Origin of the sequence: Nocardia violaceofusca NBRC 14427, from assembly GCF_963869435.1 — a bacterium.
GTDB lineage: Bacteria > Actinomycetota > Actinomycetes > Mycobacteriales > Mycobacteriaceae > Nocardia > Nocardia aobensis.
Genome location: NZ_CAWMPM010000012.1, coordinates 223,119 through 420,151, shown reverse-complemented (window position 1 = coordinate 420,151; position 197,033 = coordinate 223,119). Strand labels below are relative to the sequence as shown.

General features: G+C 68.0%; 191 protein-coding genes, 2 tRNA genes, 1 other RNA gene and 2 pseudogenes (1 of these 196 only partly in view). 107 read left to right on the top strand and 89 right to left on the bottom strand.

Annotation, left to right across the window (positions count from 1 at the left end):
- Positions 1 to 257 precede the first annotated feature (257 nt).
- Positions 258 to 1,070, bottom strand: coding sequence for a class I SAM-dependent methyltransferase (locus tag AC5592_RS11895; protein WP_063064170.1), 813 nt, complete (start codon positions 1,068 to 1,070; stop codon positions 258 to 260).
- Between the two features lie 111 nt (positions 1,071 to 1,181).
- Positions 1,182 to 2,249: a ParA family protein gene (locus AC5592_RS11890; RefSeq protein ID WP_083870688.1), complete on the bottom strand. Its 1,068-nt coding sequence runs from the start codon at positions 2,247 to 2,249 to the stop codon at positions 1,182 to 1,184.
- Positions 2,250 to 2,393: 144 nt separating this feature from the next.
- Here AC5592_RS11890 and AC5592_RS11885 point away from each other — a divergent pair, with 144 nt between their 5' ends.
- Complete coding sequence (locus AC5592_RS11885) at positions 2,394 to 3,056, top strand: phosphate signaling complex PhoU family protein (RefSeq protein ID WP_063064169.1); 663 nt, start codon at positions 2,394 to 2,396, stop codon at positions 3,054 to 3,056.
- A gap of 61 nt (positions 3,057 to 3,117) precedes the next feature.
- Here the strand turns inward: AC5592_RS11885 and AC5592_RS11880 are convergent, their stop codons facing one another.
- Positions 3,118 to 3,675 carry an RNA 2'-phosphotransferase gene (locus AC5592_RS11880; protein WP_036500051.1) on the bottom strand — a complete coding sequence of 186 codons (558 nt, stop codon included), beginning with the start codon at positions 3,673 to 3,675 and terminating at the stop codon, positions 3,118 to 3,120.
- 324 nt (positions 3,676 to 3,999) lie between these two features.
- Between AC5592_RS11880 and AC5592_RS11875 the strand changes: the two genes are divergently transcribed.
- Positions 4,000 to 5,508, top strand: coding sequence for a leucyl aminopeptidase (locus AC5592_RS11875; RefSeq protein WP_063064168.1), 1,509 nt, complete (start codon positions 4,000 to 4,002; stop codon positions 5,506 to 5,508).
- Positions 5,509 to 5,565: 57 nt separating this feature from the next.
- On the opposite strand, the gene AC5592_RS11870 is transcribed toward AC5592_RS11875, so the two are convergent.
- Positions 5,566 to 5,916, bottom strand: coding sequence for a hypothetical protein (locus AC5592_RS11870; protein ID WP_063064167.1), 351 nt, complete (start codon positions 5,914 to 5,916; stop codon positions 5,566 to 5,568).
- Positions 5,917 to 6,327: 411 nt separating this feature from the next.
- Between AC5592_RS11870 and sucB the strand changes: the two genes are divergently transcribed.
- From sucB to AC5592_RS11835, 7 genes are all read left to right on the top strand, one after another.
- The gene (gene sucB, locus AC5592_RS11865) at positions 6,328 to 8,127 is read left to right on the top strand and encodes a 2-oxoglutarate dehydrogenase, E2 component, dihydrolipoamide succinyltransferase (protein ID WP_063064166.1); all 1,800 of its coding nucleotides are present in this window, start codon (positions 6,328 to 6,330) and stop codon (positions 8,125 to 8,127) included.
- Positions 8,128 to 8,159: 32 nt separating this feature from the next.
- Entirely contained in the window at positions 8,160 to 9,050 is an 891-nt protein-coding gene (locus tag AC5592_RS11860) for a TIGR01777 family oxidoreductase (protein WP_036500022.1), read from the top strand.
- A 104-nt stretch (positions 9,051 to 9,154) separates the two neighbouring features.
- Positions 9,155 to 9,706 carry a GNAT family N-acetyltransferase gene (locus AC5592_RS11855; RefSeq protein WP_269750177.1) on the top strand — a complete coding sequence of 184 codons (552 nt, stop codon included), beginning with the start codon at positions 9,155 to 9,157 and terminating at the stop codon, positions 9,704 to 9,706.
- A gap of 74 nt (positions 9,707 to 9,780) precedes the next feature.
- Entirely contained in the window at positions 9,781 to 10,791 is a 1,011-nt protein-coding gene (gene lipA, locus AC5592_RS11850) for a lipoyl synthase (RefSeq protein WP_036500035.1), read from the top strand.
- Positions 10,792 to 10,968: 177 nt separating this feature from the next.
- Positions 10,969 to 13,170 (top strand): elongation factor G-like protein EF-G2, encoded by a 2,202-nt coding sequence (locus AC5592_RS11845; protein WP_063064165.1) that lies wholly within the window; start codon positions 10,969 to 10,971, stop codon positions 13,168 to 13,170.
- Between the two features lie 66 nt (positions 13,171 to 13,236).
- Positions 13,237 to 13,980, top strand: coding sequence for a DUF4191 domain-containing protein (locus AC5592_RS11840; protein ID WP_036500017.1), 744 nt, complete (start codon positions 13,237 to 13,239; stop codon positions 13,978 to 13,980).
- Positions 13,981 to 14,175: 195 nt separating this feature from the next.
- On the top strand, positions 14,176 to 14,811 hold the full coding sequence (locus AC5592_RS11835; protein ID WP_063064164.1) for an IclR family transcriptional regulator: 636 nt from the start codon (positions 14,176 to 14,178) through the stop codon (positions 14,809 to 14,811).
- A gap of 76 nt (positions 14,812 to 14,887) precedes the next feature.
- Here AC5592_RS11835 and AC5592_RS11830 read toward each other — a convergent pair whose 3' ends face one another.
- Entirely contained in the window at positions 14,888 to 15,748 is an 861-nt protein-coding gene (locus AC5592_RS11830; protein ID WP_084506553.1) for an aldo/keto reductase, read from the bottom strand.
- Between the two features lie 84 nt (positions 15,749 to 15,832).
- On the opposite strand from AC5592_RS11830, the gene AC5592_RS11825 reads away from it, so the two are divergent.
- On the top strand, positions 15,833 to 16,429 hold the full coding sequence (locus AC5592_RS11825) for a TetR/AcrR family transcriptional regulator (RefSeq protein WP_036500012.1): 597 nt from the start codon (positions 15,833 to 15,835) through the stop codon (positions 16,427 to 16,429).
- Here the strand turns inward: AC5592_RS11825 and AC5592_RS11820 are convergent.
- Entirely contained in the window at positions 16,413 to 16,874 is a 462-nt protein-coding gene (locus tag AC5592_RS11820; RefSeq protein ID WP_063064163.1) for an RDD family protein, read from the bottom strand. The two genes, AC5592_RS11825 and AC5592_RS11820, sit on opposite strands and share 17 nt — an antisense overlap.
- 462 nt (positions 16,875 to 17,336) lie before the next feature.
- On the opposite strand from AC5592_RS11820, the gene glnA (AC5592_RS11815) reads away from it, so the two are divergent.
- Positions 17,337 to 18,773: a type I glutamate--ammonia ligase gene (glnA, locus tag AC5592_RS11815; protein WP_036500008.1), complete on the top strand. Its 1,437-nt coding sequence runs from the start codon at positions 17,337 to 17,339 to the stop codon at positions 18,771 to 18,773.
- 73 nt (positions 18,774 to 18,846) lie between these two features.
- Here glnA (AC5592_RS11815) and AC5592_RS11810 read toward each other — a convergent pair whose 3' ends face one another.
- Positions 18,847 to 19,014, bottom strand: a complete 168-nt coding sequence (locus tag AC5592_RS11810) for a hypothetical protein (protein WP_157121759.1) — start codon at positions 19,012 to 19,014, stop codon at positions 18,847 to 18,849.
- Between the two features lie 198 nt (positions 19,015 to 19,212).
- Between AC5592_RS11810 and AC5592_RS11805 the strand changes: the two genes are divergently transcribed.
- The 6 genes from AC5592_RS11805 to AC5592_RS11780 all read left to right on the top strand — a co-directional run bounded on the left by AC5592_RS11805 (position 19,213) and on the right by AC5592_RS11780 (position 25,093).
- On the top strand, positions 19,213 to 20,124 hold the full coding sequence (locus tag AC5592_RS11805) for an oxygenase MpaB family protein (RefSeq protein ID WP_051024479.1): 912 nt from the start codon (positions 19,213 to 19,215) through the stop codon (positions 20,122 to 20,124).
- 116 nt (positions 20,125 to 20,240) lie between these two features.
- Positions 20,241 to 21,887, top strand: a complete 1,647-nt coding sequence (locus AC5592_RS11800) for a CocE/NonD family hydrolase (protein WP_232329311.1) — start codon at positions 20,241 to 20,243, stop codon at positions 21,885 to 21,887.
- Positions 21,884 to 23,242 (top strand): M20/M25/M40 family metallo-hydrolase, encoded by a 1,359-nt coding sequence (locus AC5592_RS11795; protein WP_063064160.1) that lies wholly within the window; start codon positions 21,884 to 21,886, stop codon positions 23,240 to 23,242. Before AC5592_RS11800 ends, AC5592_RS11795 begins: the two co-directional genes overlap by 4 nt.
- 37 nt (positions 23,243 to 23,279) lie before the next feature.
- Complete coding sequence (locus AC5592_RS11790) at positions 23,280 to 23,687, top strand: DUF3224 domain-containing protein (RefSeq protein ID WP_036500003.1); 408 nt, start codon at positions 23,280 to 23,282, stop codon at positions 23,685 to 23,687.
- Between the two features lie 92 nt (positions 23,688 to 23,779).
- Positions 23,780 to 24,616 carry an alpha/beta hydrolase gene (locus AC5592_RS11785; RefSeq protein WP_036500029.1) on the top strand — a complete coding sequence of 279 codons (837 nt, stop codon included), beginning with the start codon at positions 23,780 to 23,782 and terminating at the stop codon, positions 24,614 to 24,616.
- Between the two features lie 9 nt (positions 24,617 to 24,625).
- Positions 24,626 to 25,093, top strand: a complete 468-nt coding sequence (locus AC5592_RS11780; RefSeq protein ID WP_036500001.1) for a 6,7-dimethyl-8-ribityllumazine synthase — start codon at positions 24,626 to 24,628, stop codon at positions 25,091 to 25,093.
- Positions 25,094 to 25,140: 47 nt separating this feature from the next.
- Here AC5592_RS11780 and AC5592_RS11775 read toward each other — a convergent pair whose 3' ends face one another.
- The gene (locus AC5592_RS11775) at positions 25,141 to 26,595 is read right to left on the bottom strand and encodes a neutral zinc metallopeptidase (protein ID WP_063064159.1); all 1,455 of its coding nucleotides are present in this window, start codon (positions 26,593 to 26,595) and stop codon (positions 25,141 to 25,143) included.
- A 250-nt stretch (positions 26,596 to 26,845) separates the two neighbouring features.
- On the opposite strand from AC5592_RS11775, the gene AC5592_RS11770 reads away from it, so the two are divergent.
- Complete coding sequence (locus tag AC5592_RS11770) at positions 26,846 to 27,373, top strand: hypothetical protein (protein WP_063064158.1); 528 nt, start codon at positions 26,846 to 26,848, stop codon at positions 27,371 to 27,373.
- A gap of 7 nt (positions 27,374 to 27,380) precedes the next feature.
- Here the strand turns inward: AC5592_RS11770 and AC5592_RS11765 are convergent, their stop codons facing one another.
- From AC5592_RS11765 to panB, 3 genes are all read right to left on the bottom strand, one after another.
- Positions 27,381 to 28,754 carry a bifunctional lysylphosphatidylglycerol flippase/synthetase MprF gene (locus AC5592_RS11765; protein ID WP_036499990.1) on the bottom strand — a complete coding sequence of 458 codons (1,374 nt, stop codon included), beginning with the start codon at positions 28,752 to 28,754 and terminating at the stop codon, positions 27,381 to 27,383.
- A 378-nt stretch (positions 28,755 to 29,132) separates the two neighbouring features.
- Positions 29,133 to 32,141, bottom strand: a complete 3,009-nt coding sequence (locus AC5592_RS11760; protein ID WP_063064157.1) for a bifunctional [glutamine synthetase] adenylyltransferase/[glutamine synthetase]-adenylyl-L-tyrosine phosphorylase — start codon at positions 32,139 to 32,141, stop codon at positions 29,133 to 29,135.
- 182 nt (positions 32,142 to 32,323) lie between these two features.
- Positions 32,324 to 33,187, bottom strand: coding sequence for a 3-methyl-2-oxobutanoate hydroxymethyltransferase (panB, locus tag AC5592_RS11755; RefSeq protein WP_086006860.1), 864 nt, complete (start codon positions 33,185 to 33,187; stop codon positions 32,324 to 32,326).
- A gap of 205 nt (positions 33,188 to 33,392) precedes the next feature.
- Here panB and AC5592_RS11750 point away from each other — a divergent pair, with 205 nt between their 5' ends.
- The 8 genes from AC5592_RS11750 to AC5592_RS11715 all read left to right on the top strand — a co-directional run bounded on the left by AC5592_RS11750 (position 33,393) and on the right by AC5592_RS11715 (position 41,196).
- On the top strand, positions 33,393 to 34,943 hold the full coding sequence (locus tag AC5592_RS11750; RefSeq protein WP_157121757.1) for an alpha/beta hydrolase: 1,551 nt from the start codon (positions 33,393 to 33,395) through the stop codon (positions 34,941 to 34,943).
- Between the two features lie 73 nt (positions 34,944 to 35,016).
- Positions 35,017 to 36,354, top strand: a complete 1,338-nt coding sequence (gene glnA, locus AC5592_RS11745) for a type I glutamate--ammonia ligase (protein ID WP_030515350.1) — start codon at positions 35,017 to 35,019, stop codon at positions 36,352 to 36,354.
- Positions 36,355 to 36,419: 65 nt separating this feature from the next.
- A complete protein-coding gene (locus tag AC5592_RS11740; protein WP_063064156.1) occupies positions 36,420 to 37,313 on the top strand; it encodes an aminoglycoside phosphotransferase/kinase family protein in 894 nt (297 codons plus the stop codon).
- 106 nt (positions 37,314 to 37,419) lie between these two features.
- On the top strand, positions 37,420 to 37,866 hold the full coding sequence (locus AC5592_RS11735) for a hypothetical protein (RefSeq protein ID WP_232329310.1): 447 nt from the start codon (positions 37,420 to 37,422) through the stop codon (positions 37,864 to 37,866).
- Positions 37,866 to 38,828, top strand: coding sequence for a prolyl aminopeptidase (gene pip / locus AC5592_RS11730; protein ID WP_036499958.1), 963 nt, complete (start codon positions 37,866 to 37,868; stop codon positions 38,826 to 38,828). Before AC5592_RS11735 ends, pip begins: the two co-directional genes overlap by 1 nt.
- Positions 38,825 to 39,694, top strand: a complete 870-nt coding sequence (locus AC5592_RS11725) for a CHAD domain-containing protein (protein WP_063064155.1) — start codon at positions 38,825 to 38,827, stop codon at positions 39,692 to 39,694. The genes pip and AC5592_RS11725 overlap by 4 nt, the downstream gene beginning before the upstream one ends.
- Positions 39,695 to 39,738: 44 nt before the next feature.
- Positions 39,739 to 40,755: an NADP-dependent oxidoreductase gene (locus tag AC5592_RS11720; RefSeq protein ID WP_063064154.1), complete on the top strand. Its 1,017-nt coding sequence runs from the start codon at positions 39,739 to 39,741 to the stop codon at positions 40,753 to 40,755.
- A gap of 33 nt (positions 40,756 to 40,788) precedes the next feature.
- The gene (locus tag AC5592_RS11715; protein WP_051024477.1) at positions 40,789 to 41,196 is read left to right on the top strand and encodes a MerR family transcriptional regulator; all 408 of its coding nucleotides are present in this window, start codon (positions 40,789 to 40,791) and stop codon (positions 41,194 to 41,196) included.
- Here AC5592_RS11715 and AC5592_RS11710 read toward each other — a convergent pair.
- Positions 41,177 to 42,619: an RNB domain-containing ribonuclease gene (locus AC5592_RS11710; protein WP_084506551.1), complete on the bottom strand. Its 1,443-nt coding sequence runs from the start codon at positions 42,617 to 42,619 to the stop codon at positions 41,177 to 41,179. The two genes, AC5592_RS11715 and AC5592_RS11710, sit on opposite strands and share 20 nt — an antisense overlap.
- Positions 42,620 to 42,634: 15 nt before the next feature.
- Positions 42,635 to 42,967 carry a hypothetical protein gene (locus tag AC5592_RS11705; RefSeq protein WP_036499952.1) on the bottom strand — a complete coding sequence of 111 codons (333 nt, stop codon included), beginning with the start codon at positions 42,965 to 42,967 and terminating at the stop codon, positions 42,635 to 42,637.
- 809 nt (positions 42,968 to 43,776) lie between these two features.
- Here AC5592_RS11705 and AC5592_RS11700 point away from each other — a divergent pair.
- The 3 genes from AC5592_RS11700 (at position 43,777) to AC5592_RS11690 (ending at position 45,410) form a co-directional block, all read left to right on the top strand.
- Positions 43,777 to 44,610 carry an oxidoreductase gene (locus tag AC5592_RS11700; RefSeq protein WP_063064153.1) on the top strand — a complete coding sequence of 278 codons (834 nt, stop codon included), beginning with the start codon at positions 43,777 to 43,779 and terminating at the stop codon, positions 44,608 to 44,610.
- Between the two features lie 30 nt (positions 44,611 to 44,640).
- Complete coding sequence (locus AC5592_RS11695; protein WP_036499948.1) at positions 44,641 to 45,039, top strand: nuclear transport factor 2 family protein; 399 nt, start codon at positions 44,641 to 44,643, stop codon at positions 45,037 to 45,039.
- A 98-nt stretch (positions 45,040 to 45,137) separates the two neighbouring features.
- A complete protein-coding gene (locus tag AC5592_RS11690; RefSeq protein WP_063064152.1) occupies positions 45,138 to 45,410 on the top strand; it encodes a Clp protease N-terminal domain-containing protein in 273 nt (90 codons plus the stop codon).
- A 178-nt stretch (positions 45,411 to 45,588) separates the two neighbouring features.
- On the opposite strand, the gene rnpB is transcribed toward AC5592_RS11690, so the two are convergent.
- An RNA gene (gene rnpB, locus AC5592_RS11685) (RNase P RNA component class A) lies at positions 45,589 to 46,006 on the bottom strand.
- Positions 46,007 to 46,271: 265 nt separating this feature from the next.
- Here rnpB and AC5592_RS11680 point away from each other — a divergent pair.
- Positions 46,272 to 47,435 carry a lactate 2-monooxygenase gene (locus tag AC5592_RS11680; protein ID WP_036499944.1) on the top strand — a complete coding sequence of 388 codons (1,164 nt, stop codon included), beginning with the start codon at positions 46,272 to 46,274 and terminating at the stop codon, positions 47,433 to 47,435.
- 62 nt (positions 47,436 to 47,497) lie between these two features.
- Positions 47,498 to 48,385: an alpha/beta hydrolase gene (locus tag AC5592_RS11675; protein WP_036499942.1), complete on the top strand. Its 888-nt coding sequence runs from the start codon at positions 47,498 to 47,500 to the stop codon at positions 48,383 to 48,385.
- A 22-nt stretch (positions 48,386 to 48,407) separates the two neighbouring features.
- On the opposite strand, the gene AC5592_RS11670 is transcribed toward AC5592_RS11675, so the two are convergent.
- Both AC5592_RS11670 and AC5592_RS11665 read right to left on the bottom strand, forming a co-directional pair.
- Positions 48,408 to 49,640 carry a bifunctional RNase H/acid phosphatase gene (locus AC5592_RS11670; protein WP_063064151.1) on the bottom strand — a complete coding sequence of 411 codons (1,233 nt, stop codon included), beginning with the start codon at positions 49,638 to 49,640 and terminating at the stop codon, positions 48,408 to 48,410.
- A gap of 10 nt (positions 49,641 to 49,650) precedes the next feature.
- The gene (locus AC5592_RS11665) at positions 49,651 to 50,388 is read right to left on the bottom strand and encodes a zinc ribbon domain-containing protein (protein WP_036499940.1); all 738 of its coding nucleotides are present in this window, start codon (positions 50,386 to 50,388) and stop codon (positions 49,651 to 49,653) included.
- A gap of 225 nt (positions 50,389 to 50,613) precedes the next feature.
- Here AC5592_RS11665 and AC5592_RS11660 point away from each other — a divergent pair, with 225 nt between their 5' ends.
- Positions 50,614 to 51,057 (top strand): OsmC family protein, encoded by a 444-nt coding sequence (locus AC5592_RS11660; RefSeq protein WP_036499936.1) that lies wholly within the window; start codon positions 50,614 to 50,616, stop codon positions 51,055 to 51,057.
- A gap of 131 nt (positions 51,058 to 51,188) precedes the next feature.
- On the opposite strand, the gene AC5592_RS11655 is transcribed toward AC5592_RS11660, so the two are convergent.
- Together AC5592_RS11655 and cobC are read right to left on the bottom strand one after the other, a co-directional pair.
- Complete coding sequence (locus AC5592_RS11655; protein ID WP_063064214.1) at positions 51,189 to 52,331, bottom strand: Nif3-like dinuclear metal center hexameric protein; 1,143 nt, start codon at positions 52,329 to 52,331, stop codon at positions 51,189 to 51,191.
- A gap of 103 nt (positions 52,332 to 52,434) precedes the next feature.
- A complete protein-coding gene (gene cobC / locus AC5592_RS11650) occupies positions 52,435 to 53,499 on the bottom strand; it encodes an Rv2231c family histidinol phosphate aminotransferase CobC (protein WP_084506573.1) in 1,065 nt (354 codons plus the stop codon).
- 187 nt (positions 53,500 to 53,686) lie between these two features.
- On the opposite strand from cobC, the gene AC5592_RS11645 reads away from it, so the two are divergent.
- From AC5592_RS11645 to AC5592_RS11635, 3 genes are all read left to right on the top strand, one after another.
- Positions 53,687 to 54,181: a low molecular weight protein-tyrosine-phosphatase gene (locus tag AC5592_RS11645; protein ID WP_063064149.1), complete on the top strand. Its 495-nt coding sequence runs from the start codon at positions 53,687 to 53,689 to the stop codon at positions 54,179 to 54,181.
- Between the two features lie 5 nt (positions 54,182 to 54,186).
- Entirely contained in the window at positions 54,187 to 55,209 is a 1,023-nt protein-coding gene (locus tag AC5592_RS11640; protein ID WP_063920289.1) for an SURF1 family cytochrome oxidase biogenesis protein, read from the top strand.
- A gap of 99 nt (positions 55,210 to 55,308) precedes the next feature.
- Positions 55,309 to 55,725, top strand: coding sequence for an ester cyclase (locus AC5592_RS11635; protein ID WP_063064147.1), 417 nt, complete (start codon positions 55,309 to 55,311; stop codon positions 55,723 to 55,725).
- Here AC5592_RS11635 and AC5592_RS11630 read toward each other — a convergent pair.
- On the bottom strand, positions 55,699 to 56,676 hold the full coding sequence (locus AC5592_RS11630; protein ID WP_063064146.1) for a cobalamin biosynthesis protein: 978 nt from the start codon (positions 56,674 to 56,676) through the stop codon (positions 55,699 to 55,701). The two genes, AC5592_RS11635 and AC5592_RS11630, sit on opposite strands and share 27 nt — an antisense overlap.
- 116 nt (positions 56,677 to 56,792) lie before the next feature.
- On the opposite strand from AC5592_RS11630, the gene sigJ reads away from it, so the two are divergent.
- Positions 56,793 to 57,713 carry an RNA polymerase sigma factor SigJ gene (gene sigJ, locus AC5592_RS11625; protein WP_232329309.1) on the top strand — a complete coding sequence of 307 codons (921 nt, stop codon included), beginning with the start codon at positions 56,793 to 56,795 and terminating at the stop codon, positions 57,711 to 57,713.
- Between the two features lie 28 nt (positions 57,714 to 57,741).
- On the opposite strand, the gene ald is transcribed toward sigJ, so the two are convergent.
- Together ald and AC5592_RS11615 are read right to left on the bottom strand one after the other, a co-directional pair.
- Positions 57,742 to 58,860 carry an alanine dehydrogenase gene (gene ald / locus AC5592_RS11620; protein ID WP_036499971.1) on the bottom strand — a complete coding sequence of 373 codons (1,119 nt, stop codon included), beginning with the start codon at positions 58,858 to 58,860 and terminating at the stop codon, positions 57,742 to 57,744.
- Between the two features lie 109 nt (positions 58,861 to 58,969).
- Positions 58,970 to 59,737 (bottom strand): MBL fold metallo-hydrolase, encoded by a 768-nt coding sequence (locus AC5592_RS11615; RefSeq protein WP_036499969.1) that lies wholly within the window; start codon positions 59,735 to 59,737, stop codon positions 58,970 to 58,972.
- 71 nt (positions 59,738 to 59,808) lie between these two features.
- Here AC5592_RS11615 and AC5592_RS11610 point away from each other — a divergent pair, with 71 nt between their 5' ends.
- From AC5592_RS11610 to AC5592_RS11595, 4 genes are all read left to right on the top strand, one after another.
- On the top strand, positions 59,809 to 60,789 hold the full coding sequence (locus AC5592_RS11610; protein ID WP_036499929.1) for a GlxA family transcriptional regulator: 981 nt from the start codon (positions 59,809 to 59,811) through the stop codon (positions 60,787 to 60,789).
- On the top strand, positions 60,770 to 61,288 hold the full coding sequence (locus tag AC5592_RS11605) for a gamma carbonic anhydrase family protein (protein WP_174372278.1): 519 nt from the start codon (positions 60,770 to 60,772) through the stop codon (positions 61,286 to 61,288). The genes AC5592_RS11610 and AC5592_RS11605 overlap by 20 nt, the downstream gene beginning before the upstream one ends.
- 129 nt (positions 61,289 to 61,417) lie before the next feature.
- On the top strand, positions 61,418 to 61,597 hold the full coding sequence (locus tag AC5592_RS11600; RefSeq protein ID WP_036499925.1) for a hypothetical protein: 180 nt from the start codon (positions 61,418 to 61,420) through the stop codon (positions 61,595 to 61,597).
- A gap of 102 nt (positions 61,598 to 61,699) precedes the next feature.
- Entirely contained in the window at positions 61,700 to 62,320 is a 621-nt protein-coding gene (locus AC5592_RS11595) for a TetR/AcrR family transcriptional regulator (protein WP_036499923.1), read from the top strand.
- Positions 62,321 to 62,336: 16 nt separating this feature from the next.
- Here AC5592_RS11595 and AC5592_RS11590 read toward each other — a convergent pair whose 3' ends face one another.
- The 3 genes from AC5592_RS11590 to AC5592_RS11580 form a co-directional block, all read right to left on the bottom strand.
- Positions 62,337 to 64,499, bottom strand: a complete 2,163-nt coding sequence (locus tag AC5592_RS11590; protein ID WP_063064145.1) for an Eco57I restriction-modification methylase domain-containing protein — start codon at positions 64,497 to 64,499, stop codon at positions 62,337 to 62,339.
- Positions 64,500 to 64,984: 485 nt separating this feature from the next.
- Positions 64,985 to 66,664, bottom strand: a complete 1,680-nt coding sequence (locus AC5592_RS11585) for a bifunctional metallophosphatase/5'-nucleotidase (RefSeq protein WP_232329308.1) — start codon at positions 66,662 to 66,664, stop codon at positions 64,985 to 64,987.
- 244 nt (positions 66,665 to 66,908) lie between these two features.
- Positions 66,909 to 68,150: a cytochrome P450 gene (locus AC5592_RS11580; RefSeq protein ID WP_084506547.1), complete on the bottom strand. Its 1,242-nt coding sequence runs from the start codon at positions 68,148 to 68,150 to the stop codon at positions 66,909 to 66,911.
- 427 nt (positions 68,151 to 68,577) lie between these two features.
- On the opposite strand from AC5592_RS11580, the gene AC5592_RS11575 reads away from it, so the two are divergent.
- The 3 genes from AC5592_RS11575 to AC5592_RS11565 all read left to right on the top strand — a co-directional run bounded on the left by AC5592_RS11575 (position 68,578) and on the right by AC5592_RS11565 (position 70,686).
- Positions 68,578 to 69,906 carry an NERD domain-containing protein gene (locus tag AC5592_RS11575; protein ID WP_063064142.1) on the top strand — a complete coding sequence of 443 codons (1,329 nt, stop codon included), beginning with the start codon at positions 68,578 to 68,580 and terminating at the stop codon, positions 69,904 to 69,906.
- A gap of 83 nt (positions 69,907 to 69,989) precedes the next feature.
- Entirely contained in the window at positions 69,990 to 70,244 is a 255-nt protein-coding gene (locus AC5592_RS11570; RefSeq protein ID WP_232329307.1) for a type II toxin-antitoxin system RelE/ParE family toxin, read from the top strand.
- Between the two features lie 109 nt (positions 70,245 to 70,353).
- Entirely contained in the window at positions 70,354 to 70,686 is a 333-nt protein-coding gene (locus tag AC5592_RS11565) for a helix-turn-helix domain-containing protein (protein WP_063064141.1), read from the top strand.
- 44 nt (positions 70,687 to 70,730) lie between these two features.
- On the opposite strand, the gene AC5592_RS11560 is transcribed toward AC5592_RS11565, so the two are convergent.
- Complete coding sequence (locus AC5592_RS11560) at positions 70,731 to 72,188, bottom strand: amidase (protein WP_063064210.1); 1,458 nt, start codon at positions 72,186 to 72,188, stop codon at positions 70,731 to 70,733.
- Positions 72,189 to 72,362: 174 nt separating this feature from the next.
- On the opposite strand from AC5592_RS11560, the gene AC5592_RS11555 reads away from it, so the two are divergent.
- Complete coding sequence (locus AC5592_RS11555) at positions 72,363 to 72,719, top strand: YybH family protein (RefSeq protein ID WP_063064140.1); 357 nt, start codon at positions 72,363 to 72,365, stop codon at positions 72,717 to 72,719.
- Positions 72,720 to 72,818: 99 nt separating this feature from the next.
- Positions 72,819 to 73,472: a Uma2 family endonuclease gene (locus tag AC5592_RS11550; protein WP_063064139.1), complete on the top strand. Its 654-nt coding sequence runs from the start codon at positions 72,819 to 72,821 to the stop codon at positions 73,470 to 73,472.
- Between the two features lie 40 nt (positions 73,473 to 73,512).
- Here the strand turns inward: AC5592_RS11550 and AC5592_RS11545 are convergent, their stop codons facing one another.
- Genes AC5592_RS11545 through AC5592_RS11530 form a run of 4 tightly spaced genes read right to left on the bottom strand, consistent with a single transcriptional unit; the run spans position 73,513 to position 76,618 of the window.
- Positions 73,513 to 74,319 (bottom strand): ESX secretion-associated protein EspG, encoded by an 807-nt coding sequence (locus AC5592_RS11545; protein ID WP_063064138.1) that lies wholly within the window; start codon positions 74,317 to 74,319, stop codon positions 73,513 to 73,515.
- A gap of 3 nt (positions 74,320 to 74,322) precedes the next feature.
- Positions 74,323 to 75,627, bottom strand: a complete 1,305-nt coding sequence (locus AC5592_RS11540) for a hypothetical protein (RefSeq protein ID WP_157121755.1) — start codon at positions 75,625 to 75,627, stop codon at positions 74,323 to 74,325.
- Positions 75,628 to 75,654: 27 nt separating this feature from the next.
- Positions 75,655 to 76,032, bottom strand: coding sequence for a hypothetical protein (locus AC5592_RS11535; protein ID WP_157121753.1), 378 nt, complete (start codon positions 76,030 to 76,032; stop codon positions 75,655 to 75,657).
- Positions 76,033 to 76,048: 16 nt separating this feature from the next.
- A complete protein-coding gene (locus AC5592_RS11530) occupies positions 76,049 to 76,618 on the bottom strand; it encodes a DUF3558 domain-containing protein (protein ID WP_157121751.1) in 570 nt (189 codons plus the stop codon).
- A 141-nt stretch (positions 76,619 to 76,759) separates the two neighbouring features.
- On the opposite strand from AC5592_RS11530, the gene AC5592_RS11525 reads away from it, so the two are divergent.
- The 4 genes from AC5592_RS11525 to AC5592_RS11510 are packed head-to-tail and all read left to right on the top strand — an operon-like array spanning position 76,760 to position 80,263.
- Positions 76,760 to 77,998, top strand: coding sequence for a flavin-dependent oxidoreductase (locus tag AC5592_RS11525; protein ID WP_063064135.1), 1,239 nt, complete (start codon positions 76,760 to 76,762; stop codon positions 77,996 to 77,998).
- Positions 77,995 to 78,456 (top strand): MarR family winged helix-turn-helix transcriptional regulator, encoded by a 462-nt coding sequence (locus tag AC5592_RS11520; protein ID WP_063064134.1) that lies wholly within the window; start codon positions 77,995 to 77,997, stop codon positions 78,454 to 78,456. Before AC5592_RS11525 ends, AC5592_RS11520 begins: the two co-directional genes overlap by 4 nt.
- Positions 78,453 to 80,138, top strand: a complete 1,686-nt coding sequence (locus AC5592_RS11515) for a CocE/NonD family hydrolase (protein WP_063064133.1) — start codon at positions 78,453 to 78,455, stop codon at positions 80,136 to 80,138. Before AC5592_RS11520 ends, AC5592_RS11515 begins: the two co-directional genes overlap by 4 nt.
- Positions 80,135 to 80,263 carry a hypothetical protein gene (locus AC5592_RS11510; RefSeq protein WP_269750175.1) on the top strand — a complete coding sequence of 43 codons (129 nt, stop codon included), beginning with the start codon at positions 80,135 to 80,137 and terminating at the stop codon, positions 80,261 to 80,263. Before AC5592_RS11515 ends, AC5592_RS11510 begins: the two co-directional genes overlap by 4 nt.
- Here the strand turns inward: AC5592_RS11510 and AC5592_RS11505 are convergent.
- Entirely contained in the window at positions 80,260 to 81,522 is a 1,263-nt protein-coding gene (locus tag AC5592_RS11505; protein ID WP_036509390.1) for a cytochrome P450 family protein, read from the bottom strand. The two genes, AC5592_RS11510 and AC5592_RS11505, sit on opposite strands and share 4 nt — an antisense overlap.
- 481 nt (positions 81,523 to 82,003) lie before the next feature.
- Positions 82,004 to 82,561, bottom strand: coding sequence for a hypothetical protein (locus AC5592_RS11500; protein WP_036509387.1), 558 nt, complete (start codon positions 82,559 to 82,561; stop codon positions 82,004 to 82,006).
- A 721-nt stretch (positions 82,562 to 83,282) separates the two neighbouring features.
- On the opposite strand from AC5592_RS11500, the gene AC5592_RS11495 reads away from it, so the two are divergent.
- Both AC5592_RS11495 and AC5592_RS11490 read left to right on the top strand, forming a co-directional pair.
- Positions 83,283 to 84,161, top strand: a complete 879-nt coding sequence (locus AC5592_RS11495; protein WP_063064131.1) for a helix-turn-helix domain-containing protein — start codon at positions 83,283 to 83,285, stop codon at positions 84,159 to 84,161.
- Positions 84,158 to 84,370, top strand: coding sequence for a DUF397 domain-containing protein (locus tag AC5592_RS11490; protein WP_063064130.1), 213 nt, complete (start codon positions 84,158 to 84,160; stop codon positions 84,368 to 84,370). Before AC5592_RS11495 ends, AC5592_RS11490 begins: the two co-directional genes overlap by 4 nt.
- Positions 84,371 to 84,748: 378 nt before the next feature.
- Here AC5592_RS11490 and AC5592_RS11485 read toward each other — a convergent pair whose 3' ends face one another.
- Complete coding sequence (locus AC5592_RS11485) at positions 84,749 to 85,084, bottom strand: cupin domain-containing protein (protein WP_063064129.1); 336 nt, start codon at positions 85,082 to 85,084, stop codon at positions 84,749 to 84,751.
- Between the two features lie 71 nt (positions 85,085 to 85,155).
- Between AC5592_RS11485 and AC5592_RS11480 the strand changes: the two genes are divergently transcribed.
- On the top strand, positions 85,156 to 86,106 hold the full coding sequence (locus tag AC5592_RS11480; RefSeq protein WP_063064128.1) for a GlxA family transcriptional regulator: 951 nt from the start codon (positions 85,156 to 85,158) through the stop codon (positions 86,104 to 86,106).
- Positions 86,107 to 86,202: 96 nt separating this feature from the next.
- Positions 86,203 to 87,111 carry a sugar phosphate isomerase/epimerase family protein gene (locus tag AC5592_RS11475; RefSeq protein WP_063064127.1) on the top strand — a complete coding sequence of 303 codons (909 nt, stop codon included), beginning with the start codon at positions 86,203 to 86,205 and terminating at the stop codon, positions 87,109 to 87,111.
- Between the two features lie 28 nt (positions 87,112 to 87,139).
- Here AC5592_RS11475 and AC5592_RS11470 read toward each other — a convergent pair whose 3' ends face one another.
- The 5 genes from AC5592_RS11470 to AC5592_RS11450 form a co-directional block, all read right to left on the bottom strand.
- Complete coding sequence (locus tag AC5592_RS11470; RefSeq protein WP_063064126.1) at positions 87,140 to 88,393, bottom strand: cytochrome P450 family protein; 1,254 nt, start codon at positions 88,391 to 88,393, stop codon at positions 87,140 to 87,142.
- Positions 88,394 to 88,406: 13 nt separating this feature from the next.
- Positions 88,407 to 89,660, bottom strand: coding sequence for a cytochrome P450 family protein (locus AC5592_RS11465; protein WP_063064125.1), 1,254 nt, complete (start codon positions 89,658 to 89,660; stop codon positions 88,407 to 88,409).
- Between the two features lie 172 nt (positions 89,661 to 89,832).
- Positions 89,833 to 90,567, bottom strand: coding sequence for a MerR family transcriptional regulator (locus AC5592_RS11460; protein ID WP_036509372.1), 735 nt, complete (start codon positions 90,565 to 90,567; stop codon positions 89,833 to 89,835).
- 28 nt (positions 90,568 to 90,595) lie between these two features.
- Positions 90,596 to 92,017: a serine hydrolase domain-containing protein gene (locus tag AC5592_RS11455; protein ID WP_198163806.1), complete on the bottom strand. Its 1,422-nt coding sequence runs from the start codon at positions 92,015 to 92,017 to the stop codon at positions 90,596 to 90,598.
- Positions 92,018 to 92,195: 178 nt separating this feature from the next.
- On the bottom strand, positions 92,196 to 92,387 hold the full coding sequence (locus AC5592_RS11450; protein WP_063064124.1) for a hypothetical protein: 192 nt from the start codon (positions 92,385 to 92,387) through the stop codon (positions 92,196 to 92,198).
- A gap of 179 nt (positions 92,388 to 92,566) precedes the next feature.
- Between AC5592_RS11450 and AC5592_RS11445 the strand changes: the two genes are divergently transcribed.
- Positions 92,567 to 93,427 carry a haloalkane dehalogenase gene (locus AC5592_RS11445; RefSeq protein WP_063064123.1) on the top strand — a complete coding sequence of 287 codons (861 nt, stop codon included), beginning with the start codon at positions 92,567 to 92,569 and terminating at the stop codon, positions 93,425 to 93,427.
- A 391-nt stretch (positions 93,428 to 93,818) separates the two neighbouring features.
- Positions 93,819 to 94,268, top strand: a complete 450-nt coding sequence (locus AC5592_RS11440; protein WP_157121749.1) for a hypothetical protein — start codon at positions 93,819 to 93,821, stop codon at positions 94,266 to 94,268.
- 199 nt (positions 94,269 to 94,467) lie between these two features.
- Here AC5592_RS11440 and AC5592_RS11435 read toward each other — a convergent pair whose 3' ends face one another.
- Positions 94,468 to 95,268, bottom strand: coding sequence for a nuclear transport factor 2 family protein (locus AC5592_RS11435; protein WP_063064122.1), 801 nt, complete (start codon positions 95,266 to 95,268; stop codon positions 94,468 to 94,470).
- A 100-nt stretch (positions 95,269 to 95,368) separates the two neighbouring features.
- Here AC5592_RS11435 and AC5592_RS11430 point away from each other — a divergent pair, with 100 nt between their 5' ends.
- Both AC5592_RS11430 and AC5592_RS11425 read left to right on the top strand, forming a co-directional pair.
- On the top strand, positions 95,369 to 96,235 hold the full coding sequence (locus AC5592_RS11430) for a class I SAM-dependent methyltransferase (protein ID WP_198163805.1): 867 nt from the start codon (positions 95,369 to 95,371) through the stop codon (positions 96,233 to 96,235).
- Positions 96,236 to 96,362: 127 nt separating this feature from the next.
- The gene (locus tag AC5592_RS11425; RefSeq protein ID WP_036509363.1) at positions 96,363 to 97,310 is read left to right on the top strand and encodes an NADP-dependent oxidoreductase; all 948 of its coding nucleotides are present in this window, start codon (positions 96,363 to 96,365) and stop codon (positions 97,308 to 97,310) included.
- 11 nt (positions 97,311 to 97,321) lie between these two features.
- Here the strand turns inward: AC5592_RS11425 and AC5592_RS11420 are convergent, their stop codons facing one another.
- From AC5592_RS11420 to AC5592_RS11410, 3 genes are all read right to left on the bottom strand, one after another.
- Positions 97,322 to 98,623 (bottom strand): NtaA/DmoA family FMN-dependent monooxygenase, encoded by a 1,302-nt coding sequence (locus AC5592_RS11420; protein ID WP_063064207.1) that lies wholly within the window; start codon positions 98,621 to 98,623, stop codon positions 97,322 to 97,324.
- A gap of 125 nt (positions 98,624 to 98,748) precedes the next feature.
- Positions 98,749 to 99,087: a 4Fe-4S dicluster domain-containing protein gene (locus tag AC5592_RS11415; RefSeq protein ID WP_063064206.1), complete on the bottom strand. Its 339-nt coding sequence runs from the start codon at positions 99,085 to 99,087 to the stop codon at positions 98,749 to 98,751.
- Positions 99,087 to 100,682, bottom strand: a complete 1,596-nt coding sequence (locus tag AC5592_RS11410) for an FAD-dependent oxidoreductase (RefSeq protein WP_063064121.1) — start codon at positions 100,680 to 100,682, stop codon at positions 99,087 to 99,089. Before AC5592_RS11410 ends, AC5592_RS11415 begins: the two co-directional genes overlap by 1 nt.
- 245 nt (positions 100,683 to 100,927) lie before the next feature.
- Between AC5592_RS11410 and AC5592_RS11405 the strand changes: the two genes are divergently transcribed.
- Positions 100,928 to 102,256 (top strand): LLM class flavin-dependent oxidoreductase, encoded by a 1,329-nt coding sequence (locus AC5592_RS11405; protein WP_063064120.1) that lies wholly within the window; start codon positions 100,928 to 100,930, stop codon positions 102,254 to 102,256.
- Positions 102,257 to 102,284: 28 nt separating this feature from the next.
- Here the strand turns inward: AC5592_RS11405 and AC5592_RS11400 are convergent, their stop codons facing one another.
- On the bottom strand, positions 102,285 to 103,661 hold the full coding sequence (locus tag AC5592_RS11400; RefSeq protein ID WP_232329306.1) for a lipase family protein: 1,377 nt from the start codon (positions 103,659 to 103,661) through the stop codon (positions 102,285 to 102,287).
- A 452-nt stretch (positions 103,662 to 104,113) separates the two neighbouring features.
- Here AC5592_RS11400 and AC5592_RS11395 point away from each other — a divergent pair.
- From AC5592_RS11395 to AC5592_RS11365, 7 genes and pseudogenes are all read left to right on the top strand, one after another.
- A pseudogene (locus tag AC5592_RS11395) lies at positions 104,114 to 105,520 on the top strand (MFS transporter); the annotation flags it as partial.
- Between the two features lie 18 nt (positions 105,521 to 105,538).
- Complete coding sequence (locus tag AC5592_RS11390; RefSeq protein WP_269750179.1) at positions 105,539 to 106,471, top strand: MSCRAMM family protein; 933 nt, start codon at positions 105,539 to 105,541, stop codon at positions 106,469 to 106,471.
- 203 nt (positions 106,472 to 106,674) lie between these two features.
- Positions 106,675 to 107,448, top strand: a complete 774-nt coding sequence (locus AC5592_RS11385) for an STAS domain-containing protein (protein WP_157121747.1) — start codon at positions 106,675 to 106,677, stop codon at positions 107,446 to 107,448.
- Between the two features lie 168 nt (positions 107,449 to 107,616).
- Positions 107,617 to 108,825, top strand: a complete 1,209-nt coding sequence (locus AC5592_RS11380) for an alcohol dehydrogenase catalytic domain-containing protein (protein ID WP_036509428.1) — start codon at positions 107,617 to 107,619, stop codon at positions 108,823 to 108,825.
- Positions 108,826 to 108,963: 138 nt separating this feature from the next.
- On the top strand, positions 108,964 to 109,476 hold the full coding sequence (locus AC5592_RS11375; protein WP_051025313.1) for a hypothetical protein: 513 nt from the start codon (positions 108,964 to 108,966) through the stop codon (positions 109,474 to 109,476).
- A 35-nt stretch (positions 109,477 to 109,511) separates the two neighbouring features.
- Positions 109,512 to 110,231, top strand: coding sequence for a hypothetical protein (locus AC5592_RS11370; protein WP_063064118.1), 720 nt, complete (start codon positions 109,512 to 109,514; stop codon positions 110,229 to 110,231).
- Positions 110,232 to 110,380: 149 nt separating this feature from the next.
- On the top strand, positions 110,381 to 111,529 hold the full coding sequence (locus AC5592_RS11365) for a cation:proton antiporter (protein WP_063064117.1): 1,149 nt from the start codon (positions 110,381 to 110,383) through the stop codon (positions 111,527 to 111,529).
- A 7-nt stretch (positions 111,530 to 111,536) separates the two neighbouring features.
- On the opposite strand, the gene AC5592_RS11360 is transcribed toward AC5592_RS11365, so the two are convergent.
- A complete protein-coding gene (locus AC5592_RS11360) occupies positions 111,537 to 112,343 on the bottom strand; it encodes a methyltransferase domain-containing protein (RefSeq protein ID WP_063064116.1) in 807 nt (268 codons plus the stop codon).
- 21 nt (positions 112,344 to 112,364) lie between these two features.
- Complete coding sequence (locus AC5592_RS11355; protein WP_063064115.1) at positions 112,365 to 112,913, bottom strand: TetR/AcrR family transcriptional regulator; 549 nt, start codon at positions 112,911 to 112,913, stop codon at positions 112,365 to 112,367.
- A 109-nt stretch (positions 112,914 to 113,022) separates the two neighbouring features.
- Here AC5592_RS11355 and AC5592_RS11350 point away from each other — a divergent pair, with 109 nt between their 5' ends.
- Positions 113,023 to 113,550, top strand: a complete 528-nt coding sequence (locus AC5592_RS11350; RefSeq protein ID WP_063064114.1) for a hypothetical protein — start codon at positions 113,023 to 113,025, stop codon at positions 113,548 to 113,550.
- Here the strand turns inward: AC5592_RS11350 and AC5592_RS11345 are convergent.
- Positions 113,522 to 114,916: a type I glutamate--ammonia ligase gene (locus AC5592_RS11345; RefSeq protein ID WP_232329305.1), complete on the bottom strand. Its 1,395-nt coding sequence runs from the start codon at positions 114,914 to 114,916 to the stop codon at positions 113,522 to 113,524. The two genes, AC5592_RS11350 and AC5592_RS11345, sit on opposite strands and share 29 nt — an antisense overlap.
- 183 nt (positions 114,917 to 115,099) lie before the next feature.
- The gene (locus AC5592_RS11340) at positions 115,100 to 115,597 is read right to left on the bottom strand and encodes a DUF6764 family protein (RefSeq protein WP_036499781.1); all 498 of its coding nucleotides are present in this window, start codon (positions 115,595 to 115,597) and stop codon (positions 115,100 to 115,102) included.
- 340 nt (positions 115,598 to 115,937) lie between these two features.
- Here AC5592_RS11340 and AC5592_RS11335 point away from each other — a divergent pair, with 340 nt between their 5' ends.
- The 3 genes from AC5592_RS11335 to AC5592_RS11325 are packed head-to-tail and all read left to right on the top strand — an operon-like array spanning position 115,938 to position 119,598.
- Complete coding sequence (locus AC5592_RS11335) at positions 115,938 to 117,065, top strand: polyprenyl synthetase family protein (protein ID WP_371507197.1); 1,128 nt, start codon at positions 115,938 to 115,940, stop codon at positions 117,063 to 117,065.
- 12 nt (positions 117,066 to 117,077) lie between these two features.
- A complete protein-coding gene (gene crtI / locus AC5592_RS11330; protein ID WP_063064113.1) occupies positions 117,078 to 118,616 on the top strand; it encodes a phytoene desaturase family protein in 1,539 nt (512 codons plus the stop codon).
- Between the two features lie 10 nt (positions 118,617 to 118,626).
- Positions 118,627 to 119,598: a phytoene/squalene synthase family protein gene (locus AC5592_RS11325; protein WP_036499783.1), complete on the top strand. Its 972-nt coding sequence runs from the start codon at positions 118,627 to 118,629 to the stop codon at positions 119,596 to 119,598.
- On the opposite strand, the gene AC5592_RS11320 is transcribed toward AC5592_RS11325, so the two are convergent.
- The 3 genes from AC5592_RS11320 to AC5592_RS11310 are packed head-to-tail and all read right to left on the bottom strand — an operon-like array spanning position 119,555 to position 123,026.
- Positions 119,555 to 121,027 (bottom strand): SDR family oxidoreductase, encoded by a 1,473-nt coding sequence (locus tag AC5592_RS11320; protein ID WP_063064112.1) that lies wholly within the window; start codon positions 121,025 to 121,027, stop codon positions 119,555 to 119,557. The genes AC5592_RS11325 and AC5592_RS11320 overlap by 44 nt on opposite strands.
- Before the next feature lie 24 nt (positions 121,028 to 121,051).
- On the bottom strand, positions 121,052 to 122,374 hold the full coding sequence (locus tag AC5592_RS11315; protein ID WP_063064111.1) for a cryptochrome/photolyase family protein: 1,323 nt from the start codon (positions 122,372 to 122,374) through the stop codon (positions 121,052 to 121,054).
- 55 nt (positions 122,375 to 122,429) lie between these two features.
- Positions 122,430 to 123,026 carry a lipocalin family protein gene (locus AC5592_RS11310; RefSeq protein WP_036499859.1) on the bottom strand — a complete coding sequence of 199 codons (597 nt, stop codon included), beginning with the start codon at positions 123,024 to 123,026 and terminating at the stop codon, positions 122,430 to 122,432.
- Between the two features lie 280 nt (positions 123,027 to 123,306).
- Between AC5592_RS11310 and AC5592_RS11305 the strand changes: the two genes are divergently transcribed.
- The 3 genes from AC5592_RS11305 (at position 123,307) to AC5592_RS11295 (ending at position 126,152) form a co-directional block, all read left to right on the top strand.
- Positions 123,307 to 124,188, top strand: coding sequence for a MerR family transcriptional regulator (locus AC5592_RS11305; protein WP_063064203.1), 882 nt, complete (start codon positions 123,307 to 123,309; stop codon positions 124,186 to 124,188).
- Positions 124,189 to 124,345: 157 nt separating this feature from the next.
- Entirely contained in the window at positions 124,346 to 125,377 is a 1,032-nt protein-coding gene (locus AC5592_RS11300) for an NAD(P)H-dependent amine dehydrogenase family protein (protein ID WP_063064110.1), read from the top strand.
- A gap of 4 nt (positions 125,378 to 125,381) precedes the next feature.
- The gene (locus AC5592_RS11295; protein WP_063064109.1) at positions 125,382 to 126,152 is read left to right on the top strand and encodes an SDR family NAD(P)-dependent oxidoreductase; all 771 of its coding nucleotides are present in this window, start codon (positions 125,382 to 125,384) and stop codon (positions 126,150 to 126,152) included.
- 26 nt (positions 126,153 to 126,178) lie between these two features.
- Here AC5592_RS11295 and AC5592_RS11290 read toward each other — a convergent pair whose 3' ends face one another.
- Positions 126,179 to 128,296 (bottom strand): MMPL family transporter, encoded by a 2,118-nt coding sequence (locus AC5592_RS11290; protein WP_063064108.1) that lies wholly within the window; start codon positions 128,294 to 128,296, stop codon positions 126,179 to 126,181.
- Positions 128,297 to 128,395: 99 nt separating this feature from the next.
- Between AC5592_RS11290 and AC5592_RS11285 the strand changes: the two genes are divergently transcribed.
- A complete protein-coding gene (locus tag AC5592_RS11285) occupies positions 128,396 to 128,917 on the top strand; it encodes a MarR family winged helix-turn-helix transcriptional regulator (RefSeq protein WP_063064107.1) in 522 nt (173 codons plus the stop codon).
- A 57-nt stretch (positions 128,918 to 128,974) separates the two neighbouring features.
- Here AC5592_RS11285 and AC5592_RS11280 read toward each other — a convergent pair whose 3' ends face one another.
- Both AC5592_RS11280 and AC5592_RS11275 read right to left on the bottom strand, forming a co-directional pair.
- Complete coding sequence (locus AC5592_RS11280) at positions 128,975 to 129,193, bottom strand: hypothetical protein (RefSeq protein ID WP_063064106.1); 219 nt, start codon at positions 129,191 to 129,193, stop codon at positions 128,975 to 128,977.
- A 468-nt stretch (positions 129,194 to 129,661) separates the two neighbouring features.
- The gene (locus tag AC5592_RS11275) at positions 129,662 to 130,165 is read right to left on the bottom strand and encodes a hypothetical protein (RefSeq protein ID WP_051024465.1); all 504 of its coding nucleotides are present in this window, start codon (positions 130,163 to 130,165) and stop codon (positions 129,662 to 129,664) included.
- A 137-nt stretch (positions 130,166 to 130,302) separates the two neighbouring features.
- Here AC5592_RS11275 and AC5592_RS11270 point away from each other — a divergent pair, with 137 nt between their 5' ends.
- The 8 genes from AC5592_RS11270 to AC5592_RS11235 all read left to right on the top strand — a co-directional run bounded on the left by AC5592_RS11270 (position 130,303) and on the right by AC5592_RS11235 (position 138,883).
- Complete coding sequence (locus AC5592_RS11270; RefSeq protein WP_063064202.1) at positions 130,303 to 131,499, top strand: PucR family transcriptional regulator; 1,197 nt, start codon at positions 130,303 to 130,305, stop codon at positions 131,497 to 131,499.
- A 174-nt stretch (positions 131,500 to 131,673) separates the two neighbouring features.
- Positions 131,674 to 133,128, top strand: a complete 1,455-nt coding sequence (gene lpdA, locus AC5592_RS11265; RefSeq protein WP_036499795.1) for a dihydrolipoyl dehydrogenase — start codon at positions 131,674 to 131,676, stop codon at positions 133,126 to 133,128.
- Between the two features lie 11 nt (positions 133,129 to 133,139).
- Positions 133,140 to 134,309 carry a pyruvate dehydrogenase (acetyl-transferring) E1 component subunit alpha gene (gene pdhA / locus AC5592_RS11260; RefSeq protein ID WP_157121743.1) on the top strand — a complete coding sequence of 390 codons (1,170 nt, stop codon included), beginning with the start codon at positions 133,140 to 133,142 and terminating at the stop codon, positions 134,307 to 134,309.
- 19 nt (positions 134,310 to 134,328) lie between these two features.
- Complete coding sequence (locus tag AC5592_RS11255) at positions 134,329 to 135,312, top strand: alpha-ketoacid dehydrogenase subunit beta (protein ID WP_198163813.1); 984 nt, start codon at positions 134,329 to 134,331, stop codon at positions 135,310 to 135,312.
- 12 nt (positions 135,313 to 135,324) lie between these two features.
- Positions 135,325 to 136,677, top strand: coding sequence for a dihydrolipoamide acetyltransferase family protein (locus AC5592_RS11250; protein WP_198163804.1), 1,353 nt, complete (start codon positions 135,325 to 135,327; stop codon positions 136,675 to 136,677).
- Between the two features lie 185 nt (positions 136,678 to 136,862).
- A complete protein-coding gene (locus tag AC5592_RS11245; RefSeq protein WP_157121741.1) occupies positions 136,863 to 137,087 on the top strand; it encodes a hypothetical protein in 225 nt (74 codons plus the stop codon).
- A 53-nt stretch (positions 137,088 to 137,140) separates the two neighbouring features.
- The gene (locus AC5592_RS11240; RefSeq protein WP_232329304.1) at positions 137,141 to 138,055 is read left to right on the top strand and encodes a helix-turn-helix transcriptional regulator; all 915 of its coding nucleotides are present in this window, start codon (positions 137,141 to 137,143) and stop codon (positions 138,053 to 138,055) included.
- A gap of 21 nt (positions 138,056 to 138,076) precedes the next feature.
- Positions 138,077 to 138,883: an SDR family oxidoreductase gene (locus tag AC5592_RS11235; protein ID WP_232329303.1), complete on the top strand. Its 807-nt coding sequence runs from the start codon at positions 138,077 to 138,079 to the stop codon at positions 138,881 to 138,883.
- Between the two features lie 40 nt (positions 138,884 to 138,923).
- Here the strand turns inward: AC5592_RS11235 and AC5592_RS11230 are convergent, their stop codons facing one another.
- The 7 genes from AC5592_RS11230 to AC5592_RS11200 form a co-directional block, all read right to left on the bottom strand.
- The gene (locus AC5592_RS11230; protein WP_063064102.1) at positions 138,924 to 139,712 is read right to left on the bottom strand and encodes an SDR family NAD(P)-dependent oxidoreductase; all 789 of its coding nucleotides are present in this window, start codon (positions 139,710 to 139,712) and stop codon (positions 138,924 to 138,926) included.
- A gap of 144 nt (positions 139,713 to 139,856) precedes the next feature.
- Positions 139,857 to 140,222 (bottom strand): hypothetical protein, encoded by a 366-nt coding sequence (locus AC5592_RS11225; RefSeq protein ID WP_063064101.1) that lies wholly within the window; start codon positions 140,220 to 140,222, stop codon positions 139,857 to 139,859.
- Entirely contained in the window at positions 140,209 to 140,589 is a 381-nt protein-coding gene (locus AC5592_RS11220; protein ID WP_232329302.1) for a Zn-ribbon domain-containing OB-fold protein, read from the bottom strand. The genes AC5592_RS11225 and AC5592_RS11220 overlap by 14 nt, the downstream gene beginning before the upstream one ends.
- A 324-nt stretch (positions 140,590 to 140,913) precedes the next feature.
- Positions 140,914 to 140,985 (bottom strand) — tRNA-Val (locus AC5592_RS11215).
- A gap of 73 nt (positions 140,986 to 141,058) precedes the next feature.
- Positions 141,059 to 141,523 (bottom strand): peroxiredoxin, encoded by a 465-nt coding sequence (locus tag AC5592_RS11210; RefSeq protein WP_036499803.1) that lies wholly within the window; start codon positions 141,521 to 141,523, stop codon positions 141,059 to 141,061.
- Between the two features lie 79 nt (positions 141,524 to 141,602).
- Positions 141,603 to 142,025 (bottom strand): DUF3052 domain-containing protein, encoded by a 423-nt coding sequence (locus tag AC5592_RS11205; RefSeq protein WP_030518770.1) that lies wholly within the window; start codon positions 142,023 to 142,025, stop codon positions 141,603 to 141,605.
- Positions 142,026 to 142,202: 177 nt separating this feature from the next.
- On the bottom strand, positions 142,203 to 142,760 hold the full coding sequence (locus tag AC5592_RS11200; RefSeq protein WP_036499805.1) for an Rv2240c family protein: 558 nt from the start codon (positions 142,758 to 142,760) through the stop codon (positions 142,203 to 142,205).
- A 237-nt stretch (positions 142,761 to 142,997) separates the two neighbouring features.
- On the opposite strand from AC5592_RS11200, the gene aceE reads away from it, so the two are divergent.
- The 6 genes from aceE (at position 142,998) to AC5592_RS11170 (ending at position 151,659) form a co-directional block, all read left to right on the top strand.
- Positions 142,998 to 145,922, top strand: a complete 2,925-nt coding sequence (gene aceE, locus AC5592_RS11195; RefSeq protein WP_036499895.1) for a pyruvate dehydrogenase (acetyl-transferring), homodimeric type — start codon at positions 142,998 to 143,000, stop codon at positions 145,920 to 145,922.
- A gap of 142 nt (positions 145,923 to 146,064) precedes the next feature.
- The gene (locus tag AC5592_RS11190) at positions 146,065 to 147,330 is read left to right on the top strand and encodes a PucR family transcriptional regulator (protein ID WP_036499897.1); all 1,266 of its coding nucleotides are present in this window, start codon (positions 146,065 to 146,067) and stop codon (positions 147,328 to 147,330) included.
- Positions 147,331 to 147,458: 128 nt separating this feature from the next.
- Positions 147,459 to 148,373, top strand: a complete 915-nt coding sequence (locus AC5592_RS11185) for an ACP S-malonyltransferase (RefSeq protein ID WP_036499807.1) — start codon at positions 147,459 to 147,461, stop codon at positions 148,371 to 148,373.
- Positions 148,374 to 148,503: 130 nt separating this feature from the next.
- The gene (acpM, locus tag AC5592_RS11180) at positions 148,504 to 148,803 is read left to right on the top strand and encodes a meromycolate extension acyl carrier protein AcpM (protein WP_030518485.1); all 300 of its coding nucleotides are present in this window, start codon (positions 148,504 to 148,506) and stop codon (positions 148,801 to 148,803) included.
- A gap of 10 nt (positions 148,804 to 148,813) precedes the next feature.
- A complete protein-coding gene (locus tag AC5592_RS11175; RefSeq protein ID WP_036499810.1) occupies positions 148,814 to 150,064 on the top strand; it encodes a KasA/KasB family beta-ketoacyl-ACP synthase in 1,251 nt (416 codons plus the stop codon).
- Positions 150,065 to 150,213: 149 nt separating this feature from the next.
- On the top strand, positions 150,214 to 151,659 hold the full coding sequence (locus AC5592_RS11170; RefSeq protein WP_036499812.1) for an acyl-CoA carboxylase subunit beta: 1,446 nt from the start codon (positions 150,214 to 150,216) through the stop codon (positions 151,657 to 151,659).
- A 78-nt stretch (positions 151,660 to 151,737) separates the two neighbouring features.
- On the opposite strand, the gene AC5592_RS11165 is transcribed toward AC5592_RS11170, so the two are convergent.
- The 3 genes from AC5592_RS11165 to AC5592_RS11155 form a co-directional block, all read right to left on the bottom strand.
- Positions 151,738 to 152,265: a DUF3145 domain-containing protein gene (locus tag AC5592_RS11165; protein ID WP_036499814.1), complete on the bottom strand. Its 528-nt coding sequence runs from the start codon at positions 152,263 to 152,265 to the stop codon at positions 151,738 to 151,740.
- Positions 152,266 to 152,361: 96 nt separating this feature from the next.
- Complete coding sequence (locus AC5592_RS11160; protein WP_036499816.1) at positions 152,362 to 153,195, bottom strand: serine hydrolase domain-containing protein; 834 nt, start codon at positions 153,193 to 153,195, stop codon at positions 152,362 to 152,364.
- A 50-nt stretch (positions 153,196 to 153,245) separates the two neighbouring features.
- Positions 153,246 to 153,617 carry a MerR family transcriptional regulator gene (locus AC5592_RS11155; RefSeq protein ID WP_051024470.1) on the bottom strand — a complete coding sequence of 124 codons (372 nt, stop codon included), beginning with the start codon at positions 153,615 to 153,617 and terminating at the stop codon, positions 153,246 to 153,248.
- A gap of 54 nt (positions 153,618 to 153,671) precedes the next feature.
- Here AC5592_RS11155 and AC5592_RS11150 point away from each other — a divergent pair, with 54 nt between their 5' ends.
- From AC5592_RS11150 to trpB, 3 genes are all read left to right on the top strand, one after another.
- The gene (locus AC5592_RS11150; RefSeq protein ID WP_063064099.1) at positions 153,672 to 154,445 is read left to right on the top strand and encodes an alpha/beta fold hydrolase; all 774 of its coding nucleotides are present in this window, start codon (positions 153,672 to 153,674) and stop codon (positions 154,443 to 154,445) included.
- 65 nt (positions 154,446 to 154,510) lie between these two features.
- The gene (locus AC5592_RS11145) at positions 154,511 to 155,701 is read left to right on the top strand and encodes a serine hydrolase domain-containing protein (RefSeq protein WP_036499820.1); all 1,191 of its coding nucleotides are present in this window, start codon (positions 154,511 to 154,513) and stop codon (positions 155,699 to 155,701) included.
- A 143-nt stretch (positions 155,702 to 155,844) separates the two neighbouring features.
- A complete protein-coding gene (gene trpB / locus AC5592_RS11140; RefSeq protein ID WP_051024474.1) occupies positions 155,845 to 157,080 on the top strand; it encodes a tryptophan synthase subunit beta in 1,236 nt (411 codons plus the stop codon).
- Between the two features lie 17 nt (positions 157,081 to 157,097).
- On the opposite strand, the gene AC5592_RS11135 is transcribed toward trpB, so the two are convergent.
- Positions 157,098 to 158,162, bottom strand: a complete 1,065-nt coding sequence (locus AC5592_RS11135) for a phosphotransferase family protein (RefSeq protein WP_084506540.1) — start codon at positions 158,160 to 158,162, stop codon at positions 157,098 to 157,100.
- Positions 158,163 to 158,239: 77 nt separating this feature from the next.
- Between AC5592_RS11135 and pabB the strand changes: the two genes are divergently transcribed.
- Positions 158,240 to 160,672 (top strand): aminodeoxychorismate synthase component I, encoded by a 2,433-nt coding sequence (gene pabB, locus AC5592_RS11130; protein WP_084506563.1) that lies wholly within the window; start codon positions 158,240 to 158,242, stop codon positions 160,670 to 160,672.
- Here pabB and AC5592_RS11125 read toward each other — a convergent pair.
- Positions 160,652 to 161,128 carry a hypothetical protein gene (locus AC5592_RS11125; protein WP_036499905.1) on the bottom strand — a complete coding sequence of 159 codons (477 nt, stop codon included), beginning with the start codon at positions 161,126 to 161,128 and terminating at the stop codon, positions 160,652 to 160,654. The genes pabB and AC5592_RS11125 overlap by 21 nt on opposite strands.
- 89 nt (positions 161,129 to 161,217) lie before the next feature.
- Between AC5592_RS11125 and AC5592_RS11120 the strand changes: the two genes are divergently transcribed.
- Complete coding sequence (locus AC5592_RS11120; RefSeq protein ID WP_063920281.1) at positions 161,218 to 162,855, top strand: HNH endonuclease; 1,638 nt, start codon at positions 161,218 to 161,220, stop codon at positions 162,853 to 162,855.
- 7 nt (positions 162,856 to 162,862) lie between these two features.
- On the opposite strand, the gene AC5592_RS11115 is transcribed toward AC5592_RS11120, so the two are convergent.
- From AC5592_RS11115 to AC5592_RS11090, 6 genes are all read right to left on the bottom strand, one after another.
- Positions 162,863 to 163,234 carry an ACT domain-containing protein gene (locus AC5592_RS11115; protein ID WP_063009530.1) on the bottom strand — a complete coding sequence of 124 codons (372 nt, stop codon included), beginning with the start codon at positions 163,232 to 163,234 and terminating at the stop codon, positions 162,863 to 162,865.
- A gap of 20 nt (positions 163,235 to 163,254) precedes the next feature.
- On the bottom strand, positions 163,255 to 164,127 hold the full coding sequence (locus AC5592_RS11110) for a class I SAM-dependent methyltransferase (RefSeq protein WP_063064098.1): 873 nt from the start codon (positions 164,125 to 164,127) through the stop codon (positions 163,255 to 163,257).
- Complete coding sequence (locus AC5592_RS11105; RefSeq protein WP_036499826.1) at positions 164,124 to 164,465, bottom strand: VOC family protein; 342 nt, start codon at positions 164,463 to 164,465, stop codon at positions 164,124 to 164,126. Before AC5592_RS11105 ends, AC5592_RS11110 begins: the two co-directional genes overlap by 4 nt.
- A 1-nt stretch (position 164,466) precedes the next feature.
- On the bottom strand, positions 164,467 to 164,634 hold the full coding sequence (locus AC5592_RS11100; protein WP_036499828.1) for a ribbon-helix-helix domain-containing protein: 168 nt from the start codon (positions 164,632 to 164,634) through the stop codon (positions 164,467 to 164,469).
- 80 nt (positions 164,635 to 164,714) lie between these two features.
- On the bottom strand, positions 164,715 to 164,876 hold the full coding sequence (locus AC5592_RS11095; RefSeq protein WP_167331959.1) for a hypothetical protein: 162 nt from the start codon (positions 164,874 to 164,876) through the stop codon (positions 164,715 to 164,717).
- A 49-nt stretch (positions 164,877 to 164,925) separates the two neighbouring features.
- Positions 164,926 to 165,669, bottom strand: a complete 744-nt coding sequence (locus tag AC5592_RS11090; protein WP_036499909.1) for an SDR family NAD(P)-dependent oxidoreductase — start codon at positions 165,667 to 165,669, stop codon at positions 164,926 to 164,928.
- A gap of 257 nt (positions 165,670 to 165,926) precedes the next feature.
- Between AC5592_RS11090 and AC5592_RS11085 the strand changes: the two genes are divergently transcribed.
- The 3 genes from AC5592_RS11085 (at position 165,927) to AC5592_RS11075 (ending at position 169,586) form a co-directional block, all read left to right on the top strand.
- Entirely contained in the window at positions 165,927 to 166,742 is an 816-nt protein-coding gene (locus tag AC5592_RS11085) for an IclR family transcriptional regulator (RefSeq protein ID WP_051024471.1), read from the top strand.
- Positions 166,743 to 166,839: 97 nt separating this feature from the next.
- Positions 166,840 to 168,495, top strand: a complete 1,656-nt coding sequence (gene casG, locus AC5592_RS11080; protein ID WP_063064097.1) for a steroid-24-oyl-CoA synthetase — start codon at positions 166,840 to 166,842, stop codon at positions 168,493 to 168,495.
- Positions 168,496 to 168,644: 149 nt separating this feature from the next.
- Positions 168,645 to 169,586 carry a hypothetical protein gene (locus AC5592_RS11075; protein ID WP_036499832.1) on the top strand — a complete coding sequence of 314 codons (942 nt, stop codon included), beginning with the start codon at positions 168,645 to 168,647 and terminating at the stop codon, positions 169,584 to 169,586.
- Here AC5592_RS11075 and AC5592_RS11070 read toward each other — a convergent pair.
- From AC5592_RS11070 to AC5592_RS11060, 3 genes and pseudogenes are all read right to left on the bottom strand, one after another.
- Positions 169,514 to 169,726, bottom strand: a complete 213-nt coding sequence (locus AC5592_RS11070; protein WP_269750178.1) for a DUF3349 domain-containing protein — start codon at positions 169,724 to 169,726, stop codon at positions 169,514 to 169,516. The two genes, AC5592_RS11075 and AC5592_RS11070, sit on opposite strands and share 73 nt — an antisense overlap.
- Before the next feature lie 104 nt (positions 169,727 to 169,830).
- Positions 169,831 to 170,289: pseudogene (locus tag AC5592_RS11065) on the bottom strand (inorganic phosphate transporter); the annotation flags it as partial.
- A 191-nt stretch (positions 170,290 to 170,480) separates the two neighbouring features.
- Positions 170,481 to 170,933, bottom strand: coding sequence for a hypothetical protein (locus tag AC5592_RS11060; protein ID WP_063064096.1), 453 nt, complete (start codon positions 170,931 to 170,933; stop codon positions 170,481 to 170,483).
- Positions 170,934 to 171,149: 216 nt separating this feature from the next.
- Between AC5592_RS11060 and AC5592_RS11055 the strand changes: the two genes are divergently transcribed.
- From AC5592_RS11055 to AC5592_RS11045, 3 genes are all read left to right on the top strand, one after another.
- A tRNA-Ile gene (locus tag AC5592_RS11055) sits at positions 171,150 to 171,223 on the top strand.
- Between the two features lie 201 nt (positions 171,224 to 171,424).
- Positions 171,425 to 172,414: a hypothetical protein gene (locus AC5592_RS11050; RefSeq protein WP_157121739.1), complete on the top strand. Its 990-nt coding sequence runs from the start codon at positions 171,425 to 171,427 to the stop codon at positions 172,412 to 172,414.
- 355 nt (positions 172,415 to 172,769) lie between these two features.
- Positions 172,770 to 173,261: a hypothetical protein gene (locus tag AC5592_RS11045; protein ID WP_036499837.1), complete on the top strand. Its 492-nt coding sequence runs from the start codon at positions 172,770 to 172,772 to the stop codon at positions 173,259 to 173,261.
- A 53-nt stretch (positions 173,262 to 173,314) separates the two neighbouring features.
- On the opposite strand, the gene AC5592_RS11040 is transcribed toward AC5592_RS11045, so the two are convergent.
- Positions 173,315 to 174,118, bottom strand: coding sequence for an LLM class flavin-dependent oxidoreductase (locus tag AC5592_RS11040; protein ID WP_036499839.1), 804 nt, complete (start codon positions 174,116 to 174,118; stop codon positions 173,315 to 173,317).
- Positions 174,119 to 174,393: 275 nt separating this feature from the next.
- Positions 174,394 to 175,056: a maleylpyruvate isomerase family mycothiol-dependent enzyme gene (locus tag AC5592_RS11035; protein ID WP_063064094.1), complete on the bottom strand. Its 663-nt coding sequence runs from the start codon at positions 175,054 to 175,056 to the stop codon at positions 174,394 to 174,396.
- Positions 175,057 to 175,127: 71 nt separating this feature from the next.
- On the opposite strand from AC5592_RS11035, the gene AC5592_RS11030 reads away from it, so the two are divergent.
- Positions 175,128 to 176,039 carry a MerR family transcriptional regulator gene (locus tag AC5592_RS11030; RefSeq protein ID WP_157121737.1) on the top strand — a complete coding sequence of 304 codons (912 nt, stop codon included), beginning with the start codon at positions 175,128 to 175,130 and terminating at the stop codon, positions 176,037 to 176,039.
- Between the two features lie 21 nt (positions 176,040 to 176,060).
- Here the strand turns inward: AC5592_RS11030 and AC5592_RS11025 are convergent, their stop codons facing one another.
- Positions 176,061 to 176,678, bottom strand: coding sequence for a TetR/AcrR family transcriptional regulator (locus tag AC5592_RS11025; RefSeq protein ID WP_083870676.1), 618 nt, complete (start codon positions 176,676 to 176,678; stop codon positions 176,061 to 176,063).
- A 153-nt stretch (positions 176,679 to 176,831) separates the two neighbouring features.
- On the opposite strand from AC5592_RS11025, the gene AC5592_RS11020 reads away from it, so the two are divergent.
- The 6 genes from AC5592_RS11020 to AC5592_RS10995 all read left to right on the top strand — a co-directional run bounded on the left by AC5592_RS11020 (position 176,832) and on the right by AC5592_RS10995 (position 183,052).
- Positions 176,832 to 177,920 carry a Rieske 2Fe-2S domain-containing protein gene (locus AC5592_RS11020; RefSeq protein WP_063064092.1) on the top strand — a complete coding sequence of 363 codons (1,089 nt, stop codon included), beginning with the start codon at positions 176,832 to 176,834 and terminating at the stop codon, positions 177,918 to 177,920.
- Positions 177,917 to 179,002 (top strand): NAD(P)H-dependent amine dehydrogenase family protein, encoded by a 1,086-nt coding sequence (locus tag AC5592_RS11015; RefSeq protein WP_036499847.1) that lies wholly within the window; start codon positions 177,917 to 177,919, stop codon positions 179,000 to 179,002. Before AC5592_RS11020 ends, AC5592_RS11015 begins: the two co-directional genes overlap by 4 nt.
- A gap of 120 nt (positions 179,003 to 179,122) precedes the next feature.
- Entirely contained in the window at positions 179,123 to 179,554 is a 432-nt protein-coding gene (locus AC5592_RS11010) for a nitroreductase family deazaflavin-dependent oxidoreductase (protein WP_036499849.1), read from the top strand.
- A 199-nt stretch (positions 179,555 to 179,753) separates the two neighbouring features.
- Entirely contained in the window at positions 179,754 to 180,773 is a 1,020-nt protein-coding gene (locus AC5592_RS11005; RefSeq protein WP_036499850.1) for a TerC family protein, read from the top strand.
- 63 nt (positions 180,774 to 180,836) lie between these two features.
- Positions 180,837 to 181,355: a UCP032817 domain-containing protein gene (locus tag AC5592_RS11000; RefSeq protein ID WP_063064091.1), complete on the top strand. Its 519-nt coding sequence runs from the start codon at positions 180,837 to 180,839 to the stop codon at positions 181,353 to 181,355.
- Between the two features lie 788 nt (positions 181,356 to 182,143).
- Positions 182,144 to 183,052, top strand: a complete 909-nt coding sequence (locus AC5592_RS10995) for a slipin family protein (protein WP_063064090.1) — start codon at positions 182,144 to 182,146, stop codon at positions 183,050 to 183,052.
- A gap of 140 nt (positions 183,053 to 183,192) precedes the next feature.
- Here AC5592_RS10995 and AC5592_RS10990 read toward each other — a convergent pair whose 3' ends face one another.
- The 5 genes from AC5592_RS10990 to AC5592_RS10970 all read right to left on the bottom strand — a co-directional run bounded on the left by AC5592_RS10990 (position 183,193) and on the right by AC5592_RS10970 (position 188,111).
- Positions 183,193 to 184,956, bottom strand: a complete 1,764-nt coding sequence (locus tag AC5592_RS10990) for an SDR family oxidoreductase (RefSeq protein ID WP_371507189.1) — start codon at positions 184,954 to 184,956, stop codon at positions 183,193 to 183,195.
- Positions 184,957 to 184,988: 32 nt separating this feature from the next.
- On the bottom strand, positions 184,989 to 186,098 hold the full coding sequence (locus AC5592_RS10985) for a PDR/VanB family oxidoreductase (protein WP_036503979.1): 1,110 nt from the start codon (positions 186,096 to 186,098) through the stop codon (positions 184,989 to 184,991).
- Positions 186,095 to 186,997 carry a metal-dependent hydrolase gene (locus AC5592_RS10980; protein ID WP_063064088.1) on the bottom strand — a complete coding sequence of 301 codons (903 nt, stop codon included), beginning with the start codon at positions 186,995 to 186,997 and terminating at the stop codon, positions 186,095 to 186,097. The genes AC5592_RS10985 and AC5592_RS10980 overlap by 4 nt, the downstream gene beginning before the upstream one ends.
- Before the next feature lie 128 nt (positions 186,998 to 187,125).
- Positions 187,126 to 187,587, bottom strand: coding sequence for a hypothetical protein (locus AC5592_RS10975; protein WP_063064087.1), 462 nt, complete (start codon positions 187,585 to 187,587; stop codon positions 187,126 to 187,128).
- Positions 187,588 to 187,793: 206 nt separating this feature from the next.
- A complete protein-coding gene (locus AC5592_RS10970; protein WP_051024824.1) occupies positions 187,794 to 188,111 on the bottom strand; it encodes a winged helix-turn-helix transcriptional regulator in 318 nt (105 codons plus the stop codon).
- Between the two features lie 51 nt (positions 188,112 to 188,162).
- On the opposite strand from AC5592_RS10970, the gene AC5592_RS10965 reads away from it, so the two are divergent.
- Entirely contained in the window at positions 188,163 to 188,915 is a 753-nt protein-coding gene (locus AC5592_RS10965; RefSeq protein ID WP_232329300.1) for an SDR family oxidoreductase, read from the top strand.
- Positions 188,916 to 188,994: 79 nt separating this feature from the next.
- Here AC5592_RS10965 and AC5592_RS10960 read toward each other — a convergent pair whose 3' ends face one another.
- The 4 genes from AC5592_RS10960 to AC5592_RS10945 all read right to left on the bottom strand — a co-directional run bounded on the left by AC5592_RS10960 (position 188,995) and on the right by AC5592_RS10945 (position 194,399).
- Positions 188,995 to 189,189, bottom strand: coding sequence for a hypothetical protein (locus AC5592_RS10960; RefSeq protein WP_036503984.1), 195 nt, complete (start codon positions 189,187 to 189,189; stop codon positions 188,995 to 188,997).
- Positions 189,190 to 189,323: 134 nt separating this feature from the next.
- Complete coding sequence (gene car / locus AC5592_RS10955) at positions 189,324 to 192,800, bottom strand: carboxylic acid reductase (RefSeq protein WP_063064086.1); 3,477 nt, start codon at positions 192,798 to 192,800, stop codon at positions 189,324 to 189,326.
- Between the two features lie 148 nt (positions 192,801 to 192,948).
- A complete protein-coding gene (locus AC5592_RS10950; protein ID WP_157121735.1) occupies positions 192,949 to 193,296 on the bottom strand; it encodes a hypothetical protein in 348 nt (115 codons plus the stop codon).
- 215 nt (positions 193,297 to 193,511) lie between these two features.
- Positions 193,512 to 194,399 (bottom strand): aldo/keto reductase, encoded by an 888-nt coding sequence (locus AC5592_RS10945; protein WP_036503990.1) that lies wholly within the window; start codon positions 194,397 to 194,399, stop codon positions 193,512 to 193,514.
- A gap of 210 nt (positions 194,400 to 194,609) precedes the next feature.
- Here AC5592_RS10945 and AC5592_RS10940 point away from each other — a divergent pair, with 210 nt between their 5' ends.
- A complete protein-coding gene (locus AC5592_RS10940) occupies positions 194,610 to 195,806 on the top strand; it encodes an alpha/beta fold hydrolase (RefSeq protein ID WP_063064084.1) in 1,197 nt (398 codons plus the stop codon).
- Positions 195,807 to 196,058: 252 nt separating this feature from the next.
- Here AC5592_RS10940 and AC5592_RS10935 read toward each other — a convergent pair whose 3' ends face one another.
- The 4 genes from AC5592_RS10935 to AC5592_RS10920 all read right to left on the bottom strand — a co-directional run.
- Positions 196,059 to 196,262 carry a DUF397 domain-containing protein gene (locus AC5592_RS10935; RefSeq protein WP_036503993.1) on the bottom strand — a complete coding sequence of 68 codons (204 nt, stop codon included), beginning with the start codon at positions 196,260 to 196,262 and terminating at the stop codon, positions 196,059 to 196,061.
- Positions 196,263 to 196,441: 179 nt separating this feature from the next.
- Positions 196,442 to 196,645: a DUF397 domain-containing protein gene (locus AC5592_RS10930; RefSeq protein ID WP_036503995.1), complete on the bottom strand. Its 204-nt coding sequence runs from the start codon at positions 196,643 to 196,645 to the stop codon at positions 196,442 to 196,444.
- Between the two features lie 9 nt (positions 196,646 to 196,654).
- Positions 196,655 to 196,858 carry a DUF397 domain-containing protein gene (locus tag AC5592_RS10925; protein WP_036503996.1) on the bottom strand — a complete coding sequence of 68 codons (204 nt, stop codon included), beginning with the start codon at positions 196,856 to 196,858 and terminating at the stop codon, positions 196,655 to 196,657.
- Positions 196,855 to 197,033 carry the final stretch of a helix-turn-helix domain-containing protein gene (locus AC5592_RS10920; protein WP_036503997.1) on the bottom strand. It continues 700 nt past the right edge of the window, so 179 of the gene's 879 nt are visible here — the last part of the coding sequence; its start codon lies off the right edge, out of view; it ends in the stop codon at positions 196,855 to 196,857. Before AC5592_RS10920 ends, AC5592_RS10925 begins: the two co-directional genes overlap by 4 nt.

Genomic DNA, 197,033 nt, shown 5'->3' with positions numbered 1-197,033 from the left:
GACCGTCCGGGCCGGTCGGCGGCGGTGGGCAGCCGTTCTGAGCGGCCGACGGGTCGAGAGCCTGACGCTGTGCCGGAGCGAGCGGAGCCGCCGCCGCCTGGCCGGCCGTCAGGCCGAAGCCCGCGATCGCGGCGCAGGCGAGAAGTGCGGCCGTAGTGCGTGTCATGCCGAATCCTTGTCTCGAAAGATGTTGTCCGTCATGGGTTTGGACGCTCCCGAGTCGACGCGGTTCCACCGAACCGGAGATGTGAGTCAGCTCACAGCCGAGCGGTGGTGAGGACCATGGTGGCGTACGGCATCGTGAAGCTGCCACCCATCGCGTCGATCGCCTCGCCGACGCCCGCGAGCACCTGATCCACCACCTCGGCCGGAGCCCGCGTCAGCGTGCCCTGAGTGGGCATCTGATCCAGCCACTCGTCACGGGTGTAGCAGTGTTCCCAGTCGAAGCGCCACCGCTGCACGTCGCCGAATCCGCCGGCCTCGCGAATTCCGTTGGCGGAGTTGACGAGTATCGGCTCGTAGGGGTCCACCGCCCGGCCGGGACGGGCCGGCGGACGGAAGGGCGAATCCGGGAGCAGCCTGCGATAGACCTCGGCGAAGGCCTCGGCCACGGCGGGCGGCAGTTCGAAGACGTGCCAGAACAACACCAGCAGCCCGGACGGGCGCAACGCTTGTGCCGCCTTGCGCGCACCCTCGACCGGATCGATCCAATGCCACGCGGTACCGGACACCACCGCGTCGAAGACGCGCCCGGCCGGATCCCACTCCTCCAGCCGGGCCACCTCCACCTGCAGTCCGTCGCGACGCGCGAATTCGGCCATCCGCGCGTCGGGTTCGACACCCAGCACGGTGCAGCCCGCGGCACGGAACTGCCGCGCTTCGATGCCGGTGCCGCAGCCGGCGTTCAGGTAATTCGGGCCCGGGCTCGACGCGACGATGCGGTCGATCATCGTTTGCGGATAAGGCGGGCGGGTGCGGTCGTACCGGGCCGGATCGATGCCGAAGGATTCGCCGGTCGACCTGCGCTGGGCGGGCGTGATCGCCGGTGCGGAGGGTTCGGTGGAGGACATGCGGCAACGGTAGGTCGGGTTATGTCATTCGTCAACCTAAAGTTGACGATCCAGTAATCGTCAATACATGATTGACGGAGGCAGTCGTGTCGTTGCTCGTATCCGCAGTCCTCACCGTCCCCACGCGAGGGTTATCCGCGTCGTCGCGAGGAAATCCGCCGTCAGTTCACGCAATGCGAGGAACTGCCCGCCCGTCCCGTATTTCCTTCGCAGACTTCCGAAATCGGTGAACGCGGCCGCGGCGGCGATCTGATTGGAGTCGGGGATGCGGGTCGGGAACAACCGCGGCAGAGTGCGATTGGCCTGCAAGATCTCCAGGGTGGTGCGGTGGACCGCGGACGAACGGCGATACTTGGTGACCACGACGCCCAACTCCTCCAGCGGATCGCCCCAGCGTGCGGCGAGGTGGCGCAGATGCGCCTGCACCGGCGGAATTCCATAGGTGGACATGATGTCCGGTATGGTGGGGATCAGGTAACCGTCGGACAGCCGCAGGCCGTTCTGGGTGATCGGGCCGAGATTCGGCGGGCAGTCGACGAGGACGTAGTCGTAGTCCTCGAGTACGCCCGACAGCGCCCGGGCCAGCACCGTGGTGGGTTCGCCCTGCCGCAGCGCGGGCATCTCGTCCTGCAGCGCAATCAGTTTCGGCGAGGCGGGCAGCAGATCGACGGTGGTGACCGCATGCATGGGCGACACCTCGTGCTGGATCAGAGCGCGCACATCGGGAGCGGGGCGCCCGGCCAGAGCGGCGGCGAAGACCGCGGCCAGCGTGCCGTCACCGGAATCCAGTTCCATCGCCCGGTTTTCGCCGACCATCATCGCGGTGAGATTGGCCTGGGGATCCAGATCGATCAGCAGGACCCGTTTGTCGAATTCGGCGGACAGGATTTCGGCCAGCGCGGCCGTGGTGGTGGTCTTACCCACCCCGCCCTTCAAATTGAACGTCGCCACCACGTACGGGCGCGAGCGCCCCGGCGTGCGCTCGGCCTCCCAGATCCGTTGCGGCCGTTCCAACCGCAGCACACGGCCGGCCCGGGTGCGCCCCAGCCAGTCGAATCCGTCCTCGTCGGCCGCCGCGTTTGCCGGCTGCGCCGCACCGAGCGAACCCACCTCGACCGATCCCGTGCGCTGCCCGGATGTTGTCTCGCTTCGTAACTCCACCAGCCCGAGACCCTCCATTCACACAACCGTCGGCACGGTGCGCTACACCTTAATGATCGACACCCGCTGCGGCACTGCACGACACCGGCCCGCGAGGCGGATATTCGATGACTTTTCCTGCGATATTGCACGTTCGGCCCGGCGGGCGGCGAAGATACCAGAGTGCGAACGAAATTCTCCTCCGAACTCGCGGCGCTCTCCGACGAGCTCGTTCATATGGCTCGGTTGGCACACGAGGCGGCCGAACGCGCCGCGGTGGCGATCGAGAACGCCGATCTGACCGCTGCCTACGAGGTGTTCGCGCTGGAGGAGAGAATCCAGGCCGAGCACGCCAAATGCGAGGACCGTTCGGTGATCCTGCTCGCTCTCGAGGCGCCCGTCGCGCGGGATCTGCGCAATGTGGTGACCGCCATCCAGATCGCGGAGGATCTGTCCGGCATCGCGGGCGGGCTCAGCCGGGTGGCCGACGGCGTGGTGCGGAAATTCCCGGAACCCGTGGCGCCCGAAGACATCACGCATCAACTCTCGGCGATGGCCGCGGCACTGGTCGACCTCACCGCCGTGGCCATCGCGGTGATCTCGGCCCAGCAGGTGGAACCGGACACCACCCTGATTCCGCCGGATCCGGCGATCGAACAGCTCCAGCAGCAACTGCTGCGCGCGGTCGCCGACGACGGCTGGCAGCACGGCAATGCGATGGCGGTCGAAACAGCGCTGCTGGCACACCATTTCGAACGCTGCGCCGCGCACTGCGTGCGGATCGGGCGGCTGATCCGGTTCTTCCACACCGGCGTACCGCTGTCGGCGCAGACCGACGAGGAGTGAGCGGAACCTACACGCGGGCAGTCGCGCACCGGACTCGAAGCAGTCTGCAGCGGTGCCCAGCTCAGCCTGCGGAATCTCTGATCGCGAGATATATCGGCAGGACCGCATCGACCAACCAGACGCCGTTGCCGGTGCGGTAGAACGACTGTCCGTCGCGAAACATCCGCTCGGCCGCGACGTCGATGATCACCGGGAGACCGTGCCGAGCGCCCACCGCGCGTGCGGTTTCCACATCCGCCGACAGATGGACCGCATGCCGTCGCATCGGGCGCAGCCCCTCGGCCATGATCGCCTCGACCAGGTGCTCGGCCGTGCCGTGGAACAGGATCGACGGCGGTTCCATCGCGGTGTAACCGAGCTCGACGGGGATGGAATGCCCCTGCCGGGCGCGGATCGAGGTCCCGGTCTCGTCGAATTCGTAGCGCTGCTTGTTGTTCCGCGCGACCACCGCGTCCAGCGCGTCGCGGGTGAGCGTCGTTCCGGCCGCATTCGCCTGCCGCAGCAGCGCATCCACCGGCACCCAACCGGCCGCATCCGGTTCCAGGCCGATCCCCTGCGGATCGTGGCGCAACCACTTCGACAGGCGCTTCGACAAGCGCACAAGTTCTCGATCGTTCATAGTCATTCACCACCACGATGGCATGCCACGGGGTGAGGGCACCAGCGAATTCCCGCCGCAGAGCTCCCAGCCGTGTCCGATTGCGGTCTGCGCGAGCGAGCCTCCGGGTCGGACACTGCCTCCTCCGGCCAGGCCGTTCCCCTGCGTCGCTGACCGGTGTGCGCAGCGGCTTCCGTGGTCACATACGCTGCCACCTCCCGCCGCGTGGCCCCCAGCTATGCCCGATGACGGTGTACGCGGCGGCCTCCGTGGTCACGCAGGCTGCCGCCTCCGGCCGCGTCGCTCCCACCGGTGGCCCCGAATCCCACCCAGTAACCTGGGCGCATGACAGCTGTTGCAGATCGTTCACTCGGCCCGGAACTGGCACGTACCGAGAGCATCGGCCCCGATACCGATGTTCTCGTGGTGGGACTTCTGTCCACCGACGACGGGCCCGTGATCGCCGCGGCCGACGTATTCGACGCGGTGCTCGATGCCGGCACCCAGGAGCAGTTGCTGGCATCGCTGCTGGCCGTCGGCGCGAAGGGTAAGGCCGAGGAACTCACGCGGATCCCGGCGCCGGACGGGCTCGGCGCGACCAGCGTGCTGGCGGTCGGACTCGGCGGGCGTGACGCGCTGGACGCCGAGCAGATCCGCAAGTCCGCCGGTGTGGCCGCTCGCTCGCTCGCCGGCACCGCCACGGCCGTCACGACGCTGTCCGGACTGGATCTGGGCGCCGCCGCCGAGGGCTTCTACCTGGGCGCCTACACCTTCACCACGTTCAAGTCCGACAAGTCGGCGCCCAAGCCGGGCGAACAGCCGCTGCAGCGCGTCGAATTCCTCGTTCCCACAGCCGATTCCGGCGAGGACGAACTGTTCCGCGCCCAGGCCGTCGCCGAAGCGGTGGCGACCGCGCGCGATTTCGTCAACACTCCCCCGAACGCCCTGTTCCCGGCCGAATTCGCCGACCGCGCAGCCGAATTGGCGCGGGCGGCCGGACTCGACGTGGAAATCCTCGACGAGAAGCAGCTGGAGGCGGGCGGTTACGGCGGCATCGTCGGCGTCGGCAAGGGCTCCTCGCGCCCGCCGCGACTGATCCGCATCACCTATTCCGGCGGCGATACGAAGGTCGCGCTGATCGGCAAGGGCATCACCTTCGACACCGGCGGCATCTCCATCAAGCCGGCGGCCAATATGGAGAATATGACCTCCGATATGGGCGGCGCCGCGGCGGTCATCGCGACCACCCTGGTGGCGGCGCGACTCGGACTGCCGATCACGGTCACCGCGACGGTGCCGATGGCCGAGAACATGCCCTCGGCAACCGCCCAGCGTCCCGGTGATGTGCTCACCCAGTACGGCGGCACCACGATCGAGGTCATCAACACCGACGCCGAGGGCCGGCTGATCCTGGCCGACGCGATCGTGCGCGCGGGCGAGGACAACCCGGACTACCTGATCGACGTCGCGACACTGACCGGCGCGCAGATGGTCGCCCTCGGCACCCGCACCCCGGGCGTGATGGGCACCGAGGAATTCCGCGACCGGGTGGCGCGGCTGTCGCAGGAGGTCGGCGAGAACGGCTGGCCGATGCCGCTGCCCGCCGAATTGCGCGCCGACCTGAACTCGAAGGTCGCCGATATGGCCAACGTATCCCCGCACCGCTGGGGCGGCATGCTGGTCGCCGGGACCTATCTCAAGGAATTCGTGCCCGAGGGTGTGCAGTGGGCGCATCTGGATGTGGCGGGCCCGGCCTACAACACCGGCGGACCGTTCGGCTACATCGGCAAGGGCGGCACCGGTGTTCCCGTGCGCACGCTGGTCGCGGTGCTGACCGATATCGCGGGAGAGTAGGCGGCACAACAGCATTCGGGATCCCGGTCGGCGGCGCTCATAGTGGCCGACCGGGACCTACTCCGCGGGCAGATCCCGGAGATCGGCCTCCAGTGCGCGCTTGCGCTCGATGCGTTTGCGGGCGTCGTAGTCGCGCATGCGCTGTGGGTAGCCGGTGCGGCCGACGTCGTAGACGGGAACCCCGAGGCGGCTCGACAATTGGCGCGCGCCGCGCTCGCCCACGACCCGGCGCGTCCATTCCCCATCGGCGGCGATAAGAATCGCTGTGACATCGGTCACTGTCGTCTTGGGTTCGATATACGCCTCGACACCCACATGGGTGCGCACCCAGTCGGCCAGATAACGAATATCGGAGGCGTCGGCGCCTCTGCCCGCGCGGCCGCCGCGGAAACGATCGAGCAACCCCACGGCCGCCTACCTCCTGGTCGAATGTCGGGTGCGTGCGCTCCCGATCTATCGATAGTGCCAGCTGTCGGGCATTTCGGGCGCACGCCCAGCTCCCTGGAGGACACCGTGTCCGAACCCCGCGGCTACCCGCGGGGTGTCGAACCAGACACGCCGAGCCGGACGATCGACATCGGACCAGCTCTCCGCAGCGGCGCGGATGCTGTGATGTCGCCACGGGCCCGCCGACCGCCCGCCCTGTGGTACGTATCGCAACGGCGAGTGCAAGGATGGAGAACCGGAACAAGAACCGCACGGATCTCCGGTGCCACAGGAATGTTCGGTGGCAGTCGGGTACTCGCCGCGACCCGCGGCGCGCCCCGCCGAGAGACGAACTGTTGTGAACCCGTCGAGCAGTTAGAGGAGTCAACGGACATGGCCTTCTCCGTCCAGATGCCAGCTCTTGGTGAGAGCGTCACCGAGGGCACTGTGACCAGGTGGCTGAAGCAGGAAGGAGACACGGTCGAGGTCGACGAGCCCCTGCTCGAAGTGTCCACCGACAAGGTCGACACCGAAATCCCGTCCCCCGCAGCGGGTGTGCTCACCAAGATCGTGGCCCAGGAAGACGACGTCATCGAGGTCGGCGGCGAACTGGGCGTGATCGGCGACGCCGGCGAGGCGTCCGCGTCCGCCCCGGCACAGGAGGCACCGGCCCAGCAGGCACCGGCCGAATCCGCGCCCGCGCAGGAAGCGCCCGCCCAGCAGGCCCCCGCGCAGGAGGCTCCCGCGCAGCAGCCCGCGCCCGCCGCGCAGTCCGGCGGTGCCGCCGACGGCACTCCGGTGAAGATGCCGGAACTGGGTGAATCCGTCACCGAGGGCACCGTCACCCGCTGGCTCAAGCAGGTCGGTGACCAGGTCGAGGTCGACGAGCCGCTGCTCGAGGTCTCCACCGACAAGGTCGACACCGAAATCCCGTCGCCGGTGGCCGGCACGCTGCTGGAGATCAGCGCGAACGAGGACGACGTGGTGTCGGTCGGCGGTCAGCTCGGCGTGATCGGCAGCGGCTCGCCCGCCGCCTCGCAGTCCGCGCCCGCTCCGGCTCCGGCGCCCGCGCAGCAGCAGGCCCCCGCCCAGGAAGCGCCCGCGCAGCAAGCCCCCGCCCAGCAGGCTCCGCAGCAGCAGGCTCCTCAGCAGGCGCCGGCCAAGCAGGAAGCGCCCGCGCAGCAGGTCCCGGCCCAGCAAGCCCCGGCGCAGCCCGCACCCGCCGCCACATCCGGCAACGGCGATTCCCCCTACGTCACCCCGCTGGTCCGCAAGCTGGCCCAGGAGAACAACGTCGATCTGTCGACGCTGAAGGGTTCCGGCGTCGGCGGCCGCATCCGCAAGCAGGACGTACTGGCGGCGGCGGAGGCCAACAAGGCCCCGGCCGCTCCGCAGCCCGCCGCCGCTCCGGCCGCTGCCGCTGCCCCCGCCGCGCCGTCGGCTCCCGCCGGCGCCCGTCCACAGCTGCAGGCACTGCGCGGCACGGTCCAGAAGGCCAACCGCATCCGGCAGATCACCGCCACCAAGACCCGCGAATCGCTGCAGACCACCGCGCAGCTGACCCAGACCCACGAGGTCGACGTCACCAAGATCGCGGCGCTGCGAGCCAAGGCCAAGAGCGCATTCGCCGACCGCGAGGGCGTCAACCTGACGTTCCTGCCGTTCTTCGCGAAGGCCGCCGTGGAGGCGCTGGGCGTGCACCCCAACGTCAACGCCTCCTACAACGAGGACACCAAGGAGATCACCTACCACTCCTCGGTGCACCTGGGCATCGCGGTCGACACCGAGCAGGGTCTGCTGTCGCCGATCATCCACAACGCCAGCGACCTGTCGCTGGCCGGACTGGCCCGCGCCATCGCCGATATCGCCAACCGCGCCCGCACCGGCGGCCTCAAGCCGGACGAGCTGGCCGGTGGCACGTTCACGATCACCAACATCGGCAGCCAGGGCGCCCTGTTCGACACCCCGATCCTGGTTCCGCCGCAGGCGGCGATGCTGGGCACGGGTGCGATCGTCAAGCGCCCGATCGTGATCTCCGACAACGGCAGCGAGTTCATCGGCATCCGCTCGATGTGCTACCTGCCGCTGACATACGATCACCGCCTCATCGACGGCGCCGACGCCGGCCGCTTCCTGACCACCATCAGGCACCGGCTGGAGGAGGCTGCGTTCGAGGCCGATCTCGGTCTGTAAAACGCTGCGCGACACGACGATTCGGTGACGACATGAAAGTTGTGATCGCCGGTTCGTCCGGACTCGTCGGGACGGCGCTGGTCGCCGCGCTGCGCCGGGACGGGCACGAGGTGGCCCGCCTGGTGCGCCGTCCCGCCGCGGCCGAGGACGAGTTCAGCTGGGATCCGGTGCGGGCGCAGGTGCCCGCACCGGCCCTGCGCGCGGCTGATGCCGTGGTCAACCTGTGCGGCGCCGGACTCGGCGCGCGGCGCTGGAACGGCAGTTACAAACAGCAATTGCGCGACAGCCGCATCGGCCCGACCGATGTGCTGGCCACCGCGGTCGCCGCCGCCGGCGTGCCGACGCTGGTGAACGCCAGCGGCGTCCATTTCTACGGCGGCGACACCGGCGACCGGGTCATCACCGAATCCGATTCCGCCGGAACGGGTTTCCTGGCGACGCTGTGCCGGGACTGGGAGGCCGCCACCCAGCCCGCGGTCGACGCCGGGGTGCGGGTGGTGCAGGTGCGCAGTGCGGTGGTGCTGTCGCGCCACGGCGGCATGCTGGCCCTGTTGCGGCCGCTGTATTCGATCGGCCTGGGCGGGCGCCTGGGCAGTGGTCGCCAGTATCAGCCGTGGATCTCACTCGATGACGAGGTCGCCGGCATCTCGTTCGTCCTGACGAATTCGTCGGTGCGCGGACCGGTCAACCTGGTCGGCCCGGCGCCGGTGACCAATGCCGAATTCAACCGCGCGCTGGCGCGGGCGCTGCGTCGTCCGGCGCCGTTCATCGTGCCCGCCGTGGCCTTGCACGCCGCGGTCGGCGAACTGGCCCAGGAGGCGATCCTGCGCGGCCCGCGCGCGATTCCCACCGTGCTCGAGGACGCGGGCTACACCTTCCGCCACGAAACCATCGGGCAGGCGCTGGCGTCGGTGATCGACTGAGAACGGCCGAGCGGTGGGTGAAACCGCTCACACCTGCACGGACACCGCTCGCGTTCGAGCCCGATCGGCTCGCCGCCGCCGCTGGTTGCGGATAGTTTGAGGCGGTGACCGACATCCCATCGGGTGGACCGCGCATTCGCGATGCCGAGGAACGCGACATCCCCACCATCCTCGCCATCCACAACGACGCCGTGGCCGAGACGACCGCCATCTGGGACACCCAGCCGGTCGACCTCGACGATCGCCTGCAGTGGTGGCGTGACCGGGTGGCCGCCGGATATCCGGTGCTCGTCGCCATCATCGACGGTCAGGTGGCGGGATATGCCAGCTACTCGCAGTGGCGGCCCAAATCCGGCTATCGGTACTGCGTGGAGAATTCGGTGTACGTCTCGGAGCGGTTCCAGCGCCGTGGCGCGGCGACCGCGCTGCTGACGGCCCTGCTGGGGCGGGCCGAGGAGTCCGGGCGGGTGCACACCGTGATCGCGGCCATCGAAACCTCCAACAAGACCTCGATTCTGCTGCACGAGAAGTTCGGCTTCCGGATCGTCGGCCAGCTGCCCGAGGTGGGTCACAAGTTCGGCGGCTGGATGGATCTGACCTTGATGCAGCGCACGCTGCCGGGCCCGATTTCGGCGGGCGTAGAGTCGTTCGAGTGACCTCCGTCGATACCCCGACATCGAACAGCGGCCCGGCACACACCGCCGCGCCGGCCACGTCGTCCTCCGATTCCCTGGTACGGGAATCAGGCGGTCGCAAATTGCTTCGCATCGAGGCCCGCAACGCGCAGACCCCGATCGAACGCAAGCCGAAGTGGATCCGCACCCGCGCCACCATGGGCCCCGAGTACTCCGAGCTCAAGGGCCTGGTCAAACGCGAAGGGCTGCACACGGTCTGCGAGGAAGCGGGCTGTCCCAACATCTTCGAATGCTGGGAGGATCGCGAGGCCACCTTCCTCATCGGCGGTGAACAGTGCACCCGCCGCTGCGATTTCTGCCAGATCGACACCGGTAAGCCCGCCGCGCTCGACCGCGACGAACCGCGCCGGGTGGCCGAGAGCGTGCAGGCGATGGGCCTGCGTTACTCGACGATCACCGGTGTCGCGCGCGACGACCTCGAAGACGGCGGCGCCTGGCTGTACGCCGAAACGGTGCGCGCCATCAAGCAACTCAACCCGCACACCGGCGTGGAGTTGCTGATCCCCGATTTCAACGCCGAACCCGATCAGCTGGCCGAGGTGTTCTCGTCGCGGCCGGAGGTGCTGGCGCACAACGTCGAGACCGTGCCGCGCATCTTCAAGCGGATCCGCCCGGCGTTCCGCTACGAGCGATCGCTGGCGGTGCTGACCGCGGCCCGCGAGGCCGGCCTGGTCACCAAGTCGAATCTGATCCTCGGCATGGGCGAGACCCCCGAAGAGGTCACCCAGGCGATGCGTGACCTGCACGAGGCCGGTTGCGACATCCTCACCATCACCCAGTACCTGCGGCCCTCGCCGCGCCACCATCCGGTGGACCGCTGGGTGAAGCCGGAGGAATTCGTCGAACATTCCCGCGTCGCAACCGAACTCGGCTTCGCCGGCGTGATGGCGGGGCCGCTGGTGCGCTCCTCCTACCGCGCCGGCCGGTTGTACGCGCAGGCGATGGCGCATCACGGGCGGGAGATCGCACCGGAGATGGCGCATCTGGCCCAGGAGGGCTCGGCGAGCCAGGAGGCGAGCTCCGTCCTCGCCCGATTCGGCAGCTGAACCGACTCCAGCCACCTCGTAGCGACCGGCCGAATTCTGCTTCGGCCGGTCGTTCGTCGCGTACGGGGTGCGGATTCACCACGGATGGGGTGCGGATCCCCGGAACAGGTGACACAGCCGCGCGCCGGTGGGAAGCTCGAAGCAACCGCACGTGTCGACTCCGGGAAGTGAAGAGACATGGCCGAGAAAGCGAGCACCGCCGCCCGTAACAGTTCCGCCGGCAGAGTCATCGAGGCGTCCCGGCCGGACGGTATCCGCAATGTGGTCCTGGTCGGGCACACCGGCTCCGGCAAGACCACGGTGGTGGAGGCACTGGCCATGGAGGCCGGGGCGCTCACCCGAGCCGGCCGCGTGGAGGACGGCACCTGTGTGTCGGATTACGACGATATCGAGCAGCGGCAACACCGCTCGGTCCAGTTGTCGGTGGTGCCGGTCGCCTGGAACGGCATCAAGGTCAATCTGATCGATACGCCAGGATATGCCGATTTCGTCGGCGAACTACGGGCCGGTCTGCGAGCTGCGGATGCGGCCCTTTTCGTGGTCTCCGCGGCCGCGGGCGCCGACAGTGTGGACGGGCAGACGCTGGCGCTGTGGGAGGAGTGCGCGAGCGTCGGGATGCCGCGGGCACTGGTGATCACCCATCTGGACGCGGCCCGCGCCGATTTCGATCTGATGGCCCAGACCTGCGCGGATCTGCTCGGCGACGGCGATTCCGACGCGATCGTGCCGCTGCAACTGCCGGTGTACGGCCCGAAGGGCCCCGACGGGCACCGTCCGGTCACCGGTGTGATCGACCTGCTCACCGAGCAGGTCTTCGATTGTTCCAGCGGGGCGCACACCCGCACCGACGCCACCGCCGAACAGACCGCGCAGATCGAGATCGCGCGCAACCGGCTCATCGAGGGCATCATCGCCGAGAGCGAAGACGAAACCCTGATGGACCGCTACCTCGAGGGCGAACGGATCGACCTCGCCACCTTGATCGCGGATCTGGAACGCGCGGTGGCGCACGACCGCTTCCACCCCATTCTCATCGCGGCGCCGCCGCCCGAGGGCACCCGCGAGGGTCTGGGCATGGTCGAGATCCTGGAGCTGATCACCCGCGGCTTTCCCACGCCCGCCGAACACTTGGTCGCGGCGCGCTGCCCGAGCAACGGGGCGGCGCCGCAGGCACTGTCCTGCGATCCTGGTGCGCCGCTGGCCGCCGAGGTGATCCGTACCGCCTCCGATCCGTATGTGGGCCGGGTGTCGCTGGTGCGAGTGTTCTCGGGCACCCTGCACGCCGACGACACCGTGCACATCTGCGGGCACAACGACGGCAACGGGCACGATGTCGACGAACGGGTCGGCGCGGTGACGGCGCCGTTCGGTAAACAACAGTTCCCGATCGGCCAGGCCATCGCCGGCGATATCGCCTACGTCACCAAACTGGGGCACGCCGAGACCGGAGATACCGTGTCGGCCAAGGATTCCCCGCTGCTGATCGAGCCCTGGCCGCTGCCCGAACCGTTGCTGCCGGTGGCGGTGCGCGCCCACGGCAAGGCCGACGAGGACAAACTGTCGCAGGGCCTGTCCCGGCTGGTCGCCGAGGATCCGACGGTGCGCCTGGAGCAGAATCCGCGCACCCATCAGCTGGTGCTGTGGTGCCTGGGCGAGGCCCATCGCGATGTCGCGCTGGAACGGCTGCGGTCCCGGTTCGGCGTGCAGGTCGATGTCGACGAGTATCGGGTGGCATTGCGAGAAACGTTCGGCGGCAAGGCTTCCGGGCACGGGCGGCACGTGAAGCAGTCCGGCGGCCACGGCCAGTACGCGATCTGCGATATCGAGGTGGAACCGCTGCCGGAGAGCTCCGGGATCGAATTCGTCGACAAGGTGGTCGGCGGCGCGGTGCCACGCCAGTTCATCGGCTCGGTGGAGAAGGGCGTGCGCGCACAGGCCGAGCGCGGGGTCGCCGCCGGATATCCGCTGGTCGATGTGCGGGTGACCCTGCTCGACGGTAAGGCGCATTCGGTCGACTCCTCCGATGCGGCGTTCCAGACCGCGGGGGCGCTGGCGCTGCGGGAGGCAGCCGCGGCCGCCCGGATCGATCTGCTCGAACCGATCGCCGAGGTGCGGGTGACCGTCGCCGACGATTTCGTCGGCAGCATCCTCGGCGATCTGGCGGGCCGGCGCGGCCGCGTGCTGGGCACCGAACCGGCCACCGCCGGACGCACCGTCATCCGCGCCGAGGTGCCGGAACTGGAATTGAGCCGCTACGCCATCGACCTGCGCTCACTCTCGCGCGGCGCCGCCCAGTTCGACCGCAGCTATGTGCGGCACGAACCGATGCCGAGCCAGATCGCCGCAGACCTGCGCAGTCGCAGCGAAGCCACCGTCTGAGGTGAGCGTCGCACCTGTTCCCGGCCCGTGCGGGGTATGTCCCGCCCGACCACTATCCTGAGAGGTATGGCAGCAGGTAAGGGCGGCACACCGTCGAAGGAAGCGAAGGCCGCGGCGAAGGCGGCGCGCAGGCAGGCGTCGAAGGAGCGGCGTCAGCAGCTCTGGCAGACGTTCCAGATGGTGCGCAAAGAGGACAAACTGCTGCTGCCGCTGATGATCGGCGCGCTGGTCGGCATCACCGTGGTGCTGTTCCTCATCGGCTTCCTTTTCGATATGCAGTGGTTCCTGCTGCCGGTCGGCATTCTGCTGGGCGCGCTGGTCGCCTTCATCATCTTCGGACGCCGGGTGCAGAAAAACGTCTACGCCAAGGCCGAGGGGCAAGCGGGTGCGGCCTGGTGGGTGCTGGACAACCTGCAGGGTAAGTGGCGCGCCACCCAGGCCGTCGCCGCCACCACCCAGCTCGACGCCGTCCACCGCGTGATCGGCCTGCCCGGTGTGATCCTGGTGGCCGAGGGTTCGCCGCAGCGGGTGAAGTCGCTGCTGGCGCAGGAGAAGAAGAAGACCGCCCGCCTGGTCGGTGACACCCCGATCTACGACATCGTGATCGGCAACGAGGAGGGGCAGGTTCCGCTGAAGGGCCTGCAGCGTCACCTCACCAAACTCCCCCGCAATATCGACGCCAAGCGGATGGACCTCATCGAGGGCCGCCTCACCGCCCTGGCCACCCGCGGCGGACCGGCCCTGCCGAAGGGCCCGCTGCCGGCCGGCGCCAAGATGCGCGGTGTGCAGCGCACCATCCGCCGCCGCTGACCTACGCCCGGCAGCACCGCCGCACGCGGAGGCTGCCGCACAGCTGAAGTACCGAATCGCCGCCACACCCACCGCACGGGTGTGGCGGCGATACTGTGTCGGCTGCCCCGCATCGGCGCGCCCGTCTCGGCTACGTCGAGCGGTAGGCCGCCGAGCGTCAGCTGATCGAGGTACCGCCCACGTAGGATTTCCGCCATGCCGGCTCCCGACACCTCGCAGACTCTGAGCCGCGGACTCGACGTGCTGAAGTTGCTCGCCAGCAGCCCCCATGCCCGTACCCCCGCGCAACTGGCGCAGGAGCTCGGACTGTCCCGCACGATCATCTACCGCCTGGTCGGCACGCTGGTCGAACATGGGCTGGTGCGCCGCGCCGAGGACGGCACGGTCAGCGTCTCCGCGGGCGCGCTCGTGCTGACCCAGCACGTACTCGGATCGGTGCGCGAGGCCACCCGCGAGATCCTCGAGGATCTGGCCCGCGAGGTGGAGGCCACGGCGCATTTCTGCGTCGCCGACGGGGACGACGTGCTCGCCGTCGCGGTCGTCGAACCGCCGTTCACCACTTTCCATATCGCCTATCGGGTCGGCGCCCGCACCACGCGCGGACAGGGCGCCCTCGGTGAGGCGATCGAGGCGTCCCGGCGCGACGAGCGCGGGATCTTCGAGAGCGAGGGAAAACTGGTGCCCGGCGCGCACGGCGTGGTCGCCTCACTGCCCGGACTGCCCGGTCCTCCCGCCGCCGTCGGCGTGGTCACCCTGATCGGGCAGGAGACTCCGGCGATGGCCGACGCGGTGCGCCGGGCCGCCCAGCGGTTGTACGCCGCACTGGGCTGAACGCTCCGCGTAACCTCCGAGCCGACGATCGGACATCACCACATCGTCGGACGGGCGGATGTTCCGAGCTTGGCCCTCAGACCCGGCTGTCGAGCGCGGCGAGCATCGCGGCATCCAGCTCGACTTCTCGCGCCGCCATATTCTGCTCGAGATGGTCGAGGCTGCGGGTCCCCGGGATCAGCAGGATGTGCGGATCGCGGGCCAGCAGCCATGCCAGACCCACCTGACTCGGCGTCGCCCCGAGGCGGCCGGCGATATCGCGCACCACGTCGTCGCCGACGACCTTGGGCCGGTCCGGAAATCCCGATCCGAGCGGGAAGTACGGCACGAAAGCGATTCCCCGCGAACAACATTCGGCCAACAGCGGCTCTTCGTCACGCTCCAGCAGGTTGTAGAGATTCTGCACGCACGCGATACCCGCGGGAGCGGCGTGCCGGAGCTGGTCGACGGTGACATTGCTCAGCCCGATCGCCCCGATCTTGCCCTCGTCCCGCAACGAGACCAGTTCGGCCAGCTGGTCGTCGAGGTCCACGATCTGATCACCGGTCGCCACGATTCCGGGCGGAGCGTCGACCCGGCGCAGGTTGACCACCGCCAGCTGCTCCGCGTCCAGCGCCCGCAGGTCCGCTTCCACCGCGGCCCGGAGTTGCCCGGGCTGCTGCGCGGGCACGAGCCCGCCGCTCGTGTGCACGGCGCCGACCTTGTCGACCAGCAGCAGATCGTCCGGGTACGGATGCAGCGCCTCGCGCAGCAGGGCGTTCACCGCACCGTTGCCGTAGAAGCCGGCCGTATCGATATGGCCGACGCCGAGCTCCACCGCCCGCCGCAGCACCGCGACCCCGTCCGCGCCGGATTCCAGCTGCATCGCGCCGTAGCCGATCCGGCCGACCGCACGTCCCGCCAGTGCGCCGTCGCGCGGTTGCGTCATGACCGTCATTCGGGTCTCCCTTGTTACCCTGGACATAAACGGAGGATCCTCCGCTTACTTCCAGGGTAGTACAGAAACGGAGGACCCTCCACTTTGTCCGGACAGCCGCGTGGACGCCGCGACGCCCAGCGCAATCGCCAATTACTCCTCGACGCCGCGCTCACCGCGTTCACCGGCGAAGAGGGCACCGTCAGCCTGGAATCGATCGCGAAATCCGCCGGGGTGGGCATCGGCACGCTGTATCGGCACTTCCCGTCACGGGAAGCGCTCATCGAAGCCGTCTACCGCAGCGAACTGGAACAGCTGTGTGATCAGGCCGCGAACCTGCTCGGCCATCACACCCCGGAGGTCGCACTGCGGATCTGGCTCGGCCGCTACGCCGACTTCGTGGCGACCAAGCGCGGCATGGCCGAGGCATTGCGCGAGGTGATCGCGTCCGGGGCGGTGACCTCGGCACAGACGCGCGAAAGACTCAGTGCCGCAATCGGTTCCGTCCTCGATGCGGGAGTCGCGGCCGGCACGCTGCGCGACGACGTCCGGCCCGAGGATGTGACGGCGGCGATGGCGGGCGCGACGCTGGCGGGTATCGACCGCGAGCAGATCGATCGCCTCCTCGACCTTCTGCTCGACGGCCTGCGCCCGGACACCGCTCGGCCGGGCGCGAGGGCGACCGTTATCGAGCGCGGATGAGCGCCGTCCCGGTCGCCCGGTCGTGCATACCGCGTCGATCCCCGTCGGTGAACAACGCGGGCACCACGAAGGTCAGCAACACCTGCCGCGCCACCGAGCGCACGAAGCCGACCGGCGCCGACGCGTCGATCCGCACGGTGCGCATGCCCAGGAAGTACTGCCCGGGCGTGAACCCGAACAGCATGACCGTCACCACGCCGATCACGAACCAGATCAGATAGGTGACGGTGTTGAGCGAGCCGGCGCCGCGCACGATCAGCGCGGCGATACCCATGGCGATGAAGTAGTCGACGAACAGCGCGAGGATGCGGCGCGACATGGGCGCCAGCGACCCCACCCCCTCCTGCGGCAGGCCGAGCAGCTTGCCGGGATAGTCGTCGGGCTGCGGCTCGCCGGGGTGGGCCGCATTCGGGCCGGACAGCCAGGAACCGGTAATTCGCGCCATGCTCCCAGCGTAGGCGTAACGGCGGTGAGGATTACGTCACACCCGGACCGCGCACGCACCCGCGCGTGACACCGCCGATCGGGCGCCGCCGCCCGCGCGCGGCATCGCTCCCTCGGCTTCGCGGGCCCGCGGTGGCGGCAGCACGATGCCCCGCCGGGGTGATCCACCCAAAGCGGTTGCGGGCGGGAAACTCTCAGGATCGCGCACATCGATCGGCGACGATGCGCGGTCCTCGAATCGAGCGCCGGATGCCGTGGTGGCAGGATAACGGTGCTGGTCCGGCACCGCATCGTGAACGAACCGTCGCGTGGTGTTGCCCGGGGAGGCCGCCGACCCGTCCAGCAGCACGTGTAACACTGGCGAAACACAGCCTTGATTGCGGGGAAACACCGCATCCATACCGTTCAGCGCTGAAACCCAGCAATCGGCACAGGCTGGGAACCGATCCGTAAGGAGTACTAAGTGGCGTTCAGCACGGCCGACGAGGTCATCAAGTACATCAAGGAGGAGGACGTCGAGTACGTCGACGTACGCTTCTCGGACCTTCCTGGCGTTCAGCAGCACTTCTCCATCCCGGCGAAGTCGTTCACTTCCGACCTGGCCGAAGAGGGCCTGGCGTTCGACGGCTCCTCGGTGCGCGGTTTCCAGTCGATCGACGAGTCGGACATGCTGCTGCTGCCCGACTTCTCCACCGCCCGGATCGACCCGTTCCGTGCCGCGAAGACGCTGAACCTGAACTTCTTCGTGCACGACCCGTTCACCCGTGAGGCCTACTCCCGCGACCCGCGCAACATCGCGCGCAAGGCGGAGGAGTACCTGCGTTCGACCGGTATCGCCGACACCGCGTTCTTCGGTGCCGAGGCCGAGTTCTACATCTTCGACGGTGTGCGCTACGGATCGGGCATGAACGGCTCGTTCTACGAGATCGAGTCCGTCTCGGGTTCGTGGAACACCGGCAAGGAGTTCAACCCCGACGGTTCCCGCAACCTGGGCTACAAGGTTCGCAACAAGGGTGGCTACTTCCCCGTCGCGCCCTACGACCACTACGTGGACCTGCGCGACAAGATCTCGACCAACCTGCAGAACGCGGGCTTCGAGCTCGAGCGCGGCCACCACGAGGTCGGCACCGCCGGTCAGGCCGAGATCAACTACAAGTTCGGCACCCTGCTCTCGGCAGCCGACGACCTGCAGCTGTTCAAGTACATCGTGAAGAACACCGCGTGGCAGGAAGGCAAGTCGGTCACCTTCATGCCGAAGCCGCTGTTCGGTGACAACGGCTCGGGTATGCACGTGCACCAGTCGCTGTGGAAGGACGGCAAGCCGCTGTTCCACGACGAGGCCGGCTACGGTGGCCTGTCCGACCTGGCCCGTCACTACATCGGCGGCATCCTGCACCACGCGCCGTCGCTGCTGGCGTTCACCAACCCGACCGTGAACTCCTACCACCGGCTGGTGCCGGGCTACGAGGCCCCGATCAACCTGGTGTACTCGCAGCGCAACCGCTCCGCCGCGGTCCGCATCCCGGTCACCGGCAACAACCCGAAGGCCAAGCGCATCGAGTTCCGCGCGCCGGACTCCTCGGGTAACCCGTACCTGGCCTTCGCCGCCATGATGATGGCCGGCCTGGACGGCATCAAGAAGAAGATCGAGCCCAAGGCCCCGGTCGACAAGGACCTCTACGAGCTCCCGCCGGAGGAGGCCAAGAACATCCCGCAGGCCCCCACCTCGCTGGCCTCGGTCATCGACCGCCTCGAGCAGGACCACGAGTACCTCACCGAGGGCAACGTCTTCACCGACGACCTCATCGAGACCTGGATCCAGCTCAAGCGTGACAACGAGATCGCGCCGGTGAACCTGCGTCCGCACCCCTACGAGTTCGAGCTTTACTACGACGTGTAAGTCGTTACAGCACAGTCGAATTCACGAAGCCCCAGCCGAATCCGGCTGGGGCTTCGGTGCGTTCCGGGGCTGGCTACAGATGCGGGTGGCTACCCAGAGATGCGCTGTAGACGGCCGGATGAGCTTGGGCGGCAGCGAGATTGCGGCGTTCCTCGGCGGTCAGGGTATGGCGGGCCAGCGCCCGGCGGGCGTAGGTACGCAAGGTCCCCAAAAACGAGGGGTAGGCGTGAGTGTGGATCATGGCTGGATCCCTCCTCCCTGAACTTTCGGTGTGGCGAGGACCCTCATTCTTCCATCAGTTCACCGAGATTTCAGGTTGTGTTCACTTCTGGTTGCCTCGGCGAGTCGGCGGAGGGCATGCGGTTGCCAAGATCGAAAGAGGGTGAGATGATTCATATGTAATCCTCTCATCATGTCGAGTGGTCAAAGGAGATCACGGATGACCGCCTCCGTCGCCCGCGCCGAGCGCACCGAACACGAACTCGGCCCCCGGAAGCCGATCGAGCCCGGAACCCGCATGTGGGACCAGGTCGGACTGATCACCTTCTCCCTCACCGCCGGGTCGGCGTTCCTGCTGCAGACCATGGAACCGACGATTTCCGCGGTCGTCGACGAGCACTCCACCTTCCGCACCGATCCGATGGGCCGCGCGATGCGCAGTCTCGCGGCGGTGATGACCTGGACCTACGGTGGTGACGAGGCCGTCGCCGAGGCCGATCGCCTACGGCATATGCACGCCTCGCTCAACACCGTCGACGCCCAGGGCAAACGCCATTCCGCGCTCGCCTCCGGCCCGTGGGCCTGGGTGCTGCACACCGGCACCTACGCCTTCAACGAGGGTTCGAAGTACTTCAGCCGCACCCCGCTCACGTACGCCGAGAAGGAGCAGTACTACCAGGAGGTGCTGCAACTGCTGCGCATGTTCTCGGTGGCGCCCAAGGAGATTCCGCCGACCTACGCCGAGTTCGAGGTCTTCTTCGCCGACACCGTGGAGAACCACTTGGTCGCCACCGACACCGCGCGCGACTACCTGAAGACGATCCGCCACGTGGCCCCGCCCAAGTCGCTGCCCACACCGCTGGTGCCGCTGTGGAAGCTGGCCGCCTCCCCGATCGGCCGCATGCAGTACTTCTGCACGGTCGGCACCACGCCCGAACCGGCGCGCCGCAAACTCGGACTGACCTGGACCGCGCAGGACGAGCGCAACCTGCGCATCCTGGGCTGGGTGCTGGCGCGGCTGGTTCCGCTGCTCCCGGAACGGATCCGCTACTTCCCCATCGCCTACGAGGCGCGCAAACTCGAGCGCGACCGCGCCCGGCTACGCAAGGTGCTCGATCTGCGGCCGATGTGATCGAGGGGCCGGGTGACCGGCCGGTTTCCCGACCCCGGTTCTGAGGTCTGGACGGGTGGCGGTGCAGACTCGATAGTCCTATGGTGCTCGAGAATTCATCGCCACGCGCCCGGCGCGTGCTCACGCGTGTGCTGTGCGGGCTGGTCCTCCTGTTCGCCGCGGCCGCGCCGGTCACCGCGACCGCCGCACCGGCCCCGGCGTATCAGTGGCGCCAGGAGTTCCTGACCACCCCCGACGGCGTGCGGTTGCACGCGGATATCCTGCGGCCCGCGGGCATGGCCGACGACGTACGCACCCCGGTCGTCATGACGGTGAGCCCCTACCGCAATCACCTTGCGTTTCTCACCGAGGTCTACCCTGAGGGCGGGCCGTCGCTGCGCGATCTGTATCCGGAACTGTTTCTCGACGCCGGCTACACCTATGTGATCGTGGATCTGCGCGGATTCGGCGGGTCCAGCGGCTGCCCCGACTTCGGCGGTCCCGGCGAGCAGAGCGATGTTCGTACCGCCGTGGAATGGGCTGCGGCACAACCGTGGTCGACCGGCCGAGTGGGTCTGACCGGCACCTCCTACGAGGCGTGGACCGGCATCATGGGCCTGGCCACCAACCCGAAGGGGCTGGCCGCGGTGGCCGCGTTCGAACCCGATGTCGATCCCTACAGCTATCTGTACATGCAGGGCATCGCGTGGAAGTTCTCCGGAAAACCGGTGACCGAGGACGGAATTCGCCCCGGCGATATGGCGGGATTCGAACATCTGCTGATCTCCTCCACCCCCGCGCATCCCTCCGATTCCCCGGAGTACAAGGCCAACGCCGCGCGGTTGCCGGTCGAATGCGCACAGCCGTATCTGGCGGGTATCACCAACCACGACGGCGGCACGCAGTTCTGGCGCGACCGCGATCTCACCGATCGCGTGCGCGGCAGCAGGATTCCGCTGTTCCTGGGCCAGGGCTTCCTCGACTACAACACTCGCGCCTATCGGGTCTTCGACGTCTGGAAGAACCACGATCTGCCCGAGGACAAGGGCTGGTTCGGTCAGTGGGGTCACCAGAACTGCCACGAGGGCTGCGGCACACCGCAATTCGACAGTGAGCTGCTGGCCTTCTTCGACAAGTACGTGGCCCGGCGCGACGTCACCGTCCCGGGCCCGCGGGTGACGGTCGGCAGCTTCGACGGCCGCTGGCGCAGCGAAAAGGCATGGCCGCCCGCCGATTCCGCACGGGTGGCGATGCCGGTCCGCCCCGGCGAGTACACCGATCGCGGCCTGCTCCCCGGGCCGGATCGCGAGTACTGGTCGCTGTCGCAGCCATTGCCCGCCGATCAGCATCTGTCCGGAATCCCCACCGCCAGTCTGGCATTGAGCGGCCCGCCGAACGCCACGGTCGCCGCGGAACTATACGATGTGGCGCCCGACGGCTTCGGTACCGTGATCACCCGCGGCATCGCCCAGGTCGCCGACACCGCGACCATCCGGCTGCTGGCCCAGGACTGGACCGTGCCGGCCGGACACCGGATCGGCGTGCGGATCACCGATGTGGTCGACGCCGTGTGGGCGCACCCCCCGGCGAATGCGCGGGTGAGCGTGCGTTCCGGCACTGTCGAGCTGCCGTTGCTCACCGGCATTCGGAATTTCGATCTGACCGGCGGCAGCAGTGAGGCGCTGGGTAAATGGCGCGCCCGCCGGGTGACCACGATCGCGCCGGAGATCCTGCGCGATTCCGGTGTGACCGTGGACTTCCCGCAACGACGAGGAGATCGATGACAGCGACCGGTACGACCGCGACCACCGTCGACGACGCGACCGCGCAGCGGCTCGCGGCCGCCCTGCGCTGCGTCACCGTCTCGCGCGACGACGCCGATGCCGACGAGGTCGAATTCGACCGGCTCGCACACCTTCTCGACACCGAATTCCCCCTGGTGCACACACATCTGGAACTCGAGCGATTCGGCCACAGCCGGTTGTATCGCTGGCCGGGCACCGAACCCGGGACGGCGGCCGTGCTGCTCGCCCACCAGGATGTGGTGCCGGTCGACGACGAGCAACGCTGGACCCATCCGCCGTTCGCCGGTGTAGTCGACGACGAATTCATCTGGGGCCGTGGCGCGATCGACGACAAGAGCCGGGTGCTGGCCATCCTGGAGGCGGCCGAATCGCTGCTCGCCGAGGGCCGCCGTCCCCGCCGCACCGTCTATTTCGCCTTCGGCCACGACGAGGAGATCTTCGGCCGCGCCGGCGCCACCCGGATGGCGGCCCGGCTGCGCGAGCTCGAGGTGCGCGCCGACCTGCTGCTCGACGAGGGCGGGGTGATCACCCAGGGCGTCGCCGACGGCGCCACCGCACCCGTCGCCTCCATCATGGTCGGCGAAAAAGGCTGGGCCACCGTACAACTGCGCACCACCGACACCGGCGGCCATTCCTCGATGCCCGGCCGCGAAACCGCCGTGGGCCGGATCGCGCGGGCGGTCGCGCGCATTCAGGACCATCCGATGCCGCTGCGCATGACGCCGGTGATCGCCGACATGCTGGCCCGGATGCGGCCCGCCATGGCCGAACCACGCCGGTCCGCCCTGCGGCTCGCACCGATCGCGGGCCGGCTGATCACCCGCATGATGGCGGCGCGGCCGCAGACCGAGGCCCTGGTCCGCACCACCACCGCACCGACCGTGATCCGCGGCGGGGTGAAGGCGAACGTACTGCCGCAGCGCGCCGAGGCGCTGGTCAATTTCCGTATCCTGCCCGGTGATTCGGTGTCCGATGTGCTCGACCACTGCCGCCGCGTGGTCGCCGACCCGCGCGTCGTGATCGAGGTGCTCGGCACGGCCTCCGAACCCTCGCGGATCACCGGCCCCGGACCGGCCTTCGACGTGATCGCCGACATCACCCGTGCCGTGGTGCCCGACGCGGTGGTCACCACGGGCATCGTGCCCGGCGCCACCGACTCCCGCCACTACGACGGGCTGGCGACCACCCGATGCAACTTCGCGCCGATCGTGGTCGACGCGGCGGATCTGGAGCGCATCCACGGCACCGACGAACGGCTCTCCCGGGCCAACTACGCGCGGCTGATCGAATTCAACCGCCGCGTCCTCGCGCACTACACCAGCGCCGGCGGCTGATGCCGGGAATGTCGGTGTTCGCCGCTACGCTCAGCGGGTGCGAGCTACAGCAACGTTCACCGTCAAATCCTTCGTCGCCACGGACGTCCTTCCCGATCCGGACATCCCCACCGCGACGCCGGTCGGAATCGCCCGGCTGGAAAAGCATTTCGAGGGTGAGGCGGTCGGACGCTCGGCCACGTTGTTCACCGCCGCGTTCGACCAGCTGTCGGGCCGGGGCACCTATGTGGCGATGGAGTCGTTCGAAGGTTCGCTCAACGGTTTGGCCGGCACGTTCAACTTCGCCCATTCGGCGACTACCGCGGGCGCGGACCGCAGTGCTGAATTCTTCACCATCGTGCCCAGCAGCGGCACCGGGGAGCTGAGCGAGATCACCGGGACCGGCGGACTGGCGGTCGACGCCGACGGCACCCACCGGATCTGGTTCGACTACGACCTGGGCTGACCGCCGATCACGGCACGACGGGCCGATGCGCGACGCCGCGGCCCGCCGTGCGCGACAATGGCGGCGCAGCGACGGCGCAGACGGAGGCAGCGATGACAACAGGCGATACCGGCGAATTCGACGCCCGCGGCGGACAGGTCTTCTGGCGGGCCTGGCTGCCCGACCGGGCGCGCGCCGTCGTGGTGCTGGTGCACGGCGTCGCCGAACATTCCGGGCGCTACGACCATGTGGGAAAACGATTGGCCGACAGCGGTTTCGCGGTCTACGCCTTCGACCACATCGGGCACGGCCGCTCCGGCGGCGGGCGGTCGAATATCGAATCGCTCGACGCGGCCGCCGACAATGTGAACACCATGCTCGATATCGCGAGCGCGAAGCATCCGGGCCTGCCCCGGTTCGTCCTCGCCCACAGCATGGGCAGCCTGATCACGCTGTATCTGGCGACACGGGCGCCGCTGGACGTCGCGGGGATCGCCGTATCGGCGCCGCCGGTGGTGATCGCGGCCGGTAACCCGGTGCAGCGGCTGCTCGCCCCGGCCCTGAGCCGCTGGGCACCGAATCTGGGTGTGCTGCAACTGGATTCGGCGCAGATCAGCCGCGATCCGGAAGTGGTGCGCGCCTACGATCAGGATCCGCTGGTCTACCGCGGCAAACTGCCGGCTCGCACGGCGACCGAAATTCTGCGCGGCGCGGACTTCGTGCTGGGCCACCTCGACGCGCTGCGGGTGCCGACGCTGGTGCTGCACGGCGGCGACGATGCCCTGGCCGCCCCGGTGGGCGCCGATCGGATCGAGGCCGGAGCTACCGCGACCGATCTCACGGTGCTGCGTTATCCGGGCCTCTACCACGAGATATTCAACGAACCCGAGCGTGAGAAGGTGCTCGGCGACCTGGTGCGCTGGTTGGAGGAGCACACCGGCGCGCAGTAACATCCGAGGATGAGCAATACCGACCAGGGACGCATCGCATTCATCCGGGCCAACTGGCACCAGTCCATCGTCACCCAGGCCCACGAGGGTTTCCTGGCCGAGTACGGCGATCTGGGGTACTCGGCGGATGCCGTCGAGGTGTTCGACGTGCCCGGCGCGTTCGAGATCCCGCTGCACGCGCAGCGACTGGCCCGCACCGGGCGGTACGCGGCGGTGGTGGCCGCGGCGCTGGTCGTCGACGGCGGCATCTACCGGCACGATTTCGTCGCCTCGGCCGTGGTCGACGGGCTCATGCGGGTACAGCTCGAGACCGACGTCCCGGTGTTCTCCGTGGTGCTGACCCCGCATCACTTCCACGAGCACAGCGAGCACGTGGATTACTTCACCAAGCACTTCCACACCAAGGGCGCCGAGGCCGCCCGCGCGGTCGCGACCACGCTCAGCTCCCTGCGCACCCTCCCCACCGGCGCGGTCTGAGCGAACGTGCGAGGATGGGCGACCGGACGTCCGGCCGCCCATCGGCGTCACTTGTAGTTGTTCAGACAGGCGGCTTCGCCGTCGAGCACGCCGGTGCGGTAGGCGTCGAGTCGCTGATAGCCGCTGGGCACGACCTTGCCGTCGGTATCGCTGGCGGCCAGTCCGTCGGCGAGCAGACCGGATACCGCCGCGTCCAGATCACCGGCGGTCAAGCGGGGATCGCTGGCTGGGTCGCTGAGCTTGGTGGTGATCACGCCGGACAGACATGCCGTCCGCAGACCGGCGGTCTCCGGGCCCGACAGTGACAGATGCCGCTCGTTCTCCACCGCGAGCGCATAGCGGGAAATGAACACCACGTAGGCGTTGTAGTTGCCGTCCACGACCGCCGACAGCGGTTCATCGTCGCCGGGTTGGGCGCCGGCGCGTTTGGCCAGCTCCGGCACATCGGTTCCGATCCGGTTCATCCACGGGCAGTACGAAACCGGTTCCACCGCTTGGTTTTTCAGGCACAGTTTCACGATGCCGGAGTAGTCGAAGGCCGGCAGGTGCTGAAGCGGGTAGATCCGCCCGAGCGCGGCGGCGACGGCAGTGAGACCGTCGACGTCGACACCCATCTGGTTCTCCTCGTCGCCCGGTTCGAAGGTCGTGGGAAGACCGCCACGGCGCTCCTGAATCTCCTTCTTGGTGATGCCCTTACATCCGGCCGCACCGTCGGACCAGCCGATCTGCACCGCCGTCACGCGCTCGAACGCCGACCCGTGCACATTCTTCGGATTGTCGGGATCGCGGTCGCGCACGGCGACCGCCGCACCCAGAACTCCGTTGAGCCCGTCGGTCGTGTTCAGCGTGAAATGCGCCGCACCGCCCTCGGCCACATGCCGCAGGAACACTCCCGCGAAGCAGTCGGCCTGCTGTTCGAGCACGATTCCGGGCGTGAGGAATCCGTTGAGCCGGGCCTGATCCTGCAGTGAGTGGCCGTACTCGTGCGCGAGCACCATCACCACGGCCATCTTCCCGTACTTGTCCGAGATCAGCGGCAGCAGTTTGCCGCGGTCCCAGCCGACGGTCTTGTCGATCTTGCAGTAGGCCGCGTTCACCACGTGATAGGTGCTGGAGCGGCAGAAGGTGACGGATTGTTCCTTGGGCGCGTTGGCGTCCCAGGAGATGAAGTGGTCGACCGGCTTGAAGGTGCCCGGGAAGTTCTTGCCGTATTCGGCACCCCAGTAGTCCTGCAGATCCGACAGCGTGTTGAGGGCCAGCCGGTCCATCTCGCCGCCGTCGCCGTTGTCGGCGTGCAACGGCGCGTCGGGCACGCCCGGTCGCGGACCGCTCGGCCCCGAGGCATTGGGCGCGGCGCCGCTCAGTGCCCACGGATTCTCGTTCGTCGCGGCAACATCATGTGCCACAGTCGTTTTCGCATCGGTGCCACATCCGGCCGATACCACACCGAGCGCCAGCAGCGCGGCCGTCGCGGCCAGCCGCAGCCGCCTGTCGTATTTCATCTCGTGTCCTCCCCGAATACCACTGTCGACGCCCGGACCGACGACGATCCGGATTCCGCACAGCGGTCCCCCCGTCTCCCCGAGCGCTCACATCGTAATCGGGCGCCCGCGCGAATGCGCAACGTATATCTCGATATCGGCACGGATGGCGCACGGTGACGACCACGACATGGCGCGCACACCGTTCGTTCATCTACTATTTACCTACGTAGATAGTAGAGGCTCAACGGCGAGCAGAGAGGCCGATACCATGCCCCGACACCCCCGCGCATCGTTCACCCTTCCCGCCCTGGCGGCGCTCACGGCCGCGGGTCTCGGCTTCACCGCGGCGCCCGCCGAAGCCGAATCCAGGCGATCGGCCGCCCAACCCGCCACCGGCTGCCTGTGGGCCGGAACCACCCACCCCGCCGGCGCCACGGTCGTCGCGGGTGGACGCGGCTACACCTGCGGCGCCGACGGCCGCGGTACTCCGATGTGGTCGGCCGGCGCGACGTCGGACCGGCCCGATACCGTCGCCAACCCCGGTTCGGCCGGCGACCCCGCCGCCCACTTCAGTTTGGGCGCACGCCAACCCGGCACCGCCTACAACGACTACTGCGTCGGCAACCAACTGGTCGAGGGCACCGACGACGTCTATCAGGTGGTGCGCGGCCACGACGGCCGGTTGTTCTGGAAGGCCGCCGAACCGGTCAGCGCGTGGCGCTTCGACCGCGGAACCGTTGCGCCGCAACCGACCTGGCGCGGAACCGGCCTGTGCTACGAGGGCAATCTGGCGTGATCGCAGCTCAGCCGTGTTTGCGGTGCGGAACGAATTCCAGGGTCAGCAGCGCGAGTGCGGTGAAGACGATCTCACGCCAGCGGATGAGGACGAAGCGCTGATTACCGAAGGAGTTGAACTTGCGCAGGAACCGATACAGCGATTCCAGCCGGATCAACGGGTCCAGCGTGCGGGCCAGCACATAGATGGCCTGTGCGGAGCGCGACCGTTCCTTGTCGGCGAACAGTTCGGGGAAGGCCGCGAACGCCAGCGAGATGCGGTGCACGTCGTTGTCGCGGCCGTAGTCGACGAGGTCGACGATCATCCGCTCGTCCAAGCCGTTCGGGGCGTCCTTGCGCCGCCACGGCACATCGAGGCTCAGTTCGCTGCCGTGATTGGAGGACCCGTAGCGCTGGAATCCGGCGACCCGGCCCTCACCGTCGCGGGCGATCACCACGAGCATGCCCGGATTCCGGCCGTCGAGCAGATGGTCCAGGATCATCGAGAAACCGCGGGTCTGATGTCCGCTCCCCCACTCGTCGACGATGCCGAGCAGCGTCTCGCGCATCTCGCGGTCGAGTTCGCGTTCGGGGATCACCTCGGTCTTGACGCCGAAGTTGCGGGTGCGGCTCACCGCCTGGCGCAGGTTGCGGAATTTGCGGCCGACCATATCGAAGGAGTCGACCTCGACCACCACGTCGCGACCGATCGGAATGGCGTGCAGGCCATGGTGATCGGCCGCGCGAGTGCGCCACAGTTCGGTGACCGCGGGGCTGGCGCCCAGCACCGCGATCCGCCAGCCGTGGGCGGAGGCGAATTCGGAGAACTCGGCGATGAGCCGGCCGAATTCGGCGCAGTTGCCGACCGGGTCGCCCGCGACCACCGCGATGCCGAAGCGGGCGCGATATCCGATCGCGGCGTTCGAATCCGCGCTGAAGAAATAGGATTTCGCCGAGTGCAGGGCGAACGGGGCCAGCGGATCCTCGACCGTGCGATCGACCAGTGCGGCGATGCGATGCTGCTGATCCGGTTGCGGGCGCGAACCCTGCGGCAACATCAGGATCAGGCCTGTCGAGGCGAGACAGACGAAGCCGACCGTGCCGTGGTCGCTGCGGTAGGCGATGTTGGAGACCCCGAGCACGATCACCGCGACGGTGAAGTGCGGCAGGGTGATCGGCCGCCGCAGATGCAGACCGCGCGCCACGAACAGGCCCGACAGCGACACCGCCACGAACCAGCCGCGATTGACACCTTCGCGCGAGGCACGGTCGGCCGCGTAGAGCAGCACCACTCCGACCAGCAACAGCACCGCGATCAACGGAACCCGCACGGCGCGGGTCGGATTCAGGGCGGCGTGCCGATAGGTGCGGTAACCGGTGACGGCCGAATTGAGTTCAGCCATCACGGTCTCCGCTCACACAGCGCATCGCGTGTGCCGTCGAGCAGGTGGGCGTAGCGCACGTCCACGAACATCCTCACCATGGTGGTCCTCCCGAATGGTCGCGTACGGATACAGTATGCGGAACGCTCGTTCCGGCTCCGCGGCGCCCCTCGCACGGTGACGACGGCACACCACACTCCGTACCAACCGTTATCGCGCCCGGTCTGTTCCCCGCAACACGTTATCGGCTCGCAGATCCGCTGGTATCGCGGGAATTCATCGCCGGTCCACGAAAACGTCGCCTATCACCCCCGGTGAGCCCCGCGATCACGGCAACCGCCGCGATCACGCATCGGTGTCGTTCATCGCGTACCCGGCCGCGACGGATCTACGCCCCGCTCACCCGCCGAAGACGCGCTCGACGACCGTCTTCGCCCTCCGCGTGACGCGCATGTAGTGGTCGAGGAATTCGCTGCCGTCGTCGGTCGGCCAGCCCGCGACCCGGGCCACGGCCGAGAGCAACGGCCCGGGACCGGGCAGCTGGTCGGCGGGTTTGCCGCGCACCAGCACCAGCGCGTTGCGGGCCTTGGTCGCGGTGAGCCAGGCGTCGCGCAGCAGTTCCACATCGAGGGCGTCGAGCAATTTCTCGCGCTCGATCACCGCGAGGCATTCGAGCGTGGAGGTGTTGTGCAGATCGGGACACTCGTGCGCGTGCTGCAGTTGCAGCAGTTGCACGGTCCACTCGATATCGGCGAGACCACCGCGACCGAGCTTGGTGTGCGTGGCCGGATTCGCACCGCGTGGCAGGCGCTCGGAGTCGACTCGCGCCTTGATCCGCCGGATCTCGCGCACAGCCTCCTCGGAGACACCGCCCTTGGGATAGCGGACCGGATCGATGGAATGCAGGAACCGCAGACCCAGCTCCTCGTTGCCGGCGACCTGATGCGCGCGCAGCAGCGCCTGCACTTCCCACGGCTGCGCCCACTGCTGGTAGTAGGCGCGATACGCGGCCAGGGTGCGGACCAGCGCGCCGTTGCGGCCCTCCGGCCGCAGCCCGGCGTCGACTTGCAGCGGCGGATCGGTACTGGGCGCGCCGAGGAGCCGCTGCACCTGTTCGGCCACGCCGATCGCCCACTTCACCGCGACCGTCTCGTCCGCGCCGGGGCGCGGATCGCAGACGAACAGCACGTCCGCGTCGGATCCATAGCCCAGTTCCATCCCGCCGAGCCGGCCCATGCCGATCACCGCGAAATCCGCGGGCGCGGGCGCGGCGTGCTCAGCCTCCCAGGCCCGGATCACCGCCTGCAGCGACGCCTCGAGCACCGCGACCCACACCCACGACAGCGCCCGGCACACCCGCGGCACCTCCAGCATGCCGAGCACATCGGCGGAGGCGATGCGGGCCAGCTCGTGGCGGCGCAGCGAGCGGGCGGTGGCGACGGCACGCCGGGGCTCGTCGTAGCGGGCGGCCCCGGCCAGGATGCTGGAACGCACGTCCTCGGCCTTCGGGCTCAGCAGCAGCGGCCCGTCGGGTCCGTCGGCGAACATCCGGATGGTCTCGGGCGCGTTGATCAGCAGATCCGGCAGATAGGCCGAGGAGCCGAGCACGATCATCAGCCGCTGCGCGATCGCGCCCTCGTCGCGCAGTTCGCGCAGGAACCAGATCTGATCGTCGAGGCCCTCCGACACCCGCCGATAGGCCAGCAACCCGGCATCGGGATTCGGTGTGTCACCGAGCCATTCGAGCAGGGTCGGCAACAGCAGCGCCTGGATGCGACCCTTGCGCCCCACCTCGCCGGTGAGTGCCTTGAGGTGGCCGAGGGCGTTCTCCGGCGCGGCGTAGCCGAGGGCGGCGAGCTGACGGACCGCGGCCTGCGGACTCAGCCGCAACGCGGCGGCGTCGAGGCGAGCCACCGATTCCAGCAGCGGGCGGTAGAACAGCTTCGCGTGCAGCCGGCGCACCCGCAGCGTGTTGCGTTTGATCTCGCTGCGCAGCACCCCGACCGCGTCCTGGCGGCCGTCGGGACGCATATGCGCCGCGCGGGCGAGCCAGCGCATCCCCTCCTCGTCGTCGGGTGCGGGCAGGGTGTGCGTGCGCTTGAGCCGCTGCAGTTGCAGGCGGTGCTCGAGCAGGCGCAGGAATTCGTAGGAGGCGGTGAGGTTGGCGGCATCGTCACGGCCCACGTAGCCGCGCGCGGCCAGCGCGGTCAGCGCCTCGACCGTGCCCGGCACGTGCAGCGATTCATCGGCCTTACCGTGCACCAACTGCAGCAGTTGCACCGCGAATTCGACGTCGCGCAGGCTGCCGTGGCCGAGTTTCAGTTCGCGCTCGCGCATGTCCTCGGGCACCAGACTCTCGACCCGGCGCCGCATTCCCTGCACGTCGGAGACGAAATCCGGTCGTTCCGAGGCGCTCCACACCATCGGCATCAGCGCCTCGCCGTACTGCCTGCCGAGTTCCAGATCGCCGGTGGCGGGGCGGTTCTTCAGCAGCGCCTGGAATTCCCAGGTGCGCGCCCAGCGCTTGTAGTAGGTGATGTGCGAATCCAGGGTGCGCACCAGCGCGCCGGCCTTGCCTTCCGGGCGCAACGCGGCATCGACGTCGAAGAACGCGCTGCCCGCGATGCCCATCATCTCCGCGGCCAGCCGCGTCGCGGTGGTGTCGGCGGGTTCGGCGACGAACACCACATCGACATCGGAGACGTAATTGAGTTCGCGCGCACCGCATTTGCCCATCGCGACCACCGCCAGCCGGACCGGAACCGGCTCGTCGGGGCAGATCCGCGCCACCGCCACCGAGAGCGCGGCGGTGAGTGCGGCATCGGCGAGATCGGTGAGATGGTTGCCGACCTGCTGATACGGCAGCACCGGCTCGTTCTCGACGGTGGCGGCCAGATCGTGGGCGGCCAGCACCATCAGCTGATCCCGATATCGCTTGCGCAGCAGGGCGATCGCGTCGGGACCGGCGTGGGCGGCCCGATAGAGCATCGGGGCGGCGTTCGGCCCCGTCTCGGGCGTGGCGCCGACCACGTCGAGCAGATCGTCGAGGATCTCCCGCGTGCTCGGCAGTTCCCGCCGCAGCAGCTGCCAGCTCGCCGGATCCGCGACCAGATGATCGGCGAACGCGCTCGACGAGCCGATCAGCGCGAACAGCCTGCCACGCAACGGCAGATCGGTGCGCACCGCGGAATCCAGTGCGGCCCAATCGGACCCGAGCGCCTCGCGCAGGCGGACCAGGGTCAGCAGCGCCAGATCGGCGTCCGGCGACCGCGACAACGCCCACAGCAACGAAACACTGTCGACATTGTCCCAGGCGAGCTCTCGTAACGACGCGGCTGCCGTCGGCTCCAGCAATCCCAGCCGACCGGCACCGGGCACTGCGGGACGTGCAGTCGGTGGCCGGACCATTCTCTCAAATTACCGTTACGGCCGAGCATGCGGAAGTTGCCTGCTCGCGGCGGTGGCGGGAGCGCTCGGCCGACGTTCGCCGAGGCCCGATTCCTCGCCGCCGATCCGTCCACCGCAGTGCGGCCGCGGTGAAGTAGGTCGGCCGCGGGCCACGCGCACGCAGCCCGCGGTCGCCCCGATCCTCAGAAGCTGTGTTCCGGGCCCGGATAGGTCCCCTGCGCCACCTCGCGCGCGTATTCCGCCGCGGCGCTGCGCAATTCGTCACCCACGCGGCCGAAGCGCTTGACGAACTTGGCCGTCTTGCCGCTGGTGTAGCCGGCCATGTCCTGCCAGACCAGGACCTGGGCGTCGCAGTCGCTGCCGGCGCCGATGCCGACGGTCGGGATCGTCAGCTTGTTGGTCACCTGACCGGCCAGCTCGGCGGGCACCATCTCCATCACCACGGCCACGGCGCCGGCCTCCTGCACCGCGATGGCGTCGGCGATCAGCTGTTCGGCCCCGTCGCCACGGCCCTGCACGCGGTAGCCGCCGAGGGTGTTCACGCTCTGCGGAGTGAAGCCGATATGCGCCACCACGGGGATGCCGGAGGCGGTGAGCCGGGCGATGTGCTCGGAAACCCGTTCTCCGCCTTCGAGTTTCACCGCGTGCGCACCACCCTCCTTCATGAAGCGGGTGGCGCTGGCCAGCGCCTGTTCCGGAGAGCCCTCGTAGCTGCCGAACGGCAGGTCGGCCACCACCAGGGCGTGCGGCGCCCCGCGGACCACGCCGCGCACCAGCGGCAGCAGTTCCTCGATCGTTATCGGCACGGTGGTGTCGTAGCCGTAGACCACGTTTGCCGCCGAATCGCCAACCAGCAGCACGGGGATGCCGGCCTCTTCGAACAGCTTCGCGGTGGAGTAGTCGTAGGCGGTCAGCATCGCCCACTTCTCGCCCGCGGATTTCCATTGCTGCAGGTGCTGTACTCGCGTCTTCCGCCGGGAAGTTGTCGGTGCGGCGCCGTAAGCGGTGGTTTCGGAAGCAGGATTGTCCTGAGCAGCGGACATCATCGTCCCTTTCGTCTGTCCTCGAGGCCCGATCGGGTCCCCGGGTTGCTATGACCCGTCCAGTCTGCCACCGCGACAGGGCCGCATTTAAGGCGTGCCCGGGATGGGATTCGTCACAGCGGTAGGAGCGACGTGGCCGGAGGAGACAGCCTGCGTAACCACGGGGCCGCCGCGGACACAGCCGAGGAACACAGGCGGAGATGGAAGGATGGCGCGCATGTCCTTGTCGCGATCCGGTCGCGTCGCAGCCGCGGTGGCCCTGATGTGTGTGGCCGCCGCCTGCTCGTCGACGTCGAAGAATCACCCCGTCGCCCCGCCGTCCGCGCCGAGTCCGGCCGCGCTGCAGAAGTACTACGCCCAAGTTCCTTCATGGGGTAGCTGTGACGGATTCGGCGATTCCTCGACCCGATTCCCGCAGGGCACCGAATGCACGCACATCTCGGTGCCGATCGATTACGACAAGCCCGAGGGCGCGACCGCGCAGATCGCGGTGTCCCGGATCAAGGCGACCGGGCAACGCATCGGATCGCTGCTGTTCAACCCGGGCGGTCCCGGCCAGGCCGGACTGTGGATGGCCGCGCAGGGCCAGGACACCCCGCTCGCGCAGCGGTTCGACCGGATCGGTTTCGATCCGCGCGGCGTCGGCGCGTCCACACCGCTGATCGAATGCCTGACCGGGCAGCAGTGGGATGCGCAACGCGCCGAACCGCCCAAGGACTACACCCGCGCCGGCATCGCGGCCGCCGAGCAGGAGAACAAGGATTTCGCGGCGCACTGCACCGAGAAGACCGGCAACGAGTTCCTCGCCCACGTCGGCACCCGCGAGGTCGTGCAGGACATGGACATCATCCGGGGAGTGCTCGGCGACGACAAGCTGAATTACGTCGGCTACTCCTACGGCACCCGGCTCGGCTACACCTACGCCGAGAAGTTCCCGGACAAGGTGCGGGCCATGGTGCTCGACGGCGCTCTCGATCCGGACGCCGATCCGGAGAAGGAATCGGTGCAGCAGGCCGCCGGATTCCAGAAGGCGTTCGACGCCTACGCCGCCGACTGTACGAGCAAACCGGACTGCCCGCTCGGCCAGGACGCGAGCCAGGCGGTGGCCCGCTTCCACGATCTGGTCAACCCGCTCTGGGACCACCCGGCCGAGACCCGCGACGGCCGCGGCCTCACCTACAGCGACGCCGTCACCGGTGTGCAGAACACCCTCTACGCCGAGGACAGCTGGAATGTGCTGAGCGCGGGCCTGGCTCAGCTCGCCAAGGGGAAGGGCGACATCCTGCTGCAGCTCGCCGATCTCTACGACGGCCGCAGCAAGGACGGCAGCTACGACAATTCGCAGGACGCGTTCCTGGCCATCCACTGCGTCGACGATCCCGCCATCAAGGACCGCACCGAAACCGATAAGCAGGACGCGGAATACCGCAAGGTTGCCCCGTTCCTCGACGACGGCCACGCCACCGGGCAGGCGCCGCTCGAGATGTGCGCGTTCTGGCCCGTGCCCAACAGCGGCTCCCCGCACAACATTTCCGCACCCGGCCTGCCCAAGACCGTGGTCATCTCCACGACCGCGGATCCGGCCACGCCGTATCAGGCCGGTGTCGATCTGGCCCATCAGCTGGGCGCGGCACTGATCACCAACAAGGGAACCCGGCACACCGCGTTCCTCTCCGGCGGCGTGCCGTGCGTCGACGATGCCGTGTTCGCCTACCTCACGGACCTGAAGACACCGCCGGAAGGGCTCACCTGCGGCTGACGCCACACATGCGGACCGGCGGTTGTTGCACGATGTAACACGGATTTAACCGCGGGTGCCTACGCTCGCGCGTATGGATCGCCAGAAGGAATTCGTGCTGCGGACGCTCGAGGAGCGGGACATCCGCTTCGTGCGACTCTGGTTCACCGACGTCCTGGGATATCTGAAGTCGGTGGCGATCGCCCCCGCGGAGCTGGAAGGCGCCTTCGAGGAGGGCATCGGATTCGACGGCTCGGCGATCGAGGGCTTCGCCCGGGTGTCGGAGGCCGATATGGTCGCCAAGCCCGATCCGTCGACGTTCCAGGTGCTGCCCTGGTCCACCAGCAAGGGCCATCAGCATTCGGCGCGCATGTTCTGCGATATCGCGATGCCCGACGGATCGCCGTCGTGGGCCGATCCGCGCCACGTGCTGCGCCGGCAGCTGAACAAGGCCGGTGACCTGGGCTTCAGCTGCTACGTGCATCCGGAGATCGAATTCTTCCTGATCCGTTCGGCTCTCAAGGACGGCCGCCCGGTGCCCGCCGACAACGGCGGGTTCTTCGATCAGGCCGTGCACGACGAGGCGCCGAACTTCCGCCGCCACGCCATCGACGCGCTCGAATCGATGGGCATCTCGGTGGAGTTCAGCCACCACGAGGGCGCACCCGGCCAGCAGGAGATCGACCTGCGCTACGCCGACGCGCTGTCGATGGCCGACAACGTGATGACCTTCCGCTACCTCATCAAAGAGGTGGCCATCGACGAGGGCGTGCGGGCCTCGTTCATGCCCAAACCCTTCTCCGACCACCCGGGTTCGGCCATGCACACCCACATGAGCCTGTTCGAGGGTGAGCACAACGCCTTCGCCGATCCCGACGACCCGAACAACCTGTCCGAGACCGCCCGCGCGTTCATCGCCGGCATTCTCGAACACGCCAACGAGATCAGCGCCGTCACCAACCAATGGGTGAACTCCTACAAGCGCCTGATCCACGGCGGTGAGGCGCCGACCGCCGCGTCCTGGGGCCGGTCGAATCGTTCTGCGCTGGTCCGCGTTCCGATGTACACGCCGAACAAGCAGTCCTCCCGGCGAGTCGAGATCCGCAGCCCGGATTCCGCCTGCAATCCGTACCTGGCCTTCGCGGTGCTGCTGGCCGCGGGCCTGCGCGGTATCGAGAAGGGGTACACGCTGCCGCCCGAGGCCGAGGACGACGTGTGGTCGCTGACCACCGCCGAACGCCGCGCGATGGGCTTCCGCGAGCTGCCCTCGACCCTGGACGAGGCGCTGCGGGCGATGGAACGGTCGGAGCTGGTCGCCGAAACGCTGGGCGAGCACGTATTCGACTTCTTCCTGCGCAACAAGCGCCACGAGTGGGCCACCTACCGCGCCCAGGTCACACCGTGGGAGCTGGGCGAGTACCTGACGCTGTGATCGGCTGCGCGAGACCGGCTTCGGCCGGCCGCACCGACGATCGGCGAGCAGGTTAGGTTGTCCCGGTGAACGCGCCTGTATCGGTGGCCGATCAAGCACTGCAACCGCTGGTCGACTGGGCCACCGCGGAACTCGGGAACCTGGGACCGACCGTGACCGGCGCGCAGGAGATGCGGCGTCGGGACTGGACGCTGCTCGCGCGCATCGACACCGACGCCGGAGCCGTCTGGGCGAAGGCGAGCGCGCGCGCGTTCGCCCACGAGGGCCCGCTGCTGGAGGCGCTGGATCGGCTCGTGCCGGGTTCGGCGCCCAAACCCCTTGCGGTACACCGTGAGAACGGATGGTTCCTGGGACCCGACGGTGGCGAGACCATGCGAACCGGACCGCTCGACCGGCAGTTCGCCCTCGACGGCACCGACGCGCCGCCGCCACGGCCGCCGGGCTGGGACTCGGTGCTGCGCTCCTATGCCGCCATGCAGCACACCCTGTGCGCGCACGCGGAGTCGTTGCGCGACACCGGAACTCCGCACCTGCCACCGGCCCGCCTGATCGAGGTCTACCGCCGTTTCGCCGATCGCGCGCCGGGACTGGAGTACGCGATCGAGTCGGCCGCCGCCGAACTCGCGCAGTACGACCGGCTGAGCGTGGAACACAACGACCTGTATCCGGGCCACGTCTTCCGCACCACCGCCGCGGTGTTCGACTGGGGCGACGCACTGCTCACCCATCCCTTCCTGTCCGTGCGCACCTTCCGGGACCCGCGGCGAGCGGCCTATTTCGACGCCTGGCGTGAACTGGCCACCGTCACCGACCGCGAGATCGAGCTGGCCGAACGCCTCGCGCCCCTGACCACCCTGCATTCGTGGCTGACCATCGACACCGCACCGGGCCGACCGGCCGAACGGTTCGCGCCCTTCGTCACCGAGATGCTGGACCAGCTGCGCGCGAACTTCGCCTGAGCCACCCGGCCACCCGCGGCGAGGTGGCAGACTCGTAGGTCCACAGCAAGGAACGTCGGATGAACTCCGAATCGAACAAAGGGAACAGATGTCGCAGAGCCGTTGGATGACTCGCGGAGCGCTCGCCGTCGGTGCGGCGCTGGCCGTCGCGCTGGTCGCCGGATGTGGTGGCGCAAGCACGGGTTCGGCCGGGCCCGAGAAATCCGGCGCCTCGGCGACCTCGACGGCCGCGCGTCCCAGCGGTTCGGCCGGCGTCACCGCCAAACCGGGACAGACCAGTCCCGTGCAGGTTCCCGACCCGGTCGCGCAGAAGCTGTGCGACGCCATCTCCCCGCAGCTGTCGGATTGGCGGGTGCAGGGCCCGACGCTGGGGAAGGTGGCGCTCAACATCACGGTGCATCAGTGGGCCGCGGAGAACGGCGGCATCAACCTCGCGGTACTCGGCGACAAGGCGGTGGTGGACCGGATCACCACCAAGACCTGCTCGGATACTCGTACTCAGGCGCTGCAGGCGCTGGAGCTGCCCGATCTCGCCTCCGGAATCGCCTTCTGATGCGCACCCTGTACCCGCCGCTGGAGCCCTACCGTGAGGGCATGCTCGACGTCGGCGACGGGCAGCACCTCTACTGGGAGGAGTCGGGCAACCCCGAGGGCAAGCCGGTGGTGTTCCTGCACGGCGGCCCGGGTGGCGGCACCAATTCGACGCACCGGCAGTTCTTCGATCCCGCCGCCTACCGGATCGTGCTGTTCGATCAGCGCGGGTGCGGGCGTTCGGCGCCGCACGTGGCCGATGGGGCGAGCCTGGAGGTCAACACCACCTGGCATCTGGTCGCCGATATCGAGCGGCTGCGCGCCCATCTCGGTATCGAGCGCTGGCAGGTCTTCGGCGGGTCCTGGGGTTCGACACTGGCGCTGGCCTACGCCCAGACCCATCCCGAGCGTGTGACGGAGATGGTGCTGCGGGGCGTTTTCCTGTTGCGGCGCAAGGAGATCGACTGGTACTACAACGGCGCCGCCGGATTCGTCTACCCCGACGAGTGGGAGAAGTACCTGGCGCCGATTCCGGAGGCCGAGCGCGACGGGGATCTGGTGGCGGCCTATCACCGGCTGCTGCACTCCCCCGACGACGAGGTGGCGACGGCTGCCGCGGTGGCGTGGTCCAGTTGGGAGGGCGCGACGAGTTCGCTGCTGCCGCAACCGGAACGGGTCGCCGAATCCGCCGAACCGCGCTTCGCACTGGCCTTCGCCCGCATCGAGAACCACTACTTCGTGCACGGCGGATTCCTGGAAGAGGGCCAGTTGCTGCGCGATATCGACCGGATCGCGCATATTCCGGTGGTGATCGTGCAGGGCCGCCACGATGTCGTCTGCCCGGCGGTCAGCGCCTGGGATCTGCACCGTGCCTGGCCCGGTTCACGATTGCATCTGGTGGCCGATGCCGGACATGCCGCCGCCGAACCCGGCACCACCCATCATCTGATCGAGGCCACCGACGAATTCCGGGATCGGCGATGAGCGGGGCAGCCGGTCCCGCCGTCATCGCCGCCCTCGGCGAGGACGTGGACCGGCTGCTGGCCGCGGAACCGAAGGTCCGCGCCGACGAATCGGATTCGGTCCATCAGATGCGGGTCGCCACCCGCCGGTTGCGGTCGGTGCTGCGGTCCTATCGGAAAGTGTTCCACCGCGACGAGATAGACGCGATCCGCGCCGAAATGCGCTGGCTGGCGGGCCTGCTCGGCATCGCCCGCGACGCCGAGGTGCGCGCCGACCGGTTCGCCGCGCTGCTGGACGAATACCCTGATGTGCAACGCCATCTCGGGCGCCGGCTGGTGAGCGCGGAACGCGCGGCCTACACCGACGCCCACCACACCGTGCTGCGCGAACTCGACGGTGAGCGCTATGCGCTGCTGCGGGCGCGGGTGGTCGGCCTGCGCACCGATCCGCCGTTGCGCCGCAAGCGCGCCCGCCGCGACGCCGATCGTGTGTTCACCGCGGCCGTGCGCGCGGACCTGCGCCGGCTGAAAGCCCGCGTCGACGCGGAACGAGACGTCGAGGAGCCCGACCGCGTGGAGGCGCTGCACGATATCCGCAAGGCCGCCAAGCGTTTACGCTACAGCGCCGAAGCCGCCACCGATGTCCTCGACGGCCCCGCCGAGGACCTGGCCCGCCGCGCGAAGAAGGTGCAGGGCGTCCTGGGCGACCACCGTGACGCCATCGAGGCGCTGGCCACCATCACCGCCCGCGCCGAGATCGTGCGCGGCCACGGCGCTGATACCGCCCCCTACGAATTGCTGTGCGCCGCCGAAGTGGAAGCCGCCCGCACCGCCCTCGCCCAGTACCCGACCCTCATCGAATTCCTGAACTACGACTACCTGTCCTGATCGGGCTTGACCTTCACGTATACGTCAATCCCTACGGTCGCGACATGACCTCCACTACCGCGACCACCCGTTCGATCCACCTGGCCGCTCGCCCCGATGGGTTTCCCGAACTCACCGATTTCCGAACAGTCGATCATCCGATGCCGGCCGCTGCGGCCGGCCAGGTGCTGATCCGCAACCTCTTCATGTCGATCGACCCCGGCAGCCTCATGCAGATCGGCGCTTATCCCGGAATTCCGATGCCGCCGTTCGCGATCGGTGAAGCGTTGTCCGGCGACGCGATCGGCGAGGTGATCGAATCCGGCGATCCGGCCGTGCCCGAGGGCGCGCTGGTCCTGCATCGGCTCGGTTGGCGCGACCACGCCCTCGCCGATGCGCGGACGGTGCGCGTGGTGGATCCGGATGCCTATCCCTCGCCGTCGGGATATCTGGGCTTCGGTCTGGTCGCCTATGTCGGGCTGACCGTGGTCGCCGGCCTGCGCGCCGGCGACACCGTCTTCGTCTCCAGCGCCGCCGGTGCGACCGGGAGCCTGGCCGGGCAGATCGCTCGACTGCTCGGCGCCGGTCGCGTCGTCGGCAGCGTCGGCTCAGCGCGCAAGGCCGCCCACATCGTCGACGATCTCGGCTACGACGCCGCTGTCGACTACCACGACGAACCTCTCGTCGATCGGCTGCGGACCGCGGCGCCCGACGGCGTGGACGTGTATTTCGACACGGTCGGCGGCGCCCAGTTGCGTGCGGCGATCGACGTGATGAATGTCGGCGGACGCATCGCGCTCTGCGGGGCGCTGGCCAGGCAGCGCGCGGGCGGCGAGCCGGATGCCGGTCCAGGTGATCTGCTGGCCGTGATCGGCAAGCGATTGACGTTGCGCGGATTCACCACTCTCGACCACCTGGACCTGGCCCCCGAATTCGGCCGGAAGCTGCGGGAGTGGACGGCAGCGGGAGACATCGTGCGCACCGAAACCGTCGTCGACGGACTCGAGAACGCGCCGCGCGCACTGCTGGATACGGTCCGGGGGCGCTACACCGGGAAGGTTGTGGTGCGGCTGGCGCGTTGAGGACGAGGTGAGACGGCGGAAAGGATACGCGCGATGTTGATCGGCGAGCTGGCGGCCCGCACCGGAGTCACGACCCGGGCGCTGCGCTTCTACGAGGAGCAGGGACTGCTCACGTCCGGGCGCACCGCCGCCGGATACCGCGAGTACGAGGAGGACGCGGTGGCCCGGGTGCGCAACATCCGGGAACTGCTTCACCTCGGATTCACCGTCGAGGACGTGCGGGCCTTCGCTCCCTATCTGGACCGGGAGCTGCCCGACGTCTTTCCCTACGAACCACGGTGTGCCTCGGGATACGCGGCGGTCGGACCGCCACGGGTAGCGGAGCTGAACGAGCGCATCGCCCGGTTGACGCGCCTGCGGGATCAGTTGGTGAGCCGGATGCCGTGGCTGGATCCGGAGGAACCCCCTGGCGACGAACGAGTCACTCCGCCGGAAAGGTGAAGCCCACTGCGCGTTTGTCGGGGTCCGCGATGTCCAGGCGCACTCGAACCCGTTGCCCCTCCGGCGGCGACCCGGCGCATTTGGCGAGGACCGGCGGGTCGGCGACGAAGATTTCGGCGGATCGGTTGCCGTTGCCCTCGCGGATGACCACCGCCTCGAAGATGTCGCCCAGACGTGGTGCGAGAACGGTGGATTCGGTGAGGTCGATGCACGCGCGTTCGAGTTTGCCGCCGACCGCGTCACTGCGCCGCATCGTGTCCGCGGCGGCGCCGAGTCCGTCGCGAACCCAGTGCGGTACCGGGGTGCCGGCGCAGCGAGCCAGACAGATTTCGGTGGCGTACCGGTCGGCGAGGCGGCGCAGCGGCGCCGTCACATGGGCGTAGGCCGCGCCGATGCCGCTGTGCTGCACCACATCCGGCGTTTCGCCGTCGAGCACGGTGTAGGACGCGCCGCGCAGCAGGCTGGTCGCCTCGGAGTTGAGCACCAGCGCGGCGGGGGTGTTGGGATCCAACCCGGCCAGCATCCGGCCCACCGGCATTCCCGCCGGCCAGCGCACGCCGAGCGCGGCGGCGGTGCGGCGCATGGACGCGATCGCGGAGGCCGGTGGCGCGGGCATGGTGCGCAATAGTCCGATGCGGGGATCGGAGCCGTTGTCCGCCAACATGATTCGAGCGGCGCAGATGCCGGTGAGCAGGGAGACCTGTTCGTTCCAGTCGTCGGCGGCGGTGCGCGGTTCGACCGCCAATTGCCAGTGTTCGGTGTCGTGGTCGCGCCCGTCGGGGATCACCGATTGCGCGGGCAGCCGCAGTTCGATCGCGCCGCGAACCAGGCCGGCCTCGATGCGCAGGCGGCCGAATTCCGGCAGTGCGGCGATCGAGGGATGCAGGCGGCCGGCGTCGGCGTCGGCCTGGACGCCGGGATAGTCGAGACGGGCGCGGGAACGAACCAGGGCGCGCTGCACCGAGAAGCGTTGCGGTTCGGCCTTGTCGTCACAGTCGATGGTCCACAGGGCGACGGGACGAACCGCGCCGGGCAGCAGACTGGCCGACCCTTCCGAGAGCACCGGCGGATGCAGGGGCACGGTGCCGTCGGGGAGATAGAAACTTTGGCCCCTCGCGAGGGATTCCCGCGCGAGCGCGCCGTCGGGCGCGACCACCGCGCCCACATCGGCGATGGCGTAGTGCAGCAGGAATCCGGTCGGGGTGCGTTCGAGATGCAGCGCCTGGTCGAGATCCATGGCGCCGGGTGGGTCGATCGTCACGAACGGGATGTCGGTGCGATCGGCCCGGACGCCCGCGAACGCATCGGCTGCGTCGCGGGCCTCCGAGACCGCCTCGGACGGATATTCCGAGGCGAGTCCGAATTCGGATCGCACGACACCGAAGTCCACCGGTGCCGAGACGATCCTGGGATGCAGTTCCACGCGGGGCGCTGAACCTTACTTGAGCGCCAGCATGGTGCCGTTCAGCTGATCGAACGGACCGTACACGGTGAAGACGACGCGGCCGTCGGGGTACTGCGACGACAGGGTCGCCGCGGCATCGAGAGCCTGGCCGAACGAGGCCGCCGACGGGTGCGGCAGCACCGCGATCGTCTGGCCGACGTGGGACTGGTGGACCCACTGGGTGTCACCCGGGCTGAGGTCCACCTGGACGCCGCCCGGCAGCGGAGTGACCGCGACCGCGGACGCCGATCCCGCGCCCAGCACCGCAACACCCGACGCAGCTGCGGCGATCAATGCACCGGCCGCCAACTTGCGAACTACTCGCATATATACAGAACCTGCTTTCCGACACTCGTAGCACCCATTAGCCACTGCCACCCCCGGCAGCGACACTTCCAACGGCCAACACTTTATGACGTCGATCACGGTTCCGGCCACTCCGGGGCGGTTCGTCGCACGGGACACGCCGAGACCAGCCGATTCGCCCGCATTTGCCCAGAGTGCGCCCGCCCGTCCGGCCGGGCCGCAACCGCTGCCTGGACCGCGCGAACCGTCGGTGCCTGCGATTTCGCGCTCCCCACCGCGACGGCGGCACTGCCGTCTTCACGAGCGCAACGGGGGTCGACGAATCGGCTCGAGCACGCCCCACACCGGTCGTCGAATCGGATCATTCCGGAAGGAAGTAGTACGCCATTCAGAGCGAACAGTCATAACTCGAACTACTCGGACCTACGTCCAGATCACGCTACCGTATACCGAATCCCCCGGTCGAGTCCGTTTTCCGCTGGGCCTGCGACCGTCGGAGCGCGCTGTTACTGTTGCCGATGGTGACAGGCCACGGCGTACCCACGGATTCGGGGGTCCGTGCAGTAACGAGAGTGCGCCGCGCGGCGAGAGTCGTCGAGTAATAGTTCCTCGAGTACAAGGAGTTCCACACCGCATGTCGTCCATCGTCTTCGACTACCTGCTGCCTCTCGTCGGTCCCGAGCAGGCGGCCTACTGGGCCCAGATCCTGGTGATCAACCCCGCCGGCTGATCATCACGCGACCGCACCCGGTGCCGGCGGCCCGCCGCGGGCACCGCATGCGGTCGCAAGGCCAGGCTTCGACGACGTTCCGACACAGGAGGCCTCCACCATGACCACCGATCACGTCTGGTTCATCACCGGCACCAGCAGCGGCTTCGGCCGTGCGATCGCGGAGGCGGTGCTGGCCGAGGGCGGCAGTGTGGTCGCCACCGCGCGCACACCCGAATCCCTTGCCGACCTTCGAGATCGCGATCCGGAGCGGGTCCTCGTCGCACAGCTGGACGTCACCGATCCGGCGTCTATCACCGCGGCGGTCGAGGAGGCGCGAGTTCGGTTCGGCCGCATCGACGTTCTGGTCAACAACGCCGGGTACGGACTGCGCGGCGCGCTCGAGGAATGCGACGACGAGCAACTGCGCACACTGATGGAAACCAATGTCTGGGGCCTGATTTCGGTCACCAAGGCGGTACTGCCACTCATGCGGGCCCAGCGCAGCGGGCATATCGTGCAGCTGTCCTCGGTCGGCGGTGTGCGTGCCCGCCTCGGCGGAACGCCTTACGCACTCAGCAAATTCGCGGTCGAAGGACTGTCGGAAGGTTTGTCGTACGAGGTCGCGCCGTTCGGTATCAAGGTCACCATCGTGGAGCCGGGACCGTTCCGCACCGACTTCGCCGGCCGGTCCATCCAGTGGGCCGAACCCATGCCCGAATACGCACCGATCTTCGCCGAGGAACGCGAGCGCTTCCAGGCTCAGAACGGCGCCCAGCCCGGCGATCCGGCCCGCGCCGCCGAGGCCGTCCTGCGCGCGGTGGCCATGGACGAACCGCCGTTGCGGCTGCCGCTCGGCCCCGAGGCATTCGCCGGTATCCGCGCCACCCTGACTCAGCGCCTCGCCGATCTGGACGAGCTCGAGCCCTGGGCCGCCGACACCGGATTCCGCTGATCACTCCCCGTCTCCACCGGAGGACCCGACATGCTGTCCGCGGACGACCGCTTCGCGATCACCGACCTGATCAACCTGCACGGCCACCTGACCGACAACGGCGATTTCGACGGCTGGCCCGCGCTGTTCGCCGAGGACATCGTCTACGACGTCACCGCCATGGGCGGCGGCGTCCTGGTCGGCATCTCCGCCTGCCGAGACGCCGCGCTCGCACTGGGCGAGAACAACCCCGTCGCCCACCACGTCACCAACATCGTCGTCAACGAGGTCGCCGACGGCACCGTTCGCGCCTTGTCCAAGGGGTTCGGCGTCCTGACCGACGGCACGGTCGGCAGTGTCACCTACGAGGACACCATCCAGCGCATCGGCGCCGGCTGGAAGATCACCCACCGCATCGTGCGCCCACGGCGCACACCGCTGCACCCGTAGACGCGGGTCCGCCGCCGACCGGTCGGCGGCCGAACCGCCGGTTGCCGAATAGTCGCGAAATATGCGCTGAAGTGCCCGGCACGGGTGATCATGGGGGCATGACTGCGGAACCGCTACCGCATGCCCCCGGCCTGCGACGCGCACTGGACGAAGCCGCCGGGATCGCGCGCGAGGCCGGCCACACCGCCCTCGACACCGAACATCTCGTCCTCGCATCGCTGCGTCACCCGAGTTCGGCTGTGGCCCGGGCCTTCCAGCGCAACGGCGCCAATCTGGCGGCGATCTCGGACGTCTTACACGAAACCCTGCGCAACGGGCCGTATCCGAATCCGAACGAACATCCGGACAACGGCGAGGGCTGCGCGCGCTAGCCGGGTCGGCCGGTCAGCGCAGCGGAGTTTCGTCGCCGACCGTGAACTCGGTGACCCGAATGTCGATGCGACCGACGTCGACCAGATCGGCCGGATCCACCCGCAGACAACCGGTGACGATGATCTGTCGAGGCGTCGCATCCGTGCGGCCAAGGTTCCCACGTCCGGAACCCCGGAGGGGACGAGTCGGTCTGTAAGCCGGATCCTGTTCCCGGTTCGCACCGGGAGGCGACCATCCATCTGGGTGCACCGTCACCGGGCACCTCGAGCAGTCAACCCGCAGGCTCGGGCGAGCAGCCCTCGGGCACCTGCGCAGCCGCACTCGCGAGAGTGCGACCTTCGACCTTGCTCCGGGCGGGGTTTACCGAGCCGCCCCGGTCACCCGGGGCGCTGGTGCGCTCTTACCGCACCGTTTCACCCTTACCGGCGGACCTCCGGAGAGACCGCCGGCGGTCTGTTTTCTGTGGCACTGTCCCGCGGGTCACCCCGGGTTGCCGTTAACAACCGCCCTGCTCTGTGGAGTCCGGACTTTCCTCGGCGACGGGCGGCGGCACAGCCGTGCCCGTTCCCGTCGACGCGGTCGCCCGACCGACTCGTCGCGCACCATTGTGCCGTGCGAGCGGCGCCGAGCGCACGCCGCCCCGGCTATCGCAGCCGCGCGGCCGCGCCACCGGTCGTACGTCGCGTGCCCACATCGACGACCACGGCTCGCGCCGGTCTCGCACGGGCGAACCTCGGCGCCGCCCCGGGCGACGGCGAGATCGTGGCGCGTTACCGCCGGTTACGCATACAGTGAAGCCCGCATTCGCCGTCGAGCGCGCACACTCGCCGGCGAACCGACGGCACAGAAGGGCAGCGCAGATGGGGTTCGGCGACTTCCAGAACGAGATCTACTTCCAGGGGCTGCGCGGCGTCGTACCGGAGTACCCGGTCGCGTTCGCCGAACTCGAACAGCGCGCGCAGGCGGCCATGCCGCCCTCGATCTGGTCGTATGTGGCCGGCGGCGCGGGCGACGAACGCACCCAGCGCGCCAATGTCGCCGCCTTCGACCACTGGGGGCTCATCCCCCGCATGTTCGTCGGCGCGAAGGAGCGGGACCTGTCGGTCGACCTGTTCGGAATGACGCTGCCCACACCGCTTTTCATGGCTCCGGTCGGCGTGATCGGCCTCTGCGCCCAGGACGGCCACGGCGATCTGGCGACCGCCCGCGCCGCCGCCCGCACCGGCGTGCCGATGGTCGCCTCGACCCTGACCGTCGATCCGCTCGAGGACGTCGCCGCCGAATTCGGTGACACCCCAGGCTTTTTCCAGCTCTACACCCCCACCGACCGCGATCTCGCGGCGAGCCTGGTGCAGCGCGCGGAACAGGCCGGTTACAAGGGCATCGTCGTCACCCTCGACACCTGGATCACGGGCTGGCGGCCGCGCGATCTGTCCACCGGTAACTTCCCGCAGCTGCGCGGGCACTGCCTCGCCAACTACTTCACCGATCCGGTCTTCCTCTCCGGTCTGCAGCGCTCGCCCGAGGAGGATCCGATGAGCGCGGTCCTGCGGTGGGTGCAACTGTTCGGCAACCCGCTGCGCTGGGAGGATCTGGCCTGGCTGCGCTCGCTCACCGAACTGCCCCTGATCGTCAAGGGAATCTGCCATCCCGACGATGTGCGCCGAGCCCGCGACGGTGGCGTGGACGGCATCTACTGCTCGAATCACGGTGGGCGCCAAGCCAATGGCGGACTGCCCGCGCTGGACATGTTGCCCGAGGTCGTCGCCGCGGCCGAGGGTCTGCCGGTGCTGTTCGATTCCGGAATCCGCAGCGGCGCGGATGTCGTCAAGGCGCTCGCACTGGGCGCCACCGCGGTCGGGGTGGGCCGGCCCTACGCCTACGGTCTGGCGCTCGGCGGCGTGGACGGCATCGTGCACGTCCTGCGCACTCTGCTGGCGGAAGCGGACCTGATCATGGCGGTCGACGGCTACCCGGCGCTGAAGGATCTGACTCGCGAGTGTTTGCGTTCCGTTCACCCATAATCGTGCCCTGAGCGGGGATCCACGTCTGCGTCCGGGCGCGCGCCCCGGTACGGTATTCGCCCATGGAGCGTGTCGAGGTGGGGTTCGGTTCGGGAAGCGAACAGTGTGCAGCGTGGCTCTATCTTCCGGACGGCCCGCCCAAACCGCGTCCACTGGTCATCATGGGCCACGGGCTGGGCGCGAACCGGGAAATGGGTCTGGATCGCTACGCACGCCGGTTCGCCGCGGCCGGAATGGGCGTGCTGGTCTTCGATTACCGGCATTTCGGCGCCAGCGGTGGTGAACCGCGCCAGCTGATCAACATCGCGCGCCAGCGCGACGACTGGCGCGCCGCGATCGCCTTCGCCCGCACCCTCAAGGGTTTCGACGCGACCCGAATCGCGTTGTGGGGCAGTTCCTTCGGCGGCGGACACGTCCTGTCCATCGCGCACGAGGACGACTATCTGGCCGCGGTCGTGGCGCAGTGCCCGTTCACCAGCGGCTGGTCCTCGGCGATGGCGAAGGGGCCGATCAGCCTCGCCAAGACCGGCACCCTCGCGTTCGTCGACCTTCTCGTGGGCCCGATCCGCCGCAAACCGGTGGGCGTGCGACTGGCCGGGCGCAAGCGTTCGGCGGCGTTGATGAGCGCCTCCGACGTGCCCGAGGGCTTCGGCCGCCTCGCCGAGGAGAGCGCGCAGTACCAGCCGAAAGTGGCTGCTCGCGTGGGTATGTCGGTGATGTTCGATTCACCGTGGCGGCGCACCAAGGCCATCAAGGTGCCGGTGTTCTACGCGGTGTGCGACAACGATTCGGTCGCGCCGGTGGGTCCGACGCTCAAGGCCGCCGAGCGCACCAAACACGGCATCGTGAAGCGATACCCCATCGGGCACTTCGACATCTACTTCGACGACTGGTTCGAGAAGGCCGTCTACGACCAGACCGAATTCCTGGTGTCGGTGCTACGCCCCTGAACCCGGTGTCCCCGAACAGTGTTCAGAGGTACGAGGTGTCGTTGACCAGCCGTACCGACGATCCGCCGTCGGGATAGAACTCGGCGATCGACAGCGACGCCAGATCCAGATGCAGCCGGTACAGCAGTGACGGGCCGACTTCCAACGCCAACTGCAGCAGCGTCTTGATCGGCGTCACGTGGCTGACCACGACGACGTTCTGCCCCGGATACAGCGCCAGCAGATCGCGGCGCGCGCCCTCGACGCGTTCGCGCACCTGGGTGAAGCTCTCTCCGCCGGGAGCGGGCAGCGACGGATCACCGAGCCAGCGCCGATGCAGTTCCGGATCTCGTTGCGCCGCCTCGGTGAACGTGAGACCTTCCCATTCGCCGAAGTCGGTTTCGGTCAGCGCGTCCAGGACCCGCACCGGCACGTCGAGCGCTTGGGCCGCGGCCTGCGCGGTCTCCCGTGCCCGGCCCAGCGGCGAGCTCACGACCGCGGCGATATCGCCTTTGGCGGCAAGGTATTTCGCGGCACGGGCGGCCTGTTCACGACCGAGCGCGGTGAGTTCCGGATTGCCGCGACCGGAATACCTTCGCTCCACGGACAATTCGGTCTGGCCGTGACGCAGCAGCAACAGCCGGGTCGGCCGCCCGCGGGCGCCGGTCCAGCCCGGGCCGGATGCCGGGGCCGTCTCCTGCACGACCGGATCCTCGTGCGCGGCGCGGGCATCGGCCGCTTCGTCGATCCAACTGGGCAGCTCGGCTTCGACGCCGCGTGCCGCATCCTGGGCGGCCGATTCCGGTTCGGCCACGCTGTCGATCACGGGCCGTTCGGTATCCGCCTCGCGCACCTCCGCGACCACCACCGCATCGTCCATGGCCTCGTTGGCGAGCCGATCGGCGTGCGAATTCTGCTCGCGCGGAATCCATTGGAAATTCACCCGATCGAAGCCGGCGACCAGCTGCCGGGCTCGCTCGGCGAGCGGAATCATGGCCGCGTGCTTGACCTTCCAGCGTCCCGACATCTGCTCGACGACGAGTTTGGAATCCATCCGAACCTCGACGCTGCGGGCGCCCAGTTCGGCGGCGGCGGCCAAACCCGCGATGAGACCGCGGTATTCGGCGACATTGTTCGTGGTGACGCCCAGATATTCGCGACGTTCGGCGAGGATCGTGGCGCGATCGGAATCCCAGATCACCGCGCCGTAGCCGGCCGGGCCGGGATTACCTCGCGAGCCGCCGTCGGCCTCGACGATCACCGTACGTACCGTCATCGCCGGCCCGTCACAATCCGGACTGCTTGGTGCGCACCATGATCGCACCGCATTCGGGACAGCGGACCACGACCTGCGGATCGGTTTTGGCGATCCGGGCGATCTCGCCGCGGTCGAGTTCGATCCGGCAGGCGCCGCACCGGCGGGCCTGCAGCAGCGCCGCGCCGACGCCGTGCTGGGCGCGCTGCTTGTCGTAGATCGCGAGCAGTTCGTCCGGGAATCCGGCGACGAGCTGTGCGCGGTCGGCGTCGCAGCGCTGCGCGGCCACATCCAGGTCGGCGACCGCGTCGTCGCGACGGCTCTGCGCGAGGGTCAGATCCTCCTCGGCGCGCGAGAGGTTGGCGCCGGCGTGCTGGTGATCGGCCTCGGCGGCCTCGCGACGCTCCATCACCTCGAGCAGTTCGTCCTCGAGGACCCCGCGCCGGCGTTCCAGGCTGCCGAGTTCGTGCTGCAATTCCGAGAGCTGCTTCGCGCCGACGTTGCCGCCCTCGAGCATGCCGCGGTCGCGCGCCTCGCGTTTGCGCACGGCGTCGATCTCGCCCTCGAGTTTACGAATGTCGCGGTCGAGATCGTCGAGCTGGATCTCGACCTTGACCGCCGCATCCTTGCGGTCGGTGCGTTCGGCTTCCAGCCGCTGCACTTCCTGCTGTTCGGGCAGCACCTTGCGGCGATGCGCGATCCGCGTCAACTCGGCGTCGACGGCCGCGAGGTCGAGCAGTTTGGCCTGGATCGGTGGTTCGACATTCAACGCGGGACGTACTCCTCGACACTATGGACGGTTGCGGAGCGACGGGCAGCGGGTGCGCGACGCCGGTGCTCAACCGTACTCTGCCCGCGGCCGGTTTCGCCCCAACCCCGCATCGGCCGCCCGCGACCACCGGATACGCGGCCGAACGCGGGCCGCCGGGGCGCCGGTTCGTGGGCCACCGACAACTCGGATGCGGTGCCGCCGCCACTGTGACACTCTGACCGGATGCCCGAACATCGTTATCGCGTGGACGTGGTGTGGACCGGTGCCACCACCGATTACCGCTCGTATTCCCGCAATCACGAGGTGCTCGCCGAGGGGCGGCCGCCGCTGCAGGGGTCGGCGGACCCGGTCGTCGGCCGGGGCGACGCGACCCGCTGGAACCCCGAGCAACTCCTGGTCGCCTCGCTCTCTGAATGCCACATGCTGTGGTACCTGCATCTGTGCGTCGAGGCCGGAATCGTGGTGATCGACTATCTCGACGAGGCCGAAGGCGTGATGAACGACCAGCGCTTCGAACACGTCACCCTGCGACCGCGCGTCACCATCACCGACGCCGCCCGGGCCGAGCAGGCTCACGCACTCCACGCGGAGGCCCACAAGCGCTGCTTCATCGCCAACTCGGTCAATTTCCCGGTCGACCACGAGCCCGACATTCGCACCGAGTGAGATCGCGCCGGTCCACGGTCGCGGGGGAACGCCTGGGCCGGCCCGCCGCCGCTCGCCCCGTACCGCATGGGAGTGACACAGTCGGCCGGCTCGGCACCGAACTCACCGCCCCTGGATGACCACCGCTGACGTCAGTCGTCGGCGGCGCCGAGAGTCCACGGATCGGTACGGAGGGTGCTGACCCGGGTTTCCACTCCCGGAAAAGCTTCCCGCACAACGCCTTCCGCTTGGGCGCACCAGGGGAATTCGCTGGCCCAATGAGCGACGTCGACGAGTGCGGGACCGCCCGCGCGCAGGTGTTCGTCGGCGGGATGGTGGCGCAGGTCGGCGGTGACGTAGGCGTCGACGCCCAGCTTCGCGACCGTGCCCAGGAAGGAATCGCCCGCGCCGCCGCATACCGCGACCGTGCGGATCGCACGGTCGGGATCGCCGGCCGCCCGCACACCCCAGACGGTGCCGGGCAGGGCGGCGCGCACGCGAGCGGTGAAGGCGCGCAACGGCTCCGGTTCCGGCAGGGTGCCGATGCGTCCGAGGCCCTGCGCCGAAGGCAGCGCCGCGCGCTCGGTGACGTCGAAGGCCGGTTCCTCGTATGGGTGGGCGGCACGGAGCGCGGCCAGCACCGCCGCGCGGGCCGCCGGCGGCGCCACCACCTCGACACGGTCCTCCTCGACGAATTCCAGGTCGCCGACCTGCCCGATCGCCGGATTCGCTCCCGCCATCGGCCGGAACTGCCCGGTTCCCGGCACCCGCCAACCGCATTCGCGATAGAACCCGGCGCCGCCCGCGCCCGCCTCGAACATCGCCGCCAGCACAGCGTCGGTGTGCGCGCGCGGAATGAACACCACCCAGGTGTCCACCGGCGCCACCGATTTCTGTTCCAGCGGCCCGGTCACCGTCAGCCCGAGCGTGTGGGCGAGGGCATCGGACACTCCGGGATCGGCCGAATCGGCGTTGGTGTGCGCGGTGAACAACGCACAGTCGTTGCGGATCAGCCGATGCAGCAGCGCGCCCTTCGGAGTGCTCGCGGCCACGGTGTCGACCCCGCGCAACAGGAGCGGGTGGTGCACGACCAAAGCCTGTGCGCCCCAATCGATCGCCTCGTCGACCACGGCGGCGGTGGCGTCGACCGCGAACAGCACCCGCGAGACGGAGGCCGCGGGATCACCACAGACCAGCCCCACCGAATCCCAGGACTCCGCCAGCCGAGGCGGGTACGCGCCGTCGAGAACACCGATCAAGTCCTTCAGCGTCACAACAGAATTCGTCGCTGTCACCACCGCACCTCCACCGTTTCGCCGTTCCGGTCATTATCCACGCCGATGCCGCCTGCCGGGCCGGACCGCGCCGCGAGCCACCCGGCCGCCTGGGCGCCGATCCTCACAGCCCGACGGCCTCGATCGCGGCGATCAAACGATCGACGGCGGCGTGGTCGCGGACCGCCAGGCGCAGAAATTGCGTGCCGAGCCCCGGGAAAGTGTCACCCCGTCGAACACCGATGTTCTTGTCCGCCAGATGTTTCCGTAGCAACTCGCCGTCGGGCACGCGGATCAGCAGGAAGGGACCGGCGGCCGGTTCGTGCACGTCGATACCGAGGGCGCGCAGGCGGGGAATCATCGCCTCCCGCTCGGCCACGATCCGGGCCGCACTCGCCTCGGCCTCCGCGATCGCATGCGCTTCGCAGGTCGCCGCGATCGCCTCGAGCTGCAACGTACCGAGCGGCCAATGCGCGCGACCGTGGTTCAACCGGGCCAGCAACTCGGGCGGACCCAGCAGATATCCGCACCGCAACCCGGCCAGCGCCCAGGTCTTGGTCAGGCTGCGCAAGACCAGGACATCCGGATAGGACTGTCCCGCAAGCGTTTCCGGTTCGCCGGGCACCGCATCGGCGAACGCCTCGTCGACCACCACGATGCGGCCGGGCCGCCGCAGCGATTCGATCACCGCCCGAGGATGCAGCACCGAGGTCGGATTGGTGGGATTACCGAGCACCACCAGATCGGCGTCCTCGGGGACCCGCGCCCCGGCCAGCTCGTAGGGCGGCGCCAGCACCACCCGCGCCACCGGAACATCCGCCTCCCGCAGCGCGAGTTCCGGTTCGGTGAAGGACGGATGGATGACGGCCGCCAGCCGCGACGCCAGCCGCGGCAACAGCGCGAACCCCTCCGCGGCCCCGGCGAGCAGCAACACCTCATCCGGCGCGCGCCCGTGCCGTGCCGCCACGATCGCGCGCACCGCCTCGGCCTCCGCCTCGGACGGATACCGCCCCAGTTCCGGCAATCGCGCGCCCAGCCGCCGCAGCAGCCACTCCGGTGGTGCGTCACCACGCACATTCACCGCGAAGTCGAGCATCCCCGCCCGCACATCGCGGTCCCCATGGTGGCGCAGTGCCGAACGATCGACCTCCGATCCAACCTCGTGCGACGCACTCCCGGGCCCCCGCACGCCGTCGGCGCCCACGGCGAAACCCGCACGCGTCGCATCCGCCTCGGCCGCCGGTCCGCCCGGACGCGTATCGATCGGGCGGCTCGGGCCTCGGCGCGACCGCGTGCCGGCGGTCGTGGGGGTGTCCTCGGGCACAGCCACCTACCCTACGTGGCCGCCGCCCGCACCGACCGGCCACAATGGGTGCGTGGGCGAGCTGCACGTGACCTTCATCTGCACCGGCAATATCTGCCGGTCGCCGATGGCCGAGAAGATCTTCGCCGCGCATCTGGAACGAGCCGGACTGGCCGACCGGGTGCGCGTGAGCAGCGCCGGCACCACCGCCTGGCACGTCGGCTCGGACGCCGACCCGCGCACGACCGCCCTGCTCACCCGGCACGGGTATCCGATCGGGCACGTCGCGGCCATGATCGGGCCCGATCATCTCGACGCCGATCTGCTGATCGCCCTGGATTCCAACCACGATCGGGAACTGACCCGGCTGCGGATTCCGGAGGCCCGGCGGCGACTGCTGCGCAGCTTCGACCCCGGCGCCGACGATCACGACGTCCCCGATCCCTACTACGGCGACGACACCGATTTCGAGCTCGTGCGCGAACAGATCGAGGCGGCCGTTCCGGCGCTGCTGGCCTGGGTGCGCGAACAACTCGGCGAACCCGCGACGACCGGACCTCGGCGATGAGCATCCTGCGCCGACTCACATTCCTGCTGCGGCCCAGCTGGGCGATTCTGGCGGTCGTCGTGGTCGCGTTCGCCTATCTGTGTTTCACCGTGCTCGCGCCCTGGCAGCTGGGCAAGAACACCTCGACGTCGCATCGCAACAACCTGATCGCGGCCTCGGTGAACGCCGACCCGGTTCCGGCGAAGAACCTGCTGACCACCGGCGAGGGCACACCGCCGGCCGGCACGAATCCGGCCGACACCGAATGGCGGCGGGTGATCGCCACCGGTAGCTATGTGCCGAATTCGATGGTGGTCGAGCGTTTGCAGCACCTCGACGATCAGCCCGCCTACGGGGTGCTGGCCGCGTTCCGGCTCGACGACGGCCGGGTCGTGCTGGTCGATCGCGGCCTGATCGCGGCGGTGAACGGCTCGGATCTGCCGACGATCGCGGAACCGCCGTCGGGTCCGCAGCACATCGAGGGACGGGTCCGCAGATCCGAGGGCGTCGTCCCCGGCAAGGATCCGATGGTCCGCGACGGCCTGCGCCAGGTGTACTCGGTCGATACCGCTCAGCTCTCCACCCTTATCGGCACGCCGCTGACCGGCTTCGCCACCGCCGAGCACGGCGGCTATCTGCAGTTGGACGCCGGCCAGCCCGGCGCCTTCACCCCGGAAGCACTCCCCCAGCTCGACGCGGGCCCGTATCTGTCCTACGGCCTGCAATGGATCGCATTCGGTGTCATGGCCCCGCTCGGCCTCGGCTACTTCGTCTACGCCGAACTCCGCGAACGCCGGCGCGACCGTGCCGCCGCGCAGGCGGCCACGGGCACATCGAGCGAACAGGTTCCGGCGATGAGCACAGCCGGACCGCGCGCCGAATCAGCAAGTGCCGCAACCGAAGACACGAGCACCGGTCCGGCCACCGGCCCCTCGGACCCGGCGCCGAAGGCGCGATCCGAGACCACGCCCGTATCCGGCGAACCACCGGCGAAACCACGCACCACCGCGGACCGCCTCGCCGACCGCTACGGCAACGGCCGCCGCTGACCGGCCCCAGAAGTCGACCGCCCCGCCTTTGCGCTGGCCCTATCGACCTATTTGGCTATAGATTGATATAGCTAGATATCGATGCGAGCGGAGAACCGGATGAACGCCATCCACCAGGCGTACGACGCCGTCCAGCGATCGTGGACCGGACAGCAGTGGGATGCCTGGGCGGCAACCTGCGCCCCCGACTACGAGTTCGACACCGGCACCGGCCTGCGACTGGATCTCGCGGGCACCGTGGACTGGAGCCGCGCCTGGTTCACCGCGTTCCCGGACTACGCCGAGGACATCCGGGCACTGCACCCGGCGCCGAACTCGGCGGTCGCCGAACTGATCGGCCGCGCCACCGCGGTGAACGACTTCGTCGTCGCCGGTGTGACGGTGCTCCCCGCGACCGGCCGTCGGTTCGAGATCGCCTACGCCAAAGTGCTGGTCTTCGACGCCGACGTGAAGGTCGTGCGGGACCGGCAATACCTGGACACCGCGGCACTACTCCGGCAATTCGGCCCGAGCTGACCGGCGGCGGCCGAACGCGTACGCAGCCGCCGCCACCGCGGCCGCCAGCTGCACGCCGTTCGACAATCGCACCGCTCGCCGCAGATCGGGCACCTGCGGAGCCCGCCCGCTGCCCAGCACCGGCCGCATCTCGATCCCGTGCCGGTACTCGGTCCGCCCGCCCAGCGCGACGCCCAGCGCACCGGCCATCGTGGCTTCGGCGACGCCCGCATTGGGGCTCGGGTGTGATCCGGCGTCGCGGCGCCACGCCCGCCAGGCATCGCCGGGCCGGCCGCCCACCAGCGGCGCGAGCGCGACGGTCAGCGCACCGCTCACCCGCGCGGGCAGCAGGTTCGCGAGATCGTCTACGCGCGCGGCGGCCCAGCCGAAGTTGCGGTACCGCTCGTTGCGATAGCCGACCATCGCGTCGAGGGTGTTGACCGCGCGGTAGCCCAAGATGCCGGGCATACCCGCGATCGCACCCCACACGAGCGGTGCGACGGTGGCGTCGGAGGTGTTCTCGGCGATGGATTCGACTGCGGCACGGGCCAATCCGTCGGCATCGAGCACCTCGGGATCGCGGCCGCACAGCGAGGGCAGCACCTCGCGCGCACCGCGCAACTCGCCCGCCTCCAGCCGATCCGCCATATCGCGTCCGGTCCGGGCGAGCGTGGTGCCACCGAGCGCGACCCAGGTGCCGACCGCGGTGATCACGACGGTGCCGAGACCACGGATGGTTCCCGACCGCCGGCCGGCGATTTCCACACCGGCACCCAGCGCGACGACCCCGCCCACCAAAACGATCTCGTGCACGACCCCGGCGGCACGCGTATCGCGGTACCAGGGCGATTCCAGCGCGGCCGCCGCCGACCCGAACAGCGCCACCGGATGTCCCCGCCGCGGATCACCCAATATCCGATCCGCCGCGAATCCGATCAGCAGTCCCGCGGCCCGCGCCGTTCCATATCGCACCGGGCGAGACTATCGGCCGCCTCCGGCGCCCCGATGTCACACTCGGCACAGCCGCATCGTCACCATGGGGAAGCACCCGGGCGGCGGGCCCGCGCGGCGAGACGAGGATGGCACCTGTGACGACCGGACACGACGATATCGACCAGACCGAACTGGCACGCCAATTCGAGGAGCACCGCCAGTATCTGCGCCGGGTGGCCTACAGCACGCTGGGCAGCCTCAGCGATGCCGACGACGTCGTGCAGGAGGCGTGGCTGCGGCTGCAACGCTGGTCCGAAACCCGTTCTCCCGGTGATCGAATCGACAATCTGCGGGCCTGGCTGACCACCGTCACCGGCCGCCTCGCCCTGGATCAGCTGGGTTCGGCCCGGGCCCGGCGCGAACAGTACGTCGGCGAATGGCTGCCCGAACCGGAGGTCACCAGCTGGGACGACCCCGCCGACCGCATCTCGCAGGACGAGCGCGTCACCACCGCCCTGCTGGTGGTCCTCGAATCGCTCTCGCCCGCCGAACGCACCGCCTTCGTACTGCAGGACATCTTCGGCATGACCGGTCCCGAGGTCGCCGACGTGGTCGGACGCACCCCCGCCGCCGTCCGCCAGCTCGCCTCCCGCGCCCGCAAGCATGTCGAGGACGGCACCCCGCGCTTCCCGGCGTCTCGCGACGAACACGAGCGGGTGGTCTCGGCCTTCTCGACGGCGTGGCGATCCGGCGATCTGAGCGGTCTGCTCGGTGTGCTCGACGAGAACGTCACCCTGACCGCCGACGGTGGCGGCCGCGTGCCGGCGATCCGGCAGCCGGTGCAGGGCGCCGAGCTGGTGGCCAAGCTGTACTTCGGCTGGTACCGCGCCGGAACCGGTGCGTGGGCGCGCATGGTTCAGGTCAACGGCCTGCCCGGGCTCATGGTGTTCGACGGTAACCACCTGGGAATCATGGCCTTCACCGTCGAAGAGGACCGCATCACCTCGATCGCGATCGTCCGCAATCCGGAAAAGCTGCACGATCTGCCCGAGGGCGAACCGGATTGGACGATGTGAGGCCGTGCTCGATCGTGAGCGGCTCCGGTCAGGCCCGCCACCTCGCGCCGTGACCGGCCCCGACCAGGCCGTGCGCTCGCGCCACCGCCGCGGAATAGAGCTGTCCCGCATCGGCATTGAGCCCCGCCTCGAGCCCCGGGTCGGCCCGGCAGGCCTCTCGCCAGCCGAGATCGGCGATGGTCCGCACATACGGCAGGGTGGCGTTGGTCAACGCGACGGTGGCGGTGTGCGGGACCGCGCCGGGCATGTTCGCGACACAGTAGAACAGCGAATCGGCCACGGCGAAGGTCGGTTCGGCGTGCGTGGTGGGATGCGAGCTCTGGAAACAACCACCCTGGTCGATGGCGATATCGACGAGCACGGTCCCCGGCCGCATCCGCTGCACCAGGGTGTCCGGAACCAGTTGCGGCGCACGGGCTCCCGGCACCAGCACCGAACCGATCACCAGATCCGCGGCGACGACGGCCCGCTCGATATCGGCGGCATTCGAGGCGAGCGGGGTGACGCGACCGGCGAACCGGACGTCGAGCTCCCGCAATCGCACCGGATTGTTGTCGAGCACGATCACGCGCGCGCCCATTCCGACCGCGACCGTCGCCGCACTCGTTCCGGCCACCCCGCCGCCGATCACCACCACTTCCGCCGGCCGCACCCCCGGCACACCGCCCAGCAACACGCCGGCGCCCCCCTCGGGCGCCATCAAGTGGTAGGCGCCGACCTGCGGTGCGAGTTTGCCCGCGATCTCGCTCATCGGCGTCAGCAGCGGCAGCGACCCGTCGGGGCCGCGCACGGTTTCGTAGGCGATGGCGGTGATGCCGGAGGCCAGCACGGCGTCGGTGCATTTCCGGGAGGCCGCCAGGTGCAGGAAGGTGAACAGCACCTGCCCGGTGCGCATGCGTGAATATTCGGGTGCGACCGGCTCTTTCACCTTCAACACCAGTTCCGCCTCGTCCCATACCGCGTCGGCGGTCGCGGCGATCGTCGCCCCGGCGGCCGCGTAATCGGCGTCGGTGAATCCGGACTCGAGTCCGGCGCCGGATTCGATCAGCACCCGATGACCGTGCCGGGTGAGCTCGACTGCGCCGGCCGGGGCGAGGGCGACCCGGCTCTCCTGCGGTTTGATCTCGCGCGGAACACCGATTCTCATACCGCCATCGTGGCCCCGATCCGGGCGCGGCGCCATGATCATGTCGCGGCGATTCGCCGAACCGCAACCAATCGGCAATCGATCCGCGCCCGGCCGGCCGCCATCCTCGTCACACCGTGATCGACTCGCCGAGCGGAGGGATCCGCAGCTGCTCCGCACGCCCGCCGTAGCCGAAGGTGCGCCGCAGATGATCGAGGGTCTCGGTGAAGTGTGCCCAGCCCTCGGCGTGTACCGGCACCACGACCGCCTCGCCGAGCACCGCCGACGCTGCCAGCGCGGTGCGCGCGTTGAGCGTGACGTCGCGATCCTCGAACCGGCCCACGTTCGCGGCGCCGACATTGAGCAGGGCGATGTCGATCCGGCCGAATCTCGCCACGATGCGCTCGACGTAGTCGACGGAGGCGTTGTCACCGGAGATGTACACCGTCGGCAGATCCTCGGCCTGCAATACGAACCCGGTGACCGTGCCGCTCAACGCCTCGGCTCCCTCCGGCCCGTGCAGTGCGGGTACCGCGGTGACGGTGACGGCGCCGATGCTGACCGACTCCCAGACCGTCAGTCCCCGAACACCTTCCAGTCGTCCGGCCGCTTCCGGCGTGGACAGTACGGTCTCGACGCCGGCCATGACGTCGCGCCCGGCCGGATCGAGGTTGTCGGGATGCTGATCGTGCGAGAGCAGCACCACGTCCACCGGACCCACCCGATCCGCGGCGATTGCCGGTCCGGTCAGTTTGTGCAGGGTGAGCGCGCCGGCGGAGTAGTCGCCGGGTTCGTCGAAGGTCGGATCGGTCAGCCAGACCAGCCCGCCGTAGTTCAGCCGGACGGTGGGGCCGCCGATGTGCAGGAGTTCGACCGTGGTGGAGAGCGTGTTCGTCATGAGCAACAGCCTGTACCGATCCGGCACGTTCGAACAGTGGCCCGCAGGCCACGCTTCGATAAGATCGGGCCATGCATGTGGTCGCGGTGGTCGCCTTCGACGGGATCAGCCCGTTTCATCTGTCCGTGCCCGGAATGGTGTTCGGGCGCATCGGCACCAGCGTGCAGCACAGCGCGCCGTACCAAGTGCTCACCTGCGCGGAAGTTCCCGGAACTCTCAGCACGCCCGGCGATTTCGACCTCGTCGTGCGCCACGGCCCCGAGGCGATCGACCGGGCGGAGACCGTGGTGATTCCGAGCTGGAATCCGGAACTGCCCGTGCCCGAGGTCATTTCGTCGGCCCTGTGGCGCGCGCACGACCGCGGTGCCCGCATCGTCGGACTGTGCCGCGGTTCCTGGGTCGTCGCGGCGACCGGTCTGGCCGACGATCGCGAAGTCACCACCCACTGGGGTCTGGCCACGGCCCTGGCTCGCGCGTTTCCCGCGGTGACCGTGCGCGCGGATCGGCTGTGGACCGATCTCGGCGATGTGGTCACCTCCGCGGGAGTCGCCGCGGCACTGGACTGTTGCCTGCACCTGGTGCGCGCCGACCACGGCGCCCGCGCCGCGACCGAACTCGCGCGCACGCTGGTCCTGGCGCCTTATCGCGCCGGGTCGCAGGCGCAGTACATACCGCTCGCGGTGCCCGATGCCGACGACGACGATCCGATCGAACACGCGATGGTCTGGGCGCGAACACATGTGGATCATCCGATCGATCTGGACGGCTGGGCCCGCACCGCCCTGATGTCGCGGCGCACCTTCACCCGCCGCTTCCGCGAACGCACCGGCTCCAGCCCGCAGCGCTGGCTGCTCGACCAGCGCATCGACCGCGCCCGGCTGCTGCTGGAATCCACCGACGACACGATGGACCGCATCGCCGCCGAGACCGGCCTGGGGACGGCGACGAATCTGCGCCACCATTTCCACCGCACCCTCGGGCTGCCACCGGCCGCACATCGCGCCCAGTTCCGGGCCAGCTATGTTGACCTGCATGAGGATCAAGCTGGGTGAGCACGAGCCGCAGATCGACGACACCGCGTGGGTGGCGCCGACGGCCACGGTGATCGGCCGGGTGCGGCTGGGTGAACAGGTCAGCGTCTGGTACGGCGCGGTGATCCGCGGCGATCTGGAGGACATCGAGATCGGCACCGGCACCAACATCCAGGACGGGTGCGTCCTGCACGCCGATCCGGGTTTCGCGCTGCAGGTCGGCAGCGGAGTGTCGGTGGGCCACAACGCGATCCTGCACGGTTGCACGATCGGCGACGACGTCCTCGTCGGCATGGGCGCGACCGTGCTCAACGGCGCGGTGATCGGCGAGGGCAGTCTCATCGCCGCCAATGCGCTGATTCCGGAGGGGGCGAAGATCCCACCCGGCTCCCTGGTCGCGGGTGTACCGGGCAAGGTCCGGCGCGAACTCGGCGATGCCGAACGTGATCGCATCAAGCTCAACGCCGCGGTCTATCTGCACAATATGAGCACTCACCGCGACACCGGCAGCCAGCTGTGAGACGGGCCACACTGGTCAAGCGTCCAGGTTGATCTCTTGGTAGCATCGTCGCAGCATGTTCGCGGTCCGCGGCAGTGACTCATCGCCTCGGGCGGCGTACTGCGACGTGGGTATGCAGGAGGTTAGACGGTGTCGTACGAGCAGTCCGGTATGCACCGACCCAAGGGGCGGATCAGCGTGGCCGATATCGCGGCCCAACCCGGTGGCATCGAGGCGCTACAGCGCCGGGTCCACGAATTACGTTCCAGCGGAAGCGATTTCGCCGCGAATGCGATCGAGCAGGAGATGGCCGCCTTGAATCTGCGATGAGCGCGGGCGGTCGGGGACGTCGGTGGCGGTCCGGCGCGATGAGATAATGATCGTCAGCCTTCCGCATCGACACGGTCCTTCGCCGACTCGACTGGAGACCCCATGCCCCCTGTTCCGTCCATCCTGGCCCGCATCCTCGAGAAGCCCCGCTCCGACGGTGAGCAGCTGCTCGAGAGCGCCCTGTCGGCCTTCCTGGACTTCGGGATCAAGCGCACCAGCATGGGTGAGATCGCGCGTCGCGCCGGCATCAGTCCCGCGACGCTGTATCGCCGCTTCGAATCGAAGAACGATCTGGTCGAGGCGGTGAGCGTGCGCGAGGCGCAGCGGTTCGTCGCCGATATCGAACAGCGGGTCGGCAGTATCACCGACAACGAGGATCAGCTGGTGGAGATCTTCGTCGTCTTCATCACCGCGCTGGCGCACAACGAGTTGCTGCAGCGATTACTGCGCACCGAACCGGAGCTGATCCTGCCCCGATTGACCACCGATGCCGGTCCGATCCTCGCGGTGGGACGCGCCTATCTGGGCGACAAGCTGCGCGGACTGCAGAAGGCCAACGCCGAGTTGGATTTCGATGCCGACCTCGTCGCCGAGATCATGGCACGGCTGGCGCAATCGCTGGCATTGACGCCCGACGGGCTGATCCCGCTCTCGGATGCGGAGGCCGCCCGCGCCTTCGCCCGGCGGACCTTGCTGCCGATGGTCGGCGGCCGCACCGCCTGACTGCCTCCGGGCGGGCCTACCCGGTCTCGCCCAGCCCGAACGCCGCTGCCACTCGCCGGTCGAGCAGCGCGGCATCGGGTTCGGCTCCGCCGTTCGCCAATTCACGAGCCAGATCGGTGAGCTGCTGTCCCGCAGCGGTATTCGGATCGGGCAACGGAAGCCGGGTGACGTACTGCGTGATCCAGCGCCGCCGCCCGGCGTAGAGCCGGTTTCCGCACACGGCATCGTAGAACCGCAGCCCGAGCGTCGAATTGGCCACGCCCATCAGCAAATAGGCGATCCGCTCGTCGCCGATATCGGCCAGCGACATCCAGTAGCAGTCGCCGTTCACCACCGCACCGCTGCGATCGAACGCGAACCGCGGCGCCACACTGATATCCGGGAACACCACCTTCGGCCGGCACCACAGATGCGGTCGCTGCGGCACCCAGATCTCGAACCACTCCCGGCCAGTGCCGATGAGGTAGTCCCGAGCGGCCAAGGTGTCCTTGTGCTGAGCGAGATAGGCTGCGGCACGGGGATATTCGTTCAGATCGATCGGTGTGCGGCACGTACAGGAAGCATCGTAGGGATACAGCACGCGGGTATCGTGGGCGCGTGCGATTCGCCACGGAACGAGATCGTGATGAGTCAGCAGCCCCTGGAGCAGTTCGGGCTCCGGACAGCAGGGCCGATTTTCCCACTGATCCGAGATGAATACTCGATCCGCATTCGTCTTGATTCCCACCCTGATTCGCGCGACCTCGCCGAACGTGCGCCACGTGCCGGCGGCGATTCGCGCCAACCAGGCGTCGGTATCCGGTCGCGACATGCGCCACGGAGTAGCGGGATCGAAAGTGCCCATGAGCGATCCGTCGTCGCACTTCACGTCGGCCTCGACACCCTCGGCGGGTGCCCACCAAGGCGCGTCCGCGGGCGGTTGCCCAGGCTCGACCACATCCCCGCGCCGCCGGTCGATCGACGCCACGTGCCCTGCCATCCCGGATTCAACGTCATGCTCGCGGCCGATCCAGATGCTGCGGTGCGCCGGAACACCACCGGCAGCTCGGCTCGCCCCCGCTCGGCTTGCGACCACTGGCGACTCTCCACTCGCCGTGGACTTTTCGCTCGACGGTGACCTCCCGCCGGCCGCTGCCACGGAGGGGGCCATACCGAGCTCCGGATTCCGCACTTGCCCCGCGCTGTCGTGCGCACCGGTCCACAGTGTTCCGGTCTCCACCGCGATGCGACGCCCGCCGTGTTCGACTACGGAATCGGCCGGGCCGACCAAAGCGCCGAACAGGTCGGCATCGGACGTCGGTTCACGCTCCGACTCGTAGGCCGTGACGAACCGGCAGGTCCGCTGCTCGCGCCCGCGCACAGCGATCGTCACCGCCGGCAACACCGCCGCCTCGAACAGCCGAGTATCCCCGAGGTCGTAGAGCTCCACCGGCGTCAACTCCCCATACAACAGCGCCCGCAGATTCGCTCCCGCCTTCGTGCTGAGGAATCGGTTGGCACACAGCAGGCCCAGCACTCCGCCGGGCCGCAACAGCCGTGGAATCGTCGCGACGAACGGATGGGTCAAATCGATACGTCCCGACAACCCGAACTGCTTGCTCAGCATCTGCGCGGTCACGCCGCCGAGCTGCTGAGTCCGCACATACGGTGGGTTCGTGATCACCGCGTCGAAGTGCGCATCGGTCAACTCGGTTGCGGCACAGAGGAAATCGCCCACCCGCCAATCGATGACGATACGATTCGACGGCGGCGCGACATCCGTCCCAGGCCCCGCATCGAAGCATGCACCGACCGCGTCCAGCGCCCGCGATTCGGCGGTGCCCTCCTCCGGCCATACCTGCGGCGGGCTCCTGAATCGGCTGTTCCACGACACTCCCCGGGCCCGAGCTTCGTGAACCGCCGCGGCATTCAGGTCGTACCCCACCAGATGCAAGGTTGTGTCCGGAAAGCGTTGCGCCGCAACATGTGCCAGTGCCGACAGCAACTCACCGTTCCCGCAGGCCGGGTCGAGCACCGACAATTCACTGCCCGGTCGCATATGCGCGAGCATCCGCTCCGCGAGAAACTCCGCCAACCGCGGCGGCGTGTAATGCCGCCCGTGCCGTTTCCGCGCCCCACCCCCGCCCGGCTCCCGTCCCGCCCGGCGGTCTGCTGCTGGCTGCTCCCGCCCGCCGCGCATGTCCGCATTGTGCCTGCTGCGAGCACAAATGTGGGCGAACTCGACGTATCGCGCCGCCGAAGGTCAGCCTCTACCGGCGCGAGCGATCACGGCGGCACAGACCCTGCCGTACGCCCGACCGGCCTCCATGTCGAACGGAATCGGGTCGCATTCGTTCTCGGGCCCCTGCGGGAAGTCGGTCGTCCAACGCGGCGGATCGTGATGGTCGTGTCGATGATTTCCCGGTCCGGTCGGGCGGATCAGCACTCGTACGGATCGTCCGATTCCTGATCCGCCGTGCGATCCCGGTCCGCGCGGAAGCTGCTCACATCGAGAGCCGGAGTTGCGCGGGACATCGGGGCGAAGTCGAGACGCGCAACAAACCTGCGGCGTCGCCGTAGCGATACGAGTCGTCCGAGGTCGTGCTGGGTATTCTCGGATTTAGGGCTCATGGAAACAAGATACGGCTGGACGGCACGCGGTGTTACCGAGTGTCACGGGCTCGTTCACCGGCGTTGGACGCGCTCCTCCGGTGGGCCGACCGCGCCTCGATCACGCAGGTAGGTCTCCAGGGCGTCCAGATCGGTCGGGCCGACCGTTGTGTCCGTACCCCGCGTGAACACCGCGAATCCGTCGCCGCCGGAGGCGAGGAAGTTGTTGGTGGTGACCCGGTAGGTCGCGACCGGATTCACGGGCCGGTCGCCGATGCGGACGGAGTCGGCGACCACCTTGTGCCCCAGCGCGGCCTTGTCGTCGTAGGCGTAGGAGATGCCCGCTACCGCGAGCAGGGCGGGTTTGCTCTTGTTGTCCCACTGCTGTTCCAGCAGGTCCAGGATCTGGCGGCCGGTCAGGGTGACGGTGACGACCTGATTGCCGAACGGCTGCGTCTCGTAGATGCTGCCGTAGGTGATCGGCCCGGGACCGATATCGGCGCGCACCCCGCCCGGATTCATGAACGCCGCGACCGCTCGAGCCGAATCGTGGGTGACGTCGAGCATCGCATCGGCGATCACCGCACCCAGCGGCGATTCACCGCCGCCGCGATCGCTGCGCATCAGTGGCGCCGTGGCGGTGCCCACGACCCGTTGCGCACGCGGCGCCGCCTGACCGGAGAAGAACCCGATCAGCTTGTCCACCGCCGGATCGGGAGCGACATCGCGCGTGACCACCCGGTTCACCGCGTGCGCGGACACCTTCCCGTGGTCGAACCGCAGTGTGACGTCGGTGATCAGGCGGCCGTAGGACGCGGCCTGGGTCACCACCTTGCCGTCGAATTCGCAGTTGTACGCCTGGTGGCTGTGACCGGTGAGCAGCACCCGAACGGCAGGATCCGTATGCGCCGCCAATGCCGGCACATCGGGACTGATGTCGGCGCAACCGTTGTAGTCGGTGGTCTTCGCCGGTGTTCCCTGCGCACCGCCGTCGTGCACAAGAGCGACAACGGTTTCCGCACCTGCCTGTTTCATGGCAGGCACGTACTTGTTGATCGCCTCGGCCTCCTCGCCGAAGGTGTAGCCGCGAATGCCTTCCGGGAAAACGAGATTCACCGTATCCGGCGTCACCACACCGACCACGCCGATCTTGTGGCCGCCGACCGTCAGCATCGTCCACGGCCGCACCCCGGCCGGGGCCTCACCGCGGGAGTCGGTGAGATTGGCGGCGAGGAAATCGAACCGCGCACCCGAGAACGGCTCCCCCGGCGAGCACCCGTCGAGCGCACAACCGCCCGCCCGCAACCGTCCCAGCTCGACGACCCCGTGGTCGAGCTCATGATTACCCACCGCCGACGCCGCGACCCCCACCTGATTCAGGAAGTCGATCGTCGGCTCGTCGTGGAACAGCGACGACACCAGCGGACTCGCCCCGATATTGTCCCCCGCCGACACCACCGCGCTGTCCGGGTACGCCGCCCGCAGCCGCTGCAGATGCGTGGCCAGATACGCCGCCCCACCCGCGGTGTACTCCCCCACCTGCCCATTGCTCGCCTCCGGCGGTTCCAGATGGCCGTGCAGATCGTTGAACCCGAACAGATGCACCTCACCGGGCTGGGCCGACGGGAGGTCGCCGGTGGACACCAGAGGTATCGCGCCCTGATGCGCGGTGTCGCTGCCGCCGCCGCATCCGGACAGTGCGACCAGACTCATCGCGACGACACCACCGGCCGCCAAGCGCCGCAGAACACCCATACCGTCAGACTCTGACATACCGGAACGTCCCCGAAACGACAGTTCGGTGAACTCTGCTGTCGCCCTGCACCTCCGCGGAATCGAAACGGCCGATCAGACGGCGGCGACGCCGAGGCCACCACGGGCGTATGCCGACGCTTCGGCGCGAGCTGTTGTGATGCCAATGCTGTGAGGCGGCGCTCGAAGCCGCTGCGCCGCATTCGGTCCCGGGTGCGGCGAACACGACGCCGGCAGGGCGGACCCGTCAGCCCACGGTGATCGGCAACGTCTCCCAGCCCCGCACCGTCGAGGTCGACGACAAGGTGATGTTGTCCCAGTCGACGTCCCATGTCGGGAAGCGGCGCAGCAATTCCTCCAGCGCCACGCGGCCCTCGAGCCGGGCCAGCGCCGCGCCCAGGCAGAAGTGGGTGCCGAGGCCGAAGGTACGCAGATTGCTGATCTTGCGGTGGATGTCGAACCGCTCGGGGGCTTCCCAGCGCTCCTCGTCACGGTTCGCCGACGCGATCAGCAGCATCATCGCGCTTCCGGCGGGCACGGTGGTCCCGTAGAGCTCCACATCTTTCGTGACGTAGCGGGCGATGGCGTGCCCGGTGGGCTCGAATCGCAGGGTCTCCTCGATCGCGTTCGGGATCAGGCTCGCATCGGCGACGAGTTCGGCGCGCTGTTCGGGATGACGAGCGAGCAGCGCCCCCAGCCAGCCGATCAACCTGGCGGTGGTCTCGTTGCCGGCTCCGGCGACGACGGAGACGTAGGTCAGGATCTCGTCGCGCGTCAACGTCCGCGTCACGCCCTCGGTGTCGACGAATTCGGCGCGCATCAACTCGGTCATCAGATCGTCGGACGGATTGTCGGCGCGCCAGTCGATGTATTGCGCGAACTGCTCCGCATCCGGAATCGCCTTGTCGGAGATCTGCATCCCCTGTCCGGGTTCGGTGCGTAGCGCGCTGTCGGCCTTGTCGCGCACGGTCTGCTGATCGGCCTCCGGAATGCCGAGCAGCATGCCGATCACCCGCATCGGCACCTCGTTCGCGAACGCGGTCATCAGATCGAACCGGTCTTTCCCGGCGAGCCGGTCCAGCGACCGCCGGCACAGGTCGCGGATCTGCGGCTCCAGCGACATCACCCGCCTGGGCGTGAACACTCGCTTGAGCAACGCGCGATGGATGTCGTGCGCCGGCGGATCCTCCATCAGCAACGTGCCCGGCGGAATCTCGATCCCCGCCTTGATGATCTCCAGGATCGGCCCCCGCGACGACGAGTACGTCTCCCAGTCGAGCAGCGCCGGATCGATATCCGACGCGCGGGTGAGGGCATAGAAGTCGTGCTTGTCGTTGTAGTAGAGCGGCGCTTCCGCCCGCATCCGCCGATAGATCGGGTAGGGATCCTTGGCGATCTCGCGGTCGAACGGGTCCCAGTAGACCGCGTCGGCGCCATCGGGCTTGGGAGCGTCGTCGAGTGCTGTGGCAGGGCTAGGCGTGTCAGGCATGGAAGCATTCTCTCTCAATGAGAATGAGAATTCCATAGCGGAGAATATCAATACCCCGTGATCGCCGACCGCAAGGACTCCGGCTCTGGCGGCCGGTTGGCGGCCCTTCCGAGGCAAGGCGATGCTCCGACCAGCCCGGCCACCCAGGGGCATCGTCCGGCGGAGACGCGGTGTCGTCCACCGACCAGCTGGAACGCCGAGCCGGGCGGGGATCACACGCACGCGTCGAGCGATCGACTCGAGCCGACATTCCGTCCGGTCGGAATCTGTTGTCTCATCTCACTTTTCGATCGAAAGTTCCCGCCGTAGCAGCCCACCAGCGATGACGTAGCGAAACCCCTTGCAGCGCAGTGTTATCACGCGACTTTTCGTGGAAGCCCTCGGTTAACGTTGATGTGTTACAACGCTTCTGGAGGTCGAACCGGCCATGCTGATAATCAACGGCGACATCACCAAACCGAAGACCGAACAGCAGGTCGTCGAATGGCTCGCGAACTACGTCACCCATCCCGGAATCGCTGTTTCCGGCGTCTACGTCCCGAGGCTGGACGGCGGGAGCACCGAAGCCGGTCTTCTGGTTTTCACTCCGCACGCGGTGGCTGTCATCGAGGTCGACGTGCTTCGCAAGAAGGCCCGTGGACCGCTGTCCTGTTCGATGAACGAGCGGTGGTCGGCTCCCGGCATCCACGGCGACCCGGTCCAACTCCGCGGCGACGACCTCAACCCGCTCCACCAAGTGCGCAGACCGGTCTCCGCGTTGAGAACCTTCGTCGCCGAACTGACCCGCGGCCCGGAACCGTTCGTCGACGGCCTGATCCTGCTCATGCCCAAGTCCGGCAGCACACTGACCCTCGACAAGGGCCCGATGCCCGGCGGTTTCACCGTCCTCCTCGGCGACAGCGCCTCCCAGCTGTACTCGTGGTTCGGCCGAACCGCCCAGCACCGCGACCGAACCCCGTGGACCGCCGAATTGGTCGTCACCGTACTGACGGCCCTGCGAGTCGACCGCACCCGCGACGCCGAAAGCCGCCGGCGGTTGTACGCCGACCTGGTGGGGGAAGGCTTTCCGACCGAGGTGCCAGCGGTTCGGGGGGATGGGGACACAGACCCAACTGCTTCGTCGGCCGCCCCCTCAGGCGCACCGACCGCCCAGCCGGATCCAGCAGGCCAAACCGAACCGTTTGCACAAGCGGATCCGGCAAGTTCGCACATCCCGCCTTCGCAGGACGAGTCAACCCCCGCAGCCCCGTCGTACATCTCTACCCCGTCGGGCACACCGTACGCCCAACCCGAGATGGCATACGAGGTCGAAGCGAATCCGCAAGCGGTCCCGACAGGTTCACCCATCCCGCCTGCACGGACAGATTCGATCCGCCCCTTCCCATCCGGCACCACCGCCCACACCGCGCCGATCACAACCCCGCAAGGTGACGCACCGGAGCCCAACTGGCACGAGCCTGCCCCAGAGGTCGACCCACGAACCCAGCCCCCAGCCAACCACCGCCTCCGCACCGCACTCCTGGGAATCGCCGCCTCCCTGATCCTCGTCTGCGGCATCGGCTACATGGCAGGCAATGACCACCCCCGCGCCCAAACCGGCTCTCAACCGGCACCATCCCAGGTCCGCGCACCCGAGAGGACAACGACACCGATCCCGACATCGCCCGTCACGCCCACTGAGCGGCAAGGCACCTCACCGCGTTCGACAACGCCTACCGAAGGGGCAACCTGCTATCCGTTCCAAGCAGGCTGCTGACGCATTTCAGCCGCGAGTTCAGCACCAGCGTCGCTCGTTCACCGAGAAGGCCCTGCTATAACAAATAGGTTATACCCGATGCGGTGACCTGGGAGATCAGTCTTCATCCGGAGGTGGAGTCGTGGTTCTTGGCAGTCTGCGCGGACGATCCGGAGTCTGGAGACCTCATCGAAATGGCGCTGGATTATCTGTCCGCAGAGGGGCCCGCCGCCGGAAGACCACTGGTGGACCGAGTGAAGGGCAGCCGCTTCCACAACATGAAGGAGCTCAGGCCCGCATCGACCGGTCGCTCGGAGGTGAGGATGGTGTTCGCATTGATCCGGCGAGAGAGGCGATAATCCTGGTAGCCGGCGACAAAGCCGACGATTGGCAGGGGTGGTATTACGAAGCGATCCCTCTGGCCGACAAGCGCTTCACTGAGCATCTGGAAGCGTTGAAGGAGCAGCGATGAGTTCGAAGTTCAGCACTTGGAGCGAAGTAAAGGCCAAGGCGCGCCGTGCCGATTCCCGAACCGAGCCAGAACGCGCTGCAGCACGAGATCGTGCCCGAGAACGGCACGAGGCTTATTTGCGTGGCCACCAGCTCGCCGAGATCCGAAAGTCGATCGGCCTCACGCAGACGGAAGTCGCTGAAACTTTGGGGATTTCGCAGGCGAGAGTCTCGAAGATCGAGCGAGGCGAGGTGTCCGGCATCGACACGATCCGAGCGTATGTCTCGGCTCTGGGTGGATCGGTCAACCTTGTCGTCACGCTTGGCGACCGTACCTGGAAGGTCGCCTGAGACGAGACCTCTCGCCCTGCTCAACTACTTCGCGTGGACAGCGTCTATTCGAAGCCGGGCGGCGGGGTGAATCCGCCGAACTCCTGCTCGAGCAATTCGGCGAATCGCAAGGTTGTCCGGTCTTCGAGATAGGGCCCGATGATCTGCGTGCCGAAGGGCAGCCCTTCCGGTGAGCGTCCGATCGGCGCCGCGGTGGCCGGGAGGCCGAGCAGGGTGGCGATACTCGCCCAGACCAGGTTGTAGTTGTACGGGTAGGCGGTGCCGTCGATTTCGAGCGTGCGGGTGTCCATGGCCGAATGGTCGTGGGGGAAGGCGGGTGTCGGGGTGATCGGGCACAACACCACGTCGAATTCGCCGAACAGCTGTCGCCACCTGTCGGCCAGGCCGATGCGGACGCGATCGGCCTTCATCCAGTCGCCGTGGCTGGCAACGAACGCCCGTTGGATGACCGCCTCGAGGGTGTCGGTCTCCGGCGGGATCTCGGCAACGACGGCTTGGATCGCTCGGATGGCGTCGGGCGACGCGTCGGCGCCGAATTGCGACATCAGTAGTGTGAAATAGGTTTTCGCTGTCAGCGTCAGGTCGGGCAGTAGCGCACTCTGCCGAGCGACCGAGGCACCGGCCTTCTCGAGTCCCCGCGCGAGCCGTTCGAAACCGTCGCGAATCACGGTGGAGGTCGGCACCAGCGGATGACTGTCGATGATCAGCACGCGGAACTGTGCGAGTTCCTCGCCCCGCGGCGGTGGCAACTCGAGCTTGTAAGCGACCGCTTCCACGTCGTCGGGCCCGGCCAAGAGCCGTGTCGCCAACGTCAGGTCGGCAGCGCTGCGAGTCATCGGCCCGACTACGGGAAGGTCCATCGGCGCCGCCAGCGCCGGGGTGCGCGGCGGTATATGTCCGCGACCCGGCAGCAGGGTGCGGGACGGTTTGTGTGAGTAGACGCCGCAGAAATGCGCCGGAACCCGCAAGGAGCCGCCGATATCGGAGCCGAGCGCGAGCGAGACGTACCCCGCCGCGAGCGCTGCGGCCGACCCTCCGGACGAGCCCCCGGGCGATCGGGTCAGATCCCAAGGATTGTTGGTCGTGCCGTAGATGTCGTTGTAGGACTGCCAATCACGCAGGAAGAACGGCACATTCGTTTTGCCGACGACAACCCCGCCCGCTGCCTTGACACGTGACACCAGCACCGCGTCCTCGGCCGGCTCCCAGCCCTTCGCGTCGGGAAGCCCCCACGTGGTCGGCAGACCGGCGATATTGAAGGATTCCTTCACCGCGACCGGAACGCCGAGGAGCGGCGCATCCTCGCCCCGCGCCAATGCCGCATCGGCCTGTTTCGCCGCAACGCGAGCACGCTCGAAGTCCCGCACCACAACGGCATTGACCTTCTCGTCGAACTTCTCGATCCGCGCAATGCTCAGTTCGAGCAGTTCGGCCGCCGAGATGGTCTTGGCCTGCAACGCGGCTACCTGCTCCCGCAGCGTCGCAAACTCCGGTCCGGGCATCAGTTCTCCTTGCATCTCCGGGTGCGTGGCGCCCCTATTGTTCGTCGCCGACGCGTCCGTCCGGCGGCGCGGTGACAGACGCGACTCCCCCAACCTCCGACGGACGAAATTTATTCCCACAGAAAGCAATTGCCCGCAGCACACCGACAGCGACGGTGTCCGCATAATGCGGATATGGAAGCTAGAGCACACGCCGACGCCTGGCTGGCGGCATGGAGCGCGCGCGACCTCGACGCGATCATGGCCTGCTACGCCGACAACGTCGACTTCGTCGCCTCTACCGTGACGCGCCGGTGGGGCACACCCGATGGCCGGCTACACGGCAAGTCCGAACTACGCAAGCACTTCGAACTCGGCTTGCAGCTCGCTCCCGCCCTCACATTCACCGAAGAAGCACTGCTGACCAGCCCCGGTGGTTACGCCCTGCTCTACCGCCGCGAAAACGGCAATCGAGTCCTCGATGTCGTCCAACTCGACCAGGATGGCCACGCCGCCCACGTGCGCGCGTTCTACGAAGATCAGCAGCAGTAGCCCATTCGATGCGCGGAACAATGAGGAGCGCTCGATGGACATACCCCGGCCGCTCCCGCAGCACCGCATCGGACCACCCGGCAGGCCTACGATGACGACATGTCCCAGCCACGGATCGAGCGCCCCGACCTCCCGGAGTTCATGACCTGGGAAGAACTCGAACAGTTGCCCGAGGAGATCTCCGCGCAGATCGAGCTGTGGAATGGTCGTGTGGTGTGGGTTCGCCGCGGTCCGGCCGAGCACCAGATCTTCACCAACCGTCTGTGGGCCGCGCTCGAGCGGCACACTCGGGAAGTCACTCGAACGGTTCCCGACCAGTATTGGCGAGTGACGACCGAGACGAATGTTTTCCTCGGCAATAACGGTAAGTCCGACTTCCTGACCCCGGCTGTTCTCGTGCATCGTTGCCTCGGGTCCCCGTACCAGGACATTCGCTCGGCCGACGCGTTGCTTGTCGGCGAGGTACTGTCGCCGACCAACACCCAATCCGATATGGAAGCCAAGAAGGCGCGCTATGCGGGTGCCGGAATCCCCTGGTACTGGGAGGTGACCCTGGCTCGAACGGAAAGCGCGATCGCCACGACTCGCGCCTACGCCCTCGAAACGGGGCACGGCGACCTACCTCCGGGCGTCCGACCGCTGCATCCCGCCAACTACTTGCTCGCCGGCGAATGGTCCCCCACCGACTCGGAAGAAGTACGGATAGATTTTCCATTCCCCATCGTCACCGCGTGGCGCGAACTCGAATACTGATGCTGGAGGCCCGGATCAGATTCGAGTATTTGGAAACATTTCACGCGTAACTCGGATCGTTGTCCTCGCGGAAGCCCTGGACCGTCGCGTCGATGAGGCGTTGCAGGTGGTTCTGGACGATGGATGTGTCGGCGGGGTCGGCGCGGAGGTCGTGTTTGGTGTGGCGGACGAGGTAGCGGCCGTCGGAGTAGTCCATGATGTGGAAATCGCGGGCCGGGGTGGGGCGGCGGTCCCAGGCGGGGCCTGCGCAGACGGCGACGTGGAGGACGGTGCTGCGGGGGCGTTCGAAGAAGCGGGCGGCTTCGTCGCGGGGTGAGCGGGGGGAGTCGTCGTGGAATGCGGTGTAGGGGCGGTCGTCGTCGGTGAGGTCGGCGCGGTTGACCTGCAGGGCGGGGCGGGTGCCTCGGGTGTGGCCGGGGATGGCGGCGAGCAGGTGGCGGGTGAGGTTTTCGGCGCGCAGGAGCGACATCCGCACGGTCCCACCGGATTCCGGGTCGGATGAGGGTTGCTGAGTGACCAGGACCGCCTGCCGGTAGTGCACGGCCGCGTGGATACGGACGCGATGGCGTGGATCACCCATCTGCTCGAGATCGCCCGAACCGTTCGACGCGGCGGCGAATCCGGCGATCTCGATGCGTGATTCGGGGCCGTGGAGGATGCGCACCGCGGCTTCCGCGTTGTCGTCGATGCGGCCGGCGAGGTCGGCGGCTTCGGCTTTCCACTGGGCTTCCAGTTCGTCCGAGGTCTCGGCGGTGGAGCGGAACTGTAAGGGATACGGCAGGATGTCGTGTCCCGCGGCACGCCACAGGACGGTGAAGCCGAGCGCGCTGAAAGTCCAACCTGCCATGGGCTATTCACCCAAGACCGGCGGGACGGTCTTCTGCCGTTGTTCCTCGGAAAGGCCGGTCAGTTCGTCGCCGTTGTCCCGTGACACCAACTCCTCGCTGATCTTGGACTTGTGGGTCTTCTCTTCCTCTTTCTTCGACTTGGCGCCGGGCGGCATCATGCCGGGCATACCGTTCATCCCGGCTGCCCCCTTGCCCACACCGGTCGCCAACCCACGAGCCGTCCCTTGCCCCGGCGCGCCGGCCCCTGGCACCGATGTACCGCGACCGGGCGAATTGCCGGAGCCGCCAACGGTTCCCGCCACGCCGGGTCCGCCCGAACCGTACGGGAGCCCGGTCCGTGGGTCGATACCCGAAGGCGTCACTGCCGACGGGGTGGTCTGTGTGCCGGCCGCTGACGGATCCCATCCAGCCGGGTTGGCGCTGGCCGCGGTGGTTTTCGCGGGATTCTGCGCCGAGCCGGTCAATGTCGACGGGTCGACCGCGCTCGGTGCGGTGCCGTCCCCCGGACCTTGATCGGGATTCGGCGGTTTGGGCTGATCGGTATCACCGGGGCCGTGGCCATCGTCGGGGCCCTTCGAGGGCGGGCCTACCGGCGGAACTCCCGACGGCTTCCATTCCGTGTCGTCGGGCGTATTCACGGGATTGTACGGCCGAGGCGCCAACGGCACCTGCGTGTCACTCTCGCGCACGGCCGGGTAGAACACGTTGTTGATCAAGTGCTCGTTCGCCGCGCCGGCCTGAGTTTTGCGGTGGTCGTTCAGTTTCCACGTCGGCCCCGGCACCCAACCGGCAAGATCGCTGGTCCAACTCGTGTGCGGAGTCGGCTGCGCGGCAGGTTTGACGATCTCCACCGCCGAGCGAACAAGCTTCACCTTCTCGCTGACCAACTGAGCGGAGCTCACCAGATCTTTTTCTTTGTCGGTGAAACTCTTGATGCCCTCGGCAGTCTTCTGAGCCGCCGCACCCTGCCACTTCTCCTGAATGGCCTTCTGAATCTGCGGCCCGAAAGTGTTGTGCCCGTTCTCGATTTTGTTCCGCAGCCCCTCCCAGAAGTTGTGCAACGTCACCACCGTGCTGGGCTGCATCTTCTGAATACGGTCGTACAAATTGTCGATATTCTGCGGATTCTTGTACGCGTCCTGGCCGACCTGCGGGTTCTGGTATTGCCCTCCGAATCCGCCGTTCACGATCTGGTTGATCCGGTTGCGCGCCGCGGTCGCGTCCGGGCTCTGATCGCCCTGCGCATTCGCGAAAGAGTCGGGCGGGCCGCCCTTGTGCTGCTCCCAGAGGGCAGCAACCAGCGGCACGAGTGGAAGTACCATGTGCTCCCCCGGTCAGTGGTTCTCGGAGCCGGCGATGGTGCCGGCGTTCTGCTGGTCGTGGTCGACGAGGCGGTCGACGGAGTGCTTGATGGTGTCGCGGATGAGTTGGAGCACCTCGATGTGGTCGCGGAAGGCTGTGTCAAAATCTCCCTCGCCGCCGATGGCTTTGGCGCCCAACATCTTCGCGAGTTGATCGGCCGCGGGGAAGTCCCCGAGCCCGGTCACATTCGACATATTTCCCAGCATCTGTCGGCAGTCGCGATAGACCGCAAGCTGGTCCTCACACGCTTTCAGACAATCGCGTGAGACCGAAGGGTCCAGTTCGAGGCGACCGGCCTTCGACTCCTCGGCCAGGAACATCCAGAGTGTGACATCTTCGCTTTGCGCCATGTTCACAACCATCCCGTTATTTCGGAAACAGGGGCACGATGTCTTGCGCGGCGGCCATCACGCTGTCACAGGGCGCCTTGGAGTCCCCCGGATCGTTGTTGTAGAACGACAACTGGTAAGCGCCTGGGGCAGCAGGGAAGACAAGGTCACACTTCTCGTTGTTCCGATCACTCGCTCGATGGAATTTCCAACCTTGCCGTCCAGCAACGGTAACCGCCGTGAAGTCGACGTTGTCTTGCTTGTTTTTGATGTCGTCCAGCGAGAAGGTGGTCGACCAGACCACCAACGATCGAGCATGCATCGGCGCAGCAGACCACGAACAGACTTTCCATCCATCGACTGGCACACCGCCTACGCCGGATTCGCGGGTTGACGGGTCTGCGCCCACCTGTCGCAGCACGCCATCGGTGACCTGTGTGCACGGGTCCCATAACGCCGCCGTCGCCACCTTCGGATCACTCGTCTCCGGCGAAGCCGTCCCCGAAGTCGACGAGGAACACCCGGCCCCCACCAACATCACCGCAACCGCCAGCACAGCCGTAGCCGCCTTACGTATCACCGATGCCTCCCGTTGATCCCCGCGCACACGTCCTCCTGGAGTCTAGGACGCACTCGACGGCCACTCGGTTCCACTTATTGATCATCACAAGAGAAGAGGAAGCCGGGCGCACCGCAGACGACCCCACCCATTGACCCAGGAATAGTTTTGTTGCAAAACTGTTGGCCCATGAGGATCGTGATCGTCGGCGCCGGCATCGGTGGCCTCGCCGCGGCTCTGAGCCTGCATGCGGCCGGATTCCGGGATGTGACCGTGTACGAGCGCGCCGATGTGTTGCGGCCGCTCGGTGTGGGGATCAATCTGCTTCCGCATGCCGTGCGTGAGCTGACCGAACTCGGCCTCGGCGAGCGGTTGGCCGCGCTGGGCGTGGCGCCGCGAAAACTGGTTTACTACAACCGGTTCGGCCAGGAGATTTGGTGTGAGCCGCGTGGTCTCGAAGCCGGATACCGCTGGCCGCAACTGTCGGTGCATCGCGGCACGCTGCAGAGGGAATTGCTCGATGCCGTGAACGAAAGACTCGGCGCGCAGACCGTCCGCACCGGACATCGCCTCCGCACCGCTAACACCGACGGTCGTGCCCACTTCGCCACGGCGACAGGCGAATTGACGGTCGACGCCGATCTGGTCATCGGCGCCGACGGCATCCATTCGGCCCTACGCCGCCGGCATCAGCCGGACGAGGGTCCACCCGTGTGGAACGGACTGATGCTGTGGCGCGGGACAGCGAAGCTCCCCGGCTTCCTCGACGGTCGCACGATGATCATGGCCGGTGATGCCGAGCAGAAGTTCGTGGCGTATCCGATCCGCGGCGCGATCAATTTCATCGCCGAGCGCCGGACAGTCGGATTCGGCGGACAGAATGCCGACTGGAATCGCGCGGTCGCATCGGTCCAGATAGTGGATCTGTTCCGAGAGTGGCGCTTCCCGTGGCTGGCAGTGACCGAATTGCTCTGTGCCGCAGACGAAATCCTCGAATATCCGATGGTCGACCGAGACCCGCTCGACCGCTGGACATACGGGCGGACCACCCTGCTCGGCGACGCGGCGCATCCGATGTACCCGAACGGTTCGAACGGTGCATCACAAGCCATTCTCGATGCTCGTACCCTCGCGTTCCACTTGGCCACCGCGCGCACCCCCGAGGAGGCTGTCACCGCCTATGAGCAGGATCGACGCCCCGCCACGACAGCCCTGGTGCACAGCAACCGCAACCAGGGCCCCGAACAGGTCATGGTTCTCGCCCACGAACGCGCGCCGAACGGGTTCGCGCACGTCCACGACGTCATCTCGCCGAAAGAGTTGGCCGCCATCGCCACCGGCTACAAGAAGGCCGCCGGGTTCGATCGCGACACCCTCAACACCCGGCTGTCGCTGACCCCGCCATTCAACGAGGGGCATGTCTCGTGACCGATCTCGATCCTGCCCGGCTGGCATCGGTCATCTCACCGCTGCGCCGAAGCTTGCTCTCCGCCGCCCGCGCCGCCGAACATCTCCCGGACATCCCGGATGCGCAGATCGAAATCGTGCGCGCCCTGCCGCCCGGCACCGTCAGCACCTCGAGCGAATTGGCCGGACGACTCGGGCTGAGCCGCCCCACGGTCAGCAATCTGCTGACCGCGATGGAGGCGAGCGGCTTGGTCGAGCGCCGCCCCCGGCCCGGCGACCGCCGCCACGTCGAAATCGCGACGACCACGCGGGCCCACAATCTGTTCGCTCGCTTCGACGAGGCAAGCGGCGCTCTCATCAACGCCGCGGCGGCGACTCTCGATCCCGAGGACCGCGCCGCGCTGGCCACCGCCCTCCCCGCGCTCGAACGCCTGCGCGAGGCTCTCCAACGACTCCAGACCACGGAGGAAAACGAATGAGCACGCCCCGCCAGCGCCTTTCACGGTGGATACAAGCGCGGATCATCAAGGGACTGGCTCCCGGTCCGCACGACATCGCCGTCCGCAAGAACCTGCGCGTCCCGATGGACGACGGTGTCGAGTTGCTCGCCGACCTGATCACACCGATCGGCAACGCCGATCCGAGGCTGCCCACCATCGTGATCCGTGGCCCGTACGGGCGCAGCGGACCCGTCGCCGGCCATGCCCGCGCCCTGGCCCGCGAGGGTTTTCCGGTGCTGTTCCAGAGCTGCCGCGGAACCTGGGGTTCCCGTGGTGTGTTCACCCCGCAGATCGACGAGCAGCGCGACGGTATCGCGACTCACCGCTGGGTTCGCGAACAAGACTGGTGCACAGGGCCGGTGGTCACCTTCGGACCCAGCTATATGGGCTTCACCCAGTGGGCGGTGGCGGGAAAGCTGCAGAAGGAGGACCCGGACATCGCGCCCGATGCCCTCTGCCTGGTCGTGACGATGCCCGATTTCGGTGCCATCACCTGGGACAACGCGGCCTTCGCACTGCGCAACGCGCTCGGCTGGACGCAGATGATGGACCGGATGATCCACCGCGAACTGCTCGCCCTGGTGCTGGGTCAGTTGCGTCCGGATCGCAAGCTGCGCAAGGCATTCGACGTGCTACCGCTATCGCGCGGCGATGTGACCGCCAACGGGCGCACGGTGCACTGGTACCAGGACTGGGTCGGTCACGAACGGCTCACCGACGAGTATTGGACCCAGCAGTCGCATACCGCGTCGGTTCCCGATGTCACCGCGCCGGTGTACATGATCACCGGTTGGTACGACATCTTCCTGCCGTGGCAGCTGCGCAACTACGCACAGCTCGCCGAAGCGGGACGACCACCGCGCCTCACTGTCGGCCCGTGGGGCCATCTCACCCGAGATATGGGCGCACCGACGGTCGCCGAGACAGTGGAGTTCTTGAAGGAGCATTTCGCCGATGCTCCGAGCAAGCGGGTAGCACCGGTGCGCGCCTATCTCACCGGCGCCGAACAATGGCACGACCTGCAAACCTGGCCACCGTCCGGCACAGCGAGCGAAACGCTGTACCTGCACGCCTCACGCAAGCTCGGCCCCGATGCCCCGGAAGGCGGCATCACCAGCTACGTCTACGACCCCGCCGATCCCACACCCGCCGTCGGCGGCCCCAGCCTGGGCCCGACCTCGAGCCCGGTCGACAACGCCGCACACGAGCGTCGCGCCGACGTCACCGTATTCCGAGGTGAGCCGCTCACCACCCCGGTCACGGTCGCCGGAGAACCGGTGGCGCGCATCAGCTTTCGATCGTCACAACCCAGCGCCGACATCTTCGTCCGGATCTGCGATCTCCATCCGGACGGGCGATCGATGACCGTGTGCGACGGTATCCGCCGCATCGGCAGCATCGCCACGACCGAGACGGATCCGGTGCCGGACGCGGACGGTTTCCGGGATGTCGAGGTGCGGCTGCGGCCCACCTTTCACCGGTTCGCGGCCGGCCACCGCATCAGCGTGCAGATCAGTTCCGGCGCCCATCCGCGATACGCCCGCAATCCCGGATCCGGCGAGCCGGCCGCCACCGCAGCCACCATTCACTCTGCGACGCAAGAGATCTCACACGCCCCCGTGTCTCCGTCGCGGATCGAACTGCCGGTGTGGTCATCGTGAGTGCCCCGGCAGTGCCCGGCTTGGAGGTGGCGTTCCGGGTGGAGGCACGCCTGGGCCCGCCGGAGGACCACGGGGTGACCCGCGCCGCGAAACGCGGTCGCTACACCGCCTATCGCCTCACCTAGACCAGATGCAGCCGAGGTGACGGCGGGAACGTGACCGGCAGTGCCGTCATCGAGCGATGGAACGGCCCAGGCCGCCAACTGATCTCACTCGGATCGACAGCGAGGCGGATTTCCGGCAGCGCGTCGAGCAGCTGATCGATCGCATCCTGTACCACCAGATACGCCACCGACCGGGCCGGACACGCATGCGGGCCCGCACCCCAGGCCAGATGCGAGCGATTACCGGTGCGATCGCCGCCCGCGATCTCGGGATCGTTATTGCACGCGGCCAGACTGATGATCACCGGTTGATTGGCAGGCAGCCAGGTGGTGTCGATCAGAATCGGCTGGCGAGGGTAGGTCATGCAGAAGTTGGCCAGCGGTGGATCGGTGAACAGCACCTCGTCGAGCGCATCGCGCGTCGACAGGCTGCCCGCGAGGATGTCGCCGCCGAAACGCTCGTCGGTGATCATCAGCAGCAGCGTGTTGGAAATCAGATTCTGCTGCGGTTCGATGCCTCCGCCGTAGAAGACGATCAGGTTGCGAACCATCTCCTCGTCGTTGAGCTTGGCCGGATGGTGGGCGAGATGCGAGGTGACATCGTCGGCGGGCGCGGCACGGCGCAGCTGCACCTGCTCCATCAGCGCCTGACTCATATGGTCCATCCCCCATGCGGCGTTCACCGTATCGAAGATCGCCGCCATCCCGGTGGCCACGCGACGGCCCAGATCCGCCGAACAGCCGACCATACGGTTCAGCACCTCGAACGCCAGCGGAAATGCGTATTGCGACACCAGATCCGCCGAACCCGACTCGCAGAACTCGTTGATCAGCGGGATGGCGATCTTCTCGACGGTGGTGTGCAATTCGTGCAGGTCGACCCGGTCGAAGGCCGCCGTGAACGCCTGCCGATACCGCGCATGCGCACTGCCCGCGCTGCGGATCACGTTCGGATACCACTCCATGATCGGCCGCACCGGGCAATCCGCGGGAACGGTTCGCTCCCACGCCCGCGGGTCGGCCGGGAAGTGGTCGGGATCGTTGAGGATCTGCAACGCGGTGTGATAGCCGATGACCAGCGTCGCCGGCACGCCGGGCGCCAGCTCGATCGGCACGATGGAGCCGAAGCGGCGGCGCATCGCCTCGTAGGCGCGATGGGGGTCGGCGACGAATGCCGGTGTGTCCAGCACGATTCGGGGGCCGTCGGTGTCGAAGGGTGTACCGGCCTGATGGACAGGGCAGCCGGGGGCCGCAGCCAGGTCGGAAGGTGGGGTTGACAAAGGGGGTGACTCCAGAGAATGAACCAACAAGCGCGGCAGGGGATTCGCCGTCAGCCGACAGCGTCACCTCGTGCTTGGTGAGGATAGGGGCTGTGGCAGCCCTCCAGCTAGCGTTTTCGAAAACGGACAGGCGTCCTGTGAGCAGAAGGCGCGCACCCTGCGGCAGCGTTATCCCACTGGTCGATTGACCACTTCGCGGGACACGGCACCCACCTGGCTACACCCAGCGGGTCGGACCCCGCCGTGCATATCGTCCAGACGTCCCGGACGAGAGAGAGGTGCGCCCGAAGGCGAACGCTGTGGTCTGAATTTTTCGTGCAAACCTCGGCCGATTAGTGAGTTTTCCGCGTAATCAGCGCGAGTTTGCACGAATAATTCACCCACAACGACGGCTCAGTCGAGCCATCGCGAACCTGACCGGGTCCTGGCCGACGCTGCTGCCGTATCGAGAGCCTCGCGCGCCCCTCTGCGCTGCGTCGAATCAGTCCACCTCGTCCAGTGCCGACAGCGCTGCACTCGCCGCGAGCCCGGCCAGGCAGCCAGGGAAACAATCACGGTGGATTTCCCACAATCGGCGAGCGCAGTCTCGTTCGAGGTGAGTGGGCTCCCAGGTGCAGTCGTTCAACGGTGGTGGTTCTACGGCATACGGTTTCGTTGTTCCGGCGAGCCACAACCGAGGTGGTGCGACGGTGGCCAGATCGAAGTCGGCGCTCACACGTTCAGGCCGATCGTCGACGTGGGCCAGGTCGTAGACGAGGACGGCCGACGCGTCCATCCCCGACGCGATCGCGAGGATGTCGCCGAGCGGGTCGCGAACACCCTCGGGCGGACGCAGCGTGCACAGCCAGCGAAACCCGAGATGATGAGCAAGACATTGGATTTCGATGTCGTGCCGCGCTGTGTCGGTCCCCGAGATCTCCGTACGCACCAACCCGACAGCCTTGCTGCGCGCCACCGACATCACCGCCAGCGCACCGGCGACATCCCGCAGAGCCGCAATCGATTCCGTCTCCTCCCTGGCGGGGTCCAACCCCTTCATGCCCCTCTCCTTCTCGAAAGATGTTCGAACAGCGGCACGCCTGGCCCGGCCAGGAAGCCGGTGGCGAGGCCCCTCCCCCGGGCCGGATTCCGCGCCGCGATCAGGCAAGGAGGCGGCGACAGGTTCTTCGGACGCAGGCGCAGGCATGGGACTCGTATTTCTCATCGGCGGTTCTCCCTTTTGGTCACCGGTGAGCAGCCGGCCGAAGCAGCTATGTCCGCCCAGAAATCGCGCTTGACGCTGTCCCACAATCGATTCCACTTCGGATGGAGCTCACGCGCCTGCGCCAGGTCCGTGCCGGGCGCGAACCGCCGGATCTGTTCCGGAGTTGCGCCGGCGTCGAATACGGCCGATATCTCGATGCGGCCACGTGGGTCCCGCGTCGATCGCCATACGGCACGCAATCCCTCCGCCTCGGTGATACGCTCACCAACTGCCGCGTGATCCTCTCCGCGCATGCGCGCCAACGGGTTTGCCTGCCCCGGGCGTTCCACTCGATCTGCTGTCATCACTGGCGATGCCTTGGTTCGATGGGAGGGGCCGACGGCTGTTCAGCACGCCCCGCCCCAGATGCAGTCCCAGCATAGCGAATTCGTCGTGAACCGACAAGCAAGTGTGGATAATCCGCTGGGATTCATCAGAAGTCCAAGCTCGTCGTCCCAGAACCCCGCGGTGTCCATCCACAACCCCGGACCGCCGCATCCAAAGGAGGCAGCTCGTCATGGTGGATATCAGTTCGACGCTCCCCCGCCGTCAGCTCGGCCGGTATCTACGGGAGCTCCGTCAGGGATCCGGCCTGACGATCGCGGAGCTCGCGCGCCGCATCGAACGCGGCGCCACCACGGTCCAGCGGCTGGAGACCGGCACCGCCGACCGGATCCGGCTGTGGGACGTCGACGCGATCTGCCAAGTCTGCGGCGCGGACGACACGACCACCGAAGCCCTCAAAGGGCTTGCGCAGCAGGGAAACAGTAAGAGTTGGTGGCATCAGTACGGGGATCTGATCCCGGTCAGCTTCGATGTCTACATGGGCTTGGAAGCGGCTGCCGCAAAGCTGATTTCATTCCAAGAACTCATTCCCGGTCTGCTTCAGACACCCGACTACGCGCGAACCGTCACCCGGCAGGCGCATCCGACGGAATCGGACGGCGAAATTGCCCGCAGGGTCGAGATGAGGGTGCGACGCCAGGTACTGCTGACCAAGAAGTCGGATCCCGTCCCGGCCGACATCATCCTCGACGAGTCGGCGCTGCAACGGGTCATCGGGAACCGGCGAATCATGGACGCACAACTGCGCTACCTCGCCGATGCGGGAACTCGGCCGAACATCCGAATCCGAGTCCTGCCGTTCGCCGCCGGCCTCCCGCTGGGCGACTTGACCGGTCCTTTCACCATCCTGAGTTTCGGAGAGCCCGGGGACGGCCGGCCGGCCGAACCTCCCGTCGTCTACGCCGAGGGCTACACGGGAGCCATGTACTTCGACGATGCGGACCTCGTGCGGCGGTATCACCGCGCGCACGCTGCGCTGGGGCAGGTAGCGTTGAATGAGCAGGACAGCAGGAAATTGCTGCGGGACAAGGCAAGGGAGTTCGCGAAGTGAGCGCTGATCTATCCATGGCTCGCTGGTTCAAGAGCAGCCACAGCGGCGGCAGCCAGGACTGTGTCGAGGTGGCATTCCTCGCCGACGGCTCGGTCGGTGTGCGCGACTCGAAGAACCCGACAGGACCCGCACTCGCCTTCGCTCCGGCGGACTGGGATGCCTTCACCGCGACCGTAAAGCACGGCGGGCTCATCGCGCCGACCGCATAGCGGCCCGGCCGCGCACATACGCAATCACGTCGCCCGGCTAGGAATTGCCGTGCGTTTCGTAGGCCACGAGCCTACGAAACGCGTTCCGGCACATATTGATAGAACCGAGCAGAGCCGGCGGATGAGCACCGAAACCCGACGTGTTCTTCCGACCCCGCCATAACCGTGCTGCACCGCGCCAACTACATCCTGACCGGCGCCCTGCCCGCCACCGCCGGGATGTGGTGACCATCGATCCCGTTTTCGATCAGTATCCCCTGGTCCGATCTCGAGCTCTGAGTCGAGTGTGACGGCCTGGGCGTAAGTACCCTCCAGACTGGACGACCTCAACCGCAGCGGCGACAGACCGCGCCCGGATTCGGCTCCTGAGTTGCCTGACTACCCCTCGGGATAGAACAGGAACAGCGTGCACCCCGTCTCGCTCGCCGGAACGTGCCAGCTTCCCGCCGGGGCATGGATGAAGGTGCCCGCCGAGTAATCCCGGGCGCCGTCGTTGAAGATGCCGGTCAGGATGAAGACCTCCTCGGGCCCGGGTTCGTGCACGTCGCGGCGGGGCCAGGAGGTGCCGGGGTCCATTTCCAGCACATGGGCGTGGGCGCCGTTGTCGCCCTTCCACAGTTGGCGCAGGCGGATGCCGGGGAAGAGTTCGCGACTCGGAGCGTCGGCGACGTCGGTCCAGGTGTAGCCGGGCTGGGAGAGGATTTCGGGGTTCATATCTGTCACGGTGCCGGATGCGGCGAGACCCGGACAGTGTCTGAGTCGACGTCGAGGGGTACATTCTTGCCATGCATCGTGTGGTGGCATTGGTGCGACCGGTGCAGTCGACGTTCGAACTCGGTTGCGCTGTCGAGGTTTTCGGTACCCAGCGAGATGGGGTGCCGCAGCACTACGAGTTCGAGGTATGTACGGAAGCGCCGGGGGCGGTGCCGACGACGGCAGGTTATGCGATATCGGTGACGCGGGGATTGGCGGCGCTGGACTCGGCGGACACCGTGATCATTCCGGGATGGCTGCCGGTGGAGACGCCGCTGTCGGGACCGGTGCGGCGGGCGTTGCTCCGGGCGCACGGCCGTGGGGCGCGGCTGGTCACGATCTGTTCGGGAGTGTTCGCGTTGGCGCGGACCGGGCTGTTGGACGGGCGTTCGGCGACGACGCATTGGGCGCGGGCCGGGCAATTGGCGCGGGAATTTCCGCAGGTTCGGGTGGAGCCGGATCGGCTGTATGTCGACCACGGCGATGTGGCCACCAGCGCGGGGGCGGGTGCGGGAATCGACCTGTGCCTGCACCTGGTTCGCGCGGATCACGGGGCCGCGCATGCCGCACTCATCGCGCGGCACATGGTGATGCCGCCGCACCGCGATGGCGGTCAGGTTCAGTACGCGCCGCCCTCGCCGGTCGAGGACGGATTCGACGGTTTGCTGGAGTGGGCCGAGGCGCGGCTCGAGACATCGTTGTCGGTGGCCGATATGGCCGCGCATATCAACGTCTCGCCACGTACGCTGGCGCGCCGGTTCGCCGATCAGGCCGGCACCAGTCCGGGTGGGTGGTTGCTGGAGCGTCGGGTGGCGCGGGCGCGAGTTCTGTTGGAGGACACGGACTTACCGGTCGATGCCATCGCGGTCCGGGTGGGTCTGGGCTCGGCGGTCAATCTGCGTCGGCGTTTTCACGACCAGGTCGGCACCACACCGGGCGCGTATCGGCGCGCGTTCCGAACTCCGGCCGCAGGTAAAACGTAGATACTGCCGCCGAGAGGAGCAGACTCCGGCAGTTCGTCGTGATCGAGAAGTTCCGCAACGAGGGTTTCGTCGGGTGTGGCCGGGTAGACCGCCAGTGTGAACATCGGCGGACCCGGCGACCGCGAGACAGTTCGTACGACCGGCACGCATGGCGGCTACTCGCTGACACTCAGCGATCTCACGCTGCGCAACGCCGATCTGCGTACTCGGTGTGCGGCGGCCGCGGCCGCCGGCTTCACCGGCATCGGGCTTTCGGTCGAGCACTATCGTGCGGCGTTGAAGGACCATTCGAACCCCGCCGATATCTCCGCCGTGATCGCTGAGCACGGTCTCGAAGTGAACGAAGTCGAGCTGGCCGCCCACTGGGCGGATCCGGCCGCATTCTCCGCGGACGAACTCGAATCCGACCGCATCGTGGTGCGGATGGCGGCCGTACTCGGCGCCAGCCGAATCCACACGACCATATCGCAGCATTTCCCGTTGGAGACCCTGGCACGTGGGTTGCGCGAATTGTGCCACCGCGCCGCCGATGCGGGGGCCTGCGTCGCCCTCGAGTACATGCCGTACGCCGCGATCGATTCCGCGACCTGCGCCTGGCAGGTGATAGAGGCATCCGGCGCGGACAACGCCGGACTCCTCATCGATGCCTGGCATTGGGAGCGCGCCCACACCGCCGACGAACCGGATTCCGCACTGCGGGCCATTCCGGCGGAGCGGATGGCGGCGATCCAATTGTGCGACACCCTGCCCGAACCGTTGTCCGACCTTCGCCGCGAGGCGCTGCATTGTCGCCGGCTGCCCGGTCACGGTGCGGCCGCGCTCATTCCGATGTTGCGCAGGCTCGCACGCCACGGTGTCCGGGCACCGATCGCGGTCGAAGTCGTGTCCGATGACCTGGACGCGCAGGATCCGTACGTCACTGCCCGGCAGGCTTACACCACTTCGCGACGCGTTCTGCGGGACTCCGGCTGGCCCGTTTCGTCCGTCCGCAGATCGGTGCGGTGAGCGCGCCGGACCACAAGATCGGCTGCCATCAGGATTCGTGCGCCGTCCGGTGAACCGGAATTTCGCGATGCCCATTGGTCACAATGCTCGGAATCGGCCGCAGCTCAGCAGGATCCACCGCGAGTTCCATATCGGTAAACCGCTCGAACAGACCCGGAAGCGCTATCGCCGCCTCCAACCGCGCCAGCGGCGCCCCCAGACAATGATGCACCCCGTACCCGAACGCGAGGTGTTCCTTCGACCGCCGCCCGGCATCGAACACATCGGCATTGTCGCCGTGCACTTTTCGATCCCGCCCCGCACCCGCCAACGACGCGATGATCACGTCACCCCGGTTGATCCGCACTTCCGGGAAGTCGGAATTACCGGCGATGTCGATGTCCTCCACCGCGAAACGCATCGGCATATGCGCCAGCGGTGCGTTCCATCGCAGTCCTTCTTCGATCACCTCGGACCACGACGTTTGTTCCGCGATGGCGGCCTTCCGTTGGTCCGGATGGGTGAGGAGACCGACGATGCTGTGGTCCAACAGATTCGCGGTGGTTTCGTGACCGGCCGTAATGATCAGCAGCAGTGTGTCACGCAACTCCTGCTCATCGAGCCGCGATCCGTCCGCGTCGTCGTGGGCGTTCATCAACACGGTCGTGAGGTCGTCGCCGGGATTCTCCCGCTTGTGCCGCAGCAGTTCTTCCATGAGGACGAACAGCGCGCCGAAATGCGCACCGACTTCGGCGGGGGCGAGGCTGGTATCGAGAATTCCGTCCGCGTGGATGCGCAGTTGTTCATCCATCCCGGCCGGAACACCCATCAGTTCGCCGATGACGCGAATCGGCAGCTCGGTGGCGAAACCCGCACGCAGATCGACGATTTCGCCGTCGGGGACAGCAGACAACTCGTCGAGCAGTTCGGCGACGAACGCGTCGATCCGCGGCCGGAGCGCCTGAGTGCGTTTGTTCGTGAACGCCGGCGCCACGAGTTTGCGCAGCCGCTGATGCTGCTCGCCGTAGGTGGTGAGCATATTTCTGGCCGCCACCCACGGAAACATCACCCACTCGGGCCCGATCTCGCCGTCGATGAACCGCGGCCAGTGCTGGTGTGCGTCCTTGGAGACGCGCGGATCGGTGAGCAGCCGCCTGAGGATGGCGGCGTCGGTGACCGACCAGGCCGGTACGCCGCCGGGAAGCACCACCTCGGCCACCGGGCCGCGAGCGCGGACGCGGGCCAGCTCGCCCTGGATGTCGGCGGCGCTGGGATCCAGCACCAGCGGCTGCGTATCTGTCATCGGAGATCCTCCATCAGGTGAGACGCATCGGCGGGCATGCGGGAAACACCACCGGCAGGGCTGCCAAGGCGCGGTGAAACTGCCCAGTTCTCCAACTTAGTTGCTGCGCAGGAACTTCCGGGCGAATATCCGGAAGCGCATCGAGCAGCAAATCGATGGCCTGCCGCGCGATCGTCTGCGCGAGCGGCTGCGCCGGGCACGAGTGCGGGCCGACTCCCCACGCCAGATGAGACCGGTTCCCTCGCCGGTCGCCGCCGACGATATGCGGATCGGTGTTGCATGCCGCCAAGCTGACGACCACCGGCTGATCGGCCGGCAACCACACGTCGCCGATGAGTTGCGGCTGTCTCGGATACGTCATGCAGAAATTGGCCAGCGGCGGATCCGCGAACAGAACCTCGTCGATGGCATCGCGGGTATCCATGGCACCGCTGAGCACGTCGCCGCCGTACTCTTCGTCGGCCATCAACAGCAGCAGGGTGTTCAGGATCAGATTGCAGGTCGGCTCCGTGCCCGCCGAGAACAGCAACGCGGCCTGGTTCACCATCTCCATGGGATCCAGGCCCTCCGGGTGGGTCAGCAGTCGCGAGGTGAGATCGTCACCGGGACGCTCGCGCTTCTGCTCGACCACCGCGAGCAGCGCCTCGATGAACCGCTGCTGACCTTCTTCGGCGCCGACCCCGTCCAGCATCGCGGCCATCCCCTGATAGGCCGCCGATGCGGCGTCTTCGGGAAAGCCCATCAGCTCACTGAGAACCCGAAAGGTCAGCGGGAAGGCGTAATCCATCCGGAGATCGGCGGTGCCGCGCTCGCAGAAGGAGTTGACGAGAGCGTCGGCGGCGCGTGCGACCGCGCCGTGCACCTTGTGCAGGTTGACGGTGTCCAGCGCGTCGGTGATCGTGCGCCGGTAACGGGCATGTTCGGCACCCGCGGTGCGCAGGGCGTTCTGCCGATAGCCGAGCATCGGCGTCACCGGGCAGTCCGGCGGAGCGTTCTTCTCCCATCGGCGCGGATCGGCGGGAAAGCGAGCCTCGTCGTTCAAAATCTGCAGTGCCGCTTGATATCCGATCACCAGAGTGGCCGGCACCCCGGGCGCCAGCTCGATCGGTACCAGCGGCCCACGGCGGCGCATGGATTCGTAGGCGCGGTGCGGGTCCGCCGCGAAGTCGGTGGAATCGAGCCGGATCTGCGGTTCCGCGGAGCGCGCCGGAGAGCCGTGGCCGGACGTCCGGCCGCTGTGGTGCACCGCGTTTGCGTCGTTCAGCATGCGTCCCCCGCGTGTGATGTTGCGTGTCCTGTCCGATGTCCTGCGAGATTGCCTGCCATTCGTTGTATGGGCACGGCGGACACCCTAGCGGAAACCGTTGTACTTCAATGTTTTTGACGAAACAGTCAGCGAGGTAGCTTGTTGCGTGCAGGTAGCTGCTCGGCGGCGAGCGTTACTGCTCCTCGCTCGGCTCCCGCATCAGCTCGGCGAGCCGGTCCCACGCCGGCGATGACGCACCGGGTTGCGACCGGACCGCCAGGCGGGCGATGGTCGCATCGTGATCCGGCACGTCGCTCGCTCCATTGTGTCTGCGCCCGAACCATTCTCGCGTCCGCGCCGCCAACTCGGGGAGCCGCGGATCCGCCGGGGAGCAATCGTAGACGGCGTCGTAGTCGAGATAGATGGCGCGGAATTCGGGATCGGTGAGTAATTCGCGCTTCTCGGCGATCCACGCGGCGGCCGCTGCGGGTGAGGCGGTCTGCATGAGGATCCAACCGTCTCGTTCCAGCTGGATCTGCCGCTCGCTGACGCCGAGTTCGCGCAGCTCGTCGAGATGATCGGCGACGTCCGCGGACACGTAGAGGCGGTCGCCGCCGCGCAGCTGCGTGAGTTGTTCCCGGGTGCGCCGCAACTGCTCGATACGGTGTTCGAGGTCGTGGTCGATCTCGGTGAGGGCCGCCGAAAGGGCGCCCGGGTCGGCATCGAGCAGATCCTTGACGCGGGCCAGCGGCACCCCGGCGTGCGCCAGTGTCCTGATCTTGACCAGGTCGATCGCGTGCTGCGCGGTGTAGCGGCGATAACCCGAGGCGTCGCGGTCGGGTTCGGCGAGCAGGCCGCGCTGGTGATAGTGGCGCACGGCCTTGACGGTCACGCCCGCATAGTCCGCGAGCTGTCCGATCGTGAGCATACCGACATCCTTCCGCGCGCCCGGGCGGTCAGGAACGCCGGGTCAGGCGGCCGCCGGCATTGCGGAAACGGGCACGGCCGTCGCGAATGTCGTGGTAGGAGACCAGCAGCAGTCGCAGGTACCCGTCGAAGATTTCCGGCGGATAGCCCACCGGCGCGAACAGACCGGGCCGGACCGGAACATACCGTTGCGGCGGTGCCGAGGTCGCACCCCCGGCGAATGCGGTGAAGATGCGTTCCTGCGTCGCGTCGTCGGGTTCGTAGGTCACGCGCTCCTCGAGCTGCCCGTCGACGATGTCGACATCGACGCGGAGCTGGCCCGACCGGTAGGTGCCGGCGTACGGGGTGAGGTCGAACTCCGCGTCGAATTCATCGATGAGCGTGGGGATTTCGATGTCCAGATGTTCGGTCAGCAGCCACCGCAGCAGCCGGTCGTGCAGCACGATCGCTCCGGATGTGTTGCCGAAGGCGGTGAATACCAGGTCGTATTCGGGGACCACACACAGAATGGACACCCCTCCCGGTGACGCGCCCGACATCGCCAGCACCGTGGTGTCGCCGAGCGGATATCGCACCCAGCCGAGTCCCATCGGCGGGACGTTCGGAGTGTGCATATCGTGGGCGACTCGCCGCATCGTCGCCGTCGATTCCGCGGACAGGACCCGCGCACCGGTGGGCGCGACGCCACCGGCGAGGTGGGTGCGTCCGAACGCCAGCAGGTCGGCGACCGTGCCGATCGGGGTGCCGCCGGCCGGTCCCCAGGTGTCGGGGAGCATGAACATACCGGTCGGCGCGACACTCCCGGTGTCGGGATCGATGAAGTGGCCGACCGCCGTGCTGCGCAGAATCGCTTGTCGCGCAGAGGTACTCGACGTCGTCATGCCGACCGGGTCGAACAACTCCCGTTGCAGCAGGTCCGGGTAGGGCGTCCCGGTGACCACCTCGAGCAGACGGCCCGCCACGATCATGCCGCCGTTGGAGTAGCTGAGCTGCTCGCCGGGTGCGAACAGGGTGCCACACTGCGCGAGGCCCTCGACGTAGTGTCGCAGCGCGTCGCGGCCCTCGGCATCGGGGAAGAACAGGTCCGCGTCGATACCGTTGGTGTGGGAGATCAGGTGCCGGACCAGGATTTTGTCCGCGGCATCCGGTTCCGCGAGCAAGAATTCGGGCAGGTAGTCCACCACCGGCGCATCGAGTTTCAGCAGTCCGCGTTCGACCTGTTGCAGTACCAGCGTGGTGGTGAGCACCTTGGTGACGGAACCGAAGAGGAACCCGGTGTCCTCGCGCATCGGGGCGCCGGTGGCGAGGTTCGCGGTGCCGTGCGAGACGAGAATCTGTTCGCCCGCGTGGTAGATACCGGCGACGTAGCCGGGGACCTGGTCCGATTCGCAGAAGGTTTCCACCTGCGAGCGGATCCGGTCGGCGATGGTGTGCAGTGCGTTGTCGTTCATGCGGACCATCGTCGAACCCTGCCCCTGGGTCAAGGTCAAGCCGGAGGCGGAAATTGTTCGACGCTATGACGCGGGGGTCTCCGGGCTCAGCTCATAGGCCTTCCGGACCATCGGCGACCGCTCCCCGACCCGGTCGGTGGTACGACGCCTCCACACCGAGTCGAACTGCTCGCGCAATTCACGGGATGTGGTAGACACATCCGCCCATTCCGAGGTAATCCCGGAACTCACAGATCAGATTGCTCAGCGCATTCGCCGAGCCCGAGGCCGAACCCGTGCCGGTCGTGTCGGCGGATGCCGACGGCGCGGCCGCGAGCGGCAGCGCCAGGGCGGCAGCGGTCACGACGGTGACGGCGAATCGCTTGCTCATGAGACTTCTCCGTATCGATGAGTGTCAGGGCTGACTCCGGCCCCCACTTCGAAGAGTAAGAAGCCCTCGGAGTGCGAAACAGCCCCGAGTTTCCAGGTCTGGTGACCTTGGTGATTCGGGTCGCAGAGCGCACTGGCCGGGCGGGTGGCGGGATAGCCTGGGCCTCGAGGGAGGGCACCATGATGATCGATTTCGTTCCGGACAAGAGTCTGTATCCGTTCGAGTCGCGTTGGTTCGACTCGTCGGCCGGGCGCATGCACTACATCGACGAGGGGTCCGGGCCGACGATCCTGTTCTGCCACGGGTCCCCGACGTGGAGTTTCCTCTATCGCCATATCGTCACCGAGCTGCGCGATCGATATCGGTGTGTCGCGGTGGATTATCCGGGGTTCGGATTGTCCGAACGGCCTTCCGATTTCGGATATACGGTCGCCGAACTCACCGTGGTGCTCGGCGAGCTGATCGATCATCTCGGGCTCGACGAGTTCATCGTCATGGGACAGGATTGGGGCGGGCCCATCGGGTTGGGCGCGGCGGTCGCGCGGGCGGATCGGGTGCGGGGAATCGTGTTGGGTAACACGGTGTTCTGGCCGATCGAAGCAAAAGCCAACAAGGCGTTCAGCGTGATAATGAGCAGCCGTCCGATGCAGCGCCGAATACTCGAGCAGAACTTTCTCATCGAGCGCGTACTGCTCTCGGAATTGGGGCGCACGCTCACCGCGGCGGAAGCCGAGCATTATCGCGCGGTGCAACCCACCGCGGCGGCGCGTTGCGGACTTGCGGTGATGCCCAGGGAAATTCGTGCTGCGACTCCACTGCTGGAGCAGCTTTCCCGAGACGTTCCCACGCGCCTCGGGGACAAGCCGGCGCTGTTGGTGTGGGGGATGCGCGACCCCGTGTTCCGGCCGAAAACGTGCATTCCGCGCATACGCGCCGCCTTCACCGATGTCGAAACGGTCGAACTCGCCCGTGCTCGTCACTTCATCCAGGAGCACGCGCCGAATGAGATCGCGACGGCCATCGCGAATCGTTTTCCGTAAGTGTTCCGCGGCAGAGGCGTAGCCCTCCAGGCTTTACCGGCGCGCCGTCCGACACTCCGCGCGGCGAACCGAACTATACGAAGACCTGCGCGGCTGTCGGTCGAACAGCTTATTGTGGACGCCGACCAGCCCCGCGATAATCGGTAGCCGATCTGCGGCAAGTCGGCCGACCACTCGAACCTGATGAGACCGAGAAGGTTTCGGAAAGCGTGCGATGAACAGGCGTGCAGTTGTTTCACCGTTCGTCACGATGTCGATCTGCCTGCTGACGATGGGCGTTGTCGGGTGCGGTGGTTCGGCCGGCGAGGCGGTCGGCGACAACGAGGCGGTCGGTGACGTGCGGAGTGTCGGGACAGCCTCGCCCGCAGGCACATCGGCTGCGTTGTCGAATATGGCGATGCCCGGCGTGGCAGTGGCCGATGCCCGGTCGTACGCGGCCAACTCCGGCGGGATCGACGGTTACTACTTCACCACTCCGGCCGGGCGATGGCATTGCGCGATCGTCGTCGGCGGTGACCCACATATGGCCGGATGCCAGCCCGCGACGAACACCGGCGCGGGGATCGGCGTGAAAGGCGCTCCGACGGTGGAGAGCCACTACTCCCACAAACAGGTCCCGCCCGACACGATCATGATCGAGCGGGGCAGCCAACCGCGTTTCGCGGTACTGGGGCAAGCGGTGTTCCGGCAGGCGCCGAACGAGGCAAAAGTGTTGCCTTACAACACATCCCTGTCGGCCGACGGCTTCACCTGCACCGCCCGAGACTCCGGCGTGTCGTGCCGAGACGATGCCTCCGGAAAGGGGTTCACCTTCTCCACCGAAGGCTTTGCGATGAACTGAGCCAGCACGTACAACCACCAGGCGGTAGGCGAGAACAGCCGGCTACGACGGCGATCGAACGGCGAAATCTGGTGCTCGCAACTCCGGACCTATCGGACTCCCCTGGGCCCGAGGGTAATTCCATACCTCACCGTACCCGGCGATCGAGCCACCCTCCGGCCCACGAACCAGCTCACCAGCCGTTCGTCGGCGAACCGGTTCAGACCTCGGAGACGAAGCCGCGCAGTGCGACCACCCGCCGGCCGTCGACCTCCAGTTCCGCGATCCCTCGTTCGGTCGGGGTGCGCACACTGACGGTCACGAATCGGCCCGCCGCGATGGTCTTGCCGACCTCGAGTCCGCGCACCCGCTTGACGAATTCGGCATGGCCCACATCGGAACCGGCCGGCCATTCCACCACCGCGCCAGGGCTCAGCACCGCGCGTACACCGGCGACGTCACCGCGACCGGCTGATTCCAGCAATCCGGTGGCGGCGCGTTTGCCCGCCGCGCCGACCCGGAGGAAACCGCGGCTGAAACCCACAGCGCCACCGATGCCTTGGTTTCCGAGCAGCTGCGGCGCGAGTTTCGTGGCCGCGGCGAGCCCGCGCCCACCGGCGGCGAGCAGTTGACCGACCATCACCGGCAGCTCCCAGTGCGCGTAGAGGCGGGCGATCTTCCATTCGCCGCCGACGCGTGTCAGGTCGTAGCGCAGGTGCATCGGCACGTGCAGGGTCACACCGGTGGACATGGTGGTGTCGAGGACGAGGTCGCGGAAGACCGTGGCACCGCGTACGACGTCGTGATCGACATGAAAGGCGATGTCGTTGGGGCCGATGAAGGTGTCGTAGAAGCGTTCGATCGCCGCTCGGCCGATGTGCGGGCGCGAGCCGACCGGATCCTCGACCCGGCCGTCGGGTGCGAACAGATCCACCCAGGCCGCACGATCGTGCACCGCGACCGCCTGCGGGGATCGTTCCACCGTGGCGAGCAGTTCCGCCGCCGACGCGTTCGCGGACATCGTTCCTCCAGACTCTCGACTGCCCACAATCTATAACGCGTTCCAGTTTCATACCGGGTAACCAGCGAACCTCCGGCAAGTGCGCGTGACGGATCTCGCGATGATCGAGCCGCGCCCCGGGCGTACGGTGACCGGTATGCAGGTCGGGCAACCCAGCAGAACCGCGATGGCCACCGCACAGTCGCGGGCCTATCACCAACTCGCCGATGAACCGCGGATCTTCACCGATCCGCTGGCGGTGCGGATCGTCGGCGAGGAAGCGGCTCGCGACAATCCCTTCGACAAAGGGATCGATCCGGAACTGGCCCGGCGCCGCCGGTTGTTCCTCGCCACCCGCAGTCGCTTCGCCGACGACACCGTCGCGGAGGCGGTAGCCGGCGGAACCCGCCAGGTGGTCGTGCTCGGCGCGGGTATGGACACCGCCGCCTACCGCAATCCCCACCCGGATGTGCGGTTCTTCGAAGTCGACCACCCCGACACGCAGGCGTGGAAGCGAAACCGGTTGTCCGAAGCGGGAATCGAGGTTCCCCACTCGATGACCTTCGCTCCGGTGGACTTCCACCGCGACGATCTCGCCGACGCGCTGGCAGAGGCGGGACTGGATCGTGCCCGCAGCGCGGTCTACGTCTGGCTCGGCGTGGTGGTCTACCTCGAACACGACGCCATCGCCGAGACGCTGCGCTACATCGCCGGCCAGGGTGGCGGTGCGGACCTGGTGTTCGATTACTCCTACCCACCCGACGCGGGCCAGCAGGCTCGCGGGAAACGCGTTGCGGCCGTGGGGGAACCGTGGGTGAGCTTCTTCACCGAAGAGCAGATGCGGAGCGAACTGGAGTCGGCCGGATTCACCGACATCGAGGACCACTCGGGGATCGCGCTGGTGCGGTCCTATGCCGACCTCCCCGCCGACGGACCGGCGCTCCCGGGCCCGCATCTCGTTCGCGCGAGAACCGCTGTGAACGACTGAGTCGACCGGAGGCTCCCGAAACCGGCTGCGGCACTGCGCGCACCGCCCTCTTCGCGCCCCTCGGAACAAATCTCCGGCAGACGGCGGTTGCCCCGAGAGATAGCAGAATGCGAACTCGGGAGGTGCGATGCTGGCGATCGGATTCGAGGAGCCGGGTGGTCCGGAAGTACTGAAACCGGTCGAGGTGCCCGAACCGCACGCCGGTCCCGGCGAGGTGCGGATCCGGGTGGCGGCCGCGGCCGTGAACCCCTCCGACACCGTGACCCGCTCCGGCATGGCACACGATCGCTACCGGGAGGTGACGCCGCCGTACGTCCCCGGCTGGGACGCCGCGGGAATCGTCGACGAGGCCGCCCCCGAGACGGGCTGGCACAGCGGCGACCGGGTCGTCGCGATCACGCTACCGGTACTCGCCGGTGGCGGTGCCTATGCGGAGAAGATCGTGGTACCCGCGGGCCAGGTGGCGCGCCTGCCCGAGGGGAGCGACTTCGTCTCCGCCGCAACGCTTCCGATGAACGGCCTCACCGCCTGGTTCGCCCTGGACGCGCTCGACCCGCGCGCCGGGCGCACCATCGCGGTGACAGGGGCGGCCGGTGCGGTCGGCGGGTACGTGATCCAGCTGGCCAAGACGCGCGGCTACACCGTGATCGCGGACGCGAAACCGGCCGATGAGCAGCTGGTCCGCGATTTCGGCGCGGATGTCGTCCTACCGCGCGGCGAGGACCTCGCCTCTCGCATCCGCGCCCACGCTCCCCACGGTGTGGACGCGCTGATCGACACCGCGCTCCAAGGCGATGCGGTGCTCGCGGCGGTGCGCGACGGCGGTGCGTTCGTCATCCTGCGGCCCGCGGCCTTGGGTGGCGGAGCCACGCCGGAGCGCGGCATTTCGGTCCACCTCGTGATGGTCGCCGACCATCTGGACGAACCACATGCGCTGAGCGAATTGAGCCGCCTCGCCTCCGAAGGCGCACTCACCCTGCGCGTGGCCCGGACCTTCCCCGCCGACCACGCCGCCCGAGCGCATGAGCTGCTCGAAGCCGGCGGTGTCCGGGGCCGGATCGTCCTCGAATTCTGAAGAGCGCGGTACTAGTTCCGCGGCGGCAACGGAGGTAGTTCGAGGTTGTCGCGGAACGTCTCGCCCACGTAGCCGGAGCCGACGATGCCGCGGCGGCGAAGTTCGGGGAGCAGGCCCGCGAGCAGGAAGTCGCGGTTGCGCGGGTCGTCGAGGCCGCCGAGGCCGATCACGTCCAGGACGCCGGCGTCGTAGCGTTCCTGAATCGCGTCGGCGAGTTGTTCGGGAGTGCCGGCGGCGGCCCAGTGGCCGGTGTCCTTGGCGGCGATGATCAACTCGCGCAACGTTTTTCCGGAACGAGCCAGCGCGGTGAAGATCTCCACGCGGCCGCGGCGCCGGTTCACCGCCTGCACATCGGGCAGCAGCGAGTCCGGGATCGGCCGGTCCAGCGGCAATTCGGACAGGTCGATCTCGCCGCCCAGCATGTCGGCCAGCGCGTGGCGGCCCGCCTCGAAATCGGTGGCCTCGGCACGTTCACGAACCAGTCGCCGCGCCTCCTCCTCGGTGGCGCCGTAGGTGGTGTGCAGCGAGCTGAAGATGTAGGGCAGCCCCTCGGCGCGGCCCAGATCCGCCGCGCGCGTGCGAATTTTCTTCGTGTAGGTGAGCGCGTCGTCGAGCGTCGCCAGTGAGGTGAACACCACCTCGGCGAACCGGGCGCCCAATTCCACGCCGCCCTCGGATTGTCCCGCCTGGAACTGCACCGGGCGTCGCTGCGGCAGCGGCGGAATGTTCAGGGGGCCGCGCACGGTGAAATAGCGTCCGGCATAGTCGATCGGGCGGACCAGCTCGGCATCCAGAGCCGCGCCGCCGTGGCCGTCCGGCGTGAGCGCGCCCGGCTGCCAGCTGTCGAACAGCGCGTTCGCGACTTCGAGGACTTCGGTCGCGCGGGCGTAGCGTTCCTCCGGGCTCGGCAGGTCCCCGGCGCCGTAGTTCTCCTCGCCCAGAGAGGAGGTCACCGCATTCCACGCGGCGCGCCCGTTGCTGATGTGGTCGAGCGTCCCGAACAGTCGCGCCAGGTTGTAGGGGTGATGGAAAGTCGTTGTGACCGTGGCGATCAGGCCCACATGCCGGGTCACCGCGCTGAGGGCGGACAGGAAGATCAGCGGTTCCTGCGCCCCGATGGCGCCCTGCGCGCCGAAACTCAGCAGATCCGCCGCGAACAGGGCGTCGAAGCGGTGTTCCTCGGCGAGTTTCGCGACCCCCAGGGCGTCGTCGAGCGTCGAGCGCCGCGGATCGATCGCGGCATCGTAGATTTTCGGCGAACCACTGACCCCGGTCACGATCTTCAGCGGCCGGCGTCGCGCACTGCTACCCATCCCCCGACGGTATCGATAGCCGTCCTCGTCGCCACCGGTTGCATTCAGCCGGATCATTTCGGTCGAATCGGGAATTACGTTGCGAGCCTGATTGTTTCACCTCGGCCGCTGCCGAGGCGACCTGCTCACGCTCCCGAGGGGCGCGGCGCCGGGCCGGGTGGAAGTTCCGGCCCCACCGCCGTGAGGCTTCCCGGCCGGCGTCCCTTACCCCAGCCGATTTCGCGCCGATACGCGCCGATGTGCTCACGCGGGACCTCCTGTTGCGGCGGCAGCGGTGTGGATTGCGGGTCCACGTACAGCGCGTCGGTCGGGCAGTACGCCTCACACATGAAACAGGTCTGGCAATCGGATTGCCGTGCGATGACCGGGATTCCGTCATCTCCACGCTCGAAGACGTTCGTCGGGCAGACGTCGACACATTTGTCGCACGCGATACAGGCCGGAGCGTGAACCAGTTCGATCATCAGGCCACCGCCGCGACCGCGGGGGCATCGGCCGACCGCAGCGCGGCCGCCACCGTCCACACCTCGTCGAGCCCGCCGCTGAGGATGTGGTGGTGCTGTGCGGGATCCAGCTCCGGATGGTCGGCCCGTTTGCTCATACCGCGAGATTCGGTGCGCGCCAATGCCGATCGGTACATCAGCCGTCCGACCGCGGTGATCGCGGCGGCCTCGCGCGCCCGCACGCGGTCTGCGCCGGTGGCCCGCAATCCCGCGGCCGCCTCCGTCCACACCGCGTCCAGGGCGGCCAACGCCGGACGGACCCGGTCGCCGTGGCGCAGATAGTTCTTCTCCACCGGCAGCAGTTCGGCGCGGGCCGCGGCGAGTACCTCGTCCGCACCGACGCGCCCGGATCCGTTGGGCCGCAACCCGGTTCGCCCGGCCCGTGTCAAACCGTCCGGACGGCCACCGCGCCGCGCGAATCGCGCCGCACCTTGCCCCGCCCAGCTGCCCGACGACATCGCCCATGCCGCATTGTGGCTGCCGCCGCCGGTGAATCCGCCGCAGATGCGTTCGCGGGTGGCCGCGTCGCCCGCGGCGTACAATCCGCTCACCGAGGTCGCGCACTCGTCGCTGACCACCTCGATCCCACCGGTGCCGCGCACCGTGCCCTCGGCCAGCAGATCCACCTCGAAGCGCTGGGTGAACGGGTCGATGCCGCGGCGATCGAATTGCAGGAAGAAGTTCGGTTGTCCACGCCGCATCTGCTCCTGCGTGGTTCGGTCCGCCCGGTCCAGTTGCGCGAATACCCTCTCCTGCAACAGGGTTCGCGCGATGACCGAACGTCCCTGCACCGATCCGGCGCCCTCGAGAATGCTGCCGTCCTCGTGGAAGAAGGTGGCATAGCGGTAATAGGCGGTCTTGGTGACGGTCGAGCCCTTCGCCGCGATGCCGTAGGCGTTGGAGAATTCCATCCCGGAGAAGCGCGCGCCCACCTCGGCGGCCATGAGGGTGCCGTCGCCGGTGTCGACGTTGGTGCCGAGCGCGCGCGAGAGGAAGGCGCAGCCGCCGGTGGCCAGCACCACCGCGCCGGCGTGCACTCGGTAGTCGCGATGCTCGCGCAGCAGATAGCCGGCCGCGCCGCGGACCGTGCCGTCCCGATCGACCAGCAGTTCCAGGGCCGGGGCGTGGTCGACGATCCGCACACCCAGCCGCTGCACCCACGCCCGCATGCGGCGCATGTATTCCGGGCCTTGCACGCCGGTGCGAATCGGGTTGCTGGTGCGCGGGTCGACCGGGAACGGGTAGCGGCCCTCCTCGGCCAGCCGGTGCATATTCGCGTAGGTCTGGTCGAGCACTCGGTCCATCCAGTGGTGGTCGGCGAGGAAGCCGCCCAACTCCTCGCGACTGGCCTTGGCCGCCGCACGGGCCGACGGATCCGGCGCCACGTACCAGACGCCCGTCCCCGCGGGTGCGGTCGCGCCACTGGTGCCGCAGTACCCCTTGTCGACCAGCACCACCTCGGCCCCGGCCTCGCGGGCGTGGATCGCGGCCCAACAGGCGGCCGGTCCACCGCCGATCACCAGCACATCGGCATCGATCTGCCATGCCTCGCTCATCGCCGTACTCCTTCGAAAACGGGGCCGAAACCGTCGCCGGACATATGCCCGACAGAAATACTCGCCCGCGCCCCGGCGGCGGAGAATCCTTACGATCAGCAGGATTCTGTGATGAAGAAGCGGGCGCCGGCCGAATTCGAATCACGCCCCGCACAAACCGTTCACGCGACCGCACCCGTTTGGTTGACTGCCGTCGCCCGGTCCGCAGACCGGCTTCATCGCGACTATCGGACGGGTGTGCTCGTATGAGTGAACGGCAATTGCATCTGAACGCCTTCATCTATCCCGCGGGCCATCACGAGGCCGCGTGGCGGCACCCCGACAGCAGGCCCGACCGCATCTACGACGTGACCTACTACCAGGAGATCGGACGCACCGCCGAGGCCGCCACCCTCGATGCGGTGTTCTTCGCCGACGGCCCCGCGCTGCGCACCGATGTGCGCTACAACGCCGCGCCCGGCCTGGAACCGATCACACTGCTGACCGCGATCGCCTCGGCCACCACGCATCTGGGCCTGATCGCGACCGCGTCCACGACCTATTACGAGCCCTACAATCTGGCCCGGCTGTTCTCCTCGCTCGATCACATCTCGGGCGGGCGCGCCGGATGGAATATCGTCACCACCGGAACAGACCTCGCCGCAGCCAATTTCGGCCTGGACCGCCACCCCGATCACACCGAACGCTATGCGCGCGCCCGCGAATTCGTGGACGCGGTCGTCGGATTGTGGAACAGCTGGGACGACGATGCGGTGCTCCTCGACCGTGCGGCCGGCATCTACGCCGATCCCGACAAGATCCACCGCATCGATTTCCGCGGCGAATATCTGCGCGTGCGCGGACCGTTCAACGCCGCGCGGACTCCGCAGGGCCATCCCGTGCTGGTGCAGGCCGGCGCCTCCAACGACGGACGGGCTTTCGCGGCCCGCTACGCCGAGGCCATCTTCACCGCCCACCAGCGGCTCGAGGACGCCCAGACGTTCTACGCCGACATCAAGCGCCGGGCCAAAGAATTCGGCCGCGATCCCGAGCATGTGAAGATCCTGCCGGGTATCAGCCCGTTCATCGCCGATACCGAGGCGCAGGCGAAACAACTGCAACGCGAATTCAACGAGCTGACCGTGCCCGAATACGGTCTCGGCCAGCTGGAAAGCCTCGCCGGGGAGTCGCTGCGGAATCTCGCGCTCGACGAACCGGTGCCCGCCGCATTGTTCGCCGACGCCGGCGATGTCACCGACAACGCGGCCAGTCGCCGGCAGGTGATCGCGGGCATCGTCACCCGCGAGCAGCCCACGCTGCGCGGACTGCTGCACCGGCTCGCGGGTGCGCGGGGGCACCGGGTCTTCGCGGGCACGCCCGAACAGGTCGCCGACACCATCGAGGATTGGTTCCGCCACGGCGCCGCCGACGGATTCAACGTCATGCCGCCCTACTATCCGGGCGGACTCGAGGTGTTCACCAGCACGGTGGTGCCGATTCTGCGCAGCCGCGGGCTGTTTCGCACCGAATACACCGGCACCACGCTGCGCGACCACTTCGGATTGCCGCGCCCCGGGTCGGCCGCGGCGAACTGATGCCGAAACTGTTCCGCCGCATCGCTTTTCAGCGAGCCGGGCATTCGTTCGGCGCGGGGACACCGCGCAGTCGCTGATCGAGCCAGTCGATCGCACCGGGGAAACCGGCCATCAGGGTGATCGAATGCTCTCCCAGGACGCTGCGGAAGACGGCCGGTACGCCGCGAGCGCACTGCGTGCGGAACAGATCGGTCGACTCGACCTCGGGAATCCAGATGTCGAGCAGGCCGTGGTAGATGTACAGCGGCGCGGCGGAGGTGCGGTCGCGCAGATCGGTGGCGGCGAACAGTGCGCGGGCCGCCTCGGTGTCGAGCGGATGGGCGGTGTCGGTCGCCAGCTCGATCGGCACGCCGGTCACGCCCAGCGGCCCGTTGCTGTCGCCGCAGGTGTCCTTCACCGGGGAGGTGGCCAGCCACTCCCCCAGATGGTTCAGCTGATCCAGCAGTTCCGGATGTTCCCGGGCGAAGGCCAGGGCGACGACCATCAGGATTCCCGACGCGATATTGCCGTTGAAATGACGGGCCACCTCGCTGTAGTCGGTGGCCAGACCACCCACCGACACCCCGACGATCGAGCTCGCCAGTTCCGGCGCGTACTCGCCGAGCAGCATATCCGCCGCATAGGCCGCGATCGCACCGCCGGAATAGCCGCCGATCGCGAGCTTGCTGTCTCCCAACGTCTTCGGTTCGACCGTCCGCACCGCGCGCATGGCGTCGAGGATCACGTGCCCGGCGACATGCGGTTCGGCGTAGGCCATCCACGGGCCCTCGTGGTCGGGCACGAGAACTCCGTACCCGCGCGAGAGGCCCCACCACGTGGTGGGCGGGAAGAGGTCACCCGCGCTGAATTTGGGATGCAATCCGTGCGCCAGGGCATAACCGGGGGTGCAGCGCAGGCCGAGCGAATTGATCGGGATGGCGTTCACCAGCACGGGCCGCTGTCCGGGGCCGGTCCAGTTCGCGGCGGGAATGAGCAGGGTCGCCGTACCGAACGAGGGCGCGCCGGTCGCACCCGTGGAACGGAATTTCAGCTGCAGCGCGCGGGCGATGGGCACCACCGCCAGCGGCGCGGCCGTGGCCGTCACATCGCGCACCTCGATCGGGTCGCCGGGACGCATGGCATCGAGTCCGGCCGGCCACTGATCGAACAGCGGATCGCCGGCCGGCGGCGACAACACCGACCGCCACAGGGCGGCGAGCTCGGGCCGCAGTTGGGCGTTGGGCGGCGAGGGCGCCGGTGGCAGGTTCGGCGCCGGGATCGTCCGATCGATCCACTGCTGCCATTCGGTCGAATCCGTGGGAGCGGGGCCGTTGTCCGCACGACCGAGCGGTGGGCGAACCGTCATCGACGCCAGCAGGGCACATGCCGCGAGCACGACGATCAGCAGCGTCCGGGCTCGTTTCACAGCAACCTCCACAACAGATCGACCAACCCCGTGCCGGGGCGGTAGTGACTGGAGCCGAGATCGGGTTCGAAGGACCCGCCGGGCACAACGATATCCCCAGCTGACGGCGCCTGCGCGCAACTCACCGCCGTTCCGCCGACCGCGTCGGCCACGAGAATGCCGGCCGCCAGAACGGCCGCCGGGAGGAACCGCCGGCAAGGTTTGGATGCCACACCGAAAATCACTGTGCCCCTTTGTGAATGACTGCCCCGACGCAGGCACACCATACGGTCGGCGGGTGCGGCGCAGAGCCGATCGAGCCACGGTCGTGCACAACTCACGAAGCCGGAGCGCCGACATGGGTGCCCGGCACAACGGCTCGACAGGTGAAACGGGCCATTTTCATCAAATGTGCATGATGCACCTCATATGTATGATGCAAACTTCGGCTCGTGATATTCGAGGAGTAGGGCGTGGAGAAAGCACATACCGCCGGGCGTTCCGGCGCGATACTGGCGGTGCTGGCATTCGCCGGCATCGTCGTCTCGCTGACGCAGACGGTGGTCGTGCCGTTACTCGGCCAGCTGCCGCAGATCCTGCACACCAGCCCCGCCAACGCCACCTGGGTGGTCACCGTGAGCCTGCTGGCCTCCGCGGTCACCACACCGGTGTCGGGACGATTGGGCGACCTCTACGGCAAACGCCTCGTGCTGCTCGGCTCGACGGTGCCACTGCTGGTCGGGTCGGTGATCTGCGCGGTGTCCTCCTCGCTGTGGCCGATGATCGTCGGGCGCGGCCTGCAGGGTATGAGCGCCGGCATCGTGCCCGTCGGCATCGCCGCACTGCGCGACCTGCTGCCGCGCGAACGCCTCGGATCGGGTATCGCGCTGATCAGCTCCTCGCTCGGAATCGGCGGCGCGCTGGGCCTGCCCATGGCGGCCGCGGTCATCCAGTACTCCGACTGGCGGGTGCTGTTCTGGACGATGGCCGCGCTCGCGGCGGTGATCGGCGTCCTGATCTTCACCCTGATTCCCGCCACCCCGCCGACTTCCGCCGCCACCGGGCGGTTCGACGTGCTCGGCGCCCTCGGTCTCGGCGTGGGCCTGGTGTGCTTGCTGCTCGCGGTGTCCAAGGGGTCGAGCTGGGGCTGGGGCAGCGGCCTGACCATCGGCTTGTTCGTCGCCGCCGTCGTCGTCCTGCTGCTGTGGGGCTGGTGGGAACTGGCCGCCCGCAACCCCCTCGTCGATCTCCGCGTCACCGCACGACCGCAGGTACTGCTGACCAACGCGTCCTCGATGGTCGTCGGCATGGCGATGTACGCCCAGTCGCTGGTGGTGCCGCAGCTGTTGCAACTGCCGAAGGCCACCGGTTACGGACTCGGGCAATCGATGATGGCCATGGGCCTGTGGATGGCACCGGCCGGACTCATGATGATGCTGGTCTCCCCCATCGGCGCCAAACTCTCCGCCCGCAGCGGACCCAAGATCACCCTGATCGTCGGCTGCGTCATCATCGCCGCCGGATACGGATCCTCGATGGCGCTGATGGGCAGCACCTGGGGCCTGCTGATCGTGACGCTGATCATCAACACCGGCGTCGGATTCGCCTACGGCGCCATGCCGGCCCTGGTGATGGCCGCGGTGCCGCAGTCGGAAACCGCCGCGGCCAACAGCTTCAACACGCTGGTCCGCGCGATCGGCACCTCGGTCGCGGCCGCCGTGGTCGGCGCGGCGCTGGCGCAGATGACGATCTCGCTCGGCGGACATGCCCTGGCCAGCGAGAGCGGATTCCGCGTGTCGCTGCTGATCGGATGTGGTGTGGCCGTGGCCGGCGCACTGGTGGCGACGTTCATTCCGGGGCACCGGACGGCCGCGATCGCCGCGACCGCCGCCGTGGATATGGATGCCGAGCACAGCTCGCACTCCGCGTCGCACGCCACTGAATCCGCGGTTGCGAAGGACGCAAACACTGTGCAGCGCAACGGTATCGCGCAGACGCCGCGCCGGCCCGCCGGGTCCGGACCGGTCGCCTTCGGTCGCGTCCACGACTCCCGCGGTGCGGCGCTGCCGAATGCCGTGCTGACCCTGATCTCGATGTCGGGCCGCCAGATCGGCCGGGCGCTGACGGACGCCGAGGGTTACTTCGAACTCGCCGCCCCCGAACCCGGCTCGTACGTGCTGATCGCCTCGATCGACGGGCGCCGCCCGGACGCGTCCACCGTGCAGCTCGCGCACCATCCGGTGCCCTGCGATGTCGTGCTCACCGCGATGGCCGGACTGGCCGGCACCGTGTCGCGCGGCGACGACGGCACCGCCATCGCGGGCGCGCGGGTGTCGGCTCTCGACGCCCGCGGTGAGGTGCTCTCCACCGCGGCCACCACCGACGACGGCACGTTCGCCCTGGCGGAACTGTCCGAAGGCGATTTCACGATCGCGGTGAGCGCCAACGGCTTTCACCCGACCGCCCTTCCGGTGCGAGCAGGTGGCAGCGACACCCCGCGCCTCGACGTGACGCTGCGCCCCTGCGCCCGCCTGCACGGCGTGGTGCGCGGACGCGACGGCCGTCCCCTGCCCGACGCCCTGGTCACCCTCACCGACTGGGACGGCACCGTGGTCGACACCATGGTCACCGGCCCCGACGGCGCCTACACCTTCGCCGACCTGCACGACGGCACCTACACGGTGGTGGCGAGCGGTTACGCACCGGTGCACACCCCGGTAGTGGTCGGCGCCGAGGCCGAGGAGCTGAACGTGGAACTGGGACACGGTAATTCGAGCGAACACAGATCCGCCGACCAGCTGGCACGCCGGTATTCCGCCGACCGGCCGTAGCGGCTGGACGCCGCTGACGCCTTCCTCACCGACCGCCTGCTCCGCCGGACGCCGGTGAGTTGGTCGACCGTCCGGCATCGCGTCGAAGAAAGAAGTTTCGCCGATGCCGGCACGGGTACGGATCGAATATGTGCGGTATGCACCTCCCCACCACTGCAGCTCGCAGTGCGGTGCCGGGTGTCGGCATTCGGATGTGATCCGTTGTGACCGCCGCTCCGCTCATCTGCTGGCAAGCCAGGAAAATCGATCGCTGTGTGGTGCTCGAACCCGATCTCACACTCGATGCGAAGACATACCGCCAATTCAGCGATGGCCTGGTCAAATTCGTCATCGGGCAACCTCGAGCGGTCATCGTATGCCTCGACCACATGACGGTCGCCTCCGACGCCGTTCTCACCGCATTCACCAGCGCCCGGCTGCGCACGTCGAAGTGGCCGAGTGTGCCGATCCTGCTCGTCGCCAGGAGTGTGGAGGTGCGGCGCCGGCTCGAGCGCAGCGCGATCCGCCGATTGCTGACAGTGCATTCGACCGTCGCCGCAGCGATCGCGGCGTCGGGCGAACCGCCGATTCGGCGGTGGACCACGAGGACCATGGCGCTGTCACCTTTCACCGGGCACATGGCGCGTCGGCTCATCGATGAAGTCTGCGCCGAATGGGGCATCGGCGAGGTCAGCGAGGCCGCACAGATCATCGCCACCGAATTCATCGACAATGCCGACCTGCACGGCCACTTCACCAGCGTCCCCGATATCGACGTGCGGCTGGAATATCGCGAAAACCTTCTCACTGTCGCGGTCGCAGATCCGGATCCTCGCGAAGCGGTCCTGCGAGAACCGGATCCGGGCTCCGCTGGGCGCCGATTACACGGCCTGCACATCGTGGCCGAGATGGCCTCGGCGTGGGGATGCGTACCGCGGTGGCCGACCGGCAAAGTGGTGTGGGCGACGTTGTCCACCCGGCGCCCGCAGGACCCCTGAGCGCGGTCCGGACCGCGATCATTCGGATTTCGGGCAGGCACGCTGCCCACGACGGAATATCTCCGCGTCCCCGGGGTAGGGCGTCCAGTGACCGGCCCCGGCGCCCGCCACGAGGACCCCAGCGCCCGCCCCGAACACCACATCCGATCCGGCTATCGAGGAGTGAACGTGAAAGCAGTTGTCTGGCACGGTGTCGGCGATATCCGTCTCGACGTCGTCGACGATCCGAAGATCCAGGAACCCACCGACGCCATCGTGCAGATCACCTCGTCCGCGATCTGCGGTACCGATCTGCATCTGGTGCGCGGCACGATGCCCGGCATGGTGCCCGGGACGGTCCTGGGCCACGAGGCCGTCGGCACGGTCGTCGACACCGGTTCGGCGGTGCGGGGATTCGCGCCGGGCGATCGCGTGGTGGTGTGCTCCACGGTGTCGTGCGGGCACTGCGCCTACTGCCGCAGCGGCTATACCGCCCAATGCGATACGGCCAATCCGAACGGCCCGCTGGCCGGCACCAGTTTCTTCGGCGGGCCGGAGACCACCGGGCCGGTCGACGGTCTGCAGGCCGAGTACGCACGTATCCCGTATGCGAACAACACCCTGGTCAAGGTGCCCGAGGGCGTCTCCGACGACCAGGCGATCATGGTTTCCGACGTGCTGCCGACCGGCTGGTTCGGCGCCCGGCTCGCGCAGGTCAGCGAGGGCGACACCGTGCTGGTCCTCGGCGCGGGCGTCGTCGGGCAGTGCGCGGTCGCGTCGGCGTTCCGGCAGGGCGCCGGCCGGGTCCTGGTCGTCGACGGGATCGCCGACCGGCTCGAGACCGCACGCGCCCAGAACGCCGAACCGATCGACTTCCACCGGGAAGATCCGGTCGAGGTGACCCGCGAGCTGACCGGCGGGATCGGCGCCGATCGCGTCATCGACGCGGTCGGAGTCGACGCCCAACGGCCCGAGCGGGGACCGGCGGCCGACAACCTTCCGGTCGAGACCGACGTCTTCGAGGAAGAACGCCGACTCGCCGCACCCGAGGGCAATACCGACTCCGGTCAATGGCTGGTCGGCGACGCACCGAGTCTGGCCGGGCGCTGGGCGGTGCAGGCGGTCGCCAAGGCAGGTTCGGTCGGGGTGATCGGCGTGTATCCGCCCACCTTCGACCGATTCCCGCTCGGGGTCGTCCTCAACCGCAATCTCACCGTGCAGGGCGGCAACTGCAATCACCATCGCTATGTGCCGGGTCTGCTCGACAAGGTGGGGCGCGGCGATCTCGATCCCACCCGGTTCATCACCCAGCACGCCGAGCCGCAGTCGATGATCGACGCCTACGAGGCCTTCGATCTGCGCCGGACCGGCTGGCTCAAAACCGTGGTGCCGATGTAGATCTCTCCGCCTGATCACCTCCGACCGCCCCCGCGCCGGCGCGAAGCGCGGGTGGTTAATGTACGGACGGCTCGTGAGAACCCTCGGTTCACCAACCGAGAGGGCACGGGCGATATCAGGCATCGAGAAAGAAGAATCATGCGTCACGTCATTCGCGCAGCCGCGATCGCGGTTCTCGCCACCTCCGCCACGGTCGGCATCGCCGGTCCGGCCTTCGCCGAGTCTGGGTCGCCCGCGACCGCCACGGTCGCGGGCGAGCAGGGCACACCGGCCGATCCGGCCGCCCCCGCCGGTACACCGGTCGATCCGACCACGGAGTATCTGAACGCATTCGACACCATCGCCGGTGCGTGGGCCGACGACTCGACGGTCGGTCAGGTCGTGGGCACGGCGGCCGGCCTCGCGGTCGGCTGCCCGCTCGGCGCGATCACCGGCGGCACGCTGACCATTCCGGTGCCGGTGCTGACCCCGATCGGCATCGTGGGCGGATGCATTCTCGGCGCGGGCACACTCGGTTTCCTCGGTGGCATGGCCGGCGGCATCGTCACCGGCGGACCGAGCTTGGCGAACGCGGTGGGCGACCAGTACAACTCGCTACATTCCAAAGGCCTGATCGCGCAGTCGATGCCGGCCGACGGCAACGCACGGTAATCGACACTCGCCCACCGATCAGAGCGGAAGAATTCATGAAGACCACCACCCGGACCATCGCCGTGTCCACCCTGCTCGCCACCGCGGTCGTCGCGGCGGCCGGGGCGGCCCAGGGCGAGACCGTCGCCCCCGCACCTGCTGCCCCCGTTGCCCCGCAATCGAATTGGACCAGTACCGATCTGGGCCCCGGCATCCGCTACCAGGACGACACGACCACCGGCACCGCGGCGCTACAGACTCCGCTGGGCGCGGTGGCGGTGCGCCCCGGACAGTTCGACATCCGCGACGGCGCCGGTAGGACACTGCTCGGAACCCCGATCGAGGTTCCCGCGACCGCTGAGTCCGTGCCGCCGGCGACGCCGTCCCAGACCGTGGCGGGTACCGTGGAACCCACTGCGGCACAGTCGAATCAGGTCGCCGACACGCAGATGTCGGATCTCAACCAGGCCGTCGCGGCGGCCGGACCGCACATGGGTCTGGCGATGGCGGTCGGCGGTATGGCCGGTTCGGTGATCGGCGCGGCCATCGGCTGCCCCCTCGGTATCGCCACCGGCGGCACCCTGATCTCCGTCGCCACCGCCGGCACCATGACCGTGCCCGCGATGGCCGCGGCCTGCCTGGTCGGCGTGGTCGCGGTGGGCGGCCTCGGTGCGAGTGTCGGCGGAATCGCGGTCGCCATTCCGGTCGGAATCGCCGCGGGCACACAGAAGTACAACCAGCTGCAGGCCGAACACGCCCAGAGCGTGACGCACTGAGCCATCGCCGTGCCCGGCTCTCCGCGCATGCGGCCGGGCACGGCGCCGGACAGCAGGCGACGGCGTGTCGGCGTGACCGGGAGTGTTGCGCGGCGGACAGTGTGCACGACGTCGAGCGGCAGAAGGTCGAGCGGAAGAAGTAGGCACCGATGAGTTTGTCCACCCTGGCCCTGGTGCTGGCGCTCGGGCTGGCGGGACCGCTGCTGGCGTGGCGCGCAGCCTGGCACATACCGGTGATCGTCGGCGAACTGCTGGCCGGAATCATCTGCGGCGTCACCGGATTCGGGCTGCTCGACGCCTCGGATCCGGTGTTCGCCTTCCTGGCCGATATGGGTTTCGCGCTGGTGATGTTCGTGGCCGGCACCCATGTCCCGATCCGTGATCCGCGGATCCGCTCGGCACTCGGAATCGGCGCCGTACGCGCCGTGCTGGTCGGTGCGGCCGCGGCCGTCATCGGCTACCTGCTGGCCGGATTCTTCGATACCGGACACGGCGCGATCTATGCGGTCCTGCTCGCCTCCTCCTCCGCGGCGCTGGTGCTGCCGATCATCGATTCCCAAGGGCTGCAGGGCAGATCGGTGCTGGAGCTCACGGCGCAGGTGGCCATCGCCGACACCGCGTCGATCGTCGCGCTACCGCTGGTGATCGACGCGGGCAATGCCGCCCGCGCGGCACTGGGTGCGCTGGCGGTGATCGGCACCGCGCTGCTGTTGTTCTTCCTGCTGCGATGGCTGGAACGATCCGGTCTGCGCCGGCGTGCGCACCGGGTCTCCGAGCGCCGCAAATTCGCCCTCGAACTGCGGGTCAGTCTGGCCATCGTGTTCGGGATGGCCGCCCTCGCCACCCGCACGCACGTCTCGATCATGCTGGCCGGGTTCGCGGCCGGACTTGCCGTCGCGGCCGTCGGCGAACCGCGCCGCGTGGCGCGGCAATTGTTCGCCGCGACCGACGGATTCCTGGCTCCCCTGTTCTTCGTCTGGCTGGGCGCTCGGCTGAATCTGCGGGAATTCGCCGACCGCCCGCGGCTGATCCTGCTCGGACTCGCGCTGGGAGCCGGTGCGCTGCTGGTGCATCTGCTCATGCGGATGCTGGGGCAGCCGGTTGCCTTCGGTGCGCTGGCCGCCGCGCAGATCGGTGTGCCGGTCGCGGCCGTCACCGTCGGCACCCAGCTGCACGTGCTGGTTCCGGCCGAGGCGGCGGCGATGATGCTGGGCGCGCTGGTGACGATCGTCGCGGCGGCGCTGGCCGCCGCGCTCGCGGCACGACGGCCGCCGGTGGCGGATCCGGTCGCGCCGTGAGCGAGGGTCAGGGTTTGTGCGCCACCACCGCGAACATGGTCACCGAGAAGTGATAGTCCCCGGTCTCGGCACCACGCCGGATTTCGGCGAGAACGTACTCGCGCTGGGCAGCGGTGATCAATCCGTCGGCCACACCTCGCTCGGTGACCGCCGTGAACATCGGAAGGATCGACTCCGGCTCCCAGATCACGGCCTCGGAACCGATATCGTCGATCACCAGCCCCGCGTCGACCAGCCGGCCTCGTAAACGCCTGCCGGAGTTGCGATTCGGGCTGTTGGTTTCCATCCGCTGCTGCAAGGCCGCGACGACCTCCGGATCGCCGGGATGGAAGATGGCCGTCGACCAGTCGCTGTCGATCAGCACCACCCGGCCGCCCGGCCGCAGCACCCGCGCGATCTCGGCGGTGGCCTTCGCCGGATCGTCGAGGTGCTGATAGACCCGCTCGCAGCGAACCGCGTCGACGGAGGCGTCCGGCAGCGGCAGATCGTAGGCCGATCCCTCGATGAATTCGGCCTTCACGTCGGCGGCGCGCTCGCGAGCCACTGTGAGCATCGACGGATTCGGATCGATACCGATGACACGACCGGACTCCCCCACCAGAGCGGCCAGCTCCACCACTTCGGTGCCGGTGCCCGAGCCGAGGTCGAGGGCGGTTTCGCCGGGTCGCAGGGCCAGCGCGGCGCGCGCCCATTCGCGCATCCGCACCACGCCGGGTAGCGCGGCCTGATTGTCGAGTATTCGGACGATCAAGTCTTGTTCCGGGTGGTCGACCTGGTCGATGTGGAAGGACGGAACGCCTTGTTCATCGCTCACCCCGCCAGTATGCCCGCGCGGTCAGTCGAACAGCAGCTGCGCGGCGCGGGCGAGCACGTCCGATCTGCTCTGTCCGGGGTGTTCGGCCTTGATCAGGCGATTGGCGATGACAATCGAAAAAGACAGCAGCGCAACCGCTTCCACGTCTTCCGAGGCGACACCGGAGTTCCGCAGGAGGGTGCGCAGGTAGTCCATTCTGGCGTTGTCCACTTTCCGCAACCGCGCCTCCACGTCCGGGTCGCGCCGGGCCCAGGCCCGGATGGCGAGGTCCAGCGGCGTCAAATCCTCGGCGAAGGTGAGCGTGCCGGCCCGCCGGATCTTGCGCTTCGGATCGCCGCCCTCGCGTTCGACCTGTTCGCGCACATCGTCGACGGCTCGCCGCTCCCAGTCGTCGAGCATCGCCTCGAGTAGTTCGTCGCGGGAACGGAACTGCCGGTAGAAACCACCGCGGGTCACGCCGAGCTGTGCCGCCAGCGCTTCCACCCGGACCGCGTCGGGGCCGTGGTGCTCGAGCACGGAGAGGCCGGCATCGACCCACGCCTGCCGCGGAGTGCGCACCGGTGGCGCCATCACGTCCTCCTTTCGACAGGCTCGCTACGCCCTTGATTAGATCACCCTCCAATAGATACAGTACTGTTCTGTATCTATTGTGCAGTACCGAAACCAGAAGGTTCTCGTCATGTCCGTGCACACCTCCCCCCGCGTCCGGCAGTGCGGAATCACCGCCGAGCTGCTCACCCTCACCACCCTGGACGACGTCGTCCACATCGACAGCCACGTGCTGGAAACCCCCGCCGCCACCGGCCGCACCGCCGAGCAGTGGGCCCGCACGATCATGGAGGACGTCCCCGAGGAGGTCCGGGCGCGATTGCGTGCGGCGTGGGCCGGCATCGAACTCGACCTCACCCCCGGTGCGCCGGAGACCGTCGCCGGCTGGCGCATCACCTTCTCCGCACCGGATTGCCTTCTGCTGCGGGCCGATTCGGGACTCGGCTTCCACGGCGAACTGGCACTCGAGGTCCGCGACGGCGTCGTCGCGCTGTCGACCTTCGTGGCCATGCGGCACGCGCGCGCCGGATGTGTGGTTCGGCGTGGTGCCCGGCCATCTGGCGTTCGTGCGTTCACTGCTCGAACGAGCCGGCAGTACGGAGCCGGCGGCAAGCTGACGAACGCGCGGGTCAGTACCTCCACCGGCACGCGTCGGTGATCTGCTCGGGCGTGGCGTCGGCGAACAGCGCGATCTCACCGCGCCGGACGCTGCCGATGGTGTCGGCGAGGTCGTCGCCGAATGCCTCCCACAGCACCTCGTCCGCGTCGAAAGCCGCCACCGCGTCCGCGAGCGTGGTGGGCAACGGAGTGATCCCGCGCGCCGACCGGGTGGCGGAGTCGAGGCGAGCCGGATCGCCGGCGACCGGTTCGGGCAGGTTCGCGCCCGCACCCAAACCCGCCCGGCCCGCCGCCAGCAGGCCCGCGAGCGCCAGGTAGGGGTTGGCGGCGGCGTCGAACGTCTTGATCTCGATATTGGCCGCGCGGTCGCGTTCCCCCTCACTTCCGGTGACGTAGCGCAGGGCGGCCTCGCGGTTCTCCAACCCCCAGCAGCGGAAGACCCCGGCCCAGTGACTGGGCTGCAATCGCAGAAAGCTCGCCACCGCCGGGCAGCCGACGGCCAGCAGCGCGGGCAGATGGTCCAGGATCCCCGCGGCGAAACGCTCCCCTTCCGCACCGATGCCGAACGGACCCGGACCGCCGCACATCCGATTCACACCCTCGCGCCACAGGCTCAGATGGACGTGGCCGCCGTTGCCGACGACCCCGGGCACGACCATCGGGCTGAACGTCGCCCGCAATCCGTGGGCGTGGCTGACGGCCCGGACGACCTCGCGCACCAGCACGGCGTTGTCGGCGGTGCGGACCGGATCGGCGGAGGCAATCGACAGTTCGAACTGGCCCACCTCGTATTCGGGATGGATCTGCTCGACGCCGATGCCGCTGTCGCGCACGTTCGTCACCACATCGCGCAGATACGGGGCCAGTTCGCCGAGTCTGGCCATGCCGTAGGCGGGCGCCGAGGTAGCAGGGATGAAAGTGTCCGGGTCGAGTGGATCGGGGCGCGATATCGTCCATTCGAATTCGATCGCGGTGCGCAATTCGTAGCCGTCGCCGGCCAGTTCGGCGACGAGCCGGCGCAGCAGCAACCGCGAATCGCGTGCATGCGGCGTGCCACTTTGCGTGTAGCGATCCGCGGGTGCCCATCCCCAGCCCGGTAGTGCGGCCACGGCGGTGGCCCGGTCGACGTCGGGGTACAGCCGCAGGTCACCGGTCGGGCCACCGGCGACGTGTTCGGTCAGGATGGAGTCGTCGACCAGGAAGGCGTCGAAAACCGGCGACGCCCCGATGCCCCAGGCGGCCGCGTGCGAGAACCGTTCCACCGGAACGGCTTTCATCCGGACGATGCCGCCGGTGTCGACCCAGGTGACGGCCACGGCGTCGACATCCCGGGCACTCAGGGCGGCAGCGACGGCGCTCGCCCGATCCGCGCGGTCGCGGCGCAGCCGCTCGGTCAGTGGTTCCACGTCGACTCCCGGGAGTTCGAGGGAAGCCGGCACAACCAGACACAGACGCCGGCGGGTTGCCGCGTTCGAGACTACGCGCCGACATCCCGATCGCTCGCACTTCCGCCCCTGCCGCTCCGGATCCCCCGACCACCCCACACCCGTGCGGAACCGGCACGAGGACCGTGGCGTGGCGGTGTGTGGTCACCGCATCGACAGGCAGCCCTGGAAGGTCTGGAAATCGCCCGCGAAGCCCGGGCCGCCGGTACATACCGGGGTCCCCACGCCGGAGACGGTGACCGTGGCGCCCGGCCCCGCGATGCCGATGGCAAGACCCGGCCGGACCCCGGACAGGTCGGCGGTCGCGCCGGAACCCACCGCGATCGCCGCGGGCCCCGACCACGGACCCGAGGCGGACCGGGCGGTGCCACCACCTTGCGCGATGGCCAGCGACAAGCTCGTCGGCCCCGCGTTCGCGGTGGCCGTACCGTTGATGCCGTAGGCGGCAGCCGCGCTCCCGCCGGTGCTGGTGGCCGAACACGCGGCATCGGCTCCCGTATCGGCGACCGATGTGGCACCCGGCGCCGGGCAGCTGGTGGAGTCGGCTTGGGCCGGCGCGGCCGACAACGCGGCCGAGGTCAATGCGATACCGCCGCCGGAGATGAGAGCGAACAGCGCGCGACGCGCGGAAGAACGAGACATGAGGGCCTCCTCTGATTGGTTCGTCTCAGCCAGAATACCCGCAATTCGATGCATAAACGATGCAATTTCCCTTTTGCCGCCTCCGGCTGCAACGGCAACCTGCCGAACCAGGCCCACCTCGTACGAGTCGACCAGCAGCCCTCCTGCGCCTACACGACACACAGTCGACCACGGCAGATGAATACGGTTTTCACTGCATCATTTATGCATCGTTTGCTGTAGCCTTGGGGTCGGAAGTCGAGGGAGGATCTTTCACCCGGACCGGAAGACGCGGTCCCGATCCCGCCTCGCAGACCCGGCCGGCACCCGCATCGCCGCACCACCGAACCGAGGAGTGGACGTGAGCGTCACCATCGACAATTCACGCCGATTGTGTTCCCCCGCAACAATTCTGGCCGACCACCCGGTGAACGTGGCGGACGGTGTGGCATGGTGGCGCGCCGCGGTGCGGGATCGAGTGCTGACCGAACTGGACGCCTTCCTGCGCGCGAACCGGATCGGCGCCGTCCACGGGATCGCGGTCGACGACATCGCACGCCGATACGTGGCAGGCGGCAAATGCCTTCGATCGACGTTCATGTACATCGGCTGGTTGTGCGGCGAGGCCCCGGATGCGGCCGCGCTGCGAGCCGCCGCCGCGCTGGAACTGGTCCACGCCTTCGCGTTGATCCAGGACGATGTGATGGACGAGTCGGCGCTGCGTCGCGGCGCGCCCACCGGACACGTCGCCTTCGCCGACGCGCACCGGGATCGGCGAATGCCCGGCGACGCCGCACGATTCGGCGAGTCGGCGGCCGTGCTCCTCGGCGATATCTGCCTGGTCTGGGCGGACAAGATGCTGCGCGACAGCGGAATTCGACCCGATTGCCTCTACCGTGTGTGGCCCCGCTTCGACGCGATGCGAATCGAGCTGGCAGTGGGACAGTTCGGCGATCTGCTCAACGACGTGCGCACCGAACCGGATTTCGGGCAGGTGCTGGCGCTGGCGCGCGCGAAATCCGGCAACTACACCGTGCGCCGGCCACTCGAACTCGGCGCGGCGATGGCCGGATGCGACGAGCCGACCCTGTCGGCGCTGAGCCGGTACGGACGCGCCGTGGGCGAGGCGTTCCAGATGCGCGACGACCTGCTGGGGGTCTTCGGAAGCGCCGATGCCACAGGCAAACCCGGCGACGGAGACCTGACTCAGCACAAGGCGACCACCGTGGTGATCGCCGCCCGGCAGCTCGCCGAACCCGCCGCCCGCCGCGAACTCGACACCCTGCTGTCGGCGCCGGTCGTCGACGCCGGCGCCACCGACAGACTGCGCGCCCTGATCACCGCCTCCGGAGCGCCCGCCCGGATCGAGGCGATGATCAGCGACCGCATCGGCGAGGCGCGGCACGCCGCCGAGAGCGCGACCCTGCCCGAACCGATGCGCCGCGTACTCGACGGCATGGGACTCATCTGCGTCACCCGCCACCCCTGAGGAGGAAGACCAATGCGCACGACCACAGGTCGCAGCGACCATATCGTCGTAGTCGGAGCGGGGCTGGCCGGACTGTCGGCGGCACTGCACCTGGCCGGCCGCGGCCGTACCGTCACTCTGCTGGAACGTGATTCGGTTCCCGGCGGCCGCACCGGTCGCGTCGATGTGGACGGCTACCGCCTGGACACAGGTCCGACCGTGCTGACCATGCCGCATCTGGTCGAGGAGACGTTCGCCGCGGTCGGTGAGCGGATGGACGACCGCCTGGCGCTGGTGCCGGTGGATCCGGCCTATCGTGCCCATTTCGCCGACGGGCGTCACCTCGAGGTCCACAGCGACGCCGATCGCATGGCGGCCGCGATCACCGAGTTCGCCGGACCCGGGCAGGCGGCGGGATACCGCCGACTGCGCGCCTGGCTGACCCGGCTCTACCGGGCCGAATTCGACTCGTTCATCGCGGCGAATTTCGATTCCCCGCTGTCGGCGCTGCGTCCCTCGCTGGCGCGGCTGGCGGCGATGGGCGGATTTCGCCGCTGGGACCGTGCGGTCGCCCAGCACATCCACGATCCGGAATTGCGGCGCCTGTTCACCTTTCAGTCCCTGTACGCCGGAGTCGCGCCCAGCCGGGCGATAGCGGCGTACGCGGTGATCGCGTATATGGACACGATCGCCGGTGTCTGGTTCCCGCGCGGCGGTATGCGAGCGCTGCCCGACGCGCTCGCCGCGGCCGCGCACGACGCCGGTGTGGAGATTCGCTACGACACCGCCGTGACGAGCCTGGACCGCACCGGATCCCGGATCCGCGCGGTCGTCACCTCGTCCGGCGAGCGCATCCCGTGCGATGCGGTCGTGCTCACCACCGAGTTGTCCGAGACCTACCGGTTGACGGGCCACTCCCCGCGCCGCCCGCTGCGTCCCACGGCGGCACCGTCCGCCGTCGTGTTGCACGTGGGCTGCGAGGCGATGCCCCGGGCTGCCCACCACCATCTACTCTTCGGCCGCGCCTGGGACGAAGCCTTCGACGACATCATCGCCCGCGGCAGCGTGATGACGGATCCTTCGCTGTTGCTCACCCGGCCCACCGCAGGAGATCCGAGCCTCGCCCCACCCGGTCGCGACCTGCTCTACATCCTCGCTCCGGTACCGAATCTGGTTCGGGGGCCGATCAATTGGGATCGCTTCGGTCCCGCCTACGCCGAGGAGATCCTGACCACGGTCCGGGATCGCCTGCCGTTCCCCCTGTCGGATCCCCGGTTGCTCCACATCACCACGCCCGCCGACTGGGCTCGGCGCGGCATGCTGGCCGGCAGCCCGTTCGCGTTGGCGCACACCGTCACTCAGACCGGTCCCTTCCGCCCGTCCAATGTGATCCGCGGACTCGAGAACGTGGTGCTGGCCGGTGGCAGCACCGTCCCCGGCGTGGGCATACCGCCCGTGCTGATCTCCGGGCGGCTCGCCGCGGACCGCGTCACCGGGCCGATTTCTTCGCCACGGCCCGCACGCCGACCCGCGTCTGCCCTTACCGCACCGGCCGCCGCCATCGTCCGCTGATCGGAAACTCATGTCCCCCATCGCTTTCCTCGACAACGGCCGCACCGATACGCAGTTGCAGCGGTCCTATCGCGCCTGCCGGACGCTCAACGCGCGCCACGGCAAGACCTTCTTCCTCGCCACCCGGTTACTCGCCCCCGATCAGCGTCCGGCGATCCACGCGCTCTACGGCTTCGCCCGCCGCGCCGACGACATCCTCGACGACATCGATCCGAGCCGCCCGGTCACCGAACGCGCGGCGCGACTGACTGCGCTGGCCACGCAGTTCACCACCGAGGACGCCGATGCCGACGCGGTCCTCCCGGCCGTGCTGCACACGGCACACTCCTACCGCATCGCTGCGTCGCTGTTCGACTCGTTCCTGGAATCGATGCGGATGGATCTCACCGTCACCGACTATCCGGATCGGCGCGCGCTGGACCACTACGTCTACGGTTCCGCCGAAGTCATCGGGTTACAGGTGCTGCCGGTGCTGGGCACGGTGTGCCCGGTGGACGAGGCCGCCCCCTACGCCGCCGCGCTCGGAAAAGCCTTCCAGCTCACCAACTTTCTGCGCGATGTGGACGAGGACCTGGTCCGGGACCGGGTGTATCTGCCGGCGGACGAACTGGCCGCCCACGGCGTCGACCGGGATCTGCTGCTGTGGTGCCAGGCGCACCGCCGCACCGACGCCCGAGTCCGGCGTGCCCTGATCGCCCAGCACGCCCACACTCGCGGCATCTACGACTACGCCCGTGCCGGTATCGCCCTGCTCGATCCGCGGTCGCGCCCGTGCGTCACCACCGCGCTCACCCTCTATTCGGAAATCCTGGATCGCATCGAGAGCCTGGACTTCGACATCTTCGCTCATCGTGCCCGCGTCGGTATTCCGCGACGTGTCACGGTGGGCACCCGCGGTCTCGCCGCTGCCGTCCGGTCTCGGAGTCGCGTTGGCGGCGCTATGAAACCGACTGGGACACAGCCTCTTCGGCCGCTCCGGTGATATTGCGGGTCATTCCGCCGAAGATGAGCGCGTGGAAGGGAGCGATCGCCTTCCAGTAGAGGTGACCGGCCAGGCCGTGCGGGTCGAATACGGCCCGCTGCCGGTAGACCGTGCCCCGCGCATCCGTGTCCACCCTCAGCTCCAGCCACGCCCGCCCCGGCACCCGCATTTCCGCGCGCAACACGAGGGTGCGCGGGCGTTCGATGCGTTCCACTCGCCACCAGTCCAGCGCCTCGCCGGCGTGCAGCCGATGCGGATCCCGTCTCCCCCGGCGTAATCCGGCACCGCCCGCGAGCCGGTCGATCCAGCCGCGCAACGACCAGGCCAGCGGAAACGAATACCAGCCGTATTCGCCGCCGATGGACTCGATCACCGCCCACAGCGTCGCCGGATCGGCGCGGGTGTGGCGTTCTCGCACATCGACGTAGAGGGAACCGCCCGACCACGCGGGATCGGTAGGCAGCGGGGACGACGGTTCACGACCGAGCTGGTCGGCATCCGACCAGCGGGTGGGGACGTCGAGGTCGCGGATACGAGTCAACGCCAGTTCCACCGCGGTGCGGTAGTCGATCAATCCGCGCGCCGGGTCGGGGATGTGCTCGGCGATCGTGTGGTCTTCGCAGACCACGTCGTTGACCAGCGATTCCATCAGCGGCACCGCGATCGCCTTGGGGACCGGGGTGACGAGATTGACCCACTGCGCCGACAGCCACGGGGTGAGCACCGGGACCGGGACGATCACGCGCCGCGGCAGCCGCGCCACTTCGGCGTAGTCACGCATCATCTGCTCGTAGGTGAGCACGTCCGGGCCGCCGATATCGAAGGCGCCGCGCACGTCCGGTGGTAGTTCGGCCGCCCGCGTCAGGTAGTACAGCACATCGCGCACCGCGATCGGCTGGATGCGGTTGCGCACCCAGCGCGGCGTGACCATCACCGGCAGCCGTTCGGTGAGATACCGCAGCATTTCGAAACTGGCCGAACCGGATCCGATGATCACCGCGGCCTGCATCGCTATCGCCGGAACCGACCCCGCGAGCAGGATTCGCCCGACTTCGGCACGGGAGGACAGGTGCCGCGACAGTCGCTGACCGGGCGGAACGATGCCGCCCAGATACACGATCCGGCGTACCCCTGCCCGGGCCGCCTGCTCGGCGACCAGTGTCGCCGCGCGGCGGTCGACATCGTCGAAATCCGTACGCGTCAGCGAATGCACCAGGTAATAGAGCACATCCGTCCCGGCGCAGGCCGCGGCCACATCGTCGGCGCGGAGCACATCACCGCGCAGGACTTCCACGCTGTCGCGCCAGGCGGCGTCGTCGAGTTTGGCCGGGGTGCGGGCCAGCACCCGCACCTCGTGGCCCGCGGCCAGTAGCTCGGGCACCAGCCGGCCACCGATGTAGCCGGTCGCACCGAACACCACACATCGCATACCGTCTCCTGATCACCGCATCGATTACATGCCGGGTACTTCCACGATCGGCGCCGGATAGGTCGCATTGTCGACGTCCTCGCGCCACGGGCGGTGCACCGCCGCGCCGGACAGGTGGGCGAGTTCGGGCAGCCAGCGGCGGACGTACTCACCCTCCGGATCGAAACGGTGCGCTTGCCGCAGTGGATTGAGCGTGCGATTGGGGCGGGTGTCGGTTCCGGTGCCCGCGACCCACTGCCAGTTCATCTGGTTGTTCGCCACATCACCGTCGACCAGCCAATACCGGAAATGGGCTGCGCCGATTCGCCAATCCAGCCGCAGGGTTTTGGCCAGGAACGATGCGGTGATCAGCCGCGCGCGTCCCGGCATCCACCCTTCGTCACGCAGTTGGCGCATCGGCGCGTCGACGATCGGAAAACCGGTGCGACCGTGCGTCCACGCCTCGAAGGCCTGCTCATCCTTGCGGATCTCGACCGGACCCGAGCGGTAATCGGACCACGCCGCCGCGGGGCGGGCCGCCAGCACCTGATGATGGAAGTCGCGCCATGCCAATTGCCGGGCGAAACTGTGCGCGCCCGGGTCCGACATGTCCAGCCTCGACACCACCTCCGCGGCGGACAGGCATCCGAAATGCAGGTACGGCGACAGGTGTGACGTGGCGTCGGCGGCGAGGTCGTCATTGGTCTCCTCGTACGCGGTGACCCCATCGGACAGCCAGCGGCGCAACATCTTTCGCCCGGTGGTCTCGCCGCCGACGCGCAGATTCGGTGAGGTCCGCGCGGTGCGGAGTTCGTCGAGACCCGGTTGTTCGCCATCCAGCCGCGGCACCTCGAGATTTTTCGGCGGCGGCAGCGGACGCCGATGGCGAGCGCTTTCCCAACGCCGGAAGTACGGCGTGAACACCGCGAAATGATCGCGTCCGGTGCTCGGCTCGATCGCGTCGAGGTCGACACTGGTCACCGTGGCGGCGTGCGTATGCACCTGGCAATCGTGGGATTCGAGCCTGTCACGCAGAGCCGACTGTCGTCGTTTGCCGTAGTAGCTGACTTCGGCCGCGAGGTGGACCGACTCCGCCTGCGTCTGGGCGACGATCCGCTCGACCTCGTCGACCACCTTGCCGCGCCGTAGAACGAGATGCCCACCGCGTGACTGTAATTCATCGTCGAGTTCGTCCAGGGCCGCGGCGAGGAATCGCACCCGGTTGGGTGCGGCCCCTGAGCCGGCGATCAGCGATTCGTCGAGGACGAACAGTGGAACCACCGCATCGCCGGCACGCTGCGCCGCGGTCAGCATCGGATTGTCGTGAACCCGCAGATCACGAGTGAACAAAGCTACCGCCACACCCATCGCTACTCACCTCCACTCGCCGGAGCGGCCATGGCTTGTACGCACCGAGCCGGGTTCACAGCCGGCACAGTGGAGTGATGTCGCCGCGTCCACCCGTCACCGGCGAGGTCAGGTACAGGCAGGGTTGCTCACCAGCCGCCACGATCGCCGCGACGACCTGGTTCCACTGATCCGCATCCAGTGCGGGCGTGCGGGAGAGCACGAATCCGGAGATCCGGTAGGGGTCTGTGACGAGGGCCCAGGAGTAGTCCGGACCGAGTGCGGTCACGACATAGTTGGGCGGACCGTCCAGGCTTTCCTGGGTCGGCACTCCCGGGAACGCCACGCGTAATTGCGCTCCCGTCACCGGATCGACTACGCGCGCCGCACCCTGGATCTCGTTTCCCGTACCCGACCAGGTGGTGCACGAATTGTGCACCGACACATCACCGTTCGGCAGTGCCGCGTACTCGGCGCGCGTATCGCGGGCGCAGACGAGATTGAAGTACTGAGGAACTGCGGCGACCTGATACCACGTGCCGACGTAACGGCTCAGATCCAGCGCGGGAACGGGAGCCGGACCGGCCGCCGGACTCGCACCCGCGGGCGCCGCGACGGCGCCGAATACCACCATCGCCGAGACAGCGACACCGGCCAGCCGAGCCGGGCGCATCGCTGCCGCAGCGAACGCGGTCACACGGCGAAGGGCGCCGGTCAGCATTCGTCCCACCTTCCCTTCGAAGCCACCGGGCCGATCTACCTGCGAACGATGTTCGAGCACCTGCGACTCCTCTGTTCGATGAGCATGGGTTCGACGACACAGACGATCCTACAGCAATCGATGCGTAATCGATGCATACTGGAGGTGCCACCCACGCATCACTCCCACCGCGCGGGTGCCGCAGCACTGTGACGTTGCGGTGCCCATGCCCGCGAAAGGCAGAATGATCGTCATGTCCGATGCCTCGCCTCCCGACAACGACGCGACCGGATTCTCGGTACGCACCGTCGCGGAGCGCATCGGCATCCCCACCGCGACACTGCGCAGTTGGAATCAGCGCTACGGCATCGGCCCCTCCCAGCATCGGCGCGGTCGCCACCGCCTGTACTCCGAGGCCGATATCGCCCGGCTCGAGCGCATGGTCGTACTCGTCCGAGGCGGATCGAGCCCGGCGCGGGCGGCCGAGTCCGTGCGCGGACCATTGCCGGTCGCCGGAGACCACGCGTCACTCCTGGGAGCCGCCTTCGCCTCCGACCCCACCACACTGCAGTCGTTGCTGCTCGCCCACATTCGCGCCTTCGGCGTGGTCGACACCTGGGATCGACTGTGCCGCCCGGCCTTCGCCGAGATCGTCCAGCGGCAAGGGGCGGGCATCGGATGCATCGACGTCGAACACCTGCTGTCCTGGTGCATTACGGCCGCCCTGCACCGCGCGGTCCCGCCACCGGCCGACGCGCCCGCCACCCCGGTACTGCTCGCCTGCACCAGCGGTGAAGCACACTCCCTGCCACTCGAGGTCCTGCGCGCGGCCCTCGCCGAGTGCGACGTCCCGGCCACCATGCTCGGCCCCAACGTTCCCACCCCCGCCCTCGGCGACGCCCTGGATCGCAGCGTGCCGGAGTCGGTAGCGGTGCTGTGGTCCCAGCAGGAATCGACCGCCCTCCTCTCGGCCGTGCGCACCTGCGCCGACCGCGGCGCCCGCGTCCTGCTGGCAGGCCCCGGCTGGTACGACATACCCGCCCCCGACACCGCCGAAATCGTCGACGACCTCCAGTCCGCACTGGCGGAACTGACCCACGCCCACCCGGCAGAGGTGTCGGCTCAACCACGCTGATCGGGAATCACCGGTCGGCCGGCCCGCAGCGCAGTACCCCTTGCTCCGCCGCCGAGAACTTGCCGGACCTTGTCCCGCGGCATGCGTGATGCTAATTTTCGTATACGAGAATTACATTCTCATCTGGCCGACACCGGCAGCTCGAAAGGTCGATCACGTGCGCGTCATTCAGTGGACCACCGGGAAGGTCGGAAAGCTCAGTCTGCGAGGGATTCTCGACGATCCGCGACTCGAGCTGGCCGGTGTCTACGCCTATTCCGACGACAAGGCCGGGGTGGATGCGGGCACGCTGTGCGGGCGGCCCGATACGGGAGTACTCGCCACCACCGATATCGATGCGCTGCTCGCCCTCGATGCGGATACCGTCATCTACACGCCGTTCATGGCCGACCTCGACCATGCGACACGATTGCTCGAGAGCGGCCTCGATGTCATCAGCACCAACCTGTTCCTCAACGTCGGCGGAATTCAGGGCGAGACGGAACAGAAACTCGCCGCCGCCTGCGAACGCGGCAACAGCTCGCTGCACATCACCGGCATCAACCCGGGCTGGATCAATGCCATGACCACCGCGTTGACCGCGGTGTGCCGTGACGTCCGATCGATTTCGATCTTCGAATCGGCCGATGTCTCGGTCTACGAATCCGCGGAAACGTGGCAGGCCCTGGGTATTTCACGACCCGAGGCCACCCCGGAGCTGATCGAGATCGCGAAACTGTGGATGAGCACCTTCCGTGATTCGGTACGGCGCATGGGCGTGGCTCTGGGCTACGAATTCGACGATATGGATTTCTCCATCGAGTACGCGACCGCCGCCGAAACGGTGGATCTGGGCTGGATCCGCATCGAGAAGGACACCATTGCCGCCGTGCGCGGCGGATGGGCCGGCAAAGTCGGCGAGAAATCCGTCGTCCGCTCGAACGTCGCCTGGTATCTGACCGAAAAGCTCAACGAGAGCTGGGAATTCGACGACGACCACTATCACATCGTCATCGAGGGAGAACCCGAAGTGCGGACCCGGATCAGGTTCGTCCCGCCGGACAGCTGGGGAAATCACGAGTGGGACACCATGACCGCGATGCCCGCGGTGAATTCCGTCTTCGACGTCGCCCGAGCGCCCGCCGGCATCTCGACGCTGAAAGAAGTGGGATTGCCGTGCGCGCCCGCCGATCTGTGGTTGTCGAGGTGACGCGGTGGGATATGCCGACGAGCTGTTCGATCTGACCGGCAAGGTGGTTCTGGTCACCGGCGGCAGCCGCGGCCTGGGGCGCGAGATGGCCTTCGCCGCCGCACGCTGCGGCGCCGATGTCATCATCGCCAGTCGCAACTACGACACTTGCGTGGCCACCGCCGGCGGGATCGCACGCGAAACCGGTCGCGCCGCCATGCCCTACGGCGTGCACATCGGCCGCTGGGACCAGCTCGACGGGCTGGTCGACGCCTGCTACGACCGGTTCGGCAAGGTCGATGTCCTCATCAACAATGCCGGGATGCAACCGGTCTACGACGATCTGCCGTCGGTGAGCGAGAAACTGTTCGACGCCATCATCGCCCTGAATCTCAAAGGGCCCTTTCGTTTGTCGGCACTCCTCGGCGAGCGCATGGTGGCCGCGGGCCGCGGATCCATCGTCAACGTCAGTTCCACCGGTTCCATCCGGCCGCGCCCGTCGATCGTGCCCTACGCCGCGGCCAAGGCGGGACTCAATGCCATGACCGAGGGCTTGGCCCTGGCATTCGGCCCGGCCGTCCGAGTCAACACCCTGATGGCCGGCCCCTACCGCACCGACGCCACCGCCGGATGGGATCTCGACAACCTGGGCCCAGACGACAACCCGTTCGCCGCCCATGCGCTCCAACGCATCGGCCACCCCAGCGAAATCGTCGGAGCCGCTCTATTTCTCGCCTCCGACGCTTCCAGTTACACCACCGGATCGATCCTCCGCTCCGACGGCGGCATGCCGTAACGACCTGCGCGGCTGCAGGCCTCAGCTCAACGGCTCTGTTCCGACGTCGACGCGCCCGCGGCGACCGGTGACGCCGACAGTTCCGAATCGACCGGCGCCACATCCCGAATCCAGCGCCCCGGCCACCAGATCCTCGGACCGATCAGCGCGAACAGGGCGGGGATCACCAGGGTTCGGATGACGAAGGTATCGAGCAGGATTCCGACGCCGACCACGATGCCCAGCTGGGTCAGCGTGATCAGGGGAAGGACGCCGAGGACGGCGAACACTGCCGCCAGCACGATTCCGGCGCTGGTGATCACCCCGCCCGTGGAGCCGACCGCGCGGACGATGCCGCCGGTCACGCCGTGGCCGGGCGTCTCCTCGCGCGCTCGCGTCACCAGGAAGATCGTGTAATCGACACCGAGCGCCACCAGGAACAGGAAGGCGAACAGCGGCACGTTGGTGTCCAATGCCGGGAACCCGAAAACGTAAGTGCTGAGCAGGCTTCCGATCCCCAGCGCGGCCAGGGCGCTGAGCACCGTGACCGCCACCAGCAGTATCGCGGCCGGCAGTGCCCGCAACAGCACCAGCAGCACCAGCAGGACGACCACCAGAATGAGCGGAAGGATCACGTGCTGATCGCGCCGGGCCGCGTCCCGGGTGTCCATGGCGACGGCGTCGGAGCCGCCGCCCAGCGCCTCGGCGCCGGGCACCGAGGACAGTGCGGTGCGCAGGCGACTCACATCGGCGAATGCGGCGTCGGAGGCCGGTGGCGCGTCCAGGATCACCGACCAGCGCGTCGACCCGTTGTCCGACACGCCGGCGGGGGTCGCGCGCACGACGCCCGGGGTGCCGTCGAGGACCGCCTGCACCCGCTGCGCGGTTTCGGTGCGCGCCAGCACTATCGCGGGATCGCTTGCGCCGGAGGAGAAATGCTCGCTGACAGCCCGCAGGCCGTCGACCGATTCCGCGTGTACGCGGAACTGCTCGGACTGCGCGAGGCCGACATGAGCGAACGGCAGCGCGGCGGCACAGGCGGCCGCGACCACCAGGAAGACGCCGGCCACCGTCGCCGGTCGCCGGACGACCTTTTCCGCGACGGTATGCCAGGCGCCGGAGGTCGCGGTGTCATGACCGTCGACTCGGGGAATGAACGGCCAGAACACCTTTCGTCCACACAGGGCCAGCGCGGGAGGCAGCGCGACCAGGACGAAGACCGCAGCGATCACCAGCCCCAGTGCACCGAACGCGCCCAGGCCGCGGGTATTGGGGAGCAGCGCGAGCAGCAATATCAACAGGGCCAGCACAACCGTCAGGTTGCTGGCGAGCACCGCGGGCCCGGCTCGCCGCGCGGCGATCCGCAGCGCGGCCCGATGGTCCTCGGTCCGATACAACTCGTCGCGATAGCGAGACACCAGCAGCAAGGCATAGTTCGTGCCGGCCCCGAATACCAGCACGCTGGTGATTCCCGCGGTCGAACCGTCGAACGTCAGACCACTCACCTGGGCGAGCGCGTTTCCCGCCGCGGAGGCGACCCGGTCGGCGACCGCCACCACCGACAGCGGAATCAACCACAGCACCGGGGAACGGTAGGTCGCTATCAGCAGCACCATCACCACGGCGGCGGTGACCGCGAGCAACAGGGTGTTGGCGCCGGAGAAGGAGTCGGCGATATCGGCGCCGAAGGCCGAGCCGCCGGTGATGCGCACCTGCAGATCGGCGGGTGCGCCGGCCCGCGCGGCCGCACGCAATTCATCGATACGGTCGGTCAGGGCGAAGCCGTTCAGCTCGGACGGAATCGGAGTCTGCCCGAGTGCGGCGCGCTGGTCGGGCGACAGCACGAGACCCGGCCCACTCGCGCCGGAACGAATCCGGGCCAGCGCCGCCTCGGCCTGCGCTCGGTCGCCGGGGGTGAGGACTTCGCCGTCGGCGCGGGTGACGATCAGGACCGCCGCCGCTGAATCCCCGCCGGGAAACTGCCGCAGCAACCGCTGCACCTGCGCGGATTCGGCGTCGTCCGGTAACGAGTTCGGTGCCGAGCCACCCGACTCGCCCCCACCGGACAGGCCGAGGACCGCGACGGCGGCGACCACCATCGCCACGAGGATGATCCACCCCCTCCGTCCGGAGACGATCCGCGCATATCGGTCCCATCCGCCCATCCCGGAACTATTTCAGAAACTGAAATAGTTTGCAAAGGGTTCGCCCCTCGGTCCGATTACCCTGTGTGCACGCCCACCGGCGGGAGAAGGGAGACAGAGGTGACCGAGCGCTCGACCGACGCGGCGCCCACCGAGCGCGACCGCGACGAACTCGAGACGGCGATCGCCCGCGACATCCGCGCGCTCAGCGCCGTCTCGGATCAGATCTCGCACCTCTTCGCCCATTCGAACGATCTGCGCCCCAACGACTTCCGCGCCCTCATGCATATCGCCACCGCCGACGCGGAAGGAACGCCCCTGACCGCCGGACGACTCGGGGCGCTGCTGGGCGTCTCCCCCGGCGCGATCACCTACTTGATCGAGCGCATGATCGAGTCGGGCCATATCGAACGCGAAGCCGACGACACCGACAAACGCCGCGTGCTACTGCACTACAGCGACCACGGCATGACCGTGGCGGCGGGCTTCTTCACCCCCATCGGCATACGAACCCGAGCCGCACTCGCCGACCTCCCCGACTCCGACCTGCAGGCCACCCACCGCGTCCTGACCGCCATAGTCGGCGCTCTACGCGACCACAGCGCGGCGATCACTTCCGATAACGAGCGACCGAACCGATAGGCCGGAGCGCGCAAGCCGCACTCGAAAACGGCGACACCGGAGAGTCGGCGTATTCGATCAGGAGTGCTGCGGCGGCGGGCACTGTCCGGTCTGCTCACCGATCGAATTGATCTCCGCATTCGGCCGCGGATCACCGGCATAGTTGATCCGATCCGTGCACTTCACATACGCCGGAGCCTGCGGCGCCGGGCACTGTCCGGTCTGCTCACCGATCGAATTGATCTCCGCGTTCGGCCGCGGATCACCCGCATAGTCGATCTGATCGGTGCACTTCACGGCGGCGGGTGCTGCTTCCGGTGGCGGCCCGGCGGGTGTCGCGGCGGGCGGGCCGGAGGGGTCGCGCGGCCCTTGGGGCGACGCCTGCGGCGGGGCGGAATCTGTCCCATCCGTACCTTCGTGCGCCGAGGGCGACGGGACTTGGGCGGCCGCGGTGGTCGAGGCCGGACCTGTCGAAGCCGGAGCCGTAACGGACGTCCGAGCACTCGAACCGGCCGACGTCTCAGGTGCGGAAGTGCTTCCCCCGGAGGAGCATCCGGCGATCGCGAGCGCGCATGCGGCGAATACCGCGAGGCCGATCCGGGAGATCGTTCGCGTCGGCCGTGCGGCCGGTGCGGAATCGTCGAATGTCATGCGCGGCATCGCTTTCTGTCGAGGGCCGAGACGAGGTGGCTACGTTCGAGAGATACGCCCACTTCGGCCGGCCGTTAACAGTCGCAGAGAATTCGCCGTGCGTTCCGGTCGCGACTACGGTGCGCGACGAGCGGCCGGACGGTGCTCAGCATCGTCCTCGTCGTGGTCCTCGTCGTCGTCGTGAATACGGTTGCGGGTCAGCGCAAGTCCGGTACCCACGACACCGATGAGGCTCAGCGCGATGGCAATGCTCGACCAGCCGTCCCGGTGCCAGTACACATCTTCGAGCGTGATCAGCAGCGCGGCCTCGTCCACGATCAGCGCCAGCGCGATACCCAGTGCCAGACCCATCCATGTCCGCGCCCGGGGACTGCGATCGACCATGCCGAAGATGGCGACACCGGCCAGCAGCACCAGCCCCCACAGGTAATGGTGCAGATGAGTTCCGCCGGTGGACACATCGCCGACGTTGCTGGTGTCGATGTGGATCAGCCAGGTCACCAACCGGGCGCCACCGAAGGTGACGGTGAACGCCAGCCAGGCCAGCACGATCCCGCGGCGAGATTCCTCGATCTGGTTCCATCGGCGCGGAAACCGAAAACGAGCAGGTCCAGTCATGGCGCCGATATACCCCCGCCGGGCACCGCCAAGCGGTCACGAAGGGCTGGTGCTACCTCACATCGACTGCCGAAACCGTCACCGTGCCGACCGACCGGCTTCCTCCGCGCATCCCCTCTCGACGTACTGTGGCCGTCGTGGCGCCCGCAGGAATCCCCGATCAAGTGCCCGACTCCGCGGAGTTGGCGAGGGCGTGCGGGAGCGATATCGCCGAGCTCACCGCACGGCTCATGGCGGCGGTGTTCACCGACAATCCGGAGTGGACCGACTATTCGGCGGTGAGCAGAACGGATCTGCGGGAGGGGTGCCGGCGGTTCCTCACGCGGGTGCTGGAGTTGCTCGCGGCGAAGGGGGCCGGCGCCGAGCGCGACGATGTGGCCGCCGCGATCGGCCGGCAGCGCGCCGCGCAGGGTGTTCCGCTCGAGGCCATGCAGCGCACCTTCCGCCTGGGCGGGCGCATCGTGTGGGAAGCGCTGATGGATCGTGCCGGCGATATGTCACCTGCCGATTTCCGTGAAATCGGGACCGCCATGTGGGCGGTTGTCGACGGGATGTCCTCGGCGCTGGTGACCTCCTATCGCGGCGCCGAACTCGACCGGGTCCGACGCGACGAGCGCCGCCGTCACGCCCTGATCGAAGATGTCCTCTCCGGGCGTGGCCGCGACGCCGCCTTCGCGGCGTATGCGGCGCGGGAACTCGACCTCCCCGCCGGCGGCGACTACCTGGTGGTCGTCGCTCGCGGGGAACAGCCGCTGCGGCTGGGCACCGAAAGCGCGTTGGCGGCCATGGGGATTCGTTCGGTCCGCCACGATCGGGGCGACCAAACGGTCGGCATCGTCGCGTTGGAACAGCGTTCGCCGCAGCAGGTGGCGGAGCTGCTGGGTCCGCTCGTGCTCGGACGCGCGGGGCTGTCCCCGGCGGTCGACGGTCTGGCCGAGATCGACGTCGCCCACGCACTCGCCACGCTGGCACTCGATACCGCCCCGCGAGACCGCGAACCCACTCTCACGCTGCTCGAAGATCGCTACCCGGAGGCCCTGCTGGTGCGCGCGCCCGATCTGGCGCAGCGATTGGTCCAGCGATGCTTGGGCCCGATTCTGGCGCTGCCCGCCAGAGAGCGCGACATCCTGCTGCGCACGCTGACGGTCTGGCTAGCCGAGAACTGCTCGGCCGCGCACGCCGCACCGCTGTTGCACTGCCATCGCAACACCGTCATCAACCGGCTCCAGCGCGCCGCGACGCTGCTCGGGCGGCCGCTGGAAGGTCAGCGTCACCAATTCGAACTCGGCCTCGCGCTCACCGCGCACGACCTGCTCGAACGCCCCACCGACTGAACGTTTCGCCCGGCGCAGCCGCAAGCGATATTGGGCGCAGCGCCCAATTCCGGGTCGCAAAACCTGGGCTTGCCGGGAATTGTCCGGCGTCCGTGCGCGGATAAGACTCCACACCTGATGGCCCACACCGCAACCGGATTCGGGTCACGCAATTCAGGACGAGGAGCACCACAAGTGCCGGAATTCGATCTCTTGATCATCGGCGGCGGGCCGGGTGGGTACGTCGCGGCGATCCGCGCGGCCCAGCGCGGCCTGCACGTCGCCGTGGTGGAGAAGGAACGCCCGGGCGGGGTGTGCCTGAACTGGGGCTGCATCCCCACCAAGGCCATGCTGCGCTCGGCAGAGGTATTCGAAACACTGAGCGCCGCAGCCGATTTCGGTGTGCTGGCCGACAACGTGCGGTTCGACTTCGCGGCCGTCCGCCGGCGCAAGGACGGGATCGTCGGCAAACTGACCGGCGGCGTGGCCGGGCTCCTGCGGGCCAACGGCGTCACCGTGATCGAGGGGCATGCCCGTTTCACCGGACCGACCACGGTCGAGGTATTCGAGCCGGGTCCCTCGCCGGTCTTCACCGACGGTCCGCGTTACGCGGCCGCCCCCACCGGCACTCCGACGCGAACCGTGACAGCCACCGACATCATCGTCGCGACCGGGTCCGTGCCCGCGGCCCTGCCCGTGCCGGGCGCCGACCTGCCCGGCGTGATCACCTCCGACGGCGCGTTCGGGTTGACCGAGGTGCCGCGGCGGCTGGTCGTCATCGGCGGCAGCGCGGTCGGCGTCGAATGGGCCGGCCTGTTCGCCGCCTTCGGCGCCGAAGTGACCGTGGTGGAGATGCAGGACCGGCTGGTTCCCGCGGAGGACACCGAGATCGGCGCCGCGCTGGGCCGCTCGTTCACCGAGCGCGGCATCACCGTCCTGACCGGCTGCACCGTCACCGGCATCGACCGGACCGGCGATGCGCTGGAGGTCGACGTGAACGGCGCGACGACTCGGAAAATTGCGGCCGACGTCGTGCTCGTCGGTGTGGGACGACGGCCGAACACCGCCGATCTCGACCTGAAATACGCCGGAATCGACACCGACGCACGAGGTTTCATTCCGGTCGACGACCGGCTACGGACCACGGTCGAGCACGTCTACGCCATCGGCGATGTCACCGGCAAGGCGCTGCTGGCCCACGTGGCATCCCATCAGGGGCTCACCGCCGCCGACGTCATCGCCGGTCACGACGCCCACATCGACTACACCGTGATCCCCGCGGCGACGTTCACCCATCCGGAGATCGCGAGCGTCGGCCTGACCGAGGACGCGGCTCGCGCCGGCGGCCACGAGGTGGTCACCGCGAAATTCCCGTTCGCCGCACTCGGGCGAGCCGAAGCGCTCGGCGAGACCCAGGGCTTCTGCAAGATCGTCGCCGGGGCACGCCATCGGGAAGTGCTCGGCGTGCACATCATCGGCCCTTCCGCGAGCGGTCTGATCGCCGAAGGGGCACTGGCGATATCACTCGAAGCGACGCTCGACGAACTCGCCGACACCATCCACGCCCACCCCACCCTCGGCGAGATCGGTATGGAGGCAGCCCTGACCGGGCTCGGCCTGCCGATCCACATCGCGCCGCGTTCACGTTGAGGAGCACCACCGTGACTACCACAACCCCACAGAAGGCCACGCGCACGTCGACCCGGCGCGCACCGAAACGACCGGCCGCGACCACCGAGCCGTCCACGACCGTATCGAGCGAAGCTCTGCTCGCCGACCGAACCGCTTCCCAGACAGCATCATTCGACGCACGGGTGGCGGCCGAGGACTCGGGCACGCTGCGGCAGCTGTATCGCGACATGCTGTTCGTGCGCCGATTCGAGGAGCGCACCGCGCAGAGCTATCAGCAGGCCAAGATCGGCGGCTACTGCCACCTCAACCTCGGCGAAGAGGCCACCGTGGTAGGCCTCGGCGCGGCGATGCGGCCCACCGACTACCTGTTCACCAACTACCGCGAACACGGCTACGCCCTCGCCAAGGGCATCGAACCCGGCCGGGTCATGGCCGAACTGTACGGCCGATCCACCGGCACCTCCAAAGGGTGGGGCGGATCGATGCACATGTACGACACCCAGACCCGGCTGCTCGGCGGCTACGCCATCGTCGGCGGGCAGGTGCCGCTCGCCGTCGGCGCGGCCCTGGCGATCGACTACCGCGGCGGCGACGACGTCGTCGTCTGCCAAATGGGTGAGGGCACAACCAATATCGGCGCCTTTCACGAATCGCTGAACCTGGCCGCGCTGTGGAATCTGCCGATCGTGTTCCTGGTGGTCAACAACCAGACCGGCATGGGCACCACCGTCGAGAAGTCCTCCGCCGAACCCGATCTGTGGAAACGCGCCGCCGCCTACCGCATGCGTGGCGAACGAGTCGACGGCACCGACGTCCTCGCCGTCCGCGATATCGCCGAGCAACTCATCGACACCGCACGCCGGGAGGGAAAGCCGGCCCTGCTGGAAGCGGTCAGCCACCGCCTGAAAGGCCACTCGGTGGTCGACCCCGCGAAATACCGCACCGAGGAAACGGTGACGGCGGCGCGATCCCACGACCCGATCGAGATCTGGAAGAGCGCGCTGCTGAAAGCCGGTGTGCTCAGCGAGGATTCGGCCGCCGCCCTGGACGCGGAGATCATCGCCGAGGTCGCCGCCGCCGTCGAGTTCGCCGACACCAGTCCGCATCCGCAGCCGTCGAGCTTGTTCGACTACACCTACGCCACCCCCGTGCCCGGCGATTCCCGCCGCCTGCCCGCCGACCCGCTCTTCACCGCCTGAGGACCATCCCGTGCCTGTCATGACCTACCGCGAAGCACTGCGCGAGACCCTGCGCGAGGAAATGCGCCGCGACGACGACATCTTCCTGATCGGTGAGGAGATCGGCGTCTTCGAAGGCTCCTACAAGATCACCGCCGGACTGCTGAACGAATTCGGCGACAAGCGAGTTCGCGACACCCCGATCGCGGAGGAAGGGTTCGTCGGCGCGGCCATCGGCGCCGCCATGCTGGGGTTGCGCCCGGTCGTGGAGATCATGACGATCAACTTCTCGCTGCTCGCGCTGGATCAGATCGTCAATCACGCCGCCAAGATCTACGGTATGTTCGGCGGGCAGACCAGCGTGCCGATGGTCATCCGCACCCCGGGCGGCGGCGGACAACAACTCGGCGCCACCCACTCCCAGAACATCGAGCTGTACTACGCGTTCGTGCCCGGTCTCAAAGTCGTCACGCCCAGCACTCCCGCCGACGCCCGCGCTCTGCTCAAAGCCGCCATCGACGACGACGATCCGGTGCTGTTCCTGGAGAACCTGTCGCTCTACAACACCAAAGGCGACGTACCGGACGATCTCCCGCCCGCACAGATCGGCAAGGCCGCCGTCACCCGCGAGGGCACCGACATCACGCTGATCGGCTACTCCCGCATGGCCACGGTCTGCACCCAGGTCGCGGAAAGACTTGCCGCCGAAGGCATTTCCGCCGAGGTGATCGACCTGCGCAGCCTGCGCCCGCTCGACCGCGACACCCTCGTCCGCTCGGTCCGCGGCACCGGATGCGCGGTCATCGGCGAGGACGACTGGCTCACCTACGGCATCGGCGCCGAAATCGCGGCCTCGATCTCCGACGGCGCCTTCGACTATCTGGATGCCCCCGTGCGCCGCGTCGCCATGGCCGAGGTGCCGCTCCCCTACGCCAAGCCGCTGGAGAAGCTGGCCCTGCCGTCCGTCGAATCGCTCTACACCGCCGCCGTCGAAACCCTTGCGGCCGTGGGCAAGCGACGCTGAGAGGAAAGACCGTTGTCCGACATCACCATGCCCCGCCTCTCCGACACCATGGAGGACGGCGTCGTCGCCACCTGGCTCAAACAGGTCGGTGACACCGTCACCCGCGGCGAAGTACTCGCCGAAATCGAAACCGACAAGGCCCTGATGGAACTCGAGGCCTACGACGACGGCATCCTCGAACGCATCATCGCCGCACCCGGAACCCGCGTGCCGATCGGCGAACCCATCGCCATCCTCGGCGACGGCAGTGGGACCGCTGCGTCACCCGCACCGCCTTCGACTGTTCAGCGGACCGAGACGGCATCGGCACGGCAGCACACCGAACAGCCGCACGAGCCGGCCGATATCGCATCGGCACAACCTCAGACCGCGGTGGCGGCGGGAATCGTGCCCGCCGGTCAGGCCGGCGACGGCGGTAGATCCCTCCGCACGACCGAGCAACCCGCGACGCCGGCCCCGCAGTCCGCCGCAGACGCTGTGCGCCGCAAATCCTCGCCGCTGGCGCGCAAGATCGCACGGGAGCTCGGTCTAGACATCACGACCGTCACCGGAACCGGCCCCGGCGGGCGCATCACCCGTCTCGACGTCGAAAACGCTCACGCGGCAAGCACTTCCGACACGGCGCAAACGACCGCCGCGCCGGAACACACGGCACCGGGCACCCCGGCGACCGGCGACTACGACGAAATCCCGCTGACCAGCATCCAGCGCGTGTCAGCCACTCGCCTCACCGAGAGCAAACAGCAGGCGCCACACATCTACCTGACCAGCGCCATCGACGTCACCGAACTCCTCGCCTTCCGCACCCGGATCAACGAGACACTCGCCGACACCGGGGCCGGCAAGGTCAGCGTCAACGATCTGCTCGTCAAAGCCGTCGCCACGGCACTGCGCGCCAACCCCGCGGTCAACGTCTCCTTCGCCGGTGACACCCTGCGCCGCCACCACGGCATTCACCTCGGCGTCGCCGTCGCCACCCCCGCCGGCCTGCTCGTCCCGGTCATTCGCGACGCCGACCGCAAAACGGTGTCGGCCATCGCCGCCGAAAGCCGCGACAAGGCCGAACGCGCGCGCGACCGCAAACTCCGCGCCGAGGAGATGACCGGCGGCACCTTCACCCTCTCCAACCTCGGCATGTACGGCATCGAGCATTTCACCGCGGTCATCAATCCGCCCGAAGCCGCCATCCTCGCGATCGGCGCCGCCACCGACGAACTGCGACTCGACGGTGACGAGGTCGTGAGCCGAAAGGTCCTGCGCGTCACCATGTCCGCCGACCACCGCGCCATCGACGGAGCCGTCGCCGCGCAATTCCTCGCCCAACTGAAGGAGCTGATCGAGCACCCGCTGCGGATCGTGACCTAGGGTCACGACGATGTGCGCAGGGTCCCGAGAGCTCCGGAAAATGATCTGAAATGCGTTCGAACCGTTGAGTCGGACGCGGGAACGGCGTTCAATCGAAGGCACGGTCCACGAGTCGGGGCACGAGAATCCTGTGGATCGCGTGCGCACAGCGCGCAATACGGAGAGTGATCGACATGATGGGGACAGTGCATCGAACCGCGGCGCGAGTGCTCATGGTGACCGCCATCGCGGTCGCGCCGATACTGCCTGCCGCGCCGGCTCTGGCGGAACAGCCGGCCGGAGCACCGGCGGTTCAGGTGGCCCACGACACCGGCTGGTACGGGAATCCCTGCAATTGGGGCTTCAACTGGCTGTACCCGCAGTGCTGGTTCGGCTGGGGTAACTACGACGGTTTCCACGGCTGGTGGTAGTAGGCCGATAGCCGCGGGGAGGGACAGGTCGGTCGCCGCTCGCGTGGTGACCGATGCTGTTTGCGGCCCGAGGCGAGTATCCGGTGGCCCGCGGACGGGTGCTGAAGCCCGGCAAGGCGTTACTGTTTCTCATGACCAACGACGCGCACCGGCGTAGGGAACAGCTGCGCGAATTCCTCCGCAGTCGCCGAGAGCGGCTCGCGCCCGCCGAGGTCGGGCTCGCGCCGGCCGGACGGCGCCGCACACCGGGACTGCGGCGCGAGGAGGTCGCACAGCTCGCCGGGGTCGGCGTGTCCTGGTACACCTGGCTCGAGCAGGGTCGCGATATCAAGGTGTCGACCGAAGTGCTCGACGCGGTCGCGAGAGCACTGCGATTGACCGAGTGGGAGCAGGCCCACCTGTATGTACTGGCAGGGATGAATCCGCCTCGGGCCGTGGGTAATCGGAATGCACGGGTCACCGACGAACTGCGACATCTGCTGACGGTATGGTCGCCGCGGCCCGCGGTGCTGCGTGACCGGTACTGGAACATCCTGGCCGTCAACGACGGGGCGCGCACGGCCTTCGGATACGACTGCGACGACTACAACTGCCTCGTCTCGTTTTTCACCAACACGAGCTACCGGGAGATGCATCTGCACTGGACCGCCGCCGCACCGGCGGTCGTGGCCGCCTATCGTGCCGATGCGGCGCAGGGCGATCCCGAATTCGAACGGGTGATCACCGAACTCTCCACGCTCAGTACCGAATTCGCCGAGTTGTGGGCACGGCACGACGTGGGCGCCCCGACGCAGGCGGTCCACGCGGTGCGCCATCCGGACGCGGGCGACCTGTACTTCGACACCACCACGCTGATCGTCGCGGACCATCTCGATCTGCATCTGGTGCTGTACAACCCGCGACCGGGCACCGAGACCGAGCAGCGACTGAGCCTGCCGGCGCCGGAACGGTCGGCCGCACCCGCATAGCCTGGTGGTAGTGATCCCACGTTGACCTCACACTGGTTGTCCAAGGCGATCCTCGGCAGGCTTCTCGCCATGGCGCACAACAGATTCGACGGCAAGACCGCACTGATCACCGGCGGTACGAGCGGTATGGGACTGGCCACCGCGCGGCGGTTGCGCGACGAGGGCGCGCGAGTGATCGTCACCGGACGCGACCTGGCACGGCTGGCCGCGGCCGCCGATGATCTCGGACCGGAGGCGTTCGCGATCGCCGCCGATACGACCGATCTCGCCGCTCTCGATGCCCTGTTCCACACCGTCCAGACCAGATACGGCCGGTTGGACGTGCTCTTCGTGAACGCGGGCATCGGATTCTTCCCGCCGACCGACGCGGTGACCGAGGCCGATTTCGACCGCGTCGTCGGCGTCAACCTCAAAGGAGCGTTCTTCACGATTCAGAAGGCGATTCCGCTGCTGTCGTCCGGCGCGGCTGTCGTGATCAACGCCTCGTGGGCACTGCACCGCGGCATGCCGTTCGGCTCGCTGTACTCCGCGACCAAGGCCGCCGCACACAATCTCGCGCGCACGCTCGCGGCGGAATTGGGCGGCAAGGGGATTCGGGTCAACTCGGTGAGCCCGGGATATATCGACACCCCTGCCCTGCGGTCCGAACTGCCCGCGGCCGCGCAGAGCGCTGTGGCCGGCGAAATCGTCGCGGGGAGGATCGGCTCAGCCGAGGACGTCGCGGCCGCGGTGGCATTCCTCGCCTCGCACGAGGCGTCGTACATCACCGGCCAGGACCTGCTCGTCGACGGAGGCCTGGTGGGCCTGGTTCCGAACGCGGCAACCTGATATCCGGTCCGCAGTCGTCACCGCTGAGCGAGACCTTGCGCTACGGGAGGATTGAATCGACGTAGCCGCCGTCGACGCGCAGGGCGCCGCCGGTGGTCGCCGAGGCGAAGGGCGAACTGAGGTAGACGACCATGTTGGCGATCTCCTCCGGCTCGATCAGCCGTTGGATCAATGATTGCGGACGATGCTTGCGCATGAACTCCCGCTGCGCCTCGTCCCACGGCAGGTCGCGGTCCACGAGCTGATAGACGAAGTCCTCCACCCCACCGGTGTGCGTCGGACCGGCGATGACGGAGTTGACCGTGACACCGGTACCGGCCGCATCCTTGGCGAACCCGCGCGACAACGCCAGGATCGCCGTCTTGGACACGCCGTAATGGATCATCTCCTCGGGAATGACCACAGCCGAATCACTGGCGATCTGAATCGCACGCCCCCAACCCGCCGCGATCATCCCGGGCAGATAGGCACGGATCAATCGAGCGGCTGACAGCACATTGACCTCGAAGATGGTGCGCCACTGGTCATCCGAGATCTCCCGGGCCGGCACCGCACCGAAAATCCCCAGATTGTTCACCAGGACATCGACCTCGGGAAGTTCCGTCAGCAACTGTTCCACCCCCGCGATCGTCGTGACATCGGCGGCGACACCGATCACGTCACCACCCGCCTCGCGCAGCGCGGACACCGCGCCCTCGACCCGGTCAGCGCTTCGGCCGTTCACCGCGACCCGAGCACCACTGCGCGCCAGCCCACCGGCGATCGCCAACCCGATCCCCTGCGTCGACCCGGTCACCAGCGCGGTCTTACCCGTCAAGTCGATGTGCACAGCTGACACTCCTTCACTGTCGGGGTGGCCGGGGCAGTCGCCTCCGCCGCCGGCACATGGGCGCGTACCCCCGAACCCTACGTGGGAGGCGCGGGGTGTTCGTGGACGCGCGGAGGCGCGACATCAACCGTTGGACTGCCGGCTTCAAGAAGCTCGATCGCCATTCGCAAAGTCCACCATGAGGGCCGGGTCACGACTGGGATTCCATGCGTAGTCCAGTGCTGCCAGCAGATGCTGCTTCAGCCCTCTCGTCTCCCTGTTGTCCGTCCGGCCCGGAGCCAGCGCCGCCTGCAACATCTGCAGGAACCGTCGTCTGGCGACACCGAAGCGCACCAGCAACTCGCTGGAGTCGGCACCGCCGAACGGCGCCCAATGAATGGCGAATACGACTATCGACCGCGCATGCGGATCGAGAAAGCCGTCTCTCTCGAGAAGTCGACTTTGCTGCAGCGAGGTCCGGACCCATGCCTGGCTGTAGCACCGTGCGACACCAGGTTCAGCGCGGCGCATGGTCTCGTCCGTCGGAGCCGAAGGAAGTCACCGATTCGCTGTGCCGGCGATCAGCACAGACGACGAAGACCGGGAACCTGTCGTCTCGCGGACGCGGTTGGAAATGCACACGCACCGGCCGATCCGCGAGCAACGGCACCTCGCCCTCCAGCGAGGTGTAGACCCACGGACCCTCGTCGAGCTCGACGATCGCGACCGTCGACTGAGCCAGCACACCACCCGCACCGGCACGTTCCACCACCCGCCACGACACGATCGAACCCGCACCCGACGACGGCACCCGTTCCAGCACATCCGACGCACACGAGGAACACCCCGCCGTCAGCGGCGCGAACAACTTGTCACATTTCGCGCATCGCCGAATCATCAAGACCTCTTCCGAGGCCGTCGTACCGATAGGAGACCTGTGCTGAAGCGTGGGCGCAGACATCGAATCCTCCGCAACGTGACCGATAGAACGCACTCCAGCCTCGTCACCGACGAGCACCACCGCGACGGTAGAACTACCCGTGCGTATACCTATTTCTCGGCAGTCGGCTTGCCGAGCGACACCGCGCGCGTCGAACAGCCTCGCCGGCAGTCAAGTGATTCCATCGTGCGATGGCCCGTTATCGGCCACTTCACGACTCAGGCCACCCGGCATGGGGCGCGGGATCACGGAAGAAAAGGTCTTCTAGCTGGGAAAATGAAGTGGGCGCAGAGGGGTTCGAACCCCCGACCGCTGGTGTGTAAAACCAGTGCTCTACCACTGAGCTATACGCCCGGACTTCACCGGCCGGGCGGCGGTGAAGATGGTGTGCTGCGCGGGCCGGGTGTCCGGGTCCGTGCGCGGCGGTTCATGAATCTAGTGCAGTGAGCGCTTTCTCCCAAGCCGCCTGGTCACGGGGCTCTCCGGGGCCGTTCATTTCGGCGAAACGGATGATTCCGTCCTTGTCCACGACGAAGGTGCCGCGGTTGGGGAAGCCGGTTTTGTCGTTGAAGACACCGTAGGCCTGGGTGACAGCGCCGTGCGGCCAGAAGTCCGACAGCAGCGGGAAGGTGTAGCCCTGCTCGGCCGCCCAGATCTTGTGGGTGGGCGGGGGTCCGACGGAGATGGCGAGGATCTCGGCGTTGTCGTTCTGGAACTTGGGCAGTTCGTCGCGCACCTTGCACAGCTCACCCTGGCAGATGCCGGTGAACGCCAACGGGTAGAACACGATCAGGACGTTCTTGTCGCCCCGGTAATCGGCGAGACTCACATCCTGGTTGTTCTGATCCTTCAGCGTGAAATCCGGTGCGGCCGTACCCACTTCGAGCGGCATGCGCAGTCCTCCTGTCTTCGACGGCGGGCTGTTCCGGTACTCGGCGGCCGCCCGTGCGAAACAATAGTCACGCGGTGGATCAGCGCTGCTTCGAGGGCGTCTTGGGCTGCATCAGCTTGGTACCGGTCCAGGTGCCGAGGCTTACCGGTGTGGTCGACGTCAACCCCGCGGTGGGGGCGGATTCGGCGATCTCGCTGGGATCGACATGCCCGGGCTGGCCGGTCTTGGGGGTGAGTACCCACACGACACCGTCCTCGGCGAGCGGACCGATGGCATCCATCAGTTCGTCGACCAGGTCGCCGTCTCCGTCGCGCCACCACAGCAGTACGACGTCGATCACCTCGTCGGTGTCCTCGTCGAGTAGTTCGGAGCCGATCGCGTCCTCGACAGACGCCCTCAACTCGTCTGCGGTGTCCTCGTCCCAGCCCAACTCCTGAACCGCCATGCCGTGGGCAATGCCAAGCTTCTGAGCGTAGTTCTGCGCGTCCGCCGCGGCGACCACGGTGGTGTCCTCCTCAACTCCCGACAACAGATAGTTGCAAGCGAACATGGTTATCGGCCGCAACGCAAGCCGATCCGCTCAAATAACCTCCGAAATGTCGCGGATGCATGCCCCGGGACGAAGCGTGCAGAGGCGGTTCGCAACGCCCTGAGCGGCCCCGGGACATCCGTTTCCCGGCTATCGCGCCGGGCATGCGGTACGCACCGCGTTCAGCGCGTCGTTGACTCGCTTGCTGGCGTCGTTGAGCGTGCCGACGGGCGCGGTGTAGGTCATCTTGCGGGATTCGCCGGCCAGTCCGCGGGCGGCGTTCACATAATCGGTGAACTTCTGCGCGAGATCCGCGGGTAACGCGTCGCCGGCGGCGGTGACCCGTCCCTCCACGGTCCGCGCGGCGTCCTCGAGGGTCTGGGCGGCGGCATCGCGCTTGGCGTCCTGGTCGGGGGCGTTCGCATCGTGCGCGTCGACGAAGTCGTTGTACTTCGTCACCGCGGCGCCGGTGGTCTCACGGAACGGTGTGCAGTTGTCGGCGACGGCTTTCGTCTGTGCGGCAGCCTTTTTCGACGAGGTGGCCGCGGCCGAGGACGAGGCCATCTCGGTGCGGAACGCGGCCGCGTCCGCCTGGTTCACCGTCGCGGTACCGTGGACAGCGGTAGAGCATCCTGCCACCACCAGTCCGGTGCCGACCGCCAAGGTCGCGCACATCAGTCCGAACCCACGTGGGTTCAGCAGTTTCATCGTCCTCCCCGCTTCTCGAGCAGTCGAAAGAATGTTCTGTGGCGAGCTTCGCTGCAACGAGCGTCACAGCCTAGCGAACGGTACTGGATTTACGGCTGACATGATGACCTGGGACGCATCATCGACAAGGATGTGAGGTGCGCCCCAAACCGTGAGCGACGGACGGCCCGCACACCAGCGGTGCTGCCCGGGGTTAGAGCCATCAGCTTGTCCACCCCTGTACGAGGAGCATTGATTTTGACCGACCTGATGCACCCGATTTCGTCAAGTTCTGCATCCGACCCCGAGCCGACGAGCAGCAACGGTTCCGCCGATCACCAGTCGGCGCCCGCCCGCCCGGCCGGTGCGCGGGTGCGTGTGATCCGCGAGGGGGTGGCGTCATATCTACCGGACATCGACCCGGAGGAGACGAGCGAGTGGCTCGATTCCTTCGACGAGATGCTCGAGCGCGAAGGCCCCGGCCGCGCTCGCTATCTGATGCTGCGCCTGCTCGAGCGCGCCGGTGAACGTCACGTCACCATTCCTTCGTTGACCTCGACCGATTACGTCAACACCATCCCCACCGAGAACGAGCCCTGGTTCCCCGGCGACGAGGAGGTCGAGCGCCGCTACCGCGCCTGGATCCGCTGGAACGCCGCGGTCATGGTGCATCGCGCGCAGCGGCCGGGAATCGGTGTGGGCGGCCATATTTCGACCTACGCGTCGTCCGCGGCGCTGTACGAGGTCGGCTTCAACCACTTCTTCCGCGGTAAGGACCACCCCGGCGGCGGCGACCAGATCTTCATCCAGGGCCACGCCTCCCCCGGCATCTACGCCCGCGCCTTCCTCGAGGGCCGCCTGACCGAGGATCAGCTCGACGGGTTCCGCCAGGAATACAGCCACGGCGGTCCGGGCCACGGATTGTCGTCCTATCCGCACCCGCGACTGATGCCCGATTTCTGGGAATTCCCCACGGTCTCCATGGGCTTGGGTCCGATGAACGCCATCTACCAGGCGCGCTTCAACCACTACCTGCACGATCGCGGGATCAAGGACACCTCCGATCAGCACGTGTGGGCCTTCCTCGGCGACGGTGAGATGGACGAGGCGGAATCGCGCGGTCTGGCCCATGTGGCGGCGCTGGAGGGTCTGGACAACCTGACCTTCGTCATCAACTGCAACCTGCAGCGGCTCGACGGCCCCGTCCGCGGTAACGGCAAGATCATCCAGGAGCTGGAGTCGTTCTTCCGCGGCGCCGGCTGGAACGTCATCAAGGTGATCTGGGGCCGGGAGTGGGATGCGCTGCTGGGCGCCGACCGCGACGGGGCGCTGGTCAACCTGATGAACTCGACCCCGGACGGCGACTACCAGACCTACAAGGCCAACGACGGCGCCTACGTGCGTGAGCACTTCTTCGGCCGCGATCCGCGCACCAAGGATCTGGTGAAGGACCTGACCGATCAGCAGGTCTGGAACCTCAAGCGCGGTGGCCACGACTACCGCAAGATCTACGCGGCCTACGCGGCGGCGCTCGCGCATCAAGGCAAGCCGACGGTGATCCTGGCCAAGACCATCAAGGGTTACGGCCTCGGCAAGCACTTCGAGGCGCGCAACGCGACGCACCAGATGAAGAAGATGACGCTCGACGATCTGAAGGCGTTCCGCGACGTGCAGCGCATTCCGATCACCGACGCCCAGCTCGAGGCCGATCCGTATCTGCCCCCGTACTACCACCCGGGCATGGATTCGCACGAGATCGGCTACATGCTGGACCGGCGCCGTGCCCTGGGCGGCTACCTGCCCGAACGGCGTTCGGTCGCAAAGCCTTTGCAGCTGCCCGGCGACGCGCCCTACGCCTCGGTGCGCAAGGGGTCGGGCAAGCAGAACGTGGCGACCACCATGGCGTTCGTGCGGCTGATGAAGGAACTGTTGCGCGACAAGGAGATCGGCAAGCGCATCGTGCCGATCATTCCGGACGAGGCCCGCACCTTCGGTATGGACTCGTGGTTCCCGTCGCTGAAGATCTACAACCGCAACGGGCAGTTGTACACCTCCGTCGACGCGGAATTGATGCTGGCCTACAAGGAAAGCCAAGTCGGCCAGATTCTGCACGAGGGCATCAACGAGGCCGGCTCGACCGCATCGTTCACCGCGGCCGGTACGTCCTACGCCACCCACGGCGAGCCGATGATCCCGCTCTACATCTTCTATTCGATGTTCGGGTTCCAGCGCACCGGCGACGGCCTGTGGGCGGCCGCCGACCAGCTGGCCCGCGGCTTCGTCCTCGGCGCGACCGCCGGGCGCACCACGCTGACCGGTGAGGGTTTGCAGCACAACGACGGCCATTCGCTGCTGCTGGCCTCGACCAATCCGGCGGTGGTCTCCTACGATCCGGCGTTCGCCTTCGAGATCGCTCACATCGTGCGCGACGGCCTGCGCCGGATGTACGGGGGCGGGCGACCGCAGCTCGGGCCGGGCGGAACGCCGGCCTCGGAGGTACCCGGTACCCATCCGGTCATGAAGGACGACGTCTTCGGCGGCGAGAACGTCTTCTACTACATCACCCTCTACAACGAGCCGTATCAGCAGCCGGCCGAGCCGGACGACCTCGACGTCGAGGGCCTGCTGAAGGGTATCTACCTGTACCGCCGGGGCGGCGAGGGTGACGTACGCGCCCAGATCCTGGTCGCGGGTGTGACGCTGCCCGACGGCCTGCGCGCTCAGGAGCTGCTGGCGCAGGACTGGGGTGTGCAGGCGGACGTGTGGTCGGTGACCTCGTGGAGCGAGCTGCGCCGGGAGGCGCTGGCCAAGGAGATCCACACGCTGCGCCATCCGGACGCCGGAACCGATGCGCCGTACGTGACGCGGGTGCTGTCGCAGGCGCAGGGGCCGTTCGTGGCGGCCTCCGACTGGATGCGCGCGGTGCCGGACCAGATCCGCAAGTGGGTCCCCGGCGACTACACCACGCTGGGCACCGACGGATTCGGATTCTCCGACACCCGGCAGGCGGCGCGACGGGTATTCAACGTCGACGCCGAATCCATCGCCCTGGCGGCGCTGGAGGCCCTGGGACGCACCGGCGGTATCGATCCGGCGGTGGTCGCGCAGGCCGCGGCCCGCTACCGCATCGACGACGTCGACGCCGCACCGAAATCGATGAGCAGCGAAGAACAGCTCGCGTGACCGGTCCGGTAGGGGCGCGAATCGCGCCCCTACCGGGGGGTTGCGGAGACCGACCAGCGCGATGACGGAATATTGAACAGTGGAACGTAAACCGCCGCGGCCTCGCCGGGTTTCCGAGGGGTCGTCCGAGCACGAGGTCTATCTGCCGACCGGGGCACTGTCACCCAATCGGCAAACCCGCGATCCGCTGCCGGACACCCTGCTGAAACGGGTGAAGCAGTTCTCCGGGCGGCTGTCCACCGAGGCCATCGCCTCGATGGAGGACCGGCTACCGTTCTTCGGCGACCTGGACGCCGCCCAGCGGGCGGGCGTGCAGATGCTGGTGCAGACCGCGGTGGTCAATTTCCTGGAGTGGTTGCAGGATCCGGAAAGCGATATCCGCTTCAGCCTCGACGCGTTCCAGGTCATCCCGCAGGATTTGGCCCGGCGCCTGACCCTTCGCCAGACCGTCGACATGGTCCGCGTCGCGATGGAGTTCTTCGAGCAGTGGCTGCCGGCGCTGGCCCGCAACGACCGCCAGCTGGTGGCGCTCACCGAGGCGGTGCTGCGCTACGGCCGCGAACTCGGTTTCGCCGCGGCCTCGGTCTACGCCTCGGCGGCCGAATCCCGCGGCGCCTGGGACACCCGCCTGGAGGCGCTGGTCGTCGACGCCGTGGTGCGCGGCGACACCGGCGCCGAAATGCTCTCGCGCGCGGCCACATTGAACTGGGACGCCACCGCCGCGGCGACGGTGCTGGTCGGTACGCCGCCGAAAGATCAAGTGGCCGTGGTGAGTTCGGTACACGTCATCGCCGCCCGGCACGGCCGGGCGGCACTGGCGGTGGTGCAGGGTTCGCGGTTGGTGATGGTGGTCAGCGGCAATCTCGGTGACACCGGCTACCCCTCGCCGTTCCTGATGGACCTGCTCGCCGAAGCGTTTTCCGACGGTCCCGTGGTGATCGGCCCGACCATGCGCACGCTGTCCGCGGCCCACGTCAGCGCGGTGGAGGCGATGGCCGGAATGGAGGCCGTGGTGGGCTGGCGGGCGGCGCCGCGACCGGTGCACGCCTCCGAACTTCTGCCCGAGCGAGCACTGCTCGGCGATCGGGCTGCGGTCGACGCTCTGAACGAGTATCTTGTGCTACCGTTGGCCGCCGCCGGGTCGGCCTTGTCGGACACCCTCGACGCCTACCTCGATTGCGGTGGAGCCGTCGAGACATGTGCCCGTCAGCTGTTCGTTCATCCAAATACGGTCCGCTACCGGCTCAAGCGCATCGCCGAGGTCACGGGCCGGGATCCGATGAATCCTCGTGACGCCTATGTGCTCCGAATCGCGGCAACAGTAGGTCGTTTGACACGAACCCGTAACGAATCGTCAACACCTGCCCCAGAAGACTCGCCGGCAACTTTCTACGAAGATCGCCTGTAACGGACATCGGGGCGCGGTCGATCGCCACAACCCACGTGCCGTTTTGTGGGGTCCACACAAAAGCGTCGCTCAAACATCATCGGCGCCGACATCTCCACGGAGCCCCCTCACAGTGTTTTGTTAGAGGCGTGATCGCGTTGTTCGCCCCTGGACAGGGCTCCCAGACACCCGGCATGCTCGCGCCATGGCTCGATCTTCCCGGCGCGCGTGACCGCCTCGAACTGTGGTCCAAGGCCTCCGGCCTGGATCTGCTCCGCCTCGGCACCACGGCCACCGCGGAGGAGATCACCGATACCGCGGTGACCCAGCCGCTGGTCGTCGCCGCCGCGCTGCTGGCTTTCGCCGAGATTCCGCACGAAGCGGTTCCGGCGGATACCATCGTCGCCGGACATTCGGTCGGCGAGCTCGCCGCCGCAGCCGTCGCCGGAGTCGTCTCCCCCGATGACGCGGTGAAACTGGCCGCGATCCGCGGTGCGGAGATGGCGAAGGCGTGTGCGCTGGTTCCGACCGGCATGTCCGCCGTGCTCGGTGGCGACGAAGCCGCCGTGCTCGACCGGCTCGCCGAGCTCGACCTGGTCCCGGCCAACCGCAACGCGGTCGGCCAGATCGTGGCGGCAGGCCGGCTGGATGCGCTGGCGGAACTGGCCGCGAACCCGCCGGAGAAGGCGCGGATTCGCGCGCTGCCCGTCGCCGGGGCCTTCCACACCGCGTTCATGGCACCCGCCCAGGACGCCGTGGCCGAAGCCATCTCCCAGATGGTCCCCGGTGAGCCGACCCGTACCCTGCTGTCGAACTACGACGGCAAGCCGGTCGACTCGGGCTCCGACGCCATCGAGAAGCTGGCGGCACAGGTGACCCGGCCCGTCCGGTGGGATCTGTGCACAGAAACCGTTCGCGCGGCAGGGGTTTCCGCGGTGGCCGAATTGCCACCGGCCGGAACCCTGGTCGGCATCGCCAAGCGGGAGCTCAAGGGCACCCCGAATCTGGCGCTGAAGACCCCCGAGAACATCCCCGCGTTTGTCGAGCTCTCGGCAACCGGCTAGCTTTCCTCGCGGCTCGCAGTGACGCGACCGTGAGCGAGCAGGACGAAACATTCGTCCACCTCGTACCGAAGAAATAATCGGACCTCCGATTCACGTCGGACCAACGAAAGAACAAGAAGGGAGCCACCAAGTGGCCGCTCTGACCCAGGAACAGATCGTCGAAGAGCTCGGCAAGATCATCGAAGAGGTGACCGGCATCGAGCCCTCCGAGGTGACGATCGAGAAGTCTTTCGTCGATGACCTGGACATCGACTCGCTGTCGATGGTCGAGATCGCCGTGCAGACCGAGGACAAGTACGGCGTGAAGATCCCCGACGAGGATCTCGCCAGCCTCAAGACCGTGGGTGACGCCGTCTCCTACATCCAGAAGCTCGAGGCCGAGAACTCCGACGCGGCCGCCGAGCTCAAGGCCAAGTTCGACGCCCAGTAAGGCCGACACCGTGACCACTCCTTCCACTTTGAACGGGAACTTCCCGAACGTCGTCGTCACCAGCATGGCGGCGACCACGTCGATCGCGGGTGACGTCGATGCGACGTGGAAGGGACTCCTCAACGGCGAGAGCGGCATCGACGTTCTCGAGGATTCCTTCATCGAGGAATACGACCTGCCGGTTCGCATCGGCGGCCACCTGAAGGTTTCGCCGGACACCTTGCTCAGCCGAGTCGAGATCCGCCGCATGGCCTATGTCGAGCGGCTGGCGATGGTGCTGGGGCGTGAGGTGTGGAAGAACGCCGGCAGCCCCGAGGTCGACCCCGAGCGCCTGGCCGTGGCGATCGGCACCGGTCTCGGCGGCGGCGACGCGCTCATCGACTCGGTGGACAAGCTGAAGAACGGCGGCTACCGCAAGATCTCGCCGCTGGCCGTTCAGATGGTCATGCCGAACGGGCCGTCCGCTGTCGTGGGCCTCGAACTGGGCGCCAAGGCGGGAGTGGTCACCCCGGTCTCGGCATGTTCGTCGGGATCCGAGGGCATCGCCAACGCGTGGCGGATGATCGTCATGGGCGACGCCGACATGGTCGTCACCGGCGGTGTCGAGGGATACATCTCCGACGTGCCGATCGCCGCGTTCTCCATGATGCGCGCGATGAGCACCCGCAACGACGACCCCAAGGGCGCGTCGCGGCCGTTCGACAAGGATCGTGACGGCTTCGTCTTCGGCGAGGCCGGTGCACTGATGGTCGTGGAGACCGAAGAGCACGCCAAGGCGCGCGGGGCCACCATCCACGCTCGCCTGCTGGGTGCCGGCATCACCTCCGACGGCTTCCATCTGGTCGCCCCGGATCCCACGGGTGCCGGTGCGGCGCGCGCCATGGAGCGCGCCATGCAGACCGCCGGACTGACGAAGTCCGACATCACGCACATCAATGCGCACGCGACCGCCACCCCGATCGGGGACACCGCGGAAGCGAACGCGATCCACAAGGCCGTGGGCACGCACGCCTCGGTCTACGCGCCCAAGTCCGCCCTGGGCCACTCGATCGGCGCTGTGGGCGCCCTCGAGTCGGTACTCACAGTGCTCAGCATTCGCGACGGCATCGTTCCGCCCACGCTGAACCTGGAGAACCAGGACCCGGAGATCGACCTGGATGTCGTGCACGGTGAGGCCCGTCGCCAGGACATCGAGTACGCGATCAACAACTCGTTCGGTTTCGGCGGCCACAACGTGGCGCTCGCCTTCGGACGGTACTGATCCGACTCGTCGACAACGTCTGTCGACAACTTCAGCGAACCCGGTGGGGCTTTTCGGCCAAGGCAGATCCCCTCGTCGAAAAGCCCCACCGGGATTTTCATCTTCGCAGCCGCGTCAGCGACTCCACATTCCCTCGAGGAGAGACCGCGATGACCATCATGGCCCCCGCGCAGGCGGACGCCACGACCGATCCCCGGGATCCGCTGGGTCGGTTGCAGCGCTTCTTCGATCCCGGAACGGTCCTCCCGCTCCACCCCCGCGACAAGTCCGGCGTGCTGGCCGCCATCGGCGAGGTCGACGGCGTGCGCACCGTCGCGTACTGCTCCGACGCCACCGTGATGGGCGGGGCCATGGGTGTCGACGGGTGCAAGCACATCGTGGACGCGATCGATACCGCCATCGACTCCCGGATTCCCGTCGTCGGCATCTGGCATTCGGGTGGTGCGCGCCTGGCCGAGGGCGTCGAGGCACTGCACGCGGTGGGCACCGTCTTCGAGGCGATGGTTCGCGCGTCGGGCCTGGTCCCCCAGATTTCGATCGTGGTCGGCTTCGCCGCCGGCGGCGCCGCGTACGGTCCCGCGCTGACCGACGTCGTGATCATGGCGCCCGAGGGCCGCGTCTTCGTCACCGGTCCGGATGTCGTCAAGTCGGTCACCGGTGAGAACGTCGACATGGCCACCCTCGGTGGTCCCGAGACCCACGGCAAGAAGTCCGGTGTGTGCCATATCGTCGCCGACGACGAGAACGACGCGATGCACCGCGGCCGCCGCCTGGTCTCGATGTTCGCCGAACAGGGCGAATTCGACCTGTCCGCCGCCGCCCACGGCGATGTGGACCTCAAGGCGATGCTGCCGGAGTCGGCCAAGCGCGCCTACGACGTCAAGCCGGTCGTGCGCGAGCTGCTCGACAAGATCCCCTCGCCGGACGGTAACGACGAATCCTCCTTCGAGGAGCTGCAGGGCGGTTACGCCCGCAGCATCGTCACCGGCCTGGGCCGCCTCGGTGGGCGCACGGTCGGTGTGCTCGCCAACAACCCGCTGCGCATGGGCGGCTGCCTCACCAGCGAATCCGCCGAGAAGGCAGCGCGTTTCGTGCGCCTGTGCAATTCCTTCGGCATTCCGCTGGTCGTGATCACCGACGTGCCCGGCTACCTGCCCGGTGTCGGCATGGAATGGGAGGGCGTGGTGCGCCGCGGCGCGAAGCTGCTGCACGCCTTCGCCGAGGCCCGCGTTCCGCGCGTCACGCTGGTGACCCGGAAGATCTACGGCGGCGCCTACATCGCGATGAACGCCCGCTCTCTGGGCGCGACCGCGGTGTACGCCTGGCCGGAGTCCGAGGTCGCCGTGATGGGCGCCAAGGCCGCGGTCGGCATTCTGCACAAGAAGGCCATCGCGAAGGCCCCCGAGGAGGAGCGCGAGGCTCTGATCGAGCGCCTCACCGCCGAACACGAGACCATCGCCGGCGGTGTCGGGCGCGCCCTGTCCATCGGCGTCGTGGACGAGGTCATCGACCCCGCCAAGACCCGGTCCACCATTGCCGCCGCGCTGGCCTCGGCGCCGGCCAAGGCCAGCCACAACAAGAACATTCCGCTGTAAAGCTCTCGGCGGCAACACATTACGGGTGGTCTCCCGCGCGGAGGCCACCCGTCGTGTTTCCCGGGACCGATGCGGAACTCAGCCGACGTCGCGGCGGAGCCAGGTGACCTCGGCGCCTTCGCCGCCGGTGCGGAAGGGTTCGAGTTCGTCGTCCCAGGCGGTGCCCAGGGCGCGATCGATATCGGCGGAGATGTCGCCGTTGCGGCCACGAGCCCGGGCCGCGCGCACGATTTCCCGCAGGCGCATCTCGCCGACCATGACGTCGCCGTTGGCGCTCATCGCACCGGTCCACAATCCGAGGCCGGGAACGAAACTGTAGCGTTCGCCGTCGACCCCTTCGGAGGGATCCTCGGTGACCTCGAAGCGCAGCACCGGCCAATCCCGCAACGCCTTGGCAATTCGCCCCGCGGTGCCGACCGGGCCCACCCAGTCGGTGGTTGCGCGCAGTTGTCCCGCGGCGGCCGGCTGGGCGGTCCAGCGCAGCGACGCAGGCGATTTCAGAGTGGAGGAAAGCGTCCATTCGATGTGCGGGCACAGCGCGGCCGGTGACGCGTGGATGTACACCACACCACACGTCACATCCGCGAACTGATCAGATGCGCGCACCTGTACACCTCCAGCCTCGACGTCGGACGTCTTCCCCAACATCCCGTCGAGCGCAGGCGTTGCCCGAGTTTACTGGAGTGCCCGATGTTACGGCTGTTACTTTTCGGCCGTGTCGCGAATCCGCTGGATATCGGCGATGACGGCATCGCTGAGCGTCGGCCACACCGCTCGGGCCCAATCGCCGAAATTCTCGTCGCTCAACGCCACACACGCCACCTCGATCTCCGGATCCACCCACAGGAAGGTGCCGGACTGCCCGAAATGCCCGTAGCTTCGCGGCGAGTTGGCTCCCCCCGTCCAATGCGGAGTCTTGTGGTCGCGGATCTCGAATCCCAGACCCCAATCATTGGGGCGCTGCGATCCGTATCCGGGAAGGACTCCGCCGACGCCCGGGAATTGCACGGAAGTCGCCGCGGTGAGCATGTCACCGGATATCAAGATCGGGTTCAGCAATTCTCCAGCGAAACGCAGCAGATCGTTCACCGTGGAGCGGGCGGCGTGCCCGGCGGATCCGGCCAGTACCGAGGATTTCATTCCGAGTGGCTCGAACACCGCTTGCCGCAGATATTCCGGGAATTCGATTCCGGTCTCGCGCGTGAGGAACTCGGCGAGTACCTCGAATCCGGCGCTGGAATAGATGCGGCGCTGCCCGGGCTCGGCCATGATCACGGTGGTGTCGAACGCCAGTCCGGCCGTATGCGCCAGCAGGTGCCGCACCGTGGAGCCGGGCGGGCCGGCGGGCTGGTCGAGTTCGATCGCACCTTCTTCGACCGCCACCAGAACGGCGTAGGCGGCAAGGGGTTTCGTGACCGACGCGAGGGAGAACACCCGATCGAGGTCTCCCTCGGTGCCGACCACGCCATGGGTATCGACGACGCCCGCGGCGGCGTGCCGGACGGGCCAGTCGCGAATCTGTTCCAGTGCTCGCACGGCACCGAGCCTACGAGAAGGGCCCGACCCCACCGCCGCGGGGAGGCCGGTTACGCCGGGCCGTCGCTGCGATAGGGCGCGGCCACCAGTTGCTCGTCCTGACGAGCCAGCAGCGTGCGGCGCCGGGACAGCTCGGCGATCTGCGCGTCGAGGTGAGAAAGGCCCTCCCGCATGATCTTTCGGGTGTGATCGCAGTGCTGCAAGCCCGTGGCGGTCGCACACGGCAGCAGTTCGCGGATGGCGCTGGTCGGCAGTCCGGCAGCGAGTAGTTCGCGAATGCGATGCACCCGCTGCGGTGCGTCGTCGGTGTAGACGCGGTAGCCGTTGCCGTCGCGGCGGGCGCTCAGCAGACCCTGTTCCTCGTAGTAGCGCAGCAAGCGGGTGCTGACGCCGGTGGTGTTCGCCAGCTCGCCGATCAGCACCGCACCCTCCCGGGCTTGACCTTCACACTCATGTCAATCCCTAACGTCGCGGCCATGACGAACATTTCACTGTCCACCTCGGTCACCGGCAGCGGTCCCGCGGTCGTGCTCGCGCACGGCGCGGGCGGCGGGATCGAGGCCAACTTCGGTTCTCTGATCCCGTTGCTCGCCGAGCGGCACACCGTGATCGGCTCCGACTATCCGGCCGACGACACCGTCCTGACTCTCGACGGGTTGGCCGACGCACTGGTCGGGGAGGCCGTGGCGGCGGGCGCCGAGCGGTTCCCGATCATCGGGTTCTCGCTCGGCACGGCGGTGGCGGTGCGCGCCGCCGTGCGTCATCCCGATCGGGTCAGCGGGTTGGTGCTCGCGGCCGGGCTGGCGCGAGCCGACCATCGGGCCCGGCTCGTGCTGGATCTGTGGCGCGGCGCGCTCGCCGCCCGCGATCACGACGCGTTCGCGCGCGTGGTGCTGCTGTCCGGATACAGTGCCGCGTTCACCAATTCGCTACCGGACGAGGTGTTTTCGCAGTATCTGGCGCAGATCGCGTCCCAGGTACCGGGTGGGGCGGCGGCGCAGGCGGATCTGGTGGCCCGGGTGGACACCCGTGCCGATCTGCCGCGGGTCGCGGTGCCGACCCGGGTCATCGCCGCCACGGCGGACCTGTTGGTCGATCCCGCGAATTCGCGCGAGCTGGCGACGGCGATTCCGGGCGCCGATCATGTCGAGGTGGCGGCGGGACACGTGCTGATGCACGAGGCGCCGCAGGCGTGGCATCGCGCCGTCCTCGACTACTTCGCGGACAGCTCCCGGATCCACGCCGCCTGATCGGTTTCCGATCCGGGTGGACACCGTACGACGCCGCAGCGATGACCGTTACCATCGGTTGCACTATGGGCGAGGTTGCTGAGGTACACGGTGAGGTGGCGAGCGGTTTCGAGCCGGTCGCGGACGCGTTTCGGCGCAACTTCGCCCGGTTCGGCGAAATCGGCGCGGCCGTGGCCGTGTACGACGGGGACCGGCCGGTGGTGGATCTGTGGGCGGGGTTCCGCGATCGCCGCGGACAGCTGCCGTGGGAGCGCGACACCATGGTTCCGGTGTTCTCCTCGACGAAGGGGATGACGGCATTCGCCGTGGCGAGTGCCGTCTCGCGTGGGGTGCTCGACTACCAGGCGCCGGTCGCGCAGTACTGGCCGGAATTCGCCGCGCACGGCAAGGAATCGATCACCGTGCGGCAGCTGCTCGACCATCGCGCGGGTCTGCCGGTGCTGGATCGGGTGGTGCGGCTGTCGGATATGGCCGACCGGGATCGGCTCGCGGGAATTCTGGCCGACCAGAAACCACTGTGGAGCCCGGGCACCCGGCAGGGTTATCACCCGATCACCGCCGGGCTGTATCAGGGCGAACTGCTCCGCCGCGTCGATCCGCGGCACCGCACCCTGGGCCGCATCTTCGCCGAGGACTTCGCCGGCCCGCTCGAGCTGGACTTCTTCATCGGACTGCCGCAGGAGCAATCCCTCGATCGCATCGCCACGCTCGCGTCCACCTCCGGGCTGGACGTGCTGAGGTACGAGCGAGACGTGCCGCTGCGCATCGCGATTCAGATGTTCCTGCGGCGCGGCCTGACCTACCGCGCCTTGAGCAGCCCCCGCACGGGCGCGCCCGCACGTGCCACCCGCCGTGAATTCCTCGGCGTCGAGAGCCCGGCCGCGGGCGGCGTGGGCACGGCACGGTCCCTGGCGCGGGTCTACGGCGCGGCGGCCGGACGCACCGGTGAATTGCCCATCGCACCGGGCATTCTCGACCGGCTGGCCACCGCCGACACCGTCGACGATGTACCCGCCGACGATCTGGTGCTGCTCACCCGCAGCCGCTACCACCTGGGGTTCCGCAAATCCTGTGGCAGCTTCCGTTTCGGCAGCGACAAGCGCGCCTACGGCACCACCGGTTACGGGGGCTCGTTCGGATTCGCCGATCCGGCAACGGGTTTGGGTTTCGGCTATGTGATGAACCGCCTCGGCACCGCAGTCCTCGACGATGCGCGGGCCCGTGCCGTCCGGGAGGCATTACTCCGCTGCGGCTGATCTCGCCACCCGCGCCGACTTACCACCACTGACGATGACCTCTTCCGTGCTGTTAACTCACTCGTTGCCGGCAGGTGACCGGGTGTGCGAGCGGATCGCACACACTGTCCGAGCCGGACGGCGAGAAGAAAGCGCGGATGCGAATGGTGATCGGACACAGGCCAACCCACGCCACCACTCGGGACGGCATCCGAGACCCCGGTAGATTCGGTGCCTTCGGCGGGCGATACGTTCCCGAAGGACTGATGGCGGCGCTCACCGACGTGGAGAACGCCCATCGAGCGGCCTGGGCGGATCCGGAATATCACGGTGAACTCGACCGGTTGCTGCGCGAGCGCGTCGGCCGGCCGACGTTGCTGCATGCGGCGCCGCGGCTCGCGCGGGCGCTGGGAGTGCCCGGGGTGCGGGTATTCCTCAAGCGCGAGGATATGACGCACACCGGCGCCCACAAGATCAACAATGCGCTCGGGCAGGCACTGCTGGCTGTGCGGATGGGCAAGACCCGCATCATCGCCGAAACCGGGGCGGGGCAGCACGGCGTCGCGGTGGCTACCGTCTGCGCGATGCTCGGACTGTCGTGTGTGATCTACATGGGCGCCGACGATATGGCCCGGCAGCAGAGCAACGTCGTGCGGATGCGCCTGCTCGGGGCGGACGTGCGCGCCGTTCGTGCCGGTGATCGCCGCCTGAAGGCCGCGGTGACCGAGGCCGTGCGAGATTGGGTGGCGCACACCGAAACCACGCATTTCCTGTTCGGCACCGCCACCGGGCCCGCACCCTATCCGCGCATGGTGCGCGACCATCAGAGCCGGATCGGCATCGAATCCCGGGCACAGCTGCTGGCGGCGACAGGGCGGCTGCCCGACCACGTCATCGCCTGCGTAGGCGGCGGCAGTAACGCGATCGGCATGTTCCACGCGTTCACCGGCGATGCGCAGGTGCGGCTGACCGGCGTGGAAGCCGGGGGCCACGGCTTACACACGGGCGAGCACGCGGCCACCCTCAGCGCGGGCACACCGGGTGAGATGGACGGCTCGTTCAGCTACGTCCTGCAGGATCACGAGGGTCAGATCGCGCGAACCCACAGCATCGCGGCCGGACTGGATTATCCGGGGGTGGGCCCGGAACTGAGCCATCTCAAGGACATCGGCCGCCTCGACCACGCCGTCGCGACCGATACGGTGGCGCTGCGCGGACTGGATACGCTGTGCCGGACGGAAGGCATCATCACCGCGCTCGAGTCCGCGCACGCCGTGGGATATCTGCTGGAGTCGGCCGAGCAGGGCGGGATCGCCGAGGACGCGCTGATCCTGCTGTGCCTGTCCGGCCGTGGCGACAAGGATCTGGCCATCGTCGCCGATCTGCTCGACGCCGGCTGAGGCCGTGCCACATCGGCTCATTCGCAGAGCCGGGCGGCCTTCTCGAACAGTTCCAGCGTGATGGCGTGCAGGAAATCGCCGGTCTGCTTGGGCGCCTTGCCGGCGAAGGCCCGGGCGTGCGTGCCCTCGAGCACGATGCCGAGTTTGAAGCAGGCCAGCACCGTGTACCAGGTGGCGTGGCCGAGGTCGCGGTCGGAGAAGTGCGCGTAGTGGGCGATCATGTCCTCGGCGGTGGGCAGGCCGCCCGCGGCGCCGAGCTTGCCGACCAGGGCGGCGCCGGTGGTTCCGGGTTCGGGCCGGGTGGCGATCTGCCAGCCCAGATCCAGCAGCGGATCACCGATGGTCGACATCTCCCAGTCGACCATGGCGGCGACCTCGGGCCCGTCGTAGGAGAACATCATGTTGGCGAGGTGGCAGTCGCCGTGCAGGATGCCCGGCCGCCACTGCGCGGGCCGGTTGCGATCGAGCCAGTCCCCGACGCGGTCCACACCCGGAATCTGCGGGCCGGGGTAGCCGTCGTTGCTGTTGTAGGACTCGAGTTCGCCGAGCCAGCGCGGCACCTGACGTTCCAGGAAACCGTCCGGCTTGCCGTAATCGGACAGGCCGAGCGCCTCGTAGTCGAGCGATCCGAGCCGGGCGATGGCCTCGACCGCCGACAGCCCCATCTGCCGCCGCACCTCCGGATCACCGGCATGCAGGACGGGCAGTTCGTTCTGCGGGTTGAAGCCGGTGATCGGCTCCATGAGATAGAAGACCGCGCCGATCACCGATTCGTCGGCGCCCGCGGCGATCACTCGCGGGGCGCGCACGCCGGTGCCGGCCAGCGCGCCGAGCAGGCGGGATTCGCGGCGGATGACGTCGTTGCTCTTGGGACGCAGATGTTTCGGCCCGCGGCGCAGCACGAAATCACGACCACCCCGGCGGAACCGCAGCATGATGTTCTGGGTGCCGCCACCGAGCGAGGTCACATCCTCGAAGTCACCGCCGGGCAGGCCCTGTTCATCCATCCACTCGCCGACGGCCGCGAAATCGACGACCTCGCGCTCGACCTCGGCCGGTTGCACCACAGACATGCCCCACATTGTGCACCACCACGACCGGTCAACTGAAGGCATATGCCCTCACTGCATGGTCCGAGATGCCCGATACGGTGATGCACATGAGCACGTCCTGGTCTCGGCATTCGAGCGAGACCACTGTCGACCACGGGGTGCAGGCCCGGACCCCCGTGCGCACGCTGCTGGTCGACAACTACGACTCGTTCACCTACAACCTCTTCCAATTGATCGGCACGGTGAACGGGGCCGAACCGACCGTGCTGCGCAACGACGAGATCGACACCCCCGCCGAGCTGGACCTCGGCCGATTCGACAACATCGTCGTCTCCCCCGGGCCCGGACGCCCCGATGTGCCGAGGGATTTCGGGATCTCCCAGGCGCTGATCGAGCGGGCGGAGCTCCCGCTGCTGGGCGTCTGCCTCGGCCATCAGGGCATCGTCCTGGCGGCCGGTGGGCAGGTGATTCCGGCGCCCGCACCCCGGCACGGTTATCCGGACCGCATCAGCCACGACGGTCACGACCTCTTCGCCGGCATTCCCGCCGACTTCCTGGCCGTGCGCTACCACTCGCTGTGCGCCGCCCAGCCGCTACCGGACGCGCTGGCTATCACCGCGACCGCGCCCGACGGGGTCGTGATGGGCGTTCGGCATCGCCGTCGCCCGCAGTGGGGTGTGCAGTTTCATCCGGAATCGGTGTCCAGCGAATTCGGCGCCGCATTGCTGGGGAATTTCGCGCGGCTGACGCGCGAGTGGTGGGCGCGCCGGGAGATGCGGCGATTGTCGGTCGTGGTTGCCGCACCGGCCGCAGGGGCGCGTCCGACCCCTCCGGCCGAGACCACGACCGAGGCGTCCGCTTCCGCGCGGACCGCGGGGCCGTCGGCATCCGATACGAGGACCGTGCTGGTGAACACCGGTTCGGGGCTCGATCCCGACCGCGGTGCGGCCGGCGCGCCTGGCGACTCGGAAGCGCGAGCCCACGTCCCCGCGTCGGCATCGTCGCCTGATGTGTCCGAACCGGATTCCGGTGCGGCCGGGTGTGCGGGGAAGGCCACAGCCGGACGTTCCACCATCCGGTCCCTCACCGTTCTGCACGAGGTGATCGACCGCGCAGTGGACACGGAATCCGTTGTACTGCACATTTATTCGGATTCGCCCACGGCGTTCTGGCTCGACAGCTCGCATGTGGAGCCAGGCCTGGATCGGTTCAGTTTCGCCGGTGATGCGTCCGGGCCACTGGCGGAGGTGGTGCGGTACCGGGTCGGCGCGGGATGTGTGATCGAGGATCGATGCGGGACCCGCACCGACCCGCGGCCGGTGCTCGACTATCTGTCGGCGCGGCTGAGTGAGCTGAACATCCGATTCCCCGATGTGCCTTTCGATTTCGTGGGCGGCTACGTCGGTTACCTCGGCTACGAGATGAAGGCCGACTGCGGTGCGCGGGCCGGACATCGATCGCCCTATCCGGATGCGCAGTGGATCTTCGCCGATCGGCTGGTCGTGGTCGATCACGTCGCGGGCCGCACCCATCTGCTCGCCGTCACCGACGCGGAGTCGGCCGAGGCGAGTCACCGCTGGCTGGCCGATACCCGCGCGATCGTCGCGACACTGCCGGATCGGCGGAATCCGGAACCGCTCACCCTGCCCGCCGACGAAGAGGCCGTCGTCTCGCGCCTGAGCCGTGGCCGGGACCGCTATCTGGCCGATATCGCGGCGATCGATGCCGAACTACGCGCCGGGGAAACCTACGAGGTGAACCTCACCGACAGCGCCGGCATCGATTCCGACGCCCCGGGACTCGACGTCTACCGGGTGCTGCGGCGCAGCAATCCCGCCCCGTACGCGGCGTACCTGAGATTCGGCGAACTCCATATCGCCTGTTCCTCACCGGAGCGCTTCCTCAAGGTCGACCGCACCCGCACGGTGGAGACCAAACCGATCAAGGGCACCGCCCCCCGCGGCGCTACCCCGGAAGCCGATGAAAACCTCTGTCGCGCATTGGAATTGGATCCCAAGACGCGTGCCGAGAATCTGATGATCGTCGATCTGCTGCGCAACGATCTGGGCCGGGTGTGCGAGCTGGGCAGTGTGCACGTCCCCGAGTTGATGGTCGCGGAGACCTACACGACCATGCATCAGCTGGTGAGCACCGTGCGCGGCCGGCTGCGTCCCGAGGTGGACGTGATCGATTGCCTGCGAGCGTGTTTCCCGGGCGGCTCGATGACCGGCGCCCCGAAGCTGCGGACCATGGAGATCATCGACGGGCTGGAAACCGAGGCGCGCGGCATCTACTCGGGCACGATCGGATTTCTGGGCCTGGGTGGAACGGCGGATCTCAATATCGTCATCCGCACCGCGGTCCGCGACGAGCGCGGCTGGCGGGTCGGCGCGGGCGGCGCGGTGGTGCTGGACTCCGATGCCGATGCGGAATTCCACGAGATGGTGCTCAAGGCCGCCGCCGCGGCTCGTGCGGTGATCGCCACGGCGGATATGCCGCGGCCGGCGGGCGGGGCGGGTCTATTTTCCGCGTCGACGTGACTTCGGCGCCGGTTGCGGTGGTTCCGCCTCGCGGCCGCCGGTGAGGCGGCCCAGCATCGAGATGCCCGGAAGTTTCGACAGCCGGCTGAGCACGTCCTCACCCAGCGCGATCACGGCCTCGAGCCGCGGCAGCAGCCGGTCGTAGGCCGCGAAGGCCGGATCGGCCAGAGCCAGGGTCCGGTCCAGGCGGTCGATGGTGGAATTGAGCCGGTCGATGGCGGTCGCCAGATTCTCGATCAGATCCGGAAGTTGCGCGGCCAGCTGTACGGACGCGGGCGGGAGCCGCACCGCGGTGCCGAAGGCGGTACCGGCGGTGACCTGCGCGGCATCGATGGCCTGGCCCGCGGCGGTCTGTGCGGCCTGCGCGGCGGCCTGGGCGGCGGCGAGGATCTCCGTCGCACCGGGCACCCGCGCGCCGCCGGGCTTGCGCCCGGAGTCACCCTTCGGGTTCGTCATGGTTCCACTGTGCCGCACCCGGACGGTCACGAAAAGCTCCGCGCCGACCGCGCGATTCGTGTCGGGACGGCCTGGCATAGTTCGTGGCGATGACAACCATGCGCCCCACCGTCGACGGCGACGCCACGCCGGTGCCGACTTCGCTTCTGTCGGTACTGGTTTCGTGGCGTTCGACGTCGCTGCTGGATGCGCATGCGGTCCTGCTGACCGTCGGCGGGCGGGTCCGCTCCGCTCGCGACGTGGTGTATTTCAACGCACCGCGCCATCCCTCCCAGGCGGTGACCGTCGATCAGGATCCGCAGCCCGGCACCGCACGGCTGTCGGTCTCGCTGCCCCGCACCGAGGCGGAGATCGTCCGCATCCTGATCACCGGGTCCGCTCCCGACGAGCCCTTGACCGCACTGCCGGGCCTCGCGATGTCGGTCGAGGATGCGGAGGGCCTGGTGGCGCGCGCCGACGTCGCCGCGGAACCGGGTGCGCGGGCCGCGGTGTTCGGAGAGTTCCGCCGCGCCGAGGACCGCTGGTGGTTCGTGCGCGGCGGACCGCAACACGCCGACGCGGAGGAGTTGTTCACGACCTTCGGCGCACCCCTGGCGGATTCGCCGCAGCACCGCTCGCAGCGACTGTCGTTGCACCGCACCAGGTTCGCCGCACCGATGCCGCCGCCTCAGGACGACCGCCCGGATTGGCATCCCGATCCCGCGGATGCGGGGTCACTGCGCTGGTGGGACGGTTCCCGGTGGACCGAACAGACGGTGGCGCGCCCGTCCGCCGACCCGCGCGGCTGTCCTCGCTGCGGCCGGCGGCGGGGCTGGCGACTGCTCGGCGCCGCGCTCTGCCGCGCGTGTGCGACCGAGGTCGAGGACTATCTGTCCGATTGGCGCATCCGAGCGCTTCGCGTCCTGACCACCACCGGTCCGGGCGGACCCGACTGGGACGAGCTGTGGACCCGGATCCGCCATCAGCGCATCGACCCCGATACCGCCCGCGCGGCCCTGCGCGGACCCGCCGTCGCGCAGCTCGAGCGCACGGCGGCCTTCGCCCTGGCCGACGGCACGATCACCGGCGCCGAACTGGAACGATTCGACGCGACGGTCGCCGCGCTCGGGGTGCGCGACGGGGCGGTGGACGAGTTGCGCCGCAGTCTGCGCCGGCTGCGCATCCTGTCCCGGCTGCGGGCGGGCGAGCTTCCGGTGATCGCGGTGCCCGATCTGCATCTGGACCCGCAGGAACGCATCCACCTCGACACCGCCGCCACCCGCCTCCGACGGACGGGGCGCGGCACGCACGCGTCCCCGGGACGGTTGATCTGCTCGAACCGGAAGCTGCGCTTCATCGGGCCGGACGCCGGTATCGAAATACCGTGGACCCGAGCGGTTTCCGTATCGGCCACCGAGACCGGGGTGACGGTGGCGGCGACCTCGGCGCGCGGCGGCGCCGAATTCGATGTCGACGAGCCGGAATTGGTGGCCGCGGTCGTGGAAGGCGCACTGCGTGTGGCGAAACGGCTCACCGTCGCACCGGGCAGACGTGACAGCCGGTCCATCGCGCCCGATATCAAGGCCGAGGTGTGGCATCGCGACGGCGGCCGGTGTGTGGAATGCGGCGCCACCCACTACCTCGAATTCGACCACATCATTCCGCTGAGCCGCGGCGGGGCGACCAGTGCGGCGAATCTGCAGATCCTGTGCCGCGGCTGCAACCGCGACAAGGGCGACCACATCTGAACCGTCGTCAGCTCGCGTCCCCGGCGATCTCGAATCCGGCCTCGGTCAGCGCATCGGTCGCGGCGGCGCTGCGCGATTCGGGGACCAGCACCAGGTCCGCATGGTAGGTCGAGGCGACGAACACCGGAATTCCGTGCTGCGCCAACGGTTCCAGGATCGCGGTGAGCGCGCCGGAGGTGTCCAGCTCGCGCGGCGTGGCGGCGTACAGGCCGAGCCAGCACGACTCCCGCTCCCACGGCGGAGCCTCGCGGACGACCGTCAGCCCCTCCGGCGCTCGCACCAGCGCCACCCATTCGTCGTCCTCGGGGAAGGTAGCGGCCGGGATGTGGTCGACGCTGAATCGGGAGGGCACGATGTGCAAGCGCTGGGATTTCGCCATCGGCTCATCGTAGGCGGGACTCAGGTCGTCGCCACCAGCAACTCCTCGCCGTTCGACGTGCGCAGCCCGTCCGGACGCCCGGCGAAGTACCGATTGTTGAGCTCCTCCGCCGAAATGTGGTGCGCCTGAGCGAAACCGGCCTCCCGCGCCATGGCGACGATCTGCGCCGGGGCGTAGAAGCTGCGGAACGGCGTGCCGGAGGCGGCCGCGCCCGATTCCGCGAACTCCCGGCTCTGTCGGTCCTGTTCGTCGAGCAGTTCCGATGGCGGCATGAAAGACACGACGACCGTGGAACCGGGCGCCGAGGCCGCCAGCAGCGACAGCGTCTCACGGTTTGCCTCGGCGGTGAGATACATGCTCACCCCCAGCGAGGCGACGATCGCGGGCCGGGCCGGATCGAACCCGGCCGCGGTCAGCCGCTCCCACCACGAATCCTTCTCGAAATCGACCGGGACCGAACGCAACCGATCCGGGAGCTCGTAGCCGGTCTCGACCAGGCGCCGGCGCTTCCACTCCTGCGTCCGCGGTTGATCGACCTCGAAAATCCGGAAGCGAGAAGCGATCTCGGGTCTGCGCTGCGCGAACGTCTCCAGTCCCGCGCCCAGCAACACGTACTGGTCCACTCGCCCGGCCTGTTCGGTGAGCAGATCCTCCACGAATCGCGACCGCACCACGATGCTCACCCGGAAGCGGCTGGTGCCCACCGGATCCATATCGCCGCGCTCCCGCCAGCCGGCCGGCGGATCGGCCAAGCGCAGGCCGATCTCGTCGTCGAGCACATGCGGCGGCGGATCGAGCTGGACGTGCAGCGCGCGCCACAGCGCAACCCGCACGGCGGTCTGGTCGGGTACCACGGCGCGCTCGGGCACCGCACCGGTCCGGGTCTCGCTCATCGGTCACCACCGGGAGCCTGCAGCGTCCACATCCGCCCGTCCGGGTCGCGCACGGTCATCTCGCGGGTTCCGTAATGGGTGTCGGCGAACGGCGATACCACCTCCACCGGCGCCGGAAACTCCTGCTCCGCTTGCACTTTCAGCACGACCTGCATTCCGGGTTCGCGGTCCGCCGGCACCTCGGCGATGAACAGGTACGGACCGTCCCCGTTGCGGAGCTGTCCGGAATTGTGGTCGGTGGCGAATTCCAGTTCGAAGCCCAACTGCTGGAAGAACTTCGCCGATTTCCCCCAGTTGTGGGTCTCCAGAAAAATCGCCTCGACACCTCTGGCGGCCATATCACTTCTCCTTCTCACGCGTCGGCGGTTCGGCGCCGAGGTACGCCCGCAGCGCCTCGGCCACCAGCGCCGACAGCGACATCTCCGATTCGACCGCCCGGTATTTGACCTGCTTGATCAGCTCCACCGGGAGATACACGTTGAACTGCTTGACTTCCTCGGCACCCACGAGAGAACGCTAACATGCTAGCAACCTAGATTGCTAGATCCAGTTCCGCACGAACTCCACGAAATGACAGCCCGGACCGATTACTCGGACGACTCCTCATCCGACCGCGGCGTCCCGGACAGCCGGATCACGCCCGCGTCCAAGTCGAGATCCAGCCGCGGCCGATGCTGCTGCCCGTCGCTGTCGCCGCTGCTCTCGTCGGTCAGCTTCTTGCCGGGGAACATCTCACCGAACACGCCCATAACCCCACGATAGCCGCCTGTCCGCCCGCAGGCGGGGACGGAAACGGCCTCAGCGGAGTTTGATGGAACCGCCGTCGACCATCAGGGTCTGACCGGTCATGTATTTCGCGTCCGCGCTGGCCAGGAATACCGCGACCCGGCCGATATCGGTTTCCGGATCACCGAAGCGATGCAGCGGGGTGCGCGCGAGCAACGCCTCCTCGACACCAGGATTGGCCTCGATATAGGCCGCGACGCCCTCGGTCAGCGCCAGCGGCGAGATGACGTTGACATTGATGTCGTCGGCGGCCCATTCGTTGGCGGCGACCCGGCTGATCGCCCGGATCGCCTCCTTCGCCGCCGCATAGGAGCCCTGCCGGACCTGCCCCTCGAGCCCCGCCCCGGACGCGAAGTTGATCACCGAACCGCGATTGCGTTTCAGATGCGGATAGCAGGCGCGCATCAATCGGAAGGTCGGATAGAAGCCGGTGCCGAAGGACAGATCGAACATCTCCTGCGTGGTCTCGAGCAGCGGCGCCTGCCGGGACACGTGGGCGTTGTCGACCAGCACGTGCACCGAACCGAACCGCTCGACCGCCGCCGTAACGATCAGCTCGGCGCTCTCCTCGCGCGTGATGTCGGCGTGCAGATACGCCGCGGCGCCGGCCAGCTGCTGTTCCAGCTCGCGGCCGGCCTCGTCGTTGATGTCGACGAACAGGATCTCGGCGCCCTCCTTCGCGAAGGCCCGCACGATCCCCCGGCCGATGCCGCCCGCGCCGCCGGTGACGATCGCAACCTTTCCCTCGAGCCGCACGCCCACTCCTCTCGCTCCGAAAAGCCCCACGCTGTCAGTTCCGCGAGACCGGTTCGGACGCCGTTCCGGTCAGCGGGATACCGGACGAACGGAACAGACCGCCATCGCGCGGTGTGTCTGGCGTCACTACACTCGGGCTTCAATTCCGGTTCTCGCCCAGATTCGACGGGCAGGATGGAAGCGACTCACGATCGGAGGCATCGATGCCACTGGCCACTTCGGCACCCGGGCCCCTGCCGCCATCGATGGTGGAGCGGATGACGCTCATTCTCGACATGTTCGAGCACCGGTCGACGCGGCTGAGCCTCGTGGAGATCTGCACACACAGCGGGCTCCCGCGCTCCACCGCGCATCGCATCCTCGACCAGTTGGTGAAACTGCACTGGCTCGAGCACACCCCCTCGGGCTACTGCCTGGGCCGGCGCTCGCTCGGGCTCGGCGGGTACGACGGCCGGCACGGCGAGATCCGCGAGGCGGCGGCCGAGCACCTGCACGAGCTGCAGCTGCGGACCGGACTGGTGGTGCACCTGGCGGCGCTGGAGGGCGCCGACGAGGTGTTCCTGGACAAACTCGGCGGGCCGTTCGCGCGCACACTCGAATCGCATGTGGGGCGCCGCAGTTTCGCCCACCTCACCACCGGCGGCCGCGCGATGCTGGCCTGGTTGCCACCGGAGGAGGTGGAGGCGCTGCTCGGCAAGCAGCTGTCGAATCCAGTGCAGGGCCGGGGATGGGATGTGCCGAGCCTGCATCGCGAATTGAACCGGATCCGCCGCAATCGCGGACTGTCGTTCGACCGCGGCGAGTACGCCAATGCGATGGTGGGCCGGGTACTTCCGAGCGTGGCCGCCGCCGTCCGGGGTCCGCAGGGCCCGCTGGCCGCGATCTGTCTGTGCGGGGAAACGAACTTCGCCACCATGGAGCGACTCGCCCCGCTGGTCGCCGAGGCGGCCGCCCGCACCTCGCGCGCGCTGTCCGCCGAGCCCCGCGGGCGACGGCAGGTACCGGCCGCGCGGCGCGGTCAGGCGGTCCGGACGGGCGGTCGCCCACTCGCCTCCTCGCCGAGTCGCGCGTAACCGCGCGGGAGTCTCGCTGAGCGGAAACGCCGGCATCTGCGGCCGGTGGGCGTGACACAGTGCGGTGGTTGTGATGCTCCACACAGAAGGACCGCCCATGACCACCACGTCCATGCCCGATATCGCCGCCGTCATGCGGGAGCTGACCGGTCCGGGCGGCCGGTTCGAGCTCGTCGAGGAGGAGGTTCTCGGCGCGCGCATGCCGGTGCTGCGGCATCGCCGCCGCGCGGTCGCGGAACTACTCGCCGCATCGGTCGCCTTCGGTGACCGGGACTATCTCGTCACCGAGGACCGGCGGCTCAGCTATCGCGAACATGCCGCTGCCGCAGCCGCTCTCGCGGCCGCGCTGCACGACGAGTACGGGGTGGGGCGCGGTGATCGGGTCGCGATCCTCGCCGCGAACACCGTCGAATGGGTGATCACCTTCTGGGCGACGCAGAGCCTCGGCGCGATCGCGGTGGGGCTCAACGGTTGGTGGGTGCCGCGCGAGATCGAGTACGGACTGGCGTTGACCGAACCTGCCGTGGTGGTCGTGGACGCGAAGCGGGCGAAACTGCTCGCCGATATCGACACCTCCGCCGCGGTGGTGACCATGGACGAGGATCTGCCGCGTCTGATCGCCGCCCACGCCGGCGCCGAACCCACGGTCCCCGATGTGGTGGAGGACGATCCCGCCGTCATCCTGTTCACCAGCGGGACCAGCGGAAAACCCAAGGCGGCCTTGCATTCCCAGCGCAATCTGCTGGCCGTCACCGGCTATTTCGAATACACCGACGCACTCGCCGCCGCGTTCACCGGGAAGACGCCGGAGCCCGGTGCACCGCTGGATCTGCGCTGTCTGCTGACCTCTCCCCTGTTCCACATCGCCAGTCTGCACAACCTGGTGGTGCCGCGGCTGGCCACCGGCAGTGCCGTGATCATGCCGCAGGGCGGGTTCGACGCCGACCGGATTCTGCGCCTGATCGAGAAGGAACGGGTGACCAACTGGGGTGCGGTGCCGACGATGGCCTCCCGGCTGCTCGAACACGGCGATATCGGCCGCTACGACACCTCCTCGCTCACCGCGTTCGCCTTGGCGTCGGCGCCGTCCTCACCGGCGTTCAAACAGCGTCTGCGCGAGGAGGTTCCGTTCGCCGCCGACGCCCTGGTGGACAGTTACGGCCTCACCGAATGCAGTACCGCCGTCGCCGTCGCGACCCCGGCCGACCTCGCCGAATCCCCCGGCACGCTGGGCCGGCCGATCATCAGCGTGGCACTCGAGATCCGCGATGCCGACGGGGCTCCGGTTCCCGAGGGCGTCGAGGGCGAGGTCTACGTCCGCAGCCCCTTCGTCATGCTGGGTTACTGGCGCAATCCGGAAGCCACCGCGGCGGCGATCGATGCCGAGCGCTGGTTGCGCACCGGCGATTTCGGCGTCGTCGAACAGGGCCGGCTGCGCTTGACCGGCCGCCGATCGGATCTGATCCTGCGCGGCGGCGAGAACATCTACCCGGTCGAAATCGAGCAGTGCCTCGACGAACACCCCGACGTGGTGGAATGTGCCGTCGTCGGTGAGCCGCACCCCGATCTCGGACAGCAGGTGGCGGCCGTCGTGGTCCTCGCCGAGGGGTCCACGGCGTCGGAGGCGGATCTCCGCGAATTCGCCCGTGCGCGGCTGGCCTATTTCAAGGTGCCCGAACGGTGGCGGATCACCTCGGAGCCGTTGCCGCGCAACATCACCGGCAAGCTGATCCGGGCCGGGATCACGATCTGACAGGGGCTCCCTCCCGATATTGCCGAATGTACGCCACGCCGGGCTCTACACTGGTGCGGACCTGATTGCCCTGTGTCACAGAGTGAGTGGTGTGCATGCCTCCGGATCCCGGCCAGATGACGGCGGCGTTCGAACGATTATCGACCCGAATGACGGTGCTGCAGGCCGGAATGCTGCTCGCGCCGACGATGCACGAACAAGGCGCCGCCCGCTACGGCCGCATCGTCGCCGCGCAGCTGGCGGCACTCGCGATCCGTGGACATGTCGATGTGCATATCGGTAGCGACGGATTCGACGGGGCGGATTCGCTGCGCGCGGTCCTGCTGCCCGGACCGCCCGACTCGGTGGCCACGGAGGAGCGGCAGCTGTTGCGCCACCTGTTCGGCAACGGATACTCCGTGCGCATCGCCGCCTGCACCGACGGGCCGGGCTGGGATCGGCTCAACGCGACGGTGCGTCACGAGTTGATCGCCAACGGTTTCGGCTGGGCCCGGCCCGACCGTTACCGGGCGTTGCGCACGATGGTCCGGCTGCGCCGGCGAATGCTGGACTACGCGGCGCAGCGACCGGCGTGGCAGGACAACGAACCGCTGCACCGCGCGGGGTATCCCTATGCGGTGTTGTTCGCCGTCGACACCGGTCCGGGCCCGCATTGGCCGGGACCGGAGTACGGCGCGCAGGCGCAGCTGTCCCTGCCGTGGAATCTGCCGCAGGCCTGCGCGCACGCCGTCCGCGATTCGGGCGAGATCGCCTACAGCGCGCCACCGGTCGGCACCGAGGAGCGGCTGGCCGAAGTGGAGCAGCTGCTGATCGCCATGGACTCCCATTCGCAAGGAGTGCGGTATCACCATGTGGTCGAGGCCGAGCGACTGCACCGCCTGATCGACGATTACCGCTGGCGCTACAGCTTTCATACGCTGACCACCTCTCCCCGCCCCGAGGTACTGCGGGCGGCGCTGCTGGATCTGGTGCGCGAAACCGAAACCGTGCGCGCGTACGTGCCGCCCGGGGCGCCGGGTCACGAAGAGGCCGTACTGGTTTCGATGTACGCGGTCCGGCTGTCGGACCTCGTGCTGGACCGGACGCCCTGAATCGGGTTGAGCGGCCAGCCGCCGGCGGCCAGTTTCGCCGCCACCTGGCGCAGATCGTCCTCGCTCGGATCGCAGCGGGTGACCTCCACGATCGCCGCCTCCACCTGCTCGCGATCGACGACATCGGGCCGCCCGGCCAGCAGCAGGCCGAGAAATGGTTCTCAGACCTTCGCGATCGTGTCCGCGGGAGCGACCGGCTCGTCCCATCCGGCGTTGACGTTGGGGTGGTCGACCTTCTGCAGCTGACCCACGCCGCCACCATGCGCAGCGCGATGTTCCAACGCACCCGCGCACCTGGCTTACCGACGCCGGAGCCGAGGATCGAGCCGGTGGCCACATGGGTGGTCGAGAGCGCGAAGCCGAGGTGGCTGGAGGCGAGAATAATTGTGGCCGAAGATGCTTCGGCCGCCATGCCCTGCGGCGAGCTGATCTCGACCAGCCCCTTGCCGAGCGTGCGGATGATGCGCCAGCCGCCGACCGCGGCCACGATGCCCGCGATCACCGGCGAGAACAGCGCGGGCATGATCACCTTGCCCACCACGCCGTCGATCTTGCCGTGCCCGATCCACACCACGCCCGCGCCGGAAGCCAGTGCGGCGCCGATCAATCCGCCGAACAGCGCGGGCGAACTCGAACTCGGCAGACCCAGCAGCCAGGTCAGCAGATTCCAGATGTGGCCGCCGAGCAGCCCGGCCATCACGATCCCCTGCCGATTTCCGAAAGCGCCTTCTGCCTGCATCGACGCGATTGCGGTGAACTATTCGTGCAAACCTCGTCGCCTTTTCGCGTTTTCCGCCAATTCCGCCGAGGTTTGCACGGAAAGTTCACCGGGTGCGCGGTGGGTGCCGCCGCACCGCGGTCGCCCGCGCCGAACCGATCGTCGCGATCCCCGCACTAGGCGGCGACGATCGTATCGGCGACCAGGCGGAGATCCGGCACGATGCCCTGTGGTTCGCGCACCCACGTGCGGCGCGGATTGCCGGGTGTCGGGAGGGCGATCAATGCGCCGGGTCTGGTCTGGGTTACGAAGCAGCGGAACAGGTCCACCGACCACCAGCCCGCTCCCTCGCCGCAGCGGGGATTCTCGGCGAGAAACGACCACACGCACCGATCCCCCACCCCGACCTCCATCACCGGCACCTGCAGATCGCCGAGTAGGCCGAGCACCGAGGCGCCCAGCCCGGCCGGTGTCATCACCGCGCACAGCCGACCCGACCGCATGACCAGCGCGCCGATCCGTTCCTCGTACCAGGTGTCACCGAACATCTCCCGATACCGCGACTGCGCGGGCGCAATGCACGGACCCGCCTGTTCGATTACCTGCTCACTCGCGTAGATGGCTGTCATCAGCCGATCCTGCAGCCCGTTCGCTATCGGACTGTGGCGGTGGAGTGACAGACGTGCTACGTCATCGGCGAGCAGCCTCGTGCCCGGCTACTGACGCGGAACGGCGAAACACCTTCGCGCCATTCCCTTTCACCGCGAGGCGCTGCCCGCCCGAGCCCAGCTAGGCCGTTGCACCCCCGACCCGGTAGCATCCCCCACGCGCGTGCAGCGCGGCGAGGGGCGGTAGCTCAGTCGGTTAGAGCCGCGGACTCATAATCCGCTGGTCGTGGGTTCGAGCCCCACCCGCCCCACAAACCCCCTGACTCATCCCCGGACGCGTCCGGCTCGGATCAAGCCCGCGGGCCGAGGCGCCCGACTACGCGCCGGCCATTTCTGCGGCGGTGAGGGTGACCGGGAGCGACGGCATGACCGGAATTCGCTAGCAGCGCCTGGCGCTCCGGACGCCAGAATGAAACGTTATGCGCTCAACCGCCCCGGCCGTCATAGTGATGATGGCGGCAGTCCTGCTGGCAGGATGTACCCTTCCGACACGAGGGCCCGACCAGGCCGAGCGTGACAGCTGGTCACGCGTGATCGAGACTGCCATCCAGGCTCTTCCCGGGGTGGTCGATGCCTCACATTGGTTCGATTACGAGGGCAAGTCCCGCACGTACGCCTCCCGACTCGATGTGCATATGGAGGATGGCGCCACACCGGACGAGGCCGCGTCCGTGGTGCGTGCCATGGGCGCCCAGCCGCTTCCGCCGCGGTACCGAGGCGACTACACGCAGGTCGATCTCGACCGGATGGCGGATTCTTATTCTGCGGATTGGGGGTTCGGCCGGGACGTGAGCAGGGAAGCGAACTCGGCACATACCTGGGTGCGAGTCTCGGCCCCGGGCACACAGGTGGGCTGGCTGTCACGCGGCTTCGTCGTAGACAAGATGAGCGACGCCATCGGCGTGGCATCGGGCTCCGGGGCCGAACCCCACCGTGCCACCGCGGCGATGCGCCGGATCATCCAGGACTTTCCCGAACTGGCATCCAGCTACTGGACGGTGTCGACCATTCCTGAGGAGAGCGGGTTCCACAATCACTCGAAACTCGAACACGGGTGGCTCAACACGGACCTCTCCGGTTTCCCGCCCGGCCGACCCCGCTTCCCGTCCAATGGTGAACTCGAGATGTGGGAGTGGTTCCTGACCGATCAACCCACCCCGTTCTTCGTCGAGATTTCCGTATACGACCCGCCCGGCAAAGCCGGCCGCACCCTGGACGTCGCGATATACCCTCCTGCCGGAACGCAATTCACCGCCGCGCAGGCGACACAACTCGCCGACAAGCATCTTCCCTACCTGGCCCAGCCCGGTGCCGTGGTCGACTACACGATCGGAGGCCCCTACGTCCCCGTTCTCGCGGTCTTCATCGGCGGTTGCCAGCCATCCACGCGCGATGTTCCACCGGAGTCGCAGCCCTACGCGCGTCAATATGAACGCTGCTGAGCCGGCCGGCTGAACGTACCGATGCTCACCGATGACACCGGGACCGCGTTCCCGTACCGGCGACGCGGCTGGACGAGACGGTAACCACGCTGATCGGGGCGTCCGTTTCGGGTGCATCCGCGTGGCCATGGTGCAAGGCTGGATCCGACAGCGATGCGATCCGAGGAGCAGTCATGGGCACCACTGCCCGCGGCGAACCCGACAGCGCCGCGTTCCGGTCCTGCACCGATATCACCGCCGCACGCCGGCGCCGCTCCGGTCCGCCCGCCTCCACACGACATGGTCGCCGAGCAGGGAGGTAGCTGCCTGCTGCTGTCGAATCACCACATCGACTACTCGTTTCAGGGAGCACACGATGTCCACCATTCACCTCACGCACACCACCACGTCGACACCGGAGCAGTTCGTCGCCGCCCTCACCGACTTCGGTCCGGGACGGTCGAAACTCTTCGGCAACAGCACCGACGAATACCTCCATGTCCATGCCCAGGACGCCACCCACGCCGACGTCACCGAGGGCTCGCACCGCATCTGGGAACGCCTGCGCTACGACTGGTCCGACCCGCACCACGTCGTCATGACGACCACCGACTCCAACATGTGGGGCGGCGCATCCGGCCACACCTACACCCTCACACCGATGCCCGACGGGACCACCGAAGTCGATGCCGTCGTGGTGCGCGAAGGTAAGAACTTGACGGGACATGTCCTGGAGGCAGTGCTCGGCACGGTCGGCAAACGTGTCCTGGACAAAGAGCTCGTCAAGACGATTCACGCTGTCGAAGCGCGCAATGCCGGCGGGCCGACGACCAACCCGGCTGAAGGGCCGCACGACTTGCATTCCTGACGTCATTTCCGTCGAGAAGGCCGCCGTGGCGATCCGGTCGTGACGGCCCCGCCCTATCGCCCCGCGAGTTCGGTGACCACCGGAGCCAGTCGCTCGGCAACGTCGGCGCCGAAGATGAAGTAGGAGAAGCCGATCTCCTCGCGGCGGCGCTGGATTTCCTCGACGGCGGCTGCGGGGTCGTCCGGGAGTACGGTCAGGGCGTCCGCGGCGCGGAGGGCGGCGGGGTCCGTATCGGGCGGTGCCATGTGTGGGGCGACGGTGTCGCCGACGACCGGCACGGCGAGGGCGAGCTCCTGGTCCGCGGTGGCGCGGAAGTCGCGGGCGAGCCGTTCGACCTCACTGCGGGGCTGGTCCCCCAGTGCGAAGGTGACTATGTCCGCGACCTCGTCCGCCAATGCTCGAGCCTTCGGACCGAGGACGGCCATCGCCACCGGCGTGTGCAGGTCGGAGCCGTCGAGATCTCGCAGCGCCGCCACCGTCTTACGCACCTCGGCCAGCCGCTCGCTCGGCGAGACGACGGGCAGCCCTTTGTCGCGCAGCTCGTCCTCGATGCCCGGCCTGCCGGTGCCGATGCCCATCTCGAAGCGCCCCTCCGTCAGCAGCGACAGCGAGTGCGCTTCCCACGCCGTCTGCCACGGCGGGCGCAGCGGAGAGGCGTAGACCCAGGTGCCCACCCGCAGGTCGGTCAGGGCCGCGGCGGTGGCCAGCATGGGCCCCGGCGCCGGTTGCGTGAGCGGGAAATCGGCCACCAGCAACGTGGAGTAACCACTGTCGGCGATGCGGCGCACGCGATCCCGCCACGTCGGCACGTCGGTCATGAGCGGGGCGACAACCCCGAATCGAAACGGTCGCGTCATAACTGGACTCCTATCGCTCACTACGTTCAGAGACAGGGACGGCGGGCCCGCCCGAAATTCATCGGTGCGCCCGGCGCGTGCCCGGCCGGCCGCGCTCCGGCAGGCGCCGGAGTCAGCGGCTACCGATTTTCGGTTTCGGGCGCGCAGCACCGCAGCGAGAGCGACTCGTCTGCTTCGCCCGGCATACCCTAGCTGTCCACTGCCGTACGGGGAGCGAATTCCACAGCGGTACAAGCATTCTCACCAGAAACGAGGGGCAATGCCGCCGCCGGGAGCTATCGCCGCGCTGCTCGCTCGGCCATCAGCTGGGCCGCGCCCTCACCGGTGAGCTGGTCCGGGGCGGGCCGGCGGCCGGTGATGAGCAGGAGCAGGGTGGTGACCGAGCCTTCGATCACCGGTCCGGTGCCGGCGGTCCACTCGCCGTCGGAAGCGACAAGGTGGTAGCGACCGAACTTCTTGCGGGCGTGAAACGGGAAGCCGCCGTTCCATACCCGGTCGAGCGCCAATTCCGCTGCCGCTATCGGCATTTCGCGCCGGATACCGAGTGGGACCGCGATGTCCTGGCCGTGCACCAGCAGATCCATCAGCCGGTCGACAGGGGTCGTGCCGACGGGTGTGACCCGGGCGCCGATGCTGTCGTGCAGCTCGGCGAGCAGTTGTGTGCTGGTCCGGCGGCCGGCGTGCCGGATGGCGGTGTCGCGGACCATGCGGTCGAAGTCGCCTCGGGCTCGGATCAGATTGGTCAGGATCGCCCCCAGACCGGAATCGGCCGACAGGATCAGGTGCGCGACGACATCGCGAACCCGCCAGCCCGCACACAAAGAGAGCTGCTCCCAACCATTCTCGGGAAGGGACCGCAGCAGTTGGACGAGACTCCTGCGCTCGGCGGCGACGGCCTGCCAGATCTGCTCGGTGTCGATGGGTGTCTTTCCGGTCATTGTCGGAACTCCTCGCCTGATCGGTGTTGCAGTACCGTAGGAGTTCCAGTCGGGTGGAGGTTCCAGCGATTGTGACTCACAACACACATCGAGACGGTCTGATGACCATCGGGGAACTGTCGGTGCGCACCGGCGTCCCGGTCCGCACCATCCGCTTCTACTGTGACGAAGGGGTGCTGGAAGCGCGCCGCAGCGCGGCCGGGCATCGCCTGTTCGATCCGGCGACCGCGGTCGATCGACTGCAGCTGGTGCGTCGGCTGCGCACGCTCGGCCTCGGGCTGCCCGCGATCATGGGCGTACTCACCGGAACCACGTCGACAACCGACGCCGTCGCCATCGAAAAGGCCTCGCTGGACACCGAATTGGCGGCATTGACCTGGCGGAGGGCAGCGCTGGCGGCGGTCGCCGACGCACCGCCCGGCCGGCACGCCGCCCGGCTGGAACTACTGGCCGCAGTCGGTGACGGCCGACGCGCCTACGACGATCTCATCGCGTTCTGGCGCCGCCTGCTCACCCCGATCGCACCGGAATTGTTCGACGCTTTCGCCGCCATGAACATTCCGGCCCCGCCCGCCGATCCCACATCCCGGCAGGTCGTCGCCTACGCCGAACTCGCCACCGCCGCAACCGATCCGGTGTTGACCGCCGCGCTGACGAAACAGCTCTGGCGTCACGATCCCGGACATGTTCGCGACAAACGCGCACTGCTTGCCGGTGTCGCCGAGGCCTGCGCGATCGTGGACCCGCTGGTGGCCGCACACGTCGAACCGCGGCCCGGCGCCGAACTCGACCGGTTTCTCGCCGCTCACGCCGCGGCCCGGGGCGTCCGTCCCACGGCCGAGTTCCGGCGCCGGCTTCTCTACGGCGCCGACGATTACGATCCGCGCATTCGCCGCTACTGGACGCTCACCACCGAGATCACCGGCACGACCACCACCGGTGCGGCACAGGACTGGCTGTACCGGGCGCTGAGCCGGTCGTAGCGGCGAGCCGGAGCCTCGCCCTCACTTCTCCAGATACGCGATCATTCCGTCGATGAGTCCCTGGATGGCGTCGTCGAGGTTGCCGTAGGTGCCGAGGGTGCGTTCGGAGGTGATGCCACGCATGGCGGCGGGGATGAGGGCGGCGACGCGGCGGATTTTCACCGGGTCCACACCTAGGTCGGCGAAGGCGCGTTCACATGCCTTGTCCCAGTTGGGTTTCCAGGAGGCGAGTTCGGCAGCGGTCAGGGGATAGTCGCGTTCGAGTTCGGCGTGGTCGCGAGGCAGGGCGGCGCGCAGGGTTTCGATGGCGAGGGATTCGGGGCGGCGCAAGCCGATCGCCATCGTGTTGATCAGGGCGCTGACCCGTTCGGCCAGGGTGCCTTCCGTGGCGATGCCGGCGGGCAGGTCGCCGCGTTTGTCGGCGGTGTACCGGAGTACCGCCGCCCACAGGCCGTCGATATCGCCGAACTGATATTTCACGACTCCCCAGGTGGCGCCGATGTCGCGGGCGATCCGGTTGCCGGATACGGCTGCCGGGTCGCCGGTGGCCAGCGAGGTGATCGCGGCCTCGAGCATGGCCTCCCGCGATTGGATACCGCGCTTGTTCGCACGCCTCCCGCTGACCGCTACATCCGTCACGACGGTCGATAATACCGTGCCTGATCTGCGGCATCAAGTTTCAACGAACCCTCTTGTTTTCTTTCATAGAGGGTTCTACGCTCGTGTCGCCGGGCCCGAGTTCAGCGGTCCGCGCCGCGATGTGCGGCCCCTCGCCGAACGTGGAGGATCGAGATGGCAAAGCCACCCCTGTCGATGGAGCCGACGGGCTGGTTCCAAGTCGCCTGGTGTGCGGAAATCGCGGTCGGCGCCGTCCACAAGATGAAGTACTTCGGCCGCGAGATGGTCGCGTGGCGTTCGGCGTCGGGGCAGCTGGCGGTGTTCGACGCCTACTGCGAACATCTCGGCGCGCACCTGGGCTACGGCGGGCGCGTCGACGGCGAGAACCTGGTGTGCCCGTTCCACGGCTGGGAGTGGAATCGGCAGGGGCGCAACGTCTGCATCCCCTACGAGTCACATCCCAACAAGGGCCGCCGCATCCGCAGCTATCCGGTCGTCGAACGCAACGAGGCGGTGTGGATCTGGTACGACATCGACGGTCGCGCACCGTATTTCGAGGTGCCGGATATTTTCGAGGCGTTCGGCGACGACAGGACCGCCGCCGACTACTATCCGCCGGTGCCCGCGGCCACGTTGTTCCGGCCGGGGCTGGAACTGCATCCGCAGTACATCATGGAGAACGGCGTCGACTTCGCGCATTTCAAGGTCGTGCACAAGACGCCGTTCGTGCCGGAGTTCACCCGCCACGACTTCTCCGGTCCGGTCTCCTACGTGGACTTCACCATCGCCTTCGACGAGGGCGTCAGCGAATCGGACGTCAACAGCGGCGTCGAGTCGATCAACGCGGGACTGGGCTGTTCGATCACCAAGAGCTGGGGCATGGTCGACAACCGCACCATGCCCGCGGTCACCCCGGTGGACGAATACACCTCCGACGTCCGGTTCACCGTGTGGATCGGCCGCAAGCCGGGCGACGACAGCCCGGAGATCACCCGATACGGCAAGACGATGGCCGATTTCGTCATCGAACAGTTCCAGGCCGACATCGACATCTGGGCGCACCAGCGTTACTCCGACCCACCCGCGTTGAGCCGCAAGGAATTTCAAGGATTCACCGCGCTGCGCGAATGGGCGCGGCAGTTCTATCCCGACGGCGGCCCCGCGGGTCCCGACCCGCGCCCACCCCACAGCGGGGCTGTTCATCCCGCGGCCGACGCGACCGCTCGAGTACCGTCACCGAACACACCGAAAGGCATGCGATGAGCACCTCCGACACGATCCGGGTATTCCAGGTCGCCACCGGCAATCTCGGCACCGAGATGATCGGGCGGATCCGGAACCATCCGGATCTCGAACTCGTCGGACTCCACTGCTACACGCCCGAGAAGATCGGCCGCGACGCCGGTGAGATCGTCGGCCTCGACCCCATCGGGGTCACCGCGACCGGCACCGTCGAGGAGATCATCGCCGCGCGACCCGACGTGCTCACCTTCCACGGCGTGTTCCCCGACGAAGACCTCTACGAGAAGGTGCTCGAAGCGGGCATCAACGTGGTCACCACCGCGGACTGGATCACCGGCTTCCACCGCGACACCAACCACGCCCATCCCTCGGGCCGCAAGGTCAGCGAGGTGATCCAGGCCGCCTGTGAGCGCGGTAACGCCACCTTCTACGGCACCGGCATGAACCCGGGCCTGTGCCAGATCCTGGGCATCGTGCACACCGCGGACGTCGCCGACATCGAGAACGTCACCGTCACCGAATCGGTCGACGTCTCCTGCCACCATTCCGTCGACACCTGGAAGGCGGTGGGCTACGGCCGCCCGATCGACGACCCGACTATCCCGGACTCGCTCTACCGGTACACCGCGGTGTTCGCCGACTCGGTCTACCTCATGGCCGACGCCTTCGGCCTCGAACTCGACGAGGTGAAGTTCAGTTACGAACTCGGCGCTTGCACCAAGGACGTCGACCTCGGCTGGTACTTCATGCCGAAGGGCTCGCTCGGCGCCAACTACATCAAGTATCAGGGCATGGTCGACGGCGTCGCGCGCGTGGAGACCCATCTCGAATGGCAGATGACGCCGCACACCGATCCGTCGTGGGAGATCAAGGGCTGCTACATCACTCAGGTGACCGGCGACCCCAACATCTACAGCAAGCACATGATCTTCCCGCGCAAGGGATTCGACCTGTCGAACCCGGAGAACTTCGCCTCGATCGGCATGACCGTCACCGGCCTGCCGGCCCTGAACGCCATCCGATCCGTAGTCGCCGCTCCCCCCGGCATCATCACCAGCGCGGACCTGCCGCTGCGCAGCTTCGCGGGACGCTTCAAGATCTGAGCGGTCGACAGCCGCATCCCGGATCGCTCATGCACGGGGTGCGGCTGAATCTCGTTGCGGGCTTTCGCGCTCCGCGCCGGTTAGGGTTGGGCAAAGGGTTTGCCTGATCGGAGGTGTGGGATGGCTGATTTGTTTTCCACTGCGCTGCGGGCTCATCAGTGGATCTACGAGAAGTCGGACGGGTATGTGGGGCACCGGCTGCTGTTCGGAAATCCCACCCTGTTGTTACGAACGGTGGGGCGTAAGACGGGGCAGCAGCGGACCAGTGCGCTGACCTACGCGCGAGACGGTGACGACTATCTGGTGACGGCGTCCAACGGCGGGTCGCCGCGGCCGCCGGGGTGGCTGGCGAATGTGAAGGCGGCGCCGGAGTGTGAGATCCAGGTCGGGCATCGGCGGATTCCGGTGACCGCGCGGCCGACATATCCGGAGGACACCGAGTACGCGCGGCGGTGGACGCTGGTCGACAAGGTCAACAAGGGCCGGTACACGCAGTATCAGAAGATGACCGATCGGCCCATATCGGTCGTGGTGCTCAGCCCGCGGAGGTGACGCGGGCGGCGGTCGGACCGGTCACATTCGTCCGGATCGCTTGGTTTTCGGGCAAAGGTTTCGCTATCCTCGCTTCCGAGGGGAGTACTTCCCAAGCGCCACACCGGTCAGTACGGATTCCGCCGTCGGGATCCCCGGATGGCCACCCGGATATCGGGTGAAGGAGACCTCGGGTGCTTTCGCATACCCGAGGAGACCTGTGAATTCGTCCGTTCTCGCAGCCGAACAGCTGCACACCATCGGCAGTCCGTGGCTGTGGGTCGCCACCATCGCCGGTGTGCTGGTGCTGCTCGCGCTGGACTTCGTCGTCACCCGCAAACCGCACGAGGTGTCGATGCGGGAGGCGGTCGGCTGGACCGTGTTCTACCTGGCGCTGCCGGTCGCGTTCTTCGGCATTCTGTGGGCCGGATTCGGGTCGAAGCCGGCCACGGAGTTCATCACCGGTTATCTGCTGGAGAAGTCGCTCTCGGTGGACAACCTGTTCGTCTTCATGCTGCTGCTGGCGGCCTTCGCGGTCCCGGCGGTGCTGGCGCAACGGGTGCTGTTGTTCGGCATCGTGGGCGCGCTGGTGCTGCGCGGCATCTTCATCGCCGTCGGCGCGGCCGCGCTCGCCTCGCTGGATTGGGCGTTCCTGCTGTTCGGCGCGATTCTGCTGCTCACCGCGCTCAAGCTGATCCGCGACGCGGTCACCGGGCACGAACAGGACGTGGACATCTCCCGGATGCGGTCGGTGCGCCTGATGCGCAGACTGATGCCCGTCACCGACGACTACCGCGGCACGAAGATGACCGTGCGGGAGGCCGGCCGCCGCGCCCTGACCCCGCTCGCCCTGGTGGTCACCGCCGTCATGGCGACCGACCTGGTATTCGCCATCGACTCGGTGCCCGCGGTCTACGGCGTCACCGGCGACCCGTACCTGGTGTTCGCCACCAACGCCTTCGCCCTGCTGGGTCTGCGCGCCCTCTACTTCGTCCTGCAGGCGGTCCTGGCCCGGCTCGTCCACCTCGCCTACGGCCTGGCGGTGATCCTCGGCTTCATCGGCGTCAAACTGGTGCTGCACTGGGCACACGGTTACTGGGACTGGCTACCGGAGATCCCCACCGCCGCCTCGCTGCTGGTGATCGTGGTGGTGCTCGGCGCGGTGACCGTGACCAGCCTGCTGGCCACCCGGGGCGAGAAGGACGGCGACTCCGCCACCGTCGACACTCCCGCTCGATGAGAAGCACGCGGCCCGCGGGCACCGGAGTTGTCCCGCACCGAAATTCCGCCGTACCGTGGGCCGGTGCTGTCCCGTTTCCGGCGTATCGATCCGGTCCGCACCCGGCGTGCCGTCGATGCGCTGCGATTGCCGGAGGCCGTCTTCAAGACCTGTCCCTGGCAGCCGCGAGACGTGGTGGAAACCGGTCTGCGGCAATGGTTGCGGTGCTGCGGTGCGGCAATGGCCGACGATCAGGTGATCGGAATGCCGTCCCATGCCGTGGACGAGGCATGGCACGGTTTGATCCTGTGCACCAAGCGATATCGCGACTTCTGCGATGCCGCGTACGGCCGGTTCCTGCACCATTTCCCCGAGGGAGACGGCTACGGCGGCGGCAGCGGTGTGCCGATGGCTACTCAACTCGGCCGCACCGTCGTCGCCTGGTCCATCGTCGCCGATCCGGGCGAGGAGTGTGTGCTGTGGGATCTGGATACCGTTGTGGGAGTGAATAATCCGTGGGGAGTGTCGCCGGAGCGGGTCGCCGAGGTGGAAACCGCCCTGGGTGAGATCACCGCCGGCTCACCGCACCGCTCCCCTGCGTGACGACGGGCCGGATCTGCCGGAAACCCGCGTGTGCACTGTCGGCTGCCGGGTTCAGTCGGAGCCTCCGAGCCCGCGCGCTCGCGGTGGCGGCGACAGCGAACATGCCTCGGCACGGACATTTCCCCCATACATACTCCGGCCGCATTTACTCGGGCCAGCGCGAAGAGATTAGGGCAATCGGCGACCTGCGGGTCGGCCTCGTGCGTTCCCGGCCGGCTTCGGCCACGATTTCCAACTTTCGGCCGGGTCGCCCGAGAGCAAACCCCCGATGTGTGTCTCGACCTAGTTGCTGCTGCCACCGCCACAGCTACTCCCCCCACCGCAACTACTTCCGCCACCACAACTGCTGCTTCCCCCACCGCAACTGCTACTCCCACCGCCACAACTGCTGCCCCCGCCACAACTACTGCCTCCTGAGCAACTACTGCCCCCGCTGCAACCACTGCCCCCACTACAACCGGCCGTACTGCAACCGCCTCCGCCGCAATCGCTTCCGCTGGATCTGCGGCCGCCACCACTCGTATCACCGGCCTGCCATCGACGGCGGCGCGCCGAGGGCGATATTTCGCGGCGGACGGCCGCGACCGAGATCCAGACGAGTATGCCGACCACGGCGGCGATGACGACGAACAGCATGAGCGGACGATAACCGCGCGACCCGTCCTCCGCCCGGTGAGCCGGCCGTGCCCCACACGAGAGGGCAATAGCCCGCTCGGCGCAACGGTGCCATGATCGATGGCAGGAGCCCGGTCGCGGGCGTGCCGGGCGTTTCGCATGGTGGTGACGCTATGGACGTTGCGACGTTTGCCGCATTCATCGTGGGGGCGGGGGCGGTGTGCGCCGGCATCGCCTTCAGCACCGGATTGCGGGTGGTTCAGCAGTACGAGCGCGGGCTGGTGTTCCGGTTCGGGCGGGTGCGGGCGGTGCGTAAACCGGGGTTGCGGGTGCTCATTCCGTTCGTCGACAAGATGCGCAAGGTGCCGATGCAGGTCGTGACGATGCCGGTGCCCGGCCAGGAGGGCATCACCCGCGACAACGTGACCGTGCGGGTCGACGCGGTGGTGTACTTCCGGGTGATCGACCCGGCGCAGGCGGTGGTCGAGGTCCAGGACTATCTGTTCGCCGTCGAGCAGGTGGCGCAGACGTCGCTGCGGTCGATCATCGGCAAGAGCGAACTCGACGATCTGCTGTCCAACCGCGAGCAGTTGAACAAGGGTCTGGAGTTGATGATCGACAGCCCGGCCCTCGCCTGGGGCGTGCATATCGACCGGGTGGAGATCAAGGATGTGGCGCTGCCGGAATCGCTGAAACGGTCGATGTCGCGGCAGGCGGAGGCCGAACGCGAACGCCGCGCCCGCGTCATCACCGCCGAAGGCGAGCTCCAGGCCTCGCGCAAGCTGACCGACGCCGCCGAACGGATGGCGACCGCCCCGGCGGCATTGCAGCTGCGACTGCTCCAAACCGTCGTCGAGGTTGCCGCAGAGAAGAATTCGACCCTGGTGCTCCCGTTCCCGGTGGAGCTGCTGCGGTTCCTGGAACGATCGACCCCCGCGGAAGCGAGCGCACCACCGGCCGACACGTCCACCGAGACCGAGAACACCGCCGATTCAACCCCGGACCCGAGACCACTACGGGTCCAACCGCCCTGGACGCAAGCGGAACGCACACCGCAGCAGCACCCGGCCCATCCGGAGTGAATGCAGTCTCCCGCCGCCGCGGCATGTGGTCGGGTGCGGTCGCGCGAGGCTGATCGCGGACGTTTCGCACCGGTCGGCTGCGCTCGTTCCTCGACGGTTGGCGGTCGAACCGCACCCGCGCGGCCCCGGCGAAAGCCCCCCTACGTCAGCTTCACCCGTGCCGCGACGAAGCGGTGCAGGGCCGGGGCCAGTCGGCTGAAGTGGTACTGCAGGTGGGCTTCCGGGGTGACCGGCACGATGTCGCGATGACGTTCCACCGCGCGCACGATCCGGTCGGCGACCTTCTCGGGGCCGTAGCCGCGCTTGCGGTACAGCGCGTCGTAGCGGGCCTGCTTCGCGGCCTCGGCGTCGTCGGACAGGCCCGAGAACTTCGTTGTCGCAACGATATTCGTGTGCACGATGCCGGGGCAGATGGTGTGCACCTCGATACCCTTGCCGGCCAGTTCGGCGCGCAGGCAGTCGGAGAACATGAAGACCGCGGACTTGCTGGTCGAGTAGGCGCTGAAACCCTGCTGTGGGCTGTAGGCGGCCATGCTGGACAGGTTGACGATATGTCCGCCGAGTCCCCGCTCGGCCATGGCGGCGCCGAAGGTGCGGCAGCCGTTGACCACACCGCCGAGGTTCACCCGCAGCACCCGGTCGAATTCGGCGGCGGAGGTGTCGAAGAAGTCTCCGGCCTGGCCGATGCCGGCGTTGTTGATCAGGATGTCGGGCACGCCGTGGGCGGCGATCACCGTGCTCGCGTGTTCGCTCATCGCCGCTTCGTCGGAGACGTCGACGGCGTAGGCGTGGGCACTGCCACCGGCCGCTGTGATCAGTTCGACGGTCTCCTTGGCGGCATCCAGGTTCAGATCCGACAGGACGACCTCGGCGCCGCGGCGAGCGAAGGCCAGCGCCGTTTCCCGGCCGATGCCGCTGCCGCCGCCGGTGATCACGACCAGCCGATCGGTGAACGGCCCGGCCTGCGCACCGACCTCGGCGCGGCGCAGCGTGCGCGGATAGTCACCGGTGTCGACGGCCGTGGCGAGTTCGGTGGCCGAGGTGGCCAGCAGCTCCGGATGGGAGAACGGCAGCCAGTGCCCGCCCGCGATCTCGCGCCGGAACAGCCGATCGGTCCACTTCGATGTGTCGTCGTACCCGGCCGGACGCACGGCGATGTCGCGGCGGGCGATGACCAGCTGCACCGGAACCTCGGTGTGCCGCTCGCGCGGGCCGAGCATGCGCGGCACGATGTTGGCGCGGTAGATCCGCATCCCGTCGAAGAAGTCCTGGCGGAACGCCGGGCCGAGTTTGACGTTCTCCGGCGAGGTTTCGTTCATCACGCCGATGAACCGCTTCCACACCTTCTCCGACGACAGCGGCCGCATCACCGCCTTGTTCAGCCCCGGCGTCATGAACAGGAAGGTGTAGGCGGACGACAGCAACTGCGTGGCCGGCCCCCACACCGCGCCGCGGCCCATCCGATTCCGGGTCCACTTCGCCAGGTGGTCGAGATTCGGGCCGGACACGGAGGTGAACGAGGCCACCCGGGTGGCGGCCTGCGGCTCGCACACCGCCTCCCACACCTGGACCGAACCCCAGTCGTGGGCGAGCACGTGCACCGGCCGGTCCGGGCTCACCGCGTCGGCGACCGCGTAGAAGTCGGAGGCGAAGCGGTCCAGGCCGTAATCCTCGGTGCGATCGGTGCGGGTGGAGCGGCCGTGGCCGCGGGTGTCGTAGGCGACGACGTGAAAACGCCCGGCCAGCAGGGGAATCACGCGATCCCACAGGTGATGGTCGTCGGGCCAGCCGTGCACGAGCAGCATGGTCGGGGCGGCGGGATCGCCGTATTCGTAGACGGCGATATCGAATTCACCGTTGCGGACGAAATGTTCGGTGTCCGGGACGGGCGCGGTGTCGGTCACGAGAATCTCCTCGAGGAGGGGGCCAGTGGATGTCAGAGGTCGAGCACCAAACGTTCACCCGCACACCGTGATACGCAGATGAGCAGTTCGCCCTCGGTGCGCTCGGCGGGGGTGAGGACGGTGTCGCGATGATCGGGCTGCCCGTCGAGTACCCGGACCTTGCAGGTGCGGCAGAAACCCTGCCGGCAGGAGTAGGCGATATCGGGCCGGACACGCAGCACTTCGTCGAGTACCGTGCGGTCGGCGGGAATGTCGAGCACCTCACCGGTGCGGGCGAGTTCGACGCGGAACGGCTTTCCGTCGACCACCGGCGCGGCGGAGAAGCGCTCGGAATACAGTTCCACGCCGGGCATTTCGCGCACCGCCGCAGCGATCGCCGAGGTCATCGGGACCGGTCCGCAGCAGTAGACCGAGGTGTCGACGCCGACGCCGGGCAGCAGATCCGCCGCCGTCGGCAGACCGCCGTCGTCGTCGGTGCGCACCGTGACCCGGCTGCCGAAGGATTCGATCTCGGCGAGGAACGGGATGGTGTCGCGGCTGCGGCCGGTGTACACCATGGTCCAGTCCACGCCCAGCCGATGCGCCATCCGCACCATCGGCAGAATCGGCGTGATCCCGATGCCGCCTGCGACGAAATGTACACGGGCAGCGGAGGATCCGTGGCCGGGCAGGACGAACGGGAAGGCGTTGCGAGGCCCGCGGATCGTGAGTTCGGCGCCGACCCCGAGGTCGTCGTGCACCTCGACCGAACCACCGAGCCCGCCCGGTATCCGGCGCACCGCGACCCGATAGTGATACCGATCGGCGGGGTCACCGCACAGCGAGTACTGCCGCAACCGGCCCGAGGGCAGTTCCAGGTCCAGATGGGCGCCCGGACGCCAGGTCGGCAGCGCGCTGCCGTCGGTGGCGCGCAGCACCAGGCTCACCACGTCCGCGTCGTGGGCCTCGATCCGCCGCTCGACCACCCGCACCCGCACGCGGCCGCTGTCGACGGCGCCGGTCACCGGACGCCGGTGGATCAGCGACGCCCACCGCATCCGCGCCTCCGCGACCGCGCCGATGATGCGGATCGGCCGGTCGCAACCGCGCCCGCCGTAGAGGTCGGGCGGTAGTTCGGCGGGGACGGGCCTGCGCGTCGTCACGACGCGAGTGCCTGTGCCGCAGGCGATTTCGCCAGATACGCGACGGCCTGCGCGGTCGATCCGACCGAGGCCGGGGTGTATCCGGGTTTGGCCACCGACAGCGCCGACCACAGCAGCGAGGGAATTCCGGGCAGCGCACCCCGCCACATCGCGCCGAGCGCCTTGCCCACGATGCGTGGATACCCCATGTCCGGCAGCTCGGTGTCCTGGTGCACCAGATATTTGGTGCCGCGCAGCAGCAGCGCCACGAAGATCGGGAAGGTGATCGCCATCAGCGCGCAGCGGCGCATGTAGCCGACCTCGAAGTAGGTGGCGACATCGTGGGCGACGAAGCGGTGTTCGACCTCTTCGGCGCCGTGCCAGCGATAGAGGTCGAGCATGTTGGGCGCGGCGTCGAACCGCTCCAGATCGGCGTCGATGATCCAATCGCCGAGGAAGGCGAAGAAATGCTCGAGGGTGGCGATGAAGCCCAGCCGTTCGACCAGGGTCTGGAACTCCTCGCGCGGTGACTGCCCGTCCCGCGGGCCCAGCGCCTTGCGGAAGATGTATTCCATCTGCCGCGCGTAGCTGTCGACGTCGACGCCGTGGGCGCGGAACACCTGTTGCAGCGAATCGTTGTGGGTTTCGGCGTGCATGGCCTCCTGCCCCATGAAGCCGATGACCTGTTCCCGCAGCTTCTCGTCCTTGATCAGCGGCAGCGCCTCGGAGAAGGTCTGGATGAACATCCGCTCGCCCTCGGGCAGCAGCAGGTTGAGCGAGTTGAACACATGCGAGGCGATGGGTTCGGCGGCCAGCCAGTGCAGCGGCGTGGCTCGCCAGTCGAACTGCACGTTGCGCGCGTGCAGCGCCACCTCACCGGGATCGCCCACGCCACGATTGCGCATGGGAAGTAACTTCATCGGTACTCCTGGTCGTCATCTCGGCCATCGGTTCCGGCCGCACCGGCACCGTTGCTACAGCAGCGTAGCAATTATTCGGCGGTAAGCGACACCCTGAGTACCACATAAATTCTAGCCGCCGGAGCGAATCACCGCGGGGTTCTCGGCCAGGTGTAGGTGTGACCGTCGGCATCCAGGGTGGTCACCTTGGTGAAGACATTGCCCGGCCGCGCGACGTCGGTCAGCGTGAGATGCACCTTTTTGGTGACGTACTTACCGGCGGCGCAGTTGGGCTCACAGGTGTTGTCCCGTTCGATCCCGTCGCCCTGGGCCTGATCCGGCCCCCAGCTCTGCCACACGATCTGTTCCACCTGGGCGCCCAGATCTGCGCAGGCGAGGATCATGTTCTCCGGCCGGACCGCCGGCTTACTGAAGGAACAGTCGATAACTTCCGGGACCGTGCTGGTGGTGGTCGCCTTCGGCGCGACCGAGTCGGCCGGGCGTGCGTTGCCGGAGTCGGACGAGCCGCAGCCGGCCAGTATCAGCAGGGCGGCAGCCGCGGCCGCGCCGAACAGCGGACGGCTACCGCGCCGAATCGTGTCACCGTTCATGTCAGTCCCCAGATCTCGTCGAACTCCACCCGCCGCCCGTGGGCGTGTCTCACAAACCTAGTGGATCGCTTCGGCGGGCGGGCGCTCGCAGCACCGGCGCAAACGCGCAATCCGCACCCCTTGCCACGCGCTCCCACCGCCACGGTTCCGCCGGGCGTCCCCACCGATGCCGGATCGCGACCGCCCGGCCGGATTCACCGGGCCGACTACTCGCCCACCGTCGCGTCCGGATCCAGGTGGTCCGCCGCCCACGCCCACAGCGGTTCCAGCGCCCGCACGAGTTCACTTCCGGCCGTGGACAATTCGTAGGCCTTGTCGGCGCGTTTGACGATCACACCGGCGCCTTGCAGGGTCTGCAGCCGCACCGAGAGCATGCTCGAGGAGCAGTTGTCCATGCGCCGGCGCAGTTCGAGGAAACCGAGCGGTCCCGGCGCCAGTTCCCAGACGATGCGCAGCATCCAGCGCTGCCCCAGCAGCGCCATCGCCGCCTGCGGGCCACCCTCGCGCTCTCTTGCACTTCTCATTTCGAACCACCATAGTGATTCTGAAATAGAAGCAACGAGTGGGAGTACCGGGTGGATTCACAACGCATCGTGTTGATCACCGGCGCTTCCCGCGGTATCGGGGCGCAGACCGCCCGGATTCTCGCGGGGCGCGGCGATCACGTCGTCCTGAACTATCGCGAGAAGCGCAGGCGGGCAAGCAATCTCGCCGAGGCGATCGCGGCGGACGGTGGTGTGGCCACGCCGGTGGGCGCCGACCTGTCCGATCCCGAGGCGGCGGCGGCCATGATCGAGGAGATCCGCACCCGGTTCGGGCGGCTGGACGTGCTGATCCTCAACGCCTCCGGCGGGCTGGAACACGGCGCGGCGCCCGATTACGCGATGTCGATCAACCGGGACGCCCAAGTGCGGCTGGTCCGCCTGGCGCTACCGCTGCTGGCCCCGGGATCACGGATCGTGTTCGTCACCAGCCACCAGGCGCACTTCCACGGCCGCAAACCCACCCCGCCGGACTACGAGCCCATCGCGCTGAGCAAGCGGGCGGGTGAGGACGCGCTGCGCGCGATGATCGGCGAATTCCACTCGCGCGGTATCGGTTTCACGGTCGTATCGGGCGACATGATCGAGGGCACCATCATCGTGCGCCTCCTCGAACGCCGCGATCCGGACGCGGTGGCGGCGCGGACCGAGCACGGCGCGCTGCCGACGATCGACGAGTTCGCGACCGCGATCGCCGATGCCACCACGGCCGACACCGAGCCCGGGCACACCGTCTATGTCGGCGGGGCCGACTACCTGGCCACCGCGCCCGATCCGGCTACCTGATCGCCGGACGCGAAGTCGGCGGAACCGCCACGGCCACGCTCCGACCCCTCGCTGCGAAGCGACCACCGTGCGCGGACGCTCACCCGTTGGCGTGGTCGAACCACTGGTACGGGATCGACCAATCCCATTCGGCCTCCGCTGCTTCGGCGTCGTGGTAGTCGTCGACGTGGCATTCGTTCAGGTAGACCGGAACCATCGCGCCGAATCCCGCACCCAGTGCGGACAATCCGTCCAGCACACAGCGCCACAGAGCGGACTTCTCGAGTCGGTGCACCGGAATCGACCTCCTTGTCGCACTCGGCGAGCGCTCCGGGGCGACGCGGTCGCCCTCGGCGCCTTCGCCGACCAACGCTGTGGGGCAAAACGGTACGCCCGGCAGGCCCCGGGCGTGTCCGGTTTCGGCAATCTTCACAGCAGACCCGCCGCGGTCAGATCCCGGACGTATTTGCCGATCAATTCCCGGCTCAGATGCGGGATGTCGCCGTCCGGGCCGGTTCCCGCCGCACGCACCGCGGCTCGGAACCGCTCGGCCGGCAGCGCCGATCCCGCGATGGCCGGGGCCGGGCGGCGGAAGGCGTGCAGCAACGGCAGTACCGAATGCCGCCGCTGCCGTTCGGGCAGGGCGCGCAGTGCGGTCTCGAACCGCCCCAGCCAGTCGGCGTAGTCGGTGATGCGCGTGATGCGGTGACCGTCGTCGACCAGCCAGTCGACGAAGGTGTCCAGGCCGATGCCGTCGTCGTGCGGGTTGAGCACATCGAAGGTCTCGAATCCGCCGTCGGCGCCGGGACCGAGCGCGGTGATCGCGGCGGCGGTGAAGTCCGCGGGCAGGCCATCGTAGTGAGCGCGGGCGCGACTCCCGTCGGCGGCGGGGCGGTAGAACGATTCCGGCGCGAGACCGGTGGCGAGCACGCTGAGCAGCAACCGCGTGAACATATCGGGCAGATTGAACTGCCCGGCGAAGTCGCTGTGCGCGAGGATCATGTCCGACCGGAAGACCGCGACCGGCAGCCCGCACAGGTCGTGCGCCTCGCGCAGCAACACCTCACCGGCCCATTTGCTGTTGCCGTACCCGTTGGCGTAGCCGCCGTCGATGACCCGCTCGGGGCTGGTCCCGCGAATATCGCCGTCCTCGGTGAAGTGGTCGACCTGGGAGGCCACCGCGACGGTGGACAGATAGGTCACCGGTTTGCGGCGCGCGGTGATCGCCAGGCGGACGACCTCGGCCGTACCGACCACGTTCGGCCCGAACAGCTGGTCGTAGGGCAGGACGTGATTGACCAGCGCCGCCGAGTGCACCACCAGGTCGACGGTTTCGGTGAGTTCGCGCCACCGGTCATCGTCCAGTCCGAAGTTCGGTTCGGCGATGTCGCCCGGCAGGACGGTCAGCCGCCGTTGCGCGAGCTCCCGATATCGTTGCAGCAGAACGGGATCCCCGCTGTCGAACGCCTCGTCCAGGCGCGCCCGCGCGGCTTCGGCGTCACGGCCGCGGATCACACAGATCAGCGTGCCGTCGCAGGCGTCGAGCCGGTCCAGCCATTCCAGGCACAGGAACCGGCCGAGGTAGCCGTTGGCCCCGGTCAGCAGCACCGTGCGCGGCGGGCTCGACGCGGGCGGCAGAGACTTGGCGGCGGTGAGGGTTTCGTGGTCGATGAACGCGCCGAGGGTTAGATCCGCGGCCCGTACGCGGGTGCCGGGCCCGTGCACGGTGGCGAGCGTGGGGCGGCGGCCGCCCTCGTGCCGTTCGTCGTCGATGTATTCGGCCAAGCGCCGCAACGTATTCGCCGGATGGACGATGGTGCCCACCGGCACCTCCACGCCGAACAGTTCGGTCAGCAGATTCGACAGCGACAGCGCCGACAGCGAATCGCCACCGAGGTCGGTGAAATGCGCCTCGGGCCGGATATCGGTGCTCGCGCAGCCCAGCAGGGCCCGCGCGGCCCGGCCGACCGTCTCCAGCACGGGGCGGTCCGCGGCGCCGTGACGCAGTGCGGCCAGTTCGTCGGCCTGTTCCCGCGACAGTTCGGCGTAGAGCTGCTCCAGGCGCTCGCCGTAGCGCTGCTTCAGCTTGGGCCGCAACAACTTTCCGATTCCCGACAGCAGGCCGTCGTCCTGGGTGAACGGTTCGGTCTCGAGCAGGAAGTCGCGCGGAATCTCGTAACTGTCGAGCCCGGCCTCCTTCGCCAGCTGCTGCAGCGATTCGGCCAGTGCCGCACGGGGATCGGGGAGCGTCAGTGCCTCCTCGGACGGCACGATCACCGCGAGCAGATAGGCGCGTTCGCTGCTGCCGTAGACGAAGATCTGGCGGATCAGCGCACTGGTGGAGAACACCGATTCCAGCTTCGCCACGGTGACGAACTCGCCCTGCGACAGCTTGAGCACGTTGTTGCGGCGATCGACGTAGACCAGATGGTCGGGGCCGAGTTCGGCGACCACGTCACCGGTGCGGTAGAAGCCGTCCTCGTCGAACATCTCCGCCGTGATCTCGGGCCGTTTGAAGTAGCCCGGGAACATGGTGGTGGTCTTGAGCAGCAGTTCCCCGCGCGGATGCGGCCGGTCGGTGCCGAAGTAGCCGAGTTCGGGCACGTCGACCAGTTTGTAGTCCAGGACCGGTGGGCGCCGGACCACGTTGTCGACGATGACGCTGCCGCCGGCCTCGGTGGAACCGTATCCGTCGTGCAGGCCGATGCCGAGGACGGATTCCATGAAGGCGCGCATCTCCGGCGCCAGCGGCGCACTGGCACACATCGCGCCGAGGAAGCGGCCACCCAGAAGCCGTTCGCGCAGTGCGGTTTTCACCTCGTCCTCGACGACGACGCGCTCACGGCCGGCCGCGACCCGGGCCTCCACCTCGCCCTGATGGTGTTGCAGCAGCATCTCGCAGACGCGCGGCACGAAAACCAGTTCGGTGGGGCGGGTCAGCTCCAGATCCTCGAACAGCGTCGACATATCGCTGCGTGCGGTGAAGTAGGCGGTGCCCCCGCGGGCGAGCGTGCCGCCCAGTTGCAGGCGCCCGGCCACATGGCTGAGCGGCAGATAGTTGAGGGTGATCGCGGGCACCGGCGCCTTTCCGGTGTACAACCACATGGCGGCGGCCAGACGGTCGGTGTACATGGCGCCCTTGGGCGTTCCGGTGCTGCCGGAGGTGTAGACGAGCAGCGACAACGGGTCGTCGCCGGGCACGCCCGCGAGCGGTACGGCCGGGAGGGCGAGACCGTGCTCGACGAGGTCGTGCAGCGATTCGAGCGTGATCTCGCGACCGGATTCGGCCAGCCGGGCGCGAGCCGCCGCGACCGCCGCGCGTTCGGCATCGTCGTCGGCGCTGTCGAAGACGACCAGCTGCCCGATCGTCACACTCGCGAGCGCGGCCTCGACGGCGGCGTCGAGCAGTTCGGCGCTGCAGGCCAGCACCCGCGCCTCGGTCTCCGCGATGATCGAATGCCATTGCGCGACAGCGGCAGTGGCCTGCAGCGGCACCGCCACGGTGCCGAGCCGCACGCCCGCGAGGTCGACGGTGACGTAATCGCTGCTGACGAATCCGACGGTGCACACGAAATCCCCGGCCCGCAGCCCCGCCGCCTGCCAGGCACTCGCCAGCGCACCGGCGCGCGACCACAGCTGCCGATAGCTCAGCGTCTCGAATCGCGGCAGCAGCCGCCACACCCGGCGCCCCTCGGCATCGACGACGATTTCACCGGACCGCTGCCCGACGGCGGGGCGGTCGGCGTACGCGGTCATGACCGTGTCGATCAGTTCGGCCAGCCGCAGCCCGGGACGCGCGAGTGCGGCGCTGACGTCCGCATCCGGCCAGGCCGCGCGCACCTCGTCGTCGGCCATCGCCGCCGCGAGGCGCCGTTTACGCTCGGCCTTCTGCACGTCATCGGGCATGGGTGGGTCTCCCTGGGTCGTCAACCGGCGGACGAGTCGTCGCCCACGCGCCACTGTAGCGCGCATCACGGTTAACTTAGCTCCGCTAACTACCCGTTCGTCAAGCCTTCGCGGCAACAATTCGCTACACCGTGACGGAAACGGCTACTCACATTGCGCCACCGTCAGCTGTCTTGCAGGTCCGGCGCGAAGACGTCCTCGACCTTCCGACGCCGCGAGGAGAGCCCGCGCTCGAAGTGATAGCGCAGGAAATGTCGCGCGCGGTGCGGTTGGCCGCGATGCCAGAGGGCCACGGGTCGTCGCCGAACTGCGCGATGTTTTGTTCGACCACTGCGTTCGCCCACGGAACCATCGTCCGGACCTGATGGACCCGGCGCTCGCGGCGGTAATATTCGGCGGCCGATTCCCTCGCCGCGGAGAAGAGCCGAAATACCTCGCGCGCGAGACGCGGACGTTCGCACAGCAGGTCCCTGCGGACGACGATCGTGTGCATCATCGGAAAGATTCCGGTGCGCCGGTGATAGTCGCGTGCCGGCGGCTCGAAGTCAGGAAACAGGCGCGCGACATTCGGCGATCCGTCGAGCAGGCACTGCGGGACGTTCGCCGAGAACAGTCGATCTCCCAGCGGTTGCGCTCCGGCCGCGCGCAGCCCGCTGATCCGGAGTTCGTCCAGGTCGCCGCGGACGGCTACGGCGCCTGAGCGACCGCCGGTCAGGGTTCCGGGATGTCGATGCCGAAGGTTTCCAGGGTGACGTCGGCGGGTTCGGGGCCGCCGCGCTGTCCGGTGTCGAGGGCATCGATCGCCGCGAGCTCGGCACCGGTGAGGTCGAAGTCGAAGACGTCGAAGTTCTCGGCGATGCGTTGCGGCCGTGTCGATTTGGGGATGACCGAGCGGCCCTGTTGCAGGCCCCAGCGCAACATCACCTGGGCCGGCGTCTTCGCGTGCGCCTCGGCTATCGCGGTGATGACCGGGTCGTCGAGGGTGCTGGTGTGTCCGCTGTCGCGGTAGAAGGTGATGCCACCGATCGGCGACCAGGCCTGGGTGAGAATTCCGTACTCGTCGTCGGCGGCGAGGACGTCGGGCTGGCGGAAATACGGATGCACCTCGATCTGATTCACCGCCGGGACCACGGAGGTCTGCTTCAGCAGATTCTCGAGGTGCTCGCGCATGAAGTTGCTGACCCCGATCGCACGGACGCGACCGTCGGCGAGCAACTGCTCCAGCGCACGGTAGGCGTCGACGGTGAGATCGAATCGCGAGGGCAGGGCCTGATGCAGGATCAGCAGATCGATCCGGTCGACACCGAGTTTGCCGGCACTCTTGTCGAACGCGTGCAACGTCGCGTCGTAACCGAAGTCGCTGATCCAGATCTTGGTCTCGATGAAGACCTCGGAACGGTCCACGCCCGAGCCCCGGATCGCCTCCCCCACCTCGCGTTCGTTCCCGTAGGCCGCCGCGGTGTCGATATGCCGATACCCGGTCGCCAGCGCGGCATCGACCGCCGCGGCCGTCTCGTCGGGCGGCGTCTGGAAGACCCCCAGCCCGATCGCGGGCATCCGGACGCCATTGTTCAGGGTCAGCAGCGGTGTAGTCGTCATGTCCAGGTCCTACCCCCGATGTGGCGGGTAAACGTGTCGGCGCCTGTGGACAGGTGCGGAGGTGAACTGATCGTGCAAACCGCGGCGAAATGTGGCGATTTCCGTCATCGGCGGCGAGGTTTGCACGAAAAGTTCAGCCGGACGCGGGATCGGCGGGGCTCACAGCGTGGCACTATCGTGAACGGCCTGACTATCGCACGGGGGTAGACCATGGATGTGGTGCGAGCGCGGCATATTGCGCGTCCCGATGTAGACCTGTACGGGGACGAGGTCGGCGATGGGCCGACGGTGGTCTTGCTGCATGCCGGGGGTGAGCGGCGGCAGGTGTGGGATCCCGTCGTGGAGCGACTTGTCGAGGACGGATTACGGTGTGTCGCTTTCGATCAGCGCGGCCACGGCGACAGCGGCGGGTCACTCAGGAGGCTGGACGAGTGCGCGGGCGATATTGCCGCGATAGTCGATGCGGAACCCGGATGCGTGCTCGTCGGTGCCTCACTGGGTGGGCTCGCCGCCGTTGCGGCACTGGGTGATCCGCGTACCCGGGCGAAGGTCACCGGGCTGGTTCTGGTGGATGTGGTGCCCAATCTCGATGCGGGCCGGGTGCGGCGCTTTCTCGATGCCGGTGGCCTGTCGGATGTCTACCCGGACTTCATCGACGATGTCCTGGTCCACGTCCCGGGACTGCGGCAGATCACCGCACAACTGGATATCCCCATCCTTCTGATCCGTGCCGATCGGGTCTCATCGCTCACCGACGTCGAGGCGGACGGGTTGCTCCAGCTGGCTCCGCATGCCATGGTGACCCGGATTCCGGGCGCCGGGCATCTGGTCGCCCGCGATCAGCCGGAGGCGTTGGCGCGGACGATCGCGGATCTCACGACACCGTGGCCGGCGCTGGCGCTGCTGCGCGAACTCGGCGCGGCCCGGGTGGAGCATCCCGGTGGGGATCTCCTCGATCATCTCGAGCGGGTGCGGCAGCTGGTCGCCGACCTGGGCGGAGGTACCCGGCTTCGGCTGGCCGCACTCACCCACGCCACCTACGGCACGGACGGTTTCCCGCACTCGCTGCTGCCACTCGACCGGCGATCACGCCTGCGCGCGGCGATCGGTCACGACGCGGAAGCGCTGGTCTACCGCTACGGCGCGTGCGACCGAGCCGAGACCTATCCCCACCTCGGCGCCACCCCACTTCCGATCACCGACCGCTTCACCGGCGAGGTGGTCGCCGTAGCCGGCACCGATCTCGCGGACTTCGCACTTCTCACCGTCGCCAACGAACTCGACGTGGTGCGCCATGCCGCGCTGACCGCCGAAACCGTTGACGGGATCCGGGCTCTCATCACCGCGTGTGCGACCTACGTGCCCGATGCCGCCGCTCGGGCCCTCGCCGACCGGCACCTCCGCTGAGAACCGGACCCGACTCGAATTGCGTTGTGTCAGTTGGGGGTGAACTTTTCGTGCAAACCTCGGGGAAATATGCGGGTTTCCGTCAATGTGGGCGAGGTTTGCACGAAAAGTTCAGGCAAACCAACGTCCGGGCCCCCCACCGAACGTCACTCACCCGGTGCGCCCTCACCGCCGGACGAATACGCAAGCACTCCCGAAGCCCAAGGGAGAGAAGGACTTCGGGGGTTCCCGAACCGTAGTGAGCGGAGGTGGCTACGCCCGATCGAACCGGCCGCGCTGGACGCTGGTGGTGAAGGAGGACCATTCGGCGGGAGTGAAGATCAGAGCCGGGCCGGTGGGGTTCTTCGAATCGCGAACGCCCACACCCTCGTTGAGGAACGCAACCTCGACGCAGTCCTTGCTCGCGCCCGAGAAGCTCGACTTGAACCACTTCGCCCCGGACAAGTCGTTGCTCATGACAGACGCTCCTTGGTCGATGATGCCGAAACAGGCTGGGAGGCTGAACAATTAGTGTTCCCTTGAGATCGACGGCCGGGGCACCCCTCGGCGTCATACCTCCTGCCAAGAGAGGCTTCGGACGGCAGAACCCCCGAAGGATCGACCTTCGGGGGTTCTCGGGGCTGTTACGCGATACCTCAGGCGTGGTCGAAGTCGCCGTGCCGAACGCCTGCGGTGAACGCGGACCATTCGGAAGGAGTGAAGATCAGGGCGGGACCGGTCGGGTTCTTCGAATCACGAACGCCCACACCGTCATTGAGAAACGCCACCTCGACGCACTCCTTGCTCGCCCCCGAGCGGCTTGATTTGAACCACTTCGCCGTGGACAGATCGTTGCTCATGGCACGCTCCTATGCCTGGTCGAAGTCACCCTGCTCTACGCTCGCGGTGAACGTGGACCACTCCGAGGGGGTGAAGATCAGGGCGGGACCGGTCGGGTTCTTCGAATCACGAACGCCGACACCAGCATCGAGGAACGCCACCTCGACACAGTCCTTGGTCGATCCCGAGAAGCTTGACTTGAACCACTTAGCCCCGGACAGGTCGTTGCTCACGGCATGCGCTCCTTGATCAGTGCTATGGAATCACCTTCGGTCAACGCTACACGACGAATCTCCCTAAGCGCTGGCAAATATCGCTGCAGCTCAGCCTCCCGTTCCAGGTAGAGGTCACCCGCCCAACCCTCCACGTACACGATCGGAGGCTGAGCCAGCCCGGATATCAGGTCTG

Excerpts from the sequence above, each read along its gene's own strand:
- AC5592_RS11555 (WP_063064140.1), top strand. The coding sequence starts at position 72,363 with ATGGAAGCTAGAGCACACGCCGACGCCTGGCTGGCGGCATGGAGCGCG.
- AC5592_RS11580 (WP_084506547.1), bottom strand. The coding sequence starts at position 68,150 with ATGCCTGACACGCCTAGCCCTGCCACAGCACTCGACGACGCTCCCAAG.
- AC5592_RS11415 (WP_063064206.1), bottom strand. The coding sequence starts at position 99,087 with ATGATCGAACTGGTTCACGCTCCGGCCTGTATCGCGTGCGACAAATGT.
- AC5592_RS11420 (WP_063064207.1), bottom strand. The coding sequence starts at position 98,623 with ATGGGTAGCAGTGCGCGACGCCGGCCGCTGAAGATCGTGACCGGGGTC.
- AC5592_RS11010 (WP_036499849.1), top strand. The coding sequence starts at position 179,123 with ATGGCTGATTTGTTTTCCACTGCGCTGCGGGCTCATCAGTGGATCTAC.
- AC5592_RS11610 (WP_036499929.1), top strand. The coding sequence starts at position 59,809 with ATGCATGTGGTCGCGGTGGTCGCCTTCGACGGGATCAGCCCGTTTCAT.
- AC5592_RS11450 (WP_063064124.1), bottom strand. The coding sequence starts at position 92,387 with ATGAGCAAGCGATTCGCCGTCACCGTCGTGACCGCTGCCGCCCTGGCG.
- AC5592_RS11075 (WP_036499832.1), top strand. The coding sequence starts at position 168,645 with ATGACGGTGCTGCAGGCCGGAATGCTGCTCGCGCCGACGATGCACGAA.
- AC5592_RS11200 (WP_036499805.1), bottom strand. The coding sequence starts at position 142,760 with ATGAAACTGCTGAACCCACGTGGGTTCGGACTGATGTGCGCGACCTTG.
- AC5592_RS11410 (WP_063064121.1), bottom strand. The coding sequence starts at position 100,682 with ATGAGCGAGGCATGGCAGATCGATGCCGATGTGCTGGTGATCGGCGGT.
- AC5592_RS11660 (WP_036499936.1), top strand. The coding sequence starts at position 50,614 with ATGCCCGAACATCGTTATCGCGTGGACGTGGTGTGGACCGGTGCCACC.
- AC5592_RS11715 (WP_051024477.1), top strand. The coding sequence starts at position 40,789 with ATGTTGATCGGCGAGCTGGCGGCCCGCACCGGAGTCACGACCCGGGCG.
- AC5592_RS11430 (WP_198163805.1), top strand. The coding sequence starts at position 95,369 with ATGATCGAGCCGCGCCCCGGGCGTACGGTGACCGGTATGCAGGTCGGG.
- AC5592_RS11290 (WP_063064108.1), bottom strand. The coding sequence starts at position 128,296 with ATGGGCGGATGGGACCGATATGCGCGGATCGTCTCCGGACGGAGGGGG.
- AC5592_RS11760 (WP_063064157.1), bottom strand. The coding sequence starts at position 32,141 with ATGGTCCGGCCACCGACTGCACGTCCCGCAGTGCCCGGTGCCGGTCGG.
- AC5592_RS10930 (WP_036503995.1), bottom strand. The coding sequence starts at position 196,645 with ATGAGCAACGATCTGTCCACGGCGAAGTGGTTCAAATCAAGCCGCTCG.
- AC5592_RS11805 (WP_051024479.1), top strand. The coding sequence starts at position 19,213 with ATGACCGCCTCCGTCGCCCGCGCCGAGCGCACCGAACACGAACTCGGC.
- AC5592_RS11480 (WP_063064128.1), top strand. The coding sequence starts at position 85,156 with ATGCATCGTGTGGTGGCATTGGTGCGACCGGTGCAGTCGACGTTCGAA.
- AC5592_RS11145 (WP_036499820.1), top strand. The coding sequence starts at position 154,511 with ATGGGCGAGGTTGCTGAGGTACACGGTGAGGTGGCGAGCGGTTTCGAG.
- AC5592_RS11535 (WP_157121753.1), bottom strand. The coding sequence starts at position 76,032 with ATGGCGCAAAGCGAAGATGTCACACTCTGGATGTTCCTGGCCGAGGAG.
- AC5592_RS10950 (WP_157121735.1), bottom strand. The coding sequence starts at position 193,296 with ATGATGCACACGATCGTCGTCCGCAGGGACCTGCTGTGCGAACGTCCG.
- AC5592_RS11355 (WP_063064115.1), bottom strand. The coding sequence starts at position 112,913 with ATGGCGCCACCGGTGCGCACTCCGCGGCAGGCGTGGGTCGATGCCGGC.
- AC5592_RS11525 (WP_063064135.1), top strand. The coding sequence starts at position 76,760 with ATGAGGATCGTGATCGTCGGCGCCGGCATCGGTGGCCTCGCCGCGGCT.
- AC5592_RS11445 (WP_063064123.1), top strand. The coding sequence starts at position 92,567 with ATGATGATCGATTTCGTTCCGGACAAGAGTCTGTATCCGTTCGAGTCG.
- AC5592_RS11500 (WP_036509387.1), bottom strand. The coding sequence starts at position 82,561 with ATGAAGGGGTTGGACCCCGCCAGGGAGGAGACGGAATCGATTGCGGCT.
- AC5592_RS11785 (WP_036500029.1), top strand. The coding sequence starts at position 23,780 with ATGACAACAGGCGATACCGGCGAATTCGACGCCCGCGGCGGACAGGTC.
- AC5592_RS11375 (WP_051025313.1), top strand. The coding sequence starts at position 108,964 with ATGCGTCACGTCATTCGCGCAGCCGCGATCGCGGTTCTCGCCACCTCC.
- AC5592_RS11050 (WP_157121739.1), top strand. The coding sequence starts at position 171,425 with ATGGCGGCAGTCCTGCTGGCAGGATGTACCCTTCCGACACGAGGGCCC.
- AC5592_RS11110 (WP_063064098.1), bottom strand. The coding sequence starts at position 164,127 with ATGAGCGAGACCCGGACCGGTGCGGTGCCCGAGCGCGCCGTGGTACCC.
- AC5592_RS11085 (WP_051024471.1), top strand. The coding sequence starts at position 165,927 with ATGACGCTCATTCTCGACATGTTCGAGCACCGGTCGACGCGGCTGAGC.
- AC5592_RS10945 (WP_036503990.1), bottom strand. The coding sequence starts at position 194,399 with ATGACGACTACACCGCTGCTGACCCTGAACAATGGCGTCCGGATGCCC.
- AC5592_RS11240 (WP_232329304.1), top strand. The coding sequence starts at position 137,141 with ATGCTGTTTGCGGCCCGAGGCGAGTATCCGGTGGCCCGCGGACGGGTG.
- AC5592_RS11875 (WP_063064168.1), top strand. The coding sequence starts at position 4,000 with ATGACAGCTGTTGCAGATCGTTCACTCGGCCCGGAACTGGCACGTACC.
- AC5592_RS11340 (WP_036499781.1), bottom strand. The coding sequence starts at position 115,597 with ATGTCTCGTTCTTCCGCGCGTCGCGCGCTGTTCGCTCTCATCTCCGGC.
- AC5592_RS11020 (WP_063064092.1), top strand. The coding sequence starts at position 176,832 with ATGGCAAAGCCACCCCTGTCGATGGAGCCGACGGGCTGGTTCCAAGTC.
- AC5592_RS11670 (WP_063064151.1), bottom strand. The coding sequence starts at position 49,640 with ATGACGGTACGTACGGTGATCGTCGAGGCCGACGGCGGCTCGCGAGGT.
- AC5592_RS11390 (WP_269750179.1), top strand. The coding sequence starts at position 105,539 with ATGGATGCCGAGCACAGCTCGCACTCCGCGTCGCACGCCACTGAATCC.
- AC5592_RS11575 (WP_063064142.1), top strand. The coding sequence starts at position 68,578 with ATGCTGATAATCAACGGCGACATCACCAAACCGAAGACCGAACAGCAG.
- AC5592_RS11495 (WP_063064131.1), top strand. The coding sequence starts at position 83,283 with ATGGTGGATATCAGTTCGACGCTCCCCCGCCGTCAGCTCGGCCGGTAT.
- AC5592_RS11595 (WP_036499923.1), top strand. The coding sequence starts at position 61,700 with ATGCCCCCTGTTCCGTCCATCCTGGCCCGCATCCTCGAGAAGCCCCGC.
- AC5592_RS11425 (WP_036509363.1), top strand. The coding sequence starts at position 96,363 with ATGCTGGCGATCGGATTCGAGGAGCCGGGTGGTCCGGAAGTACTGAAA.
- AC5592_RS11150 (WP_063064099.1), top strand. The coding sequence starts at position 153,672 with ATGACGAACATTTCACTGTCCACCTCGGTCACCGGCAGCGGTCCCGCG.
- AC5592_RS11135 (WP_084506540.1), bottom strand. The coding sequence starts at position 158,162 with ATGTGGGGCATGTCTGTGGTGCAACCGGCCGAGGTCGAGCGCGAGGTC.
- AC5592_RS11770 (WP_063064158.1), top strand. The coding sequence starts at position 26,846 with ATGCCCCGACACCCCCGCGCATCGTTCACCCTTCCCGCCCTGGCGGCG.
- AC5592_RS11095 (WP_167331959.1), bottom strand. The coding sequence starts at position 164,876 with ATGGGCGTGTTCGGTGAGATGTTCCCCGGCAAGAAGCTGACCGACGAG.
- sucB (WP_063064166.1), top strand. The coding sequence starts at position 6,328 with ATGGCCTTCTCCGTCCAGATGCCAGCTCTTGGTGAGAGCGTCACCGAG.
- AC5592_RS11255 (WP_198163813.1), top strand. The coding sequence starts at position 134,329 with ATGACCTACCGCGAAGCACTGCGCGAGACCCTGCGCGAGGAAATGCGC.
- AC5592_RS11845 (WP_063064165.1), top strand. The coding sequence starts at position 10,969 with ATGGCCGAGAAAGCGAGCACCGCCGCCCGTAACAGTTCCGCCGGCAGA.
- AC5592_RS11835 (WP_063064164.1), top strand. The coding sequence starts at position 14,176 with ATGCCGGCTCCCGACACCTCGCAGACTCTGAGCCGCGGACTCGACGTG.
- AC5592_RS11045 (WP_036499837.1), top strand. The coding sequence starts at position 172,770 with ATGTCCACCATTCACCTCACGCACACCACCACGTCGACACCGGAGCAG.
- AC5592_RS11310 (WP_036499859.1), bottom strand. The coding sequence starts at position 123,026 with ATGCGCCCGGCTCGGCTGGCCGGTGTCGCTGTCTCGGCGATGGTGGTA.
- AC5592_RS11545 (WP_063064138.1), bottom strand. The coding sequence starts at position 74,319 with ATGGCAGGTTGGACTTTCAGCGCGCTCGGCTTCACCGTCCTGTGGCGT.
- AC5592_RS11405 (WP_063064120.1), top strand. The coding sequence starts at position 100,928 with ATGAGTGAACGGCAATTGCATCTGAACGCCTTCATCTATCCCGCGGGC.
- AC5592_RS11750 (WP_157121757.1), top strand. The coding sequence starts at position 33,393 with ATGGCGCGCATGTCCTTGTCGCGATCCGGTCGCGTCGCAGCCGCGGTG.
- AC5592_RS11860 (WP_036500022.1), top strand. The coding sequence starts at position 8,160 with ATGAAAGTTGTGATCGCCGGTTCGTCCGGACTCGTCGGGACGGCGCTG.
- car (WP_063064086.1), bottom strand. The coding sequence starts at position 192,800 with ATGCCCGATGACGTGCAGAAGGCCGAGCGTAAACGGCGCCTCGCGGCG.
- AC5592_RS11120 (WP_063920281.1), top strand. The coding sequence starts at position 161,218 with ATGACAACCATGCGCCCCACCGTCGACGGCGACGCCACGCCGGTGCCG.
- AC5592_RS11765 (WP_036499990.1), bottom strand. The coding sequence starts at position 28,754 with ATGGCTGAACTCAATTCGGCCGTCACCGGTTACCGCACCTATCGGCAC.
- AC5592_RS11035 (WP_063064094.1), bottom strand. The coding sequence starts at position 175,056 with ATGACCGGAAAGACACCCATCGACACCGAGCAGATCTGGCAGGCCGTC.
- crtI (WP_063064113.1), top strand. The coding sequence starts at position 117,078 with ATGCGCACGACCACAGGTCGCAGCGACCATATCGTCGTAGTCGGAGCG.
- AC5592_RS11350 (WP_063064114.1), top strand. The coding sequence starts at position 113,023 with ATGTCCGTGCACACCTCCCCCCGCGTCCGGCAGTGCGGAATCACCGCC.
- panB (WP_086006860.1), bottom strand. The coding sequence starts at position 33,187 with ATGATGTCCGCTGCTCAGGACAATCCTGCTTCCGAAACCACCGCTTAC.
- AC5592_RS11125 (WP_036499905.1), bottom strand. The coding sequence starts at position 161,128 with ATGACGAACCCGAAGGGTGACTCCGGGCGCAAGCCCGGCGGCGCGCGG.
- AC5592_RS11040 (WP_036499839.1), bottom strand. The coding sequence starts at position 174,118 with ATGACGCGACCGTTTCGATTCGGGGTTGTCGCCCCGCTCATGACCGAC.
- trpB (WP_051024474.1), top strand. The coding sequence starts at position 155,845 with ATGGTGATCGGACACAGGCCAACCCACGCCACCACTCGGGACGGCATC.
- AC5592_RS11585 (WP_232329308.1), bottom strand. The coding sequence starts at position 66,664 with ATGGGTGTTCTGCGGCGCTTGGCGGCCGGTGGTGTCGTCGCGATGAGT.
- AC5592_RS11880 (WP_036500051.1), bottom strand. The coding sequence starts at position 3,675 with ATGAACGATCGAGAACTTGTGCGCTTGTCGAAGCGCCTGTCGAAGTGG.
- AC5592_RS10980 (WP_063064088.1), bottom strand. The coding sequence starts at position 186,997 with ATGAAGTTACTTCCCATGCGCAATCGTGGCGTGGGCGATCCCGGTGAG.
- AC5592_RS11560 (WP_063064210.1), bottom strand. The coding sequence starts at position 72,188 with ATGCCCGGACCGGAGTTTGCGACGCTGCGGGAGCAGGTAGCCGCGTTG.
- AC5592_RS11705 (WP_036499952.1), bottom strand. The coding sequence starts at position 42,967 with ATGCGAGTAGTTCGCAAGTTGGCGGCCGGTGCATTGATCGCCGCAGCT.
- AC5592_RS11890 (WP_083870688.1), bottom strand. The coding sequence starts at position 2,249 with ATGGAGGGTCTCGGGCTGGTGGAGTTACGAAGCGAGACAACATCCGGG.
- AC5592_RS11435 (WP_063064122.1), bottom strand. The coding sequence starts at position 95,268 with ATGTCCGCGAACGCGTCGGCGGCGGAACTGCTCGCCACGGTGGAACGA.
- AC5592_RS11465 (WP_063064125.1), bottom strand. The coding sequence starts at position 89,660 with ATGCTGAACGACGCAAACGCGGTGCACCACAGCGGCCGGACGTCCGGC.
- AC5592_RS11315 (WP_063064111.1), bottom strand. The coding sequence starts at position 122,374 with ATGGGTGTGGCGGTAGCTTTGTTCACTCGTGATCTGCGGGTTCACGAC.
- AC5592_RS11725 (WP_063064155.1), top strand. The coding sequence starts at position 38,825 with ATGAGCGGGGCAGCCGGTCCCGCCGTCATCGCCGCCCTCGGCGAGGAC.
- AC5592_RS11690 (WP_063064152.1), top strand. The coding sequence starts at position 45,138 with ATGACTGCGGAACCGCTACCGCATGCCCCCGGCCTGCGACGCGCACTG.
- AC5592_RS11780 (WP_036500001.1), top strand. The coding sequence starts at position 24,626 with ATGAGCAATACCGACCAGGGACGCATCGCATTCATCCGGGCCAACTGG.
- AC5592_RS11795 (WP_063064160.1), top strand. The coding sequence starts at position 21,884 with ATGACAGCGACCGGTACGACCGCGACCACCGTCGACGACGCGACCGCG.
- AC5592_RS11735 (WP_232329310.1), top strand. The coding sequence starts at position 37,420 with ATGACTCGCGGAGCGCTCGCCGTCGGTGCGGCGCTGGCCGTCGCGCTG.
- AC5592_RS11325 (WP_036499783.1), top strand. The coding sequence starts at position 118,627 with ATGTCCCCCATCGCTTTCCTCGACAACGGCCGCACCGATACGCAGTTG.
- AC5592_RS11700 (WP_063064153.1), top strand. The coding sequence starts at position 43,777 with ATGACCACCGATCACGTCTGGTTCATCACCGGCACCAGCAGCGGCTTC.
- AC5592_RS11895 (WP_063064170.1), bottom strand. The coding sequence starts at position 1,070 with ATGTCCTCCACCGAACCCTCCGCACCGGCGATCACGCCCGCCCAGCGC.
- AC5592_RS10935 (WP_036503993.1), bottom strand. The coding sequence starts at position 196,262 with ATGAGCAACGACTTGTCCGGGGCGAAGTGGTTCAAGTCGAGCTTCTCG.
- AC5592_RS10995 (WP_063064090.1), top strand. The coding sequence starts at position 182,144 with ATGGACGTTGCGACGTTTGCCGCATTCATCGTGGGGGCGGGGGCGGTG.
- AC5592_RS10940 (WP_063064084.1), top strand. The coding sequence starts at position 194,610 with ATGGATGTGGTGCGAGCGCGGCATATTGCGCGTCCCGATGTAGACCTG.
- AC5592_RS11060 (WP_063064096.1), bottom strand. The coding sequence starts at position 170,933 with ATGACAGCCATCTACGCGAGTGAGCAGGTAATCGAACAGGCGGGTCCG.
- AC5592_RS11635 (WP_063064147.1), top strand. The coding sequence starts at position 55,309 with ATGAACGCCATCCACCAGGCGTACGACGCCGTCCAGCGATCGTGGACC.
- casG (WP_063064097.1), top strand. The coding sequence starts at position 166,840 with ATGACCACCACGTCCATGCCCGATATCGCCGCCGTCATGCGGGAGCTG.
- AC5592_RS11320 (WP_063064112.1), bottom strand. The coding sequence starts at position 121,027 with ATGCGATGTGTGGTGTTCGGTGCGACCGGCTACATCGGTGGCCGGCTG.
- AC5592_RS11170 (WP_036499812.1), top strand. The coding sequence starts at position 150,214 with ATGACCATCATGGCCCCCGCGCAGGCGGACGCCACGACCGATCCCCGG.
- AC5592_RS11105 (WP_036499826.1), bottom strand. The coding sequence starts at position 164,465 with ATGGCCGCCAGAGGTGTCGAGGCGATTTTTCTGGAGACCCACAACTGG.
- AC5592_RS11485 (WP_063064129.1), bottom strand. The coding sequence starts at position 85,084 with ATGAACCCCGAAATCCTCTCCCAGCCCGGCTACACCTGGACCGACGTC.
- AC5592_RS11440 (WP_157121749.1), top strand. The coding sequence starts at position 93,819 with ATGGCGATGCCCGGCGTGGCAGTGGCCGATGCCCGGTCGTACGCGGCC.
- AC5592_RS11550 (WP_063064139.1), top strand. The coding sequence starts at position 72,819 with ATGTCCCAGCCACGGATCGAGCGCCCCGACCTCCCGGAGTTCATGACC.
- glnA (WP_030515350.1), top strand. The coding sequence starts at position 35,017 with ATGGATCGCCAGAAGGAATTCGTGCTGCGGACGCTCGAGGAGCGGGAC.
- AC5592_RS11115 (WP_063009530.1), bottom strand. The coding sequence starts at position 163,234 with ATGGCGAAATCCCAGCGCTTGCACATCGTGCCCTCCCGATTCAGCGTC.
- AC5592_RS11220 (WP_232329302.1), bottom strand. The coding sequence starts at position 140,589 with ATGATTCGGCGATGCGCGAAATGTGACAAGTTGTTCGCGCCGCTGACG.
- AC5592_RS11680 (WP_036499944.1), top strand. The coding sequence starts at position 46,272 with ATGGGGTTCGGCGACTTCCAGAACGAGATCTACTTCCAGGGGCTGCGC.
- AC5592_RS11675 (WP_036499942.1), top strand. The coding sequence starts at position 47,498 with ATGGAGCGTGTCGAGGTGGGGTTCGGTTCGGGAAGCGAACAGTGTGCA.
- AC5592_RS11810 (WP_157121759.1), bottom strand. The coding sequence starts at position 19,014 with ATGATCCACACTCACGCCTACCCCTCGTTTTTGGGGACCTTGCGTACC.
- AC5592_RS11830 (WP_084506553.1), bottom strand. The coding sequence starts at position 15,748 with ATGACGGTCATGACGCAACCGCGCGACGGCGCACTGGCGGGACGTGCG.
- AC5592_RS11565 (WP_063064141.1), top strand. The coding sequence starts at position 70,354 with ATGAGTTCGAAGTTCAGCACTTGGAGCGAAGTAAAGGCCAAGGCGCGC.
- AC5592_RS11015 (WP_036499847.1), top strand. The coding sequence starts at position 177,917 with ATGAGCACCTCCGACACGATCCGGGTATTCCAGGTCGCCACCGGCAAT.
- ald (WP_036499971.1), bottom strand. The coding sequence starts at position 58,860 with ATGAGAATCGGTGTTCCGCGCGAGATCAAACCGCAGGAGAGCCGGGTC.
- AC5592_RS11365 (WP_063064117.1), top strand. The coding sequence starts at position 110,381 with ATGAGTTTGTCCACCCTGGCCCTGGTGCTGGCGCTCGGGCTGGCGGGA.
- AC5592_RS11210 (WP_036499803.1), bottom strand. The coding sequence starts at position 141,523 with ATGCCGCTCGAAGTGGGTACGGCCGCACCGGATTTCACGCTGAAGGAT.
- AC5592_RS11720 (WP_063064154.1), top strand. The coding sequence starts at position 39,739 with ATGACCTCCACTACCGCGACCACCCGTTCGATCCACCTGGCCGCTCGC.
- pabB (WP_084506563.1), top strand. The coding sequence starts at position 158,240 with ATGAGCACGTCCTGGTCTCGGCATTCGAGCGAGACCACTGTCGACCAC.
- AC5592_RS11370 (WP_063064118.1), top strand. The coding sequence starts at position 109,512 with ATGAAGACCACCACCCGGACCATCGCCGTGTCCACCCTGCTCGCCACC.
- AC5592_RS11840 (WP_036500017.1), top strand. The coding sequence starts at position 13,237 with ATGGCAGCAGGTAAGGGCGGCACACCGTCGAAGGAAGCGAAGGCCGCG.
- pip (WP_036499958.1), top strand. The coding sequence starts at position 37,866 with ATGCGCACCCTGTACCCGCCGCTGGAGCCCTACCGTGAGGGCATGCTC.
- AC5592_RS11305 (WP_063064203.1), top strand. The coding sequence starts at position 123,307 with ATGTCCGATGCCTCGCCTCCCGACAACGACGCGACCGGATTCTCGGTA.
- AC5592_RS11470 (WP_063064126.1), bottom strand. The coding sequence starts at position 88,393 with ATGACAGATACGCAGCCGCTGGTGCTGGATCCCAGCGCCGCCGACATC.
- AC5592_RS11515 (WP_063064133.1), top strand. The coding sequence starts at position 78,453 with ATGAGCACGCCCCGCCAGCGCCTTTCACGGTGGATACAAGCGCGGATC.
- AC5592_RS11820 (WP_063064163.1), bottom strand. The coding sequence starts at position 16,874 with ATGGCGCGAATTACCGGTTCCTGGCTGTCCGGCCCGAATGCGGCCCAC.
- AC5592_RS11460 (WP_036509372.1), bottom strand. The coding sequence starts at position 90,567 with ATGCTCACGATCGGACAGCTCGCGGACTATGCGGGCGTGACCGTCAAG.
- AC5592_RS11775 (WP_063064159.1), bottom strand. The coding sequence starts at position 26,595 with ATGAAATACGACAGGCGGCTGCGGCTGGCCGCGACGGCCGCGCTGCTG.
- AC5592_RS11615 (WP_036499969.1), bottom strand. The coding sequence starts at position 59,737 with ATGACGAACACGCTCTCCACCACGGTCGAACTCCTGCACATCGGCGGC.
- AC5592_RS10975 (WP_063064087.1), bottom strand. The coding sequence starts at position 187,587 with ATGAACGGTGACACGATTCGGCGCGGTAGCCGTCCGCTGTTCGGCGCG.
- AC5592_RS11590 (WP_063064145.1), bottom strand. The coding sequence starts at position 64,499 with ATGCGCGGCGGGCGGGAGCAGCCAGCAGCAGACCGCCGGGCGGGACGG.
- AC5592_RS11455 (WP_198163806.1), bottom strand. The coding sequence starts at position 92,017 with ATGAACGACAACGCACTGCACACCATCGCCGACCGGATCCGCTCGCAG.
- AC5592_RS10970 (WP_051024824.1), bottom strand. The coding sequence starts at position 188,111 with ATGAGAAGTGCAAGAGAGCGCGAGGGTGGCCCGCAGGCGGCGATGGCG.
- AC5592_RS11275 (WP_051024465.1), bottom strand. The coding sequence starts at position 130,165 with ATGACTGGACCTGCTCGTTTTCGGTTTCCGCGCCGATGGAACCAGATC.
- AC5592_RS11695 (WP_036499948.1), top strand. The coding sequence starts at position 44,641 with ATGCTGTCCGCGGACGACCGCTTCGCGATCACCGACCTGATCAACCTG.
- AC5592_RS11605 (WP_174372278.1), top strand. The coding sequence starts at position 60,770 with ATGAGGATCAAGCTGGGTGAGCACGAGCCGCAGATCGACGACACCGCG.
- AC5592_RS11225 (WP_063064101.1), bottom strand. The coding sequence starts at position 140,222 with ATGCGCCGCGCTGAACCTGGTGTCGCACGGTGCTACAGCCAGGCATGG.